Origin of the sequence: Proteus sp. FZP2095, from assembly GCF_023701425.1 — a bacterium.
Classification (GTDB): Bacteria; Pseudomonadota; Gammaproteobacteria; order Enterobacterales; family Enterobacteriaceae; genus Proteus; species Proteus cibarius.
Genome location: NZ_JAMQBJ010000002.1, coordinates 173014 through 403699, shown reverse-complemented (window position 1 = coordinate 403699; position 230686 = coordinate 173014). Strand labels below are relative to the sequence as shown.

The following is a 230686-nucleotide window of genomic DNA, read 5'->3' as shown; positions in this document are numbered from 1 at the left end:
AGATAACCAACGGCACTTTTGTAATGTAATACCAATCCGTTCTGCAGCACCTGATATTTCCATCATCTTACCAAGAATAGTGCCTAAACCGATAATTGCTGCTAAAAATCCTAACGTACCACCAATACCATTTTCAATCGCATTTACCATTTCTAAAGGATTCATCTTCATTGCAGTACCCACAAAGAAGCTTGCCAATAGTAAGGCTAAAAACGGATGAAACTTAAGTTTTATTATAGTAAAAACAATGAGCAAGATACTCATTATAAGAGTACCTAGCACCCATAACATTGAATCCATATATCCATCCCAAATATTTTATTTATTGTTAATCATATTGAATATTAATCATTCGGTACTTACAAATGATGAAAACTTACACTAAGATGAACTCAATTAACTCAAATAAGTGATCAAAAGCACAAATAATCACATTATGACGAGTGATGGCATGGTATTTCATCTTAACATTAGCTTGATTGTTAACTTACGTTACTATTAACGACGAAACGAGAATAAAAGAATGTTTGAATCTTCTAACGTGATTTTAAGAAATAAACGATTATCCAGTTATCAATTAGCAAGACTTCACACTTTTGAAGCAACAGGTCGTCATCTTTCATTCGCTTTAGCGGCAGAAGAGCTATCATTAACCCCCAGCGCCATTAGCCACCGTATTAATACATTGGAAGAAGAGCTAGGCATTAAGCTATTTAATCGCTTTCATCGCCGAATTGAGTTAACAGAAGAAGGAGAGCGTATTTATTGGGCACTTAAAAAAACACTAGAAGATATTAACCAAGAGATTTTGGATATTCATAATCAAGAAGTCTCTGGTGTTCTCACTGTTTATTCTCGCCCTTCTATTGCTCAATGTTGGTTAGTCCCTCGTATTTCAGATTTTACTGAACGGTATCCATCCATTGAATTAAATCTACTTACAGGAAATGATGATATTAACTTTCGAGGTTATGGTATTGATCTCGCAATCTATTTCGATGATAAGCAACTACAAAACCTTTATTGCGAAGATTTAATTTCAGAATCTATTATTCCTGTATGCAGTCCCGAATACGCAAAAAGGCATGAGCTTGTCGGCAATATTCATCATCTTTCTAATTGCACTTTGCTACATGATAGACAAGCGTGGAGTAATAACTCTGATTTTGACGAATGGCGAGCTTGGAGTGAATATATGGGGCTTTCACTTTTTCCTAATCGCAGCAATATCTGTTTTGACCGTTCTGATCTTGCTGTTATCGCTGCTGTTAACCATTCAGGAGTGGCAATGGGAAGAAAACGTCTAGTGCAAAAACAACTGGCTAATAAAGAATTAATTATTCCTTTTGATAATAGTGAACTTTTTTGTGCTCAGCGTTATTACCTTGTCACTCGAAATGAAAAAAATAATGCTAAAGTACAACTTTTCATTCAATGGCTGAAAAAACAAATCAAGGAAAGTATGTAATTTTTTAAGGAAAATCAGATGAAAGAGATGACTTTTTCAACACAACAAATTATTGCTATTGCAGAATATGCAGGGCTCGCGATCCCAAGTTGCAATTTCCGTATAAATCCACTCATTAGATTCAAGTGTTGAAAGCAATGCTAATAACTCACTAAGCGTTTCAAATTTTTGTATCATTCTATTTTTCACTAAGGATCTCGTTATTTTTACAATAAACCCGCCAATTAGGCGGGTCTATTATTTCTTGATTCTTAACGTCTATGATCTTATTTAGCTAAAAAGTGTTTATCTTCAACCACTATTAAAGGCTCAATATCACTCTCTTTTTTAATCACCAGAGTTGGGTCTGAACGTAAACAACAACCACCATAATGCCCTCCAACAGTAAAGGTGCAAACTTGGATATAACGATTTGCCACTTTTGGTAAGCACCATAGTTCTTGGTAAATATTTTCTTGGTGTTCAAATTGGCCTTGAGTTTCGTCCAACACATTCTCTTTATGATCAACCAAGCCAATGTTACTACCACAACGCCCAGCAATAGGTTTAATGGCATAACCACTTTTTGCAAGACGAGGCGTCACCGTAAAATCAGTATCTAATAAATAAGGGTTATCAGGGAACAATTGCCATAAAACCGGTAAAATGGCTTTATTACTAGGAATTAATGTCCAAAGAGGCTCAAAAACTGTAATTTCAGGACGTAAAAGTACATCAACTAAACGTACTTCATCTTCAGGATGCCCTGTACGAATAGGGATCAGTGCTTGTTGTTCACTCTCTTCTCTTAATTGGTCTAACGCCGTTTCCCAAGCCCATGTTTTCCAGACACATTCAACGACACGTTTGTCTGCATCAATTAATTGACCACGACTATTCCAATGAAGCTCATCTAATCCACGCAGAATTTTACTGTTATAACCCGCTTGAGTCAGCGATTGTTGCATAAACAGAGCATGATAATCTTCTTCACTATCATCATCTTGAAGAATATGTACAAAAGGTTTCGCATCACTGTGTTTCCACGCATCGGCTAATGCATCAAGCAAGCGTTCACCAGGGTTAAAACCCTCTTTAACTCCACCTTTCTGTGCCCATTTTTCGATAATTAAACCTGCTTCTGTATGGCAAGAGGCAGAGTCAGCATTATATTCATAAACTTTGACACCGCGCTCATCCATGCAAAAATCTAATCGTCCCGTGATCATTTGATGACGTCTGTTTTGCCATGATAAACGGATACGAGGCCACAACACTTCAGGGATATCGAATAAACGCAGTAATTTATCGTCTTTTAACACTTTTTCGGTTGCATGTAGATACATCAAATGCATTTCATTACTTGCGCGAATAAGCTCCTGCTCTGCACTTTCTGAGATGGTGAAATATTCATAGCTATCTTGATTAATAATATGGCCGTGTTGTGCAAGGACATAGGCTTTTTCTAGAGGCGAGCTTTCATCCAACCACTTGCCATCTAATTGACCTTTATTATCAAGCTGTTCGGCATGGATATTTAACAGTTCTGGCACAATTTTAGGTTGAGGAAGACTATAAACATTAGGCTCTGTTTGGATCATCCAACCTAATAGCGTTGTATTATCAAAAGTATCTTGAATAAAGTAGCCGTTATCCGTCACTTTAAGAGGCAATTCCCTTGTCCATTGTTGCCCTGCTGGCAATCGAGTGTGGATAACATTTTGTTCTGCAATACGGATCTTATCTTCAAGCACTTCAGTAATAACAGCGACATGCCCAGTTACTTTGAACTCACCACCTTCTTGCCAAATCAGTAAAGCACCCACAGCAGGGGGTTGTTTGCTACCATTTGCAAAGGCTTGTAATGGCAATATATCGTCATCTATGGTTTTACGTAAAAAACGCAGTGAAAAGATCTCATAAGCCATTCCCACATCAGTAAATACAGCCCCATAATGCAAATAGAGAAAACGGCGAGCGAACTCAACACACTGCCACTTGTGCCCCATATATTCATTACCAATATAACTGCGGAATGAATCATTAGCGGCATAGTCTTCTTTATCAATACTGCTGTAATCTGAAGAGTAAATTGCGACACCACCAGGCGCATAGCCTAACAATGTTCCAAATGGTTCATGACGAATGATATCTTTTACATTCATAATCTCGACCTTGACGATAAATAGATAATTACCCTGCAACACTTATAATCTTGCCTAAGTATTATAGTTAACAATCTTAACGCCGTAGCCTATTAGATGTGAATGTAATTTTATAAATTTCAATAAAGTGAGGATAGTTGTTTGAATTTAACACGGGTTTAAGAAAGGAAATCTCGACGATATAAAAAAAAACTCAAAAATAACCCATTATAAAAAGGCATAAAAGGTATTTTCGAGTATAAACACAGTCAAAGAGGGCTTTATCTTTCTTGTTATAGCCTCATTATTTACTCTTTATTAATCACAAATGCGAGCACAAATAGCAGATAAAATGGTGTTTAGGCAATATATAGCACTGCTTATCAAAAAATTCTCGACAATCCTGCTGGAAATAAGAAGGATATCAAAATAGTTTAATGAAAATTAATATCATCTTATAACATGATGGGTATAAATAATTCACCCAATTAACCGATAACACATTAGTATGGATTTTACTCATTCAAGCCGGAGTGCTTGTATATTTTGAAGATCCATCACGGAAACTTGATATTCAATTTATTGGATATTATTGGTGGTTGATAGGAAGAATGAGGTCACTAATGTCAAAGATTTATCCCATTTCTCAAATTATTGGGCATAAAATTCGTAAACAACGCCAGCAACTTCGCTTGTCAGCGAAGGTTGTCGCTGAACGAGTCGGTATTAGCCAGCAACAATTTTCACGTTATGAGAATGGGCTATGTAAGATTGATGTTGATATGCTCTTTCATATTGCACAAGAGCTAAAAGTCACCCCTGCATTTTTCCTACCGCCAAATGAAGAACAAGTTTCTGCTGTAGCATTGACACAATCCAAACAGTTTTGGAGTGCTCAAAGTCAAATTTAATATTCTTGGTATGGAAATCTTCTGTTTTATCTTCTCATTAAGATAAATAAGATTTCCATATATCACTCTTAATTATATGATTTTATTATATATTATTACCTAGAGTTATTAATTCTCTTCATATATTTCTTTTAGAACAACAAATTTTTTTCTTTTATAAAATAAAGTATTAGCACCATTTTCTCTGATTTCCCCACCAACTTAAGCGATATTTTTCGTACAGATTATCTCCTATTTCTAATACAAATTATGTTAATCTTATTAAGAATAATAACAATTATCATTCAATAATAAGAGTTAAACATGAAATATCGCTATACTCTCTCTCTCACTGCACTCTCATTTCTTTCTGCATCTGCATTAGCCGTTGAGTATCCAGTAGGTCACCCTATTCTTAAAAATGGTATGGAAATTCAAGGGGTTTATCTCCAACCTATTACCATGGATACTGAAGAAGGTCATCATGCGATGAATCACTTAGCTGCTGATAAAGCAGATATCCATTTAGAAGCAGATATTCATGCCACAGAAGATAATCCGAATGGATTTGCTGAAGGCGATTGGATCCCCTACCTCACCATTGAGTACACCGTAACAAAATCTGATGCACCTGCGAAAAAACAGCAAGGCACATTTATGGCAATGGTTGCCAATGATGGCCCTCACTATGGTGAAAACCTGAAGCTGGATGGAAATGGTCAATATAACGTGACCTATAAGATTTATCCGCCTTCATACAACAAAGATATCGCTTTTGGTCGCCATATCGATAAAGAAACTGGCGTTGCACCTTGGTTTGAACCCTTTGAAGTGTCGTGGGATTTCACCTATAGCGGTACAGGCCGTAAAGGTAGCTACTAATTAGCTTGATAACGGATAAATCCAATCATTTGGATTTATCCTTTTTCTCTTTTTAAGTGAAACGCTGATGATCAAAACTCTCTCTAAATACACATTATTACTACTGCTAATGGTGACATCCTCTGCTTTTGCAGCAGAGAAATACACTGTTGAGTTAGAAATGAAAGATGGCGAACTTATTCCACAAACACTTGAAGTTCCTGCAAAAACACCCATTAGAATAAAAATTCGTAATACAGGCACTAGCCCTGTTGAATTTGAAAGTACACAACTACGTAAAGAAAAGGTATTAGCACCGGGCGCAAATTCTGTCGTTGTAATCGCACCACTAAAACCGGGTCGTTACAGCTTCTTTGATGATTTCCACCTTTCTCACCCTCAAGGTGAAATTGTTGCAACTGAAAAGGCAGAGTAAATATGGGACAAGTTCTGTTTGTTGTTTGGCGAGAAAGTTTTGAAGCGCTATTAGTAGTAGGCATTATTTATGCGTGGATAAAACGTTCACCAACACCACAACAAGGTATGAAATACTTGTGGGGTGGCGTGATATTTGGGCTCTTTCTTGCCGTTATTCTAGCGCTAAGTATTTATGGTGTATTTAGCTCCCTAGAAGATATGTGGCAATCTCTATTTATGATCACAATGGAGATCCTCGCCTGTGTGCTTATTGTGCAGATGGTCTATTGGATGAATGGGCAAGGAAAATCATTAAAAGCAAATATAGAAAATGAACTCACTCAAAAAACACAGCAACAAAGTGCGTGGGGTATTTTATTGATTATAGCCATTGCGATTGCCAGAGAAGGCAGTGAAGTGGTGGTATTCCTTTCTAGCCATATAATGGCCCTCAATACACAAACAGCACTGCCTTTCTTTATTGAAGTCCTTATTGGCTTAGTTGTCGCAGCATTCACACTGTGGCTATTTCTGCTGACTTCGAAAGTGGTTTCATGGCGCTATTTCTTTACCGTAACCGGTTTTTTATTACTATTCCTGGCCGTTTCTCTGTTATTAAAAGCCGTAGAAGAAATTGCAAATCTACTGATTGAAATGGATTTTGAATTACCTGATTTCTTTATTTATCCACTTTGGGATATTAGCCATATTCTTGATGATTCGAGTGTTTTTGGTAATTTTTTAGTTTCGTTTTTTGCTTACCGCTCTCAACCTATTGGCTTAAGCGTGGTGACATTTATTCTCTATTGGGTGGTTGTCGCGCTATTATTTAAGCGAGGTTCTCGCCATGCTAAATAATGCAAAATCGAAAAGTAAAAAGCTCACCGCTTTTCTATTTATCTTGTTATTTTCTTTTCCTGTTTATGCCGAAAAAATTATTCAGGGCATTATTCAAGATAGTGAAAACATCGTTATTGCCAAAGGGGATATCCCGACCCCTAAAAAGTTCGAAACTGATATTTTAAGTTATCGAGAAAAAGCTGTTGAGCAATTAACGCTAGTTGAAAAATCGCTCGATAAATTAATCGAGAATAGTGAAAAAAATCAGCTTATTAATGCACAAAATGCTTATCAACAAGCGCATTATCATTATGAAGTTATTCGCCCTATTATCGCCCTTTTTGGATCGAGCGAACGTTTATTGAATAATCGGGCTGATTTCTTTCTTGAAAGAGAAAACTCACCTCGTTTTTCAGGATTTCATTTAGTTGAATATCAACTGTTTAAATTAAGAGATCCTCAAAACGCGACAGAATCGGCAAAAGCCCTTTTAAGAGGCATTAGTGACTTAAAAAAACGTGTCGCAATTGAAGATATTCCTATCCCTAAATTAGTTCAATCTGCGGGTGATAACCTAGAGTTTATTTTGACTGACAAACTCGCTGGTATTGAAAATCAATATTCAAACAGCGATCTGGGAGATAGCTATGCCAATTTATCGGGATCGCGCCTAATCGTGGAGATCTTATCGAATCACATTCCAACGGCTGAATATCAATCTCTTATCAAACAATATGACGATATTGGTGCTCTACTTTTAAAATATCAGCGTGATGAAGGTCTATTCCAGCCTTTAACGGCGCTTCCTGAAACAGAAAAAAGTTGGCTTTTTTCTCAAGTGACACAATTAGCAGAGCAAGTCGCGAACTTACGCAGCACGCTCAATATTGATGTTTACTATCACTATAAAGAAGCAAGTGATGAAAAATAAAACTCTCTTTAAATCGCTATCAAAAAATCCTGTTAACCTCAATAAACGTACAACGTTAAAGTGGCTAGGAGGAAGCTTATTACTCGCTAGTATGGGAGCTAAAGCAGTAGAAAGACAAGAAGCTTCATCAACTTCGCGTTATCAACGCGCTATTGCTTATTTAGGTCAACATCAAGCGGGCGTTATTACACCAGAACAAAAACATGCCTCATTTATTGCACTTAATCTGACAATAACAAGCGCCGATGAGGTGAAAAAAATATTCACAATACTGACACAACGAATTGCGTTTTTAACGCAAACTAGAGAACTACAACAAAGGGCTAATCCACACCTTCCTCCTGCTGAGTCTGGTATTTTAGGCACACAACTACACCCTGATGAATTAACCGTCACCGTCGCTTTAGGCGATAGTTTTTTTGATAGTCGTTTTGGTTTTCAAGCTAAAAAACCTAAACGCTTAGAGCCAATGAAACCCTTTCCTAATGACCGACTCGATCCTAAATGGTGCGGTGGCGATCTATTACTGCAATTGTGTGCAAATAGCCAAGAAAGCGTGATTTATGCGTTAAGAGATATTTTAAAACACCTGTCCGGGAAGGTTTATGCTGTATGGAAAATCGATGGTTTTCTTCCTGCTCGTGATATCGATAATCGACAAACGCCGATTAATCTTTTTGGCTTTAAAGATGGTTCTGGTAACGCGCCTTCTTCAGATAATAGTTTGATGGACTCTCTTGTATGGATCACTGAAAAGCAAAAAGAACCACAGTGGTGTTTAGGTGGAAGTTATCAAGCGGTTCGCCTTATTCGTTTTGCTTTGGAATTTTGGGATAGAACACCTCTTGAAGATCAAGAAAATAACTTTGGACGCCATCGCTCAACCGGAGCGCCAATAGGTATGAAGCAAGAGATGGACGATCCTCAATTTGAAAAAGATCCTCACGGTGACAGGGTGCTATTTGATTCTCATATGCGACGAGCTGAACCAAGAAATCCAGAACGTTATAGTGCCAAGTTACGCCGACGTAGTTATAGCTACTCATTAGGATTAACGCCTTCAGGTCAACTAGATATGGGGCTAATTTTTATCTCGTTCCAAAATAACCTTAAAAAAGGCTTTATTGATACACAAAAACGTTTAGACGGTGAACCCTTAGAGCGTTATATCAAACCTTTCGGTGGTGGATATTACTTCGTGTTACCCGGTATATCTCAAGAGGGTGATATTCTGGCAAAAGGACTATTTGATTAATCAACACAATTTAGGCACTTTGCTTTTTCTGCAAAAGTGCCTAAATAACGCCTCTAGCAAATTAACGAGAAAAATGCGCCATTTTTGCTTTTAATGCATTGCCCAGTTCCATTTGCCTTTCTGGTTCAATAAATCCCATCGTCAATACTGCAGCTACCATTTCCCCTTTTTTATTAAGTACAGGGCATGAAATAGATTGTGCACCTGGAATGCCTTCTGCCGGCTCATGACGAATTGCAAAACCTTGTTGACGAATAATATTTTGCTGCTTTGTTGATAAATCAGCTTCAATTTTTAAATCACTAAAAGTGGCAAAAACAGCACCTGCAGCACTAACTTTATGAGGAACAGGAGTATCAGGTAAAAAATCGATATCAACATGTTTAAAGCTACGATTATAACGGGTTAAAAACAGTTGATTACCTTGAGAAATTACCAGTCCGGTAGACATATTCTGTTCATCTCTAAATTCACATAATAACTGATTAATCTCATCCACGAAGGATTGTGGCTTTGGCGTCGCCTGTGCTAAAAAAAGAATTTTACTGCCCAAACAATACTGGCTTCCTTCACTCTCTTGATACAACATTTCAGAGCGACAAAGTGAAACTAAATATTTATGTAAGCGACTTTTTGAAAGCGAACAGGCTTTTGCAATATCTGACGATCGGGCAATACCTCCATTCGAAGCAATAAATTCAAGAATGGTAATAGCGATATCAACCGAGTTAACTCCTTGAGAATTCTGCATTTATTTTTCCCACACCTATTCGTTATTTACTTTGTTTTATGACGATATCCCATTATTCTTTTTTTGTCATTTTTACTAGTTTATTTCACTGAAACCTTATTTTAAATAGGGCTTTTTAATCATTTTCTGTCGATTATTTTCTTTGTCTATTTTTAGATGATCTAACTCAAGGTTAACTATATATGAATTGGGTTTATATATAGTTAACTTTTCTTGTGCGTGAGAATGTCTATGTCTAAAAATCAAAAATGGGAATTAAATAGAAGAACGTTGTTAAAAGGAATGGGCGCCATTGGCGTGGCTGCTCTTTCTCCTAACGCGTTCAGTCTAGTTAATGAAAATAAACCCATATTTAACCAGAAACCACGGATCAAATTATCCGAGTATAAAACCTTTCGTTCAACCTGTGCGATGGAATGTTTGCACTGTAACCTAACAGCTTTTACACATAAGGGGAAACTGATCAAAATTGAAGCCTCTGAAGGCTTTAATGTGAAATGCTGTTTGCGTGGAATGAGCCGAACTAAGTGGGTATACCATAAAGATCGTCTCACCACACCTTTATTGCGTGTTGGCGAAAAAGGAAAAGCAGAATTTAAGCCGATCAGTTGGGATGAAGCGCTAGATCTTATTGAAAAAAATATCAGAGAAACCATTGATAAGTTTGGCAATGAGGGACTATTTATCTCTACTCATGCGGGCAATATGGACTCGATTAAAAATGATATGGGTAAAGCATTTTTCGATTACTTGGGAGGCTCAACAAAACAAGCAGGCTCTTTATGCTGCTCTGCGGTAACCGCAGCAATGATCCCCATGGTAGGTCTACGCTATGCCGATACTCGTGATACTGTAAAAGATAGTCGTTATATTCTTTGCTGGGGCAATAACCCTGCTGTCACCATGCAAGCATATTTTAAAAACTACAATCAAGCTCGTCGAAACGGCGCCAGAATGGTAGTTATTGATCCTCGCTTTAATGAAACTGCAGCTAAAGCCGATGAATGGATCCCAATTGTACCGGGTACAGATACTGCTCTTGCATTAGGTATGATCAAAATTATCATTGAAGAAAATCTCACTGATAAACCTTTTTTACGTGCTCATACAGGGGCTGTTTATCTTGTTAACGCACAGCAAAAACTATTACGCCAATCTGATGATGACCAAGATAGCTATCTGGTTTTTGATACCCTGAGCCAGCAACTTGTTCACCATGAAACACCCAATATTGTTCCTGCGTTAACTCATGATGAACTACCAGCTAATGCTGATTACGTGACTGTCTTTGAGCAAATTTATCAACAAGCCCAGCCTTGGACTATCGAAAAAACGAGCCAAGAAACAGATATTCCAAAAGAAACGATTATTCGTTTAGCACGCGATTATGCCACCACCAAACCGGCAATGATTGTGCAAAATATGTCAGGTGCTCAACGAACAGAGTTCGGTGCTTATGTTGCTGCAAGCCAGTTTTATCTCGCTTTATTAACCGGCAATATCGGTAAAAAAGGTGCTGGAATTTGTGATGCGGGCGGTGCTCGTCAAATGGCGAAATTTAGCCCAATTATTCCACCAGCACCGAATGCAAAACCCATCAAACCTATCCCCGTTGCAAAAGTCGGTGATTGGATTGTCAATGAAAGACCACACCCAATTAACTTTTGGTGGATCATGACAATGGGTGTAATGACGCAACTTCCTAACACCAATATGGTACGTAATGCACTGAAAAAAGTTCCTTTTGTTGTTGTCGCTGATAACTTGATGTCATCCACGGCTCTTTATGCTGATCTCGTACTTCCTGTTACCACTATTTTTGAAGATACCAGCTTAATGGCAGGGGTTCGTAGCCAATATGTGCAATTAATGGAAAAAGCCGTTGAGCCACCGGGAGAAGCAAAACCTGATTACTGGATCTTTGCTCGTCTTGCTGAGCGCTTTGGTTTTGGTGAAGTCTTTAATCAACCTATTGAGCATTACATTGATGCTTGCCTTAAAGGTTCTGGCATTACTCGTGAAATGCTGGAAAAAGGTCCAGTGCGCCCAGTTGAGGGTGATTGGATCCCATTTAAAGATGGTGTTTTCCGTACCTCAACGAAAAAAGCACACTTCTTTATTGAAGAATGGCAGGGCAAGAACTTCTCCCCTATTGTCACCTACTACCCAGTAAAAGAATCAACAAAAGGTTCACCTGAACTTGCCAAAAAGTATCCTCTGATGGCGGTACAACGCAAACTCGCCCGTAGTGTTCACTCTAGTCATGGTATGAATGAGTGGATCTTAGAAGTACAGCGCAATCAGCCTAATATTCTTATCCATCCTAATGACGCCTTAGCTCGCGGTATTAAAGATGGTGAATGGGCTATCGCGTTTAATGATCGAGGTGAACACCGCGCTATTGCCGTTGTGACCACTCATATTAAGCAAGGTGTTATCTCATTGGATAATGGATGGTGGGAGCAACAAGGCGGAAGTAGTAGCCATGTCACCAATGATCACGTAGAGCCTTTGGGTAATGGTCATTGCTGTAATAGCACCTTAGTTAACGTAAGAAGGGAGGCATGATCATGGCGAAGAAACAGTATGGTTTTCTGATAAATACCAAAGATTGCTACGGTTGCCGTACCTGCTCTATGGCCTGTAAATCTGAAAACGTGACACCTCCCGGTGTGCTATGGCGTCGTGTTCGTGAATTCAACGAAGACCAACCTAATGCACAAGCCTTTATTACGATGTCTTGTAACCATTGTGATGATCCACAGTGCCTAAAAGTCTGCCCTGCTGATACTTATACCAAACGAGAGGATGGTATTGTCGTGCAAGATCATGACAAATGTATTGGTTGCCAGATGTGTATCATGGCCTGTCCTTACAATGCGCCTGTTTATGATCCAGTTGAAGGCAAAACCAGTAAATGCAATATGTGTGCAGATAGACTGGATGAAGGTTTGAAACCACGTTGCGTTGAATCTTGCCCTACGGGTGCCATTGAATTTGGCGAAATTGAAGATTTACGTAAAAAACATACGACAAATTGGGCTTTATTAGAAAAACGCTATGGCGTTCCTGATCACACCATCAGCAACCCTAATATTGTCATTATTGGTATGGAGGATTAATCATGCATGATTATCAACTGCCGTTAGTCCTGTTTACGGTAATGAGTCAATGGGGCATTGGTGCAGTATTAGCGCTTTCACTGTATCAATGGCAAAACCAATCTCAAAACGCTGCAATGCTAAGTACCAAAGCATTACGAACAACCATTGCACTGATTTGGCTAATTGAAGTTGTGGGCTCATCAATGTCAATGGGACACTTAGGTGATCCACTTGGTGCTTATCGTTCTGTTTTAGGTATTGCTCACTCTTGGTTAAGCCGTGAAGCAATTGCTTTCGTTATGCTTAATGGATTGATTTCATTATGGGCATTAGCAAGTTGGGTACAGCCTAATGCTATTCGTCGTAATAGTTTGATTGGATTGTTTTGTGGTGTGATTGGTTTACCTATTATCTTGGTTACAGCACAAATCTATTACCAAATGCAAGCACATCCGTTATGGCATACACCAGCAACACAAATTAGCTTTATTGGTACAGCGTTGCTACTTGGTTTTGGCTCAATGATCCCTTGGTTACGTTTACAAGGTAAAGCCATTAGCAATTCATTAAAAATAGGAACATTTATCGGCGCCTTATTAGTGTTTGTGGGATTAGTTATGCGAGCGCAAGTACCTGGTGCAGATGTGACAAGCCTATTATTGTGGTGGCAAGTCATTGCTAGTTTGATTGTGGGTATTTGTATTATTACGTTGTCTCACAGTGCTTCATTTAGCAAAGCATCGCTCTCTGTTATCACTATTTTGATGCTTTTTAGCGGTGAAATCACCGGAAGAATGCTGTTTTATGGCAATGTAATGTCTCAAGCGCCTTGGTTCTAAGTGTTTTATCTCTGAGTTAAATAGTCACTTAACACGCTTATTTAACTCAGAACCTTCCCCAATATTTCACTTGATATTTTTATTTACCTTAACATTACCTTTAATTTTTCCCCGAATTTATTCGGGGCTTTTTTATCTTATCTAATATTATTGATTTTGCTTTATCGGTACTCTTTTTATCTTTGATGAAATAATCATCTAGCTATCTTTATCAATAATAGGCAAAATTAACCTTAATGATGTAATACAATTACCTGTTTACTATTGGAAAAGAGAGCGCTTCGCATGACTGGATTAATTATTACCATCGCGTTATTGGGTCTTATTTTTTATTATTACAACCGTATTATCTCTATGCGTGAAGCGGTTATCTCAAGTGAAACTGAAATTTCAGTACAATTAGATCGTCGTGGCAAAGTCTTTGACAGCTTATTAGCTACCGTAAAAAAATACCTCAGCCATGAATCTGAAGTCTTTACTAAAATTACTGAATTAAGAACACAAACTCAAAGCGCAAATACCAAAGAAGCCAAAGCAGCTGAAGATGAATTATCAAAAATTGTCTCAAGTGGTGCCATTAATGTTGCGGTTGAAAATTACCCTGAATTAAAATCCGACACCATCATGGCAAATTTACAAGAAGAGATTGTTTCAACAGAAAATAAACTCTCTTTTGCAAAGCGCGGCTATAACCGCACTTTAGAACAATATCGCGCTTTCATCGCTTCTATCCCTGCAGTCTTTATCGTCAAGATTTTCCCAAGCCTTGTTATTGATAAAGAGTACTGGCGTCTTGATGAAGGAACCATTAAAACGGAAGAAGCGCGTCGCATTAATTTCGATTAATTTTATAGTAATAAGAGATAGTTATTACTTCTAGATTGATAAAAACAGCACTTAACGGTGCTGTTTGGAGTCACTAATGGATTTCAGAAATGTTCTACGAAAAAATGCTATTCGAACTCGTTTTGTTATAGCAACATATTTGCTCTTAATGCTTATGATCGGTTTGCTGGTGGATACGGCTATCGGCGCAAATCCCTATTTAGATCTGATCGATAATATGTGGGCATTTCTGACGTTTCAATCTCTTCCCATTGCCACATTAATTATTCTCGCTATTTCGATTTTATTGCTTATCTTTATTCATTTTAAAGGGCATAAAATCATGCTTACAGGGATGAACGCGCGATTAATTAGCCCTGATGACACCTTAAATGCACAAGAGCGCCAATTACTCAATATTGTTGAAGAGCTTAGTTTAAGTGCAACTCTGGGCTACATTCCTAAACTCTATCTTCTTGATACACCTGAAGCCAATGCTTTTGCAGCCGGTTGGTCTGAGAAAAATGCCTTTATTGGTGTAACAACGGGTTTATTAAGTCGTCTTAATCGCCAAGAAGTACAGGCTGTATTAGCTCATGAAACAGGACATATTATTCATGGTGATTCACGACTGACATTATATGTTGGCATATTAGCCAACGTTATTTTGACGGTAACAAATATCTTTGGCAGTCGTTTATATATTGCCTCAGGTAATCGAGGTGGTAAAAGTAATGACGCAGCAAGTAAAGCTCGACTGATTTTAATTATTCTAAACTTTATTTTGCCGATCATTACACAGGTACTCTATTTCTATTTATCCCGAACTCGCGAATATATGGCAGACGCTGCGGCGGTTGATTTAACCCAAGATAATCAAGCGATGATTAATGCACTAAAGAAAATTTCAGCACAGCATGACACTGAAAACTTTGAAGATGGTTCGACGGGACGAGCTTACCGTAAAGCTGCTTTTATTTTTAATAAAGGGGACTCATTTTTTTCAACACACCCTTCCATTGAAAATAGGATCGCAGTGCTAGAAGGTCGAAAGACGTTTTAATTCGTATCATACAAAGCAGTCAAAAGAAAAAAGCGTTTTCCCCTGTTTATCAATATGGTTCAAACGCTTTTTTAATTCTTATTTCTTAGCAACAATCCGATTAACGCTGTTTTTCACCGTGATGAAAAATAGCGGTACGTAAACGCTCTTGTTGCTCATAACGCAGTGGAAATTCAATCGTTTTATCTTTACCTAATTCCACTAAAAGTTCATTCATGGTTTGAATACTGGTTGTAGCAATAGCGTCATCAACCTGTTTCACCATTTCACTATAATGAGACATCGTGATCTCCTTTTTCTCATAAAAATCTTAACCGCTATCATATTACAAGAAAGAGAAATTCTATATTTTTAGTCGCACAAAGCAGGATTAAATTGAGTTAAGTGGCTTATTTTTTGTCTCTTGTCCCAATAACATCACCGCTAATATTCCAATCACTATTGAAAAACTGAAAATCAGAAATATTGAGCTTATTGCAAATTGATATTGAACCAAATATCCCACCATTAAAGGCCCTAATATTCCGCCAATACGTCCTATTGCTGTTGCAGTTCCGGCTCCTGTTGTCCGAATTCCATCGGGGTATTGTTCTGGCGTATAAGCGTATAAAGCCCCCCAAGCGCCCAAATTAAAGAACGATAACAACATACCGAAAATAAGTAATGTTGCCGTTGAATCAGCCACGCTGAAATAATAAGCACTGATGGCCGTTCCGGCTAAATAAGTCACTAAAACAAACTTTCGCCCATAGCGTTCAATTAACCACGCCGCCGTAAAATAACCAGGCAACTGCGCTAAAGTCATAATAAGCACATATTGAAAGCTCTTAATTAAGCTAAAGCCTTTTAACATGGCAACACTTGGTAACCACAAGAAAATACCGTAATAAGAGAAAACGACACAAAACCATAAGATCCATAACATTAGCGTTGAACGACGATATTGTGGTGACCAAATTAATGCCATTGATTGTCGAATCGATAGACGTGTTTTTTTCTGTGAAATATGTGATGAAGTAGGTTCAGGTAACTTTGAACGTAAATAGAGAGCATATACCGCAGGTAATGCGCTTAATAGCATCGCCATACGCCAGCCATAATCAGGAATAATAAAGTAAGCAATCAACGCTGCAATTAACCAACCGACAGCCCAAAAACTCTCTAATAAAACAACAACTCTGCCTCGCTCATGGGTTTCAACACTTTCACTAACAAGCGTTGAGGCAACGGGTAATTCGCCACCTAATCCCATTCCAATAAAGAAACGTAAAACAAGTACCACCATCAAAGAGCTTGCTAATGCCGTTAACCCACAACCTAAGCTAAACAGTAACAAAGTAAAGATAAATACGGGTTTGCGCCCTTTTCTATCAGCCATAATGCCAAACACAAAAGCACCAACAGCCATTCCGATTGAATTTACACTACCAATCCAACCCAATTGTGATGCCGTTAATCCCCAATCTTCTTTTAATGCCGTGAGTAAGAATGCGAGTAATCCGACATCCATAGCATCAAAAGTCCACCCCATACCTGCAATACATAAAAGCTTATTACGAGAGATTGCCTCAGGTGCTTTACCTGTTTGGCTTGCCGTTGTCATTACATTTCCTTTTTATCCCCTGCCAAAGTGTTTAGTATACTAAACAAGAAAAATCTCTTTGTTAATAGCAAAATCATAATTTAAATAAAAATTAACATTTATGCTGAAAAAATAGCTAAAAAAAATCGGTATCTCTAAATAAGATACCGATTTCAACTTTTATAACTTTCTATTTTGCTTTTTTGATTAGCTTCTTAAACCTCGGCCTTTTTCAATTAAATACCATGCAATAACGTAAAACACGGCAATGAAAAGACACAAAACACTAATCGTTACGGTTAAAGAGACATCTGTAATGCCCAGAAAACCGTAGCGGAAACCACTAATCATATAAACAATTGGGTTAAGCTTGGATACACCTTGCCAAAATTCAGGTAATAGTGAAAGTGAGTAGAATACGCCACCTAAATAGGTTAATGGTGTTAAAACAAAGGTTGGAATAATACTAATATCATCAAAGGTCTTCGCAAAAATCGCATTTAATAATCCAGCGAGAGAAAACACAATTGAGGTCATCAGTAATGTCACTACGACCATTGTCCAAGAATGTATTTCTAAAGGCACAAAAAATAGTGAAATTAAGGTCACTAATATACCAACACAAATACCACGAGCCACACCACCACCAACAAAACCGGCAATAACAACATGCGTTGGTACTGGTGAAACTAATAATTCTTCAATGCTACGTTGAAATTTCGCACCAAAGAAAGAAGAAGAAACGTTCGCATAAGAGTTTGTTATCACTGCCATCATAATCAGGCCAGGAACAATAAACTGCATATAATCGACACCGCCCATATCGCCAATTCGTTTACCAATCAGGTTGCCGAAAATAACGAAATAGAGAGACATAGTTATTACGGGTGGAATTAATGTCTGTACCCAAATACGACCGAAACGAGTAACTTCTTTAATCCAAATGGTTTTGAGGGCTACCCAATACAGCTGAATCATTCCCTCTCTCCTTCTACTGTATGCTCTTCATTAACTAAGTGAACAAATAATTCTTCAAGACGGTTGGCTTTATTTCTCATACTTAACACTTGAATACCTTGTGCATTAAGCTGAGCAAAAACACTATTTAGTCCTTGCTCTCTTTTAACATCAACTTCTAATGTTGATGTATCAACCAAGCGATATTGATAATTTTGTAATTCAGGTAATGGGCTTTTTGGCGCAAGATCTAAAATAAAGGTTTCAGACTCTAATTTACTTAATAGCCCTTTCATACTGGTATTCTCAACCAGCTCGCCCCGTTGAATAATACCAATATTCCGACACAGCATTTCAGCTTCTTCCAAGTAGTGTGTGGTTAGGATAATGGTAGTGCCTTCAGCATTTAATTGTTTTAAAAACGTCCACATTGAGCGACGCAATTCAATATCAACGCCAGCGGTAGGCTCATCAAGAATAAGTAATTTAGGTTGGTGCATTAATGCACGCGCAATCATTAAACGGCGCTTCATTCCCCCAGATAAAAAACGTGCTCTATCTTCACGCTTTTCCCATAAATCTAACTGGGTTAAATAAATTTCGGCACGTTCTAATGCCAATTTACGAGGTACCCCATAATAACCGGCTTGATTGAGTACAATTTGTAATACGGTTTCAAAAGGGTTGAAATTGAATTCTTGTGGCACTAATCCTAATTGACGTTTTGCATTGACCATATCGGTATCGGTGTCATAACCAAATACTTTGACTTTACCGCTACTCTTATTAACTAAAGAGCTAATAATACCAATCGTGGTCGATTTGCCTGCGCCATTAGGGCCCAATAAAGCATAAAAATCGCCAGCCTCAACGGTGAGATCAATTCCTTTTAGCGCTTTTACGCCATTGTGATAAGTTTTCGTTAACTCCGTTAACTCCAATGCATACGTCATATGTGGGAATTACCTTTTATCAACTGCATTATTCAGCATTAACTGAGCTGAAATCAGAAAATAAGCTTAGTTTAAAGAATAAAATGGAATAAGTTATTCTAGAGAATATTCGGTGCCAAATAAACCGTTTTAGAGCTTATGACACAAACGAATAAATAAATATTTTTTAACTATTACAATAATAAAGAATAAGAGATGGAGAGAAAGAAAATTAACTGTCAAGGCCCTGGTTCTTTTATTTCTTACGAATATTCTGATGTTTTAATAAATTTATCCCTCGGTGCAATCATTTAGCCTAATTGATACCAATAAAATAATTGCCTTTGTTTCTCAAGTTTACTGATGGATATTATCTCGTCATTTACTATATCAATCAATGATACTTATTCTTTTTTATCAAATTTATTTTCAGTGTAATAATAAAGTGAGTAACCATAAATATAAGATTTATTTATAAATTTTTTATGGGGTTCTATTTTTGAATAACACAATGGCTGGCTTAACAAACGGTTATCTTTTTACACATTTGATTTACATCAAAGAATGTATTGATAAATTAATTAAACAAATGCTATAAAAAGATCTATCTTATTTGAAAGCGAAAAATTACAAGCAATTATCTGTCACTTGGCTTTAAAAAAGCCCTCTGATTAATTCAAAAGTAATGGTATAAAAATACCCTTTCTTAATGGATCTATCGCATCCAACAATAACACAAGAGCTATTTCGTGTTGGCGTACTGTCAGCGCAAATGGTGGGAAACCGAATTTACAGGCAGTCACGTCATGATGAGAAAAATTGAAGAGCTGTTAGCCAATAACAAGCAATGGTCAGAATCTGTTACTGAAGAAAATCCTCAGTTTTTTAAAGATCTCTGTAAAGGCCAAAAACCTCACTTTTTATGGATTGGTTGCTCTGACAGCCGCGTTCCAGCAGAAAAATTAATCAACGCAGCACCGGGTGACTTATTTGTTCACCGTAATGTGGCAAACTTAGTCATTCACACTGACTTAAACTGCCTTTCTGTGATCCAGTATGCGGTTGATGTATTACAAGTTGAACATATTATTGTCTGTGGTCACTATGGTTGTGGTGGTATTGAAGCCGCTATTGAAGGCACTGAATTGGGACTTATCAATAACTGGTTACTGCATATCCGTGATATCTGGTACAAACACAGTTCTATGTTAGGTGAACTAGCTCCACAAGAACGATTAAACTTACTTTGTGAACTAAACGTTATTGAACAAGTGTATAACTTAGGCCATTCAACGATTATGCAAGCCGCATGGAAACGTGGGCAAAAAGTGATGATCCACGGTTGGGTTTACGGCTTAAATAACGGTGAACTACACGATCTTGATGTCACCTCTGATAGCCGTGAGAAACTTGAACTTTCTTATCGTCAAGCAATGGCAAAATTGAGTCATCCACGTTAATAAGATACGTTCGATTAAATAACAAAAAACCCGCCTAGAGCGGGTTTTTAACTGCTATTTTAAGTAAATAAATTACTCATCTAATAATGTTACATGCCCAATATAAGGTAGGTGACGATAACGCTGTGCGTAATCAATGCCGTAACCAATAACAAATTTATCTTCGATGGAATAACCAATCCACTCAACAGGAACATCCACTTCACGGCGAGAGGGTTTATCCAATAAAGTACAGATAGAAATAGAAGCGGGCTCACGTAAGCTTAGAATCTCTTTAACACGATTTAAGGTGTTACCTGAATCGATAATATCTTCAACAATCAGAACATCTTTACCACGAATATCTTCATCGAGATCTTTAATAATTTTAACGTCACGTGTTGACGTCATACCATTACCGTAACTTGATACAGTCATAAAATCGACTTCATGGTTCACGTCAATTTCACGGCATAAATCTGCCATAAAAATAAAAGAACCTTTTAACAAGCCGATTAAGACAAGATCATGTTGGCCTTGACGTGGGCGGTAATGTTCTGTGATTTCACGACCTAGCTCAGCAATACGCTGTTTGATCTCTTCTTCAGAGATCATGACATCAACAATATGTTTCATGATTAATTTCGATTGGGTTAACGGGGAAAGCAATCGATTGTACCAGAACTTCCTTCATCATGCGACGATCTGATTTAATGAAAATAAAGGCACAAAATATCAATTTCATGCCCTTTATTAATTTATCTTACTGATATTAATAATTTTTACAGTGATTGATTATTTGCTAACAGTAAAACCCGCCATCATTCCAGTATCTTCATGTTCTAATAAATGACAGTGCGCCATAAATGGATGTGCTTTTGTGGCCAAATGGTCGAACTTCACTAAAATTTCGCTAAATTGCCCTTCAACTTTTACGATATCTTTCCAACCTTGGCGATGCTTCTCTGGTGCTCTACCATTTTCAGATAAAATACGGAACTGTGTACCATGAACATGGAATGGATGTAACATCATGTCACCACGACCAGAAACAACCCAACGCTCATAAACGCCTTGTTTCACATCAAATGCAGGTTCAGTCATTGAGAATGGAATACCATTGATACTATTGGCATTATAGATATCTAAATCACCATTGCCATGACCGCAATTCATTCCACCGCCCATCATGCCACTACCGTTACCTTGACGCATATGACTCATTCCATGATGAATACCTGCTAGTGCTTTATCGCCGTAACGCTCTGTTAATAGCATCATACCTTGCATATCTAAACGCATATCCATACGCAGATGTAATGTACGCGTTGAAAGATTGCTTAATACGGGTAATGCAGGAATAAGCGCCAATTGCTCAGGTAACAAACCTTGCCCTTTTTCTGCAGAAGGTAATAAACGTAACACTGGTAATACATTATCAAATGGTGCTAAAACCATCCCCATTTGACGAACAGGTAAAGTGACAATATCAAAATCGCGTCCATCAGAGGTATCCACTAAAACTTCAAAGCGCTCTCCCATTAAGATCGGTAATTCAGTCACTTTTACAGGCTCTGCGAGTAATCCACCATCACTTGCAATCACATACATTGGTCTGCCATCACTTGTCGCAAGATTTAAACTGCGTGCATTACAGCCATTTAAGAAACGCAATCTAACCCAACCTTTTGGGACAATATGCAGTGGTTGAATAGCGCCATTGGTTAACATCATATCGCCAAACCAACCAATTGCAGCGCTCATTACGTCGAGTTGATAATCGATTTGCCCATCACTATCTAAACGCTTGTCTTGTAAAATAACGGGTAAATCATCAACCCCCCAACGATTAGGCAATTTCCGGTTTGCGGTTTCATCATCTTCTATAATCACTAATCCCCCTAACCCCATGGCAACTTGCTGTCCAGTAACACCATGAGTATGAGGATGGAACCAACATGTTGATTCAGCTTGATTGGGTGTGAAAGTGACCGTACGAGATTTTCCTGGCTCAATCATTGCTTGTGGGCCACCGTCTTCTTCACCACTGATTTCAAGTCCATGCCAGTGAACCGTTGTCGTTTCTGGTAATTGGTTATTGATATTAATTGTGACGGGTTGACCACGTTTAAGTTTCAATGCTGGGCCTAATAAACTACCGTTATAGCCCCATGTAGTGGTATTCGCGGTAGGTATAAATTTAGAAATACCTTGTTGAATATTCAGAACAATCTTTTGTTGGGCATCGGGGGTAATTTGAGGTGGAATAGCCAATGAAGGCGTGTTACTTTGGGCAAACGCAAAGCGACTCCAACTTGGTAATAATGTTACAGCACTTAATGTGGCGCCTAATTTTAAAAATTCGCGACGTTGCATAATATATTCCTTTGAATAAAAACAAATTATTTTGTATTTATCGAAATAAGATGAATCAAGAAGTTTTGTAAACTATTACCAATGCTAAAGTTTCCCCTTACTGGAAGGTCAATTTAAAACCCAACAAAACAGCGGGTCTTTGCAAAACTTTTAACTACATTAAGCCAAATAACAAAACTTGCTAAATCATCACACAAAGGAACAGCACACCTAATGAAAAAAATGTTCGCCTTGTTCTGCACACTAACGCTTTCTTTTACTCTGTTTTTTTCTTCGAGTGCAAAGGCGTTAACTTATACACAAGCAGAAGACTTGGCTGATTTAACCGCCATCTACCTTTTTTTAAATAAAGATTGTGGTTATGAGCAAATATCAAAATCTAAAATTGAAAGAGCCTTAATGGTCTTTTCTCGCTCACAACAATGGGATGTGAGTAATTACTCAACGTTACCGATGAGCAAATTAAATGAAGATAGCTACAATGATCTAAAAGGTATTGAAGTATCACACAATAAAAAATGCCAATTATTAGCTAATAAATCTCTCAGTTTATTAAACTATTAATGCCCCTATTAAGCCACAATTGGATTGATAGAATAAGATAACCTCTTGAAATAGCATGCTTGTTTTTCAATATCGGCAACTAAATAGAGGTTATCAAAAAAACAAAATTATCCCTTTTATATTTTATTCTTCTTTTTTGTTCTGATTATTTTTCTTCTGTTTATATTCATTCCAATACAGAGCCACTGATGGAATACTTTGAATAATCAGCATTCTAAAAATATGATTCGACATAACAAAAGCCGCATCTACGTTCATCGTTATCGCAGCAAATGTCATAGCTTCCATACTTCCTGGCGCCCAGGCCAATACTAAAGTCGCCCAAGGAACCCCTGTTAAATAAGCCGCCCCCCACGCAACAATCACCGTGAGGATCACATTAATAATAACCACTTGAACAGAAGAAAAGGCATTCTTAATTAATGATGAAAGTGGAAAAACAACAAAATGTGCCCCGATATTCATCCCAATTAAAACCATACTCAATTCATTAAGTAACATGGGAAAAGCAATGGATTCGCTAACAAACGATTGGATCAGTATCGCACTACCTAATGACGTTAACATAAAGGGTGCAGGGAATCGGATTTTCTGCAATAAAAGCCCTGAACCTAACCCTAAAGCCACAATCAATAATAACCACAATAATGAAACTAGCGTTATTTCAGGTATAGTGAACTCTGGCATATTGGCTTTATCTGATCCCACAATAAAACCCGCCATAATAATCAACACCATTAAACGAATAGTATGAGAAATAACTATTTTTTGAGGGGGCGTTTTTGTATGATCTGTTAATGCTAAAATAGCAGCCATCGCACCGGGCACTGCCCCAAGCATTGATTCTTCTTTCGTCCAACCAATATGACGGTGGAACCAAAAGTAGCTCACAAAAAACTGAATGGCTAAACAAACAACAAGAGTGAGTAATAGAATAATTAAATTATCAGCACTACCTAAATGAACTTGGTTAAACATTAAACCAACTGAAGTTCCTAACGTGAGTTGAATAAAGGTTAATGTATGTTTAGGAACCGCAAGCTCCCATTTAAAGCGATAAGCGATAATAACGACGAGAATAGGCCCAAACATCAGTGCCATGGGTAAGCCTGAAAGAGTAAGAACACCACCTATTAATGCACAAAACAAAATACCGGGTAGAGTTTTTAAAAACAACATGTTGTGTGATCCGTTTTTTTAATTATGGTTTTATCCTAGCATTTATATAAATATTTAATAAACAAATAGTGATAATGTTATTATTATTTTTCTTAATACTAAGAGCCGATTATGTCGTTAAAAATTACTACAAATCCAACACCAAATGAGATCAATGAAATTTATGAAGGATTGTTAACCCACAACCTTCGTTATATTCAGATGGAACAATACTCACCATTGGCTGTTTTTAAGGAAGATAACGGTAAAAAAATAGGCGGGATCACAGGAGATATTTTAGGAAATTGGTTACGTATTCGCTATTTATGGGTAGATAAAGCCTATCGTGGACAAAACATAGGTACAGAATTACTGCAAACAATGGAAAATACAGCAAAAGAAAAAGGAGCCAAATATGCTGAGGTCGATACCTTTAGCTTTCAAGCCCTGCCTTTTTACCAAAAGCAGGGATTTGAGATATTTGGCACCCTAGAAAACTATCCTGTGAGTGATAAAAAATATTATTTAAGGAAAGCACTATAGATTTTCATGTTCTAATTTCATGATACTTATTAACGAGAAATAGTTTACTCTATCTCTTACAGTTTATTAATTTCATTACTAAGATTTTCAATAAATCCATTAATTAAATTAGACACACTATCTAAAGATTCAACTTTTTTATCTAAATTAGAGATAGTTAGACTATTAATTGAATTGTGAATTACATTCATCATATTTATTTTTAACTGAGCCATAGCTCTTTCGTCAAAAATAGGTTTATCAATAAAATTAATTAAACCTTGAAGATTGCCAAGAACATTTTCAATAGCCACTTGAAATTTTTCATCACTCTCTGTCTTCTTAGGTTCTTCAGATGAAATTTGAGATTCGACACTGAATAATTGGCTACAAGCTGTATTTAATTTAATTCTTATATTCTCAATACTCTCTTTATAGATAAGATCATTACTATTGCTGGAAGCAGAAAAACCTATTTCAGCGAGTGTGTTTACTTCAAATAAACTAGTTATAATATTTTGTATTGCTTCATAGATAGGATTTTCTTTTATTGCCTGAGATCCTATATTAAGTGATTCTTCGAGCTCTTTGGTTAAATTACTTAAATTGCGTGAACTTTGCTCATCTAAAATATCTTTTTTAGTTACTTTATATTTATCTTGTAGTTCCTCTAAATATATTAAATCACTATTACTATGCTCAATTATATCCTTAACATTATCTTGTAGTTCATCTAAATATATTAAATCACTATTACTATGCTCAATTATACCTTTAAAATCACCTTCTAACACACCAAAACTAGATATCCGATCGCTCTGAAGCTTTTGTTCCAATTCAGTATTATCAAAATCAGTTTCTTCATCTGAATTAATTGAGGTATCAAAATCAGTTTCTTCATCTGAATTAATTGAGGTATCAAAATCACTTAAACTATCCAAATCCTCTAAATCTGTTGATGTTGATACATCTACTAATATTGGTGCCTCTGTTGATGTTGATGCCTCTGTTGATGTTGATGCCTCTGTTGATGTTGATGCCTCTGTTGATGTTGGTGCCTCTGTTCGTTTACTTTCATAAAACTCATTCATGTATTTAGGTATCCATGCATCTTTAATTTGATCGAAAAAACTATCGACTTTATTTCCTTTGTTACCTTCACCAAGAATAATGCTCATGATATTGAGTAGATTATTTAGCATTACCTTATTAAAACAAGCATTCATTATTTTAGGATCATTCACTAATAATAAAACTAAAAAGTTAATTTTAGAAAGAAACTTTTCTCTATTTTCACTTGTGGAAAATTTAGATAAAATATTTCCTTTTTCTCTTTCATCTAAAAAAGCTGATTCAAATTGATAGGTCGAAATAATTTCATTATATATTTTTTTAATATCACTTCCTTTTACTCGTCCGAGTCTTTCTTTTAAAATATTTTCAAATACGTCTGCAATTTTTTTTTCAGTTTCATCATTGGACTTTCGACAAAAATATTCTGCTCGTTGTAATTCATTTAAATAATTAAAAAAACTATATCTATCTTTAAACTTACTATTTTCATTTTTAATAAGAGTAATAAATAAATCTATTTTTTCCCTTTCTTTCAGTAAACTATCACTCAGCTTAGTCATATCGATTAATTTTTGATTTAATCCATTCTTTTCTTCTTTTAAATCAGAATCTTGCTCTACTTCCAAATCATTTTTCAAAGCTATATTATTATTTTCTTTTTCTAAATTTAGATTATTTAAATCAATATTATTTTTATTTAATTTCTCCTGTAATAAACTGATAGTTTCTTGGCATTTTTCAACATTTTCCTTTCTATTTGAAATACCTATCCTACCGGTTTGACTTACAAATAATAATGTTGACAATCTTTTTATTCCACTAAATATTTTTTTAACTAAATTAAACTCAATTTCTGTATTTGAAATTTTTTTTATATTTTTCGTAATAGTTAAATTGTCGTTATTGAAAAAATCACGCTTAGTTGAAAACGAAATTTTCCTCTCAAAATTACTTATATTATTTAAATCGATCATATCTTATCTCCCATCTATTAAAATCAGCTATAACATATTTTATTCCTTTTATTTTTTTCGATTTATAAAAATCACACAATAATAATCAGCAAACTACTTTCAATAAAAATACGACATATTATAAGACTCAAAAAATAGAAATAAAAAAAGATATCAAGAAGTGATATCTTTTTTTAAGTTTATTTATTTTTTAGCAATAGCTAATAATGAAAGATTACTACTCTTTTAAATCGTTATATACCGTCGCTCTTGAAACACCGAGGTATTGTGCGGTAATTTCCATTGCCTTACGCAGTGAAAGATAGCCTTCATCTTGTAAACAAAGCAACAATTCGCGTCGTTGATGCGGCTTTAATGCTCTTGGTGTCACTGAATAAGTCGCAGAAAACTCATCAATACGTTTTTTCAGCGAATCTTCAGTCACTGAACTAAAGGTTTCAATAATGTCATTACCTTCTTCAAGGGTTGCAAATTGGTTAAGTACCATTTGTAACCCTTTGATCATTGAAATATCAATATTTAAACATAATGCAGCAACGTAATTGCCTTGCTTATCTTTAATACCGATAGAGGTACTTTTTGCTGTTCGACCATCAGGGAACTGATTTGGGTAATTCGCCACTATTTGAGGGAAATTTGACGATTCAATACGCGCCATTCCCAACTCAGTTGCTCTGTCCCCAACTTTTCTACCTGATAGGTTATTTTCAATGACCATAATGGTATTCTCACTATCGGTTAGATCATGAAGTACAACTTCACAAAAAGGCGATAATGTTTTACCAATGCCTTGTGCAATAAATTGTAGTTGTTCTACCAGCCACTCTTGGTCTTCTGTTTTGTGTGACATAACGATCCCTGCAATAGCTAAAACGTAAATGATTTATACAATTTTAACTGATTTATTCAAATAATTAATCGTTATCTGCAGGATAATCAGACTTTGCCTGATTTAAGATAGCTTTTGCCATCCATTGGGTCATATCAATGACCTGTTGATCATCCATTTTCCAGATATCTTTCATTACTAAAAAGACTTCAGACCCGTAAATTAAAGAGAACGATTTAATCACCTTATCCCACATTTCTTCGGGGTAGCGTGATTTTAATGGCTCAATAACTTTGAGTAAAATATCTTTACGGTGACCACGAATAAATCGTTTTTCTGCATATTCACTTGATTGTCTCTCTTTTGCCCATTGCTGTAATGAAACTTGCAAAGCACCACGCAGTGCACCTTCATGTTTAAACATTTGTGGATAGGCAAGATTGAGCAACTCGGTAATGCGTTGTTGCGTATTATCTTCAGGAGTGGGCCGCCATGCAATGATTGGCGCTAAACTTGCATCAACTGTGGCACTAATTAAATCACTTTGTGTGGGAAAATAACGATATGCGGTTGCTCTCGAAACACCTGCATGTGCTGCTAATTCTGACACCGTCGGTAACATCCCTTGCTCAAAAAGCCCCAATGCTGTTGTCACTAATAATTGATGGGTTCTTTTTCGTGTACCGGACATTGCATCCGTTTCATCACTGTAACTCATAGAAGATCCTTCGTTATTTCTACACTTTTATGTGTCTGGCTTATCTTAAGCTAAATACTTACAACACTTAACGTTTACTTTAGGTGATTAATCACACCTTATCGACCTTTTATGTACAAAAAATAAAAATAATGAGACTCCAGTCTCAAAACAATGCTATGATAAATGAAACTCAAGTCTCATTATGATTATAATCTATTCGTCGATAATTATAAAAGGTATGGGAAGGCTTATGAAACAGTATGCTGGTTCTATTTATATTGCCACAACGCTTGATACTAAAAGTGCTGAGATTTTTTATGTCAGTGATTTAATTAAAAAAGCAGGCCTTCCTGTTAAAACCGTTGACTTGACAACCAAACCCACGGCATTGGCACGAGAAGCTGATGTCACCGCAACAGAAGTTGCACGCTTTCATCCAAATGGCTCAGAAGCTGTTTTTTGTGGCGACAGAGGGAAAGCAATAGAAGCGATGTCAATCGCATTTGAACGCTATTTAACTCACTGTGATGATGTCTTAGCCATTCTTGGACTAGGCGGTTCAGGGGGAACGGCATTGATTACACCAGCAATGCAATCTTTGCCAATTGGTGTACCTAAATTGATGGTATCTACGATGGCGTCTGGTGATATTTCAGGCTATATCGGTGCAAGTGATATCTCAATGATGTACTCCGTTACAGATGTATCCGGCTTAAATCGTATTTCTCGTAAAGTTTTAAGAAATGCGGCAAATCAAATAGCTGGCGCTGTTTATTTTTATGAAGAAGAACACGTTGTTGATAAACCGGCTGTCGCATTAACGATGTTTGGCGTGACTACGCCTTGTGTACAACAACTCACACAAAAACTTGAAAATAATTATGACTGCCTTGTTTTTCATGCCACAGGAAGTGGCGGTAAAGCTATGGAAAAACTGGCAGACAGTCACTTACTTCATAGTGTGCTCGATCTTACAACAACAGAAGTGTGTGATTACTTGTTTGACGGTGTGCTTGCTTGTGATGAAGACCGTTTTGGTGCAATCGCCCGTACCAAAACTCCTTATATAGGTTCTTGCGGTGCATTAGATATGGTGAACTTCGGTCGCCCATCAAGTGTTCCTGAGAAATATAAAGGACGTCAATTTTATCATCATAATTCACAAGTCACCTTGATGCGCACAACACCAGAGGAAAACCGTCAATTAGGTATCTGGATCGCTGAGAAACTCAATCAGTGTGAAGGTCCATTGCGGTTTGTATTACCACAGGGCGGTTTTTCAGCTCTAGACATAAAAGAAGGCCCTTTTTGGGACCCTCAAGCAAACCAAGCGTTTTTTGATGCATTTATAACAACATTTAAAGAGACAGAGACTCGTCAGTTAGTCATCAGTCCTTATCACATAAACTCCGCTGAGTTTACTCAGCAAATTTATAATTTACACCAGGAACTTATTTGTTAACCACGGAGAAAGAAGAATGACTCATTCACGTGAAACGTTACTAAAAAAATTCAATGAAATGATTGCACGCCATGAACCCATTATTGGTGGTGGCGCAGGTACAGGACTTTCAGCTAAGTGTGAAGAAGCCGGTGGTATTGACCTTATTGTTATTTATAACTCTGGTCGTTATCGTATGGCTGGCCGCGGCTCTTTAGCGGGTTTATTAGCTTATGGTAACGCTAATGAAATCGTTATGGATATGGCAAAAGAAGTATTACCCGTTGTTAAACATACACCCGTGCTTGCTGGTGTTAACGGTACAGACCCTTTCTGCAACTTTGATAAATTCTTAGATGAAGTGAAAGCAACAGGGTTTGCTGGCGTACAAAATTTCCCAACAGTAGGTCTAATTGATGGTAATTTCCGCGCTAATTTAGAAGAAACAGGTATGGGTTATGGACTTGAAGTGGATATGATCCGCAAAGCCCATGAGAAAGATTTATTAACCACACCTTATGTCTTTAGCCGTGAAGATGCGATTGCAATGACTGAGGCGGGCGCAGATATTATTGTGCCTCATATGGGATTAACAACTGGTGGTAATATTGGTGCTGAAACGGCATTAACATTAGCCGACTGTGTTCCTTTAATTAATGATTGGGCAAAAGCCGCTAAAGCTGTACGTTCTGATGTTATTGTACTGTGTCATGGTGGCCCAATTGCAACGCCAGAAGATGCACAATATATCTTAGATAATTGCCCTGATTGTCACGGTTTCTACGGCGCAAGCTCAATGGAACGCTTACCAACAGAAGTGGCATTAACCGCAACAACTAAAGAATTTAAAAGTATTAAACGCTAATTCAAAATCATCAAGTTTGCCTAAGCGTTAATTCATATTGCCCACTTTATGTGGGCAATATTTTATGCAGAGCGTCTTAATTAAAATTAAACCAATTTGGCAATTAATGTATTTAAATCGCCAGCTAAGAAATCAACGGGTGGAATTTCAATAACAGTATAAGCACCTGCACGTTGTTTCATGCTGGCTCTTGCAGCAGACACCATAAATTGAGAAGTCAATGCTGGGTTGTTAATACGCATTGAATATTCAAATAATTGATTATGTGTTTTACCTGATACCCCTTTATGAGTCATATGAACACCATGCCCCACATCTTTTAAGCTATCGACACTATCAACTTGCTTAACATGCGTTTCATCAGAAGAGAAATAGCTATCAGCTTTAATAGCTTGCTCTACTTGATTAAAATTCGCTCCTGCTTCCAATTCCACATAAACCATACGACGATGAACACCCGTCCCTAATGGGATAGTCATTGAAAGTGCATCTTTGACACCCTCAATCGCTTTAGCTGCAACACTATGCCCCATGCTCATGCCTGGCCCAAAGTTAGTATAAGTGATCCCTTTTGGCGCCATAGCTAACATTAAAGTACGAACTATAGAATCAGAGCCTGGATCCCAACCTGCTGAAATAACAGCAACACGGTCATGTTTTTTTGCGACGTCATCTAATTCTGTTTTTAATGACACAATTTCACTGTGAACATCAAAACTATCTACTGTATTAATGCCTAAGCTTAAAATAGATTTAGCTAACTCTTTAATTGCACGAGTTGGTGAGCATAAAAGAGCAACATCAACATCACCTAATGTTTTAATATCGTTAGTCACGGTAATATTTTGCAGTTCTTCTGGAACATTGTTGATATCACGACGAACAACACCCACTAATTCAAAATCTTGAGCCGCTTGAACAGCCTCTAATGCAAATCGACCAATATTGCCATAACCTACAATGGCCACTTTTATTTTAGTATTCATTAATTCCCCTGACTTTAACGTTAATCATCTCTTAATGATAATAGTGATTAGTTATCAATGAATAAACCATATAAATATCTTTTTTGCCAGATAAACATTATTTGTGCTATTCCCTTATAAATAAACCTTGTAGAATCCCCTATCTTCCTACACGTTATATTAATAAATCGATTTCACTCTGTTTTTAAGAAGGTTTTCAATGCATCAGTCTGATGTAGCGGATCGCTCGCTTTTTTCTCTTAGTTGGCCAATATTTATAGATATTTTCCTACATCTAGCCACACTATTAATTAATACTTACATGGTAAGCCACGTTTCGACCGCTTACTTAGCAGCAATGGGTGTCGGTAACCAAGTTTTTGATCTTTTTATCACTATTTTTAGCTTTATTAGTGTGGGGTGTAGCGTTGTTATTGCCCAATATTTAGGTGCGGGTAAAAAAGAAAAAGCCAGCCAAGCCATTCATATTTCTATCGCTTTTAACTCTTTGCTAGGTATTAGTAGCGCTTTGATCATTCTTTTCTTTGGCTACAATATTCTACATATCATGAATACGCCTGAGCATTTAGTGCAAGATGGCTATAACTATTTACATATTATAGGTATTTGCCTTATTCCTGAGGCAATTTCGATTATTCTTGCAGCTTGTCTGAGAGTTTATGGCAAATCAAAAGCCGCCATGTATGTCACATTAATCGCCAACATCGTTACCGTTATTGGTAATATGATTGTGCTTTACGGCTTCTTCGGTTTACCACAATACGGATTAGTCGGTGTTGCTTGGTCTACTGTTGTAGGCCGTATTATTGCGGTTATTTTATTGTGTGGATTATTGTTCTACGGTTTACGCATTAAGTTTCAAGCAAGGCAACTCTTTATCTGGTCCAAAAATATGCTTGGAAAAATTCTACACATTGGTTTACCAGCTGCTGGTGAAAATCTAGTTTGGATCTTACATTACATGACTGCATCTGCCTTTATTGGTTTAATGGGCGAAGTCCCTCTTGCAGCACAAACTCTCTATTTCCAATTGTCACTATTTTTAATGCTCTTTGGTATTGCAATTAGCATTGGTAATGAAATTCTTGTGGGACATTTGGTTGGCGCTAAACGCTTTGATGATGCCTTTAATCGTGGTTGGAAAAGTTTAAAAACAGGCGTGATATTTACGATTGGTGTTGTTATTGTTTATTGGTTTATGCGTGATCCTATTTTGTATTCCATTACAGAAGATCAACGCATCATTGACCAATTGATCCCGCTATTTATTTTATCGGTCTTTTTAGAACCGGGTCGTACTTTTAATATCGTAATGGTAAATGCCTTGCGTGCCGCTGGCGATGCTAAATTCCCTCTGATGACAGCAATTTGCTTTATGTGGGGTGTCGCAATTCCGGTGGGTTATTTCCTCGGTATTAAGATGGAAATGGGCTTAATTGGTATTTGGATCGGCTTCCTTTGTGATGAATGGCTACGAGGCTTAACTAACGCATGGCGTTGGCGTTCTCGAAAATGGCAAGCAAAGCGCTTAGATATATAACTATCAAATTCCCCCGATATTTTGATCGGGGGAAATTTGTTAAATAATATTATTGTCTTTTAATTTTAGGCTTTTTAAAAGAATAATAGAATTTAAGCCTCTTTTTAAATCTTCATTTAATTTTATTTTATTTTTATTTAATTTATTAAAATCATCTATAAGTTGAAAAATAAATTTACTAATTAAGAAAGATCCTTCTATTTCATATTGCTCTTCATACTTATCACATAAAGAAAATAACTCATTTAATGAGACATCACTTAATCTTCGGATTAAATTATCTTTAAAACTTCCTTTTATTTTTTTATTTTCAGAAACAATTTCAGATAAAGCATCAATTAAATCTAATTTTTCACTTAAAGAATAATCATTATTCATTGTTTCATAAATACTTTCTTCAACAACATCTTTCATTAAATCATCAATAGAATAAATCAATGAATTTATATTTTTCAATTTATTAACATCATAGTTTTTATTTTTTAAGTAACTAAATATTAGCTCTATTTCTCTCTTACTTAAATCAACAAAAAAGTTAAATTTTTTATTATTAATGGATAAACTTTTATCAAAAAGATAAGTATCGGAATTATTATCATAATTAACGTCATAAGAATTGGTAACATTATCTAAACTCTTACCCATTTCCATATAAATGGGTTCATCTTCCGTTAGATCGTTCTCATTTAAAGAGTTAACATCAAAAAATTCATTTACTGAGTTTTCTACTAATAATACTGAGTTAAGTTTAATGTTAAAATCAGCACTTGATGATTGATTTAATACATTTAATGAACTTTTTTGTTCTAGCCTACCTATACTTTCGATAATCATTATTATCATCCCATTAGTTTATTATAGACACTATTTTATATTTTGTTTTCTCTTCTTCTTTCATTTATCCACCATCTATATAATTGATTTTTATAATATATTAAATTAATTCTTATTAAGAATATTTTCCACAGTATTATCAATACTTTCTTTTAAAAAGAATTTATAGCTATCAATACTTCCAAAACTAGATTTTATTTTATCGTCTGAATTTAATAGGCTATCTGCTATTGATTCTAAAAAATTATTTTTAGAATTATCTAAAGATATTTTATTACCAGAAAATAAAATCCATTTAGAATGAAATTCTAATTCTTTCTTAAACTCTGTAATTTTTTCTTTCTCTAATTCAGGTATTTCCTTCAAGAAAGAGATAATATCATTAATAATGCTCGATTTTATTTCATCACTTTTTATTTTTCTTTGGGCTTCGGATAATGGTTTATCAAAAACTTCATCGTTTTCTTTTTTATCTATTTTTTCCTTGTTATCTAATTTTACAGGAGTGCTTTCACTCTGATTGTTCTTATTTTCAACATTAGAAATATTTTTTCTCAATCCTAAAAAATCATTTTTTATGTTAATGCTTGGTTTTATAAAACTGATAATTGTATTATAACAACTTAATATTATTCCATTTAAAATATTTTTAATTTCTCTGCTTTTATTTTCAACATTTTTTATTGCTGAAAATGTATTTCTAACAATATTATTTATATACATATATCCTCCTAATCGTTTTAGGAGAATTAAAACGTATATCATAATTAGCTTCTATCAATAAGTTATGTTTTTTTAATCATTATTTGCTAAAAGATTCATAAAAAAGTCAATAAAATATAATTATTTAATAAAATAAAACATTAAAATAAGTAATGATTATTTTTATATTTTTAAAACATTTAATGTTTACAGTGCTTTTTCCATGATTAAGATCACAGAAAAACGTTCCCATAAGTTAAATACAAGAACCTCACCTACAAAAAACACTATTTTTTCTAATAAAGAGAAAACCAAAAATTAAATAATAATTAACATTAAATTATTATTTTAAAAATAATAATTTTTCTATAATTCCCTATTGTTTTTTTTATGATACAAGTAAGTGTTAGTCTTTTCTAATAAATGAAATAAGTAAGTATTAATACAGAGAATACAATTAAAAACACAATGGAGTATTGTCATGAATCTCGTTGAACGGTTTATTTCTTATACAAAAGTTAACACCACCACAAATAGGGAAAATGGCGCAGCTGGTATTATGCCTTCTTCGGAAGGTCAGCGAGTCCTAGCTCTACAATTAGTCGAAGAGTTAAAAACTTTAGGTGTTGAAGATATCAAAATTCGTGATACTGCGATTGTTACCGCAACACTGCCTTCTAATCTTGACTATGAAGTTCCAACCGTTGCTTTTTTTGGCCATTTAGATACCAGTGCTGAACAAACTAATGATACCAAAGCGCAAATTCTACCTTATAAAGGTGGCGATCTTTGCTTAAATGAAGAACTTGAGATCTTTTTACGTCAAAGCGAGTTTCCTGAATTAGAAAACTATATTGGCGACGATATTATCGTAACCGATGGTACTAGCTTATTAGGCGCTGACGATAAAGCCGCTATCGCCTCAATTATGGATATGTTGCAGTACTTTAAACAGCATCCTGAAGTGAAACATGGTACGGTTAAAATTGGTTTTGTACCCGATGAAGAACAAGGTTTACGTGGTGCAAAAGTCTTTGATACTAAAGAATTCGGTGCTGATTTTGCCTATACCTTAGATTGCTGTGGTATTGGTGAGTTAGTGTATGAAAACTGGAATGCAGGAGATGTCGAAATTACCTTTACAGGTGCATCGGCTCACCCAATGTCAGCCAAAGGTAAATTAAAAAACTCATTGTTAATGGCACATAAATTTGTTGCCATGTTACCTGGCGGTGAAGCACCTGAATATACCGAAGGCCGTGAAGGTTATTATTGGGTCAAACAATTAGCAGGTAATAGTGCCCGTACTGTATTAAAAATGGATGTGCGTGATTTCACCGAAAAAGGTTATGCACAACGTATGGCATTTTTAAAGCAACTTTCTGATTATTGTGAAGGTTTATGGGGTGAAGGTTCTGTAGCTTGTAAACTTGCTGACCGTTATGCCAACGTATTTAATAGCCTACAAGGCGATAATCGCTATCCTATCGATATTGCTGTGGCTGCTTATGAAGCAAATGGTATTACCCCTCGCCCAATTCCAATGCGTGGTGGTTATGATGGCGCAGCACTCTCTCAAAATGGTCTGCCTTGTCCTAATATCTTTACTGGTGCTCATAACTTCCACTCTATTTATGAATATCTACCCGTTAAATCGCTTTACGCTGCCAGTGATGTCTTAAAATCTGTCGTTAAGATCACGGCTGAGCGCTTTGCACCTGGAGCTAAAGCATGATCCAAATTCTTGCGGTCTTAATTGTCGTTGTTATTGTCGCTAGAATGATCTTGAAAGGATATAAAGCAGAGCCTGTTTTGTTAGTTGCTGGTTTAGCCTTAATGGCGCTAACAATGATGTTTGGTTGGGGAGATATTCTTCCTAAAAATGTCAAAACAACAGGTATCGGTTGGTTAGATCCTTTTGAAGTAATGCGTGATCTCTTTAGTAGTCGTGCGGCTGATCTTGGTTTAATGATCATGGCACTGATGGGGTTTGCACATTATATGGATCATATTGGCGCCAATGAGGCCGTTGTTCGTGTTGCAACTCGCCCATTGAAAAATATGCGCTCACCTTATGTGCTGCTATTTTTCTCGTTTTTACTCGCTAGTATTTTGCAACTTGCTATTCCTTCAGCAACTGGATTGGCCGTTCTATTAATGGGTACGATGTTCCCGATTATGATAGGACTTGGCTTATCTCCAGCATCGGCTGCGGGTGTGATTGCAACTTCATTAGGTGTTGCTTACACCCCAACTGCCATTGATGCCATTCGTGGTGCAAAAGCCGTTGACTTAGGGGTTGTCGAATATGTGCTTTATTACCAAGGCCCTGCGGCGATTGCAACCGTATTCGCTGTTGGTATTACACATATCTTCTGGCAACGCCATTGTGACCGCAAAGCCGGATTTGTGCCTCAATTAGGCAAAATGTCTGAAGAAGCAAAGAGTGATAAAAATGTACCCGGCTTTTATGCCTTACTGCCAATGTTACCTATTATTATGGCAGTAAGTTCATCAAGCCTATTTGTTAAAGGCATTCACCTTGATGTAGTCACAATCGTATTGATTTCAATGGCAATTTGTATGCTAATTGAAACATTACGCTTACGTGATTTTAAATCAGTGTGTGCAGGTTTCCAGCATTTCTTAAAGGGTATGGGTTCTGCATTTAGTAACGTTGTGGGCTTATTAGTCGCAGCAGGTGTTTTTGCTCATGGTATTAAAGTCAGTGGTGCAATTGACAGCCTGATCGTGATGGCGGAATCTGTTGGCTTACCACCATTTGCAATGGCATTGGTCTTCGCTATCGTGACATTAGCTGCCGCGATTATTATGGGTTCAGGTAATGCGCCTTTCCTTGCATTCGTTGAACTTATTCCACAAATTGCCCATAGCATGGGTGTAAACCCAATTGCGATGATTTTACCAATGCAACAAGCATCACATATGGGACGAGGTATGTCTCCAGTGGCAGGGGTTATTATTGCAGTATCTAGTGGCGCGAAATTGCAACCATTTGATGTTGTAAAACGGACAGCAATACCGCTTATGGTTGGTTTTATATTCCACAGTACTATTATTGCTATCTTCTATTATTGATAAATATACCTGAAGCAATATTTGTTGCTTCAGGTTATTTTCAAATAATAAACATATTAAAAATAAATAAAGGTATTTTATTGTGATTTTTATAACTAAAAATCAATTATCTGTTTTTCTAAAAATATATTTAACTCTTCATTTTTAAATAAAACATTAAAAAATATCATTATGAAAATATTAACAAAAATATAAAGCATTATTCTTATACACTAAAAAACAATAAGCCTATTATTTGTTTTGTTAAAATAAAAATGCAATATTGAAAATACTCACTCATTATTTTTATTTTAACAATCCTGAGTTAGCCCACATTAAGTATGATCATTATACTAGCAATAGAATTGTGTATTCGTTCTATTGCCTTTTTATTTAATCTCACTGTTAATTTCTTAAATTATTTTATTTATCTTCATTTTTTATCTTCCTTAATTTATACATTAGATACAAAACCGCCCTTCTTTAGCACTCATAAATTACATTAAAGAGTCAAAACGTTTGTTTTTATTTTGTGTGGAAAAAATTACCAACATAGAAGCTACAAAGGGGAATATTTTCTCAAAATTTGTACAATGTTAGTAAATTCAGAAAAAACTTTCTCCAATAAATTAAGTATGATGGGGGTATTAAAAATAGAATAACCCTTTGAATTCTCATACTGTTTATTGGATGTATGCAATGAAAGAACAATTATCTTCTCGTTGGAAAATATTGATAGCGGCAGTTAAGCAACAAGTTAAACCCGCTTTAGGTTGTACAGAACCTATCTCGCTTGCATTGGCGGCTGCAACTGCAGCAAGTTACTTACAACACGCGATTACCCGCATTAGTGCTGAAGTCTCCCCTAATTTAATGAAAAACGGTATGGGTGTTACAGTGCCGGGTACAGGTATGGTGGGATTATCCATCGCCGCAAGCTTAGGTGCCGTTGGTGGCGATTGTAAAGCTGGCCTTGAAGTATTAAAGAATGCGACTCCTGATCATGTTGAGCAAAGTAAAGCGCTATTAGCTGCTGGCATTGTAAACGTTTCAATTAAAAAAGCATGCCAAGAAGTTCTTTATAGCGAAGTGACTGTGGAAGATGGTGAAAATAGCGCAACAGTAATTATTGCCGGTAATCATACTAATATCGTCAAAATTATTCATAACGGTCATGTTGTTCTTGATAACACTTGCAATGGTACAGAACAGTCTGCATCACCTTGTGAAATAAAAGAAACGTTAACCCAAACTAATACCCAAGAAATTTACCAGTTTGTGACTCAAACTCCAGTAGAAGAAATTTCTTTTATCCTTGAGTCAGCACACTTAAATGATGCGTTATCAAAAGAAGGTTTGAACAATACTTATGGTTTACATATTGGACAAACGTTACAACGCCAACAACAGCGTGGCTTATTAGCAAAAGATTTATTATCAGAAATCATGATCCGTACTTCTGCAGCCTCTGATGCACGTATGGGTGGTGCCGTTTTACCCGCAATGAGTAACTCCGGCTCAGGCAACCAAGGTATTGCCGCAACGATGCCTGTTGTGGTCGTTGCTGAATATTTACAAGTTGGCGAAGAAAAAATGGCAAGAGCATTAATGCTTTCCCATTTACTGGCAATATATATTCACCATAAGTTTCCGGCACTATCTGCGTTATGCGCAGCAACAACAGCATCAATGGGCGCTGCTGGCGCAATTGCATGGCTAATGGATGAACGTTACGAATCTATGGCGATGGCAATTAGTAGCATGATTGGTGATATCAGCGGTGTGATTTGTGATGGTGCATCTAATAGCTGTGCGATGAAAGTCTCAACAGGAGCAAGTGCGGCTTATAAAGCTGTATTAATGGCTCTAGATAACACTTATGTGACAGGTAATGACGGTATTGTCGCTCATGACGTTGATTCTACTATTGAAAATTTGTGTGCATTAGCAAGCCGTGCAATGCAACATACCGATGTTCAAATTATTGAGATCATGGAATATAAAGCTGTTGCCAATGGCTAATTTGAGCGTTTAAAAAAAGCACCCCATAATTTTGGTTATTATGGGGTGAAACATAAGATCCTAGGAACAGGATCCTCCTCAAGTCAGGAGCTTATCAATATTCGTTACTGCTATTTACGGCAACTACGGTTCAATTACTACGGTTACTGCTCTACTTCTTACTACTTTCTAACACTCACTACAGGGTATTCTGTTAATAAGCCTTTTCTTCTGTGCTAGGCATCAAAGCATCAAAACTGGCTCTTATCTCTTGTTCTGGTAATTGAATACCAATAAAAACCAATGTACTTTGACGAGTTTCATCTTCATGCCACGGCCTATCCCAATCAGCACTATAAAGACGTTGTACACCTTGGAATAACAAACGATTAGGCTGGTCTTTAATATTTAATATCCCTTTATAACGCAAAAGATTATCAGCGAAGCTTAATAGTAATTTTTCCATTACGTCTGAAACTTCTTGCAACTCAACGGGATAATCAAATTTTAGTACAATCGAATTGATATCATCTTGCTTATCAGCCTGATAACGGAATAGAGGCTGTTTTACATCGAGATTATCGTTCAACATAAAACCTTTTACGTTAAACAATAATCCTAAATCAATTTGTCCATGAATAACGGTATGCACTGGTGCTCTGGCATTAATACGTCTTAGTCTTGCCATTAGTTCAGGAGAGGCTGGCGCAACATCTGTTTTCGTTAATAAGATGCGATCTGCATAACCAATTTGTGATTGTGCAATCGTAAATTGATCCAGTTGTTGCTGAGCATGAACATTATCAACAAGCGTGATGATGCCATCTAATAAATAACGCTGGCAGATAATTTCATGAGAAAAGAACGTTTGACTAATAGGACCAGGATCAGCCATACCTGTACATTCAATCACTAATCTATCAAACTCAATTTCACCACGATCTAAGCTATCACATAAGTCTAATAACGTATCTTCTAATTCATTAGAACGACTACAGCAGATACAACCATTGGTTAATGTTTTAATTTGAGTTGCTCTATCGCCAATGATTTCATCATCAATCGGTACTTCCCCAAATTCATTTTCAATAACAGCAATTTTATAGCCATGCTCTTCATTAAGCATATGACGTAAAAGTGTTGTTTTTCCCGATCCTAAAAAACCGGTTAATATTGTTACTGCAATAGGTTCCATCATCTATCTCCTTTACGGATCATTAGCAACAGCGAAAACCGCCTTTACCATCACCACCGCCATAACGGGCTTCCTGACGCTCACGGAAAAACTCGTTATAGGTCATAACAGGCTTATCTGGATGGTTATCTTTCATGTGTTGCACATAATTATCGTAATCAGGAATACCTATTAGCATACGTGCTGCTTGTCCTAGATATTTTCCAGCTTGCCCTAAATTACCAAACATTAGTTTCTCCTAAGCCCCGTACTGGCAAGCCAGCACGGGGATTTAACCTATCAACCTGAAGTTAGTGACCTGAGGACACTTTTACATCTTTTGGCATAGGCACATAAGGTGTTTCTTGTGCCGTTGCTTCTGGGTTTTTACGTGCTTTCATTGCGGTACGGAAACCGTAGAAAATGATGCTGTAAACAACCACTAAGAATAGAATACTTAAGCCTGCATTAGTGTAGTTATTAATTACAATATGATTCATATTGGTAATTTCCGCTGCTGTTAAGTCAGCACCACCCGCTAAAATCTTCGCTTTGTATTCATTTGCTAGATAGAAGAAGCCTTCCATTTGTGGGTCATCACTCAGTAATTTCAGACCTAATGCCCATGTTGTACAAATTAATAACCATACTGCTGGAATAACCGTTACCCAGATATATTTAGTACGTTTCATCTTAATTAAGATAACAGTACCTAATACCAGAGCAACCGCCGCTAACATTTGGTTCGAGATCCCAAACAGTGGCCATAAGCTCTTAACACCGCCTAATGGGTCAACAACACCTTGATATAACAGATATCCCCATAAACCAACGCAACCCGCTGTACCAATAACACCTGGAATGAACGAGTCTGTTTTCTTCAAATAAGGGATAAAGTTACCTAACAAGTCTTGGAACATAAAACGACCAGAACGTGTACCCGCATCTAACGCTGTTAAAATAAAGAGCGCTTCGAACAAGATACCAAAGTGGTACCAGAAGCCCATATCCGCAGCAGGAATGATTTTATGGAATACCATCGCAATACCAACTGCTAAGGTAGGCGCACCACCAGCACGGTTTAATACTGAAGGCTCACCAATATCTTTTGCTGTTTGTAAGATTTCATCAGGCGAAATAACAAAGCCCCATGAACTAACCGTTGCAGCAGCATGTACGGTAACATCTTTTAGCTGTTCCATTATAACTGCTGTATTTTCACCACCTAACTCATGAAGGTTTGGCATAGTAATACCTAAACCTGCAGGTGGAGTATTCATTGCAAAATAGAGGCCAGGTTCAATAATAGAAGCCGCAACTAACGCCATGATTGCAACGAATGATTCCATTAACATTGCACCATAACCGATGAAACGTGCGTCCATCTCATTGGCGATAAGTTTAGGTGTTGTACCCGATGCTATCAGCGCGTGGAAACCAGATACAGCACCACAAGCAATAGTAATAAATAAGAATGGGAATAAAGCCCCTTTCCATAATGGACCTGTACCATCGATATATTGAGTCATCGCTGGCATTTTTAGTTCAGGGTTCAGAATAACAATACCAACCGCTAAACCGACAATAACCCCAATTTTTAAGAAAGTGGCTAAATAGTCACGAGGTGCAAGGATCAACCAAACAGGCAGTAATGCGGAAATGAAAGCATAACCAATAAGACCAAATGTAATTGTTGTATCTTTAAAGGTTAACGCAGGTCCCCAGTACGGATCGCTAGCAATAACACCACCAAACCAAATCGCGGCAATCAGTAATACAATACCGATAACAGACACTTCGCCAACACGGCCTGGACGAATATAACGCATGTAAATACCCATAAACAGGGCAATAGGTACTGTTGAACAAACAGTGAACACACCCCATGGGCTTTCTGCTAATGCTTTAACAACGATAAGTGCAAGCACTGCAAGAATGATGATCATGATAAGGAAACAGCCGAATAAAGCGATAGTACCAGGTACAGGCCCCATCTCTTTCTTTATCATCTCACCAAGTGAATTACCGTTACGGCGTGTAGAAATAAACAGCACCATAAAGTCTTGTACAGCCCCCGCAAGCACAACCCCAGCTAATAGCCAAAGTGTACCTGGCAAGTACCCCATTTGTGCAGCAAGAACGGGGCCAACTAAAGGACCTGCACCTGCAATCGCAGCAAAGTGGTGACCAAATAGAACATAACGGTTAGTAGGAACATAATTCAAACCGTCATTGTTAACAACAGAAGGTGTTGCTCTAGTTGGATCAAGTTTCATCACTTTTTGAGCGATGTAAAGACTGTAATAACGATAAGCAACTAAATAAACGGCAACAGAAGCAACAACTATCCATAATGCACTGACGTGTTCACCACGGCGAAGTGCAACCACTGAAAGACAAAAAGCACCGATAATCCCGAGAATAACCCAAGGTATGTGCTTTAAAAATGCATTTTTGTTCATGAGACACCTTTTTTTCAGGCAAGACCGAACAGCTAAAGAGTAATGCGGGACAGCAGAGAATGATTTGAACGAATCTGAGAAATAACTGCCCGCAGCTACATAATAAGAATTCTTACACGGGAATGGTGGGACTAAATCTCTTAGCGGTTGTATAACGAATTAAGCGGTCTGTTTTCTCAGTTAAGTGGTTCTGTTATTTTTAAATGGTGGTTTTTTTGTGATCTAGATAACAATTTTATGACTTTCAATAAGTTAGAAAATTTCCAAATATAAAAAAACCTCCTTTTCTCTAACAAAAAAAGAGGTTTTTTATAACATTATTTAATTGAATGGTAATTATTGGCTAAATTGAACTGATATCAAAAGTACATTACCTTTTCGAGTAGGTGAACCATTAAAACGCCATTGATATGCAGCATCAATAACAGCATCGTCTATGCTCATATCTCCACTACTAGATTTCAATAACACCACAGTAGGAACACCTTGAGGATCAACATCAAGTTGTAAGATCATATCTCCTGTTTTAGGTGCGGAGTCAGGCGCATTCACTTTTGGTAGTGGCTGATTACTGCCTTTGATATTCGCTGATGAGAAATCAACACTAAATGTCCGATTTGATTGCTCAATTTTATCGGTATTCAAAGATGAACGAATAACTTTACTATTCGGATCTGATGCTGGTATTGCACGCTGAGCTAACTGAATTTGTGTTAAGTCATCACTGAGATAATCATCAGAAGGCTTAACTTCAATGCCTTCAGGTAAATAACGCATATCCATTCTTGCTCGTAAGGTTTGATAGCGCTCTAAACGAGCACCTTCAAGTGTATTTATCACCATTCTCATTTCTAGCATTTGCATTAAAGAACTAATACTCTCTTTCGATTTTTGCTGTGCAGCTTTCGCGAATGCACCCGCGGCAATTTCTGGATCTTCATCGAGCCATGTTATTCCCCAGCCTAACCAGACATCTTCACGCTCAGGATCTAATGCAATAGCTTGTTCAAAATGAGTACGTGCTTTCAATAATAAAGTTTGCCAATATTCTTTATCTTGTGGATAAATATTAGGTGATCTCGCTAAGTTATTAGTTCCCACGTTGTAATACTGCAACTCAAAACGCGCAACCATTCTAACAACATCATCATTATCTTGATTCATAACGAGTTTTTCATTTAAAAAGCGAATACTGTTATCCCAATTTTCATGATTATTCTCGCCATTAGGCAATGTCTGCAACTCTTTTAAGATTGCTTGTAACGTTGCACGCTTTTCTTGCTGTTTTTGCGATAGTCTAGGGTAATAAGAAGCATAAGGATCATAGCTAGAGCGAGTTACTTCTCTTTCATCGTTTAATTCTGGCGCTTGTTTTTTCAATTCTGAATAAACATTTTCGGTAAGTGTTATCCCTTTAGCTTCTTGTCTTGCGTAAGCTTTAACCAGTTTTATCAATGTTGATTGCAGCTTAACAGCATACTCTTTCCAACCAAGGCGAGTGCTTTCAAAATGCACTGTTACACGTTGGCGATATCCGTCTTTATTTGGCATAAAACGCCAATGACGAGCAGCACTCACAGCTTGATCATCAAAAGTATCAACACCACTACTGTTTTGTACCCAAAGCCCTGAAATACGCCCTTGAGGATCAACATCAACGGATAAAATAACCTCTGCACGAGGGATATATTTTCTGATTGTTGGGTAACGGATCTCAGTTAAATTTTTCACTTCATTTGGTGATTCAACAATCACTTCTCCGGGATACTCTTTTCCCATCATTGATTGCATTTCAAGATAAGTGGTTAAATCATTATTAATTGCATTACTCACTGGTAATCGCTGATTAGCAAGCTTAGTGACTTCATCTGGTGGTGTACTGTTTTGTCGATAAAAACGATCTTCAATAACACGCGCCTGTAATATCTGATAAATCTGGCGCTGATTTTCAGTAAGCTCTGAAATTGCTTTTTTCAATAATGGTTGTGCTGAACTATCACTATGACCTTGCTTAGTCTGTTTCAACGTATCAGACACCATTAAAGCTAACATCGCTTTTTCAACTTGAGCATCGGGAGAACGATGAGCAATATAAGTCAATGCTAAAACTTGCCATGCCTCGGGTGATAAGGGGGCAACAGCAATGACATTAATACCGGATTGCGTTAATTGAGCATCATGACTATTTGAAAGGGAAGCTAATGCCTGAGCGACCATAATCTCAGGTTGATTTAATAGCCAGTCGCCATAAAAATTGAGTGTTTTTAAAGCGTCCGCACGTTCTGGTGTTCCTTTTGTATGAATTAAATAAGCTTCTTTCGCTTTTGTCGCAGTAGCCACATCATCACTAAAATAATCTAATCCCGGTAAAGCTATTCGTGCTTTTTCAATAGCGTTAATAGATGCCAATGCTTTAGCTTGATTAGACCGAATAACTTTACGAATATCATCTTCACTATTAACAACAAAATAATGATAATTTTGCCATTCAGATTGTTCGATATTTTGTAAAACAAAACGACGACGATCTTCTAATTCATTCTTTGGGATCACCGAAAATGACACACCCAGCGCCATTAAAAGCACTAGCCCCCCGCCAAATAAATAATAAATATTTTTAGCTCTCCACGATTGCAATAACATTACAATCGTCATAATGAGAGAGCCTAGCCATAATCCCAGTAAGAAATTACGCTCATCAAAGCGAACAGATGCGGGGAGAATTCTACTATTAAAACCATCAATCAAGCTAAAGGTTGAAACCAAGAAGGCTGGCAACCAAAAAGGGAACAATAACGTTATAACGCCAATAATAATGAGGATCAGCTTTGTTCTTTTTTTCATGTTATTTTCCCTAAACTATGGCTTTCTTTTCAAAATATGCATTGAAGGGAAAACAAAAATAACTAACAAGATAATGACTGAAACCATTAAAAACATCACACTCAACATCGTTATTAGTATTTGTTCAATATAATCCGCTTTGATTAAATCCGAGACCCAATTGGAACCTAACCCACTACTTATACCCTGCGGAATAAAATTCATCAGCAATAATCCAAATATCACAGGAACCAACATGGCAATTGCGGTATGTAAAAGAACCTTAGGAACTTTGCTTATTGCTTGTTTTATAGCAATAAAAATTGCAGGAGGCTGCCGCGGTTTAGGCGGAGCTGTGCGTCTTGTCGCTTGTCTAACAGTAGCATTTTGTGCTCTGGTTTGACCTTCCTGCTCTCGTTGCGTTTCATTTTGTTTTTGAGTCGTTGCAACTTGTTGTAATTGAGCTTGCCTTGCACATGTAGCACAGGCTTTACCCGAAAAATACTGGTGGTTTTTATCTTTCTGACAAACCAGCATTTGCTGTTTTTCAGGTTGTGCATATTCATAAAGCGCCGTAGCCCATGTTTTGGCACTTGGTCTTAATGAAGGTGCTCCTGAAAATGCTTTATCAAAGAGTGCTCTTAATGTATCGGGTAATTGTTTATGTCCACTTGCCACACTAGGTGTAATTAAATTATGTGCTTTTACACCATAACCGTAAAAACGCCCAGCAATACGCCTTGGAATATCCGTAGGTACAGTGTCGTTTTTAGGGCGACCACTAAAAGGATGAATACCAAAATTAAGCAACTGGAAAATAATTACCGCTAAGGCAAATCGGTCTTGCCACTCTTCCTGTGCTTCAGGAATAGTTTGCTTAGCTTGAAATTCTGGCGCTAAATATTCGACGGTAAATTGCCCTGCGGGATAGCGTGTATTCTCACCTTGAATACTAAATCCATCACAATCGAGAAGAGACATATACAAACTTGATTTATAAAACCGCAAATTCAGCGGTTTCATATCAATAATGCGATGCCCTTGTTGGTGTAAAGCATCAATCAATGAGCAAAGGTTATATGCGAGACTAACCTTCGCCCCCATTCCCGTAGGTAAGCCATGAGCCTTGGCTTGGCGTTCTTGAAGAACGTATTCCAACTCAATAGTATTTTTGACATCAAGTTCGGGCATTACAAAGCCAACAAATTGCTTTTGGCTATTATATAAACGCGCTTGGGGCCATGCGAGTTGGATAATGGGAGTATCGTTAACAGAGACAGGCTTTAATGCAGGTTCTAATTTCTGCATCGCCGAGATCTTTTTCAGATAATAGGCTTTATCAATTTTATCATGATAAACTTTTGAAACTTGGAAAGGTGCGTTTTTAATATGGCTAACGCTACCTGCACCACCGCTTTTTATCAAATCACCTATTTGATAAATCTTGCCGTTTTCATCTTGTAGTTGCGTAGATACTGGCTGAGCTATCCCTTTCTTTCTCGCTTTTACCACAACTCTTCATCCCTGATGCAAATAACTAAGGTTTTATCATCACCTGTGATTGAGTGTGTTCGAGGATCAGCTAAAGTCCCCGCTAATGCCTCACTTCCGCTATCTTCTGAAACCGTTTTTAAATAACTGATCACCGGGGTAATAAACGGTTCATAAAGGGCATCACACGCTTTATTCATAGCAAATGGCTGTACACCATCAGACATCAGAATAACTTGTTTTACTGGTTTATTTAGGGGAATAACGCGCAAATGCTCTTCCCAATTTTCTGATGTCACAAACCAAGTTTGGTTCGCATATTCTCCGTTTTCTGGCTGTGATACATAACTTGTACCATCGCAGTATTCCACCACTGCAATACCATCACCCAAATGGAACAAATAACCACTATCATCGCCAACCCAGCATGCAACCAGTGTTGATGCATATTCATTAAGCGTACACTGTTTTATTTCTGCATATTCGGCGAGCTGGAGGCGAATATCTTCAATAAGTTGCTTAGCCCCTTGTGTTATCTGTTTTTCGGTTAACAGATCAATATTTGGCCACTCTGTAATTCGTAGCGTAAATAACCGAGCAACAAGCTGAGCACCTTGTTCACTATAACGAGAAGAGCCCGCGCCATCACAAACTGCAGCAATAAGATATTCACCTTTGCGACGAATAAAATAAGCATCCTGACAGGGAATTTGACGTTCTTGATGGGCTATGCCTGTCGCAGATGCCCCATAAGCTAACCAATCATTCATCAAACAGGTACACTCGCCCAAGAATCAGTTGAAGGTAATTGTGCTGTGCCACCCGGTGTAGATTGAGAGACCACCTGCATACTGGCACTTAGCCATAAGAACAATTCTTTAAATTGCAGTCCTTTAAGCATTTTCACACCATTAACACCATTACGGCTAAAACATCCCATTACTTCTGCGGATGCACCATCAACCATAATAGGAAATACCGCTGTTTTTTGACTTTCTTCGGCTTGGCGACAAAGTTGTGCAGCCTGTTCCCATTGATCTGTCGGAACGCCATCAGACATTAAAAACAGCCAAGGACGAGTATAAGCAACACCCGCTTGTTTAAAGCGCTGTTTTTCAGCTTCAATCTCTTCAAGCGCTAGCGTAATGGCTTGCCCCATAGGCGTTGTACCATTAGCTTCTAAAACAGGTGCCGTAAAGTCCATTGCATCTTTCCAATCACCATGAACTGTACATTGGTCATATCCACCATATTCAATTACTAAAATACGCACACGTTTTGCTGCAATAACGTCATTTTTTAGTTCTTGTTCTAGTAGCTTAAGGCCTTCATTTAGTTGTTGAATAGGCTGCCCATACATACTACCAGAGCTATCTAATACTAAGATCAGTGGGGTTCTTTGTTCACTATTATCAACCAAGGCTACGTCAGGGATCATAAGATGCTCCATCATTCAGTTATTATTTTTCATGATAATGATTAATGTAACATAAAGATGAGAAATTCATCAGAAAGAAAAAAGCGATAAATTGAATATAAGGATTGGGAAAGCTCGTATTAATATCAAAAATCTAATCAATAGCTAATACTGTGAAGTTTTTCATAACGTCATATAAAAAAACACCTCATTACATTAAGTAAAAAGGTGTTTTTTAATAAACAATTTATGATGTTAATAGTGGATTTTTTGGCGTCCAGCGATAGAGTGCGAAAGCGTAGTACCATCGACCATTTCAAGCTCACCACCCACTGGAACTCCATGGGCAATTCGGCTAGCCGCAATATCATACTGAGCGCAAATTTCAGCAATGTAATTAGCGGTTGCTTCACCTTCAACAGTCGGGTTTGTAGCCAAGATCACTTCTGAAATAGCTTCTTGACTTAAGCGTTCTTCAAGTCTATCTAAACCAATATCCATAGGCCCAATACCATCTAAAGGGGATAAATGCCCCATTAAAACAAAGTATCGACCCGCAAACTGCCCTGTCTGCTCGATAGCATGAATATCCGCAGGACTTTCGACAACACAAATTTGCCCATTTTGCTGACGGCGAACATTGGCACAAATGGTGCAACGCTCTTCTTCAGTAAAGGTTCGGCAATCACAACAATGACCAATTTCAGACATTGCACGCGTGAGTGCTTGTGCAAGTCGCATACCACCGCTTCTATCACGCTGAAGCAGTTGGAAAGCCATTCGTTGCGCTGATTTAGGCCCGACTCCGGGTAAACAACGCAACGCTTCCATTAATGATTCAAGAAGTGGGCTAGTTTGCATTAGAATGGCATCTTAAAGCCTGGTGGTAATTGCATACCGTTAGAAACAGAGGCCATTCTCTCTTTTTGCGTTTCATCAATACGACGCGCAGCATCATTAAAGGCAGCAGCAATCAGATCTTCCAGCATCTCTTTGTCATCTTCTAGCAGGCTAGGATCGATTTCAACACGACGGCAATTATGAGCACCATTGATAGTGATCTTAACTAAGCCAGCGCCAGATTCACCGGTCACTTCTAAGTTTGCGATCTCTTCTTGCATTTGTTGCATTTTTTCTTGCATTTGTTGGGCTTGCTTCATCAGATTACCCAAACCACCTTTTCCGAACATAATTGTCTCTCTTTGTAAAAGCCACACAGTATGAAGTCATACAACATGTTGCGATTAAACAGGTCGGATACTCTCTTCATCCAGTTCAGCATCAAAATATTGCTGTAATGTTTGAATCGTTTTATCCGTAATAATCGATTGACGCGATAACGCCAATTTTTCATCATAAATGGCTTGTCGCCACTCCAACGGAGTTTTTACCGCTGGATCATCATCTTCTATAATTGTGAGTGAAATTGCTTTTCCATGCAATTCACTTAACGCATTAGTGAGCGTGCGTAATGCATTTGCTGAATTTAAATGTTTCTGTTTAGTTCGTAAATGCAAAATAACGTTTTCTTCACTTACTGTCTCTTTATACGCATTTAATGCCAGTTGTTGTACTAATTTAGGTAGTGGCATTTTGTCAATTTCAGCGGCCCAAGCATCTCTTTCTTGTGATTCTTTAGCAATTTTTGCTGCTAACTCAGGTGTTTTTTCATATTCGAGAACTTCTTTGATCTCTTTTGGTGAAGAAACAACCTCTTGAGTTGACATTAATTCAGGGTTTTGTGGACGCCACTGGTACTCTTCTTTTTTCTTCTTTTCAGGCGCATTAGTCTGACGCTTAGCAACTTGCTGGCGTTTTTCACTCACGGCTGCTAGCCGCTCTAATGCACTAGCAGCCGGCTTAGCCCGATTAGGCGTCGCCGGTTCAGACTTTTTTGGCGGGGTTTGTTGTTCCGTCCCCTTTATTGCCTGCCTTGCTCTTAAAAGTTGTGCTGCAGGACTATTGCCTAATGAAGCACTATTTTCTGTTGGTGAAGAAGGTTGGTGGGCCATTTGAGACGAATGCGTTTGCGCCACTTGCGGAGCATAATGTTCAGATATTCTATTCGCTGGCAATGATGCTGACGGTAAAGTTTGTGCTAATGGCGCAGAAGGTATTTCGTCAATCACTGTTTTAGGATGAAAAGCAAGCGCACGTAGCAGTGTCATTTCAACGCCCATGCGTCTATCTGGTGCATAAGCCAGCTCTTTTCGCCCTACTAATAAGGTTTGATAATAGAGTTGTAAATCTTGTGGAGAAACAGATTTAGCCAATAAACGTAAGCGTTCTTGAGTAAATTGCTCTTGAGGATTTTCTTCACTAGGCAATAATTGCAACATTGCAATTTGATGCAGTAATGAGAGTGTTTCAACCAAGAAATTTTCCCAGTCAGTACCTCTTGAAGCAACTTCATTAACCAGCGACATAACCTGTTGGCCATCAGCTTTTACCAGCGCTTCAATCAATGCTAAAGGCTGAGCATCATCAATAGTGCCAAGCATTTGGCTAACCACTTCCGCACTGACAACACCTTCACCACTTGCAATAGCTTGGTCTGTTAAGCTTAATGCATCTCGCATACTGCCATCAGCGGCACGTGCAATAAGTTGACGTGCTCTTACATCATTTTCAATATGTTCGGCTGCAAGCACTTTTTCGAGTTGTGTCGCAATCTGGTCAATATCTAATGCACGCAGATGAAATTGCAAGCAACGCGATAAAATCGTGACAGGTAATTTTTGTGGATCGGTCGTCGCTAATAAGAATTTAACGTGCTCTGGCGGTTCTTCTAATGTTTTTAATAGCGCATTAAAACTGTGACGAGAAAGCATATGAACTTCGTCGATTAGATAGACCTTAAAACGTCCACGAGCTGGCGCATATTGCACATTGTCAAGCAATTCACGGGTATCTTCTACCTTAGTACGAGATGCGGCATCGATTTCAATTAAATCGACAAAACGCCCTTGTTCTATTTCGAGGCAATTTGCACATTGACCACAAGGTTTACTCGTAATACCTGTTTCACAATTGAGCCCTTTGGCAAACAGTCGGGCAATAGTGGTTTTTCCGACACCTCTTGTACCAGAAAAAAGATAGGCGTGATGAAGTCGCTGATGATCAAGACCATTAGCTAAAGCGGTCAACACATGACGTTGACCAACAACATCGTTAAAAGTTTGTGGGCGCCACTTACGGGCAAGTACCTGATAGCTCATTGATTCCGCTAAATTTGAACAAGATTTATCTCTATGCTAACACAGGGACGACCTATTGAGCGAGATTTGTAAGAAACAAATGAGATATTGATGAAAGAACCAGCAGAAATTGAAGATAAAGTAAAAAGTAACAATTGTGCGGGCAATATACATTTATAAAAATAGAAAAACTTATAAACGATATATAAACACCCGCACTTTTACTTGTGTTTACGATAAGAGCTCATTAACCCTTCTCTAAACAGTGAAGATATTAATGTCCAGGAAAATCAACCAGTGTAAAGCTGTGAACACCTTGTTTTTCTAAGCGTTCGATACCGCCTAAATCAGGTAAGCAAATAATGAAAGCGGCTTCTGTCACAGTACCACCTAAACGGCGGATAAGACGAGCTGTCGCTTCAATAGTGCCACCCGTTGCCAGTAAATCATCAACCATTAATACTTTGTCTTGATCCGTAATACTATCTTTGTGGATCTCTAAAGTATCTGTGCCGTATTCCAGATCATAAGTTTCACTGAGCGTTTCGCGAGGCAATTTACCTTTTTTACGAACAGGAACAAAACCAACACCTAGGCGTAATGCAACAGGAGCACCAAATAAGAAGCCACGCGCTTCGGTACCCACAACTTTAGTGATACCCTGACCTTGATAGTGTTCTACCAATAAATCAATGGTTGCCTGATATGCAGCAGGATTATCCAATAACGTAGTGATATCACGGAATAATATCCCTTCTTTTGGATAATCAGGAATGGTTTCAATACTGTCTTTAATAAATTGCAGTTGTTGCGCGTTAGCAGTCATAATCAGTGCCATAATAAAAAACGAAACGATAGAATCTATGCAATATGCCGTTAAAATGCAACAGAAAGCCAATTAACAACTCTTTTTTGTTGCTTTAAGTCAATTCATGTTTTTATCAAAACAGGGACAAGAACCAGATGAATAAACCCGATCCTTTAAGCTTGTTTAAAAAACAGATAGACAATCTTGCCGAAACAGTGGCGCCTATTGCAAACAAAAAAATTGCAGCACCTTGCTTCGACACAGCACTGTTCCACCGCCGAAGTGATTCCCTTGGTGGCTATATGCAACAGATCCGCGATAATTTTACCCAGTTAATCGCTTGTGTTGAGGCACAACGAAGCCAGCAGGTTAAATTTCTGGCCACACAAATCCTACAACAAATTGAAGCATTAACTCGTGAATTATCGACACAAACACTAAGAAAGCAAGAGAACCAGCTTACTCAACGAAAAAAAAGTGTCGATTTATACCAAAAGCTTGCCCAACATCAGGATTATGAACGTCGATTACAAGCCATGATCCAAGATAGAGAGCTTTCATTAACGCAAGCACAAAGCTTTATAAAGCAACAAGAGTTACAAAAAGAGATTGCTGCGCTTGAAAATCGCCTTGCGCGCTGCAAAAACGCCCTGTTTTCTATCGAAAAGGGCATTGAGAAACAAGAAAATAAATTTTAAAAGGAGTGACAATGAGTTTAAAAGAAGCACCTGAGTCTGTTCAATTGGCAGTCGATCTTATCTATTTACTTGAAAGCCACCATATTGATCCTAAAACAGCCCTCGAAGCGCTTGAGATTGTGCGCCAAGATTATGAAAAAAAATTGGCGACACAATCTACCCATTTATCTATTTAATTAAGCGAAAGGCGTATTTGCTTCAGGTGTTGAGCCATCCAGAGGACGTTTTATCTCTTGTACTTCATCACCTTGTTTATTATGCAAATAGACATCAAGTTGGTTAAACGCAATATTGATATTATTTTCATTACATAGCTTATCAATAGCACGGTTAACCTCATCTATTGCAATATTTCTATCACCCAATGTTCTGACATAAAAACGCAAATCATGATTTAGGGTACTTGCCCCAAATTCAGTAAATAGCACCACAGGTTCTGGTTCAGTCATTACTCTGACATTATCTTTAGCGGCTTTCATTAAGATCTCTTTGACCTTATCAAGATCAGAACCATAAGCAACACCCACTTGAATAATAATACGTGTCACCGTATCAGATAATGTCCAGTTAATAAGCCGTTCGGTTACAAACGCTTTATTTGGAATAATCACTTCTTTGCGATCAAAGTCAGTCACTGTCGTTGCCCTAATACGAATTCGGCTAACTGTACCGGAATAAGTACCAATAGTAACGGTATCACCAATTCTGACAGGTCTTTCGAACAAGATAATTAAGCCAGACACAAAGTTTGCAAATATCTCTTGTAAACCGAACCCCAAACCAACCGTTAAAGCCGCTGCTAACCATTGCAATTTTTCCCATGCTACACCTAATATTCCCAGTGATACGATGGTTCCGATAGCAATAATAATGTAGGTCAAAATAGTTGTGATTGCGTAAGAAGCACCTTGTTGCAGTTTTATACGAGATAAAATTAATACTTCTAATAACCCCGGTAAGTTTCTCGTCATAAACCAAGAAATTGCCATAATAGAAACAGACAATAATAGATCAGCAACAGTGACAGCTTTAATAACGTTACCCAGTTCTGTTGGTAAATTGTAACTCCAGAGCGTTATTCCATCTAAATAGGTAAAGACCGTAATAAAATCAGACCAAATACCATAGAAACTAGAAGCAAAGATGATAAATAAGATCATCGTTGTTAGTCTTAATGATTGCTGATTAATTTGGTCCATATCCATAGGGGGTTCTTGAATAGGTTCAAGGCTATTATCTTCACCTTCTTTCTTCTCTTTTAACATCGCTTGTCTGCGTTCAAGCGCTCGGCGATAAGCAAGCCTTCTAGCGGCAACAGTTAATCCACGTAAACTGGCGTGGTAAGCAATAAACCACAACATAAGTAGATATAGACTATCAATCCAACGATTTGCCAAACGTAATGCCGTATAGTAATAACCAAAAATAACCAGACCCATTAGAATTAAAGGTGAAAATGTTAATAAGGTAATTACTACGGTTCTAACAACATGATTACCTTTTTCCTGCCACATTTCACGGCAAAATGGCAGTGCGCATAAGCTAATACCAAATAGTGAAATAATTGCAATCAACTGCCCAATAACATCGCCTACCAGCAATAATGGATTATTAATCCCATAAGCAGAAAGCAAAATAATAGGCAACATAGGAAGAGAGAGTCGCAATAAACGCTTACGGTTTTGTTGGACTCGTTCCATAGGAATTTTGAAATGTTTTACAGCAACACCATCGTCAGACATTAAGCGATAAGACCATTCAAACATCAGCCAAAATACCGCAAATTGCCAAGCGAAAGACCAGATAAATTCTTGTTGCACATTAAAGCTATTGATTAGCCAATATCCTATTGCTAAAACGAAACAAGATAACGGTAATGTTTTTAGAAAGACAATTCCCAGCGCAAGTGGGGTATGTAACTGGGAATCTTTATTGAGTTTATTAATATCCCCATTGAGTTTTTCAAACTGGATATCGAGTTTCTTACGTTGCCAAATCAGTATTGAACCGAACAAAATTAGTGCGATAAGAACAGGAAGTGATTTCTTAGCCCCGATCAGCAGATTTTCATTTGACCAATTAAGTTTAAAACCTTGAAACTCAGCAACCGCCTGAGCAGGAAATGTTGAGAACCAATTGAGATTAATTGGCTTATTACTGCTTACCCAGAAAATTTGCTGGGCCAATGTATTTTCAAGAGAACTCACCACACTGCGTAATTGCTGTTGATCCATTTGTAGGTTAATCGAACCCGAGATTTGATTACCCAATTGATTATTGAGCTTATCAAGCAATTCACGTCGAGCATCAACAAGTAATTCTAATGCACTACGCAGCTCTTTTTGTGCATTGGGATCTGTTACTTCAGGATAAGCAGCTTGGTATTCATGCATCAACTGATCAATATAAATACTTGGCTGTATTATCTGATCGCGTTGTTTGTTTATTTCAAACTGCTCTAAACGTAAGTCTGCAATTTTATCCGGCAGATTATTAATGAAAATACCATCAGGTAAATCGACCTGCTCTTCAAATAAAATACGAGAAAGCAATAAGCTTCCTTTAAGCACATCAATTTGTTCTTTTAAATTTCGTTCAGATTGAATAGCTCTATCTAAACGATTTTTGACCATAAGGCTATGGCGGTTTAACTCATTATTATTTTGAGTTGTAACAATCAACTTATCACTAAGATGTTTATTGATTTCTGTTTGCGCCAAATAGAAAGGATTATCATTAATGACCTGATTTTCAAGCCCTGCACTTTGCGCTTCTTTCGCTGTTTCTTCTGAACTATCTAAACGTTTATCACTAATCTCTTCTTGAATGAGTTGAGCATGTTCTTGGGAAAGATCGATGTAAGCCGAGCTATAATCACGCTGAAGTTGTAATAAGCTTTGCAACTGCACATTAGATTGTAAGGTACGTTTTTGATAATTATTCTGTTGTTGAAGGTAATATTGCTCTAATTGTAATAATTGTACTGCTGAAGGTCGCATTTGCGCTTTATCTGCACTGCTTTTATTCAATAATGTTCTTATTTGTTGCAGTCTTTCTGAGTTATTAAATAAAACAGATTGCGCCCTTTCTGGTTGTGTTTGTAACACAATAAGTTCATTACTGTAATTTGCTAAATCGTCTTGCGCTTTTTGTAATGATTGTAAGACAGTCTCTAATTGTGACTCTAACGTTGCTAACGGTAATGCTTCTAGTGATTTTTGATAGTCTTCCGCCTCTTTATTAGCGACTTTCTGTTTTAACTGATTAAGTTGATATTGTGCATTACGCAGTTTTTCAGGTAATTGCTCTACTGTTTTATCATAATTTACTAATTTTTTTTCTAACTGTTGAATGTTATCAAGTAATAAGAGCGATTGTTCAAAGTCAGCAATCGTTAATTTATCTTCTGCACTTAACTCACTACGTTTATTTAATAAATTAAGCTGGTTTTGAATACTTTCTTGGGTAGGTAAATTACTAGGTACTGCGGCTAAAGCAGAGGTGATGGAGAAACTCAAAAAAATAAACATAATAATCGTGGCGAAGATAGTCGTCATTATTCGATTATTGAACTGAGAAAAAAAAGTTTGAGTACACATGGTTAAGCAACTTGTTCAATTAATATTGAAAAACTGTTTATTATTATAATCCAATTGCTTCAAATTGGCAGTGTAAACAGCACAAGTTGCTTGATTTGTTTCTCGCCTGAGAAAACGAAATGGTGATCAGAAAGTCAGTATTTTATCAGCGTCTAATGTCCACTGAGCTAAATCTACTAATGTGCCTAGTTCTGCACCATCAACAAGTGGTAAATCACTGATACCACGAGTATCTGTACATGTTTTACAGAGTTTAACAGGAACGTTCTGTGCAGTTAGAATTTCCAACATTTGCTGTAAGTTATAACCTTCTTTAGGTTGTTGACGAGCTAAAGCCCCGGTCACAGCGTCTGACATTAAAAAAATATTTAATTCAGTTTCAGGATGCTGTTCTTTTAATGTTATTGATAAACGCAGTGCATTAAATAATGATTCATTACCATAAGCTGCACCGTTAGCAATAACTAATACTTTACTCATAAACATCTTCCTCAAATTTAATAATAAATTAAGATGGCGCTGATATTCTCATATTTGCGCTGTGCTTTATCATATCAATAAAGCTATCAACCAAATATTGACATTCATCTTTGATAGAAAAACTTTCTGGTGAAAATAACCAGTTTTCGGCAAGGCCAGTCATCATAGCTCTTAACATGATGGCCGACCTTCTTAAATTAAGGTCGGCAGGAAGTTGTTTTTTTTCAATACAACGAGATAAAGACTGTTCTATTCTGGAGTGATCGGCTGCACACAATTCTCTGCGAATTTCAACAATTGGTGTCATTTCACCGACAAATTCGCATTTATGGAAATATATTTCTAAAAGTGCATTATGTTTGGGATCTTCGACAATTGATGTCAATATGTAAATAAGCAATTCTCTTAATACAAATAGTGGATCATCTGGGTATTTTGTTTGATACTCTATTTCTAAAGATTCTATTTTTAAGTCGGTGAGTTCGCACGCTTCAGTAAATAAATCCACTTTATTTTTAAAGTGCCAATATATTGCGCCACGGGTAACACCTGCCGCGGATGCAATATCTGAAAGTGATGTGGCAGAAACGCCTTGCACAGTAAACAACCTAAGTGCAGCATCAATAATCTGCTGTTTTGTTTCTTGTGCCTGCCGTTTAGTTTTTCGTGCCATTAATCCTCGATTTTGACTGAAGTTAATTTACATACATTCATGTATGTTTGTACTATACATCGCAACCAATCATCAACTTAATTATTTTTATCCCGGGAAACAACGTTTGAATAGAGGTTTTCTTATGCGAAAAAACAGAGGGGTTTTGCCTCTGGCTCTGTTAGTGCTATCAGGCAGCTTGGTTCTTGCTGGATGTGACGACAAAGCTAAACAGTCTGCTGGGGGTCCACCTCCTGCACCGGCTGTCGGTGTTGTGACTTTAGGGGCGCAAGCTCTGACAATCACAACTGATTTACCAGGTCGTACATCAGCCTTCCGTATTGCTGAAGTTCGTCCTCAAGTTGGCGGCATTATTTTAAAACGCAATTACACCGAAGGTAGCTATGTAGAAGCAGGTACATCTTTGTACCAAATCGACCCAGCTATGTTTGAAGCAACTTTAAATAGTGCGCAAGCTGAACTAGCGAAAGCTAAAGCTAATGCTGAAATAGCTCGTCTCACTGTGGAGCGTTATAAGCCTCTGCTGGGTACAAACTATGTCAGTAAACAAGATTTTGATACTACAACGTCTCAGTATGCACAAGCTGTCGCTGCTGTTAGAGCGGGCGAAGCCGCTGTCACAACGGCAAAGATTAATCTTGAATATACGAAAGTAACGGCTCCAATTTCAGGTCGTTCGGGTAAATCAACAGTAACTGAAGGCGCCCTTGTCGCTCCAGGTCAACAAGTCGCACTGACAACTGTTCAGCAAATCGATCCGATTTACGTCAATGTGACGCAGTCGAGTGAAGATTACCTGAAACTCAAAAATGAAATTGAAAGTGGCATTATTCGTCAAGAGCAAGGCAAACCTGTTGTTCATTTAACACTGACTAATGGGCAAGCTTACGCACAGAAAGGCCATTTAGAATTTTCTGATGTGACTGTTGATGAGACAACAGGCTCAATTACTATGCGTGCTATCGTACCTAACCCTAATGGGGAATTATTACCAGGTATGTTTGTTCGCACTAAGTTAGAAAATGGTATTCGCCAAAATGCAGTTTTGATCCCACAACAAGCTGTGATTCGTACAGCGCGTGGTGATGCAACAGCAATGGTTGTTAATAAAGACAACGTTGTTGAAGTTCGTACCATCGAAGTGTCACAAGCTGTTGGTAATAAATGGCTCGTTAATAGTGGTGTTCAGGCTGGTGATCGCGTTATCGTTTCTGGATTGCAAAAAGCAAAACCAAAAATGACAGTAACGCCTCAAGAAGAGAATTTAGATGCGAAGCCATCACCTGAACAAACTGAGCCAGCTAAGAATCCTCAATAAGGAGTCGGTGATCCATGCCTAAGTTTTTTATAGATAGACCGATATTTGCGTGGGTAATTGCGATAATTACCATGCTCGCAGGTCTTCTGGCACTCATCAAACTGCCTGTTGCCCAGTATCCAACGATTGCGCCGCCAGCGATTTCTATCTCTGCGGTTTATCCTGGTGCTGACGCCACCACTGTGCAGAACACCGTTACCCAAGTTATCGAACAGAATATGAATGGTATCGATAACATGGTGTATATGTCTGCGACCAGTGACTCGGCTGGTATGATGAATATCACTCTGACCTTTGAAGCAGGTACTGACCCTGATATCGCGCAAGTACAGGTGCAGAATAAACTGCAACTTGCCATGCCGTTATTACCTCAGGAAGTGCAACAACAAGGGATTAGTGTTGATAAATCCTCAAGTTCATTCTTGATGGTTGCAGGGTTCATCTCAAGTGACGGTTCAATGTCACAAGATGATATTGCAGACTATGTGGGTGCAACGATTAAAGACCCGTTAAGCCGTGTAACCGGTGTGGGTGAAACCCAGTTATTTGGTACCCAATACGCAATGCGTATTTGGTTAGATCCAGATAAATTGGTGAAATATAACATGACAACACTTGACGTTATTGGTGCAATTAGAGCGCAAAATAACCAAGTGGCAGCAGGTCAATTAGGAGGCACACCTCCTGTTCCTGGTCAGCGTTTAAACGTATCTATTATTGCCCAAACTCGACTTAATACCGCAGAGCAATTTGGCGACATCCTGATGAAAGTCAATACTGACGGTTCGCAGGTTAAGCTAAAAGATCTGGGTATTGTTGAAATGGGGGCGGAAAACTATAGCACTATTGCTCGCTTTAATGGCCTACCTGCTTCTGGTATTGGTATTAAGTTAGCAACAGGAGCTAACGCATTAGATACCGCAACAGCTGTACGTGCTGCATTAGCTGAAATGGAACCGTTCTTCCCTGCGGGATTAGAGGTCGTTTATCCATATGATACAACGCCATTCGTTAAGATCTCTATTTTCGAAGTGGTAAAAACGCTTATTGAAGCCATCATGCTGGTATTCGTAGTTATGTATCTGTTCTTACAGAACTTCCGAGCTACGTTAATCCCAACAATTGCAGTACCTGTTGTATTGTTAGGTACCTTCGCCATACTCTCGGCGTTTGGTTATTCGATAAATACTTTGACGATGTTTGCGATGGTACTTGCCATCGGGCTTCTGGTGGATGACGCCATCGTTGTAGTAGAAAACGTCGAACGTGTTATGCAAGAAGAAGGTTTATCACCTAAAGAAGCAACACGTAAATCTATGGGACAAATCCAAAGTGCTCTGGTCGGTATCGCCCTAGTGCTTTCAGCGGTATTTATTCCAATGGCATTCTTTGGTGGTTCAACTGGTGCGATTTATCGCCAGTTCTCTATCACCATCGTATCAGCAATGGTGCTGTCTGTTTTCGTCGCCTTGATTTTAACACCTGCACTTTGTGCAACGATGTTAAAACCTGTACCGAAAGGTAGTCATGGTGTGCAAACTGGTTTCTTTGGTTGGTTTAACCGTACCTTTGAAAAGAGTAGTCATCACTATACTGACAGTGTATCCCGTACACTTCGTGGTACTGGTCGTTACTTATTAATTTACGTTTTATTAGTTGCTGGTATGGCGTTAATGTTTATTCGCTTACCTGCATCGTTCTTACCTGAAGAAGACCAAGGGGTATTACTGACAATGGTTCAGTTACCTGCGGGTTCAACGCAAGAACAAACACAAGACGTACTGGAAAGAGTAAACGACTACTTCAATACCGATGAAAAAGAGCTCGTTAAATCTGTCTTTACCGTAAGTGGCTTCGGCTTCGGTGGTCAAGGGCAAAATATGGGCCTAGTCTTCGTTGTATTGAATGATTGGAGTGAGCGTAAAGCAGATGAAGACAAAGTTCCGGCAATTGTAGGGCGTGCCAATATGGCATTATCCCAAATTAAGGAAGCCTTTGTTTACTCATTTAATATTCCAGCAATTGTTGAGTTAGGTTCTGCGGGTGGTTTCGAATTCGAGTTAGTGGATAAAGCCAACCTTGGTCACGATAAACTCATGGAAGCTCGAAATCAATTACTTGGAATGGCAGCGCAACAGCCTGAAATGTTAATGGGTGTACGTCCTAATGGTCAGGAAGATACATCACAATATCGTCTATATATTGACCTAGAGAAAGCACAAGCTCAAGGTGTTGCAATTAGCGATATTTATTCAACATTAGGTACCATGTTTGGTGGTAGTTACGTTAACGACTTTATCGACCGTGGTCGTGTTAAGAAAGTTTACGTTCAAGCTGAATCACAATTCCGCATGCTGCCACAAGATATTGGTAATCTTTATGTTCGTAACAATGTCGGTCAGATGGTTCCATTCTCATCATTCATTGATACAAGTAAAGATCCTTGGTTATACGGCTCTCCTCGTTTAGAGCGTTATAACGGTTTACCAGCAGTTCAAATTCAAGGTAGTGCAACACCAGGTCAAAGTAGTGGTGACGCAATGCTGATGATGGAAGATCTCGCCAGTAAATTACCAAGCGGTATCGGTTATGAATGGACAGGAATGTCATATCAAGAACGTTTATCGGGTAACCAGGCGCCTGCTCTGTATACCATTTCCTTGATAGTCGTATTCCTCTGTCTTGCTGCTCTTTATGAAAGCTGGTCAGTACCATTCTCCGTTATGTTAGTCGTTCCACTGGGTGTTATCGGTGCGCTTGCATTAACATCACTGAGAGGTCTTGAAAATGACGTTTACTTTAAGGTTGGGCTCTTAACAACCATTGGGTTATCGGCGAAAAACGCAATATTAATTGTTGAATTCGCCAAAGATCTGATGGAAAAAGAAGGCAAAGGGCTCATAGAAGCAACCTTAGACTCAGTCAGAATGCGTCTACGTCCAATTCTAATGACTTCACTGGCCTTTATGTTAGGGGTTATTCCTCTGGTATTAAGTAACGGCGCAGGTTCTGGTGCTCAGAACTCAGTAGGTACAGGTGTATTTGGTGGTATGATTGCCGCAACCTCCCTTGCTATTTACTTTGTTCCTATTTTCTTCGTTGTGATCCGTAGACGATTCGCGAAGAAAAATGAAGATTTAGAGCATCCAAATCATTCACACTAATTTGAATGGATTTGAGTGAGAATGCCAAAAAGGTCGCGAAAGCGACCTTTTTCTTTATCTATTGATGTATTGTTTTAAATGAAAACTTATCTCATTATATTATTTTTAGGAAATATCTCTTTAATCAATAAACTCATTTTATTTTTTTTCTTATATATGACTTTTTGTCAAAATTAAACAGCTCTGTTATTTATAAATAACAGCGATAATTATGCCTCAATTGCACGCTTAAACATTCAAATTACAATAAAAACAAAGATAATCATTATGTTAAGAAAAATACTCTTTAATTGAGATTTGTTGATTTTTACGAAAATAGACAAAATTCTGTTGTTCAGATAGTGACTTATGCAATAATAGTGCTATATTAAGCAAAGAAATACTTATTGTATAAATTTTAAACTCATTCGAGTGCAATTGAGTGCTCAGTATTATCTTTTGATATGCTATTACTTTGTTAGAAATAATAAATATAATTATTAAACTCTTTTAGCATACGAGTAAATATAAACACCCATTTTCAAGTTTATATTTTTTATTAATCCATTAATGAATTATGTGATGTTTCTCGTTAATAAGTTCAATTTTAAGCATTTATCATTATTAATGAATATTTTCTATTAATTCAATTACGATATGTTATGGACGAATATTCACCAGAAAAAGTAGATTTAGCTGAATTGTCATTTTTATGTGAAGAGCTATTGCAGCAAGCTTTAGGCTCATTAGATAAAGGTAGTACAGTTTGGCACAACGATCTGAGTAGCACAAAAAGCGTTGACCTTAATGTCCTAATTGAACACATTATGGACTTTAGTTGGAAATTTAAGATTAAATACCCAGATAAACATGTCATTAATACTCTTATAGAAGAGTACCTTGAAGAGACTTATCGTTTATTTGGTAATACATCAATTTCTTACTCAGATATCAATAATTGGAAAGAGTTAAACTTGTCACTTTTAACTCTCATTGCCAAAAACCCAAAAAGTTATATTAAGTAAATTTAATTATCTTTAGTTTTATTTTAATAATAGAGAAAAGACAACATGACTAAGACAGACTATCTAATGCGTTTAAGAAAATGTACTTCAATCGAAACATTAGAACGTGTGATTGAAAAAAACAAATATGAACTCTCTGATGATGAACTGGAGCTGTTTTATTCAGCCGCAGACCACCGTTTAGCAGAACTCACAATGAATAAGCTATATGATAAAATTCCAGCGTCTGTTTGGAAATTTGTTAGATAATCTAGTTCTATTTAATTGCCTTAGTTTTATTTTTGCTATTTTTATTTTTTATAGTAGTAGGGTTATTATTTCTTAATTTAGATATCGTTTTATTCACGTTTGCTTGTCAGTAGAATGATTACACACCATCATGCCGTTGCCTTATTACGGCATGACCGCACTGCTTTACCCAAATATTCCTTCCATTTATAAACACTACCGTAAATCTTCCAATAATAAATTGATACATTAAGCATACTATTTTCCATTCAATAATATTGACTCTCAAACCGAAAGAAAACAGCGTTCAAAAACACGTATAGAGAGTTAAAATATAAAGAGAAACGAATAATCTTAGGAAATAGTAATTATGAGGGATTAGAAATTATGAAGGACTAGAAATTGGGTGGGGCCTTGCCAGCGACATCCCGGCACACGCGACACCTGCCATGGCTGCTTCCTTCCGGACCTGACCGAGTTAACAAGTTAGCGTTGCGGGAGAACCAACAAGACCCCATAGATTGTCTTATTGCTAAGACGATACGCATTATGTTTTAAACTGACTTAAATAGCAAGGAAAGCAAACCTAAGTGATGATTAATTACCCAAATATGCACTCACTGATTATTCAATTGCCTTTAACGCTCTTTTTGCCTCTCATAAACTCATCAGAGAGTATTCAATAAGCTGATAAATAATAATCTCCATCAACTCTGTGCATTTATCATTAGGTTGCGATCTAAGAGAAAAAAGGGAGATTATTTTTTTATCTTCTTAGGATTGTATATAATCAACTTTATAAAAAATAACCAGATCTAATGATACAGGTACACTATGAGTCAAGCATTGAAAGATCTCATCAATTTGATGGCACTTGAAAAAATAGAAGAAGGTCTATTTAGAGGTCAAAGCGAAGATTTAGGATTACCTCAAGTTTTTGGTGGGCAAGTAGTAGGACAAGCACTATACGCTGCAAAACAGACAATTGCTGATAACCGTTATATCAACTCATTTCATAGCTACTTTTTACGTCCTGGTGATAGCCATAAGCCTATCGTTTATGATGTGGAGTTTATCCGTGATGGTGGTTCATTTAGCACTCGTAGAGTCAGTGCGATCCAGCATGGTAAGCCTATTTTCTATATGACGGTTTCTTTTCAAGAATTTGAAGAAGGTTTTGAACATCAAGATGCAATGCCTAATGTTCCTTTTCCAAATGAACTTATTTCACAACATGAGATTTTAAAGAAATTAGCACCTAAATTACCTGAGCCGATTAAATCTTTAGCACTACGAGAAACACCTTTTGAGGCGCGTCCAGTGCAATATTTTAGCCCTTTTGGCTACTCTAAAGCGCCTGCTGAACGTTATGTTTGGTATCGTAGTCGTGGTGAAATGCCATCTGATCCTTTCTTGCATCAATACTTACTTGGCTATGTCTCTGATTTTGACTTTTTACCAACCGCTCTCCAACCTTATGGTTTAGGCTTTATGGATACAAACCTGCAAGTTGCTACCATTGACCATTCGATGTGGTTTCATCGTCCATTCCGTGTAGATGATTGGTTGCTTTATGTGATTGAAAGCCCTTCAGCATCAGGCGGTAGAGGATTTGTGAGAGGTAAATTCTTTAATACAAACGGTCAGCTAGTGGCGTCTTCTGTTCAAGAAGGGGTGATTCGCCAAAAACGTACTAAACATTCAAAATAATATCTTGGCATATTCCCCCCTCAAAAGAGGGGGAATAGACAATTACTGCTGATAAGCTCTTTCACCATGAGTTGTTAAATCTAATCCATCATGCTCTTCCTCTTCAGAAACGCGTAACCCCACCAGCTTATCTGCGATTTTAAAACTAATATAAGCAACAGCACCAGACCAAATTACCGTGATCACAACACTGATTAATTGAATTAAAACCTGTTTATTCAGTGTCATACCATCGCTATACCCTACACCACCTAAAAATGAAGCTGTAAATATCCCAGTTAATAGGCAACCTGCAATACCGCAAGTACCATGAATACCAAAAACATCACAAACATCATCGGCTTTTAACCAGCGTTTTAAAACAACAACCCCCCAAAGCCCAATAATTCCTCCCATTACACCAATAAATAAAGCGCCCATCACGCCAACAGTGCCAGCAGCTGGCGTAATCGCCACTAACCCTGCAATACAACCTGAACAACCACCTAACATAGAGGGCTTACCTCTGGTTATCCATTCTGATGCAGTCCAAGAAAGTACGGCTCCCGCAGTTGCAACTATCGTATTTAAAAACGCTAAAGCCGCAATCGCATTTGCACTGCCAGCAGAGCCTGCATTAAAACCGAACCAACCGATATAAAGTACAGCCGTACCTGTAAAAACCATGGGTAAATTATGAGGTTTAAGCGCTATATGCTGACTATCACGTCGTTTACCAAGTAAGTAAGCACCAACAAGAGCTGCAATAGCAGCATTAATATGTACGACGGTTCCCCCAGCAAAATCTAATGCACCATCATCGATTAACCAACCACCTTCTCCCCATACCATATGAGCAATAGGGATATAAGAAAAAGAGAACCAAATAATCGTAAAAATAAGCAATGCAGAAAAACGAATGCGCTCTCCTAATGCTCCAACAATTAATGCAACAGTGATAACCGCAAACGATCCTTGAAAAGCAACATGCACGTACTGATTAATTGAACCAGAGAGTGAATCCAGTGATACGTTATTCAAAAAAGTAAGTGACCACCCACCCCAGACTTTATTGCCCACAGTAAAAGCCAAACTGTAGCCAAAAGTTATCCAAAGAATGACCACAACACTAAAGATCATCATCACTTGTGTGATCAAAGAAAGTACGTTTTTACTTCTTAGTAATCCTCCATAAAATAAGGCGATACCAGGTATAGTCATAAAGAAAACCAAAACAGTACATATCAACATAAAACCATTATCGGCTTTATCAACAGTCACTGTTTCAGTTGCAAATACAGATGAAGAAAAGTGTGTAAGCACTAACATTAATAGCAAAGAAAGTAAGCGTTTCATCGAATATCTCCTTTAAAGAGCTTCATCACCAGATTCACCGGTACGAATACGGATTGCCTGCAATAATTCCAAAACAAAAATTTTTCCATCTCCTACTTTTCCTGTATCCGTCGCTTGCATAATCACTTGCATAACAGGCTCAAGTTGTTCATCACAAATAGCGAGTTCTATTTTTACTTTGGGAAGAAAATTAATTTCGTATTCTGCTCCTCTATATAACTCTGCATGTCCTTTCTGTCGCCCATATCCCTTTACTTCGCTAATTGTCATTCCCTTTATGCCTAACTCAGAGAGTGACTCTCGTACTTCTTCTAATTTAAATGGCTTAATAATGGCGATGATATATTTCATATAAACCTCGTCGATATTTGAAAGAGCAAAGCCTATATAGCAAAGCAAAAGATATGCCACTATTTAATTGATTGATATTTATGAGAAAATAAACATTTAAAACTATTAAAGTGAAAAGGTTCACCGAATTGGTGCAAAAATATGACGGCTATTTTGCTCAAAGCAAGATAATCGGGAAATAAAAAAGGGCACATACATAAAAATGATGTGCCCTTTAAAATTATATTTTTTATTTAAGGTTATTATTCTACTTCAATAGGATCTTGTTCTTGTAAAGACTCTCTGACTTGCTGTAATTGATACATATTATAGTATCGGCCTTTTTGTGAGAGTAACTTAGTATGACCGCCCTGCTCGACAATTGCACCACGATGAAGCACCACAATTTCATTGGCTTCAATAATAGTGGAAAGTCGGTGAGCAATAACAATCAGTGTCGTTTTTTCTCTAACCACTTTTAACGCTTTTTGTATGGCTTGTTCTGTTCCTGAGTCAATATTTGCTGTTGCCTCATCCAGAATAAGAATACGAGGAGGTATTAATAGTACACGAGCCAATGCAAGTAACTGCTTTTGTCCAGCAGATAAGCGACTACCTTGCTCACCAAGTTCTGTTTGTAGCCCTTCAGGTAAGGCTTTAGCCCACTGATCAAGTTGTACTGTCTCTAGTACCTGCCATAAATGTAACTCATCACATTCACGCCCTAATGTAATATTGTCATGCAGTGAGCCAGATAATAAAACAGGATCTTGCTGCACCATCGCAATACCACTGCGTAATGCGGCGTGAGAGTACGCTTCTAACGGTTGATTATCTAAAAAGATACTCCCTTTTTGCCAAGGGTAATTTCCCATTAATAAACTAGCTAAAGTACTCTTGCCACTTCCTGTGTGCCCAACGAATGCGACAAAATGACGAGCAGGAATAGTTAAATTGATATCTTTTAATACCCATTGCTCATCACGATACGCAAACCAAAGAGAGTTAACGTCAATATTACCTTGGGTGATGGTGTGTGATGATGAACCGTAGCGCTGCAAAGGAGCATCCATTAGTTCAAAAACACGCTCACCAGAGACAACCGCCTGTTGTAAAATCGACTGCTGAGATGTCAGGGTGATCAAAGGTTCATTTAATCGACCTAAATAACTAATAAATGCATAAATAACCCCAACACCAATAACAGCACTGCCTTGATACCCAAACAGCATTAATAAACCACACAGAACCAACGCAGAGAGCATACTTAGTAAAGGACGTAATAACAGGCCATCAAGTTTTAACGCTTTCATACGTGCTTGGTAATGTTGCCAGCTGTCATCTGACATTCTTTCACCAAATCGAGCTTGTTGCCTAAATTGCTGAATAACTGACATGCCATTGATGACTTCATGGAAACCATCATTTATATTGGCAAGAAAATGACGTACATTGCGAACTATCGGCGTACTCAGTCGCTGATAAAGCATCATTACACCAATAACTGCTGGGAAGATTGTCATCGCGATTAATGCCATTTGCCATTCTAATAAGAACATGGCGATCAGCATTACAACCACTAAAGCAATTGCTCGGAATAATGTTGGTAACACGTTCACAAACAAATCTTTAATCGTCTCAGTGTCATTTGTTACACGAGAAATTAATTGCCCTACAGGCTGATTATCAAAAGCACTTAATGGCTGTTTTAGTGCCGCACTCATTACATCAGTGCGTAATTGTTGTACAACCCCAACTGCCGCATGATTAAACACAATAGCTTGATAATAGTGAAGTGTGGCAGCGATCACCTGTAAAAGGATGAAAGCTAACGCCAGGCCTAATGATGACATTAACTCCACATTATTTGTGGCAACTTTTGCATCAATAAAATAACCAACAATTAATGGGCCCCCCACTTCTGCAATGGCAGCTACCCACAACATAATGACACCCCATGCCATAGGCTTGCGATAGTTTTTACCATAAGTCAAAAGACGCTTTAATGCAGGTAATAGCGCTTTAACGGATTTATTTTTATTCATCGTCATCCAGCGCGGCCTCTAATTGCTGATAATGGTACATATCTTGATACCAACCCGGTATTGAAATTAATTGCTGATGTGTACCTTGCTCTATAATCTCACCCTGTTTTAGAACTAAAATATTAGTAGCACCAACTAATGCAGATAAGCGATGAGCGCTAATAATTAACGTTCTGTCTTTTCGCCATTGCGACAAGTTTTGCAAAATTTGATATTCAGTCTGTCCATCAACAGCGGATAGAGCGTCATCTAATAATAAAATTTCAGCATCCAATAATAGTGCTCGAGCAATAGAAATACGCTGTTTTTGTCCACCAGATAACATCACGCCCTTTTCACCGACTTGTGTTTGATATCCTTCCGGTAAGCGTAAAATATCCTCATGAATATTTGCCAGTTTCGCAACAGACTCTATTTCTTCTTTTGTCGCATCAGGATGCCCTAAGGCAATATTTCCCGCGATGGTATCTGAAAATAGGAAAGGTGTTTGATTAACAACGGCCAATCGTGCTCGCCATTCATCAAGTTTCAATTGATAAATAGGTATAGATTGAAAACAAATCTCACCTTCAGTCACATCATAAAGTCGTTGAATAACAGCAAGTAATGTACTTTTTCCACTTCCAGTCATTCCACAAACACCCAACATTTCACCGGGTGATAATGTGAAATGAACATTTTTCAGTGTTTCTGTTGTTTGTTCGGGATATTGGAAACGTTTGATATCAACAGATAACACACCTCGACCTTGCTTTGGTGATAATTCACCATCAACCATATCGAGTTTTTCATCCAATAAACTATTAATCCGGCTATAAGCAGCACTACCACGCTCAACAATATTGAACATCCATGCTAATGCCAGCATTGGCCAGATCATTTGACCTAAATACATTACAAAGCTGGTTAGTTCACCCAATGTCATTTTGCCATTAATAACAAAATAGCTACCTCCGGCCACAGCGAGTAAATTAGCAAAACCAATAGCCATGAAAATAGTAGGATCAAATAGCGCATCAATTCGTGCAACACGCATATTTTGACGTCCAGTTTCTTTTGCAACATCATCAAAACGAGAGGCATGCTGTTGCTCTAGCCCGAATGATTTGATCATGCGAATACTACTCAGGCTTTCTTGTGCTTGATTATTGAGTGAAGAGAAAAATGCCTGTGCGGTTTTAAAGCGGCTGTGTAGTTTATCGCCATATCGCTTAATTAAAATTGCCATGATTGGCATAGGTAATAATGAAATTAGTGTTAGTTCCCAACTTAACTGAATACTCATCATGACAAGCACAGCAAGCCCCATAACCATAGAATCCACTAAGGTCAATACACCTTCGCCCGCTGCAAAAACGACTTTATCAACATCATTGGTGGTACGTGCGATTAAATCACCTGTACGATAGCGGTGATAAAATGAAGAGGATTGCTGGTTAAGTTGTTGGTAAATTTGCATCCGCAGTTTCACTGCGAGTTGATAAGATGCACCAAATAACCAAAGACGCCAAAAATAACGTAAAAGGTAAACTGCGAGGGCAATTAATACCATCACACCAATCCAATTCATCACTTGGCTAAATGTCAGACTATGGTTATCGACACCATCCACAATGATCCCAACAATCTTCGGGGGGATCACCTGTAATACTGCGATAACCATCAATAAGAAAATGGCACCTACATAACGACGCCATTCACTGAGGAAATACCAACTGAGCTGTGAAAATAGAGCCACGCCTTAAATCCTAAGGTTATACAAAAAAATAAAAGTGCCAGTTGGTAAAGATGAATCTTATTCAGGTATCGGCATTGCCGTTGTGTATTTAATTTTTTCCATTGCGAAGTTAGAAGTCACATCAATAAGACCCGGTACGCCATTAACCATACGCTTATAAAATAGGTCGTAACTTTTCATGTCTACTACTTCAACATGCATTAGATAATCACACTCACCCGCCATTCGATAGAATGTCAGTACTTCTGGCATTTGCTTAACAAATGAAACAAACTGTTCGTACCATTCGCTATTATGTTGCTGTGTTCTAATCATAACAATAACTGTTAAACCTAGCCCGATTTTTTCACTATCAAGCAGGGCAACACGCTTACGAATATACCCTTCATCCTCTAGTCTTTTCAATCGTTTCCAGCAAGGTGTTGAGGTTAGGTTAACAGCCTCAGCCAAAGTATTCAGTGAGAGGCTTGAATCTTCCTGTAACAGCGCTAATAGTTTACGGTCAATCTTATCTAACATAGATACTCCTTCAAAATATGCCCCTACAAAAAATAATGATAACCTGCCCCTTACTATAAGAGTAATCATCTAATGATAAATCGGTAATAAATTGCCATAATATATGTACTTTTATGCGTACTAATCCTTATAGAAATTCAATATTCAGGAGTATTCTGATGAAAAAAACGGTCGTTGTCTTTAGTGGTGGACAAGATTCGACAACCTGCCTTATTCAAGCATTAGAAAAGTACGATGAAGTACATTGCATTACGTTTAATTATGGTCAACGCCATAAAGAAGAAATTGAGGTAGCACAAAAAGTTAGTCAATTACTGGGAGCAACTGCGCATAAAGTTTTAGATGTAAGTTTACTCAATGAACTCGCTATCAGTAGCCTAACTCGCGACAATATTCCTGTTCCTGATTTCAAAGAAAGTGAAGAAAGTGATATTCCAAGTACCTTCGTACCGGGTAGAAATATCCTTTTCCTTACTTTAGCGGCAATTTACGCTTATCAAATTGGTGCAGAGAGTGTCATCACCGGTGTTTGTGAGACTGATTTCTCTGGTTACCCTGATTGTCGTGATGAATTTGTAAAAGCACTGAATCATGCTGTCAGCTTAGGTATTGCACGTGATATTAAATTTATCACACCATTAATGTGGTTAGATAAAGCTGAAACTTGGGCCCTTGCTGATTACTATAAGAAGTTAGATTTCGTTCGTCATGAAACTTTAACTTGCTATAACGGTATTCAAGGTGATGGCTGTGGTGAATGTGCAGCCTGCCATTTAAGACAACGCGGATTAAGCACTTACTTAGCCGATAAAACATCAATTATGCAGGCAATGAAACAGAAAGTGGGCCTTAAATAATCATCATAATTACTTTGCTTATTATCATGACTCCCCGCCGTTCTATTTGCTTATGCAGTGATAATTCATCAAACATTATCACTGCATTAAATCATATTTGATTAGGCTAATAACATTGACTGAGAGATCTCTAATACTCTCTTTGTGTATTAGGATGATTGACGTACATACTCAAGCTTCTCTCTTAACTGATCTGTTAATGTCAGGGCTTTTTTAGTGTTAATATCTACAAGAACAAATGTGATTAATGCATCAGAGATAAGTGCGCCGTCTTTTTTTCTCACGATCTTCTGAGAAAGTACGCCACTTTTAATCCCCACTTCAGCAACATCACAATCAATCAGTAACTCATCACCTAAACTTGCAGGTAAGCGATAATTAATATTGATATTAGCAACCACTAACGCCAAGCCATTGCGCTTAAACCAATCAAAATCTAAATGTTGCTCAATCCAATCCCACCGGGCTTGCTCTAAAAACTCAAGATAACGTGCATTATTCACATGTTCAAAAACATCTAAATGGAAGCCATAAACTTTAATTAATGTACTCATATCAATTTATTACCTCTTGATTATTCTAATAAACTTTTTATAAAGTTTTTTTGCGATACCATAAATATAGCCAAGAAAATAAGTTTAGTAATTTCTGATATAGATTTATTTCGTTCTCTTTCAGAACAAAAAAACGCTAAGAAAATGTGTTTCTCTTATCAAAAAAATCAAAGAGAAACACGGGGATTTTCAATTAATATTCACGTTTCTGTTGTCACTTATACTCAACATCGTATAAGAATGAACACCTTAATTAATAACGATAAAATCACGATTTTGATCAACCAACTTCATACCAATTCCAAAAACTTTTTCAAGTTCATCAACAGTGGTAAAACGCCCTAGCTGCTCGCGATAATCAATAATGGCTTGCGCTTTCGCTTTTCCTATTCCTTTTAATCCCATTAGCTCATCTACTGTTGCCGTATTTAAATTAACTTTACCTTCTGTGTTGGCTTTATTTTCTTTAGCATCACGATCAACTGAGGTGTGAGTTTCGATTGAAACCGTTGGTGTTGAAGCCGGGGCTTCCTCTGCATAAGAGAGAGGAGAAAGACCTAATCCCAAAGCAAGGCAAATAGAGGCCATAAAACCTGACAACATTTTTTTATCCATCTTCATAATCATAATTTCCTTTTACTCAATAATTTCAAATTCGATGACATACAGAGATTTCTGAATGCAGAAGAAGAATGCCAATATATTGATCAATCAGCAATTACATAAAAATAAAACCACGAGAAATCACGAAAAATAAAAATGAACAAAAAAAGTATTACAAAAAATTATCGGGCTTGCTCTCAAACATGAGTTTTTTGAGAGGCGGAGTTATTATTTAAATTCTCAAGGATAGCTACCATAAAAAAACCCAGCTTTATGCTGGGTTTTCAATGTAATAATTCAAAATTGATTATTGATAATCTTTATCAAAAATTTCAATTTTAGCGTTATCTTTTAGATCACGTAACATGAGTTGTAACGCTTCTTCGCCCATCTGAGCACGATAGAGATTAGTCATAAACTCTAGTTGTTCAGATGTTGGTTTGCCATCTGTTACGCTGTCTAATTGAATGAGGACGACTTTGGTACCAGGCACATTAGTCATACCATACTCTTTTTTACCTTCAGCAGGTTTTGGCATAGAGAAAATAGCAGTTTGTACTACATCTGTTGCAGATGAGTGAACAATGCTTTCTTCACTACCAAACGAAATATTAGCAGCTTTCAGTGCTTCTTCGCCTTTGCCTTCTTTCAATGCAGCTAAAAGTTTTTGAGCCTGTGCATTCATTGCTTGTGATGCTTTTTGCTGTTTAACCAGCATAACAACTTGATCACGTACTTTATCTAATGGTTGGCTTGCTGAAGGCTTATAACCTTCTACACGCACGATAAATGCGCTGTCATTACCTAACGTCACCATATCTGAATTCATGCCTGTTGGGCCATTTTCATCCACTAATGAACCACCAAAAATTAACTGGGTGAGTTTTTCATTATTTAATGGTGCAGGAACTGTGTTTTCATCAAACCAATCAGTATTAACAACAGTTACATTGCCCGCTTTAGCGGCAGGCGCTAATGTGTCGTTATCGTTAGACGCAGCTTGGCTCACTTTTTGTTGTAATGCGAAGAAATCATCAATTGCTTTATTTTCACGCATTTTTGCCAGTAAATCTGTTTTCACTTCATCAAATGGTTTTACAACAGATTGTTTAACATCATCAAGGCGGAAAATTGCGTAACCATTGCTGATTTTAACAGGCTCAGAAATTTGGCCCTTTTCTGTCAAACTTGCATTAGCCAGCTCGGGTAATTCTTGTCCGATAGTTATCCAACCTAAAGAACCATTTTGTTTTTTAGAGAAACTATCAATAGATTTTTCTTTCACTAACGAAACAAAATCAGCGCCTTTTTTCAGCTCTTCTTCTGCCGCTTTAGCTGCCGCTTCGTCTGCTAATACTAAGATGCTGTATTGTTTTTGTCCTGCGGCTGTGAATTCATCAATATTACTATCATAGTAAGCCTTCGCTTCTTCATCAGTAATGTTGATGTTATTAAAATCTTTTTGAGCATTTAATTGGATATAACTAATTTTAAATTGCTCTGGCGCGATGAACATTTGGTTATTTTGCTCATAGAACGCTTTCACTTCTTCATCAGATGCCGTTTCTTTTTCAAGGAATGGCTGAATATCTAATGATGCTAAACGTACATTACGGCTTTGTAGCATTAAGCCTGCAAATTCTTTAACTTCGCTATCTAAGGCAAAATCTGTACCTTGAATAGAAAATTTTAATTGCTGATTGATAAGGTTTTGACGAATACCTTCTGCAAAGGCGTCAGCATCAATATTATTGCCTCTCAATAAATCGACATATTTTTTATTGTCAAATTTGCCGTCAGTTTGAAAGTAAGGAAGTGCAAAAATAGCATCTCTAATTTGCTGATCACCGGCTGAAATACCCAGATTTTGTGCAAATTGATCAAGTAATGCTTGGTTGATCAGCATATCAAGCGCTTGTTGGCGAATAAGTTTCTGACCGTCTTCCGATGAAGCAAGAGCAGCAAAATTTTCACCCATATCTTGTTGTAATTGAGCACGACGTTGCTGATAAGTTTGCTCTAATTGAGAACGGCTAATTTTATATCCGTTAACTTCAGCAGCATCATTAACGCCTGAACTAAAGAGATATCCGCCCACACCAGTTAGGACGAAGGAAAGGATGATCACAGCTAATAATATCTTTATAAATGGATTATTAGCAGTGGAACGAATGTTGTCCATCATAACGAGACGAGGCTCCGTTTGGTGAAATAAAAATTATTTTTATGGGTGTTACACGACTATTTTGAGCACAGCGAAAAGATAATATGCCCATGCTGGCTTAATATCAAAATGTCGCGACACGCGACAATCATTAAAAACAGCCATTCCCGTATTAATGCGCAGTCTTAACACGCACTTTCTATAACTAAGAAAAAACTAAACAGCATTATTTGATTCATTGATTACGATAACCATTTAACTCATCACTGAATCATTCATTGTTGTCTATTTCAGTTATAGAACAACGCGTCATTCTATCAAATGACTACTTCAGTTTCACGTCTTATCGCCAGAGAATACAAGGTTTAATCGTGATTTATAACCTAAAAAAAGAAAAGCGCATCTCAAAAAGATGCGCTTCATTTTTTAATTGAGTCGTTTTCTGTTTATCCATAACGTTAAACTAATAACAAATTGGCAGAAAATAAGTTCAACTATTATTGATTAACTGCGTCTTTTAAGCCTTTACCTGCACGGAATGCAGGAACTTTTGCAGCTTCAATTTGGATTTCTTTACCTGTTTGTGGGTTACGGCCTGTACGAGCTGCACGATCACGTACAGTGAAAGTACCGAAACCTACTAATGCTACATCATCACCTTTTTGTAAAGATTCAGTGATAGAAGCAACCAGAGCATCTACAACACGACCTGCTGCCGCTTTTGAGATATCTGCATTTGCAGCAATTTTGTCGATCAGTTGAGTTTTATTCACGCTTTCATCCCCATAATTTTATGCGTTATTCTTCACCATTAATGGCAAATTTTGCAAACGTCGTTATATCAAGCCTTTTTAGATATAGCAAGACCGATAAAACAGCATTTTTAATTAAAATCCCAATTAAATTAGCGACACAAAAAAAGGCTGGCAAGCTTTTATTACTTATCCAGCCTTTTTTTTAGCTATAATTTATGACTAACATCACTCTTTAGTGTGATTTATCAGTCACAACTTCCATGCCAAACGGTGAGTTTTGCAGGGCTAGCGATAAAACTTCCTCAATTGTTTTCACCGGGTGAATATCCAGATCAGCAACAATATTTTCAGGAATTTCTTCTAAATCACGTTTATTTTCATCTGGGATAAGAACTGTCTTAATTCCACCACGATGTGCGGCAAGTAACTTTTCTTTCAGTCCGCCAATTGGCAGTACTTGCCCACGTAACGTAATTTCACCCGTCATTGCAACATCCGAACGTACAGGGTTACCTGTTAGGCTTGATACCAGCGCAGTACACATTGCGATACCTGCACTTGGACCATCTTTTGGTGTTGCACCTTCAGGAACGTGTACGTGCATATCACGTTTTTCATAGAAATCGCCATTAATACCAAGTTTATCAGCACGAGCGCGAACCACTGTCATTGCCGCTTGAATAGACTCTTGCATCACTTCACCTAAAGAGCCAGTGAATGTTAGCTTGCCTTTACCCGGTACACTTGCTGTTTCAATGGTCAGTAGATCACCACCAACTTCTGTCCATGCAAGTCCTGTTACCATACCCACTCGGTTTTCAGTATCAGCACGACCATAGTCAACTTTACGAACACCTAAGTAGTCTTTGAGATTATCTTCGTTAATCTCAATATGTTTGATTGTGCTATCCATTAACAGTTGTTTTACTGCTTTACGGCATAATTTAGAAATTTCACGTTCTAAACTACGTACACCAGCTTCACGTGTGTAATAACGAATAATGCCCATAATTGCGCTGTCATGGATTGTCAGCTCACTTGGTTTTAACGCATTACGTTCAATCTGTTTTGGTAACAAATGTTGCTTAGCAATATTCAGTTTTTCATCTTCGGTATAACCAGATAAACGAATAACTTCCATACGATCTAACAACGGTGCGGGTATATTCATGGAGTTAGATGTTGCCACGAACATAACATCGGACAGATCGTAATCAACTTCCAGATAGTGGTCGTTAAATGCGATATTTTGTTCTGGATCTAACACCTCTAACAGTGCAGAAGCCGGATCACCTCGCATATCTGATGACATCTTATCAATTTCATCTAACAGGAAAAGTGGGTTTTTGACGCCAACTTTCGCCATTTTCTGAATTAATTTGCCCGGCATAGAACCGATATAAGTACGACGGTGACCGCGGATTTCAGCTTCATCACGTACACCACCTAACGCCATACGAACATATTTACGTCCTGTTGCTTTAGCAATAGATTGCCCCAGTGAGGTTTTACCTACACCTGGAGGTCCTACCAAGCACAGGATTGGCCCTTTAATTTTGCTAACACGAGATTGTACCGCGAGATATTCAAGGATACGCTCTTTAACGCGCTCTAAGCCATAATGGTCAGTATCAAGAACTTCTTGTGCTTTCACTAAGTCTTTTTTAACTTTGCTACGGCTATTCCAAGGAACTTGAACCATCCAATCAATATAACTACGTACAACCGTGGCTTCTGCTGACATTGGCGACATCATTTTTAATTTCTGAAGTTCCGCTTCTGTCTTCTCTTTTGCCTCTTTTGGCATTTTTGCAGCGTCGATTTTACGTTTCAGCGATTCCATTTCATCAGGTGCATCATCCATCTCACCTAATTCTTTTTGAATCGCTTTCATTTGTTCGTTGAGATAATACTCACGCTGACTCTTTTCCATCTGCTTTTTAACGCGGTTACGAATGCGTTTTTCAACTTGTAGCAGATCGATTTCTGATTCCATCATCGCCATTAAATACTCAAGGCGTTCTGTAACGTCAGACATTTCAAGTACAGCTTGCTTATCTTTTAATTTCAGCGGCATATGAGAAGCAATGGTGTCTGCTAATTTCGCTGATTCTTCGATAGCATGTAATGAGGTTAATACCTCTGGCGGAATTTTTTTATTCAGTTTGATATAACCTTCAAACTGATTAATCGTTGTACGATTTAAGACTTCCTGTTCGCGCTCATCAACTGCTGGCGTTTCAAGGTATTCTGCTTTCGCCTGAAAGTATTCACCATTATCAGATAACGTCGTAATTTTGGCACGACGAATACCTTCAACAAGTACTTTCACTGTTCCATCAGGCAGTTTTAGCATCTGTAAAACAGAAGCAACTGTACCAACAGAAAAAAGATCATTAACACCTGGTTCGTCAGTAGATGCATCTTTCTGCGCAACCAGCATAATTTGTTTGTTGTCGTTCATCGCAGCTTCTAAGCAATGAATGGATTTTTCACGACCAACGAACAACGGGATCACCATATGCGGATATACAACGACATCACGTAATGGCAATACAGGTATTTCAATACGTTCTGGACGCTCAGGATTCATAGAGCTCTCTCTTCGTTTTTAGCTTAACGCTTTTACAGGTAATTTTATTCGCATGTTACCAAATAAAATTAATTCCACGGATTGTCAAAATATATAAGGGCACTTTTCTGACATTCAATAGCATTACCCATTAAAAAAACAAAATGAGGGAAAATTCCCTCATTTTTATTGCGTTGGCGCGCTTTATCTTAAATTTCTCTCTTATTTTGAGAGAAAACTAGATAATGTCAGACAAGAGACATTGCCAAATTACGATGCATTATTCACCTGAGGCCTGATTTTCTGGCTGGCTATAAATAACCAGTGGCTCAGATTTTCCATTAATAACGCCTTCATCAATGACCACTTTTTCTGCATTTTCAAATGAAGGAAGGTCATACATCGTATCAAGTAATGCTGCTTCAACAATTGAACGTAAACCACGAGCACCTGTTTTACGTACCATAGCTTTTTTCGCAATTGCAGTCAGCGCTTCCTTACGGAATTCTAAATCCACACCTTCTAATTTAAATAATGCCTGATATTGCTTAGTCAGTGCATTTTTAGGTTCTTGTAAGATTTGGATTAATGCTTCTTCGTTTAACTCGCCTAGCGTTGCAACAACAGGTAAACGACCAATAAATTCAGGGATAAGACCAAATTTAATCAGATCTTCTGGCTCAACTTGGGCTAATAATTCACCTTCGCTAGCTTTCTCATTTTGGCTTTTAACTTCTGCGCCAAAACCAATACCTGAATGTGTATTTAAACGCTGTGCAACAACTTTATCGAGCCCTGCAAATGCACCACCACAGATAAAGAGGATCTTAGAAGTATCTACTTGTAAAAACTCTTGTTGTGGGTGCTTACGTCCACCTTGAGGAGGAACAGAAGCCACTGTGCCTTCAACTAATTTCAATAATGCTTGCTGTACACCTTCACCAGACACATCACGAGTGATTGATGGGTTTTCAGATTTACGAGTGATCTTGTCAATTTCATCAATATAAACAATACCACGTTGTGCTTTTTGCACATCGTAATCGCATTTTTGTAGCAGTTTTTGAATGATGTTTTCAACATCTTCACCCACATAACCCGCTTCTGTCAGCGTTGTGGCATCTGCCATAGTAAAAGGAACATCAAGGTAGCGTGCTAATGTCTCTGCTAATAACGTTTTACCGCTACCAGTAGGGCCAATCAGCAAAATATTACTTTTCCCTAGCTCAACACCATTGGCCTTATCGCCATTACGCAGACGCTTATAGTGGTTATAAACGGCAACAGCCAAAACTTTTTTAGCCAATTCCTGACCGATAACATAGTCATCAAGGTGCTTACGGATTTCATGTGGCGTTGGCAATTCACTGCGTTCATGATGAGGTGCCAGTTCTTTTATTTCCTCACGAATGATATCAACACAAAGATCAACACATTCATCACAGATATAAACCGACGGACCAGCGATCAATTTTTTTACTTCATGCTGGCTTTTACCGCAGAAAGAGCAATACAGAAGCTTCCCGGAGCTATCTTTGCGCTTATCTGTCATCAGTCAACCTCACTTAGTTATTCCTCTTATCGTTTATAAGAAGAAGAAAGTCTTTTTACATAAATATTGATGGCCACTTCCTTTGCATTATTGATCAACAAAGGAAACGTATTAATTCAGTTGCTATTACAACGTGTAATGATTAGCTACGTTGAGTATAGACTTTATCCACTAATCCGTATTCTAACGCTTCGTTAGCGGATAAGAAACGATCACGCTCAGTGTCTCTTTCTATTTCTTCAATAGATTTACCTGTATGTTGAGCCATTAGCTCATTCATACGGGATTTTACTTTCAAAATTTCTTGAGCATGAATTTGAATATCTGTTGCTTGACCTTGGTAACCACCTAACGGTTGGTGGATCATCACACGAGAGTTAGGTAAGCAAATACGTTTACCTTTCGCACCAGCAGATAGTAAGAAAGCGCCCATTGAACACGCTTGACCCATACAAATTGTACTAACATCTGCTTTGATATACTGCATGGTGTCATAGATAGACATACCCGCAGTAATTACACCACCTGGTGAGTTGATATACAGGTTGATGTCTTTCTCTGGGTTTTCTGCTTCTAAAAATAGCATTTGAGCAACGATAAGATTAGCCATGTGATCTTCAACTTGGCCAGTCAGGAAAATAATACGTTCTTTTAATAAACGTGAGTAAATGTCGTAAGAACGCTCTCCTCGCGAAGTTTGCTCTATAACCATCGGCACCAGAGCCATATTAGGTGCGAATTGTTCCTGTGTGTCGTTAAATGACATGTCTGTCTCCTATTGCATTCTTATTGGTGCCAATGACAACAATTTTACTTGAGATAATTGATCATGACCATTTCTAATGATCTAATCTCTCACAAGACATTCAAGGCGCCTCGCGAGGAGTGATAAAGAGAATATAGAATTATCTGGAGATAATCGCTCAAATTTCAAGGCAAAATTTGATAAATATATACAAACTGAAAAAAACCCGTGGTAAAAACCACGGGTTTTTGCTTAAAACCGATATTCGCGGTTAAGAATTAACCCATTTGAACTTCGTTCATCAGTTCAGTGAAGTTAGTTTCTTTTTCAGTTACTTTAGCATTTGCTAAGATTTTTTCTACCGCTTGCTCTTCTAACGCAAGATTACGGATGTTGTTCATCAGTTGTTCATTCTTGTTGTAGAACTCAACAACTTCTGATGGATCTTCGTAAGCTGAAGCCATTTCGTCGATCAGTGCATTAACACGATCGTCTTCTGCTTTCAGTTCATTACTATTGATCACTTCACCTAACAGTAATCCAACGATTACACGACGTTTAGCTTGTTCTTCGAACAATTCACGTGGTAATTGCAGAGCTTGTTTCTCGTCGCCACCAAAACGTTGAGCAGCTTGACGTTGCAGAACTTCGATTTCGCTGTCAACAGCGGCTGCTGGTACGTCAACTTCGTTTGCTTTAACTAAGCCATCAATAACTTGTGATTTAACACGAGTACGGATTGCATTTTTCAGTTCACGCTCCATGTTTTTACGTACTTCAGCACGTAAACCATCAACAGAACCATCAGCAATACCAAAACGCTTGATGAACTCTTCAGTTAATTCTGGCAGTTCACGCTCTTCAACTTTTTTCAGGTTGATAGCGAATTGTGCTTTTTTACCTTTCAGGTTCTCAGCGTGGTAATCTTCTGGGAAAGTCACATCAATTGTGAATTCTTCTCCAGCTTTATGACCAATAACGCCTTCTTCGAAACCTGGGATCATACGACCTTGACCCATTGCCAGTACGAAATCTTCAGCTTTTCCGCCTTCAAATTCTTCACCGTCAATAGAACCGTTGAAATCAACAGTTACGCGATCTTCTGCTGCAACTTCGCCGTCTTTGTCTTTCCACTCTGCTTGTTGCTTACGCAGTGTTTCTAACATGTTATCAACGTCTTCGTCTTTAACAGTAACAACAGGTTTTACAACTTCAATGCTTTCCAGATCTTTCAGTTCGATTTCTGGGAAAACTTCGAATTCTACAGAGTAAACAAAGTCTTCACCTTCTTTGTATTGCTCTGGTTTGTAGTCAGGTGCGCCAACTGGGTTTACTTTGTTTTCGATAATAGCGTTAATGAAATTACGCTGCATCAGGTCACCCAGAACATCATTCAGTACTGACATACCATAACGCTGTTTAACCATTGACATTGGAACGTGACCTTTACGGAAACCATCAATGCGAACAGTTTTAGCAGCTTTTTTCAGTTCACTGTCTACAGCAGTTTGGATATCAGCGGCTGGTACGGTGATTGTGACACGACGCCCTAGGCCTTGAGTCGTTTCAACAGAAACTTGCATCTTGTTACCTCAAAATAAGTTTTAGTGCTCGGTCTACTTTAAAGGAAACTAACATGATATTGACATGTTTAGGTTTATTTTCCTTTCAGAACCGGGGCCGCCACATTTAAAAAAACGAGGATCCCTGATATCAGAAGCATCCCGAAACCTTACTGAAAATTAGACGCGACATTATAACGATCTAGAGGGGTTGAGTCGAGAAAGAGCCGTTTTATTCCTCAATTTTTTCATAAAATCGAGCAACTCGCCCCTTTTTTCCTCTATAAAGAACAAAAAATACGCATCTTAGGATCTATTTACTCACGATTAACGATAAGGTTGTTAATCTTCTTGGCTTCCGCCACGACACCCAGGAGAGCGTAATGCTTTATCCTGTTGTTCATTCCATTCGCTCAAAGTAAATGTGTGTAATGCTAATGCATGAACACCATTTTCCATTTCATGAGCTAATGTTTGGTACACATCACGATGGCGCGAAACACTACGTTTTTCATTAAAATCATCACTAACGATAATGACTTTAAAGTGGCTTTCAGAGCCTTCGGGCACATTATGGCGATGGCTTTCGTTTATTACTTGTAAAAAATGCGGTGAAAAGCGTGAAATCAGCTTATTCTCAATATCATCACGGATCATCTCTGCCCCTAATACTCTAGCCTTTATACCATGGCGAATAAAAAATAAGTCAACCAGACTATATTGATTTAGTCTTTATCAATACGAAATGATGAGCTTATTCTTTTTAATTTTGCTGATGATAATCGCTTATTTTTCATCTTGAGTAAAACTATTGACCGAATATTGTCAAATACATGAGTAAAAACGAGAGTAATTTGAAATAAAATCAATTGATAAAATCAGATAATTTCGTTCGCTAAGGGGATATTAGCAACCTATCAGCAGTGGTATGATAGGCTAAAGTTTGAAGCCTATTCTACTTGTTAACACAACAGACATATTTAACCGAGATTACCTCATGATTAAAAATTTACTCTGTGCTGTTTTTGCATTAACTCTGCTTTCAGGTTGTGCAACTCCTAGTAACAAATTATCTATTGAGCCTGTGATGTCAGTTCCTGCCGCGGATCCAACAATGCGCCCTATTTCACTGAACATTTCAAGCCAAGACAAACGTGCATCAAAAAACTTAGCGGAAATCAACCGTAACGGTAAATTAGAAGCCCTTGTTCCAACTCGTGATATTGCATTTTTAATGCAAGAAGTTTTACAAAAACAAATGACAGCCCGTGGTTTTATGATAGGTTCCCCGGCTTCTGCTGATGTGATTATTGTTATCAATAAACTCAATGCAGATGTAGGTGAAGGAAGTGTTCGTCATAATATCAGTGCAAAAGCGGATATTTCAATTATCGTCACCTTACCGAATGGCAGTTCTAATACCAAAACATTCCGTACTAGCTACAATGTTCAAGGTCCATTTGGTGCAACTAATGAGAAAATTGCCGCTGCGATTAACAATGTCTTAAGTGAACTCGTTAACGATATGGCAAAAGACGCTTCAGTCAGTCAATTTATCAAATCTAACGCCCGTTAATTTTATTAGAATAAACGACCTGTTGTTTCAAACAGGTCGTTGAAAGGAATTTTTGCATGGTTCAGCCCGCCTTCAAACAAACCACTTGGTATAAATCATTTATTCTTCTATTACTTGGCTTTACTTCTGGATTACCTCTGGCGTTAACCGCGGGTACATTACAAGCATGGATGACAGTAGAAGATATCGATTTAAAAACCATTGGTTTTTTCTCATTGGTGGGACAAGCCTATGTTTTTAAATTCCTTTGGTCACCTTTTATGGATCGCTATACCCCTTCTTTTCTTGGCCGTCGCCGAGGATGGATGTTGCTCACTCAAATAGGGTTAGTGATTGGTATTGCAGGGATGGGATTTCTAAATCCTAATGAGCATTTATGGTGGCTTGCTTCTCTAGCAGTCATCGTTGCCTTTTGTTCTGCTTCACAAGACATTGTTTTTGATGCCTATAAAACAGATATATTAAAAGCAGATGAGCGTGGTACTGGTGCTGCCGTTTCTGTATTAGGCTATCGCATAGCAATGCTTGTTTCAGGAGGAATGGCGCTTTGGTTAGCTGATAAATATATTGGCTGGCAAAACATGTACTGGTTAATGGCTGCCTTAATGGGGATTGGTATTATCGCCACATTACTTGCTCAAGAGCCAGAAACCGCCGTAAAGCCACCACGTACACTCTATGAAGCTGTTATTGAGCCTTTATATGAATTCTTCTCTCGCAATAATGCTTGGCTAATTTTACTGCTTATTGTGCTGTATAAAATGGGTGATGCCTTTGCCCTAAGTTTAAGTACCACCTTTCTTATTCGCGGTGCTGGATTTGATGCCGGTGAAGTAGGATTAGTGAATAAAACACTTGGACTTGCAGCCACTATTGTTGGGGCATTACTAGGTGGCTTATTAATGCGCCGTTGGAGTTTATTTAAAGCGCTGATGATTTTTGGTATTTTGCAAGGTGGTTCAAATATTGGTTATTGGTATTTAGCTGTTTCTGAGCAAAGTATTTATAGCATGGGTGCGGTAGTTGCATTTGAAAATATTTGTGGGGGAATGGGAACAGCTGCGTTTGTTGCCCTCTTAATGACTCTTTGTCATCTTTCCTTTTCAGCAACACAATTTGCGTTACTCTCAGCTCTCTCTGCCATTGGTCGTGTTTATGTAGGCCCCGTTGCAGGCTGGTATGTTGAAAGCCACGGTTGGGAAGCATTTTATCTTTTTTCTATTATTGCTGCTGTACCTGGTCTTATCTTGTTGTTAATTTCGAAAAATACACTTATTTATACACAAAAAACAGGTGAATTCCTTAGAAGAACTTTATTTATTAAACAGTACCGTTTTGCTATTTATGGTTTGATGCTGACTGTTTTCTTCTTTATTTGTAGTTTAATTCTTGTTATTACAAATTCACTACCGACTTTAGAAATATTCCAATCTGTTGATTTTATTCAGTCAATAGATACTAATAGATTAAGTTCTTGGGCTTCAACACTCTTTTTATACGGTGTTATTATTGGTGCGATAAGCCTTGTCTTTGGCACAATCTTAGATTATTTAGCCCTTAAGAAAACAACATATTAATTTTATTACCCTCTTAAAATATGCGCCATAAAAAAGGACAGCTTAAGCTGTCCTTTTGCATTCTTGTAAAGAGAATTTATCTAAACAATCTTACTTTTACCGCTTTACCTTTGATTTTACCTTGTTGTAGCTGTTTCCAAACTTGTTTGGCGATAGATTGTTTTACGGCAACGTAAGCATGTGTTGGGTTAATCATAATTTTACCAATGTCGGCACCATTGAAACCCATATCGCCCGTTAATGCGCCTAAAATATCACCCGGACGCATTTTGGCTTTTTTACCACCATCAATACATAATGTTGCCATTGTTGCTTCAAGAGGCGTAATTTGTAGCCCAGTTGGTACTGGTAACCAATTTATCTTCATATGAAGCATCTCTTCTAGCGCATTAGCTCGCTGAATTTCTTCTGGTGCGCAAAAGCTAATAGCCAATCCACTTTCGCCCGCTCTAGCTGTACGACCGATCCGGTGAACATGCACTTCAGGATCCCACGATAATTCGTAGTTAATCACCATTTCTAACGCTTTAATATCTAGTCCTCGAGCCGCAACATCTGTTGCTACTAATACACGACAACTCCCATTAGCAAAGCGAATAAGCGTTTGGTCACGCTCTCTTTGTTCCATATCGCCGTGTAAAGCAAGTACACTTTGGTTGCTTTCTGTCAGTGTTTCATACACATCTTGGCAATCTCGTTTCGTGTTACAAAACACCACACAAGAAGCTGGTTGCTCACGACTTAAAAGTTTTTGCAGTAATCCTATTTTTCCATGACGAGATATTTCATAAAACTGCTGTTCAACCGCCGGAAGTTCATCAACAGAGTTTATCTCAATAGTGACTGGATCTTTCTGGATTTTACGGCTAATTGCTGCGATCTCATTTGGCCAAGTTGCAGAAAAGAGCAATGTTTGACGTGCAGTTGGTATACGAGAAATAATGTCGTTGATATCATCAAAAAATCCCATATCCAACATTCTGTCTGCTTCATCCAATACCAATGTTTTCACATCATCTAAAGTAACAGTCTCTTTTCTTATGTGATCAAGTAATCTACCCGGCGTTGCAACAATAATATGTGCAGCATGAATTAATGAATCACGCTGGATGCTAAATGGAACACCACCACACAGTGTCAGTACTTTGATATTGGGAAGATAACGAGCAAGGCGACGTAATTCATTTGCAACTTGATCAGCAAGTTCTCGCGTTGGGCATAAAATAAGTGATTGGGTATTAAATTGTTTTGCATCAATATGTTGCAAAACACCCAAACCAAAAGCAGCTGTTTTACCACTACCTGTTTTTGCTTGAGCTCGAACGTCTTTTCCTTCAAGAATGGCGGGCAAAGCAGCTTCTTGAACTGGAGTCATAGTGAGATAACCCAATTCATTAAGGTTAGCGAGTTGTTCTGTAGGAAGTGCGTTAAGTTCAGCAAATGAGGTCACAATGAAAATTCCAAGTAAGATAAAAACGAATATGGGTTAATGATACTATCCCTTTATTCCCGTGTCGTGAGGTATTTTTACGCTGTTCATATTACTTTTTCATCTAAGAGCCATTTTCTATCATTATCTCCTTAAATTTCCTCTTCTTATCAAAAACTCCTTTTTTATTTTTGCTATTAATTCAAAAAATAAAATAAAAAAATACAAAATTTCTCATTTTTTAAACTAATATCAAAATTCTAGAAATAGATCTCATTTTAAATTCAAATTTCTATAAAAAGGATTTTTATAGTTTATTATTCTAATAAAAAAGAAAAACTGAACATTCACCGCAACCATAATTGGCCATAAGCCATCGGGATAATTTATGATCAAAAAATCATTTTTATTTGTCATCGCAACAACATTCTCTTTACCTTCTCAGGCAAGCTATTTAGGAGGATTTGCAAGCGCTAGTATTAACTACTTGGATTGGACAACACATACAACACACAAAACAGGGCAATCTTCTCATAAAGATGATTTTGCCTATTTAGAACTTGAAGGTGGCGCTAACTTTTCATGGGGTGAGTTTTACGGCTTTTTTGATCTTGAAAATCCATTTAATCCTCGAAAAGCGCAACCGGGTGATAATCAACGTTATACCGTTAAAGCAACAAGCCGCATTTATTTAGGTGAAAGTCATTTCAATCTATACGGACATGTTTACGGTACATGGTCACTCCCTGGTAAAAAATATGGTGGTAACTTCCATGAAGTAAATACACTTTACGGCTTTGGCTATAACACACAAATTGCTAATTTATGGTTTAAACCTTTTATTGCCCTTCATTATGTCGATCAATCTAAATATTCAGGTAACAACGGTTATGTGGCTGGTTGGGTTGCTGGATATGATTTTAATATAAAAAATCAAAAATTTAGCCTAACAAACTGGCATGAAATGGAATTCCAACGACACAAACGTTATGGCAATGGAGGTAAAAATGGCATTAATGGCGCTTTAGCCATTTGGTGGCATCCGACAACATCTATCACTACTGGAATTCAGTATCGTTATGCTTATAAAAAGTTAGGAGAGAGTTTTCTGCAAGATGGCATTGTATATAGCTTGAAATATAACTTCTGATAGGAAATTGTTAATTTTTATTACAGCGGATCGATTTTTATCCGCTGTAACCTCTTTTTATCACTTAATGAAAATATTTCTCATTGGATATAAACATTCATCAAATCACTAATTATCCATATTAAAAATCATACAAGCATCAAATATGGATATTAAACATCAATATAAAAAGGATTTTCCCCATCAACTCTCCTCCGACCTCTAATTTGTTACTTTTTTAATCAGAATACGTTTTCTTACACTTTTTATTGCATTTTTATTTGTAAAAATATGTATTTATTTTAAAAACATGATACTTTATGAAATTATAGTTAATACGCAATAATTAAATTAACATTTATTTAATATTTTAATTACTTGTGATCACATTAACACAAAAGACTAACCAACCACTTACTTACCATTACAATTGTTTACACTGTCGCAACCTTACCGTAAAATGTCCTTACTGATACTGATGAAACAACAATAGAACCTTTGTCATTTGGGTCGTTGGATGAGACTTATGAAATACATAAAAAGTATTGGGACACTCTCGCTATTAGCAGCAGCTCTTCTATTGAGTGGCTGTGATATGGCGTTAATGAATCCCAAAGGCGCTATCGGCGCTGAGCAAAAAACATTAATCCTCATTGCGCTTGGTTTAATGTTAATTGTTGTGATACCGGTAATACTGATGGTGATTGTTTTCGCTTTTCGCTACCGTGAATCCAATACTAAAGCCACCTATCGCCCAAACTGGGCTCACTCAAATAAAATTGAACTCGTCGTTTGGACTGTGCCAATTATCATTATTGTGATTTTGGCAAGCATCACATGGAAAACAACCCATGAACTTGATCCTTACAAACCATTAGAGTCCACAGAAAAACCTGTCACCATTGAAGTTGTTTCAATGGATTGGAAATGGTTATTTATCTATCCTGAACAAGGTATTGCAACAGTAAATGAACTGGCTTTCCCTACTAATGTTCCTGTTAATTTCAAAATCACTTCTGACTCAGTCATGAACTCATTCTTTATCCCTCGCTTAGGTGGACAAATCTATGCGATGGCAGGAATGCAAACTAAACTGCACTTAATTGCTAATGAGCCTGGTGAATATCCAGGAATGTCAGCAAGTTATAGTGGACACGGTTTCTCTGATATGAAATTTACAGCGATTGCGACACCTGATCGTGCCGGTTTCGATGCGTGGGTTGAAAAAGTCAAACAATCGTCAGATACGTTAAATACGACCGCTGCATTTAATGAACTTGCTAAACCAAGCCAGAAAAATCCAGTGACCTACTATTCAAGCGTGAAGCCAATGTTATTCCAAGAGACCATTTCTAAATTTGGTCACACAGGTCATGGCGCTCACACCAGTGGCAATCAGACAGCACATGCTGATGCAACAATGAATATGAACATGAGCCATGTGGCGCATGCAGGAGCAGAGGAATAAAGGCATGTTCGGAAAATTAACTCTTGATGCAATCCCGCTACATGAACCAATTATCGTAGTCACTTTACTCGGTATTGTTCTTGGTGGGCTTGCTGTTGTTGGTGCACTAACTTATTTTCGTAAATGGAAATGGTTATGGAGTGAATGGTTAACCAGCGTTGACCATAAAAAAATTGGTATTATGTATATCATCGTTGCAATGGTCATGATGTTCCGTGGCTTTGCCGATGCGATTATGATGAGAAGCCAACAAGCGCTCGCCTCTGCTGGTGAAGCCGGTTTCTTACCACCTCATCACTATGATCAGATTTTTACCGCACACGGCGTTATCATGATTTTCTTCATGGCAACCCCTTTTGTTGTGGGTTTGATGAACCTCGTTGTACCTTTACAAATTGGTGCTCGTGATGTTGCCTTTCCTTTCCTTAACTCACTGAGCTTCTGGTTCTTTGTTGTTGGTGTGTTATTAATCAACATCTCTTTGGGTATCGGTGAATTTGCTCAAACAGGTTGGTTAGCTTATCCACCACTTTCTGGTCTGGAATATAACCCAGGAGTCGGGGTCGATTATTGGATATGGAGTTTACAGATATCTGGTATTGGTACGCTTCTAACTGGGGTTAACTTCTTCGCCACTATCCTGCGTATGCGTGCGCCGGGTATGAGCATGATGAAAATGCCAGTATTCTCTTGGGCTGCTTTATGTACTAACGTCCTGATTATCGCTGCATTCCCAATTTTAACAGTCACTATTACGTTACTAACTTTAGACCGCTATCTTGGTACGCACTTCTTTACCAATGATATGGGCGGTAACATGATGATGTACATCAACCTTGTATGGGCTTGGGGTCATCCAGAAGTTTATATCCTTGTTCTGCCTGTATTTGGTGTGTTCTCTGAAGTTACAGCAACATTCTCTAAAAAACGGTTATTCGGTTATACCTCATTAGTTGGTGCAACTGTCGTTATTACCGTGTTGTCATTTATCGTTTGGTTACACCACTTCTTTACTATGGGCTCTGGCGCCAATGTCAATGCCTTCTTCGGTATCGCCACGATGATCATCGCTATACCAACAGGGGTTAAAATCTTTAACTGGCTGTTTACGATGTATCAAGGCCGTATCGAATATAAAAGCCCAATGTTGTGGACTATCGGTTTCCTTATCACCTTCTCTGTTGGGGGGATGACTGGGGTTCTGTTAGCCGTTCCGGGTGCAAACTTCGTTCTACATAACAGCTTATTCTTAATTGCTCACTTCCATAACGTTATTATCGGTGGTGTGGTATTCGGCTGTTTCGCTGGTATGACTTACTGGTTCCCTAAAGCATTTGGTTTCACACTGAATGAAAAATGGGGTATCCGTGCATTCTGGTTCTGGTTTATCGGCTTCTTTATGGCCTTTATGCCACTGTACATTCTTGGCTTTATGGGTATGACTCGTCGTATCAGCCAAAACATCAACCCAGAGTTCCATCCAATGCTGATGGTTGCTGCGGGTGGTGCTGCACTAATTGCTATCGGTATCGCTTGCCAAGTTGTCCAGATTTACGTCAGTATCCGTGACCGTGATCAAAACCGTGATTTAACGGGAGATCCGTGGGGAGGACGTACTCTGGAATGGTCAATTTCTTCACCTGCTCCTTTCTATAACTTTGCCGTTGAACCTAATGTTCAAACGCGTGATGAATGGTGGGATCAAAAAGAAAAAGGCACCGCTTATCAGCGTCCAACTAAATACGAACCAATCCATATGCCTAAAAATACAGGCGCTGGTGTGATTATTTCAGCATTCAGCTTAGTACTTGGTTTTGCCATGATCTGGCATATCTGGTGGTTAGCTATCGTTGGTTTCGCTGGCATGATTGTCACTTGGATCGTGAAAAGCTTTGATACAGATGTGGATTACTATGTCCAAGTACCTGAAATTGAAGCTCTCGAGAATAAGCATTATGAAGAACTGAAAAAAGCAGGTGTGAAATAATGTCTACTCAAACTGTAAATAACACAAACGCCCATGAGCATCATGGGCACCACGATGCAGGAGCGACGAAAGTTTTCGGCTTCTGGATCTACCTAATGAGCGACCTTATCCTGTTTGCCAGCTTATTCGCCACTTATGCGGTGCTTGTTAACGGGATTGCGGATGGCCCTTCAGGTAAAGAAATTTTTAGCTTACCGTTTGTTTTAGTTGAAACCTTCTTACTGCTATTTAGTAGTATCACTTTTGGTTTCGCTATGCTGAGCATGAACAAAGGTAGCGTTAGCCAAGTTAATCTGTGGTTATTTGTTACTTTCTTATTCGGCCTAGGCTTCGTCATCATGGAAGTTTACGAATTCCATGAGCTAATCGCAGAGGGTTATGGCCCAGATCGCAGTGCATTCTTATCTGCATTCTTTGCATTAGTTTCAACACACGGTCTTCACGTAACGGCTGGCTTAATTTGGATTGTGATTATGATGATCCAAGTATCTCGCCGTGGTTTAACTGAAGTTAACCGTACTCGTTTAAGCTGTTTAAGTCTGTTCTGGCACTTCCTTGACGTTGTCTGGATCTGTGTGTTCACCGTAGTTTATCTGATGGGAGCGATGTAATGAGTCATCCAAATACTTCTCCTTCAGGCGCAAGCCACGGCAGCATGAAGTCTTATCTGATTGGCTTTATTCTGTCTGTTATCCTCACCGTTATTCCATTTTGGATGGTGATGGAAGGAACAGCGACACCAGCAACAATTCTATGGACTGTTGTCGGTATGGCAGTTGTGCAAATTGTGGTTCACTTAGTCTGCTTCTTGCATATGAACACGTCATCAGAAGAGCGCTGGAACGTCGTCGCATTCCTGTTCACACTGCTTATTATCGGCATTGTTGTCGTAGGCTCGTTGTGGATTATGTACAACCTGAACATCAATATGATGATGGATTAAGAGTTGTCGCTATGATTAAGCAATACCTACAAGTCACCAAACCAGGAATTATTTTCGGAAATTTAATTTCTGTAATAGGTGGTTTTCTGCTCGCTTCTAAAGGTGAGATTGATTACTCCCTATTTTTCGCGACTCTACTTGGGGTGTCTCTGGTCGTTGCTTCTGGTTGTGTTTTTAACAACTATATTGACCGTGATATTGACCGTATCATGGAAAGAACGAAGAATCGTCCATTAGTTAAAGGATTAATTGACCCTCGAATTAGCCTGATTTATGCCTCAGTATTAGGTATTGCAGGTGTTGTGCTGCTCTATGTAGCAGCCAACCCACTTGCAATGTTTATCGCTGTATTCGGTTTTATTATTTATGTTGGGGTTTATAGCCTCTACATGAAGCGTAAATCTGTTTATGGCACACTGATTGGAAGTTTATCTGGCTCTGCACCTCCTGTTATCGGTTATTGTGCCGTTAGCGGTGAATTTGATGCAGGCGCGGCAATCCTATTACTTATCTTTAGTTTGTGGCAAATGCCTCACTCTTATGCCATTGCTATTTTCCGTTTTAAAGACTACCAAGCTGCAAATATCCCTGTATTACCTGTAATTAAAGGGATCTCAGTCGCTAAACGTCATATCATTCTCTATATTCTGGCGTTTATGATCGCAACCTTAATGCTGACATTAGTCGGTTATGCAGGCTATAAATACCTGATTGTGGCTTCAGCTGTCAGTATTTGGTGGTTAGGCATGGCATTATCTGGTTACAAAGCAACCAATGATATTGTGTGGGCAAGAAAATTATTTATTTTCTCAATTGTCGCAATCACGTCGTTAAGCGTAATGATGTCTGTTGATCCAACAAGCTCAACAGAAGCGGTTCTTGCGTATCTAAGATAATGTATTTATTAAAATAACCTAAATACCAGTCAGTCTTCTGACTGGTATTTTTTTATCTCTTTTACGACTTCGCATGATATCAGTACAGTTTTGTCTTTTTTGTATCCCATTTATTGATTAACCTCACTAGAAAATGTCATTACAATGAGGGGATCAGTAATACGAGGTAATCCATGAATGATAATAAAATGACCCCATTAGAGCGCAAAGCAACATGGGGACTAGGTACTGTTTTTTCTCTTCGCATGCTTGGCATGTTTATGGTACTCCCAGTTTTAACCACCTACGGGCTTCAACTACAACACGCAACAGAATCTCTGATTGGATTAGCCATCGGTATTTATGGATTAACACAAGCTATATTCCAAATTCCTTTTGGTATTTTCTCTGATAAATTTGGTCGAAAACCTATGATTGTTTTTGGCTTAATTATTTTTATTATTGGTAGTCTGATTGCGGCTCTCAGTGACAATATCTACGGCATTATTATTGGTCGAGCATTACAAGGTGCTGGCGCTATCTCAGCTGCAGTAATGGCTTTATTATCAGATTTAACACGAGAACAAAATAGAACAAAAGCAATGGCTTTTATTGGGATTAGCTTCGGGATAACGTTCGCTTTAGCCTTAGTTTTAGGGCCGATTTTAACGCATATTTTTGGTTTACATGGCCTATTTTGGGGAATAGCCCTACTCGCCTTTGGTGGCATTATTATTACGCTTTTTACTGTGCCGAATAGCGAACACCATATACTTAATCGAGAGTCAGGCTTTGTTCGTGGTAGCGTAAAAAAGGTTTTATTTGATGCACAACTTCTTAAATTGAATACAGGTATTTTTTCACTACATACTTTATTAATGGCCGCATTTGTTGCACTTCCTCTGGTTATGAGTAGCGCAGGTTTAGCGAAAGAGAAACATTGGATTGTTTATCTAGTTACCATGCTTATCGCCTTTATTACTGTACTTCCTTTTATTATCTATGCAGAAAAGAAACGAAAAATGAAACAAGTTTTCTTATTCTGCATTTTCTTACTTATTCTTGCTCAAGTTATTTTGATTATTTCAGGCTCTAGCTTGTGGTTAATTATTGCAGGTATTCAAGTTTTCTTTATTGGATTTAATATTATGGAAGCACTTCTTCCTTCATTAATCAGTAAAGAAGCACCAGCAGGTTATAAAGGCACAGCAATGGGAATTTATTCCACTAGCCAATTTTTAGGTGTGGCATTAGGTGGAATTTTAGGAGGATGGCTTTACCAGCATTATAGTGCGCAGACTGTATTTTTAGGCTGTTTAGTAATTGGTCTTATTTGGTTTTTTATTAGCCTAACATTACGCCAACCTTCTTATGTCAGTAGCTTACGTGTTGAATTACCTGAAAGTTTATCTTCAAGCCAACAACAGCAACTACAACAATTATTTAAGCAACAACCCGGTGTTAATGAAGTTGTGATTATGGCGGATGAACAAAGTGCCTATATCAAGGTTGATACTAAAAAGACGCCAAGAGCAACATTAGAGGCTCTGATCCCTTTAGTTTGAAGAGCAGTAAGCTTATTAGATGAAATAAAAATGCGCTGATTCAACAGCGCATTTTTGTATGACTAAATAGATGAACAATTAGTCACGGAAATTGTTAAATTGGAAGGGCTGCCCTAACTCGCCTTCTCTTACTAATTTCATCACGGCTTGTAAGTCATCGCGCGATTTACCTGTAACACGCACTTGTTCACCTTGAATTTGGGCCTGAACTTTCAACTTACTGTCTTTGATCAGCTTAACAATTTTTTTCGCTAAAGCTGTATCAATACCTTGTTTTAAAGTGGCTTCTACGCTGTACATTTTTCCGCTGTGAGTCATCTCTTCAGGGATATTTAATACTGCACCATCAATCCCTCTTTTTGCCATTTTCTCACGCAGAATATCTAGTAATTGTTGAACCTGAAATTCAGATACACTGGTCGTTTTCACTGACTCTGCTTTTTCGTTTAATTCAAAACTTGCTTCAACGTTACGAAAATCCCAGCGAGTAGTCAGTTCACGTTGTGCGTTTTCTACAGCATTACGCACTTCATGTAAGTCAACTTCAGATACGATATCAAAAGATGGCATTCTTTCTTCCTCAATAAATAAATACAACCCGAATAATAGCTTCTTTTAGGGTTGCAAAAAAGCATTGCACATTCAATAACAAATTTATGGAGTCACTTCACATTGGGCGAGAATTTACGGAGAAACTGTTAATTTCCTCTTACAGTAAAGCGCAAACATACTTTAAACAGAGGAGTACAATCAATGTTATAATTTCAGAAAGTTAGTCTAGTGATAGAAAATCACCGCCTTACTCTATTATGATTTTCGAAAGAAGAGGCACAATGAAAATTACCGTTTTAGGATGCGGTTCAATAGGTAAACTTTGGATCGCCGCATTAACACTTCAATCTCATGAAGTACAAGGCTGGCTAAGAGTGCCTCAACCTTTTTTGGATGTGTGTGTCGATAATATTAATGGTAACCCCTTTTATCAGCGTATTACTGCCAATCAACTTGACTGGTTAAAACAAAGCGAATTATTAATTGTTTGCTTAAAATCTTGGCAAGTGTCAGATGCTGTTAATGCACTATTACCTTATCTTTCTGCACAGTGTCCTATTTTACTAATTCATAATGGTATGGGTACTGCTGATGAATTAACCGCAACAAAAAACTCCGTTATTAGGCCTATTTTACAAGGCATTATTACTCATGGTGCTTACCAACAAGGCCAAGATGTTATTCATACAGCAACTGGAATAACACATATCGGTCCATTAAATCATGCAGCTCAACAATACAGTTATTTAGCAGAAATCTTGCATCATGCTTTGCCTGATGTCGCTTGGCATAATGATATCCATACGATTAGTTGGCTAAAACTTGCAGTTAATTGTGTTATCAACCCTCTTACCGTTTATTATCAATGTCGTAATGGAGATTTATTGCGTTATCCTGAACATATTCAAAAGATATGCGATGAAGTTTATTTAGTAATGGAGCGCGAAGGTGTTGTACCAACGTCTCAAGCCCATCTTCATGGTTATATTATTGATACGATAGAACAAACAGCAAATAATTATTCGTCTATGTATCAAGATGTGAAATATCAACGCCATACAGAGATTGACTATATTACTGGTTATTTATTACGTCGAGCTTCAGAACAAGGGCTTGTATTACCCGAAAATAACCGCCTTTTTCAATTTATTAAACAACAGGAAGGCAATTATGACCATATCAGCGCTCATCTGCCTAGCTAATGGAAGTGAAGAAACCGAAGTCGTTACTACCGCAGATTTACTGGTAAGAGCGGGTATTAATGTTGTACTTGCAAGTGCAGAAGATGATGTTGATGATCTTGTTATCACTTGTTCTCGTGGTATTAAAATTATAGCTGATGCACCTTTAGTTCGTGTCGTTGATCATCACTACGATGTTATTATTCTACCTGGTGGGTTACAAGGTACTGAAACCATGAGAGATAGTCCTTTAGTGGTTGAGAAAGTGCGCCGTATGCACAGTGAGAATAAACTTGTCGCAGCTATCTGTGCAGCACCGGCAATTATTCTTGAGTCTCACAATATTTTCCCCATTGGCAACATGACGGGTTTTCCTACATTAAAAGATAAAATATCACAAAAAAAATGGGTAGATTATCGAGTCTATTTTGATGAAAGAGTAAACTTAATTACTAGCCAAGCACCTGCAACATCTATTGATTTTGCGCTAAAAATTATCGAACGCTTAAAAGGCAAAGAAGTCGCTGCTGATGTTGCCAAACAACTTGTATTACCACCTGGTATTTATAATTACCAAGATGAATTTACAGGTTTTGGGGATAGGTAAGTAGATAGTTAGAACCGCAAATATATAATATTATTAAAGCGGTTCTATTTTTATTTCAGATATTCTTTATATTTAAGCTATTTTCAACATGTTAGTATTGTGAGAAATGAATTTAGTTACTCGACTAATACATAAGGATACAATCTTCTGGGTATAGATATTTCTGAAAATAAAATAATTACTTTAAATACTCAGCATGAGCGTCGAGTAATAACAAGCACTAATAAAAACCCTAAAATTAGCATAATAGGTAAGAAAAACAAGTTAACTATATTCAGTATTTATCAACGAACTAAATTTGGTGATAGTGATAGAGATGGTAACCCTTTAATATATTCCTTAAAAGGTATCTATAACTATAAAATAACAAAAGATGAGCTATATAAATTCAAACCTTCCTTCTTAGCTATTTTGAATAAAATAAGATCTAAAATAATAGATCAAAATATTATATTTATCGTCATGCCGTCATCTACAGCAGTACCATACTTCTTAGCAAGAAGGATCTCTCGCCATTTCAGATCGACTTTTTACAATGATGTATTTATTAAATGTACTGTGGAAGAAGTAATTAATAATTATTTTAATGAAGAAGTAAATAAAAAAGAACTTCATATAAAACCAATAAAAAGAACATTATCTGAATTACAAAAATTACCACCTAATACTATTTTTACAATGAAGAAAATTCCCAATAAAATTAGACACTACTTTTCCCCTTGGAAAATAAACCCAAATTTCGATATTAATAGATTAAATCATTATAATATTATTTTAATTGATGACTTACTCTCAACAGGAACAACATTAAATACAGCAACTATAGAATTAAATAGATCAGGATTAACATGTTCTACTGCAATCTGCCTTTTAAGTAATCTTTGAATTTGATCTCTTCTTAAGATTAATATATATTTCTTAGTTCTAGATAATATTTCTAGCTTAAGAGCCAACATACGCCCTTGGCTCTATAAATATGAAGCATTTTGTAAAAAATGTGGGCTCGCGCAAGCACCATGATGATGGTCAAGCAATAAGAGCAAAGTAATCATCTGGAGAATGGCAGCGACATTCCCCAACATAAAAGTTGTATAATTAAAAAAAGCCACTTTATAGTGGCTTTTTTATCAACAAAATAAACGTTATATATTATTTTTTACGATAGACTTTAACGTTCTCAAAACCTTGCTCACGTAAATAAAGCGCCTGTAAACGGCTCATCATTCCACGATCACAATAGAGTAAATAGGTTTTTGCTTTATCTAAATCACCAAACTGAGTACTTAGTTTATAGAAAGGTAGCTCTTTAACATCTACACCTTCTACCTTTAATGGTGAAGTCTCTTGCTCTTCTGGTGAGCGAATATCCAGAATAACGTCGTTAGCACCAAATTCAGAGACCATTTCAACCTCAGTAACTTGCTGTACGGTTTCTTCTGCAATACGACGAATATCCATATTCTTAGCATTTTCAACAACGCTATCAAGAATAGAAAAATCAAACTTCTCTTCTTCCGCTTCGATCTTCGCTTTGACTGCTTTCACTGTTGGGCTTTTTGAAATGACGCCACAGAATTCAGGCATTGTACGAGCAAAATCTTCTGTGCCAATTTGACGTGCAATATTGATAATGTTCTCTTTATCATGAGTGATAAGAGGACGTAAAATTAACGTATCTGTCGCATTATCAATTAAACGCAAGTTAGTTAATGTTTGGCTAGAAACCTGACCTAATGCTTCGCCTGTAACAATAGCTTGAACGCCATAACGCTCCGCTACTTTTGATGCTGCACGTACCATCATACGTTTTAATACAACACCCATTTGACCATCATCGACTTTTTCTAAGATTTCTGCGACAACAGGCTCAAAATCAACAGCAACGAAATGCACTTTATGTGAACGACCAAAACGGTTCCATAAATAATGCGCAACTTGTTTAACGCCAATTTCGTGAGCAGAACCACCTAAATTAAAGAAACAATAGTGAACTCGGCTACCACGACGCATTAACATATAGCTCGATACACCTGAGTCATAACCACCAGAGATCAGTGATAAAACATCTTCTTGTGTACCAATTGGGAAACCACCAATGCCTTCATAACGCGCATTCACCAGAATAAGTTTGTCATCTTCAATTTCCAAATTAATGGTGACATCTGGACGTGTTAATTTTACTTTAGCGCTTTCAACGTGTTGGTTAAAACCACCACCAACATAGCGCTCAACTTCATTTGAAGTAAAACTGTGTTTACCGCGACGTTTGGCACGAACACAAAATGTTTTGTTTTCAACTAAATGCTTAAATGCTGCAAAAGTTTGCTCAAAGATATTATGTAAATCGGTATAAGGATGTTCTTCTACTTGTAGAAAGTGATGAATACCAGGAATGCGCGTTAATGCATCACATACCGCTTCACTTTTGCTTTCATCCTTGCTGACAACAACAATGTTATCCCAATTGCGGACAACCGTGATTTCATCACCTAATGTATTAAGTACATTACGAATATTGCTAGTGAGGATCTTGATAAAACGTATACGAACTGATTGGCTTTTGATCGTAATTTCAGGGAATAATTTAATAATAAACTTCATAGTCAATGGTCATAGGTTATTAAGTAGAAACATAAACTACAGTGATGTAAATTGACTGGAGTTTATAAAAGTCACAAAGTATATCACCAATATTTAGGGCTCACCCGCAAAAATCATCGACTGAATAAGAAATTTTCTTCTTAATTGTAGTAAGATGATCGCTATTATTCAGCGCTAACATGCTTTATTATCAAAAATATTATGGCTAAGAAAACGACACCAATTAACGAAGACATCGCACAAGCACCAAGTTTCGAAGCATCTATGCAAGAACTTGAGCAAATCGTAAACCGTTTAGAATCCGGTGAACTCCCTTTAGAAGAAGCGCTTAATGAGTTTGAACATGGCGTTCGTCTAGCCCGTGTTGGACAAAAAACATTACAAGACGCTGAACAGCGTGTTCGTATTCTTCTTAAAGAGGATGATAACGCAACTCCTGATGATTTTATCCAAGAGGCAGAATAATTGAGTAACGCAACTTCAAGTACGGATGCGTTCCGTCATAAATTAGATTCCGCCCACCAGCGTGTTGACGATGCATTAAACCAAGCGCTATCCGCTTTACCATTCACTGACATGCCTCTAGGTAAAGCCATGCATTATGGTGCTCTTTTAGGTGGAAAGCGTTTACGTCCTTTCCTTGTTTATGCAGTGGGTGAAATGTTTAAAATCCCTGCTCTTAACCTTGATGCACCCGCCGCCGCAATAGAATGTATCCACGCCTATTCTCTTATTCATGATGATCTGCCTGCGATGGATGATGATGATTTACGTCGTGGTAAACCTACATGTCATATTGAGTTTGGTGAAGCCAACGCAATTTTAGCAGGCGATGCATTACAAACACTTGCCTTTGAGATCTTAGCGAAAAATCCAATGCCTGATGTTGCAATGAGTGATCGTGTTGCAATGATTGCTGAATTAGCAACGGCCAGCGGACTTGCCGGTATGTGTGGCGGTCAAGCTCTTGATCTTGAAGCCGAAGATAAATCAATTGATCTCGCATCTCTTGAAAAAATCCATTTACACAAGACAGGTGCATTAATTCGTGCAGCTGTTCGCTTAGGCGCATTTAGTGCTGGCTCAAAAGGCCATGATGTATTACCCGCACTAGATAAATATGCCCACTCTATTGGCCTTGCATTTCAGGTACAAGATGACATTTTAGATGTTATTGGCAGCACTGAAGAAACAGGAAAACGCCAAGGTAGTGACCAAGAATCAGGAAAAAGCACATATCCTGCACTTCTTGGGTTAGAGCAAGCTCAAAAGAAAGCACAGGAACTGTATAACGAAGCACTGGATGCCTTAGCGTTTCTTGAGCAATACGAGTACGATACGATCACGCTTAAACAATTAGCGAGTTTTATCGTCGAACGGAAAAACTAATAAAAAATAAAGAGAGCAGCTTACCTGTTCTTTCCCTATTACAAGTGATTAATTAATAGGCATCACATGAGCATTGATATCGAAAAATATCCCACATTGGCGTTGGTTGAAACACCAGAAGATTTGCGCCTGTTACCAAAAGAGAGTTTACCTAAACTCTGTGATGAGCTAAGGCTATTTCTTCTTAACAGTGTCAGCCGCTCAAGTGGTCACTTCGCCTCAGGTTTAGGTGCTATTGAGTTAACGGTTGCTCTTCATTACGTCTATAAAACCCCTTTTGATAATCTTATTTGGGATGTTGGTCATCAAGCCTATCCCCATAAGATCTTAACAGGTCGCCGTGACCGCATTGATACTATCCGTCAAAAAAATGGGTTACATCCCTTCCCTTGGCGAGAAGAGAGTGAATACGACAAACTTTGTGTCGGTCACTCTTCAACCTCTATCAGTGCAGGTTTAGGTATGGCTGTTGCAGCTGAACAAGAAAAGCTGAACAGAAAAACAGTTTGTGTAATTGGTGATGGTGCAATTACTGCGGGTATGGCTTTTGAAGCAATGAACCACGCAGGTGACATTGAGCCAGATATGCTCGTTGTACTTAATGACAACGAGATGTCAATCTCCGAAAACGTTGGTGCATTGAATAATCATCTTGCTCAATTGCTATCAGGCAAACTGTATACCACCTTACGTGAAGGTGGAAAAAAGGTCTTTTCTGGTATTCCACCAATTAAAGAATTACTGAAAAAGACAGAAGAACATATCAAAGGCATGGTTGTTCCCGGCACCATGTTTGAAGAGTTAGGCTTTAATTATATCGGTCCAGTTGATGGTCATGATGTTATTGCGTTAGTGCAAACTCTCGCCAATATGCGTGATCTAAAAGGCCCTCAACTTCTGCATATTATGACTAAGAAAGGTCGTGGATATGCACCTGCTGAACGTGACCCTATTAGCTGGCACGCTGTACCTAAGTTTGATCCACAAGCAGGTACATTACCTAAAAGCCCTAATGCACGACCTACATTTTCTAAAATTTTTGGTGACTGGTTATGTGAAGAAGCCTCAACCGATCCAAAACTCATGGCAATTACCCCTGCTATGCGTGAAGGCTCTGGTATGGTACGTTTCTCAAAAGAATACCCATCACAATACTTTGATGTTGCGATCGCAGAACAACACGCTGTTACCTTTGCTGCGGGTTTAGCAATTGGTGGTTATAAGCCTATCGTTGCTATCTACTCAACATTCTTACAACGTGCTTATGACCAAGTGATCCACGATATTGCCATTCAAAAATTGCCTGTTTTATTTGCTATTGATCGTGGTGGTATTGTGGGAGCAGATGGTCAAACTCACCAAGGTGCTTTTGATCTCTCATTCTTACGCTGTATTCCTAATATGGTCATTATGGCACCAAGTGATGAAAATGAGTGTCGCCAAATGCTTCACACCGGTTATCACTATCAAGATGGCCCTGTTGCAGTACGTTACCCAAGGGGCTCGAGTATTGGTGCGCAATTACAGCCACTCAGCCCACTGCCTATAGGTAAAGGTATTATTCGTCGCCAAGGTAAAGGCATTGCTATTCTAAACTTTGGTACATTACTACCTGAAGCGTTAGAAGTAGCTGAAAAACTTGATGCAACTGTGGCTGATATGCGTTTTATCAAACCTCTTGATAAATCCCTTATCCTTTCTCTGGCAGAACAGCATAATATGTTGGTAACACTAGAAGAGAATGCCATTATGGGTGGCGCAGGCAGCGGTGTTAATGAGTTATTGATGCAAGAGCGTTGCTTAGTACCTGTCTTAAACTTAGGTATACCTGATCTATTTGTACCACAAGGTGGACAAGAAGAAATCAGAACTGACTTAGGATTAGATGCTGAAGGTATTGAAAAATCAATTAAAGCCTATCAAGCTAACTGATTGAATTTAAATAATTAAAAAACCTCTCCTAATTAACTATAGGAGAGGTTAATGTATTTTTCAGACCGAAGTTTACCTACTTTTATATACTGGTTTACACTTTCACACCTCATATTTTCCCATCCATTATAATCTTGTCTGTTATCACATTTTTATGAAACTCATTGAAAACAACCACTTTCCTCATTGAATCCATTCAGCGTTAATTTATTCAATCAGTTAGATTTTTCTTTCTTTTTGTTTGCCAACGAAACGTTTCGATCATGCTCACAATATGAATAAATCAAACTTGTTTTCCCGCCTTTCTTTTCTACTATGTAGACAGCGAAACGTTTCGCTGAGGAGGAAACATGAAAAAAGGTGTATTACTTAATAGTCCTATTTCGAGTGTAATTTCACGTTTAGGACACACTGACAAAATCACTATTGCAGATGCCGGATTACCTATTCCCTCCTCTGTTGAACGTATTGATCTTGCGCTCACTCAGGGGATTCCGGACTTTATGTCCGTGTTGCAAACAATCACTCATGAGATGCAAGTTGAAGCCGTGATGCTGGCGGAAGAAATTAAAACCATCAATCCCTCTCTTTTTAATGAAATCCTTTCTTATCTTTATTTATTAGAGCAAGAGCAGAAGAAGTCTATTCAAATAATGTATGTTTCACATGAAGGATTAAAAAAGCAACTTACTGAAAATAAAGCTGTTATTAGAACCGGTGAATGTACGCCTTATGCCAATATTGTGTTGTTTTCTGGCGTGACTTTTTGAGGACAATATGGAACCTTTACTTGAACTTAAAGATATTGATAAGTCATTCCCCGGAGTAAAAGCACTATCAGGCGCGACGTTACGAATTTATCCAGGTCGAGTGATGGCTTTAGTCGGTGAAAATGGTGCAGGAAAATCAACACTGATGAAAGTACTCACAGGGATCTATAAAAAAGATGCCGGCGAAGTGATTTATCAAGGTGAAAGTTATACTTTTAATGGCCCTAAATCTTCTCAAGAAGCAGGGATAGGTATTATTCACCAAGAGCTTAACCTTATTCCTGAATTAACCATCGCAGAGAATATTTTCTTAGGTCGTGAGTTTACCCGTGCTTTTGGCGCTATCGACTGGAAGAAAATGTATGCAGAGGCTGATAAGTTATTAGCTCGATTAAATCTCGCTTACAGCAGTCACCGTTTAGTGTCTGAATTATCGATTGGTGATCAGCAAATGGTAGAAATTGCCAAGGTGCTTAGTTTTGGTTCCAAAGTCATTATTATGGATGAACCAACAGACGCATTAACTGACACTGAAACTGAATCGCTATTTAGTGTTATTCGTGAACTAAGAGATCAAGGTTGCGGTATTGTTTATATCTCACATCGTTTAAAAGAGATCTTTGAAATTTGCGATGACGTGACTGTACTGCGAGACGGACAGTTTATTGGTGAAAAAACTGTCGCCTCATTAAAAGAAGACACTCTGATTGAAATGATGGTTGGTCGTAAGTTAGAAGACCAATACCCTCGTATTAATATCCCTCAAGGTAAAACCAAACTCAACGTCATAAACCTCAGTGGCGAAGATGTTCATGATGTCAGTTTCTCATTACATGAAAGCGAAATTCTTGGTATTTCAGGCTTAATGGGTGCTGGTCGTACTGAATTAATGAAAATTATCTACGGCGCATTACCCAAGACCAATGGTACCGTTGAGTTAGATGGTAAACCCTGCCAAATCAAAAAACCTGCTGAAGGTTTAGAACAAGGCATTGTTTACATCTCTGAAGATAGAAAGCGTGATGGTTTAGTGCTCGGTATGTCAGTGAAAGAAAATATGTCGCTAACTGCGCTACGCTATTTTAGCCGCGGTATGGGTGTGCTTAATCATAAAGAAGAACAACTCACTGTTGGCGATTTTATTAAATTATTCAATATAAAAACCCCTTCAATGGATCAAACCATTGGTTTCTTATCAGGGGGAAATCAACAAAAAGTGGCTATCGCAAGAGGCCTAATGACTCGCCCTAAAGTACTTATTCTTGATGAACCCACTCGAGGCGTTGATGTGGGCGCTAAAAAAGAAATTTATCAGCTAATTAATAAATTTAAACAAGAAGGATTAAGCATCATCTTAATTTCTTCTGAAATGCCTGAGGTAATGGGAATGAGTGACCGTATTTTGGTTATGCATGAAGGTCGTATTAGTGGTGAGTTCTCCGCTCACAATGTCACACAAGAAATGCTAATGGCGGCGGCTGTTGGTAAACAATATGACGCTAAAGTAGGAGTTTGATATGAGCACGAATTCAATTCCAGCGTCAAAACGTTGGTTCTCAAAAGCATGGCTATTAGAGCAAAAATCACTGATTGCTCTGCTTATCCTGATTGTCGTCGTTTCCACACTCAGTCCTAATTTTTTTACCTTAAATAATATTTTCAACATTCTCCAACAAACATCGGTTAACGCCATTATGGCAGTTGGGATGACTCTAGTTATTTTGACATCCGGCATCGACCTCTCTGTAGGTTCATTGCTTGCATTAACCGGTGCTGTTGCTGCTTCTATGGTAGGTGCTGATGTTAATGCACTTGTTGCTGTTGTTGGAGCATTGGCCTTAGGTGCAGCTATTGGTGGTGTAACAGGAATTATCGTTGCTAAAGGTAAAGTTCAAGCCTTTATTGCTACGCTAGTCATGATGTTATTACTGCGTGGCGTTACCCGCGTCTATACCGACGGTAGCCCAATTAATACAGGCTTTAGCGATAATGCCGATCTGTTTAGCTGGTTTGGTATTGGTCGCCCATTTGGTATTCCAACCCCAATCTGGCTCATGATGATCGTCTTTTTGAGCGCATGGTATTTATTACATCATACCCGTTTAGGCCGTTATATTTATGCGCTTGGGGGTAATGAATCAGCAACACGTTTATCGGGTATTAGTGTCGATAAAATCAAAATCATTGTTTATGCACTGTGCGGTTTATTAGCAGCACTTGCCAGTATCATTGAAGTTGCTCGTCTTTCATCAGCACAACCCATGGCAGGTAATGGTTATGAGCTAGATGCTATTGCCGCAGTTGTTTTGGGTGGGACCAGTCTTGCTGGTGGTAAAGGTCGTATTATCGGTACATTAATTGGTGCGCTTATTCTAGGTTTCTTAAATAATGCACTGAATTTATTAGGAATATCATCAAACTATCAAATGATAGTAAAAGCGGTGGTCATCTTACTTGCTGTTTTGGTAGATAACAAAAAATAACTCTCTATTCTCTTAATCCGAATCCCGACAGGAACTTATATTATGAAACTCAAAAAAATGGCGACACTTCTTTCTGTTGTTGCATTAAGCGCCACAATCAGCGCCAACGCATTTGCAAAAGAGTCGATAGCACTAGTTATCTCAACACTTAACAACCCTTTCTTTGTCACCATGAAAGACAGTGCGCAGAAAGAAGCTAATCGATTAGGTTACGATTTAGTTGTGCTTGACTCGATGGACAATCCAGCTAAAGAGCTTGCTAACGTGCAAGATCTGACAGTAAAAGGCACACGCTTAATGCTCATTAACCCGACAGATTCTGATGCAGTAGGTAACGCTGTTATTTTAGCCAATAAAGCCAAAATCCCCGTTATCACTTTAGACCGCGTTGCAAACAAAGGTGAAGTCGTCAGTCACGTCGCTTCAGATAACCGTCTTGGCGGTAAAATGGCGGGTGATTATATTGCAGATAAAGTGGCTAGTGATGCCAAAGTTATCCAACTAGAAGGGATCACAGGAACTTCTGCATCTCGTGAACGTGGAGAAGGCTTTAAACAAGCGGTTGATGCTCATAAACTAAATGTACTTGCCAGCCAACCTGCTGATTTTGACCGTACAAAAGGCCTTAACGTGATGCAAAATCTATTAACTGCTTATCCTGCGGTTCAAGCTGTTTTTGCACAGAATGATGAAATGGCACTAGGTGCATTACGTGCATTACAAACTGCCGGTCGTACCGATGTATTAGTGATTGGTTTCGATGGTACAGATGATGGGATCAAAGCGGTAAACCGTGGCATGTTAGGTGCAACCATTGCTCAACGCCCAGACCAAATTGGTATTATCGGCATTCAAACCGCAGATAAAATTCTCAAAGGCGAAAAAGTGGATGCAACAATCCCTGTCGAACTTGAGTTAGTTATTAAAAAATAACAACAATAAATACCACGGGGTAATATTGCTCCGTGGTAGCTTTAATCATTAAAACACGTTTTCACAAGGATAAAGGCTATGACAACACCTCGCCTTGCTGTTCTAGGTAGCATTAACGTTGACCACATCATGAATATTTCACAATTTCCAAAGCCGGGTGAAACCATTATTGGTCATCAATACAAAATAGCCTTTGGTGGTAAAGGTGCAAATCAGGCTGTTGCTTGTGGTCGCAGTGGCGCCGATATTACCTTTATTGCTTGTGTCGGGGATGATGCGATTGGTAGTGAGATAATTTCACAGCTTAAAACAGATAATATTCATATCGATGCAATTAGTATTATTCCGCAAACACCAACAGGTGTTGCGATGATCCTTGTTAATGAACAAGGTGAAAACGTAATTAGTATTGTTGCAGGTGCTAATGGCGCACTAAAACCTACACATTTTCAGCAATATCATCATGTTGTTGAGCATGCTGATGCCTTGCTGATGCAATTAGAATCACCGTTAGAGACTGTTTTTGAAGCTGCAAAACTGGCAAAATCACACCAAACTAAAGTCATTTTAAACCCAGCACCAGCACAACCTTTATCTGATGAATTTCTGAGTTTTATTGATGTTATTACTCCAAATGAGACGGAAGCCGAAATATTAACAGGCGTTTCTGTGCATGATGAAGCGGGTGCGGCAAAAGCTGCCGAAATTTTACATCAAAAAGGTATCAAACAAGTGCTTATCACTTTGGGTAGCCGTGGTGTATGGTTTAGTGAACAAGGGAAAGGCATGATAATTCCTGGATTTCGCGTCGATGCTGTTGATACCATTGCCGCAGGTGATACATTTAACGGTGCATTTGTCACTGCAATATTAGAAGGGAAACCTTCCGTTGAGGCTATCCGTTTTGCTCACGCAGCAGCTGCCATTGCAGTTACACGTCATGGTGCACAATCATCTGTTCCTTGGCGTCATGAAATCGAATCATTTTTAGCAGAGCGAGCATAGTACTTTGGCAACAATGAAAGATGTCGCCCGTTTGGCGGGCGTTTCGACATCAACAGTTTCTCACGTTATCAATAACAATCGTTATGTGAGCGAAGGTATTCGTAAAAAGGTTAACGATGCTATCGAAACCTTAAATTACGCGCCTTCAGCTTTAGCACGCAGTTTAAAAATGAACTGTACTCACACTATTGGTATGTTAGTGACAGCTAGTAGCAACCCTTTCTATGCAGAAGTTGTACGTGGTGTTGAACGCAGTTGCTACGAAAAAGGCTATAGCCTAATTTTATGTAATACCGAAGGGGATTACGAGCGTATGGATAGTAGCCTTGAAACGCTGCTACAAAAACGTGTCGATGGCTTATTATTGATGTCAACAGAAGCCCGAGCGCCCTCTCATGAAGTGCTAAATCGTTATCCTCGTTTACCTATGGTCATGATGGATTGGTCTCCGTTTGAATACGGCGGAGATATTATTCAAGATAACTCCCTGTTGGGGGGAGAAATCGCCACCAATTATCTGATTGAAAAAGGCTTTACTGAAATTGCCTGTATTGCCGGTCCACAAGATAAACTCCCAGCAAAACATCGTTTGCAAGGCTATTACAATGCGATGCAAAAAGCAGGGCTCACTATTCGAGAAGAGTTTGTGTTAACCAGTGATTTTGAATTTGCAGGCGGGTTTAGCGCAATGCAAAAGTTACTCTCACATTCTGTCTTACCACAAGCAGTTTTCACCTGTAATGACGCAATGGCTGTTGGTGCTTATCAAGCTATTTATCAAAAAGGTTTGCGTGTACCTGATGATATTTCAGTCATGGGTTATGACGATATCGACCTAGCTTCTTATATGATCCCTCCTCTTTCTACCATTCACCAACCCAAAGATGAATTGGGTAAACTTGCTGTCAGCCAATTATTACATCGTATGGAAAATATCGATGCTGATGACAATGTTTTGGTGCTTACACCCAAACTTATAGAGCGTGGTTCGGTGAGTCATTTTATAAAACCATAATAAGAAGATTAACACTATTATTGATGATGCTCTCTTTTAAGATGAGGGCATTTATTTTTAGTTATATTTATAAAATTATCACTTTAATATCATTGAGTTATTAAATATTTAAAACTACTTTTATATATCTTTATTTTCTATTTAATACCCTATATTTAGCCTACTTTTCCTCAACCTTCACATCATAACCTGTGAAAGATGCAAATTTACATCAAATCCATTATACTATTGCCCTTTCGCATTATCAGAGGCAGGACCATTTAGGGGATTGCTTAGAACTTTCACTCTTAAATGATAATGTGTCCTTTAATTTATGGGGCAAGTGTTATCCTCATTGTGACGATTAATCACTTCCCATTTTGATAAAATTTGAGAGTATTATTATGTCATTACCTTCTTGTCCTAAGTGCAATTCTGAATACACCTATGAAGATGGTGCAATGTATGTTTGCCCTGAATGCGCACACGAGTGGAACGATACAGAACCAACTGTTGATAACGATGAGTTAGTGGTTAAAGATGCTAACGGCAATTTATTAGCTGATGGTGACTCCGTCACCGTAATTAAAGATCTCAAAGTTAAAGGTAGCTCAACTCCACTAAAAATCGGTACAAAAGTTAAAGGGATCCGTTTAGTCGAAGGTGACCATAACATTGATTGTAAAATTGATGGCTTTGGACAAATGAAGTTGAAATCTGAATTTGTAAAAAAGAACTAAGATAAGAGATTATTGATAATCTCTTTAAATATAAATTTAGATATTATCAATATCATTAAAGGCGCTAATAAAGCGCCTTTAAAATTAAAGCAAGGTTACTCGTTAGACTCACTAAAATGATCAAACCCCTTGAGATTAGGGTAAACGTCTTTGCCATCACGTAAATAACGAATGCCTTCAGCAATCGGCATAATTTGTCCTATACAATGAAAATCTGCCCCAGTATGCGCTAATGCAATCTCTAAAGCGCCACGATTGATTTCAGGCACCGTAAAGCATAACTCATAATCTTCACCACCACTTAATGCCCAAATCTCCGCTTGTTCTTCACTCACTTCCGCTTTCATCGCTGGCGAGTAAGGCAATGCATCTAAATTTAAGCGAGCCCCACAACCACTTGCTGTAAGAATATGGTTCAAGTCTGAAATAAGTCCATCAGAAATATCAATCGCAGAGGTCGCTAAATGGCGTAATGCTTGACCTTGTAGTAAACGAGGCTGAGGGCGCAAATGTCTTGCGATAAAATAATCACTATGTTCTTTTTCTGTCGGCTGTAATCTATTTTGTAATACAGCAAGTCCCGCTGCGCTATCGCCTAAAAACCCCGTAACATAGATCCAATCACCAATTTTAGCGCCAGAACGAAGTAATGCGGTTCCTTGTGGAACAAGCCCTTGTATTGTGATTGTTAAACTTAAAGGGCCGCGAGTAGTATCACCACCGATTAACTGGATTGCATAATAATCAGCTAACGCAAAGAAAGAACGGCTAAATGCCTCAAGCCATTCACTGTTTGTATCCGGTAGCGTTAAAGCTAATGAAGCCCAAGAAGGATCTGCACCAACGGCAGCTAAGTCGCTAATATTTACAGCAAGTGCTTTATAGGCTAAATCTTCAGGTGAGATAGAAGGAAGGAAGTGAATACCACTCACTAAAGTGTCGGTACTAATCGCCACTTGTTGCTTTTCAGGTACCGTCAATATTGCGCAGTCATCCCCAATTCCTGTACTCACATCTTTTCGTTTTACAGGTTGTGAAGTGAAATATTGCTTAATAAGGGAAAATTCACCACAAGGCATTATCTATTTCCTATTGAGCTATGCATACTAGCTTTATTAAACAAAAGGCCGGAAAATACCGGCCTTGAATTATTTACCATAGAGGAAACGTGAAAAACGTTATTTTTTACGTACAGTTGGTGCAGCTTTATCAAGCACGCCATTAACAAATTTATGGCTATCGTCAGCACCAAATACCTTAGCCAGTTCAATCGCTTCGTTAATCGCAACTTTGTAAGGAACATCTTCACGGAAGCTAAGTTCAAACATTGCTAAACGTAAAATTGCTTTTTCAACTTGACCTAATTCTTCAAGCTGGCGGGATAAATAAGGTTCCATTGCCTTATCTAAACGTGTTGCATTAATGGCAACACCCACTAAAAGCTCACGAAAATAAGCAATATCTACACCTTGGGTATCCTGCTCGGATAAAAACTCCAATTCCACATCCGCGATGTCATTTCCGGATAATTGCCATGAGTAGATAGCTTGAACAGCACACTCACGAGCACGACGACGAGCAGCAGGTTTCACAAAATTCCCCTTAAGTTAAAACAGATGATTAGCCTTTTATGGCTTTAAGTACATTGATCATTTCAAGTGCTGTCATTGCCGCTTCAGCACCTTTGTTGCCCGCTTTAGTTCCAGCTCGTTCAATGGCCTGTTCAATGCTTTCAGTTGTTAATACACCAAAAGTCACAGGGATCTCGCTTTGCATTGCAACTTGAGATAGGCCAGAACTACATTCGCCAGCAACGTATTCAAAATGTGCGGTTCCACCACGGATAACAGTACCTAATGCGATAACTGCATCGTATTTGTCGCTTTCAGCTAAAGCTTTAACTGTTAACGGTAGCTCGTAAGCACCTGGAACCCAAACGACGGTAATATTTTCAGAGGAAACTTGTCCAATACGTTCTAATGCATCAACCGCACCTTCTAATAAGCTGTCGTTGATGAAATTATTAAAACGGGCAATTGCAATTGCTACGCGTGCGTTTGGCGCCGCGACAACACCTTTGATTACGTTCATAGGTTACCTTTTTCTCCTATCCGCGGGGCGCGGATTTTATCATATTCTTTCCTTTACTGCGCTCTGTTTTATTATTACACAGCAAAGGAGCCAAAAACCCTTGATAAATCAAGGCATTTAGTTGGCTGATAACGATGTCGTAACGACAGGAAATAACACACACGGTGCTATTTTACTACAAATAGCGCCGTAGACACACTTATTTGCGTCTATTAATAACGAGGTTTTAAACAAACTCTGATATCAGAGCCAATTTGTTGGAGAGAATCTACTGTAAATTCAGGTGCTTCGGATAATGATGAAAGTGGAGAAAGTGCAAATAATCCTCGAGCATCATTCCCTAAAACTTTAGGCGCTATATAAATAATAAGTTCATCAACAAGCCCTGCCTCTAATAATGCGCCAGCAAAATGAGCGCCACTCTCAACCCATACGGTATTGATATTGCGTTTACCCAATTGCATCATTAATAAAACTAAATCCACACCACTGCTTTTGCCATTTGTTGGTAATAGGATTTCTGATACATTGCCTTGCCAGCTACTTGGCTGTGATTTTGTACGCGCCAACCAGCATTCGCCTTCAATTTGAGTGATTTTATGATTTTCACTCACTCTATTTTGGCTATCAGTAACAATACGAATAGGTTGACGTAGCGTTTCTTCAGGATAGATAGCTTTGATTTCATCTGAAAGCTCATTCCAACGAACATTCATAGAAGGGTTGTCAGCAATTACTGTTGCACTGGTCGTTAAAATAGCACTAGCTTGAGCCCGGAAATTTTGCACATCTCGACGAGATGCTTTAGAGGTTATCCATTGGCTTTCACCTGATGCTAATGCCGTTTTACCATCTAAAGATGCACCTAATTTTAGCTGGATATAAGGGAAGCCTGTTCTCATTCGTTTAAAAAAACCAACGTTAAGTTTTTCAGCTTCTTGCATTAAAACGCCATGTGAAACATCAATCCCCGCTGATAATAATTTGTGCAAACCACGGCCTGCAACTTGAGGATTAGGATCTTGCATCGCAGCAACAACTCGTTTTATCCCTGCATTAATCAAGGCATCCGCACAAGGTGGTGTTTTACCAAAATGACTACAAGGTTCAAGTGTGACATAAGCTGTCGCCCCTTTTGCTCTATCCCCTGCCATTTTTAATGCATTAACTTCAGCATGAGGGCCACCTGCGTGATGATGATAACCTTCACCGATAATCTCACCCTCTTTTACGATCACACACCCCACATTAGGGTTAGGTGATGTTGTAAAGCGGCCTAATGCTGCAAGCTCAATAGCTCGACGCATATAGTGTTCATCATGCAGGCTTTCATTTTTACTTGGATTGTTGCTGTTGTTATTTGTCATAATAATTACATATAATTTTATTATTTATCGTTATTTATCAAATCATTAAATAAATTACAGTATTAGCATATTAATCCTGTAATTTTGCGATTTCTTCACCAAAATCACGGATATCTTCAAAACTACGATAAACCGAAGCAAAGCGAATATAAGCCACTTTATCGAGTTTCTTTAGTTGTTCCATAACAAAATTGCCAATTTCTTTTGAAGGTATTTCTCTTTCACCCGTCGCTCTTAGTTGTGACTTGATATGGCTTATCGCAGCTTCAACATCATCTGAACTCACTGGACGTTTTTCTAATGCTTTAAGCATACCTCGACGAAGTTTCTCTTCATCAAAAGGCTCACGTATTTCATCACTTTTCACAACACGAGGCATCACTAGTTCTGCTACTTCAAAGGTAGTAAAACGTTCATGACAAACAAGACATTGGCGACGACGGCGCACTTGTGAACCATCACCAACAAGTCTGGAATCAATTACCTTGGTATCTACGGCTCCACAAAATGGGCAATGCATAGTTATTCCTACTTTTGACAATACTCATAAACAGTGTACCTGTTCAGTGAACAAAAAACACCCTGTCAGTATACACTGGCAGGGTGTTTGCAATGTTTTATCAGAAAAACGCTCTATTATGGTAAGAGTGTTGTCTGATCTGCACCCTCTTTTTCCACTTTTTGTACAATCAAGTGTTCACGTTTCATTCCCATTTTCAGTGCTAATGCAGAAGCCACATAAATAGAAGAAATAGTACCAATTGAAACACCGATTAACATAACTAAAGAGAAGCCTTGAAGCATTGAACCACCAAAGATATATAGCATTAATACAACCAATAATGTTGTTGCTGATGTCATGATGGTACGGCTTAATGTCTGTGTCAGAGAAACGTTCATAATTTCATATGAAGTACCTCGACGAATTTTACGGAAATTCTCACGAATACGGTCTGATACGACAATACTATCGTTTAGTGAGTAACCGATAACAGACATCAATGATGCCACAATGGTTAAGTCAACCTCTATGTGGAATAGTGAAAGCACACCCAGCGTAATAATCACGTCATGCGCAAGTGCGATAACAGCACCTAACGCCAAACGCCATTCAAAACGGAATCCAACATAGATAAGAATACAGATAAGTGCAGATAATAACGCCATTGCACCTGTTTGAGCCAATTCACTACCCACACTTGGCCCAACAAATTCAATACGTTTTACCACAGCATCGTTATCAACTTCAGCATTAATAACATCGATAACTTTCTTACCTAATTCTTGACCTGCCTGCCCTTCAACAGGAGGCATACGCACCATAATATCGCGGCTGCTACCAAAGTTTTGTAACAGAGGATCTTTAAAGCCCGCTGCATCTAGGCTATCACGCATTTTATCAAGGTCGGCTGGTTGACTGAGATTGATCTCAATTACTGTACCACCTGTAAAATCCAGTCCCCAGTTAAATCCTTTCACGGAAATGATAGCAATTGACGCTATCAAAAGCAGAAACGAAATACTAAAGGCGACGTTGTCCCAACGCATAAAGTCAATGACTCTACGACCATGGTTTAATTGTTCAACAGTATAATCCTGTGCCACAACGTGCTCCTTAAATAGACAGTTTCTTAACGCGTTTACCACCATACAACAGGTTTACAATCGCACGAGTACCGACGATAGCGGTAAACATGGATGTTGCAACCCCGATTGCAGTTGTGATAGCAAAGCCTTTGATTGAGCCGGTACCGACAGCATAAAGGATCACAGCTGTAATTAATGTGGTTAAGTTCGCATCAATAATACTGGAGAAGGCACCTTTATAACCTTCATGGATTGCTTGTTGTACTGATCGACCATTACGTAACTCTTCTTTGATACGTTCGTTTATCAGTACGTTGGCATCGACGGCGACGGCAAGTGTTAATACGATACCCGCAATACCCGGCATGGTTAGTGTTGCGCCCGGTAATAGTGACATTACCCCAACGATTAACACTAAGTTTGCCATTAATGCAGTACTCGCAATCACACCAAATTTACGATAATAAATTATCATAAAGGCAACTGACGCAATCAGACCCCATAAACACGCTTCTAAACCTTGGGTAATATTTTGCAGACCCAAAGTTGGACCAATCGTTCTTTCTTCAACGATTTGAATAGGTGCAATCAACGCACCAGCACGTAATAATAGAGATAATTGACGTGCTTCATTCGCATTTGAAATACCCGTAATACGGAAACTATTTCCTAAACGACTCTGAATATTCGCAACGTTGATGACTTCTTCGCTTTTAACCAATACAGCTCGGTCATTCTCATCGCGTTTACCGCTGTCTTTATACTCTACGAACAGTGTTGCCATCGGTTTACCGACGTTGTCTTTCGTAAAGTTAGACATGATAGAACCACCAGCGCTATCAAGTGAAATATTCACTTGTGGTTGACCATATTCATCAGCCTGAGAGGTTGAGTCAGTAATGTGGTCACCCGTTAAAATAACGCGTTTATAAAGAATAGTTGGTCTACCTTCACGGGTATATTTCACTTCTGAGTCGCCCGGAATACGACCTGTTTCTAAAGCAGAAGGATCAACGGTAGTATTGACTAAACGAAATTCTAATGTTGCTGTCGCACCTAAGATTTCTTTAGCACGAGCGGTATCTTGGATACCTGGTAATTCAACAACAATTCGGTCAGCACCTTGGCGTTGTACTAATGGCTCTGCAACACCTAACTGGTTAACACGATTACGTAAGATAGTGATATTTTGCTGTACCGCATAAGTACGTGCATCACGTAAACGTTCGTCAGTAAAAATAGCTCTTAATGAGTTATTTGCGCCATCTCTAAAAATAAGATCTTGATTACGACGAGTTAGGTAATCTGAAGCTTTAGAGCGATCATCCGAATTACGGAAACGGATTTCAACACCATAGTTATCCGTTTTACGGATAGAGGAATACGGAATGCCTTCGTCACGTAATAATGTACGCAGACTTTCAACATTTTGTTCCTGAAGTTTACCTAACGCAGTTTCCATATCAACTTCCATCAGGAAGTGAACACCACCACGTAAGTCTAACCCCAGTTTCATCGGCTCACCACCAATGGCTTCTAACCATTTTGGTGTTGCTGGTGCAAGGTTAAGTGCAACAATGAACTGGTCGCCTAATGCAGGCAACAACACTTCACGGGCACGTAACTGAATATCAGGGTTACCGAAACGAGCCAAAATCGCACCATTTTCAAGTGCAATAGATTTCGCTTCAATTTTTTCTTTATCTAATAAAGATCGAACTTGATCCAGTGTTTGCTCATTGGCGGCGGTTCCCCGCGCGCCAGTGATTTGAACAGCCGGATCCTCACCATATAGGTTAGGAAGTGCGTAAAGCAGACCGATGAGGATAGCGGCTATCAACATCAGGTACTTCCACAAAGGATAACGGTTTAGCACGGCAGTTCCCTTTTCCCTTTGGGGAAATGTTATTAAATAGCTTTCATTGTGCCTTTAGGTAATACAGCGGCAACAAAGTCACGTTTGATAGTTACTTCAGTTGTTTCATTCAGAGCAACAACGATATAGCCGTTATCTGAAACCTTAACAACACGACCAATTAAACCACCAGTCGTTAAAACTTCATCACCTTTACCGATAGAATCCATCAGTTTACGATGTTCTTTAGTACGTTTTTGCTGTGGACGTAGGATCATGAAATAGAAAATCAGAATAAAGATCACTAACATCGGTAAAATAGACATAAAGCTAGCTTCAGGTGCTGCTTGTCCAGCAGAAGCTACAGCATCAGAAATGAAAAAACTCATTCACTTTTCCTCATTGTTGTCGATATCGACGATATTCAAGTTATAAGCCCAATATCATACACAGAATTGGGCTTTCTCGTATACATTATTCACACTTAGTCGCACTGCCATTTAGCGGTGGAACAGGTTTTCCGATACGTTCGTAGAATTCGTGTACAAATTCTTCAAAGCGTGAATCTTCAATAGACTGACGAATCTCAGCCATCAAACGTTGATAATAACGTAAGTTGTGAATAGTGTTCAGCCTTGCACCTAAAATTTCGTTACAACGATCAAGATGATGTAAATAAGCACGGCTATAATTTTTACAGGTATAGCAGTCACAATGTTCATCAAGTGTTGATGTATCAGAGCGATGTTTCGCATTACGAATTTTAATGACACCATCGGTTACAAACAGATGGCCATTTCGTGCATTTCGTGTTGGCATGACACAGTCAAACATATCAATACCACGACGAACACCTTCAACTAAATCTTCTGGTTTACCGACCCCCATTAAATAACGCGGTTTATTCGCAGGAATTTGAGGGCAGACATGCTCTAAAATACGGTGCATATCTTCTTTAGGCTCACCGACCGCAAGGCCGCCGACAGCGTAACCGTCAAAACCAATTTCGACTAGCCCTTTTACAGAGATATCACGTAAATCTTCGTAAACACCGCCTTGAATAATACCGAATAATGAATTTTTGTTATTAAGTTCATCGAAGCGCGCACGACTACGTTTAGCCCAACGTAATGACATCTCCATTGAGTTTTTCGCATAATCCCAATCTGAAGGATATGGCGTACACTCATCAAAAATCATCACAATGTCAGAACCCAAATCGTATTGGATTTCCATTGATTTTTCTGGGCTTAAGAAAATCTTTTCGCCATTAATAGGGTTACGGAAGTGAACACCCTCTTCTTTAATTTTACGCATTGCGCCTAAACTAAAGACTTGGAAACCACCTGAATCCGTTAAAATAGGACCTTGCCATTGCATAAAATCATGTAAATCACCATGTAATTTCATGATTTCTTGACCAGGACGTAACCATAAGTGGAAGGTGTTGCCTAAAAGAATTTGTGCACCTGTTGCTTTTACTTCTTCAGGTGTCATTCCTTTTACTGTGCCGTAAGTACCCACTGGCATAAATGCAGGTGTTTCAACAACACCACGTTCAAAAATAAGGCGACCGCGACGAGCATTACCGTCGGTTTTGTCTAATTCGTATTTCACTCATCCTCCAAGCATCAGAAAAACAGTCCAATGCGCAATAAAAAACAGCACATTCTAATCATTTGTTAGACAGCTGTATATGTTACTTCAACAAAAATCCGTGCTTAGTCAAAGGGATTAAGCAATAAAGTTGAAATAACAATTCATAAAACGAAGAAAAACGTTAAAAAGAATAATAAATCTTTATTCTTGTCCTACTTTTTCATTAATAGCTAAAGGATTACGAGTAATAAACATCGCATCACCATAACTGAAAAAACGATACTCTTGCTCAACAGCTTCTTTATATGCATTCATGGTATTTTTATACCCTGCAAAAGCAGAAACCAGCATGATTAAAGTTGATTCAGGCAAATGGAAATTCGTAATCAATGCATCAATAATTTGATATTGGTAACCCGGATAAATAAAGATTTGGGTATCATCGAAGAAAGGCGCGATTAACGCATCTTTTGTTGCTTTCGCAGCACTTTCTAAAGAACGAACAGAAGTTGTACCCACTGCAATCACTCGATTACCACGCGCTTTACATGCTAATACAGCATCAACCACATCTTGTGGTACTTCTGCATATTCAGAATGCATTGTGTGTTCTTCGATGTTATCAACACGCACTGGTTGGAAAGTCCCCGCACCAACATGCAGTGTGACAAATGCCATCTCCACACCTTTTTCTTTTAAGGCTTGAAGTAATGGTTCATCAAAGTGTAATCCCGCAGTCGGTGCAGCGACAGCACCTGGACGTTCATTATAGACCGTTTGATAAAGCTCTTTATCAGATTCTTCATCTGGGCGATCAATATAAGGGGGTAAAGGCATATGCCCAATGCTATTTAGGATGGTGAGAACATCTCTTTCATCATCAAAACGAATTTCAAAAAGTGTATCATGACGCGCAACCATAGTTGCTTGTACACTTTCATCTTCACCTAGCACAAGCGCCGCGCCTTCTTTGGGTGATTTAGAGGCTCTAACATGGGCAAGCACACGATGTTCATCAAGCATACGCTCAACTAACACTTCGATTTTACCGCCTGACGCTTTACGGCCATAAATACGCGCAGGGATCACGCGAGTATTATTAAAAACCAGTAGATCACCAGCATTTATTTTATCTAACACATCGGTAAAAATACCGTGTGATAAAGCACCAGTCTCACCTTCTAAAGAGAGCAAACGACAACCACTGCGTTGAGTTTGAGGATAGTGAGCAATCAAGGCTTCTGGCAATTCAAATGTAAAGTCTGATACACGCATAATTAAACGACTACTTTCATAAAAAACAGGCGGACTAGTCTAGTGCTGCCAGCTTATCAGTGCAACAAAGAAGCCCTTTTTTATTCAAAAAGCGCTATGATGATGAGATGAATTATCTTGCTCACTTACATCTGGCCTTTAGGGCAAAAAGCTCTCTATTAGGCAATATGATGGCAGATTACGTCAAAGGCGCGCCTAGCTCTGATTACAGCCAAACTGTTATTGAGGGTATTCGTATGCATAGACGTATTGATGTACTCACTGATACTCACCCATTAGTCAAACAAGCTCGCCTTTTATTTCCTGATGAATATCGCCGAGTTTCACCGATTACCTTAGATGTTTTTTGGGATCATTTTCTTTCTTTAAATTGGTCAAAATTTGAACCGAATATACCATTGACTGAATTTGTCACCAAGACTCGAAATATTATTGAACCAGATTTATGGCAAACACCTGAAAAATTCCAAGAGCTCAACGAATATTTATGGTCACAATCTTGGTTAATTCGTTATGCGGACAAGGCCTATATTGCTCAAACATTAAAAGGAATGGCGAGAAGAAGACCGCGATTAAGCGCACTTGCGGGCTCTTATATCGTACTAGAAACACATTACGATGAATTAAGTGAGATTTTTTGGCAGTTTTATCCACAATTGCTAGAAAGAGCACAGCAACACCAACTTGATGACTGATACATTTAACTACCATTTTGAGTTTCATCTTTTTGTCATATTGTCGAATTACATTTGATATATCAAAGAGATGCTGAGTCAATTTATCATATTATTCGTAACGAATTGTTAACAAGCATAGTATTCATTTCCAAAGTTGATTAGAATGAATCGTTATACAAGGAGTCATAAATAATCCTACTTTATTGTATTAAACTAATAGTTATAATCTATCAAATAGATTGTTCTGTTTAACTTTATCAATAGCGATTGATTATTTATGCTGTATGCATCATTTAAAACAGGGTATGCACCCTGAATTTACTGAGGTGTAGCTAGGCGACAAGTGAATGAGCTACTAGGAGCATACAAAAGTATGTGACTAGTGCGAATGAACGCAGTCAACAACGCTACAACTTGAAATATGACGAGTATAAACTCTTTCAATTTACAGGAGTACATTATGGTTCTGGTTACTCGCAAAGCCCCTGATTTCACAGCTGCTGCCGTTTTAGGTAATGGTGAGATTGTTAATGATTTCAACTTGCATTCATTTATCAAAGGCAAACCTGCCGTTATTTTCTTCTGGCCAATGGATTTCACTTTCGTTTGCCCTTCAGAGCTGATTGCATTTGATCACCGTTTCGAAGAGTTCCAAAAACGTGGTGTTGAAATCATCGGCGTTTCTATGGACTCAGAATTCGTTCATAACGCATGGCGTAAAACTCCTATTGATGACGGTGGTATTGGTGAAGTTAAATACCCAATGGTTGCTGATATCAAACACGACATCATCAAAGCTTACGGTATCGAACATCCAGAAGCAGGCGTTGCACTGCGTGGTTCATTCCTGATCGACAAAGAAGGTGTTGTTCGTCATCAGGTCGTTAACGATCTGCCATTAGGCCGTAATATCGACGAAATGATCCGTATGGTCGATGCACTGCAATTCCACGAAGAGCACGGTGATGTTTGCCCTGCACAGTGGGAAAAAGGTCAAGAAGGTATGGGCGCATCTCCAGACGGCGTTGCTAAATACCTGAAAGCGAACTCTGGCAAACTGTAATAGTTCAGTAAGCTAACGTATTTTTAAAGCCTGTAAAAACAGGCTTTTTTTATTTATTCCGTACTTATCTTTTTATTTCTTATCAACTCTATTTATTACTGTTATTAGTTATAAATAAGCTTATTGTTTATCTGCTTAAAGATAATTTTGTGATCATCACATCAAAAAAAATTCTCATCACCAATAACCTCTCTCTATACTTATTGTTACGCAATTGTTAATTCATATTAATAACAGCGTAAAACTCTATATTTGTATCTATTCAAAATAACTCCCTGTTATTAATGGAGATAATAATGATTACTATAAAAAAAACGCACCTGCTATTACTTACTACCCTTTTTTCACATTCACTTTATGCAGCCTATGAACCCGCTGTTGAAGCACAACATGGCATGGTTGTCTCCTCTCAACACCTCGCATCACAAGTCGGGAATGATATTTTACAAAAAGGGGGTAACGCGATTGATGCTGCCGTTGCCGTCGGTTATGCACAAGCTGTCGTAAATGCTTGCTGTGGTAATATTGGTGGCGGTGGTTTTATGACAATACACCTTGCTGATGGTACAAATACTTTTATCAATTTTAGGGAAACAGCACCCTCTTCTGCTTCTAAAAATATGTATTTAGATAAAGATGGAAATTTGATTAAAGATGCCAGCCTATATGGTTATCTCGCTTCAGGAGTACCCGGCACAGTAAAAGGATTGAATTCAGCATTAGAGAAATATGGTACGCTTTCACGTCAAGAGGTTATGGCGCCTGCCATTAAGCTTGCAAGAGAAGGATATATTTTAACCCGCGCAGATACTGATGTGTTAGAAACAACAACAGAACGTTTTAAACAAGATCCTGAGTCTGCAAAAATTTTCTTAAAACCAGATGGAACACCGTGGCAACCCGGTGATCGCCTAATTCAAACTGATTTAGCTAATACATTAGAACTCATCGCAAACCAAGGTTCTGATGCATTTTACCAAGGAGAGATCCCTAAAAAAGTTGAAGAAGCGTCGAAACAACATAATGGCCTGTTAACTCAAGAAGATTTTGCTAATTTTACTATCACAGAAACCAAACCTATCACCTGTACTTACCGAGGCTATGAATTTATTTCTGCACCGCCACCAAGTTCAGGCGGAGTTACTATCTGCCAAACGCTAAATATTTTGGAAGGTTATGATCTCAAATCGATGGGCTTTAATTCAGCTGAATATGTTCATACTTTAACAGAAGCAATGCGTCATGCTTATATGGACAGAAATACTTTTCTTGGTGACCCTCAATTTATTAAAAACCCTACAGAAAAGTTATTAAATAAAGCTTATGCCACAGAAATACGCCAACAAATCAAACCGAATAAAGCCACGCCATCAGAAAATGTACAACCCGGTATCGCTCCTCATGAAAGCCCTGAAACAACACACTACTCAGTTATAGATAAAAATGGTAACGCTGTTTCAACCACTTATACTATAAATGGTCGTTTCGGTGCCGTAGTCATCGCACCGGGAACTGGATTTTTCCTCAACAACGAGATGGATGATTTTACAACCAAAGTCGGCGAAAAAAATCTCTATGGTTTAGTACAAGGTGAGCGTAATAGCATTGCACCATTAAAACGCCCATTATCATCAATGAGCCCAACGATTGTGACTAAGGAAGGTAAACCTTTCCTTATTTTAGGATCACCGGGAGGTTCTCGCATTATCTCGATTACCTTACAAACGGCACTGAATATCATTGAATTTGGTATGCCGCCACAAGAAGCCGTTAATAGCCCTCGTATTCACCATCAATGGTTGCCGGATGAAGTTTATTATGAGCAACGAGGATTATCAAAAGACACTTTAGAAAAACTCTCTGCCATGGGATATAAAATGGTAGAACAGACGCCATGGGGAGCGGCTGAACTTATTATGGTCGGACTCCCAGGAGAAGAAGGAGTGATCCCAGCATCATCAGGTAATGATTCCGCTGTTTCTGGTGCAGTACGTGAAGGTTATCTTTATGGATCAAATGATGTTCGTCGCCCAGCAGGTAAAGCAGTCGGTTACTAGCAATAAAGTCATCGAATAAAACAAACAAAAGAAACCTTCTCTTGATTAGATAAGGTTTCTTTTTTTATAAAAATGATCTAGTCATGGTTTTACAATTTATTCATATATTATTCTATTAATAATAATCAATATCTATTTTTGATTAGATATATATTTAATATTGAATATCAAATTATTATTAAAACAATAATATTAGATAGAATATAAGAGCAAATCACTTTTAATTTAATTTCGACAATAGAATATATATAAATAGTAGTTATTCTCTTTCGTAATTACAGATAAAAACAATAATCATTTAATTAAATTAAATTTATAACACTCCATTTTTTTATTTCTATGATAACAATCACAGTATTAATTTTTTAATAACCACACTATCAAAGAGGATAATAAAAATACGCAAAAAGTGGAGATAACACATTGTAAATACAAATATTTAACATTTCATCACAATGTATTTTTATCATAAAAAAGAGTTGAATTTTATAATATATCCCTTAAAGATATCGTTATTATATTTTTTATATAACGGTAAAGCAAGCGGATAAATAAATAATTTATCATCACAACTTATTTCTTATTAAATTAGTTAAGCGGAGATAAATATTAATGTCTGATACACATCATCGTCCAATATTAGATATTGGACTATCAAGACTAGAGTTTCTGCGAATATCCGGTAAAGGGCTTGCAGGGATCACTATAGCACCCGCATTGCTTTCTCTTTTAGGTTGTAAGCAAGAAGAAATAGATAGCGGAATAATTCAATTAACTACAACGCCTAAAGGTGTTTTAGTCACAAATAGAGCGCGTTGCACTGGATGCCATCGTTGCGAAACGGCATGTACAACATGGAATGATGGAAGCGTAGGTTCATTCTTCTCACGCACAAAAATCCATCGTCATTTTTATTTTGGTGATAAAGGTATTGGTTCCGGTGGTGGACTTTATGGTGATTTAAACTTTACAACAGATACATGTCGCCAATGTAAAGATCCTGAATGTATGAAGGTTTGCCCAGTAAAAGCAATCCGTTACCAAGAAGAGTTCGGCTGTATTGTCGTTGATACACGTCGTTGTATTGGTTGTGCCGCCTGTACAACAGCCTGTCCGTGGATGATGGCAACCGTCAACCCACAAACTAAAAAATCCGGCAAATGTAATTTATGTGGTGAGTGTGCATCAGCGTGCCCAACAGGCGCTCTGCAAATCATTGAATGGAAAGAAATTACTGTTTAATAATCCAGACAATCACATCACTGAACCACATTTAGATTAGGAAGCAATATTATGATTAACGGCTGGACTGGAAACATTCTAAGAATCAATTTAACTACCGGTGCCATCACTCGTGAAAGCTCAAGCAAATATAAATCCTTAATTGGAGGCATGGGCTTTGGTTACAAGATTATGTACGAAGAGGTTGCTCCCGGCGTTAAACCTTTTGATGAAGAAAATAAAGTTGTTTTCGCTGTAGGACCTCTAACTGGATCTGGTGCGCCTTGTAGCTCCCGCGTCAATATCACCTCTCTTTCCACTTTTACTCGTGGCAATCTTGTCGTTGATGCTCATATGGGGGGATTTTTTGCCGCATGGATGAAATTTGCAGGATATGACTCTCTGATTATTGAAGGTAAATCAGATAAACCTGTTTGGATCCATATTGATGATGACCAAGTTTCTATTGAAGATGCCTCTTTCTTATGGGGTAAAGGTGTTCGTCAAACCACAGAAGAACTATGCGCCCAAACAAGCCCAGAAGCTTGTGTCGCGACCATTGGTCCTGCGGGTGAAAACCTTGTACCTTTATCTGGCATTATTAATAGCCGTAACCACAGTGGTGGTGCTGGTGTTGGTGCAGTCTTAGGTTCTAAAAAATTAAAAGCTATTGTCGTCGAAGGTAGCCGTGGAGTTAACGTTGCTGACCGTAAAGCGTTAAAAGAACTTAACGACTATATGATGACACAACTGATTGGCTCTAATAACAACCACGTTGTACCAAGTACGCCACAATCATGGGCTGAATATTCACACCCAGGTTCTCGTTGGACTGCACGTAAAGGTCTGTATTGGGGAGCAGCAGAAGGCGGCCCAATTGAAACAGGCGAAATTCCTCCTGGCGATATCAATACTGTTGGTTTCAGAACCATGAAATCAACCTTTGACTTAGGTCCAGAAGCTGAAGAATACACAGTGAAAATGGGGGGTTGTCACTCCTGCCCTATCCGTTGTATGGCCCAACTCAATGTTCCACAAGCGAAAAAATTTGGAGTACCACAAACAGGTGGTAACACTTGCGTCGCTAACTTCGTTCACACAACCATTTTCCCTAATGGCCCTAAAGATGTTGAGAAAAAAGGGGATGGCAACGTTGTAGGTAACTTAGTCGGTCTTAATATTTTTGATGATATGGGACTTTGGTGTAACTACGGTCAGCTTCATCGTGACTTCACTTATTGTTATACCCACGGTGTATTTAAGCGTGTACTTTCTGAAGAAGAATATAACGATATTCCTTGGGATAAACTGGAAGAAGGCAATCCTGAATTTATTAAAGATTTTTACTACCGTTTAGCGCATCGTAAAGGTGAATTTAGCCACCTTGCTGATGGCTCTTATCTCATTGCACAACGTTGGAATTTAGGTGAAGAGTATTGGGCTGATAAGAAAAATAAACTCTGGTCACCAATGGGCTTCCCAATTCACCACGCAAATGAAGCATCAGCTCAAGTGGGTTCTATCGTTAACTGTATGTTTAACCGCGATGCGATGACACATACACATATCAACTATATCGGTAGTGGTTTACCTCTAAAACTACAAAAAGAGATTGCAGGTGAGCTATTTGGCTCTGGTGATGCGTTTGATGAAACCAAAAACTATACACCAATCAATAAAGCCAAAATTGCTTATACCAAGTGGACAATTTTACGTAGTTGCTTACACGATGCGGTCACTTTATGTAACTGGGTATGGCCGATGACGGTTTCTCCTCATAAGAGCCGTAATTATCGTGGTGACTTAGAAATGGAAGCCAAGTTCTTTACCGCTATCACCGGTGAACCAACCACGTCTAAAGATCTGGATTTAGCCTCAGAGCGTATCTTCACTTTACACCGCGCTTATACCGTTAAATTAATGAACACCATGGATATGCGTAATGAGCATGACCAAATCTGTTCATGGGTATTCGATAAAGATCCTGATATTCCAGTCTTTACTGAAGGTACAGACAAAATGGACAGAGTCGATATGCAGCTTTCTCTCACCATGTTCTATCAAGAGATGGGCTGGGATCCGCAGTTAGGTTGCCCAACAAAAGAAACTTTAGTTCGCCTTGGATTACAAGATGTTGCAGACGATTTAGCGTCTCGTGGTTTATTGCCAAGTTAATAGGTAAAAGAAGGAGATCATGATGATAGAACAAAATGCATCGGCTTCTATACCACAAGATATCGCTGATGATGCAGATATTGCTTTAGAGCAACCAGATATCTCTCGTCGCCGTTGGTTACTGCCATTATCAGAAACAGGTGTTGGACGTAGTGCTAACGCCTCAACAGATATCGCAGAAGAACCCGTTGCGGAAGTAGCAGAATTATCTGCCGAACAACATCTAGCGAATGCGATACGTCAATGTTCAAAAGAAGGTGAACTATTAGCAATTTCAACGCTGTATGATGCGCCCTATTCTCTGACTGAAGAGGACATTGCGCAGTTAGAAACCGCGTTAAAGAGCGACGAGTTTATTGATATCGCCCATTTAAGTCTCAATGGCGAGGATTATTATTACTCTGATGAATTTATGTCAGATAACTTCGCACAACTGCAATTATTAAACCGCCATGCGGATATTTGTACAGCAATTGCAGGTGTAGTTCGTTTTGAATGCGAAACCTATCCTCGACCATTGAAACAAAGCATGTTGATGTCTGAACCCTTTAAATACACGGCTTCAGAGATTGAAGATGCACTGACACTGATGAAAACTCACCCTGATTTTCAGGATATTCAGCAAGTTTTAGCATCCAACGATGCCCCTTATCTCTTTAGCAATACGTTAATGAGTTATGGCAAAGCACGAGGCTTAACTGAATGGATCGAGGTAGAACAACATGAAAATCCGTAATGTTCTGCCTTATCAACGAAATTCGATGTGGGTATTACAACATCATCAGACTGAGGAGCAAAAATAATGCGTGTTTCTCGCCGTAAATTTGTAGCAGGTATGGGATCGGTCATTTTTTTCAGTGCGCCACTAGGAAGTGCGCTTGCGTCAACTGCAGAAAAAAAACCTATCCGCTATGCCATGATCCACGATGAGACGCTCTGTAATGGCTGTAATATCTGCACCACTGCATGTCGTCGATTAAATAAAGTACCTAATGGTATGGCACGAATGGATATTGCCCATATTCCATTAAGTCTCAAAGAAGACAACGATAAATATCATTTCTTTAGACACTCTTGCCAACAATGTGAAGATGCCCCTTGTATTCCGGTTTGCCCTACAGGTGCTTCTTGGCGTGATGAAACCAATGGCATCGTTCGTGTTAATAAAGAGAAATGTATTGGTTGTAGCTATTGTATATCGGCATGTCCATACCAAGTCCGTTATCTTAACCCTGTGACACATGTTGCTGATAAATGTGACTTTTGTCTTGAATCTCGATTACAAAAAGGTTTCCCACCGATTTGTGTGAGTGCTTGTCCACAAAGTGCCTTGTTATTTGGTAGAGAAGACAGCCCTCAAATTCAAGAATGGCTCAAAACACACGATTACTATATTTATCAACTTGATGGTGTAGGAAAACCGCATCTCTACCGTCGTGTAGGGCCTCATGTTCAAGAGGAGGGTAAAGTATGAGTATCGTCAATACAATGCCAGACAGTGCTCAGTTCCAAGCCGCACTAAAAGAGTATGTTTTAATCTATACTCCCGACTATTTACCTCTTTGGCTAATTGTTGCAGGCGTATTATTTATTGGCATGCTACTTGTGCTCGCACTACATGGCTTTTTACGTTATCGCTTTGCCACACCACATGATGAATCGCATAAAGAAGAAAAACTCTATCTTTACTCTAAAGCTGTTCGTTTGTGGCACTGGAGTAATGCCTCTTTATTTATTCTGTTACTTCTAAGTGGTGGCATCAACCATTTCGCCCTACTTTCAGCCCACGATACCGCGTTATTAGTTAGTGTGCATGAAATCTGTGGTTATCTGCTCTTGGTTTGCTGGTTGTCCTTTGTTCTTATTAATCTTGTTGGTGGTAATGGCAAGTTTTACCGCATTGATGGCAAAAACTGGTTTCAACGCGCCTTTATGCAAACTCGTTTTTATCTCTACGGTATTATCAAAGGAGAAGGTCATCCATTCCCAGCAACACCCAATGTTAAGTTTAATCCACTACAACAAATGGCTTATTTAGGTGTGATGTATGCGTTAGTCCCACTGCTTTTGATAACTGGTGTTTTACTTCAAAATCCAGCATTCATTCCTGCTGATGCCGTAATATTTAAAGCTTGGTTATTAATCGCACACCAAATATTAGCTGTATGTAGTGTCTTTTTTATCATTGGTCACCTTTATCTGTGTACAACAGGAAAAACGCCATTCCAAACATTTCGCAGTATGGTTGACGGTTACCATAGACACTAATTAATACATGGATTAAGGAGCTTATATGTCAGTCCCTTCAAAGGAAAATATTAGATTAACAAAAGAAGACTTACGACAACTGCATGTTTCAACTTCGCTTTATCGTTGGTTTTTACGTTATTTTCCTGATGGAGGCACTTACAGTGCTATTCATAGTGAGTTAATAAAACAGCGCCGTACACAGTGGATAGAAAGCTTTATTCAATATATTTATTTACGTCATTTTAGTGAAGCATCCTTTGCCAAACAGGAACAAGAAGTCATGGAAAACATCTTGTTCCTGCTCGGCAATGAACAACAAGGCGTGACATTACAACGTCTGCCCTATCACAACACTTTGCCAACCTCTGAAAATATTCAATTTTCTACTGAATGGCATCAATTGATCTTAAAAAGTCAGCAATTAAGCACTGACCTCGCTTTATGTGGCAGTAATAACATCGTGGCTTTTTCTGGTGATGAAAATAGTATTTCCAACACTGGTTATAGCAACCAATTAATGAATACTGGTTTCGCAGGAAAAGTGTGTAATACGGGTAATCAGTGTCGTATTGGTAGCTTAGGTGGACGCTCTCGCATTTGTAATAGTGGCAATGATGTTAAAATTTATGCGTCAGGTAATGGTGTTCATATCGCAAACAGTGGTATGCGTAATTTCATTACAGCTTCTCAAGATCGCGCAAAAGTCACCAACACAGGTGATTTAGCACAAATCAATGTTACTGGAAATAATTCTGTGGCAATTAATACAGGTGATAACTGTAAAGTCACGGTATCTGGCAACGACAGCATTTGTATCTCAACAGGTGATCTCCATCAGTTCTGCTTAGGAAAAGGCGGTAGTGCAGTTATTGCTTACCATGACGGCAATCGTACCCGCTTTAAAATTTTCTATGAAGGTGAGGATGGTATCGTCGCCGGAGTTCATTATTATTTAGATGAAAATCAGCATCCTGTTGCACATATAAAACAGAACTCGACTTCTGTTAATTAATACCTCAAATATATATTATTAAAAAAGGGAAACTTTCGTTTCCCTTTTTACTTTTACAATCAATGTATTTTATGGCTTATTGATGGCTTCAGTATGGATCACTTTTTTACTCGTTGAGCCTGCGACTCTATCGTAAATACCACACACAACAATAGTCACTAATACTGGGATCAACCACGCTAAACCTTGCTCACTTAGCGGCAGTTTTGTTGCCCATTCTGGTAATAAATGTTTTAGATAATCAGATGCTTTTATTGCATCAAAAATACCGAAAAATAAGCTAACAGCCATTGCTGGCGCGATAATACGGCTTGGGTTATTCCACAGACGTAATGTGAAACTCATTAAAATAATCACAATACAAGGTGGATAAATCATTATCAGTACAGGAATAGAAAACTCGATCAGTTTGCTCAAACCTAAGTTTGAAACAACGGCTGAAAATATCGCTAAAATCAACACTAATACACGATAAGAGATAGGCAGATAACGGCTAAAAAACTCTGCACAGGCACAGGTTAAACCAACAGCAGTCACCATACAGGCTAAGAAAATCAGTACAGCTAAGAAGAAGCTACCAAAATTACCAAAAGTGTACTGAACATAGGCATGTAAAATATCAGCACCGTCTTGAGCACCCGGAATGATACTGCCACTGCTAGAGCCTAATTTAAATAAACTCAAATAAATCGCAGTTAATAATACACCCGCAATAATTCCTGCCCACATGGTATAACGTGTTAACAGTGATGAATTATCAATCCCTCGAGAGCGGGCTGCATTAACAATAACAATACCAAAAACCATAGCGCCCAATGTATCCATGGTGAGGTAACCGTTAATAAACCCCTGAGTCAACGCCATATCACGATAGGCTTCAGTTGCAGGAATAGCGCCACCAGCAGGCCAAAATACCGCAGCTACTCCTAATATCGCTAATGCCAGAATTTTAATCGGTGCAAGAATATGACCAACACTGTCTAGCAATTTCCCCGGATAAAGCGAAATACCAATAACAATTAAGAAATAGACAATGCTGTAAATCAGCAATGACATTTCTGTATCACCCACTAAAGGAGCAATACCCACTTTAAAAGAAACTGTTGCAGTACGAGGGGTTGCAAAAAGTGGTCCCACAGCAAGATAAGCAACAATGGCTAATAGCAATCCCATTGATTTACCAATAGGCGTGCTTAATGCCTCAATACCACCACCGACCTTTGCCAGTGCAACAACCGTTAAAACAGGTAAACCCACACCAGTGATCAAAAAGCCAATCGCAGCAGTCCAAACAAATTCGCCTGATTGTAACCCCACCATTGGAGGAAAAATAATGTTGCCAGCGCCAACAAATAGGGCGAATGTCATAAACCCTAATGCCAGAACATCTCTGGAAGTTAATCTATGTGCCATAAGTTTTGTTAATATGTAGTTACAATAATGGTTAAATTACGCCAAGGTAGCGCAACATAAAATCAACAATATCTATTTAAGCTCAGACCGTCATTATTCAGGATAATATCCAAATATAATCATTTCATGCAGAGCAATTAGGTACTAAATAGAAAAAATTGCCGATAACTGCTCACAAGTAAAACTTTTATAATGAAAAAAGGCAATAGCCAATCCTAAAACCAGAATAATCATCTAAACTATTTTTCGGCACTAGTTATAACTGTCATATATCATCGAATATACATGATATGATTTGTGCATTTTATCACCAATAATATTGAGTGTTGGCATCATTTAAAGTTAGCATTAATTAATAATATTAAAATTTAACGCTACGATATTAGTTTTTATTGATATTAAAAAGTTCAAGAAAGGAACAAAAAAGCCTTTATCACAGATTAAAGACAAGTGATAAAGGCTTTAAAAAAAGACAGACTACTCGTGTGTTTTTTTAGCGGTAAGTAATGTTTGAGGAAGGATAAAAGAGAACGTACTCCCGACACCTACTTTACTTTCAATATTTAATTGAGAGTGATGATGAAGCAGTGATTTTTTTACAATAGCCAAACCTAACCCAGTACCGCCAGAATGACGAGAGCGAGCTTTATCAACACGATAAAAGCGCTCTGTTAAACGAGTTAAGTGTTCTGCACTAATCCCCGATCCATTATCTGAAACACTAAATAACATACCTTGGGGAACTTTCTTCCAACTGACTTTGATTGTTGTACCTTCTTCAGTGTGATTAATAGCGTTATACACTAAGTTAGAAACCGCACTACGTAATTGCTCTTCATTACCTCGAACAGCCCACTGCTCATCAACATCAAAAATAATATGGCGTTGACCTTGACTCAATGATTCTGCTTCTTGTTGTAATAAAGCCAAAACAGCAGGAATATCAACAATTTTATTTAAATCAATATGAGGAGCAGATTCGATACGAGAAAGTTGTAAGAGTTGTTGAACAAGCGTATCCATGCGCTTAGCTTGCTCTTGCATCGTCACTATCGCCTTATGCTCTGCGGGTTTCGTGACACTATTTTCTTCCATCATTTCAAGATAGCCTTGAATAACGGTGAGTGGTGTTCTTAATTCATGGCTAACGTTAGCAAAAAAGTCACGTCGTGCATTTTCTAGTTTATTTTTTTCTGTCACATCTCGCGCCACCATTAGGCGCTGATCTTCGCTGTATGGCATCACTCGAAACTCAACAATAGAACCATTATTAAGTGAAATAATTAAAGAGCGACTAAAATCGCCTGCAGTAAAATAGTGTAAGAAATCAGGATAACGTAATAAGTTAAAAATATTTTGTCCGTTATCTTCCGGCCAGCGAAAGCCGAGTAAGTGTTGAGCTAGGCTATTACACCAAAAAATATTCCCTTCATTTGTCATCATCACAACGGCATCGGGCAAACTTTCAGCGCCACTTCTAAAACGTTTAATTAAGTCGCCTAATTCTCTGCGTCGTTTACGATTACGCTGTTGGGTTTGTCGAATACCATAAAAAATAGGCTCCCATCCCCCTCTTCCTTCCGGAGGCAGTACTGAGCGATCTAACCATAACCATTTAGATAATTTCAGCAAGTTATAGGCATGCCACACAAGTGCACTGAGTAGCGATGCCACCAGCAACCAAGGAAGATGCCCGATAAAAAGCGATAATATAAAAGCAGGTAAGCAAAATAGACATAGCCCCCAAACGAGGGCTTTCCACGATAGTCGTTCTAACACCTGACGATTACTCCCATATTGACTTAGAAACGGGCAGAGAAACGATATCCCGTTCCACGTACTGTCTGTATCATTCTGTCATGACCATCTTCTTCGATGGCTTTACGTAAACGACGAATATGCACATCAACAGTACGGTCTTCGACATAAACATTTGTTCCCCAAACATAGTTTAGCAGTTGTTCTCTGCTATACACGCGTTCAGGATGTGTCATAAAAAAGTGCAGGAGTTTAAATTCGGTAGGTCCCATATCAATCGGTTTATCTTGACTCGTTACTCGATGAGAAACGGGATCAAGCCCTAAGCCATTGAATTCAATAACATCTTCCGCAGACATTGGTGATAATCGTCGTAAAATTGCTTTCACTCGAGCCACAAGCTCTTTAGGTGAGAAAGGCTTAATAACGTAATCATCAGCCCCCGTTTCTAGCCCTTGAACTTTATCTTCTTCTTCCCCTTTTGCCGTTAGCATAATAATTGGAATATCACGGGTGTTACTTTCCCGCTTCATCTGTTTTATTACCTGCAAGCCTGATCCACCGGGGATCATCCAATCTAATAAAACCAGATCAGGGTAAGGATCAATAAGAAAGCTCAATGCAGAATCATAATCTTCTGCTTCAATAGGTTGAAAATCATTTTGTTCCAAAACAAAACAGATCATCTCTCGAATTGCGGTTTCATCTTCAACAACAAGAATACGCCTTGCCATACTCTATCCTGTGTAATGTATATAGAGGGTCAAAATGATTATGATGCAGTTTTATGACAGATTTATGACTAACCTTAACATTACTGAAATAGATCCCTGTTGTTAAGGTAAATAAATCATTTTTTGGTGAAATATCACTCAAAAGAAGGCTTGTTGTTGAGTTTTCACTAAAAAAGTAAGGTGCGCTATACTCTTCATCAGATAAAAAAGAGGAATAGCAATGCGGATTATTCACACATCAGACTGGCATTTAGGGCAATATTTTTTTACAAAAACTCGAGCACAAGAGCATCAACAGTTTCTTGATTGGTTGTTAGCTCAAATTAAGCATTATCAAGTTGATGCATTGATTGTTGCAGGAGATATTTTTGATACAGGCTCTCCTCCAAGTTATGCCCGAGAGCTTTATAACCGCTTTGTTGTTGCTATCCGAGATACACAATGCCAGCTTGTTATTCTTGGTGGTAATCACGATTCTGTAGCGACACTAAATGAATCTAAATCATTATTAGCATGTTTAAATACAACGGTTATTGCCAATGTTCATACTGAAACACCGCAAGCCCCGCTTATTCTTCCTCAAAAAGATAATACTCCGGGAGCATTACTTTGTGCGATCCCTTATCTACGTCCTAGAGATATGGTAAGTAGTAAAAGTGGGCAATCAGGTGCTGAAAAACAAAATGCCCTAAAAGAAGCGATTGCTGATTATTACCAAGCTCAATATCAAGAGGCTCTTGATTTACGTAAGCAACTGAACGTCAATATTCCTATTATTGCAACAGGTCACCTTACAACCATTGGGGCAAGTGTAACCGACTCTGTACGTGAAATTTATATCGGTACTTTAGAGGCTTTTTCTGCAACACTATTTCCTGAATTTGACTATATTGCTCTTGGTCATATTCATCGCCCTCAAGTAGTGAATAAATCAGGCCATATTCGTTATAGTGGCTCCCCTATTCCTTTAAGTTTTGATGAAAGCGGACAACAAAAAAGCGTCTGCCTTATCGATTTTGAGCAAGACAAATTAACTCACCTCACACTATTACCTATTCCTGAATTTCAGTTGCTACGCACTATCAGTGGCTCATTAAAAGAGATAGCCATACAACTTGACGATTTAAAAAAACAATACAGTGAAACAGATACCACTATTTGGTTGGATATCGAAGTTTCAACACAAGATTATCTCAGTGATATACAAACTCGTGTTCAAGAGCTAACTAACGATCCACTTTTTGATGTGATCTTATTAAGAAGAGCCAGAAAACAGCGCCAAGTATTCACGCAAAATGAGAACGAAACACTGACCGAATTAACGGTTTATGATGTTTTTGAAAGGCGCTTAGAACAGCATGAATTTGATTCAAAAGAAACTAAAACACGGTTAACAACATTGTTTAAACAAGCTGTTGAAATGGCAGAACAAGAGGATAACGAAGCATAATGAAAATCTTAAGTCTGCGATTTAAAAATATTAACTCTTTAAAAGGTGAGTGGAAAATCAACTTTGATCAAGAGCCTTTTGTTAGCAACGGATTATTTGCGATTACGGGTCCTACCGGGGCAGGAAAAACCACACTATTAGATGCGATTAGCTTAGCGCTTTATCATCGAACTCCACGATTAGACAAAGTCACACAATCACAAAATGAATTAATGACACGTCATACCGCAGAGTGCTTAACCGAAGTTGAATTTGAAGTCAAAGGTGTGGCTTATCGTGCATTTTGGGAACAACGCCGTGCCAATTATAAAGAAGATGGCAATCTTCAAGCACCACAGGCTGAACTCGTTAAAATAAATACAACGGGCGGTGAAGATAAAATCTTAGCCAGCAAAATAAGCCAAGTAAAAGAGATGATCATTAATATTACAGGGCTCGATTTTGATCGTTTCACTAAGTCTATGTTGCTTTCTCAGGGACAATTTGCGGCCTTTTTAAATGCAGATGATAAATCTCGCGCTGAATTACTCGAAGAACTGACTGGCACAGATATTTATCGCCATATTTCCCAATCGATCTTTAAACATTGGCGTGAAGAAGAACAAGCCTTAAAAGCACTAAAACAACAAGCCGAAATGATGGCGTTATTAGATGAAAATGCTCGCCAAGCTTTATTAACTGAGCAAACTGATCTTTTTGCCAAAGAGAGATTATTACAAAAAGAACAACAGGAATATCAAGCAGCAAAGCAGTGGCAAGAACAAGACATTGAAATCAATAAAAACAAGCTATTAGCACAAAAAGAAGTTAACTTAGCGCAAGAAGCATTAGTTGCTGCCAAGCCCGATATTCAACGTCTTGAAAATAGCGAACCCGCGGAAAAGATCCGCCCGATTTATGATGAAAAAAATCGTCTATTAAAAGAACAAATCTATATTGAGTCACAACTCTCAACCTTGAAAGCAGAAAAACAGCTTATTGAACAACAAAGCCAACCTATTAACCAGCACCTAGTGGAGGCTCGTGACACATTTAAACGACACGATGAGAAAAAACAGCAAATATTACAGCTTATTCGTGAAGAAGTGACGCCATTAGATAACCAGTTAGTCTTGCTACAACAAGATATTTCAGCAAAAAAACAGCAAAAAAACACACTGGAAAAAACACAGTCGGAATATCTGGAAAAAATACAATTAACAGAAATCCAATTAGCTGGATCGCAAAAACAATTCAATGAACTAAGTGAATATTTAAATCAGCATACAGCTTATGCTCAACTTGCTGAGAATTTACCTTTGTGGCAACGCTATTTTGAACAATATGATGAAATTGCAGAGAAATATCTAATTAGTCAGAAAAGTGAAAAAGCAGAACAAGAAAAAGAGCAGTTACTAAAACTTGCTCTCGAAAAAACAACACGCACACTAGAAGCACAACAACACGCTCTTAATTTACAGCAACAACAATTAAGTGAATTACAAACGCAACTTGAGCAACAAAAAAAAGTAGATGCAATTGCAGATATTCCTCATCGTTTGCAACAAATTTCTCAGCAAAGAAATGCGCTTGCAAAAATAATGGGATTACAAGTTCAATTACAGCGCACTCTAAAAACTGAACATCTGTACCAAAAAAGCCATTCAGAAAACCAGCAAAAAATAGCTGTACTGACTGAAAATATCAGCAAAAATAGCATTGTTTTAAAAGAGAAAGAGCAACACCTTAAAGATTTAAATGACAATTATCTTTTGATTCGGAAATTAGCGGAATACGAAGAAGAGAGACAACGTTTAGTTAAAGACAACCCATGTCCTGTTTGCGGTTCAACTGAACATCCTTATGTTGAAAAATATAAAGAAATAAAACCAGACGAAACAAAAACACGATTAGATATTTTAACGCAACAAGTTCATACATTAACCATAGAGTTAGTAGAACAAAAAACACAGTGTGCTAACTATCAAACTCAAAACAAAAAATTAAGTAGCGACCTTGAGCAACTAACACAAGATATTGCGTCATTAAAACAGCAATGGCGAGTCTTAGCTCAAGCTCACGCATTACCAGATGTTGACTGCGAAGAAACTGCTTTAACTCAATTAGATACAGCACTTGAAAAAGAAGATAATTTACTGACGCAAAAACGAGTAAATTACCAAGCATTAGAAGCCAAAATTCAGCAAGAATACAAGCTGTTATCTGATAACAAAGAACAATTTCATCAACAACAGCAAGCTATTCTTCATCAACAAAATCAATTAGCTCAGCAACAAAAAGAAGCTTCTAATAAACAACAACAAACAGCGCAATATCTTCAACAACAAACCCAATTAGCGCAAGATATTCAATCTCTTGTCAAACAACAAGGTTATGATTTGCAGGCATCTGAAGATAAAATTCAATGGCTTATTGCGCGTAAAAAAGAAAGCCAACAATATCAATCGATATTAAAAACACATCACGAATTACAGCAAACAATCCGCGAATTGTTATTAACGCAGGAAGAAAGAAAACGTTATTTATCTGCAAATAAAAAAGAACTTGATGCAGTTTTAGTTCATTTACAACAACTACATCAACAACAAGAACAACTAAAAACACAACGCCAAGCTTTATTCGGCACACAAACCACCGAAGATGCTCGCAATGAGTTGGATAAACAAAGTCAGTTGTTACAAAAACAAATTGAGCAATATAGCGAAGAAAAAAACCGACTCGAAATCCGTTTAAATCAGCTTATTGGCCAATATCAGGAAAACGAAAAATCACTACAACGGCTTTATGTTCACTCACAAGCCACCCTTGAACAGTATCAAGATAGGCTAAAAAACAGTCCATTTGATGATGAAAACGCGTTTTTAGCCTCATTACTATCAGTTGAAGAAAGAAATCGTTTACAAGAACAACAAAAACAACGACTTGATAAACTTCTGCAAGAAAAAACGCGTTTGGATACACAAGAAAATGTATATCAACAGCACTTATCACAACAGCCAATATTGGCAACACAACAGGGTCTCGAACAAATTACCGCTCAATTATTGGTGTTAGAAACACAGTTTACTCAATTACAAGAAACGAAATTTCGCATTCAAGAACAACTGCGTACTGACGAAGAAAAGCGTAAAGAGCAACAGGATCTACTGACTCATATTGCCAAACAACAATCTCAGTTTGATGATTGGAGTTATTTAAATGAATTAGTGGGCTCTGCATCAGGAGATAAATTCAGCCGTTTCGCCCAAGGATTAACGCTTGATCATCTGATTTATTTAGCTAACCGTCGTTTAGAAAAACTTCATGGGCGTTATTTCTTACAGCGTAAAACACCAGCAAGCCTTGAACTACAGATTGCAGATACATGGCAAGCAGATGCACTGCGAGATACTCGTACGCTTTCTGGTGGCGAAAGTTTCTTAGTCAGTTTATCACTCGCTTTAGCGCTTTCTGATTTGGTCAGTAATAAGACTCAAATCGAATCACTATTTTTAGATGAAGGCTTTGGCACATTAGATCCTGATACCTTAGATATTGCATTAGATGCACTCGACAGCCTTAATGCATCCGGCAAAATTATTGGCGTAATTAGTCACGTAGAAGCCATGAAAGAGCGTATTCCTGTACAAATTAAAGTGAAGAAAGCTGGGGGCTTAGGTATTAGCCAACTCGCGCCCGAGTTTAGATATGTAGATAAACAGATTCTAAATCAATCAGTTAAAAACTAGGTCGAATATTTTGACGTAACTGATTAAATTTTTTATATATCAATAAATCACATCTAAGCCCTATAGTATGTCCATAGATTAGCTCAAGCTAAGACACGCTTTAAGCGCTTAAATTTATCAAGGAGACAATCATGTCTAACGCATTTACTGATTTAATGAAAAAACGTAGAACAATTTATCATTTAGGTAATCAACTTCCAATTAGCGAAGACAGAGTCACTGCGATTATCAAAGAAGCGGTTAAAGAGAGCCCAACAGCATTTAACTCACAGACATCTCGTGTTGTTATTCTGTTTGGTGAACAACATCAAAAACTGTGGGATATCGTTAAAAATACCTTGAAAAAATTAGTACCCGCAGAAGCATTTAGTGCAACTGAAGCAAAAATTAATAGCTTCGCCGCAGGCGCTGGTTCAATTCTGTATTTTGAAGATACTGACATCGTAAAAGGTCTACAAGAGCAGTTCCCACTGTACGCTGAGAACTTCCCTGTATGGTCAGAGCAAGCAAGTGGTATGGCACAACTTTCTGTTTGGACTGCATTAGCAGCAGAGAATGTAGGTGCTTCATTACAACACTACAACCCAATTATTGATGATGAAGTTCATGCAACTTGGGATCTGCCAAAAACATGGAAATTAAGAGCTCAAATGGTCTTTGGTTCTATCGAACAAGAGGCTGGCGAGAAGAATTATATGGAAGATGATTCACGCTTTAAAATCTTCAAATAAGTGTTAGAACAGACATCTGACAAAAGACCCTAAATAATACCCTCTTTTTTACTTTCATTCCTTGCCCACAGCCACTGTGGGCTTTTTTTTATCTCTCATTTAAGTCATTCACAGTTATTTTTAATAAAAAAAGAGCAAAGTGCGCAATGAATACAAAGGTAGGGATGGACCCTTTGTGTTCAACACTTTGCTCTCTTTATTTATTTACGCACCTCTTACAAAGTAAAAGGTGCGATTTTCACAAGGCGTATGAAAATACGTTATTTACGTGTGATGTTATTCGCTTTTGGTTGAGCAATTGGAGACTGCTCAGCAAAATATTTCACCACGGCATCAACATCTGGCACGCTGTAAACTGGATCTTTACCTTCTTTCAGTACAGAGAAGTTACTACCACCTGTTGCTAAGTATTCGTTAGCAACAACACGGTAAGATGCTTTCATATCCACTGGTTTGCCATCAATTTTCATTGATTCAACGATAACACGGTTACCATTAGAGGCTTTGCTATCCCATGTGTACTGGAAGTTACCTGAAACCGCTAACACTTGTGGACGTGAACGATCCCATTGTTGTTCTAACAGGCGTTTGATTTGTTCACCAGTTAACGTTTGAGTTAACAGTACGTTAGAGAATGGCTGTACAGTGTAGATTGCGTTATAAGAAACGTCACCACCAGTCATATCAGCACGAATACCACCGCTGTTCATAAATGCGATTTGTGCGCCACCCATATCTTTTGGTTTTGCAGTATATAAATGCGCATCAGCAATCACTTGGCCTAGTGCAGATTCACCCGCGTCATTCGTTTGCTTATTCAGGTTGCCTTCTAACTTACCGATAATACGGTTAGCTAATGGGGTAGCAATTTTTTCGTAAGCTTCTAACAGTTTAGTCACTGCAGGATCTTTTTCATATTTACGGTTATCAACCCAAATATTACGAGCTTCGATATCAACAACATCTTTCGTTGTTTTATCTAATTTCAGGTCGATACGCGTTAACATTGCACCATTAGACTGTGCCGATGTCACTGATTTACCGTTGATAGTACAGTTGTAAGCTTGGTGAGTATGACCAGTCACAACGAAGTCGATAGCTGGATCTAATTGTTCAACAACACCCAGTACTTTACCTGTAATACCATTACATGCGTTGATATTAACTGGACCACCATCACGACGCTGTGCAGCACCTTCGTGGATCAGAACACCAATTGCTTGAACGCCTTTTGCTTTTAACTGAGGCACTAATGCGTTAATTGTTTTTGCTTCATTGTGGAAGCTTAAGCCTTCGGTTCCTTTAGGAGTTACGATAGCCGCAGTACCTTCTAAAGTTAAACCGATGAATGCAACAGGAATACCGTTGAATTCTTTAATAACGTATTCTGGGAATAATGTTTTGCCAGTTTCGTTAACAATAACGTTAGCCGCTAAGTATTGGAAATCTGCGCCTTTAAACTCAGTTGGGCCTTGGCAACCCGTTACTGGGTGGCAACCACCGTTTTGTTTACGCAGTAACTCGCCCATGCCTTTATCAAATTCGTGGTTACCCACTGAAGTTGCTTCTAAGCCTGCTAATGATAATGCTTCGATTGAAGGCTCATCATGGAACATTGAAGATAACAGTGGGCTTGCACCAACCATATCACCCGCAGCAACAACGATGTTGTTTGGGTTATCTTTCTTCATTTCTTTAATTAACGTAGCCATATGCTCAATACCACCAGGTTTGTTTGGACCTGGCGCTTTTAGCGCACCATGGAAGTCGTTCATTGCGATAACACGCACATCAACAACATTAGCTTCGTCGTAGTTCTTTGCACAACCTGCTAATAAGACTGAGCTTACAGCAAGTGCAACGAGTTTATATTTATGGTTCATTTAAAATTTATCCCTAAGATCAAAATTCACGTTTCGGACAATCAATTACTTCGAAATCTTTGCTATAACAGATATAGAATTCATCTCGATTAATTTGAATTTCTTTGTCCTTCAGTGATGGATTGTGTTCTTTTAAGAACTTAATCAATGCACTGTTTGAAGGACGGCCTTCTGGTAATACTAACGCTTCATACAACTCTTTTTGTTTACCAAAGAATGCCTCTGGTGTATCAAACGCACACACACCGTGTTTTTCCCATTCACCTTGTAACAGATCGATACCTGGAGAATCACACAGATAAGGTTTAATAGCAGAGTATTCTAAAGGTGGTAAATCGCCTTTACATAAACGAGGATGCTTGCGTATGTCTTTCCAATCGCGGCACTCTTCCCATGATTTACCATCACAGGTTTCAGCCCACAGCCCATGAACAATCCAACCAAATTTATTATCTGAGAAACATTGGATTTCAAATTTATCGTATTCACGTTTTGCACGATCTTTTTCATTATCGTTATTTAAACGTTTAATATTATTACTTTTATAATCACAAAAAGCCGGTGAATAGTTAATCGCTAACTTAAAGTAATCTGTTGATGCAGTGCTGTTTTGACCATAGCGATCATTAGAAGCAATGTAGTCGTAAGGTGCCGTTGGAGCATCAGGTAAAATACAAGATACGCCTTCAACTAATTTAGCTTGAGGTTTTAATGGTTCTGTAATTTCAGGTGCTTGCGTTGCACATCCCGCTAGCACTAAAGCAAAAGCAGCAGGTAATAGCTTCATAAAGCGCATAAAATCCCCTTAAAGAGCAATAAAAATCTACTCTCTTGGTTCAAAAAAGGTAAGAAAAACCTGCCCTGAACGGACAGGTTTAATTGCTTATTTCTTCTCAGTTAAATCGATTTTGTAAATTGCAAAACCGATTTCGTCATTTTCCACGAAGGTCATTGGATACTGAGCAAAATCTTTAATAAATGCAGCCGCTTTTTCACTTGGAGAAGTTTCAAAACGCACATCTAACACTTTATCAGTCTTAATAGGTAAGAATGACCAGTTGTTAGCAGCTTTTGTTACTACTTCACCTTTTTCTTTAGTTTGTTTAGCAATGTAAGAAGCTAAAATTGCACGGTTTTCATCTGGAGATGCAAACGCAATATTCGCTTCACCAGTACCCGCAAATTTACCGCCGTATCCACGGTAGTTATTTGTTGCGATCAGGAATGTTGCTTTAGGATCGATTGGTTTGCCTTCGTAAGTCACTTCTTTGATACGATTCGCATCTTTGTTAACTACTTGGCAATCAACGTCATATTTAGCTGGTTGAGTTAAGTCAACTTTATAGTTCACACCACTAATGGTGTCGAAGTTATAAGTACGGAAACCATCCCAGTTGATCAGTTCTTGTGGTTTAGTTGAATTAGGATCAACTTGGTTCCACATACCTGCTGAACATTCTAACCACTCAACAACATCAGCACCGGTCGCTTTAACAACTACTAATGTGTTTGGATACAGATATAAGTCTGCTGCATTACGGAATGTTAGGTCACCTTTTTCAACTTCTACGAAGTCTGCTGGTGCGTTTTTACGACCGCCCGCTTTAAATGGCGCAGCTGCACCTAATACTGGTAAACCGTCTAAGTTCGGATCACCTTGAATAAAGTGTTTGGTGTAATCAACTTGTGCATCATTAACGATTTGTACAGTTGGATCACTTTGTACTAAAGCTAAGAAGCTGTACATGTTGGCAGAAGCTTTACCAATGTGTTTACCCACGAAATCACGGGTACCTTGGTGTGCTTTTTCGATGATTTGAGCTAATTCAGCATCACGTTCAACTAATGCTTTTTTGTTTGCTTTATCAAAGATAGGACGCGCTTCACCTGTTGCTTCGGTCATCACCCATTTACCGCTGTCGTTATTGATAACCATATCAACGACACCTAAGTGATCACCCCATTGGCCTGGCATAACAGCAGGAACACCATTTACGGTACCTTTCGCTGTATCTACGCCTTTAATGCCTTCAAATTCTTTGCTTGGGAATACGCCATGAGCGTGACCAAACATGATTGCATTGATACCTTCAACTTCGCTTAAATAATAAACAGAGTTTTCCGCCATTGCCTTGTACGGCTCTGACGCGAAACCAGAGTGAGGAATGGCCACAATCAGGTCAGCACCCTCTTTTTTCATTTGAGGGACGAATTTTTTCGCTGTTTCTGTAATATCGTTTACAACGACCTTACCATCCAGATTGGCTTTATCCCAGATTAAGATCTGTGGTGGTACGAAGCCGATATAACCAATCTTGATAGTGTGTTCTTTACCATCACGATCTTTTACTGGTGTATCAACAATGATATAAGGTGTGAAATAGTTTTTGCCTGTTTTCGCATCCATCACGTTGGCGTTGATGTAAGGGAATTTAGCACCGGCGATGGCTTTTTTCAGGTAATCTAAACCATAGTTAAATTCATGGTTACCAAAGTTACCTACTGTGTAGCCCATGGTGTTCATCAGCTGGTGAGCTGGATGAGATTCGCCTTTTTCTAAGCCTTTAGCTGCTTGATAGTCAGCCAGTGGGCTACCTTGGATCAAGTCGCCGTTATCAACTAAAATCGCATTGGTTGCTTCAGCTTTTGCTGCTTTAATTAAATTAGCAGTACGGACATAACCAAACTGTTCTGTTGGTTTGTCTTTGAAGTAGTCAAAGTCGATTAAGTTACTGTGAACATCAGACGTCTCCATAATACGAAGATCGACTGTCGCAGCATTTACGTTGAATGCGACAAACATTGCTAATGTTGAAATTTTCAACACATTCTTAACCATTACACCCCCCTTATATATTGGTTAACAGGAGAGCAAAATGGCTCTCCTTTCGTTACTTCTGTCAAACAGTCACTTTGAAAGGACTAGAAGTACAGACGCATACCTGTTTCGAAGATATATTGTTTTTTATCTTCATACTTCACGTTATCACTGCGAGCATCATCGTATGCCATTTCAGCGAATAAACGTAAGTTGTTATATTTAGATACTGCAAAACGTTTATCTACACCCACAGTATAGGTTTCTTTTTTGTAGTTGAACGTGTTTGCATCACCATCACGCAGGTAGTAACCCGCATACATACCACTTTCGATACGATCCCAGTGCCATTTCACACCAACACCATATAAATCTGCTTTCCAATCGCCTTTAACTGAGTTCCAACCACGTGGGTTTTTAAATTGATTTTCATAGAGGGCTAAACCTGGGTTTTTACCACGAGATTGACCATAGTCTAAACCAATAGAAAATTCACGGCCTGGGAAGAAGTATTCTGCACCAAAAGCTAAAATACTGTTTTCAGGTGTTTTATCTTTATTTGGACCTGAATTGTTTGCTTCACCTTTAGCAGCAGAATAACCTGCATCAAATTCTAAGCCGAATGTTGATTTATAGAAACCAACTAATGAATAAGCTCGTGTAATATCACCTGCAACACGACGACCATCATCACCTGTTTTACCCGTCACTGTACCCGCTAATTTGAAACCTTCGTAACGATTAGTTTCAATAAAGATAGTTTGTGGTAAACGGGTCATAAAGTTGTTTTTACCAACACCGTTAGTATTTACATATTTACCATTAACGCTCGTTTCACCACCGGAATAACCGACTGAACGACCCAATACATCGCTAAAGTAGAATACACCAGTGTTACCGTAGCCATAGCTTGATTTTTTAACCCAGTCGATCGGAATATAGGTACGACCAAATTGGATTTGACCATAATCACGGTGAGAGAAACCCACATAACCCACACGGTTGTACATTTCAAAGTTTGATTTAGGGTTGTCACTGTTAGTTTTTTGAGTGTCTGAACCCCACTCTAATTTACCAAATACTTTGATATCGTTAGTCAGTTCGTGTGAACCGAAGAAACCGATACGGCTACCGTCATCCGTCATTTTCATTTCATGATTTTGGCTAGTCACTTGTGTTTTTAAACGGAACTGACCGTTTACATCAAAACGTGTACCTTTATCGTTATACACGTTTACTGCGTTTGCAGATCCAGAAAGAACCAACAAACCAACCAGTGCTGCTAGAGGCTTCAAGCTTTTCATGATTAAAATACCCATCTATTTTCTATAGTTTTATGATTTTCTTTAAGGTCAAAAATAATACCGCCGTATATAGTTGACCTGAGATTCAGGCAAAAGATCTCTGCCACGAATTTCGAAAAAGAAAATCGCTCTCACAATTGATAATTTTTATAGCTACTAATTATGACTCTACAAAATCTTCTTAAAGGTTTTAATTTCCTTGACACAGACGTAATCACCAATAAGACACAAAAATAATATCCTCATTATATTTAAATAAGGGCATTGCTTTTATTTCTGTTAGGAAAAGAAATAGGTTGTTGAGTTTTCGATGGCATGTTACTCAAAAAAAAGCCCTACTTTCGTGATGTAGCCCACAATTACACCAATGTGCATTTTCATGGTTACATACCCAAGTGATAGGCATCACAATTAAAGGTAAAGATACGTGTTTTTTGAACTTAATCAACTTTTTAAAAATAGCGCTTTTGGATTTTTCTTTTATATTTCATTTCTTTATAAGACTCTTTTTTTTGCTAATAAAAAATTTATCCCCCTATTTAATATATTTAAAAGGAAGTATTAATTTTAACCACTAAATAAATAACACTAAAGATTTGAATATTGTTATTCCTAATTAATAATTTTTATTCTTTATATTTATTTCTTATTTAAATAAAGGCAAAGTCGAATTTAAATACAATTTAACTGGTGATAACGAGTAGCACACTATCATAAAAAGAATAATTATCTGCAAATATCAAAAAGAGGAGCATAAGAATACCATTCAATCACAATATCTAATCAATACGTACAAGTAACAACAAAACCTAATGAAACATTACGAAATCTAAATTATTACCATGGTTAATATAAAAAGCCCAATAGTGCTATTTTATCGATATTTGAAAAAGAAATATCAAAATTTGTGATCGAAATCACTTTGTTAATTATGAAAAGCACCCTTCTATATTTTCCTGATTTTGTGATAATTATCACATGATAGTGTCAGGAATATTTTTGTTTTGTAAATTAATGCAGGGATAAATCTGAAAGTGATTTCAGTTTGTAAGCGAAAAGAGTCTAAAAATAAAATTATGTGATTATTATCACATAATGATTTATGCTGAAAATCATGTTATTTCATTATCAAAATTCTTAATTAATTCGACCCAAATAAGAATAAAACTCATTATCATAGAGTAGAGTTACTAATTATTCGTTTCAGCTTTTTTATCTTTTTATTAAATAACACTGTATAGATTTTCTTTTAAGGGATATTACCTTTTAGATACCTTAAACATTCAGTATCATATTGCGGTAAATAATGATTAAGGGGAATGTCAGATGCTGTGGTTTAAAAATATTTTGGTCTATCGCTTAAATAAAGAGATAGCACTGTCGATGGATGAGTTAGAACAACAGCTTGCTTCATTGGCATTCACACCTTGTAGTAGCCAAGATATGACTCGAACAGGTTGGGTTTCTCCAATGGGCGATCGAGGTGAAGCGCTTATCCATGTAGCCGGTAAACAAGTCATGATGTGCGCACGAAAAGAAGACAAAATCTTACCTGCAACTGTCATTAAGCAAGCACTACAAGACAAAGTTGAAAAACTTGAAGGTGAACAAGGCCGTAAACTGAAAAAAACAGAGAAAGCCACCTTAAAAGATGAAGTAGTTCACACCTTACTTCCTCGCGCATTTAGTAAATTCTCACAAACTTTTATTTGGCTAGATTTAGAAAAACAGCTAGTCATTGTTGATTCAGGCAGTGCAAAACGCGCCGAAGATAACTTAGCCTTGTTACGCAAAACCTTAGGTTCACTACCAGTTGTTCCTCTGAACTTTAATGAGTCTGTTGAATTAAAAATGACAGAGTGGGTACGCTCTGGAGAACTCCCTGCTGGCTTTACCTTAATGGATGAAGCAGAGTTAAAAGCTGTACTAGATGAAGGCGGTGTTATTCGTTGTAAAAAACAAGAATTAGTTTCTGACGAAATTGCGACACATATTGAAGCGGGTAAATTTGTCACCAAACTTTCTGTAGATTGGGAAGATCGTCTGCAATTTATGCTTTGCGATGATGGTTCTATCAAACGGATCAAATTCAGTGAAACTTTACGTGAACAAAATGACGATATTGATAAAGCCGATTTTGCCCAACGTTTTGATGCCGATTTTGTTTTAATGACCGGTGAATTAAGCGCCTTGATTGAACGCGTCACCGAAGTCCTCGGCGGCGAAGCAGAATAACGCCATCTTACTAACGAAAACAGCCTATCATTTCATCTGAATAGGCTGTTTTTTTATCTAATAAAAATTTATTTTTGAATTAAATAACGGATAGTCGGGCCATCTTGTTGAATATCTAATACAGTATAACCGTAATTTTTCGCATCAAGTGGAATATTGTTGATTGATTGAGGACAATCACTCACCACTTCTAATATTTCACCTTTTTTCAGTGATGGCATAGCTTCAAGCGTTGCCACCGCAGGATAAGGACAAGGTTCACCGACCATATCTAAACGATAATCAGGAATAATGGTGTCTTTCTGACTCATGCGATTTCCTTATTAATCTGCGTTGAAATAGATTGTGCTTGTTGGGCTTTTTTACGGAAAAAGTGTTTTTCCCACCAAAGTAATAATACAAATGACACACCAAGCATCAGATACGTCACACCTAATCCCCCCACAGGGCCAAAGGTATCAAGTAAATTAATCTTGTCATAATCCATTGCGATCACTGAGGCAAAATCATCCCAATAATAAGCCAGTAATGTTGAACCGATTACGTTACCAAGCCCAACCCACCAAAAGTGGATTTGACCTTCAACGGCACGATACATCCACCCCGTTTCACACCCACCAGCCAGAACAATACCGAAACCAAAAAGCAAACCACCAATGACGGCATTCGGGCCTGCCCACATAATTTTAGGTGCAGCACCTAGCTGAACATAACTGAAGATCCCAATCGCACTCACCGCCATACCGATGATAATCGCTTTTGCCATATGGGTTCTGCCTGTTATCCATAAGTCACGGAAAGCAGAAGTAAAACAGATTTGCGCACGTTCAATTAAAATACCAAAACCAATACCGCCTAACATAGCGAAACCCAGTTTTGGTGAATCAAAGAGAATAATTAAAGACCACGCAATCATGGCAAAAAAGATCACCATTCCCAATCTAAAGCGGCGCTTCGCTCGTTGTTTATCTTGAGTGATAGGTGAAGCTTGACTGACTTTTTGCAGTTTTACCGGAATACGAAACAGAGGCATCAATGATAATTTGGCGCCAAAGTAAGAGCCGATTGCCGTTGCAACAGCAAAAAACCAAGCATGTAAAGAGAACTGAGGAATGCCAGTAAAGAAAGCGGCAAGGTTACACCCCATTGCTAAACGAGCACCAAAACCAGCGATGATCCCACCTAGAACAGCTTGAAGAATACGAATTTTATGCTGAGGATGACGAAGTTTGACGTTGTTAGCCCAAAGAGCGGCCATAATACAACCTCCAAACATCCCGATAATCATAACGCCATCAATACGCGTTAATGGCGTACCTTCAAGACCAATGATTTTAAAATAACCCCATTCTTCAGGGTGAGCACCAAACCATTGCATAACGTGACCGCCCCAACGAGTAAATTCACCCGTGACAGCCCAGAATGTACCGGTTAAACCAAAGTAGTAAGTTGATAAGATACCTGCCGCAATAACAGCTGGAAGAGGCTTCCAAAAACGGATCAGGTATTGAGATTTAAATTCTGACCAAGACATGTTTTTTCCTAGAGCTTACCTCTACGAGAGACCCTCTCCACGCAGTAGGATTGGCCGAACATGTTACTCCGATAATTTTTTTATCAAAGAGTCAGTATTCAGATAAATGAGATAAATTTGCGTTATAACAAACTTTTTGTAACAGATAGGTAACTTATCCCACTTATAAACCTTGTGAACATTCAATCTATAAGTGGGTAATAAGCTATTAGCAAATACGGGGTAATGGTTCGTTATAAGGTAAGTCAAGAATACGGCTAGTCCCGAAAATTCCTGTTAACCGAATATAATTATCCTCAGTAACTTCACCAATAGTACAAGCGTCTTTACCTAAAGTATGTTGATGTAACGCTTCAAGTACTTCAGCTTCAGCTTCTGGTGATACCACTAAAACAATTTTTCCTTCGTTAGCAAAATTTAGCGCTTCAAGCCCTAATAATTCACAAACGCCACGAACAGATTGTTTCATCGGTAATTTGCTTTCATGCACATTCATTCCACAACCACTGGCTTGAGCAAATTCATGTAAAATTGCGGTCACACCACCTCGTGTGGCATCACGTAATGCACGAATACCTTCGATTTGACGTAAAGGTGCGATCATTGGCTCAAGAACAGCGCAGTCACTTTGTAGATCCGCTTCTAATCCTAAATTTTCACGTAGATTAAGGATTGTTGCGCCGTGATCGCCAATAGTACCACTCACTAAGATCTTATCGCCCGCTTTGATATTGTTTGCAGCCCAATGAATTTTGGTTGGGATAACGCCAATACCTGCTGTATTAATAAAGATCTTATCCGCAGCACCACGAGGAACCACTTTCGTATCCCCTGTGACAATCTGTATTCCTGCTTGTGCAGCCGCTTTCGCCATCGCCATAACAAGGATTTCTAGGGTTTCAAATGGAAGCCCTTCTTCAAGAATAAAACCACAGGAAAGGTAACGAGGAACCGCACCACCAACAGAAAGATCGTTAGCCGTACCGCAAACAGATAATTTACCAATATTTCCACCGGGAAAAATAATCGGATCGATGACATAGCTGTCGGTACTAAATGCAAGACGATCGCCAAGAGTGGTTAACTCATTTAATGCGATCCGCGCTTGGTCTTCTTTTTCATTTAATAATGGATTATCGAACGCTTTTAAAAACAGTCCTTCGATAAGTTGTTGCATACCTTGCCCACCATTTCCTTGAGCTAAGGTGATTTCATCAGGTTGTTTCATATATTACCTTCACGGCGATACTGATAATAAGCCGCACATGCACCTTCGGATGATACCATTAAAGCACCCAATGCCGTTTCTGGTGTACAACTTTTACCAAAGAGTGGGCAATCGGAAGGTTTGCATCGTCCTGTTAATACATCGCCACAGCGAGATTGTGGGTTATCTGCCACTTTCTGCGGTGCAGGTGTAAAACGTAACTCAGCATCAAACTCAGAATAAGCTGGTGTTAATTGAATACCTGACATTGGGATCTCACCCAATCCACGCCATTCACTGGTTTCTTTTAACATAAACACTTCGCTAAGTGCTTTTTGAGCCAACTTATTACCTTCATTCGGTACAATGCGACTATATTGGTTTTCAATACTTAAAACATAATCTGTATTTTCTGCTTTTGCTTTAAGTTGTTTAATGACCATCAGTATAGCTTGTAATAAGTCTAATGGTTCAAATCCTGTCACTACAAAAGGCTTTTCAAATTCGTCACATAGCGGTTGATATGGCGTACAACCAATCACCATGCTGACGTGCCCCGGTGCAATAAAACCGTCAATGCGAACATCATCTTGCTCTAGTAGGCAACGTAAAGTAGGCACGATAGTTATATGCTGACAAAACAGAGAAAAGTTTTTAAGCCCGCGCAATTTCGCTTGTTGTAGCGTCATTGCTGTGCTTGGCATCGTCGTTTCAAAACCTAAACCAAAGAAGACAACTTGTTTGTCTGGATTATCTTGTGCAATTTTGAGTGAATCGAGTGGTGAATAGACAATACGAATATCACTACCACGACGACGTGCATCAAGCATTGAGCCATTACGACCAGGTACTCGCATTGCATCACCAAAAGTACAGAAAATGACGTCAGGACGGGCTGCGATTTCTAAACATGCATCAATTCGTCCCATCGGTAATACACAAACAGGACAACCCGGCCCGTGAACAAATTCAATTTCTTCTGGTAATAAGCGGTCTAAACCAAATTTAAAAATGGCATGTGTATGCCCACCGCACACTTCCATGATTTGTAATGGACGTTTAATAGGGTGAGGCCATTGTGAAATAGTTTCACGAATTTGGGCTAGTAAGGCTTTCGCAAGTTCGGGATCACGAAATTCATCAACGTACTGCATCATCAGCCTCTTCGAGGGTTACACCATAAACATGCTGTAATGCATCAAGAGTATCTTGCGCTTCTTGCTCATCAAGAATACTCATGGCAAATCCCACATGAATAAGTACCCATTTGCCTAATAATTCACTAGGTTCGCCTTCACATACCATTGAAATATTAACAGCACGTTTGACACCACTGACCTCGGCATAAGCGAGTTGGTGGACGTCTTCACCCACCTCAACAATCTTAGCTGGAACACCTAAGCACATAAACGACTCTCCAACCAAGCTAACCACTCTTCCATGCCTTCACCCGTTGTTGCTGATAACGCAATGATTTCGATATTTGGATTAACACGACGAGCTGATTCAATGCAGGCTTGAACGTCAATATTCAGATGTGGCACTAAATCAATTTTGTTGATAATCATTAAATCAGCCGCAGCGAACATATGCGGGTATTTCAGAGGCTTATCTTCACCTTCAGTGACAGAAAGAATAGCGACTTTATGCTTTTCACCCAGATCAAAACTGGCAGGACAAACTAAGTTACCCACGTTTTCAATAAAGAGAACGCTGTTATCCTGTAAGCCTAATTGGTGTGTCGCATCATGCACCATTTGTGCATCAAGATGACAACCTTTGCCTGTATTTACTTGGATCGCTGGCACACCTGTTTCACGGATACGATCCGCATCATTAGTAGTTTGTTGATCGCCTTCGATCACAGCACAAGACACTCGTTGCGCTAACTGTTTTAATGTTTGTGTTAATAGTGTCGTTTTACCAGAGCCTGGACTTGAAACTAAATTCAATGCCAACACATTTTGTTGTTCAAAATGTTCACGGTTATGAACGGCAATACGGTTATTTTTATCCAGCACATCCATTTCAATTTTCAGCATACGCTTTTGGCTAATACCGGGAGCATGTGTTCCTGCTTCACCTTGGCCATAATGCATATTCTGATTTTCAATCACTGGGCTAAATTGCTCTTCGTGTTCGTGATCGTGGCTGTGAGAATGATGATGAGAGTGCTCATGGCTATGATCATGAGCATGGTCGTGATCGTGACTGTGAGAATGGTCATGACTGTGTGAATGATCGTGTTCATGATGATCGTCATGTCCATGATGATGTTCATGGAAAACAGGAGTTTCGTTTAGCTGTGCATCGTTATGAAAATGGAGGTGAACATCACCGCTGTTATGGTAATAGTGGTGATGAACGATGATAGGCTGACCATGAGTTTCGTAGTTATGCTTATGCTTTTGTTCAGACTTATCAATATATTTATGAACAGTATTCGCTGGAGTAGCATTGTGTTCATGATGATGATCATGCCCATGATGGCTGTGATCATGATGATGACCGTGGTCGTGATGATCATGGTCATGAGAGTGATGATGGTGGTGCTCATGTGAATGAGGCTCTACGCCTTCAATTCTGACATTGCCTTCGCCACAACCGCAAGTGCTACACATATTCTGACTCCTGTACTATTCAATAAGAAGAATGTGACTCAGTGTCGCGTAAAATTTCTACACTATGATCTTAACTGACCACGGAAGAGAGAACGACGACTTAAATCAACTTCTGCTACGGATTGTGTCTGAACAGGAAGAGAAAGAGCCATTTTTACACTATTTTCAACCAACTCAACAGCATGTTCCGCTACTAAATGTCTATCAAGTGGCGACATTAATGAACAAGCAAGATACTGCATACCACCCGCAAGCTCACCCACAACGAATTTAATCTGACCACAAGGTAATTCTAACCCTATGCGATCACCGACTTTTCGATGTGGCCATTCTTGTGAAGGCCCAGGGAAGACAACCAGTTCTAGCATCCAAGGTGTAAGAACAGCACCAATCCACTGATTTTCAAATAAGGTAAATCCACCTGCTTTTACAGGAATACCTTCGCGATAAAAAGGAAGCCCTTTCATCTCTTTTTCAGCGATTTCACTAAAACGTGTTTCAAGTTGCTCAACAGGCGGTTCATCATATCCTATGATATCCCAGCTTAATTCACTCATGCTGTTACCTCTTTAGGTGTGACAGAAATGCCATATTCACGCAAAATATTCACCACATGTTCTAGTGCAATTTCCATTGATTTCTCACCAATGTCAGACAGCGACATGCTTGGCTCTAACGATGCAGGTTCAATTCCCACTAAAATTAGTTTACGTGGAAATTCATCTGTCATACGCAGTGCCATTAATACATCAGATAAACCTAGCTGATGAGGAGAAATTTTCTGTGTAAAAAGTGCCGGAACATCATCATCATGTAACACAAAAATACTGCCCGGTTCATGATTACTTCTTACCGCATCGGCAACAATCAGGAGGTCTCTTGCAGCGATATCTTGCAAAATTTCCATACCTGATGTGCCACCATCAATAACATCGACGTTCTCTGGTAAAGAGAAGCGCTCTTCGAGCGCTTCTACTATACGAACACCAATGCCTTCATCGCTTAGTAATAAATTACCAATACCTAAGACGAGAGTTCGCATTATAATACCTTCACCTTACTTAATTCTTTACCTGTTAAATCAACCATATGCACAGCACATGCCATACATGGGTCAAAGGAGTGGATTGTTCTTACCACTTCTAATGGTTTTTTCGGATCAGCAACAGGTGTACCAACAAGTGATAACTCATAAGGACCCGGTTCATCATTAAAGTTACGAGGACCCGCATTCCATGTTGATGGAACAACTGCCTGATAGTTAGTGATTTTACCGTCTTTAAACACGATCCAGTGAGATAACATACCGCGAGAGGCTTCTTCAAAACCGACACCACGATACTCTTTACCTGGTTCAAACTCTGGTTTAATAAAGGCAGCTGTATCGCCACGACCAATATTATCAACCAGTGATTGCCACAAGAAGTTTAGAGAATCTTGTAATACACACGCATGAACAGTACGTCCAATTATGCGTCCCCAAGTTGACTCTAACTGCTCATTAACCAGCGTTTCACCCGTTAATTTAGTGTATATCCCATTGATTTCGTTATAGTGTTTAACAGTCCCTTCATGCTTACCTGCTAAACCACATACTAACCATGCTAACGTACCCACTTCGACAGGTTTGCCATAGAATGTAGGTGATTTAACCCATGAGTATTTTTCGTTCTCATCCCAACCTGTATATTTAGGACGAGTCAAACCTTCCCACGGTTTTAATGGTTCATCATCTTCATACCATGCGTGTTTACCACTTTCTTCGATACCGTCTTTCAGGTTTTCATCTTTCCAGTCTTTAATTGGACGATACGTTGAGAAATCAACGCCTTCCATATAACCACCAGACAATAAAAACTCAGTGTTATTACCGTTAATAGGTAATTCAGGTACAGATAAATAGTAGTTCGCACCTTTACCAATTTTTAGCCATTCAGGGTAATAAGCAGCAAAAATAGCAGTATCGACTTTATAAACTTGTTCAATAAAATCGCCAAGATTATCGATAAAGTGCTTCACATACATTAGACGTTCTAAGTTAAGAACACTTGGTGCATCAAGGTTAATTGGGTTAGCCACACCACCTACTGCCAAGTTTTGAATATGTGGTGTTTTACCACCAAGAACCGCAACGATACGGTTGGCATCACGCTGACATTCAAGTGCTTGCAGATAGTGAGCAACAGCAATCAAGTTAACTTCTGGTGGTAATTTCATGGCTGAATGACCCCAGTAGCCATTAGCGAAAATACCTAACTGACCGCTGTCAACCAGACCTTGAATTTTTTTCTGAACCTTTCTGAACTCTTCAGCAGAGTTTAATTGCCACTGAGAAACGCCTTTTAGCATCGCTGACGCTTTTTCAGGATCGGCTTGTAACGCTGAAGTAATATCAACCCAGTCCATCGCAGAAAGCTGATAGAAGTGGACGATATGGTCATGAAGAATATGCGAAGCCAAAATAATGTTACGGATATACTGCGCATTGACAGGAATATCCATGCCTAAGGCATCTTCAACAGCACGTACTGAGGCAATTGCGTGAACTGTCGTACAAACACCACAGATACGTTGCACGATAATCCATGCATCACGAGGATCGCTTCCTTTTAGGATCTCCTCCATTCCGCGCCACATGGTACCGGAAGACCAAGCCTTAACAACTTTTCCGTTATCAATTTCACAATCGACGCGTAAATGCCCTTCAATACGGGTAATAGGATCAATAGTAATGCGTTGGCTCATGATTTAACCTCAGCCTTTTTTAATTGTATATTTGAATCTGTTTGTGCAGGTAAAACCGGCAATAAACGGATAATAAGAATGTAAGCAGTTACTTCAAATGCAACGAAACCAATAGAAATCAGCAATTCGCTTGCTGTTGGGAAATAGTGGTAACCATTGCCAGGATTGTAAGCAACTAAAGAGTAGTTCATACGCCACATTGCTGCGCCAATTAAGATAAATACAGCACAAACAAACAGCATTTTTGGACTACGGCGGTTATTATTTAAATGCATCAAAATAAGAGGAAGCAATAACAATGCAGTTTCAGCAATGAATAACCACGAGAACATATCTCCATTTCCGATATAACTCAGTTTACCGTTCCAAATAACCTCGCCCCAACGGCATACCAAGAACGCAATCAATAACACTTCAATCACGCGTGTTAACTTGGTAAACAGTGGTGTTTCATCATCATTCATGGTGCGACTTGCTTTTAGCAAAGAGCCTTCAAAAATAACGATAGTAAAACCGAGGAGGAAAGCAGTTAACAGAGAAAACAGCGGTAACATCTCATAAGATTGCCACAGTGGATGTACTTTCCAACCCGCTGAAATCATTAATGATCCCATTGAGGATTGGTGCATGGTTGGCAGTAAAGCACCAAGACCAATAATAAAGAACATCGCTTTATTAAGACGTTTCAACGACACTTTCCAACCTAAACGTTCTAATAACGCAGGTAAGAATTCTAATGCCATCACCATAATATAGATGGTCATACAGGTCGCTGTTTCAAACAACACTGAGTTAACGTTAAAGTATTGCGGCATAAAGAAGTGAGGCATGTTCCAATAACGACCAATATCAATAGCGATGGATAAACCACCTAATGAATAGCCGAACAAGCTCGCTAACAATGCAGGACGCACTAATGGGTGAAATTCCCCTTTATTAAAGACATAAACAGCCCATGCAAGTGCCCAACCACCACATGCAAAGCCTGTCCCTATCAATAAGTCAAAGGCAATCCAAATACCCCAAGGATATCCCCCATTCAGGTCAGAGACATCGCCCAGACCTAATACCAAACGCTTACCAATAAGAATAAAACCGAGCACAGCAAGCGGTAAAAATACTCTTACTGCTAGAGTAAATAACTTACCGCCAAGTGGACGAGGATCATGACTCGACATCGTTATCCTCCTTGTGGTGTTCCTGCTCTTGTTTTTTACTATTACGGTTAACCAAATAGGTGATCCCTGCAAGGGCTGCTATTGGTAATACCATGCCTTTATAAAGCGTATGTTGAATATGTTCAGAACGCGCACCCGTTGATAATGGTGCCACTTCTGGCATTCCTAAATTGTCGAAAGGAACCGCAGAAAGTACCATGACTTGCGTACCGCCACCTTCAAACTCACCATAGATATGATCTTGATATTCAGGAATTTTATGTAGATAAGTATCGCCACCACTAATGGTTTGTCGTGGGTAATGATATTCTTCACCCGCTTTTTTCGCTAAACGACGTTTTGCTTCTTCCAGCAACTCTTCGCGTGTACCGAAAATAACTGCACCAGTAGGACAAACTTCAACACAGCCTGGTAATAAGCCTTTATCTAAACGCTCAACACCTTTTTGGTTACAAAGCTCACATTTATAGAGCTTACCAAATGGATCATCATAATCGTATTTTGGAATGTTATAAGGGCATCCCACCATACAGTAACGACAACCTGTACAGATATCCGCGTGATAATGAACAATACCGGTTTTTGGATCTTTGGTTAACGCAGAAACAGGACAAACAGAAACGCAGTTTGCATCAACACAATGCATACATTGTTTCTTAATAAAGGCATAACCGTTTTCCAGTTGGTCTTTATTTTCACCAGTACCATCACGCCAAATTTGAATAATGTTATTTGTGTAAGGACTTAATTTGTCATTGTTTGACCAAATCGGATCACCATTAGCGTAAGTATCACCACGCTCCATTGGCTCCGGGTGATTAATTTCCTGACATTTTGTGACACATGCTTGACAGCCTACACACAGTGTAGAGTCGTAGAGCATACCGAGAGACCCAGGAATTGGGGGACGGTTCTGCGCCGCAGCATGACTCGCAGTGGGTGCCATTCCCGCAAGGAGAACCCCACCTGATGCCAGCTTAAAGAAATGACGCCTATTCACCGTTTATCCTCCTGTGAGGCTCCTGTGGCATTCTTGTCACGGCCTAATTGACGCACAGCCATCACACTGACACCCGCAACTGCACCCACGACAGCACCCAGTAAGCCAGCAGCACCATAAGAAACACCACCACCTTCTTTTGCATTAACATCAGGTACTTGTGCTTTTGGTGTTGGCTGGTAAACGTTCGCTAATTGGAAAATACCTTTAGTAAAGCCGATACCTTCTTCGTTACAACCATAGCAAGGGTGACCGATACCGACAGGCCAGATCCCACCACCGACATCGCAGAATTCTAATGTTGGGCAGTTACCATAAGTTTCAGGGCCTTTACAGCCTAAATGGTATAAACACCAGCCTTGACGATGACCTTCATCACCAAATTCTTTAGCAAAACGACCCGCATCGAAATGAGGACGACGTTCACAGTTTTCGTGAATTAAACGCTCATAAGCAAAAAGCGGTCTGTTTTTGCTATCTAACTTAGGCAATTTGTTGAAAGTAATAATATGTGCAACAGTTGCTAAGAAGTTATGTGGGTTTGGTGGACATCCTGGAATATTGATAACGGTTTTACCCGGTAAAATAGCTTCCAGTGATTTAGCGCCAGTTGGGTTACCCCCAGTAGCAGGTACACCGCCCCATGCAGAACATGAACCAATCGCAATAATCGCAGCAGCCCCTTCAGCGGCTTCTTTGATATGCTCAAGAATTGGTTTACCTGCAACCATACAGTAAACACCGCCATCTTTGTCTGGGATTGAACCGTCAACAACGAGGACGTACTTACCTTTATATTTCTCCATCGCATTGTGTTTATTTTCTTCAGCTTGATCACCAAAAGCTGCAGAAAGCACTTCGTGATATTCGAGTGCGATAACATCAAGAACGAGGTTTTCCAGAGTCGGGTGAGTTGCTCGTAATAAAGACTCCGTACACCCTGTACACTCCTGAGCACCAATCCAGATAACGGGTGGACGTTCAGGTGATGCCATTGCTTCTGACATTTCTGCGGCAGCTTTGCCGCTTAATCCCATGGTAGCTGACAGCGCAGCACACAATTTCATAAAATCGCGTCGGTTAATACCATGATGGGAAAAAACATTATTCCCCAAGGCCATATATCTCTCCTGATATGATGATTTTTAATTGGAATAATTTTAAAACACCGCCTTTTTAACACTCCGACACAATAATGACTTGATCATTATCAAGCGATAATTCATTAAAAAATAAATTATTCTTTTATGTGAGTAAAAACGTTTCAGCAATATAAGGTTTAATGCCTATTTTTTATATATTTCGTCATTTTAAATTTATTAAAACCCTATTTAACAATGATAAGGCAAATAGAAATAATTATCATTATCCTGATGGTGTGACAAAAGATATATTTTAAACTAATATAAATCAATACCTTACAAAAGGAATAAAAAACAAACAAATTATAAGACAATATATTTAAAATAATACAAAATTAATAATTCATTATTTCTAATTTCTAATTAAAATTATTAAAAATAAGTTCTAATATATTTTTTAATTATAATGATGACTCTTTTTTTCATATTATCAACCTTTATATTACATCACAAATAATGTTAAAAATTGCATTTCATAAACAAGAAATGATTACATTAATATATTTAATTTCAGCTTATTTTCATTACTCATTTAGCAACTCTTCTTTTGTTATTAATTTTTAATCGTCATGATAGTGTTTATTTTATAACCAAAAAACAACCTATTTTTCTTATCATTTTTCATATAGTTATAAGTATATTCGTTTTTGGAATAAGAAGTTCCCTTAGTATAAAACCGCTATAAAATTAAATACATATTGATATGTGACAACAATCAAAAACTAAGATCATTAATAATTACTAATCAGTACATAATGGCAATAATTTCATTAGGTTATTTTATAACATATCGAATTTATAACGAAATTAACGTAAATAAAATTTAATGTTAAATCCCTGTTGTTTTTGTGGATAAAAAAAATACAATTTATCGATAAATAGTCCCCAAATAGAGCCTATTTCTTTTTTTTTGTGAGAATAGATAAAAGAAGTGGTCAGAAATCTAAAAATTTGAAAAATGCTTTGTTAACTATTTGTGTTTTTTAATCAGACAAAGCCCCCACTGATAGTAAGCAATAAAGTGGGAGTAAGCACAAAAATGGTACACAACAAAGCACAGACTCTGAAGATCTTGATTTAGGAACGATAGGAACGATAGGAACGATAGGAACGATAGGAACGATAGGAACGATAGGAACGATAGGAACGATAAAATAATAAGAATACCGGATATAACAATCAAAATAAAAAAGCCATAACACCGAAATGTTATGGCTTCTAAATTTATTAAAATAATAAAATGCTATGTGTAGTTCTCTGCCTTTCACGCTTTATTTTACTCACTGCTTATCAAGGATAAGAAGTGATTTGAATAAGTAAATAAAATCTACTTACCTGAAATTGGAATGACTGAAAACAACGGTCTACCTGGTGCAATAAAAAAATAAGTACCCAAATACGGATAACTTAGATAATAAATAAATTAGGCGTTTTAACACGTTACAGAATATTTCAATTTGTAACGTGAATGCATTATATCCAATAAGATTTTTTGCGCAAGTTTTTTTACACTTAAATGAAATTTACATAAAGACATTATAAATCACAAGGTTATAGAAAAACTTAACTTTAAAAAGTTGATTTCAACAAATCTAAAAATGAAAAAAAATGGAGAGTTAATGAATATTAATGTTAAGAGAGTTCAAATAATAGTATCTACTTAGCATTAATTGATTCAGCCAACTATTACTCAATAAACTTAGTTAATTATTTATTCCGTAACTTAATCTATCTATAATTAATATTATTTAATACTAAAGTTAAATTTTATTCTAACTCAATTTTATTAATAATATTGATAACCACTAAAAATGGTAAAAATATAAACTCTGTTTCTTCCATACAATAAAAAAGCACTTTATTCATCATTTTACAACGACAAATAAAGTGCTTTTAAAATAGCGTAATAATACTTAGATAAATAGCTTATTTGCTAAATTTTAACCGCCTGTAGAGACCGTTTCCATTCCCACGAGTCCAACTTTGAGATAACCCGCTTTTCTTAGCGAATCCATGGCCGACATTAATGTTTCGTAATCAACCGTTTTATCCGCTTGGAAAAAGATTGTTGTCTCTTTGTTTGCTTGTGTCATGGTATCTAACACATTCGCCATCGTTTCATGAGTGACCATCTCTTCACCAATGAAAATTTGTTTATCTGACTTAATTGTTAAATAAACAGGCTTTTCAGGGCGAGGTTGTGGTTTTGCACTTGAAGCGGGTAAATTTACTTTTATATCAACAGTAGCTAAAGGTGCCGCCACCATAAAGATAATGAGCAGAACCAACATGACATCAATAAAAGGCGTCACATTGATATCATGCAATTCATTATCATCACCTGAATCATCACCAAGACGCATTGCCATAATTCATTACCTTGCTTTGCTGTTTTCGATATCTAAATCACGGCTGACTAATGTCACCACACCTGTTGCGATATCACCAATTTCACCACGATAACCCGCTATCATACGAGCAAAAATGTTATAGATAATAACCGCTGGAATTGCCGCAATCAGACCAATTGCAGTTGCTAATAGCGCTTCGGCAATACCTGGAGCAACAACGGCAAGGTTTGTCGTTTGAGAATGAGCAATACCGATAAAGCTATTCATGATCCCCCAAACTGTACCGAAAAGACCGATAAAAGGAGAAATTGCACCAATTGTGGCTAAGTAACCATTACCGCGACCTAATTCACGGATAATGGCTGCAACGCGACGTTCCATCCGCATTTCAACACGCTCTTTAATACCTGAAGCCACTTTACTTTCTTGAGAGTAAGTACGCTCTAATTCTGCATCATTAAAAAAATCAGCGGTTGCACTTTTATGACCAAATTTCTTGCTAATCGCTAACGCATCATTAAGTGATTTAGCTTCAACTAACTGAGCAGTCTCATTTCTTAAGCGACGACGCAGTGAAATCAAGTAGCTTCCTTTCGCGAAAAATAGTGCCCAAGTGACAATAGAGGCTAACAGTAAGCCAATCATGACACTCTTAACGACTAAGTCTGCATTACGGTACATACCCATTACAGATAAATCTTCAGCAAATCCACCACCAGCAACCATTTCAGGTTGTACCTCTGATGATGCATTTTCTGTCGCTAAAGGGACATTTTCTGAATTATCAGCCGTTGTTACAGGTGTATTTTCACCTTCTGGCTTAGCAGTTTCAGTGCCTACAGCTTTCACTTCATTACCCGCTGTTGAGACTGTAGTAGAAGTAGCAGTTGCTGGTGTGGCTGTTCCCTGTGTAGAAGCTGTTGAAGAAACGGCAGCAGTAGTTGGCTGTTCAGTTGGTGTGGCAGGAGTCGTATCCGCAAAAGCAGAGCCTGTCAGACCGATTGCCAATAGAATAGAAGCTGTCAAATTACGCATCAGTTGGCCTTTTACTCTCTTTTTTATCTATTTATTTATTCAGTAATGGCATCGTTGCGCCACTACTTACCCAAAATCGTTCGCTTACAATCATCCTGTTTGCCATCAGGAAAGAGAAAACGCTCAAATGATATCAAACATGAAGCATTTTGATAGTAATTATCATTACTATTTGGCTATTTTTTTTTCATTTGTCGATTTTTAAGACAAATTATCGTTATTTCACGTAACGTGAAATTTTATCAACTACCCTGTAAGCCTTTTGTACTTATCCAAAAAATGAATTAACTTGGGGGTAAACACACCATCAATTAAAAGAAGGTATTAAGGATGACGCTAAAAAAACAAGAAACCTCACTCCTCCTTTCTGGTCGAGCTAAAAAATATTCTCAAGGCGCAGTAAACCCAATTATACAACGAACATCATCTGTTATTTTTGATTCCGTTGCACAAAAACGTGAAGCAACAAAAAAACGGGCTAAAGGTACGCTTTTTTATGGTCGCCGAGGCACAACTACCCATTTTGCCTTACAAGAAGCATTAACTGAATTAGAGCAAGGTGCTGGCTGCGCACTATTTCCTTCAGGTGCAGCGGCGATTACGCAATCTATACTCGCATTTGTTGAGCAAGGCTCTCATATTCTTGTTACAGGTTCTGCCTACGATCCAACACAAAATTTTTGTGATCAGATCTTACGTAAATTCTCAGTCACAACGACCTACTTTGATCCTTTAATCGGCAAAGAGATCAGCCAATTGCTACGTCCTGAAACAAAAATTGTTTTTCTTGAATCTCCAGGATCAATCACGATGGAAATTCACGACCTACAAGGAATAGTCAATTCAGTTCGCCAATATAACCCTGAAATCATTATTATGATTGATAACACTTGGGCGGCAGGACTACTGCTTAAACCACTGACATTAGGTGTCGACATTTCAATTCAATCTGCCACAAAATATATTAATGGTCACTCTGATGGCATGCTGGGTTTTGCTGTGGCTAATGAACGCTGTTGGGAGCAGTTACGAGAGAATACCTATTTATTAGGTCAATGTGTTGATCCTGATACGGCTTATATGACAGCAAGAGGATTAAGAACACTGCCTGTAAGAATGAAGCAACACGAACAAAGTGCATTAGAAGTCGCTCGCTGGTTAAAACAACATCCTTTAGTTGATAATGTTTATCACCCTGCATTAGCTTCTTGTCTAGGACATGAATATTTTCAACGTGATTTCTCAGGTAGTAACGGCTTATTTTCTTTTAGTTTAAAGAAAATCTTAACACCTGAAGAATTTGCGCATTTCTTAGATAACTTTTCATTATTTAAGATGGCATTTTCATGGGGAGGATTTGAATCTTTAATTTTAGGTTATCAACCTAATGATATTAAAGCGATGCGCCAATATGAAACTCAGCCAACATTTACCGGAACACTATTTCGCATTCATATTGGATTAGAAAATGTAGATGACCTTATTGAAGATCTAGAGCAGGCGTTTTTACGTATTTCTTAATAAAGAATGAATTTTTTATTAAAAAAAATCTATCCCTGTGGCTCCACAGGGATTAAATCAAACTGTTCTCTTTATTTTGCGTTAGAATAGCGAACATAAAGTCCTTTTTTAATGCGAGTTCGCTGATGGGTACATTAAAAGAGATAATTCACGCACTCATGCAACACGATTATATGGTGTTGGCTAATCCTAATGTGCTGTGGGTTATCTATATTGTTCTTTTTGTTATTATTATGCTGGAAAACGGGGTATTACCCGCCGCATTTTTACCAGGAGATACACTGCTTATTCTTTGCGGTGCCTTAATTGCAAAAGGTGTTTTACACTTTTTCCCGACTATCATTATATTAGGCACTGCCGCTAGTATTGGGAGTTGGCTCGGCTTTTTACAAGGTCGCTGGCTAAGTGATACGAAGGTAGTTAAACGTTGGATGGCTCAATTACCAGAGCAATATCACCATAAGGCAAATGATCTCTTCCATCGCCAAGGTTTATATGCGCTATTATTGGGTCGTTTTATTGGATTCGTACGTACATTATTACCTACCTTGGCAGGTTTATCTGAATTAAAGCAACGTCGCTTTCAACTATTTAACTGGTTAAGTGGCTTCTTATGGGTAGGGATTATTGTTTCTTTAGGTTATGTGCTAAACCTTATTCCATTTGTACAAAAGCATGAAACACTTGTCATGAATATCTTGATGACATTACCGGTATTGCTTTTAAGTGCAGGTTTAATTGGCTCGATTGTGATGTATATTCGCCATCGTAAAAATAGCACCAGCAGTAAGTAATTAAAAAAACACGCCATTATTTAGATCAAAAAATAATGGCGTGTTTTATGTATTATCTGATACTGCAATAAAAGTTCAGTTGTTCATTGTCTTATCTCCACATCAATTAATATCTGACTAAAATCCCATTTATATTAATCACAATCATATTCTTCCTAGCTCTAGCTTTTAAAGCTTAATGGCTTTTGACGCAAGAAACGTTGGGATATAACTATCAACTAAGAAACGAGCATGGGGAGCAAAATCTTCTACAAAATCCTGCAATAAAAAACCCGCTTTTAATTGCCCGCCAATAAGATCAGTCAAAGAGTGTCCAAAGACCAGTCCATCACCTCTTGCGACTTTTTCTTGCAGAATATCCGAAGGTAATGAGCCTTGATCGCTATAAGGTAAGCGGTAAATTGGCCTCATTAATCCCTGTGAACGTAATTGCGGATCTCTATCATCAACAAATACAACAGGATTATAAAAGCTCGCCATTAGCACACCGCCTTTTTTCAAAACACGGTAACACTCTTGCCAAACAGGATTTACATCCGGTACATATAGATTTGAAATAGGGTGAAAAATAATATCAAAACTTTCATCAACAAATGCGGTTAAATCAGCCATATCACCCTGTGCTGTTACCAAATCTAGCTGATGCTTTTGTGCCAATTGGCAATCTTTGTCTAATTGACCTTCTGATAAATCAAACACGGTCACAATGCCACCCGCAGCCGCCAAGATAGGCGCTTGTTGCCCACCAGCAGAAGCTAAACAGAGTATTTTTTTACCTTTAATATCCGCTAACCATTCGTTCTTTACAGGACTTGGTGTTAAATGTACTTTCCAGTCACCTTGCTTTGCAGCGATAATTTCTTCATCACTCACAGGCTTAGACCACTGATTTTCCATTGCGGCTTGTTTATCCCAATGCTCTTGGTTTAATGTTAAATAATGACTTTCCATATTACTCCTTATAAATTAACTACAATTTGAATTGCTGTAGTCACTAAGAGAAATAATTCATCTCTTATTTCTACAACCTTGTAGTTATAGGTATGTCAGACTATCTAGTCTAGGCACAATGGAAAACTTTCTCCTGATTAATTGTCAGACTTCAGAACATCGAATTAAGGTGGAAACAAAATGCAAAACTTTACTTATTACTCGCCCACTCGCCTTCATTTTGGTCAAGGACAAATAGATAAACTTCGTTCTGAAATTGGAAAAAATGAAAGAATTCTACTGACTTATGGCGGTGGCAGCATTAAGCGCAATGGCGTATTAGACCAGATTTATACGGCACTTCCAGGCTATCAAATTCATGAGTTTAGTGGCATTGAACCAAACCCATCTTATGAAACACTTATGAAAGCGGTTTCTTATGCCAGATATCACGGTATCACGCATTTATTAGCTGTGGGTGGCGGTTCCGTTATTGATGGCACAAAATTTATTGCAGCTGCGATACCTTATCATGGTGAACCTTGGGAAATCGTAACCAGTCGCGGTAAAGTGGTCGAAAAAGCAATACCGTTAAGCTGTGTATTAACACTTCCAGCAACAGGAACAGAAACCAACAGCTTCTCTGTTATCAGCAAAAAACAGACAATGGATAAACAAAGCTTTGCCAGCCCTCATGTTTACCCTCACTGCGCTATTTTAGATCCAACAACTACTTATTCTTTACCACCAAGACAAACTGCCAACGGTGTTGTTGATGCTTTTATTCATATATTAGAGCAATATCTCACTTATCCTGTGAATGCTCGTGTACAAGATGAATATGCAGAAGGCCTTTTACGTATTTTGATTGATCAAGGGCCAAAAGCGCTGACGTCACCTACAGACTATGATATCCGTGCTAATATAATGTGGACAGCATCACAAGCGCTAAATGGTATCCTTGGTGTTGGTGTTCCTCAAGATTGGGCTACGCATGCATTAGGTCACGAACTCACTGCTTTACACGGACTTGATCATGCACAAACTCTCGCCATCGTTTTACCTGCATTATTAAATGAAAAACGTCAGGCTAAATATGGCAAGTTAATCCAATATGCACAAAAAGTTTGGGGTATAAACCAAGGTTCAGATGCTTTTAAAATTGAAACTGCGATTAATGAAACTCGAAAATTCTTTGAATTAATGGGACTTAGAACTCGACTGGCTGATTTCAAAATTGGTGAAGAAGATATTCCTGCATTAGTGCGAAAGTTGGAAGAGCATGGACAAATTGCACTGGGTGAGCATCAAGATATCACCTTAGAAGTCAGTCAACGTATTTATACAGCGGCACTCTAAGTACTTTTTGCGACTCTGGAGATAGAAATGGATAAACCTAAACTGATCAAATTATCTGATGGAAATACCATACCACAACTTGGTCTTGGTGTTTGGAAAGCAGATAATCATCAAGTTGTTAAAGCTATTCATCACGCACTTGATACAGGCTATCGCCTTTTTGATACCGCTGCGATTTATCATAATGAAGAAGGTGTGGGTAAAGCCTTAAAACAGATCACAGTTCCTCGTGATGAACTTTTTATCACAACAAAATTATGGAATAACGATCAGACTCATGCCCGTGGTGCCGTATTAGAAAGCCTCCAGCGTTTGCAACTTGATTATATTGATCTTTATTTAATGCATTGGCCAGTACCTTCACGAGAACTTTATGTTGAAGCTTGGAAGCAAATGATTATTTTGCAAAAAGAAGGATTAGTAAAAAGCATAGGTGTCTGTAATTTTAAAGAAGAGCATCTGGAACGGATCATTACTGAAACGGGTGTAACACCTGTTATTAATCAGATTGAAATTCATCCTTTGATGCAACAAGCTCCATTAAGAGCATGGAACACAACACATAATATTGTCACTGAATCCTGGAGCCCACTAGCACAAGGTGGCGAAGGTGTCTTTGATCAACCTATTATTCAAAAATTGGCTGAAAAATATCATAAAACTCCAGCACAAATTGTTTTACGCTGGCATTTAGATAGTGGACTTGTGGTTATTCCGAAATCAGTTACCCCTTCTCGTATTGAAGAAAACTTCCATATTTTTGATTTTAAATTAGAAAAAGAAGAAGTAGCTGAAATTACCGTTCTTGAGCAGAAAAAACGTTTAGGCCCTGATCCTGACATTTTTGTTGATATCTAATTTTTACGTTTCAATAAAATGGCCAATAGAATTTATTTTCTATTGGCCATTCTGTAACAAAATATCCCCCCCTCGTTTTACTCTCAATTTTATTTTTTTGATCTTAATTTTTTATATGTCTATAAATTAATTAATTCACGTTCACTTTCTGATATCTAATACATCTATAAATACGAGAATCTCACCATTATTTGTTACGGTGAGTTTAAAAATGACAAAATTTAAAAGTGGACTAACGCCACAACTTTCTTCTATTACAAAGAAAGTTGCTTGGTTTAATATCTTTATTCAATTAGCATTTCCTATCTCGGCAACACTCCCTGCCAACGTTTTCGCAAAAGAGAATAGCCAAGAAAAACAAACTATTAATTTGGTACAAAAAAGAAATACTTATCAGGTTAAAAAAGATGACACGCCTGAATCAATTGCGAAAAAATTTAATATAAAATTATTTAGGCTTATTGAGGCTAATCCTGATTATGTTTCTTTAGTCGGTAAATTAAAAATAAAAGAAGGTATTACTCTTAATATACCTAATGAGCCTTTGCCAACAAAAAAATGGCTAAATAGCCATCAAGACAGCTCTATTCCAACCACAAACGAGCAAGAGCTTGCACAAATTATTGTTACTAACTCATCTTTGTTAAATAAAGATACTGATGCAACACAATATGCAATAAGCCAAATATCAAGCAAAGCCAATCAACAAATAGAACAATGGTTAAAACAATTTGGTCATGCTCAAGTTTCACTTTCAACAGATAAAAAATTCACCTTAGAAGGAAGCTCTGCTGATCTTCTTATCCCACTCTATGATAGTGAAAAGAATTTAGTTTTTTCTCAAACCAGCTATCACCGTAAAGATTCTCGTAGCCAATTAAACCAAGGTATTGGTTACCGACATTTTACTGATAAGTTTATGGTGGGTCTTAATGCTTTTTATGATTACGATTTAAGTCGATATCATAGTCGCTTTGGGGTTGGTGCTGAAATATGGAGAGACTATTTTAAATTCAGTGTAAACCACTATCACCGTCTATCTAACTGGCGTACTTCTGACGATGTCATGGATTATAATGCGCGTCCAGCTAATGGTTGGGATATCAGAACAGAAGGCTACCTGCCCGCTTATCCACAATTAGGCGCAAAGCTTATTTTTGAACAATATTACGGAAAAGAAGTCGGTTTATTTGGCAAAGATAATCGCCAAGAAAATCCTCACGCTTATACCGCAGGACTCACTTATACGCCAGTGCCTTTAATTACCTTCGGTGCTGAACGTCGTTTTAGTTTAAATGATAATAGTGATAATAAGTTTGATGTAAATATCCAATATCGCCTTGGAGAGTCCCTCTCTTCACAACTTAATCCAGATAATGTCCGTGCAACGCGTTTAATGTCAGGAAATCGCTATGATTTCGTAAATAGGAACAACGATATTGTTCTTGAATATCAGAAGAAAACCTTAGTATTCCTGTCTATCACACCGACAATTAATGGCTACGCAAAAGAAGAAAAAGATTTAGGTGTGCAAATTCGCTCTAAATATCCCGTTAAGCAAATTGAATGGTCTGCGAGTCGCTTAATCGCTAATGGCGGTAAGATCCAACATAATAATAATCTTAGCTACTCAATCATTCTTCCTCGCCATATTGTGGGTTCATCTGAAAAAAACAGCTACACAGTAAGCGCCGTTGCGATTGATGAACAAGGTAATCGTTCTGATCCAGTACAGAGTAAAATCACCGTCGATCAGTCTGCAATTAATACACAAAATAGCCAATTTACGCCAAAAACAACAAAACTACCTGCCGATAATCATTCTGCACAAAATTTGACTTTATCAATTCTTGATAATGATAAGCTTCCAGTTGATATCGATGTAAAAGAACTTTCATTAGATGTTCAATCTGATGCTTCTGCTGGTAATAGTTGGGTTTCAAGTTTTAGTCGAATTGATACAGGAAAATATCAAGTCACCATCACGGCTGGAAGTACACCTGAAATTGTGACATTAACGCCAAAATTCAGAGATAACACCTTTAATCAGGCAAAAATCACTTTTGTGGCTGATACGCATTCCGCCATTATTGCTAAAGGTGGATTAACCGTAATTAAAAATCACGCACCAGCCGATGGTAAAAGCCAAAATAAAATTCAAGTTATCGTAACAGACATTAATGCTAATAGAATTCCTAACTATCCCGTTTCTTTTACTGCTGATAACGGTGCAACGATTATTGCGCAAGCGAACACAGACGCTGAAGGTAAAATTATTGTTCCAATTACCAATATGCATATTGGTAAAAGCATCATAAATGTCAGTGTTAAAGATATTACCTATTCAACTAATGTTGATTTTATTGCCGATATTAACTCAGCAAGAATAAATACTTTCACCATTAATCCCAATAGTTCATTTGCTAATGGAATAGATGAAAAAACAATTGCTTTCAATATCATTGATAAAAATAATAATCCTGTTCCCAATGCTAAAATTCAATTATCCGCAGATAATCAATCTCAACTTAAAGAAACAGAATTATTAACGGATAATCAAGGTAATGCATCAACCACCATGACCAGCAAAATGGCAGGCACCGTCACTGTGATCGCGCAGGTCAATAATATTTCGACACAAAAGACCACGCATTTTACGGCCGACCTATCCAACGGTAAAATTATTTCCGTAACACCATCCACACCACCTTATATTGCTGATGGTAAAACAGCCGTAACATTTACCGCCGTCGTTGAAGATAAAAATCACAATATATTACCGAATGCAAAAGTGATTTGGTCTACTAATCGTGATCCACACATTGTTTCTATTAATGAAATTTCAACAACAGATAAGCAAGGTGTTGCACAAACAACCGTGACTAGCACTCAAGCCTTAGAGGTTATTGTTACTGCAAGTATCAGTAATGGATCATTCGACGCATTACCCATTACTTTTATTGCCAATAATCAACAGGGCTTAATTACCTTAACGTCCAATAAAACCCAATTGATTGCAAATGATAAAGAGCAAGCAATAATAACCGCGATAGTAAAAGATAAATTTGGTAATAAATTACCTAACGTCACCGTTGAATGGCAATCTAATGCCTCAACCACACTCGATAAACAAAAGAGTGTGACCGATAATCAAGGGCAGACAACCAATCAGATTCGAACCACAAAAGCGGGTCCAACAGAAATTATTGCCACGCTTTCAAATAAAGAGAAAGCGCAAGTTACACTCACCGCTATTGCCGATCCGAATAGTGCCAATATTGCCTTAACGACCGTCAATAACAAAACAGAAGCCATTGCAGATAATAATGATACGATTACCTTAATGGCACATGTCACAGATGCTAAAAATAATCCGTTAATAAAACAATCTGTATTCTGGCATTCAACTCATAATGTATTGAGTGAGAATATAGCAAAAACCGATAATAATGGTAATGTACAAGTTGTAATCAAAGGGATTGAAGCACAACCTACAACGGTCACAGCTACACTGGAAAATAGCCAAAGTGCCACACAAAACCTTCGTTTTCTTGCGGGTAAAGTGAATACTCCACAAAGTACATTTTTGATTGAACCTCAATCTATCGTGGCAAATGGCACTTCCTTCGCAACAGGGACAATTACTCTAAAAGATAAATTTGGTAATCCTGTTCCAAGACAAGATAAATTTATTGCACTTTCTGGTGATAACAACACCATTAAATTTAGCGTACTCAAAGAAATCGATACTGGCGTTTATCAAACAACCATCAATGGTAAACAGGAAGGTATTAGTCTTATTCATGTTCAATATGTGAATAATGGTAACAACGTTAAGCTAACTCAGCCCCTTGGTTTTATTGCTGACAAGCAAAATGCCATGATCAATGCGGTTAATGTTATCGCCCCTTTTGATGTCACCGCCAATGGTACTGATAAAGTCATTATTCGCGCAAAAGTTGTTGATAAACAAGGCAATCCAAGCATGGAAGGCATTGCTGTGGGTTGGTTAACCTCATTAGGCAAACTTTCGTTACCTATCAGCAAAACAGATAAAAATGGGATTGCAGAAATTACCTTAAGTAGTACACAAGCGGGCGTAGCACAAGTTACAGCGATGCTAGATAGTCAACAATCCCTTGATGCTGACCATCTGATAAACTTTAACACTGATGTAATTTCTGCCGATAAGTCTCAGCTATCACTTATCCCTAACACCATTATTTCTGAAACGGACCGTTCTCAAATTACTTTAACGCTAAAAGATAAATACGATAATTTATTAACAGGGTTAAAGGACAAAATCAGCGTTAACTACAGTACTGATTTAACCGCAACTACAACGGCATTTAATGAAATTTCAACGGGGGTTTATCAAGCTCAAGTTAGTGCGTTGAAAGCAGGTCAAACAACAATCAGTACCAAAATAAATTCAGTGACACTTAAACAAACTGCACTATTGACGGTTCTACCTAATAACCAGACAGCCAAAGTCGATAAGTTTGTGATAAGTAACACACAACCTCATGCAGGTGACACCATTACTTATCATGCTTATCTTAGCGATAAAAATGACAATCCGCTTAATAGTGGTGTTAGCGTGACATGGACAACCGATAAAGATAGCTTACTTGCTAAACCACTGACATTTACAGACAGTAAAGGTATTGCTGAAGTTGAATTAACACGTAATCCTGCAGGTATTGCTAAAGTTAATGCCGTATTAATTTCAGGTCGTTATCCTGCTCCTGACATCAATTTTGTGGCTGATGATGTTGATGAGAACAGTTCAGAAATCAATTTAGTACCTGCAACAATCATTGCTAATGGCACAGATAAAACATTACTCACTTTAACGATTAAAGATAAAGGCGGTAATATTTTACCAGATCAGCAAGTTGAAGGGATCGCTAATAACTCAACTATTCAGTTTAGTCCTGCTAAACAAACTTCTCCGGGCCATTATGAAATTGAAGCAACAGGTACAAAATCAGGTACGGCACAATTAAGTGTTAAAGTTAATGGTGTTGATTTCAAAAAACAAAAAACCTTACAACTGCGTGCTGATGCAACAACCTGGCAAGTAAAATCTGTCAATGTCGATAGAGCAAGCATGATTGCTGGTGATAAAGGCGTTAATTATCAAGCAACTATTGTTGATGCCAATGACAATATACTGCCTAACGTTATTGTGTCATGGAAGTTGCAAGGCTTAGCTGATGACTATGACTTTAGTACCTATACAGATACTCACGGTATCGCAAGAACCAAAGTCACCAGCTCTGTTGCGGGTATATTAAAAATGAGTGCGTATCTTGATTTAAATAATCATAAGCCAATTCAAGATGTCACCGTAAAACCAGCAGATATTGATGCCAATAAATCAACCTTTAGTAGTAGCCGTCAATCAATCGGTGGTGATAATAAAGATAGTGCCCTACTCACTGTGCATTTAATGGATAAATACAGTAATACTATTGATGGTAAAACTGTTTCGATAAAAACAACCCGTGGTAAGCCTAATTTTAGTGATAATCCGCTAACTTCATTAGGCAAAGGTAAATATCAAACCAATCTTACTTCTAATGTTAAAACAGATATTATTTTAACGGCTGAAGCAGAAGGATTAACCATTGCAAAACCACTGACTATTAAAGTAACCATCCCTAAACCAGATATTATTTTTGATAAACAAATCCAGCAAGAGACCTACGCTTCAGCACCTATCAACGCACTAGGTTATACGGGATTACCAAAGAACATTAATCTGATGTGGTCTAGTTCCGATCCCGCTATTGCCTCTATTGATACAACTAGTGGTAATATTTCGATGAAAAAAGCAGGTACGGTCATTATTACACTACAAACAGCAGGTAATGCTCAATATCAGCCGGCTCAAAGTAGTTATCCTTTGGTGATTGAGAAAGCGGATGTCGGACTAGTCGCCAAAGAATCTCATTTAAGCTCAATTTGGAATGATAATATTACACAACAAGTGATGCTTTTATATACCAATAAAGACGCTACAAACAACCCACCACCTAAACAATTTGTCAATTATAAACAAGCTATAATAACAGTCGATGAACAAGGAAAAATTACACCAATAAAACCAGGTGATACAAACATTACCGTATTATCTCAAGCAACAGAACAATTTAAATCATCAAGTACAGTCATTAATTACACACAAGATAAAGGTACAATAAATTATCATTTTAAAAATTCAGATGAAACATTAATTGTTGATGCATTGTCAAGTGGCGTATTGACTGCTCAGGCACCTATTCCTCCACTGCCTACTGGTATTAATGCTATTTGGAGTAGTAGTAATCCAAGTGCTGTAGAAGTGACTTCGAAAGGTGCGATCACCCACTTAGGTATCGGAAAAGCCACACTCACATTATCAATTAAAGATGATGTTTATTATCATGATAACCATAATAGTTATAATATTACGGTAAAACCTGCACCTTATATTACGATTGATTCACTAAAATTTAAGTCTGCCGGTAGAGAGATGATTGCTTCAAATACTAACTATTTATCTTGGCAACCTGTTTACATCTCAGATAATAAAATTACTGTTAATTGGAGTTCATCAGAAACACCTCACGCTATTAACTTTGAGCTGTATGATGAAAAAAATAATTTGATTCAATTAGAGGAAAGACAAAATTATAGCCCTAAAAACAATATATCTACTCCTGTTATTTTCTCTCCAGGTGAATCTTATATTAATAAGCCACAAAATTTGAAATTAAAAGTGATCACATTTGATTTAAATAATAAATCTTATCCTAAAGAATATAACATTGCGGTTAAATCTATTTCTGCACAAACGGCTGCAAATTTATTTTTAATTCATCTTAATTCTCAATTTTTATATACAGATAGTGGTAGTTCAGCATCATCTTGCCAAGATGCGATGGGAACAAGCGCGATACACTTTACAGTAATACCTAGAGTTGAATTTAAAGGTGATACTAAAAATTTACTTTATCCAATCAGGTTAACTGCGAAAATAGATAGTATAACGTTAAATTCATCGAATCTATCACAAGGAATAATTAATCAAAACGTAGTTTATCCAGATGATTTTACCTTGAATAAAACATCGTTGAATAATTATGAATTTAAGGCAACATCATCACAATATGCTATTGATAAAGAATGTAAGATTACAGACTCAGGTGATGGTGTATTTAAACTGACTATAGATGTATATGGAAACAAACAAGAAATAACTAATAAATTTAACTGGAATGGCTTTAACGGCGCCCATTAATAAACAAATAAATTAGATTCAAGCCACATTATTTTTAATAATAATGTGGCTTTTTTTTCATGGAATTTTCTTTTTTTTAATAGTGATAGAAAAACAAAAAAATCCCGAATACAAGTTTCCTCTTATTCGGGATCATTATTACGACAACAAATAAACTTAAGCCTTTCTTATCTTTTCGTGCATTTCTTGAACTGAAATAACACTCGCCGTCGGATCGGCTGTTAAGGACAGTGTTGTTGCAAATCCACCATTTAACGTCGTGTCATAATGGACTTTATATCTTAATGCACTGCGACGAATAATTTTAGAATCTTCAATGGCTTGACGACCAGATGTGGTATTAACAATATAGTCGTATTCACCATTTTTAATTCTATCTTCAATATGTGGTCGGCCTTCATGCACTTTATTGACTAAGCGAGGATTTATTCCCGCTTCGCCTAATACAATGGCTGTACCATGTGTAGCATCTAATTCAAATCCACTTTTTAGCAATTTCGTCGCCAAATCAACAACTCGCTTTTTATCACCTTCACGTACAGAAAGAAGTGCTCTCCCTTTTTTCTTCATGGTAGAACTGCTGCCTAACATCGCTTTAGCAAAGGCTTGAGCAAAGGTTGTTCCAACGCCCATAACTTCGCCTGTTGAACGCATTTCAGGCCCTAAAATCGGATCAACACCCGCAAACTTATTGAAAGGCAAAACGACTTCTTTTACAGAGTAATAAGGCGGAATAACTTCTTTTGTTACACCTTGTTCTTCAAGACTTTGACCAATCATGACGCGTGCAGCGACTTTTGCTAATGGTACGCCAGTGGCTTTTGACACAAAAGGTACGGTACGAGCTGCACGAGGATTAACTTCAATAAGATAAACATCATCACCTTTCACCGCGAATTGTGCATTCATTAACCCTTTTACACCTAATTCAAAAGCAAGTTCACGAACTTGTTTACGCATCACATCTTGAATTTCTTTGCTTAGGGTATAAGCAGGCAAGGAGCAAGCCGAGTCACCAGAGTGAACACCTGCTTGTTCGATATGCTCCATAATGCCACCAATCACGACTTGTTTACCGTCACAAATCGCATCAATATCAACTTCAATCGCATCATCAAGAAAACGGTCTAATAAGACAGGTGCGTCATTTGACACACTGACTGCAGTTTGGAAATAACGACGTAAATCAACTTCGTCATAAACAATTTCCATTGCACGTCCACCAAGTACATAAGAAGGACGAACCACCAGTGGATACCCAATCAGTTGTGCTTTCTCTACAGCTTCTTCTAACGCGGTTACAGTGGCATTTTCAGGCTGTTTAAGCCCTAATTTATCAACTGCTTTTTGGAAACGTTCACGATCTTCTGCTTTATCAATAGCATCTGGTGTTGTCCCAATCACTGGTACACCTTCTGTTTCTAACGCTCGGGCTAATTTTAATGGTGTCTGTCCACCATATTGCACGATCACCCCTTTCGGTCTTTCGATACGTACAATTTCAAGCACATCTTCTAACGTAACAGGTTCAAAATAGAGTCTGTCAGAGGTGTCATAATCCGTTGAAACCGTTTCAGGGTTACAGTTCACCATGATGGTTTCGTAACCGTCTTCACGCAACGCAAGAGCCGCATGAACACAGCAATAATCAAATTCAATCCCTTGTCCTATACGATTTGGTCCACCACCTAAAATCATCACTTTAGGTTTATCTTGATGTGGATTTGCCTCGCACTCTTCTTCATAAGTTGAGTACATATAAGCCGTATCAGTAGCAAATTCTGCCGCACAAGTATCAACACGTTTATAAACAGGATGTAGCTGATATTGCTCACGTAATTGGCGAATGGCATGCTCTTTTACGTTAAGTATTTTAGCTAGGCGTGCATCAGCAAAGCCTTTACGTTTTAACTGACGCAAGAAATCAGCGCTTAATCCTTTGATACCGACTTCACTCACTTTTTCTTCAAGACGAACGATTTCTTCAATTTGAACTAAGAACCAGCGGTCAATATTGGTGAGATTAAATACACCATCAACAGATAATCCTGCGCGGAAAGCATCTGCGATATACCAAATTCTGTCTGAGCCAGCTTCTTTCAGCTCACGGCGAATTTTCGTTAATGCTTCAGGGTCGTCTAAATCGACTTTAGGATCAAAACCTGTTGCCCCCACTTCAAGACCGCGTAATGCTTTTTGTAAGGACTCTTGTTGTGTTCTACCAATCGCCATCACTTCGCCAACAGATTTCATTTGTGTTGTTAATCTGTCATTTGTTCCTGCAAATTTTTCAAAGTTAAAGCGAGGGATTTTTGTCACAACATAATCAATGGATGGTTCGAAAGAGGCTGGTGTTCTCCCGCCAGTGATATCATTCATCAGCTCATCAAGGGTATAACCTACCGCTAATTTTGCAGCAACTTTCGCAATTGGGAAACCTGTTGCTTTAGAGGCAAGCGCGGATGAACGCGAAACACGAGGATTCATTTCGATAACAATCAAGCGCCCTGTTTTTGGATCAACGGCAAACTGAACGTTAGAACCGCCAGTTTCAACACCGATTTCACGTAATACCGCCATCGAGGCATTACGCATAATTTGATACTCTTTGTCGGTAAGGGTTTGTGCTGGCGCAACGGTAATGGAATCCCCCGTATGAATTCCCATTGCATCGAAGTTTTCGATAGAACAGACGATAATGCAGTTGTCGTTTTTATCGCGCACAACTTCCATTTCGTACTCTTTCCAACCAATCAACGATTCATCAATTAATAATTCATTGGTTGGTGATAAATCTAAACCGCGAATACAGATTTCTTCGAATTCTTCGCGATTATAGGCGATCCCACCACCTGTTCCGCCCATTGTGAATGAAGGGCGAATAATACATGGAAAACCAACTTGTTCAGCAACAGCAAAAGCTTCATCGAGGCTATGTGCAATACCTGAACGCGCAGTATCTAAACCGATTTTTTTCATCGCTTTATCAAAGCGTTGTCTATCTTCTGCTTTATCAATTGCATCAGCTGTTGCACCAATCATGGTGACACCAAACTCAGCTAAAACACCTTGGCGCTCTAACTCTAGCGCGCAGTTCAGTGCAGTTTGCCCCCCCATTGTCGGTAATACCGCATCAGGGCGCTCTTTTTCAATAATTTTTCTCACAACTTGCCAGTGAATAGGCTCGATGTACGTTGCATCGGCCATTTCAGGATCGGTCATAATGGTTGCAGGATTTGAATTTACCAAAACAACTCGATATCCCTCTTCACGTAGAGCTTTACATGCTTGAGCGCCTGAATAATCAAATTCACACGCTTGCCCAATAACAATCGGCCCAGCACCTAAAATCAGGATTGTTTTGATATCTGTTCTTTTAGCCATTTTCTTTCGCTCCTGATTTATTTTGTTGTCACTGATTGCAGGTTTTGACGATATTGCGCGATAAGCTCGATAAAGTGATCAAAAAGAGGTGCGGCATCATGTGGTCCTGGGCTAGCTTCTGGGTGGCCTTGGAAACTGAACGCTGGTTTATCTGTACGATGAATACCTTGTAAAGAACCATCAAACAGAGATTTATGTGTCACACGTAAATTGGCTGGAAGTGATGTTTCATCAACAGCAAATCCATGATTTTGCGCTGTGATCATCACAGTATTTTTATCTAGATCTTTAACAGGATGATTACCACCGTGGTGACCAAATTTCATTTTGATGGTTTTAGCACCGCTAGCTAATGCAAGTAATTGATGCCCTAAGCAAATACCAAATACTGGAATATCGGTAGTTAAAAAAGTTTGAATGGCGTTAATGGCATAATCGCAGGGCTCTGGATCCCCGGGGCCATTGGAAAGAAAAATACCATCAGGAGAAAGAGCTAAAACATCTTGAGCTGACGTTTGTGCTGGTACAACAGTGACTCGACACCCTCTATCCACCAACATACGTAAAATATTACGTTTCACACCAAAATCATACGCCACAATATGCAGTGGCAATTCAGTCGCTAATTTAGCTTTAGGTAATTCACTCTCTAGTGTCCAACTTCCTTGAGTCCATTGGTAAGGCTGTTTGACAGTTACTGTTTTGGCTAAATCCATCCCCTTTAAGCCAGGAAAGGCTTTGGCTTGTTCAAGAGCAAGTTTGGTATCAAGATGTTCACCGGCGATAATACAACCGTTTTGCGCGCCTTTTTCTCTCAACAAACGAGTTAACTTACGTGTATCAATGTCCGCAATAGCAACAATATTTTGGCGTTTAAGATAATCAGATAACGTTTCTTGCGCACGATAGTTGCTCATCACTAATGGCAAGTCGCGAATAATTAAGCCTTGAGCATGAATGGTTTCTGATTCTTCGTCTGAACGATTAACGCCGGTATTGCCAATGTGGGGATAAGTGAGAGTAACAATTTGTTGGGAGTAAGAAGGGTCGGTTAGTATTTCTTGATAACCGGTCATTGAAGTATTAAAAACGACTTCACCGATGGCGGCGCCTTCTGCGCCAATCGACTTGCCGTGGAATTCGGTCCCATCTTCTAGAACCAGTATAGCTTTTCTAATCAAAACGCCCTCCAGAGAATAATAAATCACATTTCATGCATATTAATTCAGATTTAAGACTCTAAATCAATGCCAAAAACATAAAATTGGGCAAATTTTTGGCAAATTGGGCGCATTCTAAAGATCGAATAGGCAGATGTCTAGAAAAAACACCTTTTTAATTTAAAAAATATCACTCATTAGCATTTTAGCTAACCAAGTGACAATTTATATAATCAATCTTACAAATTTAACCGTTTGCTTACCAAGATAATTAAAAAAAAAGAAAAAAGGCTGAAAATAAGGATTTGGTGTATTTTGGTAGGTAAAAAAGAAGAAAAAATAGAGATAATAAATAAAAATAAGATAAATAGTTAAAAAAACATTACAAACAAAACAAAAACTCATAAATATAAAAATAATTATGAGTTTTCAATAAGTTATATTTTTTTAAAAATTACAAATCTTCCAATAAAAGCACATCCTTCATATTATAAAGACCATGTTTTTTACCACTCAACCAAACAGATGCCTTAACAGCGCCATTTGCAAATGTCATTCGACTAGAAGCCTTATGGCTTATCTCTACTCGCTCACCAATATCAGCAAAAATGGCAGTGTGCTCTCCCACAATATCGCCTGCTCGAATAGTAGCGAATCCGATACTTTGAGGATCACGCTCTCCCGTGTGCCCTACTCGCTCATAAACTGCGCACTGTTTAAGATCACGACCTAACGCATCTGCAATAGACTCTCCCATTGCTAATGCAGTACCTGATGGCGCATCAACTTTATGACGATGGTGAGCTTCTACGATTTCAATATCAGAGTAAGATCCCATCACTTTAGCTGCTTTTTCAAGTAATTTAAGTACTAAGTTAACGCCAACACTAAAGTTAGCGGCAAACACGATCGGGATGATTTTCGCTGCATCATCTATGGCTTTTTTGCCTTCATCATCAAAGCCCGTTGTACCAATGATCATGCCTTTTTTCTGCTCTACACAAAATGCGATATGAGAAAGTGTTCCTTCAGGACGCGTAAAATCAATTAATACATCAAATTCATTCGCTTGAGCCAACAAGTTATCAGTGATTGTGATACCGATATGCCCGATACCCGCTAATTCTCCGGCATCAGCGCCAATCAATGAAGAATTAGTACGCTCAAAAGCAGCACCTAAAATGGTTCCTTCTTGTTGAGAAATTGCCTGAATTAATTGGCGCCCCATTCGACCACCAGCACCAACGACAGCAAGACGAAGTTCTTTTGCAGACATAACTAAATTTCTCCTTAACGATACTTATTATCTCTATTTATTGTTTACAGATTAGCGATGTCATCCGCTTGATGCCAGCATTTAACGTTCGAGATAAGAAAAACACACAAAACCGTAGTCATTATCAGTAAAAGAGATGAACAGCATGATTATTCATTTAATTTTACTCAACACATAAAAAAAGCAGAGTTATTCGCTCTGCTTTTTTGTGTTGAGTAAAGTCACTATCATCTTTAAGTAAGATTATTCGATAACTTTATAATCTAAACGAAGCTCTTTCGGGACTTCAAAAACAATATTTTCTTCACGCCCCGATAATTCAATCACTTCATCAGCACCAAAGGTTTTTAAACGTTCTAAGACTTGTTGAACTAAAATATCTGGCGCTGAAGCTCCTGCGGTAACGCCAACAATATTTGCATTAGCAACCCATGACTCATCAATATCTTCAAAACTATCGATAAGATAAGAAGGCTTACCTGCTCGCTGTGCAAGCTCTGCTAAACGATTAGAGTTCGATGAGTTTTTAGAGCCAACTACGAATACAACATCTGCTTTTTCTGCAAGTTCTCTTGCAGCTTCTTGGCGATTGGTTGTTGCATAGCAGATATCATCTTTACGAGGCCCAATAATTTTTGGGAAGCGTGTATTTAAAGCATCAATCACTTCAGATGTATCATCAACAGAAAGCGTTGTTTGAGTCATAAAGCAAAGATTATCTTCATCTTTTACTTCTAATTTCCAAACATCAGCAGGTGACTCAACTAAATACATTCCCCCTTCAGGGTTATTGTATTGCCCCATTGTGCCTTCAACTTCAGGATGTCCCGCATGGCCTATTAAAATCGCTTCTTTGCCTTTACGACTTGCTCTTGCCACTTCCATATGAACTTTAGTGACTAATGGGCACGTTGCATCATAAAGCATGGTTAAATTACGTGAACGAGCTTCTTGGCGAATAGCTTGAGAAACACCATGAGCAGAAAAAATTAAAATCGCGTTATCAGGAACTTCTGAAATTTCTTCAATAAAGATAGCGCCACGTTCACGTAAGTCGTTAACGACATAGCGGTTATGAACGACTTCGTGACGAACATAAATAGGTGCGCCATAGATTTCCAGAGCGCGGTCAACAATGCTGATAGCTCGGTCAACACCCGCACAAAAGCCTCGTGGGTTAGCCAGCAGTATTTGCATGCGTTGTTTCCTCCTCTGGATTGATGCTGACAACTTCAATATCAAATGTCACTTCTTCTGACGCTAACGGATGATTAAAATCAACCGTCACAGAATCTTCAGTGACATCTCTTACAATGCCCGGCATTTCACTGCCATTCATTGCTGTAAATAGCATGATAGTGCCTGCTTCTGGCACACCAGACTCTGCAAAGTCAGAAGGCATAAAGTATTGGATCAAGTCAGGATTGTATTTACCAAAAAGATGTTCACCCGCAAGCGTAAAGGTTTTTTTATCTCCCGTTGATAATCCCAATAATTCAGCTTCTAAGGCTGGCGATAAACTTTCATCACCTAAACGAAAAAGAGCGGGTTTACCATGCGCTTGTGTAGATTCAGCAACAGAGCCATCTGCTAACTTTAAAGTGAAATTCAGCAACACTGCGCTGTCGTTGAGTACCTGCATAACCATACTAATACCTTCTATTAAGCGTAACCCCCGCCATAAGGCAGGGGTTATTTTAGTTAACTTCTTGTCTGATTATTTTTGCTTTTTTGCATCTTGAGGGCTGACGTTTTTATCAGGAAAAAAGCTCTCAATAATGATAAGCCCTGCACCGATACAAATCCCCATATCAGCAATATTAAAGGTAGGCCAGTGCCAATCTCCGACATAAACATCAAGGAAATCGATTACAAACCCATGGATCAGACGATCAGAGAGATTACCCAATGCTCCGCCAATAATTAGCGCATAAGCAACGTTACTTAGTTTGGCACTCGCCTTGTTTTTATACATCATTACCAATAACGTAATGCAGATCGCCAATGCAATCAGTGCAAAAAACCAACGTTGCCATCCCCCTTTATCTGCTAAAAAGCTAAAGGCAGCACCATAGTTATGGGCGTAAGTGAAATTGAAAAAAGGCATCACTGCAACAGATTCATACAGACGAAATGTCTGCATGAAATACTGTTTCGTTCCTAAATCCAACACCACTACGGCGACAGCTAGCCATAGCCAGCGTAAACCTGTAGAGCAAAGTGTTTTCTTCATTAATTAAGCAAACTTACGTTCTTCACCGTTACCGGCTACGTTAGTAACACAGCGTCCGCACAATTCAGCGTGTTCCGCTACTTGACCGATATCTGTCGCATAATGCCAGCAACGAGGACATTTTTCGCCATCTGCTTTGTTAAAGGCGATTTTTAAACCCGCCATATCAGAAGCTAATGCTGTTTCTGGTGCTTCATTAATATCTGCCACTTTCGCTTGAGAAGTTAATAAAACAAAACGCAGTTCATTACCTAACGCATTTAACTTATCTGCTAAAGCTTTATCTGCATACAGAGTTACTGATGCTTCTAAAGAGCCACGCAGTAGTTTATCTGTACGAGCTTGCTCTAATACTTTATTGACTTCACCACGAACAGCAAGTAATTCAGCCCAGTAGTCATCATTTAAAGTTTCTGATGAATCTAAGCCAAATAAATCGGTATACCATTCTTCAGTTAAAACATATTTTGCGCGTTCACCCGGTAACTCATTCCAAATCTCATCTGCTGTGAATGACATAACTGGTGCCATCCAACGAACTAATGCTTCACTGATATGGAATAACGCAGTTTGGCAACTACGGCGAGCAACGCTATCGCTTTTCGCAGTGTACTGTCTGTCTTTGATGATATCTAAGTAGAAAGAACCCATTTCCACTGAACAGAACTGCATTAAGCGCTGAATAACATTATGGAAATCGTAATTTTCATAGTGTTTTAGAATATCCGCTTGCGCTGCTTTAGCACGGCCTACTGCCCAGCGATCAAGAGTCACCATCTCTTCTGGCTTAACTTGATGTTTTGCAGGATCAAAGCCATTTAAGTTCGCTAAGAAGAAACGAGCGGTATTACGAATACGACGATAAGTATCAGCCGCACGTTTTAAGATCTCATCAGATACAGCAATTTCACCGGTGTAGTCTGTTGATGCAACCCATAAACGTAAGATATCAGCACCCAGTTTATCCATTACATCTTGAGGACTGACTGTGTTACCGATAGATTTAGACATTTTACGGCCTTGTCCATCTACGGTAAAACCGTGTGTTAAAACTTCACGGTAAGGCGCTTTGCCTTTGATCGCAGTCGAAATCATCAGTGAAGACATAAACCAACCACGGTGTTGGTCAGAGCCTTCTAAGTACATATCTGCTGAATTGCCGTGGAATTCTGGGCGATCATCAACAACCGTTGAGTGGGTTGATCCTGAATCGAACCAAACATCCAATGTATCTGGTGTTTTCATGTAATCGTCAGCTTCATCACCCAGCACTTCACGGATATCTAAATCCCACCATGCTTGAATGCCGCTCACTTCAACACGTTTGGCGACTTCTTCCATTAACTCTAAAGTACGAGGATGTGGCTCTTGAGTCTCTTTATGAACAAACAGAGACATTGGCGTACCCCAAGTACGTTGACGAGAAATACACCAATCAGGACGGTTTTCAACCATTGATTCAATACGTGCTTGACCCCAATCAGGGATCCATTTAACACCTTTGATCTCTTTTAATGATTGTTGACGTAACCCGTTTTTATCCATGCCAATAAACCATTGTGGTGTTGCACGGAAAATAACCGGAGTTTTATGTCTCCAACAGCAAGGATAGCTATGTTGTAAGGCTTCATGATGCAATAGAGCGCCTTTCTCTTTTAGCAGTTCAACAATGACATCATTCGCTTTAAAAACAAAAACGCCATCTAATGTTGGATAAGTACCTGTTAAGTAGCAACCATTTGGTCCAACTGGGTTTGCAACTTCTAAGCCATATTTTTGACCAACAACAAAGTCATCAGGGCCGTGGCCTGGTGCAGTATGAACAGCACCTGTACCCGCTTCTAACGTAACGTGATCACCTAAAATTGCAGGAACATCAAAGCCCATAAATGGATGATTAAAGCGCAGTAGCTCTAAATCAACACCTTTACATTCTCCTAAAACAGCCCAGCTCTCTACACCGATACGCTTCATTACGCCTTCAACAAGATCAGCGGCTAAAATCACGCATTCATCGTTAAAAGAGACTAAGGCATAATTAAATTCTGCATTTAATGCGATAGCGCGGTTAGCAGGTAATGTCCAAGGCGTTGTTGTCCAGATAACCAAAGAAACTGGCTTATCCGTTGTTGCATGGAATTTTGCGGCAACTGCACTTGGATTAACGGCAGTGAAACGCACATCAATGGAAGGTGAGGTTTTGTCGTAATATTCAACTTCAGCTTCTGCCAGTGATGAGCCACATGCAGTACACCAGTGAACAGGTTTAGCCCCTTTTAACAAGTGACCATTTGCAATAATACGCGCTAATGCACGGATAGTATTCGCTTCAGTTTTATAGTCCATTGTAAGATAAGGTTTTTCCCAATCCCCTAGAACACCTAAACGAATAAAATCTTTTTTCTGTGCTTCGATTTGCTCGTAAGCGTATTTACGACATTCCTCGCGGAATTGCGCTGCCGATATTTTCTCTCCTGGTTTACCTACGATTTGCTCAACTTTTAGTTCGATAGGTAATCCGTGACAATCCCATCCTGGAATATACGGAGAATCAAAGCCTGACAGCCCTTTGGATTTAATAATAATATCTTTGAGAATTTTGTTTACTGAGTGACCAATATGAATATTGCCGTTGGCGTATGGAGGGCCATCGTGCAAAATAAATGTTTTCTTACCACTTTTAGCCTGACGAATTGCTTGATACAAACCTTCTTTGTACCAACGTGATAACATCTCTGGCTCGCGCTTTGCTAAATCCCCGCGCATAGGGAACCCTGTTTCTGGTAAGTTCAGGGTATTTTTATAGTCACTCATTCGATTCTCAGTTCCAATTTTCCGCTAGTTTATGACTCCGACCGCTGCGATAAAAAATCCCTAGCAGTAGCCACATCATCTGCGATTTGCTGCTTTAATGCATCCAATGATGCAAATCGCTGTTCATTACGTAATTTCTTTCGTAACACAACATCAATACGACGTCCATATAAATCCATATTAACGTCGATTAAATGAACTTCTAATTGTACGCCCTTCCCTTGTACAGTAGGACGACTTCCGATATTTGCCACACCAGGTAAAGGTGATTGATTATCTGATAAATAGACATCAACGGCATAAACACCTTTAACGGGTGCAACTAAGCGTTTCATAGGAATATTGGCTGTCGGAAAACCAATAGTTCTACCTAATTCATTACCATGAACAACACGCCCACAAACACTGTAAGGATGACCCAGTAGTGATTCAGCAAGGGCTAAATCATCATTGAGTAACGCTTCTCGTACCGCAGTGCTACTGATACGCAATCCTTTATCGCAATAACTTTCAGTATTAGCGACTTCAAATCCATATCTTGCACCGGCTTGTTGCAAAAAGTGAAAATCACCTTCACGGTTTTTGCCAAAGCGAAAATCATCGCCAATAGCAAGAAACTTCACCCCTAATTTATTCACCAATAGTGATGAAACAAACTCTTCTGGGGTTTGCGCTGCAAATTGTTTATCAAACTTGACACACAAAAGATAATCAATACCACATTCAGCTAAATACTTTATCTTATCTCGTAAGCGAGTCAGACGTGCTGGTGCCTTTTCTGGTAAAAAGAACTCAAGTGGTTGAGGCTCAAATGTCATCACAACAGTAGGTAATCCTCGCTGTGACGCTTCTTGCTTCAAATGTTTTAATAATGCCTGATGGCCTCTATGGACACCATCAAAATTCCCAATTGTCAGAACGCAACCGTGGTGTAGCGCTCTAATATTTTGTATACCGCGAATTAGCTCCATAACTGGCTCAATACCGTGGAAATTATTGGATTATACCTTGTCAAAGGCTTGAGAGTAACCCAATATATCAATGTTTATTGATGAGTAATATCTCGACAAGTCGATTCACTGTTATTCTTAAATTTGATTGCTCACATCAAACAAAAATGGACTATCACTCACTTCTTGGTTATAAAACCGCATAAAATCCAGCATAGATCCTATTAGAATCTATTATTTATTACTCATATACACGATTTTGATGATTTTTTCACTCAAAAGACTGTATTCTACCCGTCTTAACTGATAAAATCTTGCGCCATCACAACGAAACAAGTGTCGCGTACAACGACGCTAATTTTGTATAAATCCATTGACAAACTTAGGTTGAAAAGGCATATTCCTTCACCTTTGTATTTGTCCTCGCTAGAATATATTTGGGAGTTGGAACTTGGCTAATATCAAATCAGCTAAGAAACGTGCGGTTCAGTCTGAAAAGCGTCGTCAGCACAACGCAAGCCGTCGTTCTATGATGCGTACTTACATCAAAAAAGTATACGCAGCAATTGCTTCAGGTGATAAAGAAGCAGCACAAAAAGCATTTAATGACATGCAACCACTTGTTGACCGCCAGGCAACTAAAGGCTTAATTCACAAGAATAAAGCTGCACGTCATAAAGCTAATCTGCAAGCACAAATCAAAGCAATGTAATATTGCTTTCTTGTGTTATAAAAAACCGGCTTATGCCGGTTTTTTGTTTTCTGCTTTTTAATCACAACCCACTTATGGGTTTGCAACACTCATCTTGTCTCCATTAAAGAGTTCTGAAAAGTCGGTATTACAAACACGTTGAACGGCTGGATGTTGGATCATTCGCTCTGCAAAAATCGCGTAGTACTCTTCTTTTACCGTATCAAGCATTCCAATCTCTTCGATATTACTATGAGCAAAAGTTTCATCGGTATACAGTGATGGTGCTACAAAGATAGCATTATAATTTAAGCCAAATGCTTTCATTAATGCCGCATCATCAAACTCACCCAGTATTTCCACTTGAAGGTTTTTGTTACGTATCCATGTTAATAAATGGCGACCTAACATATATCGACGGCCCGGAATGAGGAGCTTTCGCTCTTCTAAACATTCAGGAAACGGTTTTTCAGGAAGAGGATGACTGCAAAAAAAGCTCATATTACATTCGCCAAGCTTTACAGAGAACAGACCTTCTTGTTGTGACGAATCCACAGGGCAATCGGATAGGATCATATCCAACTTATGCTGACTTAATTGTTCGAGTAATAGTTCATGAGTCGATTCAAAACAGCGCAAGTGGATTTGCTCATTATCAATAACAGCCGTTTCTAATACACGACTGACTAATTGTTTAGATAATGCATCCGCAACACCAACATCAAACAATAAGTTCGATTCACGACTGTAGTTGACGATATCCAGCATTTCTTGGCTGAGCATAAACATTTTATCAGCATAACGAAAAATGAGCTGACCCAATTCTGACGGAACTAATCCTCTTCCTTGGCGTTTAAATAGTTTGCCACCTAATCTTTCTTCTAATGCTTTAATTTGCCCTGTAATTGTCTGAGGTGTCAGATACAGCGCTTGCGCTGCACCCACAACAGAGCCTTCTTTACACACATGCCAAAAATAATAAAGATGATTAAAGTTGAGATGTGACACCCGCATAGTTATCTTCCTTTCAACTTCTGTGCTTCAAACACAGACTATGTAATAACGCATTAGTTTGCGATTGGCTTTCCTTGCATCCAATCCTCATAAAAACACCTACGGCACAATACATCGTATTGCACCGTAGGTTTAAATATATAGCTCGGTATTTATTGTGTTGAGAAACTCAAATCCGTAATAAATTTCCCTATATTGACTTCGTTTTTAACTTCGGTAAAACAGAGCGAAGCAACAAATATCCCACAACAGCGGCTACCGTTGAGCCTACTAAAATACCAAGCTTAGCGTAGGTATTATAAGCTTCATCTGCACCATCGAATGCTAATCCCGCGATAAAGATAGACATAGTAAAACCGATACCACATAGCACAGACACTGCAAATATTTGTTTAAGGTTAATCGCATCTGGTAATTTTGCAATGCCTAGTTTTACCGAAACCCAACTAAAGAGGAAAATTCCAATCGGCTTACCCAAAAATAGACCTAACGCGATACCTAACGGTAAGGCAGACAACATACCATCAAGCGTTACGCCATTTAAAGAAACCCCTGCATTACTAAATGCGAACAGCGGTAAAATAAAATAGGCAACCCAAGGGTGCAACACATGCTCTAATTCTTCAGAAGGAGAATCCCCCTCTTTATTTCTTAATGGGATAAGGAATCCAACAATCACACCCGCAATCGTTGCATGAATTCCTGATTTTAAAACACACACCCATAAGATGAATCCAAGAATTAAATAAGCCGCAGTATTGCCGACTTTACGCCAGTTCATTATGCCCAGAGCAATCACTATCAACCCCGCCAAAGCAAGAGGCATTAATGCAATACTCTTTGAATAAAAGAGCGCAATAATAACGATGACACCTAAGTCATCAATAATAGCTAATGCTAATAAGAAGACCTTTAGTTCAACAGGAACTCGCTTGCCAAGTAACGCCATAACACCCAGGGCAAAAGCAATGTCTGTTGCCGCAGGAATTGCCCACCCTTGCTGCCCAATAGCATCAGTACTATTGAACATCAAATAAACCAATGCCGGAGCTAACATGCCCCCCACAGCGGCTATCGCTGGGAAAATAGCTCTATCACGCTGAGCCAAAGAGCCTTCTTTTAATTCACGTTTAACTTCCAATCCTACCACTAAGAAAAAGATCGCCATTAAGGCATCGTTTACCCAAAGTAATAATGGCTTATCAAGTTCGAATGCTCCGAATTTGATCATGATAGGAATAGATAAAAACTCATTATACAAAGCACTTAGAGGTGTATTCGCCATAATCAATGCGATAATAGCAGCAATAATCAGAAGAATACCGCCTGATGCCTCTAATCTCAAAAATTGTCTAATAATTGCCGTCATAATATTAACCTCAGAATCACTAATCTTGTTAATAATATGCTAATCATGGATTCGTAAAAATCAGATTATTTATGGATAATCACTCGAATTATTCGATTAGTTAAAGAAATATCAAGAAAAACAAGATGAATAATATCAATTTATCGACATGATCCTTCAATGAGATAAAAAGAAGGATAATTTAAACAATAGAAATCAACACACTGAATAAAAAGGACTTTTATTACAAATCAGTAAAAACAAGCCTCTTTTTTGATAATTACTCACAATCGATAAAATAGGTCAAACATATCAATTTTCATTACTGAAAATAATCTAGCTCTGTTTCCTCACGCTTTAAATAAGCTCAGATGATAAAAAATAGTAACGTATTCACTCTTTAACCATTGTGTTATTGTTTTATAAAAAATTACCCTTTCCATATTAAGGTTTCTATCAATATGTCGATTACTGTTTTTATTGCCGTTTTATTTGCAGCTATCTTTCATGCATGTTGGAATGCATTGGTTAAAGTAGGCAATGATCGATTTTTAGGGATCTCGTTACTAACTTTCTTTTCTGGTGTTGTAACAATCCCCACCCTGTTTTGGGTTGGGCTACCTGATGTTGGTGCATGGAAATGGCTTGCTCTTTCTGTTTTATTTCATATTGGTTATACACTCTCTTTAAGTCGTTGTTATACCTTAGCTGATTTTAATCAGGTTTATCCTATCTCTCGCGGTAGTGCGCCATTAATGACCGCTTTTCTTGGCTTCTTTCTCTTCCATGAAACACTACCAATAGCTGGCTTGTTAGGTATTTTATTTATCATTTTAGGTATTATCCTTATCTCACGCAGTAGGAAAATAGCAGAGTTTAATTTACGTAAAGATGCACTCTTTTTTGCGCTGCTTACCGCATTATTTACCGCAAGCTATACCCTATCTGATGGTAATGGCTCTCGTGTAGGTGAAACACCTTTTGCTTATATTTTATGGCTCTTCTTTTTAAATGGTGTTGCAATGTATTTACTTGCTTGGCTTCGTTATCGCCAACATTTAAAAACCAAAATAAAAGATTATTGGAAACCCGCATTTTGGGGCGGGATCATGCAATTGGTAAGCTATGGCATAGTGATATGGGCGATGAGTCATGCTTCAATCGTACTTGTGGCGGCTTTAAGAGAAACCAGCGTGTTATTTGCCATGATCTTATCTGTCTATCTGTTAAAAGAGCAATTTAACCGTAAACAGCTATTGGCGTGTTTAGTGATTTTAGCGGGTATTGTTGCTATCAAGATAGGATAAATATGAATTACCCTTCAAATAAAAAAGCCTGATGACAGTCTTTATCATCAGGCTTTTTTGAAGGTGATAAGAAAAATTATTTGGTTAAATCATCAAAGAATTTTTTCACACCATCTAAGAAACTTTTAGAGCGAGGGGTATTTTTCTCTCCACTCTTGCCACCGAATGATTCACCCAGTTGTTGCATTAACTCTTTTTGTTTCTCATTGAGTTTAACAGGTGTTTCAACTACAACGCGACACATTAAGTCACCAATACTGCTACTGCGTACTGATTTAACACCTTTGCCTTTCATGCGGAACATTTTCCCAGTTTGTGTTTCTGCTGGAATTTTAAGTTTCACACGGCCATCAAGTGTTGGGACTTCAATTTCACCGCCCAAAGCAGCAATAGCGAAGTTAATAGGAACTTCACAGTAAAGGTTGTTGCCATCACGTTCAAAAATATGATGCTGGCGAACATGAACCTGTACGTATAAATCGCCTGCTGGTGCACCGTTTTCACCGGCTTCACCTTCGCCGCTTAAGCGAATACGGTCGCCTGTATCAACACCAGCTGGAATTTTGACAGATAGCGTTTTAGAGCGTTCAACACGACCATCACCATGACATTTAGAGCAAGGCTCTTTAATCACTTTACCGCGACCATGACAAGTTGGACATGCCTGCTGTACAGTGAAGAAACCTTGACGTAAATGAACCTGACCAGCACCATGACAAGTAGAACATGTTTCTGCTGATGTACCTTCTTTAGCACCGCTACCATGACATTTGTCGCATGTTTCTAGTGTAGGTATACGAATTTCTTTAGCAACACCACGAACCGCTTCTTCAAGCGTTAGATCCATGTTGTATTGTAAGTCAGAACCACGCGCTGCGCGTTGTTGACGGCGACCACCACCAAAAATATCGCCAAATACATCACCAAAGATATCACCAAAGTCAGCGCCACCACCAAAGCCGCCGCCACCTTGACCACCAAATCCACCTTGTTCAAATGCCGCATGACCATATTGATCATAAGCAGCACGCTTTTGAGCATCACTTAAGATCTCATAAGCTTCTTTGATTTCTTTGAATTTTGCTTCTGAGTCTTTATCACCTTGATTTCGGTCTGGGTGATATTTCATTGCTAAACGCTTATATGCACGCTTAATTTCTTTTTCGTCGGCAGTTTTACTTAAACCGAGTACTTCGTAAAAATCTCTTTTCGCCATTCTAGATTACCCTTGACATAAGCACACGGGCGTTGAGTTTCCTCGACGCCCGTGTTCGGTATCAGTAACTATTCACAGGTGAGTTACCGCGGCCCGTTAAGGGCATTATTTCTTGTCTTTGCCGTCAACTTCTTCAAATTCTGCATCGACAACATCATCATCTTTCTTTGCACTCGCATCCGCGCCTGCAGCATTACCTGCTGCACCAGCTTGAGCTTGTTGTTGTGCGATTTCTAGCAGTTTTTCAGAAGCTTCAACTAATGTTTTAATTTTTGCTTCAATAGCGTCTTTATCTTCGCCTTTAGAAGCAATTTCTAACTCGCTTACCGCTTTTTCGATAGCTTCTTTATCGTTCGCTGGTAATTTATCGCCCGCTTCTTCAATTTGTTTACGAGTGCCGTGAACTAATTGGTCAGCTTGGTTACGAGTTTGTACTAACTCTTCAAACTTACGGTCAGCTTCTGCGTTTGCTTCTGCATCACGAACCATTTTTTGGATTTCATCTTCATTTAAACCAGAAGAAGCTTTGATTGTGATGTTTTGCTCACGACCACTGTTTTTATCTTTAGCTGATACATGCAAAATACCATCAGCATCGATATCAAAAGTCACTTCGATTTGTGGCATACCGCGTGGTGCCGCTTGAATACCATCTAAGTTAAACTGACCTAGTGATTTGTTATCACTTGCACGTTTACGTTCACCCTGTAATACGTGAATAGTTACAGCAGATTGGTTATCTTCTGCGGTAGAGAACACTTGGCTATGTTTAGTTGGGATTGTGGTATTTTTTCCGATCAGGGAAGTCATTACACCACCCATTGTTTCGATACCTAAAGACAGTGGTGTTACGTCAAGTAACAGAACGTCTTTAACATCACCTGCTAATACACCACCTTGAACAGCCGCACCCATTGCAACAGCTTCATCTGGGTTAACGTCTTTACGTGGCTCTTTACCAAAGAAATCAGCAACGGTTTTTTGAACCATTGGCATACGAGTTTGACCACCAACCAGAATGACGTCGTTAATTTCGCTAACTTTCAGGCCAGCATCTTCTAATGCAACACGTACTGGTTCCATTGAACGTTTAACTAAATCTTCAACTAAAGATTCCAGTTTTGCACGAGTAACTTTGATATTTAAGTGTTTAGGGCCTGTCGCATCTGCAGTGACATATGGCAAGTTAACATCTGTTTGTTGTGCAGAAGATAATTCGATTTTCGCTTTTTCTGCAGCTTCTTTCAGACGTTGCATTGCTAATGGATCGTTACGCAGATCAATGCCTTGCTCTTTCTTAAATTCATCAACTAAGTAGTTAATTAAACGGCTATCGAAGTCTTCACCACCTAAGTGAGTATCACCATTGGTTGACAGAACTTCATAAGTTTTTTCGCCATCAACTTCATCAATTTCGATGATAGAGATATCGAATGTACCACCACCTAAGTCGTAAACTGCGATAGTACGGTTGCCCACTTCACGATCTAAGCCGTAAGCCAGAGCAGCCGCAGTTGGTTCGTTAATAATACGTTTAACTTCAAGACCTGCGATACGACCCGCATCTTTAGTTGCTTGACGTTGAGCATCGTTAAAGTAAGCAGGAACAGTAATAACTGCTTCAGTAACTGCTTCACCTAAATAGTCTTCTGCTGTTTTCTTCATTTTTTTCAGGACTTCAGCAGATACTTGTGGTGGAGCCATTTTGTCGTTACGCACTTCAATCCAAGCATCACCGTTATCAGCATTTACAATTTTGTAAGGCATGATAGCTACGTCACGCTGAACTTCATCATCTTCAAAGCGACGACCAATTAAACGTTTGATGGCAAATAAAGTATTTTGTGGGTTAGTCACAGCCTGACGTTTTGCAGGTTGACCAACTAAGATTTCACCATCTTGTGCATAAGCAACGATTGAAGGTGTTGTGCGATCACCTTCTGCGTTTTCAATAACCCGGGCATTTTTGCCATCCATTACAGCAACACAAGAGTTAGTTGTACCCAGGTCAATACCAATAATTTTACCCATTTAAACGCCTCCAAAGAGAATTCTTTATCAATTTGACTACCAATCTATATGAGGATGAATATTCATTTTTCAAGTCACAAATTAATAGACTTAACAACATCATCTCAAAGCGGATATAAAATCAACGCAACTCAATAGTGGTAATTGCAGTTGCAAAAGTAGATGGGGTCATAAATACATTCATCAAGGGGAATAATGAAAAAAAATGCAAAAAATGCAAAAAACTTGTGTCTGAGAATAAAGAGAGGATTAAAAATTGTTATTTTTCATGGCGTTAAGCCATCTCCAAATAGCATTATGATTTATCTGAAATACTTTTTTAAGAGCAGGCTTAAAATAAGTTCATAATCAATTGAAAAATAACATTTTTTAATTTTTATAATAAAAATATCAAATAAATATAAGGTTACCTTTGCGTTATCCAAACAAAGTCAGAACATTTCCTAGCCAGAAGTTTGATGACAAAAATAACCTTTTACATTATTTATTCTGAAGTAGAACGGCGAGCTGATTTAGGTCTAAAAGCAGCAACAATAGCTTCATTTGTTTCAACATAAGGGCCATCAAGCAGTTGAATACAGTACGGCACACTGGCAAAAATACCGCTAACAATTACATTACCGTCATTATCTTTTAATCCTTCCAGTGTTTCTGCGATGGCTTTAGGTTGCCCCGGCAGATTTAGAATTAACGCTTGGTTACGGATAACACCAACTTGGCGAGATAAAATAGCCGTAGGCACAAATTTCAGACTAATTTGGCGCATTTGTTCGCCAAAACCAGGCATTTCTCTGTCTGCAATAGCCAATGTAGCATCAGGAGTGACATCACGGCGAGCAGGCCCGGTTCCCCCAGTTGTTAACACTAAATGACAACCAACTTCATCAACAAGCTCACAAAGTGTTTGTTCAATCATGAGTTGTTCGTCAGGAATTAAACGTGATTCGATATGAAAAGGCGTTGTTAATGCAGCTTTTAGCCAAGCTTCTAAAGCGGGTAAGCCTTTATCTTCATAAACCCCACTTGATGCGCGATCAGAAACAGAAACTAACCCTATGCGTAATTCGTTCATATCAAACCTCAATTAATCAATAACCATCTAACTTGCGCGCAGATATTACCATGAGAACACAAGAGAATTAAAAGGAATCTCAATATATTACTGATATTTAATATTTGATTATTGAGAATAGATAATAAAGAAATGATAACAATCTATTTTTATTTAGCTTTAACTAAAAATAAGAAAAGGAGCATAAGCTCCCTTTTTTTAATCTTGAATAATATTAATTAATATTACTCATCAATATATTTAGTAATATAAGAAGCTGCCAATTTTTTTGCTTCGGCTAATTGTGCTGCATTTAATGCACGAGCAGTGCGTTTTAACATAGCTTCATCACCATCGCCATTTTCAACAGCAACAGAGAACCATGCATAAGCTTCTTTCAGATCGCGTTTAACGCCTTTACCATAGTAATAGTTTAAAGCTAAGTTATTTTGTGCCAGACCATTACCTTGTACAGCTGATTTTCTATACCATTCAACCGCTTTACGCGCGTCTTTAGCAACGCCATCGCCTTCATCGTACATTACGCCTAAGTTATTTTGCGCATCACGATTACCTTGGTTTGCTGCTTTGGTATACCAGAAAACTGCTTTAGTACCATTACGTTCTACACCTTCACCGTCATCATAAGAAACAGCAAGGTTATATTGTGCGTCAGCATGACCTTGTTCTGCCGCTTTGGTATACCAAACTACTGCTTTTTCATGATCTTGTGCTACACCGATACCTTCATCATAAGAGATACCAAGGTTGTATTGTGCGTCACTATCACCTTGATCACCGGCTTTAGTATACCAATACACTGCTTTCTCATGATCTTGCTCTACGCCATCACCATCATCGTAAGAAACAGCAAGATTGTATTGGGCTAAAGAGACACCTTGAACAGCTGCTTTGTTATACCAATAAACTGCTTTTTCTGCATCACGGTCGATATCATCACTCATGTCATACATAAGTGCTAAATTTAACTGTGCTTCAGCGTGACCTTGCTCTGCCGCTTTGGTATACCACTCCAGTGCTTTTTGTGCATCCTGTTCAACACCTTCGCCGTTCTCATATTTTACGCCCAATTGATACTGAGATGCTGAATTTCCACTTTCAGCGCTTTTTTCAATTGCAGGTAAAGAGAATGCGGTTTTGCTTTCTGCCATTGCAGCGCCACTAAAAAATAACGATGCAAGTACCGTTGCCAAGACAATCTTTTTCATAATTCACCAATAATAAATAGAGTATTTTAATAATATATTTTTATAATTATTACCGGATAAATAATATATTCCAATCAATTTAATCTTAAAATTTACTTAAATGTTATTTTGAGAGAAAAAAAATGAAAATACCCACCTGTATAAGATGGGTATTTAAGATTTTTATAAGAATTTAACGACGAATTATAATAAATCCGCAATCATTTTCTCTAATTTTTCCTGATCGACAGCAAATTTACGAATACCATCAGATAATTTATCTACTGCCATTGGGTCAGCGTTGTGCCCCCAATAGAATTGAGCTTCAGTGATAGCTTCTGGACGCGCTTTCACTTCGCCTTTGTAAGATAATTTATGTTCAACTTCACCTTCAGCTTCTGATAATTCTTTTAACAGTGCTGGAGCAATAGTCAGACGATCACAACCTGCTAATTCTAAAATCTCACCTATATTACGGAAGCTTGCTCCCATAACAACAGTGTTATAACCGTGTTGTTTGTAATAGTTATAGATTTCAGTAACAGAAATCACACCTGGATCTTCAGCAGGAGCAAATTCTTTTTTATCTGTATTGGCTTTATACCAATCCATGATACGACCAACAAATGGAGAAATCAGGTAAACACCTGCTTCAGCACATGCACGTGCTTGAGCGAAAGAGAACAGTAAAGTCAGGTTACAGTTGATACCTTCTTTTTCTAATTGCTCTGCGGCACGGATACCCTGCCAAGTAGATGCTAATTTGATAAGAATACGGTCGTTACTGATACCGGCATCATTATAAAGTTTCATTAGATGACGAGCTTTTTCGATACACGCTTGTGTGTCGTAAGAAAGACGTGCATCAACTTCTGTTGAAATACGACCAGGGATCAGTTTTAAAATTTCTAAACCGATATTTACTGCCAGTTTGTCGCAAGCATCAACGATTTGTTGTTCGCGAGAATCACTTTGTGAACGAGCCCATTCAATCGCTTCATCAATTAATTTACGATATTCAGGAATTTGAGCTGCATTTAAAATTAAAGATGGGTTGGTAGTTGCGTCTTGTGGCTGATACAGTTTCATTGCTGCGATGTCACCAGTGTCAGCAACAACAGTTGTCAGCTTACGCAAAGAAGTCAATTTGTTGGTCATTTTGTTTATCTCATCTACTAGGTAAATCTGTTTGCAGTCACCTGCGGATATCTATTGATAATAACATGGACTGCTCACACTACAAGACGCTTAAATTCATACAAAGCAATTATTTGAATGCCAAACGTTTTCGCAAAACAAAAGCGGAAAAAAACAGAAGATAATCACAGGCTGAATCGTTTAAATTGTCGAATTTTACGACAAATAAGAGAAACCATTGTTTTTTCCTATTACTATAATTTAGTCTTTAATCGAAATAATTTGCTATATTTGGTCAACATTAAAATAACGTATCGAGGGAATTATGCTAATCACCATTTCACCAGCTAAAACACTGGATTTCGAATCGCCTTTAGCAACAACGCACTTCACCCAACCTGAATTGCTAAAATATTCCCAACAACTTATTGAAGAATGTCGAAAATTGTCATCTAGCGACATCGCTAGCTTAATGAAAATAAGCGATAAGCTCGCAGGATTAAATGCAGCTCGTTTTGGTGAATGGCAACCTAATTTCACACCAGAAAATGCACGCCAAGCTATTTTGGCATTTAAAGGTGATGTTTATACCGGAATGCAAGCTGAGCTTTTTTCTGAAGATGATTTTCAATTTGCACAACAGCATTTACGTATGCTTTCTGGCTTATATGGTGTACTTCGCCCTCTTGATTTAATGCAACCTTATCGCCTTGAAATGGGAATAAAGCTAAAAAATAGCAAAGGAAGTGATTTATACCAATTTTGGGGAAATACCATTACAGAAACGTTAAACAAAGCACTTGAAGAACAAGGTGATAATATTCTTATTAATTTAGCATCTGATGAGTATTTTAAATCAGTTAACCCAAAGAAACTCAATGCTGAAATTGTTAAGCCTGTTTTCCTTGATGAAAAAAATGGCAAATATAAAGTTATCAGTTTCTACGCAAAAAAAGCCCGTGGATTAATGAGTCGTTTTATTATCCAAGAAAAGCTAACCAATAAAGTACAACTAAAAGAATTTGATCTTGAAGGTTATCAATTTAATTCAGCAGAATCAGAGGGCAATACCCTAGTATTTAAACGAGCTGAATCTATGGCTAAATAAATATCGTTTAATTAAACAATCAATAATGAAATAGCCCTTAGTCAAGGGCTATTTTTTTAATTGTTAATATTCCCAATACTTTACTACCACGGGTAATGGCGACCATACTGATGGTGAAGTAAATTCACTACCTTGCATTATCGTTAATTGTTGCTCATTAAACTGTGCCATTTCTTGAATAATTGCAGCAAGAGATTGCGCTGAAAGTTCACTTTGTTTCTCAATAATAGAAACCGATTTACCTGTTTCATCTTGTGGTTTCTTTACAGTTAAAACAAACTGATTATCCTGCGTTTTATACTGCATATCATCATCAACTTGAGAAGCAATAAGCTTATCGTGTTCTGATAATCCTGAAATAAAAAGGTGGCTACTGCTCCCTTCATCATAAACAGTTACTTCACCATGACGCTTGTTCACAACATAAACATTATGGCCCACACCACCACTTAAATAGTCATCACCAAATTCTGAAATTAATAAGTCATTTCCGCTTCCTGCATTGAGGTTATCATTTCCCTCCCCTGCAATTAAAATATGGTGCCCGTGGTTAACGACAATATGATCATCCCCCTTTCCACCATTAATCACCGAACTATTTTTATTGCGATTAACAACAATATCATTCCCCTCCATTGGCTCAATTATGGATAATAAATCAACCGCCTGATTTGATTGTTTTTGAGAGACTAGCGAATAAAACGGCGGGTGAGAAAGAGAATATGCAGATAATGTCTCTCTATTTAAGGTGAGTGATTCAGGGATCATAAGCACATCATCTTCTGCTGTTATCGCTAAATTCAGATCTGTAATAGGAACAAGTAAACGTTGCTGACTCTCTTTTGTAGGAAGAGTGAAAACCGTATTATCTTTATCAATAAAGCGAATCTGCATTCCAGATCCCCAAATAGCATTAATATGAGAGGGTTCAAAAACAAGCTTTAAGTGAATATCTGGATGATAACGATGTGATAGAACATTATTATAAAACACTAAATCAAAACCGCTCACGTCAGATAAAAAGAAATGGCTGATATCATGATGAGATAGTTTTTCACTATTATCGGGGAGTAAAATATTAATTTTGTCACTTTTGTCGGAAGCTAAAAATGTTTCAATTTGATAACTGTCATTCCCGGAACTAAGTGTAACAAACGAATTTTTTGTAATACCAAAATAATAATTATCTTGAAAATTACCCTGAAGACCAAACCGTAAATTTTCTCCCGAAGAAAACCCACTATATTTTAGTTGTGGTAACAAACTAATTTTTTTATTTTTATTCGAGTATGAAAGCGATAAAAAGCTATTATTGTCATTAAGGTATAATGATTGAAGATTTTCTTCAGTATTATTATATTTATCTAAATAACTAAAATCATATAACACATCATTTTTAATCGTTTTATTTTCGTTTAGCGTTAATATAAAGCCATCAATTGTTGTCAAAGTATAACGATGAGCTAATAAATTATTTTCTTTGTTAGTATACACATTTCTCAGCGTCATTAAATGATAAATCGATTCATTATATTTATTACCATCATTCACTTTAATGTAAAAAATAATATCTTTTCCTTGACGATAAATAGAAGATATTTCATCAAAATGATAATTTAGCCTTACAATACTAGACTGTTCATCATTTTTTTCACTAATAATCGTTTCAAATTGAATATTATAATTATTTTCTAAAGAAGCTCTTAATATATGATAGTTATCATTTCCATCACCACCTTCTGCATATCCCTCTTGTAAAACCAAAGTATCATTTCCGCCTAATCCATATAATAAATCAGCACCACCAACACCATCTAAGTAATTATCCTCTTGATTTCCATAAATAACATCATTACCCACTTCACTTCCTATAACATTTTCAACACTATCTAAATAAGCAATAACGTGCTGATCTTGTAATATAATATTAGGCATAGAATCAGTTAGTTGCTTTGAATAAAGATAATTATTTTCTTGATACAGAAAAAGCTTTGAATGGAAATTTTGACTGTTTGTTTGTTCTTCTGAATGCTTAAATTTGATGTAGTTATCTAATAAATTAACCTCATATCCTTGATATTTATTTGTCGTTTTTATAATACGAAGAGTATCGTTTCCTTCTCTGCCATAAAAACGACTTGCATAAAGTGGAGATTCTGAGGTAAATAAATTAAATACATCATCTTTATTTCCTCCACTTAGCCTCTTAGTTCCATTATAGATATCAAAATTATTTTTAACGTTCGAAGGAGCAACAATAATATCATCACCATTATGAGTATTAAAATAAAAATTTTCATTCTCTTCCCAACCCGATACATAATATTTTCTATCCTGATTGGATTTAGTTAAATTTTCTGTTACTTTATTTTCACCAAATAAAAGGATACTGTTTTCTCTTGTTGATTTCATTTTTCGAATGAAATCACCATCAACAATACTATCAAAAACAGGAGAGTCATTGTCAGAAATAATATCTAGATTATAACGCTTTAATTCATCGACATAAAAATCAATATCAAAAATAAGAACTTCATTTGTTGCAATTGCTTCTTTTGGAAGATAATACTTATATTCAGTTTTTTCTGCTCGTAGATGATAAGAGAGTGTTGCTATTTTTTCTGCTTCTTCTTGGCTTATATTGATTGATATGCGTTGGGTAATATATTCACTTATAGGATTTAAAATTGAATCTAATGTTTTCCCCATTAGATTGGGTACAACTTTATAATAAAAATATTCTTGATAAATTTGTTTTTCATTAGTGTAAAAATAGCGACTAAGGTAAGATTGTTTTTTTATTTCCTCAAGATAACTAATCGCCTTTTTATCAATCATTGCTTCTAATTGTGTTTCTGTTTCTAAATAAATAATTTCATTTTTTTTATCAGGAATAAGATCACCCATTAAAAAGGCATAAAATCCATTATTAAGCTCTTCTAGAGGTGTAAAATGAACTTTTGTTTTTGCTTCTTCGATAAGCCTTGCCGCATTATAAATTGAGGTTGCTAAAGCTATAACCGCGCCAGCTACAATACCTACGGGGCCAGCAACAGTAGAGCCTGCAAGCATCGCAATAGAAACACCTAATGTAACCAATCCCGAAACAACCGCTAAAGAGCCATTAACAATATAATCGATGCGTTGCTTTTCATTTGTGCCAACTGAAATTCGGCTAAAGTTGTCGTAAGCATTATAAATATCGAATCCAATAGAAAGCACATTAAGCCCAATGCTAATTCTTGTGCTTATTTTATTGACGTATTCCAATGGGTTATGTCTATATTTTAGTAACCCTTTAGCTAAAGTAATTTCAATCATTTCAGAAAGGCCATTGTAAGCCATTTCAGACCACATAATGGCTAGATTATTAATGATCTCTTTACGTTCTTTTACGGTTAATAATGGGTCATTAAGCTGTTCGGCAAGCATAAATGTAGCATTGATTGATTGCCACATACCAAACGTAATATTAGCGTAGCCAATTTTGCTAATTATTTGCATATGCCGAGGAATATTTAACGAGTTTTTCCTCAATGTATTCCAATCATTAATATCATAGTTTTTATCACCTAGTTTAATTATTTCAGAGAGTCTTTCAGATGCCATTAAATAGTCAATCCTACTTGTATCATTAGAAAGTAGATACTTAATTTTGTTTTTTTTATTATTTAATAAGTTTCTAAAAATTGAAATAATTTTCTTATCTTCTTCACTACCAGAGAGTGAAAAAAAATAATCATTGAGATAATGAGGATCAAATGTTAATTTTTCTTTCCATTTAGTCAACGTATTTAATGAAATTGAATCTATATTTTCATTATTTATTTTTGCACCGAGACTAATTAATAAACTCTTATCAAAAGGAATGTCATTTATTTTTACTATTTCTTTATTCTTATTAGTGGTAATATTCCCAACATCGAAGAAATCCAAAGTATTTAAATTACTAATTTTACTAAGTGCTTCAGCTGGTGAAGATACTTTTAGTCCCTTTTTATTAGTCTCTATATAGATAATACGTTGAAGTTTATCAATTAAATTTTTATAGTTTTTAAATGTAGAAATATTATCGAGTAACACTCGATATACAATTCCTTTTTTACTCCTATCGAAAAATGAATTAAGTAAATTCCTTGAAAATAGACTTAGTTTTCTTATCAAGTTTGGGTTATCATAAATTGCATGAACCACTTCAATTGTTTTATTTGCTTTTTCAGCTAATGTCAGTGTTCCTTCTGATAATGAATCCAATGATTGCCATTGCTGATATGTTATTTCTCCCATTAAATATTGATTAAATTTTTTATTAATCAATGGATCATGTATCATTTGTGTTAACTTATTCTCTATTTTTGTTTTATCTGAAACGTTAAAAAAAGCAGATAACTCATATTGATATTTTTTGTATGCAGTATTTATTGAAATATCATTATTGATAAGTTTATCACTAAGTTCCTTTAGTTTTTTTTATGTTGTTTGACATTCATATTATCAACTTTATTAATAATAGAACCGAGTTGAAAAATATTAATATCATAATGATTAGATTTAATATAATCAAAAATGTCTGATATTGTTATTTTATCTGAATAGTCATAAATAACAGTTCTAATATCTTTTTTATAGCCTAGCTTAAATTCTTTATTATTACGATAACTAGGATATTTTTTAGAAACAAATTGATATAGCTCCTTAGCTAATTTTTTATTTTCTTCTTTTATTTTTTCATTAAATGAAATAGGTTTTATATTACTATATTCCATATCAGGAATAATTACATCTGATAACGCTATATTTGCAAGTAAAGGTTTATCTATATGTTTTCGTTCGATGAAAGGTTTAACAATCACGCTATCCTTTGATAGAGATAATCTATTATCAATTACTTGATAAATAGGCATATTGAGTCGTTGAGCAATACCCTCAATAAAAAAATCACCATATTGGTAACTTAATAACTTCTCTTTTTTAGCAAAAATAATTGTTTTTTCATTAAAAAATTGATTTTCTAAAATAATATTATATAATTTTTCCACTTCATTTTTTTGTCTAATAAAATCTTGATTAAAAAAACATTTATCACTATTTCCCACTACTGTAATTCGTATTTTATTTTTCATACAATAATCTATAAAACTATTTATTTCTGGTTTATCCTTTAAATAAAATTCTAATTTTTCACTTTTAACACCATTATAAAAATAATTTACAATATCATCCTGATAAAATGAATCTATATTATCAACAATAATATTATCTATCATATTATCAGTAAGTATTTTATTTTCATAAAATAGAAATTTAAAATTCGCCTTTCTATCGTCAAATAACAAATAGCTACAATCTATTTCATTCTTATTTTTATTTAATGATTTATCTAAAAGAACACTAGGATCATCTTCATTAAAATAGAAATTATTTGGATGATAATCATAATTTCTCTCACGATAGTTACTAAGAAAATAATCCTCTAATTGGGTTATTTCGTGGGTAATCATTTTATTTGTAAATTGCTGATTTATAAAAAAGTCAAAATATAAATCATGATAAGAACTTAAATGCTCTTTTCTTTTCAAGTCTATTTGATTTTCAATAAAAACGAGCAATTTATTTACATTTTCATGATCTTTATATTCTGATAATTTTTTATAGTTCTCTTTTAAATGTAACTTATTTTTATCTTCAATTAGTAATGTATTTTTTAATTCCAGAATATCAATCCCTTTAATTACCTCATTTAAGTATTTATAATCCCCTTTAAATTCAATAGTATAGTCATACCCATCTATACCCACATTTCTATTTTTATCTAATAATAAGTAAGGGCTTTCAATAATATTATTGTAAATAAAATTACTGATACCTTTTTTTCCTTCATTGATTTCATTAAGAATTAATTGATAGAATTTTGCAGCAACTGAACTATTTTTTTCAGATAATGCGATTAACTTATCTTTCCCATAGATTAATTCATCATAAAACAGTTTATTCTCTAGTTTTTCTTTTACTTTATTTAATACATTAACAATTGATATATTTTTATTCTCTTGATTAAAATTATTTATTTTATTAATAAGAGAAAAACTTGCTACTAATTTGTCAAAGTATATATTTCCTTTTAATACATCAATTAAAGAAGTTATTTCATTTAATAACGTTGTTTTATTTCCTTTTAATAAATAACTATTAATCTTAATCAACTCACTGTAATATATATCATTAAATTCAATATAACCCTTATCTTTCCTTATTTCTTGAAAAGAATCAAATGTAGCTTCTTGAATACTAATATCACCATTATCGCTTTTATTTAAGATAATTTTACTGGCTTTATCGTTTTTTATTATCTGAGAAAGGTAATTTTTTATTAAATAAATCCCTTCATCGACATTTGAATCTTTTACAATAACTTCTATAATTTTGTTATCTCTGTTAAGCTCAACAATAAGATCTCGCTGCTCATTATAATGAATAATGCGTCCTGTAATGTTGTCATTGAAAGGCAATGAAAAACCTATTTTCTTTATATTTTCAGCAATACCTTTATTTATCTCTGTATTATTATAATCCCAAACACTTTGGTAATTTGAAATTTCACTTTTTTTATATTCATCGAAAATAATATATTTTTCATTATTAACTTCATGTGGACCATAAAAATCCATTTTATTCTCTAATACTTCATTTATAGATTTAATACTAGAATATTCTAACAATTCACTATTAGAATCAAACAAAGAAAATTTATAATTATTTTCAGAGTATTTTTTATATGAAATAGCAATGGCATGATCTTTAAACCCAATAATAGCGTAATAGTCATCATTATTTTTCATAATATATTCTAAATATTCATTAATTTTATTTTTATCAAATACTATTTTTTCTACATGTGATCCTTTTAATCCTCGATTCTCTAATATTTTGCTATATTCAATTGATTTTATTGAATCAAATATAAAATATTGTGCTTTTTTATTTAATCTTTCCATTTGAAAATGTTGAGAAAATATAATATTTTTTATTTCTTTTATTAGATTTAATACTTCATATTCTTGTATATTACTAAATAAAATAGAATCAAGTTTATCAACTATAATTTCTTTTTCGCTTTGATAAGAGCGTATATTTTCTTTTAACCAGAATAAGTATTTATTACCTCCTTCTAAACCGCCATTTCTAACTTCAACTAAATAATTTAAACTCAATCCATAACATAAACCAGCTAAATTATGTATATGGCTAAAATCATAATTAGTTTCTGTTGAAGTAATTAAATTAATTCGACTCATTACTCTTTCGAAAGGTTTTAATAAATCAATATATTGAGAAAACTTTTTTATAATATTATTTTTTATTTTAGTAATAAACCAACCTGTACCAACTTTATAAAGTAGATGTTCTCCACTTTCTGTTATCTGATTATATTTAGATTTTGCAATTGTAAATGCTTCTTCTATATCATCAACGTAAATATGTAATACCTTTTCTGTGTTTTCTAATTTATCTCTGACAATAAAAATATTTTTGTATGAATAACCTTCATTTAATTCAATAGAAATGTATTCATTAACACTTATTTGTTTCTTTTTCTTAATATCATTAATTATCTCCCTAATAATATCTTTATTATTTACCTTCCAATTTCCCGTATTATTAAAGTAGCTAACATATTCTTTCCTGTGATAAAAACGATAATATAAAAAATCACTATTACTATTATCACTTATAAGGTTATAAATTTTATTTATTAATTCATTTTTATTATAAAAAAAATCAGCATATCCATCAAAGTTAATAATTTTAAAATTATTATTTTCACTATCTATTTGTATAAATACCTTATTATTTTCAAACTGCAAATAGTAATCACCAGATAAATTATTCTGAATTAATAGTTTCAATCGTTCTTTTTGAATTTTACTGGGCTCTCTACTTGCTAATTTAGCACTATTAAAAAACAAATTTTCTATACTTGAATTGATTTCCTTCCTAATAAAATCAATATTTTTCGTAAAGTCATTTTTATAGTACAGCAAAAAATTATTATCTATTTTTTTTAAGAATTCATCTGCAGCATATTCATTTTTAGAAATAAAAATAGAAATATAATTCTCAGTTAATATTCTTTTTATAGAATCTATCTTGAAAAATAATTCAGATCTATTTTCTTTTATATGATTTTCTATTTTCAATACAATACTATTAATATTATCTTTAAACGTTACTTCTTTGAATCCATTCATATTTAATTTCCTTGTTTCTAGTTCATTTACTTACTGGAAATAAAATATATAAATTTATTTTTATCTTTTTTAAATACTGATTTTCCTATTTTAGATAAAAAAATAGCCCAACATTCTGTTGAGCTATTTAATTAAATATATATCAAATTATTTAGGTGCTCGTTCAAGCAAAAATGCACGTAATTGAGCAAAATCAGCAGGTAAGAAATGTGAAAGTAACTCTTTATCTGCACGCTCTGCAAGCTCTTTAGGTAATGGTAATTCACCACCCAAAATACGTTCAACGCTTTCTTTAAACTTCGCTGGATGAGCCGTTCCTAAAAATAAACCATATTCACCATCTTGAAGTTCATCGCGCAGTAAACGATATGCAATCGCAGCGTGCGGTTCTGAAATATAGCCTTTCTTCGCAAGTTCACGCACTGTTTCTTCTGTTGTTTCATCACTCACTGAACCATGAGCAAGATCAGAAAGATCCCAACCTTTACGGCGATACAATTCTTCAATACGTGGCCAGTTATTTGGTTGGCTAACGTCCATTGCATTAGAAAGTGTTGCAACAGTACGATGAGGCTCCCATTTACCATTATCTAAATAGCGAGGAACAGTATCGTTCTCGTTTGTTGCAGCAATAAAACGCTTAACAGGTAATCCCATTGATTTTGCCAATAAACCAGCCGTTAAATCACCAAAGTTACCACTTGGCACTGAAATCACTAGATGTTCATGTTTTTCTGCTGGAATTTGGGCAACCGCTTCAAAGTAATAACAAATTTGAGCAAGTAATCGGCTGATATTAATGGAGTTTGCTGAGTTCAAATACATTGTTTTCTTTAAGAACTCATCATCAAAAGCTTGTTTTACTAATGATTGGCAAGCATCAAAGTCATCTTTAATTGCAACAGTGTGAATATTTTCACCTAATGTACAGAACAGTTTTTCCTGTAACGGACTGATTTTTCCTTCAGGATAAAGAATAACGACTTGTACATTTTCTAATTTGTAGAAAGCATGAGCAACAGCTGCCCCCGTGTCGCCTGATGTTGCCGTTAAAATAGTCACTGGTTGGTTGCCAGCAACTTCTGACAACATTTGCGCCATAAAGCGACCACCAAAGTCTTTAAATGCCAGTGTTGGGCCATGGAAAAGCTCTAAACAACTCACATCATCTTCAACTTGGGTTACTGGTGCTGGGAATGCAAATGCTGTGCTAATACGTTTTGCTAATACATCAGCAGGAATTTCATCACCAATAAAGGCCGTTAAAATACGGCTACTACGTGTTGCAAAATCAAGTGCTAATAATTCATTAATTTCAGCTTTAGAAAACGAAGGTAAGTCTTGTGGAAAAAAGAGCCCTTGCTGTTTACCCAAACCTTGTTTTACTGCTTGAGCAAAACTGACTTGCTCTTGATTATCTTTCAAATTATATAATTTCATGACTTACCCTATCTGTCTTGCGCCACGCGTATCTATACGGCAGATATGTACAAAGCCTTCACTGTTTTGTACATAGTTTTGTTTCAGCCATTCGGCCATCTCTTGTGCGATTTCTAATGAATCACTAATCGTAAAAATGGTAGGCCCTGAGCCTGAAATGCCACAAGCTAATGCGCCTTTCTTCTGCGAAGCCTCTCTGGCTTTTTCAAACCCAGGAAGAAGTTGAGTGCGATAAGGCTCAGCAATCACATCTTGCATCAAATTAGCGGCTAATCCTGATTGCTGAGTATGGCAAGCATGAATAAAGCCAGATAAATAACGACCGTGGTTAATAATGTCAGCTTTAGAGTATTGTTTTGGTAAAATCGCTCTAGCTTCTGCCGTAGAAACTTTAATCCCCGGATATGCCATAACCCAATACCAATCATCAAAAGTTGGTACAGACTGACAAATAGTGCCATTTTGTTCCAAAATAAGTTGTAGCCCACCTAAATAACAAGGCGCAACATTATCATAGTGAACACTACCTGAAATACGTCCTTCAAGCTCGCCCATCATCAGCAGCAATTGCCTTTCACCAAAAGGCTTTTGAGCAAATTCATTAAGCGCAACCAATGCCGCAACAACAGAACAAGCACTTGATCCTAAGCCAGAACCAATTGGCATATTTTTCTCAAGTGTCATTGCAACAGGAAGTACTTTGCCTAACTTCTCACAAAACAACTGCCAACATTGGTACACAATATTTTGCTTAGGATCTGAAGGTAGTTTGCCAACAAAGTGCCCTTTACTTTCAAGTGTAAATGCCGAAGCCGCTTCAACAGTGACACAGTCACCCAGTAATTGCCCATCAATAGGTGAAACTGCCGCGCCAAGGACATCGAATCCAACACTCACGTTGCCTATTGATGCTGGTGCATAAACTTTAACCACGCTTAAACTCCCAATTTCCATGATAAGGTACGTAATACATCTGCAAACACCCCAGCAGCAGTAACATCATTACCAGCACCATATCCACGTAATACCAATGGAATAGGTTGATAGTAGCGAGTGTAAAAGGCTAAAGCATTTTCACCATTTTTCACTTTAAACAGAGGATCATTTGCATCAACTGCCATTATCTTAACTTGGCATTTACCTTCATTGATAATGCCAACATAACGTAATACCTTACCTGCTTTTTGTGCTTCTTCGACTTTAGCATCAAATTCAACATCAACTTGAGGTAAACGATTTAAGAAGCTTGCTACATCACCAGAGCTATCAAATGAAGCAGGCAGTACAGGCTCTACATCGATATCACTTAATTCTAATTTATAACCCGCTTCACGCGCTAAAATAAGCAGTTTACGCGCAACATCCATACCTGAAAGGTCATCACGAGGATCTGGCTCAGTAAAACCTTTATCTTTTGCTGAAAAAGTCGCTTCAGATAAGCTTTTACCTTCATCTAATTGACCAAAAATGTAAGATAATGATCCTGAAAGAATACCATTAAATTGAACTAACTCATCGCCTGCGTTTAGCAAGTTTTGCAAGTTCTCAATAACAGGCAAACCTGCACCTACGTTAGTGTCATATAAGAATTTACGGCGTGAAGCTTCCGCTGCTTGTCTAATTTGATAGTAATAATCCATCGACAGCGTATTCGCTTTTTTGTTTGGTGTAACCACGTTAAAGCCATTTTGTAAGAAATTTGCGTATTGTTGCGCAATTTCTTCGTTTGATGTGCAATCAACGATCACTGGATTTAAGAAGTGGTACTCTTTTTCTAAACGAATAAGTTGGCTAAAGCTAAATGGCTCTTTGGCTTCTTTTAAAGCCTGTTGCCAATTATCTAAATCAATACCTTGCATATCTGTCAGCATGGCTCTTGAGTTAGCAATGCCACATACAGGAAGATCGATATGCTTATTTTTCAACCATGCTTGTTGGCGATGGATCTGTTCAATTAACGCGCTACCGACACCACCAACACCAACAATAAAGACTTCAACAATTTGATTGGTGTTGAAAAGCATTTGATGGCACAAGCGCACAGCATTGGTTGCTGAATCATTAGCGATAACGGCTGAAATTGAACGTTCGGAAGAACCTTGTGCAATAGCTACAATATTAATATTGCCACGAGTTAATGCAGAGAAGAAACGCGCTGAAATCCCTTTTAAAGTACGCATACCATCACCGACAACAGAGATGATAGCGACGTTTTCCATGATATCTAATGGATCTAGTACACCATCTTTTAATTCTAAATAAAATTCATCTGATAATGCTTTTTGCGCTCTAATAAGTTCTTTTTGTGGCACACAAAAGCTGATGCTGTATTCAGAAGAAGATTGCGTAATCAGGACAACAGAAATACCCGCTCTCGACATAACAGAGAATACACGAGCAGCCATCCCCACCATACCTTTCATTCCGGGGCCAGATACGTTGATCATCGCCATATTATTAAGGTTAGTGATCCCTTTAACGGGGGTACTATCGTCTTTTTGACCATCACCAATTAATGTACCCGGAGCATCTGGATTGCCTGTGTTTTTTATTAAACAAGGAATTTGGAATTGGGCAATAGGTGCAATTGTACGAGGGTGAAGTACTTTAGCACCAAAGTAAGAGAGTTCCATCGCTTCTTGATATGACATGCCTTTTAACAGGCGTGCATCAGGAACTAAACGAGGATCGCAAGTATAAACACCGTCAACATCCGTCCAAATTTCACAACACTCTGCACGTAAGCAAGCAGCTAATACAGCAGCGGAGTAGTCTGAACCATTACGGCCTAATACCACGAGTTCATTTTTCTCATTACCCGCAGTAAAACCTGCCATTAAAATCATATCGTCTTTTGCGATATTGAGTTCTAAGATGCGACGAGTAGATTCAGGAATATCAACAGTAGATTCTAAATAATGACCTTGTGCGAGCAAATTTTTGACTGGATCGATTACAGTGACATTGTAGCCTCGAGCCTGTAAAACAGATTCCATAATGGCGATAGACAGCTTTTCACCACGACAAATCATCGCTGCATTGATGCTATCAGGGCATTGGCCTAATAAAGAGATCCCATGAAGAATATGTTTGATCTCTGCAAATTCACGCTCAACCTTATCTTTTAAGCGTTCATAATCGAAACCTGGCTGTTTTTCTCTTAGACCTTGTAATAAGTTGGCAAAAATTTGCTCGGCTTCTCGTACTTGAGTGAGAGGATCTTCGCCTTCTGCCGTTTTTTCAATCATTGCAACCAAGTAGTTAGTTATCTTGGCTGGTGCTGATAATACGAGAGCGACTTGTCCCTGCTCTCTTTTTTTCTCAGCGATATCAGCAACATTCAGCACACGCTCGGCGTTGGCAACTGAAGTTCCTCCAAATTTTAACACTCGCATACAGCTCTCCTGATTTTTCACCCAAAAAAAAACCCGCATTTCTCAATGCGGGCTTTTTCGATTTTCGTTTTTTATATGCGACAGCCCGCCCCGCAATATAAGATTCCGGTGGTGGTGGTAATAATTGTCATTTTAGCTGGGCTGTAAATACGCATAACTATCCTGTCTGTCTCAAAATTAGTTTGACTATATACTGGTTAAAGCAAAGCGAGAGAGATGTCAAACTTTTTCTCTTTTTTCATCAAAAAATAAATTCAACTTAAATAAAATATATTCGATCCTTACCCCTATTGTAGTATAGATATTGCTATCACAAAGGGATAAACAAAGAAAATAAAGCTACCATTTTAGGGGTATTTGGGGATTTGTACTTTTACATGGAATAATGTATTTTATGCTACTTTAATTTGTGTAACAAAACTGGAAAAAAAAATAAACCCCACTATATTTAACATATATTTTTCTTTTACATTACATAAATCAAATTATATAGTTAACTATTGAAATCAAGGTTAAGCTGTTATCTTGATTTTGATATGTGTCAACAAAAGTTAGCTTTTTAGATGGTATTTAATACAACTGGTGTTATATTGCTGTTAATAGACTATGGGCGTTTTGCATTCTGATTTTAGCGTTCATTGTCGATTAAAATTGCAAGTTTTGTAATAACGTGATGGTTATTTATCGAATTTCAATCTGGGTCTAGTTTTTACGTGCTAATAACAAAAATGAATAACCACACAAACGCACACAGAAGTTAAACACAGATTTCCTTTTTCTATTTTTGGTAATTTTAGGTAGCAAATATGCAAACCCCGCACATTCTGATTGTTGAAGACGAAGTTGTTACTCGTAATACCCTGAAAAGCATATTCGAAGCTGAAGGGTATATCGTACACGAAGCCACTGATGGCAACGAAATGCACAATGTTCTATCTGATCATGATATTAATCTGGTCATTATGGACATTAATCTTCCTGGTAAAAATGGGCTATTACTTGCTCGTGAGTTACGTGAACAGGCAAGTGTTGCATTAATGTTCCTAACAGGTCGTGATAATGAAGTGGATAAAATCTTAGGCCTAGAAATTGGTGCCGATGATTACATTACTAAACCATTTAACCCTCGTGAATTAACGATTCGTGCACGTAACTTACTGTCACGTACCATGAATTTAGTTAATGGCACGGAAGAACGTCGTTTAGTTGAAAGCTATAAATTCAATGGTTGGGAGCTTGATATTAACAGTCGCTCACTAATCAGCCCTGCTGGTGAACAATATAAATTACCACGCAGTGAATTTCGTGCGATGCTACATTTCTGCGAGAACCCAGGAAAAATCCAAACTCGTGCAGAATTACTGAAGAAAATGACAGGCCGTGAACTGAAACCTCATGATCGTACTGTTGACGTAACCATCCGTCGTATTCGTAAGCATTTTGAATCAACACCAGATACACCAGAAATCATTGCAACAATTCATGGTGAAGGTTATCGCTTCTGTGGTGATTTAGACGAGTGATTTGATCCAACCTCAAGCACTTAACTAAATAAAAAAACCCCTGAATGATATTCGGGGGTTTTCTTTTATCTAAAGAAGAGTTAATAAAATAACAAAAGGTGAAAATTGATCTCAGCAACTGTTTTGAAAAAAAATATAACTTCTTTTTAAAAAATATTTTAAACCTTATTCGTATTAATTTTATTAACCATTAATTTCTTTAGCAAATAAAAATCACTCTTTCCACGGCATAATAGGTACTGCACTAATCGCATTTTTTGGCGAGCCATCAATGACTTTATCTGAGTAAGTCAGATAAACCAGAGCGTGGCGCTGTTTATCGTAAAAACGCACAACTTGAAGCTTTTTAAATACAAGTGATGTTCTTTTCTGGAAAACAACATCGCCATTATTTTTCCCTTTAATAACCTTTTCACTGAGTTCGATAGGTCCTACTTGCTGGCAAGAGATAGCCGCATCAGCAGTATCTTCAGCAAGACCTAAACTTCCTGAAATACCCCCAGTTTTTGCTCGGCTTAAATAACATGTGACATTTTTAACTTCAGGATCATCAAATGCTTCAATCACAATTTTATGGTTAGCGCCAAAAAACTTAAATACAGTATCCACGTAGCCAATTTCTTCTGCTTTTGCCATCAAAGAAAAAGGGAGTAAGATAGATACTGCTAGCATCTTTTTGAAATTTAACATATTTACCTTGTTCCATTGAAAAGATGAGAAAATAATTCCGTCTAGAATAAAACAATCCATGACTAACTGATAGAAGAATTTGTGTACATTAGTCGATGAAAAAGACTATATTTTACGATTGTCTAACAATATAACTTGTTATAGATGTTCAGGCTATTTACCATCTACAGCAATAAATAAACGAATATGACTAAGGGAGATGTATGGATCAAACCAACATCATACGTGATTTGCTCGCTTGGCTTGATAGTAACCTAGATAAGCCATTATCCCTCGATAATGTCGCAACTAAAGCGGGTTACTCCAAGTGGCATCTACAACGCATGTTTAAAGAAGTTACAGGACAAGCGATTGGTTCTTATATTCGTTCAAGGCGTCTATCTCGTGCAGCCGTTGCATTACGTTTAACGAGCCGCCCTATTTTAGACATTGCTTTGCAATATCGTTTTGATTCTCAACAGACTTTTACCCGTGCTTTTAAAAAGCAATTTGATAGAACACCCGCTCTTTATCGCCGTTCTGATGAATGGTGTGCGGTAGGAATCTGTCCACCAATTACCTTAGATCCTCAAAATTTACCTAAATGGGAATTTGTAACGCTATCTGAGAAGAAATTAATTGGTATTGAGCAAACTTGCAGCCATACCCTTGAGCAATGGGCTGAAGCCTGCTCTAACATGCGTCAAACCTTCTGGCGCTACTATATGAGTAAGATAAGCGCCGTTCCTCATCAAGTGTATGGGCTTCATCACGCCCAACATAGCGATGAGCATGAAGACGAACAACGCGTACTTTATACAACTGCCGTTGAGCCAGATTACGCAACGTTTATTGATGATGATGCAGCAAATGAAGTCTCTCTCGCTGGCGGTGATTATATTCGCTTTGATTTTGAAGGTGAGGCGAAACGAGGCGCAATGCAGGAGTTTTTATTCCTAATTTATGGTGTCTGTTTACCCAATATGGGATTAACACGCCGTAAAGGCTATGACGTTGAAAAATACTATCTTAAAAATGTGCGTTACAGCAATGAGATGGTGACTGAGCCACAAGATCATATCGAACGTTTTGAATATTACATTCCCATTAAACGCGAAGATGTAAACGCATAATAAAAAGCTCTCTTTGTGATATAAAAAAGAGAGCTTTTATTTTTTAGCGCTGAACTTCATCTAGTGCAGTATCAGTAAGATGACTTACATCACCTGCCGTTTCAATCACCCAACCATTGGCAAGCCAAGGGCTATTTTGATAGTCAACACGTGAAATCGAGCAATTACGCAATCTTAAACGGCGTTCTGCATATGCAGGTAATCCCAACACTGTGCTCAGTAAGCACCCTAAAGCAATACCATGACTGACTAAGAGAGGACGGCTATTTTCGGGTAAATCAAGACATTGATTTAGCGCAGCCTGCATACGACTTGCTAATTCTACCATTGATTCTCCTTGGGGAATTCGTCCATCAGGTGTACCATCAATCAAACTCTTGCGCCAAGCCTCTTCTTGTGTCTTTAATGTTGCGATCTCTCGCTGTTCAAGAACGCCCATATTTAGTTCACGTAAACGTGGGTCAGTTATCACTTCACAGCCACAGGCTTGTGCAATGATTTCTGCCGTTTGACGAGTGCGGCCAAGATCGCTTGAGATAATGTGGGTAATGCCTGCTGATTTTACTTTTTCAGCAACTTGCTGTGCTTGACGCACACCATTTGCAGTTAGTGGGCTATCAGATTGCCCTTGAATACGTCTCGCCACGTTCCATTCAGTTTCACCGTGGCGAACAAGATAGACCTGTAACATACATTTTTTCCGTTATACTGCTCTAATTTTTCAAAGGATGATTAATTCATTATGTATCATGTCATTGCAGCCACTACGAATCCAGCAAAAATCAACGCGATAAAACTCGCCTTTGAGCAAGTATTCGGTAAAGATACCTTTGATATTGAAGATATTAATGTCGATAGTCGTGTTCCACAGCAACCTATCGGAAATACAGAAACGAGAACTGGCGCACGTCAACGTGTGATGGCGGCTCGTCAAGTTCGCCCTGAAGCTGATTTTTGGGTTGGCGTCGAAGCCGGTATTGAAGATGATATGACCTTTGCTTGGATTGTTGTCGAACATGGTCAAATTCGTGGAGAATCACGCTCTGCAAGCCTTATGCTACCAGAACAGATCTTAAAAGGGATCCGTGAAGGTCGCGAGCTTGGCGATGAAATGGCTTTCTTAACAAAGATTGACAATATTAAACAGCGCGGTGGTGCGATTGGTTATTTTACTGATGGCCTACTCAGTCGTACTTCTGTGTATCAACAAGCATTAGTGCTAGCATTAGTGCCCGTCACTCATGATATCTATAAAGAACTCAATCAAAAAGAAGATTAATAATTAATCTGATACGTTTTTTTAGATAAATCAGCTTTTAGATAAATAAGAAACAAAAAAAGCCATTTAATCAAATAATTAAATGGCTTTTTTATCACTCTAGTTCATATCATAACAACGCGACTATTTTTTTGTCATTAGCTCTTTTTCAAGCCATAATTTCACGTCATGTGGCGCTGTTTTTAAACTATTAGAGCCTCTAGTGATGGTGGCAATACCAACGCCTAACTCTTCTTTTAACTCACGTTGACTTAAATCGCCTCGCATTAGCTCTTGCACAATGCGAACTCGCGTTGCCAAAGCACTACGTTCATCGGGTGTCATTAAAAGTTGTAAAATAGGAAATTGCACATCTTGCTCAAAAGCATGTTGTAATAACGCAACAAATCTTAGCCAGTGCTCATTCTCTTCAGGTGATAATGCAGGATCTTGCATCGTGGGAACCTCTTTTTGCCACACTCATTAACTAGTACACAATATAACATACTTTGCTAATGTACAAAGAGGCTCCGACGATAAATCCGCGTTATTATCTTTTAATAACGACTATTCCACTCATTTTCAGTCAGCACAGGCTGCTGTTCACCCGCAAAATAACTATAGAAAACAGCAAAAGAGAGTACATTTTTGACATAACCTCGCGTTTCAGCAAAAGGAATACTTTCAACAAACGCTATCGCATCTAATTGACCATTTGCATCAGATAACCAACGATCAACGCGCGCAGGCCCTGCATTATATGCGGCACTTGCTAAAATACGATTTTGATTAAAACGTTGATAGACAGAATCAAGATAAGCCGTACCAATCTCAATATTCTTCACAGGATTTGTTAACTGAGCACTACTGACATAACCCGTAATACCCGCTTGTTTTACCGTAAATTCGGCCGTTTTTGGCATTACCTGCATTAAACCTGTTGCACCCGCTGAAGAGCGTGCTTGTGGGTTCCACGCACTTTCTTGACGAGCAATTGCCATCGCATAATTACGGTCTATCGATTTATCTTTCGTGTATTGCTCAAACTCATTTTTCCAAGCAAGAGGGAAACGTTCTTCTAGATGATCCCACATTTTCCCTGTGATCGTGGCCTGTACTGCTAAATCAGCCCATTTTTGCTCATACGCATAACGCGCTAATTCAGCCTGTATTTGCGCTGGTTGTGAAGCAACATAGTTTGCCCACTCTGATCGCGCTAAGTTGTCCATTTGCCAATACATTAGCTCACGAACGCGCTGTACTTCTAGCTGATTCGGAATACTTGGTGAAACACTTGGCGCCTTATCTATCACCATCACATAAGGCTTACCTAATTTGGTCGCTGCAACCATAGGGTAAAAACCACGATTTTGTGTCAGCGCTTCTAGAATAGCTTGTGCTTCACTGTTTTTACCTTGTGATTGCAACACCATTGCACGCCAATAACGCCACTCTTCCTTATTTTTACTTTCAGGTGAGAGTCTTTCTAACCACAATGCCAATTCAGTTGGTTGGTTTTGGCTTAATGCTAGTCGTACTCGACGCTCACGCAATGTATCAGATGCAGTGTCTTGAATAACGCTATCACGCCATTTTACCTGCTCTGGTGTTGCGTAAGGCATATATTGCCATGCTACGGTATCACGCATTAATTGGCGTTCACTTGCCGTCATTTTTTGGGCATGTGCGATATTATCAATTTGTGCTCGAGCTGCATCTGCGTCTTTTCTTGCCCAACGAGAAAATGCAGATTGTATGATTGAGCGAGAAAAATCTGTCGGTGAAAGAGCGGTTGCATAGCGCCCCACTAAGTTTGGATAGTCTTGTAATTCAACCAAGGCATCGCTAATGGTTTGATAATTCTGAGGAAGACGCCGTGCCAAGTAAGCAGCAAGTCCCGTATTACCATTTTTAATCGCTAAGTTAATTCGCTCTAACACTAATTCTGGCGTTAATTGATTCGCCTTTTGCCATTCATCAAAAAGAGGATCGCAACTTGATGGCATTGAGGTGCCATTTAGCCATGCTTCTTTAGCACCTACCCACGCGGTTTGAATATCGCCTGTTGCCCATTTTGCATAATAATAATTACATCTTGCAGCCTTAGGGTTAGGTGGATTTGGGCTAAAAGTCAGTAAGTTTTGCCACTCTTGGCGTTTTGCTAATTCATTTACAAATAGAGAGGGAAGTGCTTTTGCTGGTGGTAATGTAGGATATTTAGCTACAAATTCAGTGACTACAGCTGGTGCAATCACATCAAGATTGTCCGTAATTTGACGGTATTCCAAATAGGGATAAAGTGGGTAGCTTTGCAATGTTGGGAGTAATTTTTCTACTTCATCTGTTTTTTTAAGATCCCATGCAGCTTTAATTTCTTGATAACGAACACGTTGTTCACTTAATGAATCTGCTTGTGTCCATGTAGAAAAACACAATGCGCCTATTGCTACTGCTAATGACCATGTTTGCTTCACCACGTAATTTCTCCCACTTCAAATAGAACCACCAAAGACTGAATACATTAGCTAATATGATAATCATTAACAATGTAAGTTCCCTTATTTAAGAGAAATTTTCATTACTTTCAGAGGAAGTAGGAAAGGTAGATAAAAACCTCTCTTTTGACTAAGGTTTTCTTTTATAAATCGGGTATACTGGCGACTTTCATCATTTTCGGGTCTTTGGCAAATACTGACATTGACTTTGCTATTGTTCATTTTGGTGCCATAAACACGTAGCTTAATCACAAAAAATTTGTTTTTAGCGCGAAAAGTGACACCTCAGATAAAACCTCTTTTATAATCAAAGGGTAATTATAGTGGCTCAATACGTTTATAGTATGTTGCGTGTCGGGAAAATTGTCCCACCTAAGCGACATATCCTTAAAAACATTTCACTCAGCTTCTTCCCGGGCGCGAAAATTGGTGTGCTTGGTCTTAATGGTGCCGGTAAATCAACATTACTACGCATCATGGCAGGTATTGATACTGATATCGAAGGTGAAGCACGTCCACAACCAGGGATTAAAATTGGTTACTTACCACAAGAACCAAAATTAAATCCTGAACATACCGTACGTGAAGCCGTTGAAGAAGCCGTCAGCGAACTGAAAAACGCATTAAACCGCCTTGATGAAGTTTATGCGGCTTATGCCGATCCTGATGCTGATTTCGATAAATTAGCAAAAGAACAAGGTCAGCTAGAAGCGATTATTCAATCTCATGATGGTCATAACCTTGAAAACCAATTAGAGCGTGCAGCAGAAGCACTGCGTTTACCTGAATGGGACGCTAAAATTGAGAAACTTTCAGGGGGTGAACGTCGACGTGTCGCTATCTGTCGTCTTCTGTTAGAAAAACCAGATATGCTGTTATTAGATGAACCCACTAACCACTTAGACGCAGAATCTGTGGCTTGGTTAGAACGTTTCTTACACGATTATGAAGGAACTGTTGTTGCAATCACGCACGACCGTTACTTCCTTGATAACGTAGCGGGTTGGATCTTAGAACTTGACCGTGGTGAAGGTATTCCATGGGAAGGTAACTACTCTTCATGGTTAGAGCAAAAAGACGCACGCCTTGAGCAAGAAGCAGCAACCGAAGCAGCTCGCCATAAATCTATTCAGAAAGAACTTGAGTGGATCCGCCAAAACCCTAAAGGTCGTCAAGCAAAAGGTAAGGCTCGTCTGGCTCGCTTTGAAGAACTGAATAGCGTTGATTATCAAAAACGTAATGAAACCAGCGAACTCTTTATTCCACCTGGACCACGTTTAGGGGATAAAGTGTTAGAAATTAATAATCTAACAAAATCCTATGGTGATCGCGTTCTGATTGATGATTTAAGCTTCTCTATTCCTAAAGGAGCTATTGTCGGTATTATCGGCCCTAACGGTGCGGGTAAATCAACGCTATTTAGAATGATCTCAGGTCAAGAACAACCAGACTCAGGTACTTTAGTGTTAGGTGATACTGTTAAGTTAGCATCTGTTGATCAGTTCCGCGACAGCATGGATGACAGTAAAACGGTTTGGGAAGAAGTCTCTGGTGGCCAAGACATTATGCGTATTGGTAACTTTGAAATTCCAAGTCGTGCTTATGTTGGCCGCTTTAACTTTAAAGGCGTTGACCAAGGTAAACGTGTTGGCGAACTTTCTGGTGGTGAGCGTGGTCGTTTACACCTTGCTAAACTACTACAAGTTGGCGGTAATATGTTACTGCTCGATGAACCAACCAACGACCTCGACGTTGAAACTTTACGTGCATTAGAAAATGCCCTGTTAGAGTTCCCTGGTTGTGCGATGGTTATTTCCCATGACCGTTGGTTCCTTGACCGTATTGCCACACATATCATCGATTACCAAGATGAAGGTAAAGTAGAATTCTTTGAAGGTAACTTTACTGAATATGAAGAATACAAAAAACGTACATTAGGTAACGATGCTATTCAGCCTCGTCGCATGAAGTACAAGCGTATGAGCAAATAATCGAATTTATTTACGGTATTCGATAATAAAAAAGCAGAGATTATTCTCTGCTTTTTTATATTTTCAGATCTAGCACATAACGTTTTGGTTAACTGTTCTGTTTATAATCAAAACTTAAAGGCGCAGTAAACGAAACATTACCATTTTCTAAACGATAGCTTTCAGGTGCGGGAAATGGCGAAGCGCGTTTAATTGTATTTAAAGCCTCTTTATCAAGAATGCGATTTCCTGATGATGTTTCCACTTTCACATCTAATAACTCACCTTTTGCATTTAACACAATAGAAACTTGTGTCACGCCCGTTGCTTTAAAGCGCAGTGCTGTTCGAGGATAGCGTTTATAAGCATTAATATGGCTATGGATCAAGCTTTCCCATCCTATCTGTCCACTTACAGAAGAGGAAGATAAACTATTAAACTGAGCACTACTGCTTGTATTAGAGCCTGAAACTGGTGCGCTTGTTACATCTGATGGCGCTTCTGAGACAGGAAGATCATCAGGGACTTTTACTGCAACCGGTTTAGGTTTAACCACTGGCTTTACTTTCGGTTTTTCTGGAATGCGCTCATAAGTGCCTTGCGCTACAACTGGCATTTTAGGTAAATCCAATACTTCTTTGATAGGTTCAGGCTCTGTCTCTGCAGGCTCAGGAACAGACATCACTTTCTCAGGCCCAACAGGAACATCTTTTGTTTCTGCCTGAGCTAATTGATAGATACCTAAATCCATTGTCATTGCGGGTGGTAAAACGCCATGGCGTTCATCTTTAGATGTTATCCAGCCAATAGCGACAACAACTAACGTTGCATGAAATAAAATACTGGCAGTGAACCCACCAATAGAAAATGATCCACGGCGTGAAAAAGTCGCCGACATACTACTCATAATTCTTGCCTCTGATTTTCTTTCTGATGAATTATAGGCATAATACAAACACAAATGATATTGCTTATTATTAATAATACAATAAAAAATTAGCTTGATAATTATCATAACTTGTTCTCATGAGAAGCAGTAAGAGCTTATTATTTCACTCTTTTTTAGACACCAGAGATTATGGCTAGCGATAAATCATTGGCACAAAAAATTAGTTGTGCCTATCAATCAACCTATGGACAACTTGTGCGTTTTTTCCACAAACGTACGGGTAATTACCATGATGCAGATGATTTGTCTCAAGATGTGTTTACACTATGGCTAAACAGAAAAGAACAAACACCAGTGCAAGAACAGCGTGCTTTTTTGTTCAAAATAGCGAACCACGTTTTGATTGACCATTGGAGAAAAAATCAAAAGCAAAAAGATATCTATCAGGATGATTATGAACTAGATGACGCAGCTCAAAGTTATGCCACGGAGCTTGATCCGGGATATGTCCTTGAGCATCAACAGCGTTTAGATCTACTTAGTGAAGCAATTGAAACATTGCCTCCACGCCGTCGAGAAGCATTTGTTCTTTATCGTTTTGATGGACTATCACAAAGCGAAATTGCAGAGCAAATGGAAATCTCAATCAGTATGGTGGAAAAACATATTGCGGCTGCCCTATTACATTGCAAAAGATATGTCGATGCAGGACAGGAGAAATGCACGAATGATGAGTAAGCCGGAAAAAAATATACCGGAAACTAAACCTCACACAGATGAGGGAGCAGATCATCTTTTTTTAGAAAATGATGATAAATTACTCAACGACTCTATTGATGAGCAAGCGGCCCTTTGGTTCACCCGACAACACAGCCAAAGGATGACTCCTAAACAACGCCAAGCATTTAAAATATGGATAGAAAATGATGTAAACCGACAAGCATATCAAGATATTGCGGGGCTCTGGCGTCAATGCGATGCATTACCACGACCAACAATAGCCACAGTCGAAAAGAAAAAACGCTCTCTTTGGCGTCCAATGATCCACACCACTGCTACTCTTTGTTTACTCACTGTTTTATATCTTCCTTATAGTCATTTACCTGCATTACTGATGGATAATATGACGCTTGCAACCAGCGACTTACCGAAAGAAATGACCTTAGCTGATGGCTCTAAAGTCTATTTAGACAGAAATACACAGGTAAGAGTGGCTTATGTGCAAGAAGAAAGAAGGCTATGGCTAGATAAAGGACAAGCCTATTTCAAAGTAAAATCAAATTCTTATCGTCCTTTTTATGTTCATGCGGATACTCGATTAATTAAAGTTGTCGGCACTGAATTTGAAGTTAGTCGCTATGATAACCACCAAATTAACGTAGCTGTCCATGAAGGGATTGTTGAAGTAAAAGCAACACCAAAATCGTCCCCAGCCTATTTGTATGCTGGCTCTCAAGCCACCAGCACATTAGCAAATGACAGTTTTGTTATCTCTTCGGTCAACATTGATTCCGTGGGAAGTTGGCGCTTTGGCCAACTGCATTTCTTTGAGCGCCCATTGAATGAAGTGATAGCCAAACTCAAACCTTATCTTGATATCAATATTCAAATTTCCTCACCCGAAATTGCCGAAATGAAAGTCTCAGGAATAGCAAACATAAATGATGCCAAAGACTTTATTACCGCAATTCCACTTATATTGCCGGTTAATGTCGTTTTTACTGATAAAAATAATGCCTTAATTATCAATAAGTAAAAAGAAAAATGAAAAATATTCTTTTTTACAGGTGAGGATAATTCTCATTTCACCCTCTTCCTTAGTAACAACAATTATTAAGTTAGTAAATGGGATTGGTGAAATGAAAATGAATAACAAAAAAGGGACCCTTAAGAGGTCTCTACTAGCGTTGCTAATAAGTACCACTATTGCTGCACCTTGCGCTTATGCATCTACCGTTTCAGTGGCTTTACCAGAACAGTCTTTGGCTGATTCATTAAGTGCCATTGCAAAACAAGGGCAAGTCCAAATTTTATTTGATGCAAATTCGGTTAAAAACCTGCGTGCTCCAGCACTTTCAGGTCAATTTGAAACCCAAACTGCATTACAAAAAGTCTTAATTGGTAGTGGGTTAGAAATTATTCCACAAGGAAGTGGATTTGTTATTCGTCCTCTCGCCACAACTAACGCGATTGTTATTCCTGAAGTTAAAGTCACCGGTGTTGGTAGCAGTTATCACCCAGCTACCGATGTCGTTTCCGCTCCGCAATACATCACCGCTGAAGAGATAAAACAGCGTAATACCGGTGATGGAAACGTAACTGACTTACTGAAAAGTAACCCTGCTGTTCAGTTTTCCAATAATGACAGCACATCAATGAATCAGGGTGAAATTAAACCTTCACGTATTTCTATTCATGGCTCTAGTAGTTATCAAAACTCCTATAAGCTTGATGGTGTCAGCTTTAATAATGACTTTGACCCAGCAAACTCAGGTAATGGAGAAACCAACACTCGAATTAGTAGTGATGAGCAAGGTATGTATCTTGATAGTCGCTTAATTGATAGCGTCGCGGTTTACGATAACAACATTCCTGTTGAGTTTGGTGGTTTTACTGGCGGGACTGTCGAAGTACAAAGCCGTCGCTGGTCAGGCGAAACTCATGCCAATGCCTATTACCGCACAACGCGCTCAAGCTGGAACAATATTTTTACTGATCCAAAACTGAATTTTGATACAGCCAATAATGATTTTAGTAATCCTGCTCGCTTCCAGAAAAAATACGATAAACAAAACTTTGGTGGTTGGTTTGAAACAGGGTTAACTGAGCATACAGGTTTAATATTCTCTGCTTCTCGCCGTGAATCAACTATTCCGATGATGATGAGTAGTGCGGGTGGTTTTATTCACACACCTGACTATCAATTAGAACAAGTTGAACAAAACGCAGGTTATCGCGACCAAACTCGTACCTCAGATAACTATTTTATTAAATATTCTTGGGATATTTCAGAGACCCAATCTCTTGATTTATCAAGTAATATCGCGCGTTATAAAAGCTATTTATTCTCAGGTTCAGTCTATAACTCAGGCTATGATAATGAGCATAATGGTTTAAGTTTCACTGCGCTTTATAAACATAAATTAGATCTCGGAATATTAGAATTAACAACGGGTTATCAAAAACTAGAAGATAAACGAACGAATGATCAAAATTACTTTATTCGTTTAGATGATGCAATTACTGGTTGGTCAACACCAACAAGTTATAACAGTGGGGGTCAGGGTGATCTAAAGAGTAATCAAGAAACCGTAAGCACTAAAGCGATAATGCGCTTTAACGCGTTCGACTTAGGCTCAACCATACACCAGCCCACAACAGGCTTTGAAGTTGCTCGAACTAAAGGCTCTTATATCAGAGATAAAGATTTTTATAGTTATTTCTATACAGGAATAACTAATCCCGATACAAACGAGTGGAGTGGCGGACGTTCAAATACAACACGCTTCCGATCAGGAAGCCATAGTGCAACCTATACAAACTATGCAATCTATCTTGATGATAATATTCAATATAAACGCTTAACACTGCGTCCTGGTATTCGTTTAGATAGAGATGATTTTGTTCAAAGAAACAATATTTCACCTCGTTTAAGTGGTACTTATGATATTTGGGGTACAGGCAATACGCTCTTAATCGGTGGTGTAAACCGTTACTACGGCCGCTCCATGTTAACTTATGCATTGTATGGGGCACAAAATGCAGGCTTGCAACACTGTTACTTCGATTGCGAATCACCTAATGCCAATTGGAATAACCGTACAGACTTTGACGGTCTAGATTCTTTAAAAACGCCTTACAACGATGAGCTGACACTCGGCTTGCAACAAGAAATCGCCTCAACCACTTGGCGTTTACAATACGTTCATCGTAATGGTCGTGATGAAGTGCGTAGTGATACAAAATATCCAGGTAGCACTGATTACGAAAAAATGAATATTCGTGCATTCAATAACAAGGGTCGTAGTTCACACGATACTGTGACTTTATCGGTGAAAAATAGCCAGCCTTGGGAATTAGCACAAGCTGACCATATTTTTAATGCTTCAATAAGTTGGCAACAAAGCAAAACCAATACCCCTAAAGATTCAGGTTATGCCGACTTTAGTCCAAATACTCAAAACGTTAACCGAAACAAAGTGCTATATGACGGAAAAATCATTGATGCCAAAGAATTACCCTCTGGTAACTTCAATTCTCCATTAAAAGTCACAGCAGATCTTACAAGTGTTTGGGATGAATGGAATGTGACTTGGTTTAACCAATTACAATGGAATAGCTGGCGCTCTCAAGCAGAAAAAACCAATAACGGCAACCCAATTAAAACACCTGAAGCGGGTTATATTTATGCCTATAAAAAACAGAACTACAGTAGCCGCTTTACTTGGGATACCAAACTAAGCTGGCAACCTGAGTTTGCTCATGGTGTTGGTGTGTCAATTGAAGTTAACAACGTATTAAATACTCGAAACGTTGCTGATCACTTTACTTACAAAGATAAAGAATACAAGTCGTATGAACCAGGCCGTCAGTTCTGGTTACAAATCAGCTACGACTATTAATAAATTGACGAAGTTAATGTGAGCAACCAAGTCGATACACAATAAAAATATGACCAATAAGCAATGAAAACAATAAAACAATTTTTCTATTTAGTTTCACCTTTTTGGGGGCGGCGTGCCGCCCTTTACTGCTGGTTTCTATTGATAGTTTCTTTGACCTTAACCCTGTCATCTGTCTGGTTTAACGTCAAAATGAATGAATGGAATGGTAGTTTCTATAACGCATTACAACAACTTGATGGACAAGCTCTCTACAAGCTTCTTCAACAATTTGTCATTATTATTGCAGGATTAATTACTGTCGTAGTAATGGGCGATTTCTTACGCCAAAAAATGGTTATTCGCTGGCGCGAAGGCATGACTGAACAAGTGCTTGATCGCTGGTTATCAAAAAACAGTAAACACTACATGTTAAGGCTGACATCACAAGAGCCTGATAACCCCGATCAGCGTATTGCAGAAGATATTCGTTTACTGATCGAATCAACAATGCGTTTAACTGTCACATTTTTGCACTCATTACTAACGCTTATCTCTTTTGCCACTATTCTTTGGTCACTGTCTGGCGCTATATCCTTCACATTAGGAGGAAGTGAGTGGACAATTCCAGGGTATATGTTCTGGGCTTGTATTATCTATACCATTATCGGGATAACCATTACGCAGTTTATTGGCTCACCCTTGCGTAAGATTAATATGGATAAACAGCGCAAAGAGGCTGATTACCGTACTGCCCTCATCACCCGTAAACAACATGGCGATGCAATTGCCGGTCAGCGTGGTGAAATCAGTGATCGCAACGAATTAATGAGCCGCTTTTTAGGGGTTATTCGTAACTGGAATAACCTTATCCGCTACGAGAGAAATCTTGCATTCTTCACTGTCGGCTATCAACAAGCCACTGCAATGGCACCGATTATTTTTGCCTTACCTAAATTCCTTGCTGGCGAATTAATGCTAGGGGGATTAATGCAATTAAGACAAGCATTCTCTAGTGTTGCAGGTGCATTAAGCTGGTTTATTTTCTCGTATAAAGAGATTGCTGCATGGCAAGCAACAGTGACACGTCTTTATAATTTTGTGGTGCTTTTAGAGCACGATCATGAGCCAGAAGTCGCTGATTTAAACGATAAACAGACTAAATTAAAAGCTAATCTTTCTCTGTTTATGCAAGATGACAGCCTGTTAATCCAAGATATTAACTTCTCTGTAAAAGCGGGTGAGTTAACCGTTATTGAAGGTTGCTCTGGTTTAGGTAAATCAACACTGCTTAGAGCATTAAGTGGGCATTGGCCTTATTTCAAAGGGGAAATTCAACGTTCACCCAATGTGTGTTGGATCCCACAACGTATGTATCTGCCTTTTGCACGTTTAGACAGTTTGCTCGCTTATCCTTGTCAGCCTAATCAATTCTCCGCTAAAGAGTATGAAGATGCACTTCATTTGGTGGGCTTAGACAAAATAAAAAATCAACTTTCACTTGAAACGGATTGGACAACACGTCTATCAGGCGGTGAGCAACAACGTCTTATTTTTGCCCGCTTATTACTCAATAAACCTGAACTTATTTTATTAGATGAAACCACTTCTGCACTTGATGAACAAAATGCATTAAACATGTTGCAGCTACTAAAACAACATCTGCCAACCGCAGGCATTGCGTTAGTCAGCCACCAGCGCTTTACACATGTGATTGCAGATAATGTGATTTCACTCAAAGCCCCTACCGTGTCCTCCTCTCAACCTGCTGGAGTTACCGAATATGTATCGTAAATTACTGATTGTTTCAGTCAGTCTTTCACTTTTAGGGTGTGCGACAAGCACTCCTAATCAAAATGACAAAAGTACACTATTACTACGGCCTGATGTTCGTCATTTTACCCTAGATAATGGTTTAGACGTCTACTTACTGCAACGCCCACAAACCGGTGTTGAAATGCGTCTTTTGGTAAAAAGTGGTTCTGTTCAAGAAGATGAAAAACAGCTTGGTTTTTCACACTTTACTGAACATATGGCATTTAAAGGTACCACTCAT

General features: G+C 37.9%; 185 protein-coding genes, 1 other RNA gene and 1 other annotated feature (2 of these 187 running past the window's edge). Of the genes, 81 read left to right on the top strand and 105 right to left on the bottom strand.

Features of this window, described 5'->3' with window-relative positions; translation table 11 throughout:
* Positions 1-300, bottom strand: partial view of a D-serine transporter DsdX gene (gene dsdX, locus NBG71_RS12025; protein ID WP_196563579.1) — the 5' end (the start) only. Its footprint begins 1038 nt before the window's first position; 300 of the gene's 1338 nt are visible here — the first part of the coding sequence; the start codon lies at positions 298-300; its stop codon lies beyond the left edge, outside the window.
* 223 nt (positions 301-523) lie between these two features.
* On the opposite strand from dsdX, the gene dsdC reads away from it, so the two are divergent.
* Complete coding sequence (dsdC, locus tag NBG71_RS12020) at positions 524-1468, top strand: DNA-binding transcriptional regulator DsdC (RefSeq protein ID WP_075673475.1); 945 nt, start codon at positions 524-526, stop codon at positions 1466-1468.
* A 266-nt stretch (positions 1469-1734) separates the two neighbouring features.
* Here the strand turns inward: dsdC and gss are convergent, their stop codons facing one another.
* Positions 1735-3612: a bifunctional glutathionylspermidine amidase/synthase gene (gss, locus tag NBG71_RS12015; RefSeq protein ID WP_159241701.1), complete on the bottom strand. Its 1878-nt coding sequence runs from the start codon at positions 3610-3612 to the stop codon at positions 1735-1737.
* 602 nt (positions 3613-4214) lie between these two features.
* Here gss and NBG71_RS12010 point away from each other — a divergent pair.
* The 6 genes from NBG71_RS12010 (at position 4215) to efeB (ending at position 8785) form a co-directional block, all read left to right on the top strand.
* On the top strand, positions 4215-4502 hold the full coding sequence (locus NBG71_RS12010) for a helix-turn-helix domain-containing protein (RefSeq protein WP_072063612.1): 288 nt from the start codon (positions 4215-4217) through the stop codon (positions 4500-4502).
* Positions 4503-4805: 303 nt separating this feature from the next.
* A complete protein-coding gene (locus NBG71_RS12005; protein ID WP_075673477.1) occupies positions 4806-5363 on the top strand; it encodes an iron transporter in 558 nt (185 codons plus the stop codon).
* A gap of 67 nt (positions 5364-5430) precedes the next feature.
* Entirely contained in the window at positions 5431-5778 is a 348-nt protein-coding gene (locus NBG71_RS12000) for a cupredoxin domain-containing protein (protein ID WP_075673478.1), read from the top strand.
* 2 nt (positions 5779-5780) lie between these two features.
* On the top strand, positions 5781-6617 hold the full coding sequence (locus NBG71_RS11995; RefSeq protein WP_075673479.1) for an FTR1 family iron permease: 837 nt from the start codon (positions 5781-5783) through the stop codon (positions 6615-6617).
* Positions 6607-7530 (top strand): EfeM/EfeO family lipoprotein, encoded by a 924-nt coding sequence (locus NBG71_RS11990; RefSeq protein ID WP_099659943.1) that lies wholly within the window; start codon positions 6607-6609, stop codon positions 7528-7530. The genes NBG71_RS11995 and NBG71_RS11990 overlap by 11 nt, the downstream gene beginning before the upstream one ends.
* Positions 7520-8785, top strand: coding sequence for an iron uptake transporter deferrochelatase/peroxidase subunit (gene efeB / locus NBG71_RS11985; RefSeq protein WP_250916879.1), 1266 nt, complete (start codon positions 7520-7522; stop codon positions 8783-8785). Before NBG71_RS11990 ends, efeB begins: the two co-directional genes overlap by 11 nt.
* Before the next feature lie 61 nt (positions 8786-8846).
* Here efeB and NBG71_RS11980 read toward each other — a convergent pair whose 3' ends face one another.
* Positions 8847-9536, bottom strand: coding sequence for a helix-turn-helix domain-containing protein (locus tag NBG71_RS11980; RefSeq protein ID WP_075674131.1), 690 nt, complete (start codon positions 9534-9536; stop codon positions 8847-8849).
* A 231-nt stretch (positions 9537-9767) separates the two neighbouring features.
* Between NBG71_RS11980 and NBG71_RS11975 the strand changes: the two genes are divergently transcribed.
* From NBG71_RS11975 to htpX, 5 genes are all read left to right on the top strand, one after another.
* Complete coding sequence (locus NBG71_RS11975; protein ID WP_250916878.1) at positions 9768-12104, top strand: molybdopterin-containing oxidoreductase family protein; 2337 nt, start codon at positions 9768-9770, stop codon at positions 12102-12104.
* Between the two features lie 2 nt (positions 12105-12106).
* Positions 12107-12658 carry a 4Fe-4S dicluster domain-containing protein gene (locus tag NBG71_RS11970; RefSeq protein ID WP_072070981.1) on the top strand — a complete coding sequence of 184 codons (552 nt, stop codon included), beginning with the start codon at positions 12107-12109 and terminating at the stop codon, positions 12656-12658.
* Between the two features lie 2 nt (positions 12659-12660).
* Positions 12661-13479, top strand: coding sequence for a dimethyl sulfoxide reductase anchor subunit family protein (locus NBG71_RS11965; protein WP_250916877.1), 819 nt, complete (start codon positions 12661-12663; stop codon positions 13477-13479).
* 285 nt (positions 13480-13764) lie between these two features.
* The gene (locus tag NBG71_RS11960; protein ID WP_075674128.1) at positions 13765-14325 is read left to right on the top strand and encodes a LemA family protein; all 561 of its coding nucleotides are present in this window, start codon (positions 13765-13767) and stop codon (positions 14323-14325) included.
* 76 nt (positions 14326-14401) lie between these two features.
* Positions 14402-15367, top strand: coding sequence for a zinc metalloprotease HtpX (gene htpX, locus NBG71_RS11955; RefSeq protein WP_075674127.1), 966 nt, complete (start codon positions 14402-14404; stop codon positions 15365-15367).
* Between the two features lie 100 nt (positions 15368-15467).
* Here htpX and NBG71_RS11950 read toward each other — a convergent pair whose 3' ends face one another.
* The 4 genes from NBG71_RS11950 to NBG71_RS11935 form a co-directional block, all read right to left on the bottom strand.
* On the bottom strand, positions 15468-15650 hold the full coding sequence (locus NBG71_RS11950) for a DUF2526 family protein (protein WP_075674126.1): 183 nt from the start codon (positions 15648-15650) through the stop codon (positions 15468-15470).
* A gap of 87 nt (positions 15651-15737) precedes the next feature.
* A complete protein-coding gene (locus tag NBG71_RS11945) occupies positions 15738-16970 on the bottom strand; it encodes an MFS transporter (RefSeq protein ID WP_075674125.1) in 1233 nt (410 codons plus the stop codon).
* A 186-nt stretch (positions 16971-17156) separates the two neighbouring features.
* Complete coding sequence (locus NBG71_RS11940; protein WP_075674124.1) at positions 17157-17927, bottom strand: ABC transporter permease; 771 nt, start codon at positions 17925-17927, stop codon at positions 17157-17159.
* Entirely contained in the window at positions 17924-18859 is a 936-nt protein-coding gene (locus tag NBG71_RS11935) for an ABC transporter ATP-binding protein (protein ID WP_075674123.1), read from the bottom strand. The genes NBG71_RS11940 and NBG71_RS11935 overlap by 4 nt, the downstream gene beginning before the upstream one ends.
* Positions 18860-19644: 785 nt before the next feature.
* Between NBG71_RS11935 and can the strand changes: the two genes are divergently transcribed.
* Entirely contained in the window at positions 19645-20298 is a 654-nt protein-coding gene (gene can / locus NBG71_RS11930; RefSeq protein ID WP_075674122.1) for a carbonate dehydratase, read from the top strand.
* A gap of 72 nt (positions 20299-20370) precedes the next feature.
* Here the strand turns inward: can and hpt are convergent, their stop codons facing one another.
* Positions 20371-20913, bottom strand: coding sequence for a hypoxanthine phosphoribosyltransferase (gene hpt, locus NBG71_RS11925; protein ID WP_036932823.1), 543 nt, complete (start codon positions 20911-20913; stop codon positions 20371-20373).
* A 159-nt stretch (positions 20914-21072) separates the two neighbouring features.
* The gene (gene cueO, locus NBG71_RS11920; RefSeq protein WP_250916876.1) at positions 21073-22653 is read right to left on the bottom strand and encodes a multicopper oxidase CueO; all 1581 of its coding nucleotides are present in this window, start codon (positions 22651-22653) and stop codon (positions 21073-21075) included.
* A 213-nt stretch (positions 22654-22866) separates the two neighbouring features.
* On the opposite strand from cueO, the gene NBG71_RS11915 reads away from it, so the two are divergent.
* Positions 22867-23217 carry a YacC family pilotin-like protein gene (locus tag NBG71_RS11915; RefSeq protein WP_075674120.1) on the top strand — a complete coding sequence of 117 codons (351 nt, stop codon included), beginning with the start codon at positions 22867-22869 and terminating at the stop codon, positions 23215-23217.
* Positions 23218-23340: 123 nt separating this feature from the next.
* On the opposite strand, the gene NBG71_RS11910 is transcribed toward NBG71_RS11915, so the two are convergent.
* Positions 23341-24396: an AbrB family transcriptional regulator gene (locus NBG71_RS11910; protein WP_075674119.1), complete on the bottom strand. Its 1056-nt coding sequence runs from the start codon at positions 24394-24396 to the stop codon at positions 23341-23343.
* 111 nt (positions 24397-24507) lie between these two features.
* Here NBG71_RS11910 and NBG71_RS11905 point away from each other — a divergent pair, with 111 nt between their 5' ends.
* Positions 24508-24918: a GNAT family N-acetyltransferase gene (locus tag NBG71_RS11905; RefSeq protein WP_250916875.1), complete on the top strand. Its 411-nt coding sequence runs from the start codon at positions 24508-24510 to the stop codon at positions 24916-24918.
* A gap of 56 nt (positions 24919-24974) precedes the next feature.
* Here NBG71_RS11905 and NBG71_RS11900 read toward each other — a convergent pair whose 3' ends face one another.
* The 3 genes from NBG71_RS11900 to NBG71_RS11890 all read right to left on the bottom strand — a co-directional run bounded on the left by NBG71_RS11900 (position 24975) and on the right by NBG71_RS11890 (position 28492).
* Positions 24975-26945: a hypothetical protein gene (locus NBG71_RS11900; RefSeq protein WP_250916874.1), complete on the bottom strand. Its 1971-nt coding sequence runs from the start codon at positions 26943-26945 to the stop codon at positions 24975-24977.
* 217 nt (positions 26946-27162) lie between these two features.
* Positions 27163-27795 carry a helix-turn-helix transcriptional regulator gene (locus NBG71_RS11895; protein WP_075674283.1) on the bottom strand — a complete coding sequence of 211 codons (633 nt, stop codon included), beginning with the start codon at positions 27793-27795 and terminating at the stop codon, positions 27163-27165.
* A gap of 64 nt (positions 27796-27859) precedes the next feature.
* Entirely contained in the window at positions 27860-28492 is a 633-nt protein-coding gene (locus NBG71_RS11890; RefSeq protein ID WP_099659952.1) for a TetR/AcrR family transcriptional regulator, read from the bottom strand.
* A 232-nt stretch (positions 28493-28724) separates the two neighbouring features.
* Between NBG71_RS11890 and NBG71_RS11885 the strand changes: the two genes are divergently transcribed.
* Both NBG71_RS11885 and NBG71_RS11880 read left to right on the top strand, forming a co-directional pair.
* The gene (locus NBG71_RS11885; protein WP_075674285.1) at positions 28725-29936 is read left to right on the top strand and encodes a Tm-1-like ATP-binding domain-containing protein; all 1212 of its coding nucleotides are present in this window, start codon (positions 28725-28727) and stop codon (positions 29934-29936) included.
* Positions 29937-29952: 16 nt separating this feature from the next.
* Complete coding sequence (locus NBG71_RS11880; RefSeq protein WP_099659953.1) at positions 29953-30780, top strand: phosphoenolpyruvate hydrolase family protein; 828 nt, start codon at positions 29953-29955, stop codon at positions 30778-30780.
* Between the two features lie 86 nt (positions 30781-30866).
* Here the strand turns inward: NBG71_RS11880 and NBG71_RS11875 are convergent, their stop codons facing one another.
* Complete coding sequence (locus tag NBG71_RS11875) at positions 30867-31766, bottom strand: diaminopimelate dehydrogenase (protein ID WP_075674287.1); 900 nt, start codon at positions 31764-31766, stop codon at positions 30867-30869.
* Positions 31767-31965: 199 nt separating this feature from the next.
* On the opposite strand from NBG71_RS11875, the gene NBG71_RS11870 reads away from it, so the two are divergent.
* Positions 31966-33306: an MATE family efflux transporter gene (locus NBG71_RS11870; protein WP_099659954.1), complete on the top strand. Its 1341-nt coding sequence runs from the start codon at positions 31966-31968 to the stop codon at positions 33304-33306.
* Between the two features lie 39 nt (positions 33307-33345).
* On the opposite strand, the gene NBG71_RS11865 is transcribed toward NBG71_RS11870, so the two are convergent.
* Both NBG71_RS11865 and NBG71_RS11860 read right to left on the bottom strand, forming a co-directional pair.
* The gene (locus tag NBG71_RS11865) at positions 33346-34140 is read right to left on the bottom strand and encodes a hypothetical protein (protein ID WP_250916873.1); all 795 of its coding nucleotides are present in this window, start codon (positions 34138-34140) and stop codon (positions 33346-33348) included.
* A 105-nt stretch (positions 34141-34245) separates the two neighbouring features.
* Positions 34246-34863, bottom strand: coding sequence for a hypothetical protein (locus tag NBG71_RS11860; protein WP_159241707.1), 618 nt, complete (start codon positions 34861-34863; stop codon positions 34246-34248).
* Between the two features lie 460 nt (positions 34864-35323).
* Between NBG71_RS11860 and pepT the strand changes: the two genes are divergently transcribed.
* The 3 genes from pepT to NBG71_RS11845 all read left to right on the top strand — a co-directional run bounded on the left by pepT (position 35324) and on the right by NBG71_RS11845 (position 39942).
* Entirely contained in the window at positions 35324-36577 is a 1254-nt protein-coding gene (pepT, locus tag NBG71_RS11855; protein ID WP_075671933.1) for a peptidase T, read from the top strand.
* Entirely contained in the window at positions 36574-37941 is a 1368-nt protein-coding gene (gene dcuC, locus NBG71_RS11850; protein WP_109419507.1) for a C4-dicarboxylate transporter DcuC, read from the top strand. Before pepT ends, dcuC begins: the two co-directional genes overlap by 4 nt.
* A 678-nt stretch (positions 37942-38619) precedes the next feature.
* A complete protein-coding gene (locus NBG71_RS11845; protein ID WP_075671937.1) occupies positions 38620-39942 on the top strand; it encodes an L-cysteine desulfidase family protein in 1323 nt (440 codons plus the stop codon).
* A 193-nt stretch (positions 39943-40135) separates the two neighbouring features.
* Here NBG71_RS11845 and yjiA read toward each other — a convergent pair whose 3' ends face one another.
* From yjiA to apt, 11 genes are all read right to left on the bottom strand, one after another.
* Positions 40136-41116 carry a GTPase gene (gene yjiA, locus NBG71_RS11840; RefSeq protein WP_075671939.1) on the bottom strand — a complete coding sequence of 327 codons (981 nt, stop codon included), beginning with the start codon at positions 41114-41116 and terminating at the stop codon, positions 40136-40138.
* Between the two features lie 22 nt (positions 41117-41138).
* Complete coding sequence (locus NBG71_RS11835) at positions 41139-41345, bottom strand: YbdD/YjiX family protein (protein WP_004245057.1); 207 nt, start codon at positions 41343-41345, stop codon at positions 41139-41141.
* A 61-nt stretch (positions 41346-41406) separates the two neighbouring features.
* Positions 41407-43557: a carbon starvation CstA family protein gene (locus tag NBG71_RS11830; protein WP_075671941.1), complete on the bottom strand. Its 2151-nt coding sequence runs from the start codon at positions 43555-43557 to the stop codon at positions 41407-41409.
* 336 nt (positions 43558-43893) lie between these two features.
* Complete coding sequence (locus NBG71_RS11825; RefSeq protein WP_099659960.1) at positions 43894-46401, bottom strand: TonB family protein; 2508 nt, start codon at positions 46399-46401, stop codon at positions 43894-43896.
* A 15-nt stretch (positions 46402-46416) separates the two neighbouring features.
* Positions 46417-47892, bottom strand: coding sequence for a hypothetical protein (locus NBG71_RS11820; protein WP_075671945.1), 1476 nt, complete (start codon positions 47890-47892; stop codon positions 46417-46419).
* On the bottom strand, positions 47886-48641 hold the full coding sequence (locus NBG71_RS11815; protein WP_075671947.1) for a PP2C family serine/threonine-protein phosphatase: 756 nt from the start codon (positions 48639-48641) through the stop codon (positions 47886-47888). Before NBG71_RS11815 ends, NBG71_RS11820 begins: the two co-directional genes overlap by 7 nt.
* Positions 48641-49309: a vWA domain-containing protein gene (locus NBG71_RS11810; protein ID WP_223672521.1), complete on the bottom strand. Its 669-nt coding sequence runs from the start codon at positions 49307-49309 to the stop codon at positions 48641-48643. The genes NBG71_RS11815 and NBG71_RS11810 overlap by 1 nt, the downstream gene beginning before the upstream one ends.
* A 234-nt stretch (positions 49310-49543) precedes the next feature.
* Entirely contained in the window at positions 49544-50149 is a 606-nt protein-coding gene (gene recR / locus NBG71_RS11805; RefSeq protein WP_075671949.1) for a recombination mediator RecR, read from the bottom strand.
* Positions 50149-50478 (bottom strand): YbaB/EbfC family nucleoid-associated protein, encoded by a 330-nt coding sequence (locus NBG71_RS11800; RefSeq protein ID WP_023580840.1) that lies wholly within the window; start codon positions 50476-50478, stop codon positions 50149-50151. The genes recR and NBG71_RS11800 overlap by 1 nt, the downstream gene beginning before the upstream one ends.
* 54 nt (positions 50479-50532) lie before the next feature.
* Positions 50533-52506: a DNA polymerase III subunit gamma/tau gene (dnaX, locus tag NBG71_RS11795; RefSeq protein WP_099659962.1), complete on the bottom strand. Its 1974-nt coding sequence runs from the start codon at positions 52504-52506 to the stop codon at positions 50533-50535.
* Between the two features lie 253 nt (positions 52507-52759).
* Positions 52760-53311 carry an adenine phosphoribosyltransferase gene (apt, locus tag NBG71_RS11790; protein WP_036911661.1) on the bottom strand — a complete coding sequence of 184 codons (552 nt, stop codon included), beginning with the start codon at positions 53309-53311 and terminating at the stop codon, positions 52760-52762.
* A gap of 137 nt (positions 53312-53448) precedes the next feature.
* Between apt and priC the strand changes: the two genes are divergently transcribed.
* Together priC and rsmS are read left to right on the top strand one after the other, a co-directional pair.
* A complete protein-coding gene (gene priC, locus NBG71_RS11785) occupies positions 53449-53991 on the top strand; it encodes a primosomal replication protein PriC (RefSeq protein ID WP_075671953.1) in 543 nt (180 codons plus the stop codon).
* Between the two features lie 11 nt (positions 53992-54002).
* Entirely contained in the window at positions 54003-54167 is a 165-nt protein-coding gene (gene rsmS, locus NBG71_RS11780; RefSeq protein WP_075671955.1) for a pleiotropic regulatory protein RsmS, read from the top strand.
* On the opposite strand, the gene mscK is transcribed toward rsmS, so the two are convergent.
* The 3 genes from mscK to acrR all read right to left on the bottom strand — a co-directional run bounded on the left by mscK (position 54168) and on the right by acrR (position 58743).
* Positions 54168-57548, bottom strand: a complete 3381-nt coding sequence (mscK, locus tag NBG71_RS11775; protein ID WP_226891863.1) for a mechanosensitive channel MscK — start codon at positions 57546-57548, stop codon at positions 54168-54170.
* A 168-nt stretch (positions 57549-57716) separates the two neighbouring features.
* Positions 57717-58070, bottom strand: coding sequence for a DsrE/DsrF/TusD sulfur relay family protein (locus NBG71_RS11770; RefSeq protein WP_023580846.1), 354 nt, complete (start codon positions 58068-58070; stop codon positions 57717-57719).
* Positions 58071-58098: 28 nt separating this feature from the next.
* Positions 58099-58743 (bottom strand): multidrug efflux transporter transcriptional repressor AcrR, encoded by a 645-nt coding sequence (acrR, locus tag NBG71_RS11765; protein ID WP_075671959.1) that lies wholly within the window; start codon positions 58741-58743, stop codon positions 58099-58101.
* A 124-nt stretch (positions 58744-58867) separates the two neighbouring features.
* On the opposite strand from acrR, the gene NBG71_RS11760 reads away from it, so the two are divergent.
* From NBG71_RS11760 to hha, 4 genes are all read left to right on the top strand, one after another.
* Positions 58868-60061 carry an efflux RND transporter periplasmic adaptor subunit gene (locus tag NBG71_RS11760; protein WP_250916872.1) on the top strand — a complete coding sequence of 398 codons (1194 nt, stop codon included), beginning with the start codon at positions 58868-58870 and terminating at the stop codon, positions 60059-60061.
* Positions 60062-60075: 14 nt separating this feature from the next.
* Positions 60076-63225, top strand: coding sequence for an efflux RND transporter permease subunit (locus NBG71_RS11755; protein ID WP_075671963.1), 3150 nt, complete (start codon positions 60076-60078; stop codon positions 63223-63225).
* A gap of 641 nt (positions 63226-63866) precedes the next feature.
* The gene (gene tomB, locus NBG71_RS11750; RefSeq protein ID WP_075671965.1) at positions 63867-64229 is read left to right on the top strand and encodes an Hha toxicity modulator TomB; all 363 of its coding nucleotides are present in this window, start codon (positions 63867-63869) and stop codon (positions 64227-64229) included.
* Positions 64230-64274: 45 nt separating this feature from the next.
* Positions 64275-64478, top strand: a complete 204-nt coding sequence (hha, locus tag NBG71_RS11745) for a hemolysin expression-modulating protein Hha (RefSeq protein ID WP_006535062.1) — start codon at positions 64275-64277, stop codon at positions 64476-64478.
* Positions 64479-64869: 391 nt separating this feature from the next.
* On the opposite strand, the gene ffs is transcribed toward hha, so the two are convergent.
* Positions 64870-64966, bottom strand: an RNA gene (ffs, locus tag NBG71_RS11740) — signal recognition particle sRNA small type.
* 325 nt (positions 64967-65291) lie between these two features.
* Between ffs and tesB the strand changes: the two genes are divergently transcribed.
* Positions 65292-66167 (top strand): acyl-CoA thioesterase II, encoded by an 876-nt coding sequence (gene tesB, locus NBG71_RS11735; protein WP_075671967.1) that lies wholly within the window; start codon positions 65292-65294, stop codon positions 66165-66167.
* A 42-nt stretch (positions 66168-66209) separates the two neighbouring features.
* Here tesB and amtB read toward each other — a convergent pair whose 3' ends face one another.
* The 5 genes from amtB to NBG71_RS11710 form a co-directional block, all read right to left on the bottom strand.
* Positions 66210-67502 (bottom strand): ammonium transporter AmtB, encoded by a 1293-nt coding sequence (amtB, locus tag NBG71_RS11730; protein ID WP_075671969.1) that lies wholly within the window; start codon positions 67500-67502, stop codon positions 66210-66212.
* A gap of 12 nt (positions 67503-67514) precedes the next feature.
* Positions 67515-67853 carry a P-II family nitrogen regulator gene (glnK, locus tag NBG71_RS11725; RefSeq protein WP_075671971.1) on the bottom strand — a complete coding sequence of 113 codons (339 nt, stop codon included), beginning with the start codon at positions 67851-67853 and terminating at the stop codon, positions 67515-67517.
* Between the two features lie 242 nt (positions 67854-68095).
* Entirely contained in the window at positions 68096-69883 is a 1788-nt protein-coding gene (locus tag NBG71_RS11720) for a SmdB family multidrug efflux ABC transporter permease/ATP-binding protein (RefSeq protein WP_075671973.1), read from the bottom strand.
* Positions 69870-71615, bottom strand: a complete 1746-nt coding sequence (locus NBG71_RS11715; protein WP_164530327.1) for a SmdA family multidrug ABC transporter permease/ATP-binding protein — start codon at positions 71613-71615, stop codon at positions 69870-69872. Before NBG71_RS11715 ends, NBG71_RS11720 begins: the two co-directional genes overlap by 14 nt.
* Positions 71616-71672: 57 nt before the next feature.
* Positions 71673-72134 (bottom strand): Lrp/AsnC family transcriptional regulator, encoded by a 462-nt coding sequence (locus NBG71_RS11710; protein WP_036911686.1) that lies wholly within the window; start codon positions 72132-72134, stop codon positions 71673-71675.
* 158 nt (positions 72135-72292) lie between these two features.
* Between NBG71_RS11710 and queC the strand changes: the two genes are divergently transcribed.
* Positions 72293-72991 (top strand): 7-cyano-7-deazaguanine synthase QueC, encoded by a 699-nt coding sequence (queC, locus tag NBG71_RS11705; protein WP_075671977.1) that lies wholly within the window; start codon positions 72293-72295, stop codon positions 72989-72991.
* A 149-nt stretch (positions 72992-73140) separates the two neighbouring features.
* Here the strand turns inward: queC and NBG71_RS11700 are convergent, their stop codons facing one another.
* The 9 genes from NBG71_RS11700 to bolA form a co-directional block, all read right to left on the bottom strand.
* On the bottom strand, positions 73141-73545 hold the full coding sequence (locus NBG71_RS11700; protein WP_023580858.1) for an acyl-CoA thioesterase: 405 nt from the start codon (positions 73543-73545) through the stop codon (positions 73141-73143).
* Between the two features lie 249 nt (positions 73546-73794).
* A complete protein-coding gene (locus tag NBG71_RS11695; RefSeq protein ID WP_223672525.1) occupies positions 73795-74166 on the bottom strand; it encodes a ComEA family DNA-binding protein in 372 nt (123 codons plus the stop codon).
* A 289-nt stretch (positions 74167-74455) separates the two neighbouring features.
* Positions 74456-76333 (bottom strand): peptidylprolyl isomerase, encoded by a 1878-nt coding sequence (gene ppiD / locus NBG71_RS11690; protein WP_250916871.1) that lies wholly within the window; start codon positions 76331-76333, stop codon positions 74456-74458.
* Positions 76334-76809: 476 nt separating this feature from the next.
* Positions 76810-77085 carry a nucleoid-associated protein HU-beta gene (hupB, locus tag NBG71_RS11685; protein ID WP_036911695.1) on the bottom strand — a complete coding sequence of 92 codons (276 nt, stop codon included), beginning with the start codon at positions 77083-77085 and terminating at the stop codon, positions 76810-76812.
* A 214-nt stretch (positions 77086-77299) separates the two neighbouring features.
* Positions 77300-79660 (bottom strand): endopeptidase La, encoded by a 2361-nt coding sequence (gene lon, locus NBG71_RS11680; RefSeq protein ID WP_075671981.1) that lies wholly within the window; start codon positions 79658-79660, stop codon positions 77300-77302.
* A gap of 259 nt (positions 79661-79919) precedes the next feature.
* On the bottom strand, positions 79920-81191 hold the full coding sequence (gene clpX / locus NBG71_RS11675) for an ATP-dependent protease ATP-binding subunit ClpX (RefSeq protein ID WP_075671983.1): 1272 nt from the start codon (positions 81189-81191) through the stop codon (positions 79920-79922).
* A gap of 142 nt (positions 81192-81333) precedes the next feature.
* Positions 81334-81957, bottom strand: a complete 624-nt coding sequence (clpP, locus tag NBG71_RS11670; RefSeq protein ID WP_004245088.1) for an ATP-dependent Clp endopeptidase proteolytic subunit ClpP — start codon at positions 81955-81957, stop codon at positions 81334-81336.
* Between the two features lie 257 nt (positions 81958-82214).
* Positions 82215-83519 carry a trigger factor gene (gene tig, locus NBG71_RS11665; RefSeq protein WP_023580863.1) on the bottom strand — a complete coding sequence of 435 codons (1305 nt, stop codon included), beginning with the start codon at positions 83517-83519 and terminating at the stop codon, positions 82215-82217.
* Between the two features lie 321 nt (positions 83520-83840).
* On the bottom strand, positions 83841-84155 hold the full coding sequence (bolA, locus tag NBG71_RS11660) for a transcriptional regulator BolA (protein ID WP_075671985.1): 315 nt from the start codon (positions 84153-84155) through the stop codon (positions 83841-83843).
* Positions 84156-84495: 340 nt separating this feature from the next.
* Between bolA and NBG71_RS11655 the strand changes: the two genes are divergently transcribed.
* Both NBG71_RS11655 and ampG read left to right on the top strand, forming a co-directional pair.
* Entirely contained in the window at positions 84496-85074 is a 579-nt protein-coding gene (locus NBG71_RS11655; RefSeq protein ID WP_156733047.1) for a YajG family lipoprotein, read from the top strand.
* Between the two features lie 56 nt (positions 85075-85130).
* Positions 85131-86651 (top strand): muropeptide MFS transporter AmpG, encoded by a 1521-nt coding sequence (gene ampG / locus NBG71_RS11650; RefSeq protein ID WP_075671989.1) that lies wholly within the window; start codon positions 85131-85133, stop codon positions 86649-86651.
* Between the two features lie 76 nt (positions 86652-86727).
* On the opposite strand, the gene dbpA is transcribed toward ampG, so the two are convergent.
* Complete coding sequence (gene dbpA / locus NBG71_RS11645; RefSeq protein ID WP_250916870.1) at positions 86728-88101, bottom strand: ATP-dependent RNA helicase DbpA; 1374 nt, start codon at positions 88099-88101, stop codon at positions 86728-86730.
* A 367-nt stretch (positions 88102-88468) separates the two neighbouring features.
* On the opposite strand from dbpA, the gene NBG71_RS11640 reads away from it, so the two are divergent.
* From NBG71_RS11640 to NBG71_RS11610, 7 genes are all read left to right on the top strand, one after another.
* Positions 88469-89230: a nucleoside-specific channel-forming Tsx family protein gene (locus tag NBG71_RS11640; protein ID WP_075671993.1), complete on the top strand. Its 762-nt coding sequence runs from the start codon at positions 88469-88471 to the stop codon at positions 89228-89230.
* A gap of 496 nt (positions 89231-89726) precedes the next feature.
* Positions 89727-90677 carry a cytochrome o ubiquinol oxidase subunit II gene (cyoA, locus tag NBG71_RS11635; protein WP_075671995.1) on the top strand — a complete coding sequence of 317 codons (951 nt, stop codon included), beginning with the start codon at positions 89727-89729 and terminating at the stop codon, positions 90675-90677.
* Positions 90678-90681: 4 nt separating this feature from the next.
* Positions 90682-92664 carry a cytochrome o ubiquinol oxidase subunit I gene (cyoB, locus tag NBG71_RS11630; RefSeq protein ID WP_075671997.1) on the top strand — a complete coding sequence of 661 codons (1983 nt, stop codon included), beginning with the start codon at positions 90682-90684 and terminating at the stop codon, positions 92662-92664.
* Positions 92664-93275 carry a cytochrome o ubiquinol oxidase subunit III gene (locus NBG71_RS11625; protein WP_036932890.1) on the top strand — a complete coding sequence of 204 codons (612 nt, stop codon included), beginning with the start codon at positions 92664-92666 and terminating at the stop codon, positions 93273-93275. The genes cyoB and NBG71_RS11625 overlap by 1 nt, the downstream gene beginning before the upstream one ends.
* Positions 93275-93607, top strand: coding sequence for a cytochrome o ubiquinol oxidase subunit IV (locus tag NBG71_RS11620; protein WP_006535101.1), 333 nt, complete (start codon positions 93275-93277; stop codon positions 93605-93607). The genes NBG71_RS11625 and NBG71_RS11620 overlap by 1 nt, the downstream gene beginning before the upstream one ends.
* Positions 93608-93618: 11 nt before the next feature.
* Entirely contained in the window at positions 93619-94503 is an 885-nt protein-coding gene (gene cyoE / locus NBG71_RS11615) for a heme o synthase (RefSeq protein WP_069368580.1), read from the top strand.
* Between the two features lie 173 nt (positions 94504-94676).
* A complete protein-coding gene (locus tag NBG71_RS11610) occupies positions 94677-96047 on the top strand; it encodes an MFS transporter (RefSeq protein WP_075671999.1) in 1371 nt (456 codons plus the stop codon).
* Between the two features lie 78 nt (positions 96048-96125).
* Here the strand turns inward: NBG71_RS11610 and NBG71_RS11605 are convergent, their stop codons facing one another.
* Positions 96126-96617: a YajQ family cyclic di-GMP-binding protein gene (locus tag NBG71_RS11605; RefSeq protein WP_072063676.1), complete on the bottom strand. Its 492-nt coding sequence runs from the start codon at positions 96615-96617 to the stop codon at positions 96126-96128.
* 263 nt (positions 96618-96880) lie between these two features.
* Here NBG71_RS11605 and panE point away from each other — a divergent pair, with 263 nt between their 5' ends.
* The 3 genes from panE to NBG71_RS11590 all read left to right on the top strand — a co-directional run bounded on the left by panE (position 96881) and on the right by NBG71_RS11590 (position 99272).
* Complete coding sequence (gene panE, locus NBG71_RS11600; protein ID WP_075672001.1) at positions 96881-97801, top strand: 2-dehydropantoate 2-reductase; 921 nt, start codon at positions 96881-96883, stop codon at positions 97799-97801.
* Positions 97770-98387, top strand: a complete 618-nt coding sequence (yajL, locus tag NBG71_RS11595) for a protein deglycase YajL (protein ID WP_075672003.1) — start codon at positions 97770-97772, stop codon at positions 98385-98387. Before panE ends, yajL begins: the two co-directional genes overlap by 32 nt.
* Before the next feature lie 558 nt (positions 98388-98945).
* Positions 98946-99272, top strand: a complete 327-nt coding sequence (locus NBG71_RS11590) for a phosphoribosyltransferase (protein WP_075672005.1) — start codon at positions 98946-98948, stop codon at positions 99270-99272.
* Positions 99273-99536: 264 nt separating this feature from the next.
* On the opposite strand, the gene thiI is transcribed toward NBG71_RS11590, so the two are convergent.
* Positions 99537-100988 carry a tRNA uracil 4-sulfurtransferase ThiI gene (gene thiI / locus NBG71_RS11585; RefSeq protein WP_075672007.1) on the bottom strand — a complete coding sequence of 484 codons (1452 nt, stop codon included), beginning with the start codon at positions 100986-100988 and terminating at the stop codon, positions 99537-99539.
* Positions 100989-101189: 201 nt separating this feature from the next.
* Between thiI and xseB the strand changes: the two genes are divergently transcribed.
* The 10 genes from xseB (at position 101190) to NBG71_RS11535 (ending at position 111234) form a co-directional block, all read left to right on the top strand.
* Positions 101190-101453 (top strand): exodeoxyribonuclease VII small subunit, encoded by a 264-nt coding sequence (xseB, locus tag NBG71_RS11580; protein ID WP_023580876.1) that lies wholly within the window; start codon positions 101190-101192, stop codon positions 101451-101453.
* On the top strand, positions 101454-102377 hold the full coding sequence (gene ispA / locus NBG71_RS11575; RefSeq protein ID WP_250916869.1) for a (2E,6E)-farnesyl diphosphate synthase: 924 nt from the start codon (positions 101454-101456) through the stop codon (positions 102375-102377). It begins immediately after the preceding gene.
* 66 nt (positions 102378-102443) lie between these two features.
* Positions 102444-104309 (top strand): 1-deoxy-D-xylulose-5-phosphate synthase, encoded by a 1866-nt coding sequence (dxs, locus tag NBG71_RS11570; protein ID WP_075672011.1) that lies wholly within the window; start codon positions 102444-102446, stop codon positions 104307-104309.
* A 350-nt stretch (positions 104310-104659) separates the two neighbouring features.
* Positions 104660-105079 (top strand): D-ribose pyranase, encoded by a 420-nt coding sequence (gene rbsD / locus NBG71_RS11565; RefSeq protein WP_156733043.1) that lies wholly within the window; start codon positions 104660-104662, stop codon positions 105077-105079.
* 7 nt (positions 105080-105086) lie between these two features.
* On the top strand, positions 105087-106595 hold the full coding sequence (gene rbsA, locus NBG71_RS11560; RefSeq protein ID WP_099659974.1) for a ribose ABC transporter ATP-binding protein RbsA: 1509 nt from the start codon (positions 105087-105089) through the stop codon (positions 106593-106595).
* A 1-nt stretch (position 106596) separates the two neighbouring features.
* Positions 106597-107562 (top strand): ribose ABC transporter permease, encoded by a 966-nt coding sequence (gene rbsC, locus NBG71_RS11555; protein ID WP_075672017.1) that lies wholly within the window; start codon positions 106597-106599, stop codon positions 107560-107562.
* 42 nt (positions 107563-107604) lie between these two features.
* Positions 107605-108495 carry a ribose ABC transporter substrate-binding protein RbsB gene (gene rbsB / locus NBG71_RS11550; RefSeq protein ID WP_075672019.1) on the top strand — a complete coding sequence of 297 codons (891 nt, stop codon included), beginning with the start codon at positions 107605-107607 and terminating at the stop codon, positions 108493-108495.
* A gap of 78 nt (positions 108496-108573) precedes the next feature.
* Positions 108574-109500, top strand: coding sequence for a ribokinase (gene rbsK, locus NBG71_RS11545; RefSeq protein WP_075672021.1), 927 nt, complete (start codon positions 108574-108576; stop codon positions 109498-109500).
* A gap of 4 nt (positions 109501-109504) precedes the next feature.
* On the top strand, positions 109505-110515 hold the full coding sequence (gene rbsR, locus NBG71_RS11540; RefSeq protein WP_171455263.1) for a ribose operon transcriptional repressor RbsR: 1011 nt from the start codon (positions 109505-109507) through the stop codon (positions 110513-110515).
* Positions 110516-110898: 383 nt separating this feature from the next.
* On the top strand, positions 110899-111234 hold the full coding sequence (locus NBG71_RS11535; protein ID WP_075672025.1) for a zinc ribbon domain-containing protein YjdM: 336 nt from the start codon (positions 110899-110901) through the stop codon (positions 111232-111234).
* Between the two features lie 95 nt (positions 111235-111329).
* Here the strand turns inward: NBG71_RS11535 and thiL are convergent, their stop codons facing one another.
* The 10 genes from thiL to queA all read right to left on the bottom strand — a co-directional run bounded on the left by thiL (position 111330) and on the right by queA (position 121008).
* Positions 111330-112313: a thiamine-phosphate kinase gene (thiL, locus tag NBG71_RS11530; RefSeq protein ID WP_099659975.1), complete on the bottom strand. Its 984-nt coding sequence runs from the start codon at positions 112311-112313 to the stop codon at positions 111330-111332.
* Between the two features lie 99 nt (positions 112314-112412).
* Entirely contained in the window at positions 112413-112826 is a 414-nt protein-coding gene (gene nusB, locus NBG71_RS11525; RefSeq protein ID WP_006535124.1) for a transcription antitermination factor NusB, read from the bottom strand.
* Positions 112827-112854: 28 nt separating this feature from the next.
* Positions 112855-113325: a 6,7-dimethyl-8-ribityllumazine synthase gene (gene ribH / locus NBG71_RS11520; RefSeq protein ID WP_023580887.1), complete on the bottom strand. Its 471-nt coding sequence runs from the start codon at positions 113323-113325 to the stop codon at positions 112855-112857.
* 212 nt (positions 113326-113537) lie between these two features.
* A complete protein-coding gene (gene ribD, locus NBG71_RS11515; protein ID WP_075672029.1) occupies positions 113538-114692 on the bottom strand; it encodes a bifunctional diaminohydroxyphosphoribosylaminopyrimidine deaminase/5-amino-6-(5-phosphoribosylamino)uracil reductase RibD in 1155 nt (384 codons plus the stop codon).
* Between the two features lie 70 nt (positions 114693-114762).
* A complete protein-coding gene (gene nrdR / locus NBG71_RS11510) occupies positions 114763-115212 on the bottom strand; it encodes a transcriptional regulator NrdR (RefSeq protein ID WP_006535128.1) in 450 nt (149 codons plus the stop codon).
* Positions 115213-115328: 116 nt separating this feature from the next.
* Positions 115329-116297 carry a protein translocase subunit SecF gene (gene secF / locus NBG71_RS11505; RefSeq protein ID WP_075672031.1) on the bottom strand — a complete coding sequence of 323 codons (969 nt, stop codon included), beginning with the start codon at positions 116295-116297 and terminating at the stop codon, positions 115329-115331.
* A 10-nt stretch (positions 116298-116307) separates the two neighbouring features.
* Positions 116308-118155, bottom strand: coding sequence for a protein translocase subunit SecD (gene secD / locus NBG71_RS11500; RefSeq protein WP_075672033.1), 1848 nt, complete (start codon positions 118153-118155; stop codon positions 116308-116310).
* 32 nt (positions 118156-118187) lie between these two features.
* Complete coding sequence (yajC, locus tag NBG71_RS11495; RefSeq protein WP_006535133.1) at positions 118188-118523, bottom strand: preprotein translocase subunit YajC; 336 nt, start codon at positions 118521-118523, stop codon at positions 118188-118190.
* An 85-nt stretch (positions 118524-118608) separates the two neighbouring features.
* A complete protein-coding gene (gene tgt / locus NBG71_RS11490; RefSeq protein WP_036911729.1) occupies positions 118609-119751 on the bottom strand; it encodes a tRNA guanosine(34) transglycosylase Tgt in 1143 nt (380 codons plus the stop codon).
* A gap of 183 nt (positions 119752-119934) precedes the next feature.
* Positions 119935-121008, bottom strand: coding sequence for a tRNA preQ1(34) S-adenosylmethionine ribosyltransferase-isomerase QueA (queA, locus tag NBG71_RS11485; protein WP_250916868.1), 1074 nt, complete (start codon positions 121006-121008; stop codon positions 119935-119937).
* A 107-nt stretch (positions 121009-121115) separates the two neighbouring features.
* Between queA and NBG71_RS11480 the strand changes: the two genes are divergently transcribed.
* The 9 genes from NBG71_RS11480 to ydhT all read left to right on the top strand — a co-directional run bounded on the left by NBG71_RS11480 (position 121116) and on the right by ydhT (position 131463).
* Complete coding sequence (locus NBG71_RS11480; protein WP_075672041.1) at positions 121116-121703, top strand: acyl carrier protein phosphodiesterase; 588 nt, start codon at positions 121116-121118, stop codon at positions 121701-121703.
* 442 nt (positions 121704-122145) lie between these two features.
* The gene (locus NBG71_RS11475) at positions 122146-122748 is read left to right on the top strand and encodes a peroxiredoxin C (RefSeq protein ID WP_075674385.1); all 603 of its coding nucleotides are present in this window, start codon (positions 122146-122148) and stop codon (positions 122746-122748) included.
* Positions 122749-123044: 296 nt separating this feature from the next.
* The gene (ggt, locus tag NBG71_RS11470; protein ID WP_075674384.1) at positions 123045-124805 is read left to right on the top strand and encodes a gamma-glutamyltransferase; all 1761 of its coding nucleotides are present in this window, start codon (positions 123045-123047) and stop codon (positions 124803-124805) included.
* Positions 124806-125417: 612 nt separating this feature from the next.
* Entirely contained in the window at positions 125418-126047 is a 630-nt protein-coding gene (locus NBG71_RS11465) for a ferredoxin-like protein (protein WP_006535141.1), read from the top strand.
* A 51-nt stretch (positions 126048-126098) separates the two neighbouring features.
* Entirely contained in the window at positions 126099-128201 is a 2103-nt protein-coding gene (locus NBG71_RS11460; protein WP_075673977.1) for an aldehyde ferredoxin oxidoreductase, read from the top strand.
* Positions 128202-128223: 22 nt separating this feature from the next.
* Positions 128224-128937, top strand: coding sequence for a YdhW family putative oxidoreductase system protein (locus NBG71_RS11455; RefSeq protein ID WP_223672535.1), 714 nt, complete (start codon positions 128224-128226; stop codon positions 128935-128937).
* Between the two features lie 66 nt (positions 128938-129003).
* Positions 129004-129675: a 4Fe-4S dicluster domain-containing protein gene (locus NBG71_RS11450; protein WP_211838845.1), complete on the top strand. Its 672-nt coding sequence runs from the start codon at positions 129004-129006 to the stop codon at positions 129673-129675.
* Positions 129672-130469, top strand: coding sequence for a thiosulfate reductase cytochrome B subunit (gene phsC, locus NBG71_RS11445; protein WP_075673980.1), 798 nt, complete (start codon positions 129672-129674; stop codon positions 130467-130469). Before NBG71_RS11450 ends, phsC begins: the two co-directional genes overlap by 4 nt.
* A 25-nt stretch (positions 130470-130494) precedes the next feature.
* Positions 130495-131463 (top strand): protein YdhT, encoded by a 969-nt coding sequence (gene ydhT / locus NBG71_RS11440; protein WP_075673981.1) that lies wholly within the window; start codon positions 130495-130497, stop codon positions 131461-131463.
* Between the two features lie 69 nt (positions 131464-131532).
* Here the strand turns inward: ydhT and brnQ are convergent, their stop codons facing one another.
* From brnQ to phoB, 3 genes are all read right to left on the bottom strand, one after another.
* Positions 131533-132876, bottom strand: coding sequence for a branched-chain amino acid transport system II carrier protein (brnQ, locus tag NBG71_RS11435; protein WP_075673982.1), 1344 nt, complete (start codon positions 132874-132876; stop codon positions 131533-131535).
* A 477-nt stretch (positions 132877-133353) separates the two neighbouring features.
* Entirely contained in the window at positions 133354-134655 is a 1302-nt protein-coding gene (gene phoR, locus NBG71_RS11430) for a phosphate regulon sensor histidine kinase PhoR (protein WP_075673983.1), read from the bottom strand.
* A 23-nt stretch (positions 134656-134678) separates the two neighbouring features.
* Positions 134679-135368: a phosphate regulon transcriptional regulator PhoB gene (gene phoB, locus NBG71_RS11425; RefSeq protein WP_250916867.1), complete on the bottom strand. Its 690-nt coding sequence runs from the start codon at positions 135366-135368 to the stop codon at positions 134679-134681.
* 220 nt (positions 135369-135588) lie between these two features.
* Between phoB and sbcD the strand changes: the two genes are divergently transcribed.
* The 3 genes from sbcD (at position 135589) to NBG71_RS11410 (ending at position 141277) form a co-directional block, all read left to right on the top strand.
* A complete protein-coding gene (gene sbcD / locus NBG71_RS11420) occupies positions 135589-136818 on the top strand; it encodes an exonuclease subunit SbcD (RefSeq protein WP_075673985.1) in 1230 nt (409 codons plus the stop codon).
* Positions 136818-140546: an SbcC/MukB-like Walker B domain-containing protein gene (locus NBG71_RS11415; RefSeq protein WP_250916866.1), complete on the top strand. Its 3729-nt coding sequence runs from the start codon at positions 136818-136820 to the stop codon at positions 140544-140546. The genes sbcD and NBG71_RS11415 overlap by 1 nt, the downstream gene beginning before the upstream one ends.
* A gap of 131 nt (positions 140547-140677) precedes the next feature.
* Positions 140678-141277, top strand: a complete 600-nt coding sequence (locus tag NBG71_RS11410; RefSeq protein WP_075673987.1) for a nitroreductase family protein — start codon at positions 140678-140680, stop codon at positions 141275-141277.
* Positions 141278-141537: 260 nt separating this feature from the next.
* Here the strand turns inward: NBG71_RS11410 and NBG71_RS11405 are convergent, their stop codons facing one another.
* The 4 genes from NBG71_RS11405 to NBG71_RS11390 form a co-directional block, all read right to left on the bottom strand.
* The gene (locus NBG71_RS11405) at positions 141538-143160 is read right to left on the bottom strand and encodes a bifunctional metallophosphatase/5'-nucleotidase (RefSeq protein WP_075673988.1); all 1623 of its coding nucleotides are present in this window, start codon (positions 143158-143160) and stop codon (positions 141538-141540) included.
* A 19-nt stretch (positions 143161-143179) separates the two neighbouring features.
* Positions 143180-143956: a ribonuclease T2 family protein gene (locus NBG71_RS11400; RefSeq protein WP_075673989.1), complete on the bottom strand. Its 777-nt coding sequence runs from the start codon at positions 143954-143956 to the stop codon at positions 143180-143182.
* Between the two features lie 87 nt (positions 143957-144043).
* On the bottom strand, positions 144044-145999 hold the full coding sequence (locus tag NBG71_RS11395; protein ID WP_075673990.1) for a bifunctional 2',3'-cyclic-nucleotide 2'-phosphodiesterase/3'-nucleotidase: 1956 nt from the start codon (positions 145997-145999) through the stop codon (positions 144044-144046).
* A gap of 83 nt (positions 146000-146082) precedes the next feature.
* Positions 146083-147282 (bottom strand): porin, encoded by a 1200-nt coding sequence (locus NBG71_RS11390; protein ID WP_223672539.1) that lies wholly within the window; start codon positions 147280-147282, stop codon positions 146083-146085.
* A gap of 1326 nt (positions 147283-148608) precedes the next feature.
* Here NBG71_RS11390 and rdgC point away from each other — a divergent pair.
* Positions 148609-149517: a recombination-associated protein RdgC gene (gene rdgC / locus NBG71_RS11385; protein ID WP_099659982.1), complete on the top strand. Its 909-nt coding sequence runs from the start codon at positions 148609-148611 to the stop codon at positions 149515-149517.
* A 68-nt stretch (positions 149518-149585) separates the two neighbouring features.
* Here rdgC and yedF read toward each other — a convergent pair whose 3' ends face one another.
* The 14 genes from yedF to exbB all read right to left on the bottom strand — a co-directional run bounded on the left by yedF (position 149586) and on the right by exbB (position 164330).
* On the bottom strand, positions 149586-149828 hold the full coding sequence (gene yedF / locus NBG71_RS11380) for a sulfurtransferase-like selenium metabolism protein YedF (RefSeq protein ID WP_006535172.1): 243 nt from the start codon (positions 149826-149828) through the stop codon (positions 149586-149588).
* On the bottom strand, positions 149825-151051 hold the full coding sequence (gene yedE, locus NBG71_RS11375) for a selenium metabolism membrane protein YedE/FdhT (protein WP_191901785.1): 1227 nt from the start codon (positions 151049-151051) through the stop codon (positions 149825-149827). Before yedE ends, yedF begins: the two co-directional genes overlap by 4 nt.
* A gap of 208 nt (positions 151052-151259) precedes the next feature.
* The gene (gene hypE, locus NBG71_RS11370) at positions 151260-152279 is read right to left on the bottom strand and encodes a hydrogenase expression/formation protein HypE (RefSeq protein WP_099659983.1); all 1020 of its coding nucleotides are present in this window, start codon (positions 152277-152279) and stop codon (positions 151260-151262) included.
* Positions 152276-153412, bottom strand: a complete 1137-nt coding sequence (gene hypD / locus NBG71_RS11365; protein WP_075674243.1) for a hydrogenase formation protein HypD — start codon at positions 153410-153412, stop codon at positions 152276-152278. Before hypD ends, hypE begins: the two co-directional genes overlap by 4 nt.
* Entirely contained in the window at positions 153399-153665 is a 267-nt protein-coding gene (gene hybG, locus NBG71_RS11360; protein WP_006535180.1) for a hydrogenase maturation factor HybG, read from the bottom strand. The genes hypD and hybG overlap by 14 nt, the downstream gene beginning before the upstream one ends.
* The gene (hypB, locus tag NBG71_RS11355; protein ID WP_075674244.1) at positions 153656-154879 is read right to left on the bottom strand and encodes a hydrogenase nickel incorporation protein HypB; all 1224 of its coding nucleotides are present in this window, start codon (positions 154877-154879) and stop codon (positions 153656-153658) included. The genes hybG and hypB overlap by 10 nt, the downstream gene beginning before the upstream one ends.
* A gap of 62 nt (positions 154880-154941) precedes the next feature.
* Positions 154942-155436, bottom strand: coding sequence for a hydrogenase-2 assembly chaperone (gene hybE, locus NBG71_RS11350; protein ID WP_156733035.1), 495 nt, complete (start codon positions 155434-155436; stop codon positions 154942-154944).
* Positions 155433-155921, bottom strand: a complete 489-nt coding sequence (locus tag NBG71_RS11345; RefSeq protein WP_006535184.1) for a HyaD/HybD family hydrogenase maturation endopeptidase — start codon at positions 155919-155921, stop codon at positions 155433-155435. The genes hybE and NBG71_RS11345 overlap by 4 nt, the downstream gene beginning before the upstream one ends.
* A complete protein-coding gene (hybC, locus tag NBG71_RS11340; protein WP_064718974.1) occupies positions 155921-157624 on the bottom strand; it encodes a hydrogenase 2 large subunit in 1704 nt (567 codons plus the stop codon). Before hybC ends, NBG71_RS11345 begins: the two co-directional genes overlap by 1 nt.
* Positions 157621-158802: a Ni/Fe-hydrogenase cytochrome b subunit gene (gene hybB, locus NBG71_RS11335; protein ID WP_075674247.1), complete on the bottom strand. Its 1182-nt coding sequence runs from the start codon at positions 158800-158802 to the stop codon at positions 157621-157623. Before hybB ends, hybC begins: the two co-directional genes overlap by 4 nt.
* Complete coding sequence (gene hybA, locus NBG71_RS11330) at positions 158789-159802, bottom strand: hydrogenase 2 operon protein HybA (protein ID WP_036911746.1); 1014 nt, start codon at positions 159800-159802, stop codon at positions 158789-158791. The genes hybB and hybA overlap by 14 nt, the downstream gene beginning before the upstream one ends.
* A complete protein-coding gene (gene hybO / locus NBG71_RS11325; protein ID WP_075674248.1) occupies positions 159799-160923 on the bottom strand; it encodes a hydrogenase 2 small subunit in 1125 nt (374 codons plus the stop codon). The genes hybA and hybO overlap by 4 nt, the downstream gene beginning before the upstream one ends.
* Before the next feature lie 1961 nt (positions 160924-162884).
* Positions 162885-163313, bottom strand: a complete 429-nt coding sequence (exbD, locus tag NBG71_RS11320; RefSeq protein WP_075674386.1) for a TonB system transport protein ExbD — start codon at positions 163311-163313, stop codon at positions 162885-162887.
* A 6-nt stretch (positions 163314-163319) separates the two neighbouring features.
* Entirely contained in the window at positions 163320-164330 is a 1011-nt protein-coding gene (gene exbB, locus NBG71_RS11315; RefSeq protein WP_156733034.1) for a tonB-system energizer ExbB, read from the bottom strand.
* A gap of 330 nt (positions 164331-164660) precedes the next feature.
* On the opposite strand from exbB, the gene metC reads away from it, so the two are divergent.
* A complete protein-coding gene (gene metC, locus NBG71_RS11310; RefSeq protein ID WP_099659986.1) occupies positions 164661-165851 on the top strand; it encodes a cystathionine beta-lyase in 1191 nt (396 codons plus the stop codon).
* Positions 165852-165976: 125 nt separating this feature from the next.
* A complete protein-coding gene (locus NBG71_RS11305; protein WP_075673720.1) occupies positions 165977-166645 on the top strand; it encodes a DedA family protein in 669 nt (222 codons plus the stop codon).
* 168 nt (positions 166646-166813) lie between these two features.
* On the opposite strand, the gene NBG71_RS11300 is transcribed toward NBG71_RS11305, so the two are convergent.
* Positions 166814-167596, bottom strand: a complete 783-nt coding sequence (locus NBG71_RS11300) for a class I SAM-dependent methyltransferase (protein WP_075673719.1) — start codon at positions 167594-167596, stop codon at positions 166814-166816.
* Between the two features lie 180 nt (positions 167597-167776).
* On the opposite strand from NBG71_RS11300, the gene NBG71_RS11295 reads away from it, so the two are divergent.
* The 3 genes from NBG71_RS11295 (at position 167777) to NBG71_RS11285 (ending at position 177080) form a co-directional block, all read left to right on the top strand.
* Positions 167777-168934 (top strand): iron-containing alcohol dehydrogenase, encoded by a 1158-nt coding sequence (locus tag NBG71_RS11295; RefSeq protein ID WP_075673718.1) that lies wholly within the window; start codon positions 167777-167779, stop codon positions 168932-168934.
* Between the two features lie 27 nt (positions 168935-168961).
* On the top strand, positions 168962-169792 hold the full coding sequence (gene dkgA, locus NBG71_RS11290) for a 2,5-didehydrogluconate reductase DkgA (protein WP_075673717.1): 831 nt from the start codon (positions 168962-168964) through the stop codon (positions 169790-169792).
* A 211-nt stretch (positions 169793-170003) separates the two neighbouring features.
* Positions 170004-177080: an Ig-like domain-containing protein gene (locus NBG71_RS11285; RefSeq protein ID WP_250916865.1), complete on the top strand. Its 7077-nt coding sequence runs from the start codon at positions 170004-170006 to the stop codon at positions 177078-177080.
* A gap of 156 nt (positions 177081-177236) precedes the next feature.
* On the opposite strand, the gene carB is transcribed toward NBG71_RS11285, so the two are convergent.
* The 8 genes from carB to ribF all read right to left on the bottom strand — a co-directional run bounded on the left by carB (position 177237) and on the right by ribF (position 188918).
* On the bottom strand, positions 177237-180464 hold the full coding sequence (gene carB / locus NBG71_RS11280; protein ID WP_075673715.1) for a carbamoyl-phosphate synthase large subunit: 3228 nt from the start codon (positions 180462-180464) through the stop codon (positions 177237-177239).
* Between the two features lie 17 nt (positions 180465-180481).
* Entirely contained in the window at positions 180482-181645 is a 1164-nt protein-coding gene (gene carA / locus NBG71_RS11275; RefSeq protein ID WP_075673714.1) for a glutamine-hydrolyzing carbamoyl-phosphate synthase small subunit, read from the bottom strand.
* A 433-nt stretch (positions 181646-182078) separates the two neighbouring features.
* Positions 182079-182900, bottom strand: a complete 822-nt coding sequence (gene dapB / locus NBG71_RS11270) for a 4-hydroxy-tetrahydrodipicolinate reductase (protein ID WP_250916864.1) — start codon at positions 182898-182900, stop codon at positions 182079-182081.
* Positions 182901-183143: 243 nt separating this feature from the next.
* Positions 183144-184097, bottom strand: coding sequence for a 4-hydroxy-3-methylbut-2-enyl diphosphate reductase (ispH, locus tag NBG71_RS11265; RefSeq protein ID WP_075673712.1), 954 nt, complete (start codon positions 184095-184097; stop codon positions 183144-183146).
* Positions 184078-184548 carry an FKBP-type peptidyl-prolyl cis-trans isomerase gene (fkpB, locus tag NBG71_RS11260; protein ID WP_075673711.1) on the bottom strand — a complete coding sequence of 157 codons (471 nt, stop codon included), beginning with the start codon at positions 184546-184548 and terminating at the stop codon, positions 184078-184080. Before fkpB ends, ispH begins: the two co-directional genes overlap by 20 nt.
* 69 nt (positions 184549-184617) lie before the next feature.
* Complete coding sequence (gene lspA / locus NBG71_RS11255) at positions 184618-185133, bottom strand: signal peptidase II (protein ID WP_075673710.1); 516 nt, start codon at positions 185131-185133, stop codon at positions 184618-184620.
* Between the two features lie 3 nt (positions 185134-185136).
* Entirely contained in the window at positions 185137-187947 is a 2811-nt protein-coding gene (ileS, locus tag NBG71_RS11250) for an isoleucine--tRNA ligase (protein ID WP_099659989.1), read from the bottom strand.
* Between the two features lie 29 nt (positions 187948-187976).
* Positions 187977-188918, bottom strand: coding sequence for a bifunctional riboflavin kinase/FAD synthetase (ribF, locus tag NBG71_RS11245; protein ID WP_075673708.1), 942 nt, complete (start codon positions 188916-188918; stop codon positions 187977-187979).
* A gap of 430 nt (positions 188919-189348) precedes the next feature.
* Here ribF and rpsT point away from each other — a divergent pair, with 430 nt between their 5' ends.
* Positions 189349-189609, top strand: a complete 261-nt coding sequence (gene rpsT, locus NBG71_RS11240) for a 30S ribosomal protein S20 (protein WP_069368645.1) — start codon at positions 189349-189351, stop codon at positions 189607-189609.
* Between the two features lie 72 nt (positions 189610-189681).
* Here rpsT and nhaR read toward each other — a convergent pair whose 3' ends face one another.
* Together nhaR and nhaA are read right to left on the bottom strand one after the other, a co-directional pair.
* Positions 189682-190602 (bottom strand): transcriptional activator NhaR, encoded by a 921-nt coding sequence (gene nhaR / locus NBG71_RS11235; RefSeq protein ID WP_075673707.1) that lies wholly within the window; start codon positions 190600-190602, stop codon positions 189682-189684.
* A gap of 190 nt (positions 190603-190792) precedes the next feature.
* On the bottom strand, positions 190793-191971 hold the full coding sequence (gene nhaA / locus NBG71_RS11230) for a Na+/H+ antiporter NhaA (protein ID WP_099659990.1): 1179 nt from the start codon (positions 191969-191971) through the stop codon (positions 190793-190795).
* A 440-nt stretch (positions 191972-192411) separates the two neighbouring features.
* Between nhaA and NBG71_RS11225 the strand changes: the two genes are divergently transcribed.
* Positions 192412-193257, top strand: a complete 846-nt coding sequence (locus NBG71_RS11225; protein WP_075673705.1) for an EamA family transporter — start codon at positions 192412-192414, stop codon at positions 193255-193257.
* A 76-nt stretch (positions 193258-193333) separates the two neighbouring features.
* Here NBG71_RS11225 and dnaJ read toward each other — a convergent pair whose 3' ends face one another.
* The 5 genes from dnaJ to tal all read right to left on the bottom strand — a co-directional run bounded on the left by dnaJ (position 193334) and on the right by tal (position 199921).
* Positions 193334-194473, bottom strand: a complete 1140-nt coding sequence (gene dnaJ / locus NBG71_RS11220) for a molecular chaperone DnaJ (protein WP_075673704.1) — start codon at positions 194471-194473, stop codon at positions 193334-193336.
* A gap of 105 nt (positions 194474-194578) precedes the next feature.
* Positions 194579-196504 (bottom strand): molecular chaperone DnaK, encoded by a 1926-nt coding sequence (gene dnaK / locus NBG71_RS11215; RefSeq protein WP_164530318.1) that lies wholly within the window; start codon positions 196502-196504, stop codon positions 194579-194581.
* Positions 196505-196988: 484 nt separating this feature from the next.
* Entirely contained in the window at positions 196989-197576 is a 588-nt protein-coding gene (gene mog, locus NBG71_RS11210) for a molybdopterin adenylyltransferase (protein ID WP_191901780.1), read from the bottom strand.
* A 224-nt stretch (positions 197577-197800) separates the two neighbouring features.
* Positions 197801-198784, bottom strand: coding sequence for a tetratricopeptide repeat protein (locus tag NBG71_RS11205; protein ID WP_099659994.1), 984 nt, complete (start codon positions 198782-198784; stop codon positions 197801-197803).
* Between the two features lie 183 nt (positions 198785-198967).
* On the bottom strand, positions 198968-199921 hold the full coding sequence (gene tal / locus NBG71_RS11200; RefSeq protein ID WP_250916863.1) for a transaldolase: 954 nt from the start codon (positions 199919-199921) through the stop codon (positions 198968-198970).
* Between the two features lie 304 nt (positions 199922-200225).
* Here tal and yaaA point away from each other — a divergent pair, with 304 nt between their 5' ends.
* On the top strand, positions 200226-201008 hold the full coding sequence (gene yaaA / locus NBG71_RS11195; RefSeq protein WP_075674223.1) for a peroxide stress protein YaaA: 783 nt from the start codon (positions 200226-200228) through the stop codon (positions 201006-201008).
* Between the two features lie 63 nt (positions 201009-201071).
* Here the strand turns inward: yaaA and NBG71_RS11190 are convergent, their stop codons facing one another.
* The 5 genes from NBG71_RS11190 to thrA form a co-directional block, all read right to left on the bottom strand.
* Positions 201072-205340 (bottom strand): calcium-binding protein, encoded by a 4269-nt coding sequence (locus tag NBG71_RS11190; protein ID WP_250916862.1) that lies wholly within the window; start codon positions 205338-205340, stop codon positions 201072-201074.
* A 128-nt stretch (positions 205341-205468) separates the two neighbouring features.
* The gene (locus tag NBG71_RS11185) at positions 205469-209257 is read right to left on the bottom strand and encodes a hypothetical protein (RefSeq protein WP_250916861.1); all 3789 of its coding nucleotides are present in this window, start codon (positions 209255-209257) and stop codon (positions 205469-205471) included.
* 147 nt (positions 209258-209404) lie between these two features.
* A complete protein-coding gene (gene thrC, locus NBG71_RS11180; RefSeq protein WP_250916860.1) occupies positions 209405-210697 on the bottom strand; it encodes a threonine synthase in 1293 nt (430 codons plus the stop codon).
* A gap of 3 nt (positions 210698-210700) precedes the next feature.
* Positions 210701-211651, bottom strand: a complete 951-nt coding sequence (gene thrB, locus NBG71_RS11175; RefSeq protein WP_075671351.1) for a homoserine kinase — start codon at positions 211649-211651, stop codon at positions 210701-210703.
* Positions 211633-214092, bottom strand: coding sequence for a bifunctional aspartate kinase/homoserine dehydrogenase I (gene thrA / locus NBG71_RS11170; protein WP_250916859.1), 2460 nt, complete (start codon positions 214090-214092; stop codon positions 211633-211635). The genes thrB and thrA overlap by 19 nt, the downstream gene beginning before the upstream one ends.
* Positions 214093-214114: 22 nt before the next feature.
* Positions 214115-214235: a sequence feature (Thr leader region), on the bottom strand.
* Positions 214236-214898: 663 nt separating this feature from the next.
* On the opposite strand from thrA, the gene arcA reads away from it, so the two are divergent.
* Positions 214899-215615, top strand: coding sequence for a two-component system response regulator ArcA (arcA, locus tag NBG71_RS11165; protein WP_006535263.1), 717 nt, complete (start codon positions 214899-214901; stop codon positions 215613-215615).
* 213 nt (positions 215616-215828) lie between these two features.
* Here arcA and creA read toward each other — a convergent pair whose 3' ends face one another.
* Positions 215829-216287, bottom strand: a complete 459-nt coding sequence (gene creA, locus NBG71_RS11160; RefSeq protein WP_171455359.1) for a protein CreA — start codon at positions 216285-216287, stop codon at positions 215829-215831.
* Positions 216288-216508: 221 nt separating this feature from the next.
* On the opposite strand from creA, the gene robA reads away from it, so the two are divergent.
* Positions 216509-217417, top strand: a complete 909-nt coding sequence (gene robA / locus NBG71_RS11155; protein ID WP_075671355.1) for an MDR efflux pump AcrAB transcriptional activator RobA — start codon at positions 216509-216511, stop codon at positions 217415-217417.
* A 43-nt stretch (positions 217418-217460) separates the two neighbouring features.
* Here robA and gpmB read toward each other — a convergent pair whose 3' ends face one another.
* Positions 217461-218108, bottom strand: coding sequence for a 2,3-diphosphoglycerate-dependent phosphoglycerate mutase GpmB (gene gpmB, locus NBG71_RS11150; RefSeq protein ID WP_109419250.1), 648 nt, complete (start codon positions 218106-218108; stop codon positions 217461-217463).
* A 51-nt stretch (positions 218109-218159) separates the two neighbouring features.
* Between gpmB and yjjX the strand changes: the two genes are divergently transcribed.
* Positions 218160-218696 (top strand): inosine/xanthosine triphosphatase, encoded by a 537-nt coding sequence (gene yjjX, locus NBG71_RS11145; protein WP_023580954.1) that lies wholly within the window; start codon positions 218160-218162, stop codon positions 218694-218696.
* Between the two features lie 123 nt (positions 218697-218819).
* On the opposite strand, the gene trpR is transcribed toward yjjX, so the two are convergent.
* On the bottom strand, positions 218820-219131 hold the full coding sequence (gene trpR / locus NBG71_RS11140; protein ID WP_075671359.1) for a trp operon repressor: 312 nt from the start codon (positions 219129-219131) through the stop codon (positions 218820-218822).
* 101 nt (positions 219132-219232) lie between these two features.
* A complete protein-coding gene (gene sltY / locus NBG71_RS11135; RefSeq protein ID WP_075671361.1) occupies positions 219233-221152 on the bottom strand; it encodes a murein transglycosylase in 1920 nt (639 codons plus the stop codon).
* 341 nt (positions 221153-221493) lie between these two features.
* On the opposite strand from sltY, the gene ettA reads away from it, so the two are divergent.
* Positions 221494-223161, top strand: coding sequence for an energy-dependent translational throttle protein EttA (gene ettA, locus NBG71_RS11130; protein ID WP_036932999.1), 1668 nt, complete (start codon positions 221494-221496; stop codon positions 223159-223161).
* An 88-nt stretch (positions 223162-223249) separates the two neighbouring features.
* Here ettA and NBG71_RS11125 read toward each other — a convergent pair whose 3' ends face one another.
* On the bottom strand, positions 223250-224047 hold the full coding sequence (locus NBG71_RS11125; RefSeq protein WP_075671363.1) for an energy transducer TonB: 798 nt from the start codon (positions 224045-224047) through the stop codon (positions 223250-223252).
* A gap of 171 nt (positions 224048-224218) precedes the next feature.
* On the opposite strand from NBG71_RS11125, the gene NBG71_RS11120 reads away from it, so the two are divergent.
* The 5 genes from NBG71_RS11120 to NBG71_RS11100 form a co-directional block, all read left to right on the top strand.
* Positions 224219-224767, top strand: a complete 549-nt coding sequence (locus NBG71_RS11120; RefSeq protein ID WP_075671365.1) for an RNA polymerase sigma factor — start codon at positions 224219-224221, stop codon at positions 224765-224767.
* Positions 224757-225785 (top strand): FecR family protein, encoded by a 1029-nt coding sequence (locus NBG71_RS11115; RefSeq protein WP_250916858.1) that lies wholly within the window; start codon positions 224757-224759, stop codon positions 225783-225785. Before NBG71_RS11120 ends, NBG71_RS11115 begins: the two co-directional genes overlap by 11 nt.
* A gap of 103 nt (positions 225786-225888) precedes the next feature.
* Positions 225889-228651: a TonB-dependent receptor gene (locus NBG71_RS11110; RefSeq protein WP_211838834.1), complete on the top strand. Its 2763-nt coding sequence runs from the start codon at positions 225889-225891 to the stop codon at positions 228649-228651.
* Positions 228652-228714: 63 nt separating this feature from the next.
* Positions 228715-230424: an ABC transporter ATP-binding protein/permease gene (locus tag NBG71_RS11105; RefSeq protein ID WP_075671369.1), complete on the top strand. Its 1710-nt coding sequence runs from the start codon at positions 228715-228717 to the stop codon at positions 230422-230424.
* Positions 230414-230686, top strand: partial view of a M16 family metallopeptidase gene (locus NBG71_RS11100; protein WP_099659997.1) — the start only. 2526 nt of this gene lie beyond the right edge of the window; 273 of the gene's 2799 nt are visible here — the first part of the coding sequence; its start codon is at positions 230414-230416; its stop codon lies beyond the right edge, outside the window. Before NBG71_RS11105 ends, NBG71_RS11100 begins: the two co-directional genes overlap by 11 nt.

Coding starts and splice junctions, on each gene's coding strand:
- ydhT (WP_075673981.1), top strand. CDS start 130,495: ATGTCAGTCCCTTCAAAGGAAAATATTAGATTAACAAAAGAAGACTTA.
- htpX (WP_075674127.1), top strand. CDS start 14,402: ATGGATTTCAGAAATGTTCTACGAAAAAATGCTATTCGAACTCGTTTT.
- robA (WP_075671355.1), top strand. CDS start 216,509: ATGGATCAAACCAACATCATACGTGATTTGCTCGCTTGGCTTGATAGT.
- cyoB (WP_075671997.1), top strand. CDS start 90,682: ATGTTCGGAAAATTAACTCTTGATGCAATCCCGCTACATGAACCAATT.
- NBG71_RS11710 (WP_036911686.1), bottom strand. CDS start 72,134: ATGTTAGATAAGATTGACCGTAAACTATTAGCGCTGTTACAGGAAGAT.
- NBG71_RS11940 (WP_075674124.1), bottom strand. CDS start 17,927: ATGATTCAGCTGTATTGGGTAGCCCTCAAAACCATTTGGATTAAAGAA.
- ppiD (WP_250916871.1), bottom strand. CDS start 76,333: ATGATGGACAACATTCGTTCCACTGCTAATAATCCATTTATAAAGATA.
- priC (WP_075671953.1), top strand. CDS start 53,449: ATGAATAAACCCGATCCTTTAAGCTTGTTTAAAAAACAGATAGACAAT.
- NBG71_RS11980 (WP_075674131.1), bottom strand. CDS start 9,536: ATGCAGAATTCTCAAGGAGTTAACTCGGTTGATATCGCTATTACCATT.
- lspA (WP_075673710.1), bottom strand. CDS start 185,133: ATGAAGAAAACACTTTGCTCTACAGGTTTACGCTGGCTATGGCTAGCT.
- dcuC (WP_109419507.1), top strand. CDS start 36,574: ATGATCCAAATTCTTGCGGTCTTAATTGTCGTTGTTATTGTCGCTAGA.
- NBG71_RS11185 (WP_250916861.1), bottom strand. CDS start 209,257: ATGAATGGATTCAAAGAAGTAACGTTTAAAGATAATATTAATAGTATT.
- tesB (WP_075671967.1), top strand. CDS start 65,292: ATGAGTCAAGCATTGAAAGATCTCATCAATTTGATGGCACTTGAAAAA.
- NBG71_RS11760 (WP_250916872.1), top strand. CDS start 58,868: ATGCGAAAAAACAGAGGGGTTTTGCCTCTGGCTCTGTTAGTGCTATCA.
- ribH (WP_023580887.1), bottom strand. CDS start 113,325: ATGAACGTAATCAAAGGTGTTGTCGCGGCGCCAAACGCACGCGTAGCA.
- NBG71_RS11285 (WP_250916865.1), top strand. CDS start 170,004: ATGACAAAATTTAAAAGTGGACTAACGCCACAACTTTCTTCTATTACA.
- cyoE (WP_069368580.1), top strand. CDS start 93,619: ATGATTAAGCAATACCTACAAGTCACCAAACCAGGAATTATTTTCGGA.
- NBG71_RS11995 (WP_075673479.1), top strand. CDS start 5,781: ATGGGACAAGTTCTGTTTGTTGTTTGGCGAGAAAGTTTTGAAGCGCTA.
- NBG71_RS11300 (WP_075673719.1), bottom strand. CDS start 167,596: ATGGAAAGTCATTATTTAACATTAAACCAAGAGCATTGGGATAAACAA.
- NBG71_RS11640 (WP_075671993.1), top strand. CDS start 88,469: ATGATCAAAAAATCATTTTTATTTGTCATCGCAACAACATTCTCTTTA.
- yajC (WP_006535133.1), bottom strand. CDS start 118,523: ATGAGTTTTTTCATTTCTGATGCTGTAGCTTCTGCTGGACAAGCAGCA.
- NBG71_RS11720 (WP_075671973.1), bottom strand. CDS start 69,883: ATGACGATGAATAAAAATAAATCCGTTAAAGCGCTATTACCTGCATTA.
- NBG71_RS11835 (WP_004245057.1), bottom strand. CDS start 41,345: ATGTTTGGTAATTTAGGGCAAGCTGGAAAATATCTAGGACAAGCAGCA.
- phsC (WP_075673980.1), top strand. CDS start 129,672: ATGAGTATCGTCAATACAATGCCAGACAGTGCTCAGTTCCAAGCCGCA.
- NBG71_RS11965 (WP_250916877.1), top strand. CDS start 12,661: ATGCATGATTATCAACTGCCGTTAGTCCTGTTTACGGTAATGAGTCAA.
- rbsA (WP_099659974.1), top strand. CDS start 105,087: ATGGAACCTTTACTTGAACTTAAAGATATTGATAAGTCATTCCCCGGA.
- xseB (WP_023580876.1), top strand. CDS start 101,190: ATGGCTAAGAAAACGACACCAATTAACGAAGACATCGCACAAGCACCA.
- yajL (WP_075672003.1), top strand. CDS start 97,770: ATGACCATATCAGCGCTCATCTGCCTAGCTAATGGAAGTGAAGAAACC.
- NBG71_RS11975 (WP_250916878.1), top strand. CDS start 9,768: ATGTCTAAAAATCAAAAATGGGAATTAAATAGAAGAACGTTGTTAAAA.
- rdgC (WP_099659982.1), top strand. CDS start 148,609: ATGCTGTGGTTTAAAAATATTTTGGTCTATCGCTTAAATAAAGAGATA.
- nrdR (WP_006535128.1), bottom strand. CDS start 115,212: ATGCATTGCCCATTTTGTGGAGCCGTAGATACCAAGGTAATTGATTCC.
- queA (WP_250916868.1), bottom strand. CDS start 121,008: ATGCGTGTATCAGACTTTACATTTGAATTGCCAGAAGCCTTGATTGCT.
- NBG71_RS11915 (WP_075674120.1), top strand. CDS start 22,867: ATGAAAAAAATGTTCGCCTTGTTCTGCACACTAACGCTTTCTTTTACT.
- NBG71_RS11960 (WP_075674128.1), top strand. CDS start 13,765: ATGACTGGATTAATTATTACCATCGCGTTATTGGGTCTTATTTTTTAT.
- NBG71_RS11810 (WP_223672521.1), bottom strand. CDS start 49,309: ATGATCCCTGACGTAGCCTTGGTTGATAATAGTGAACAAAGAACCCCA.
- nhaA (WP_099659990.1), bottom strand. CDS start 191,971: ATGACGGCAATTATTAGACAATTTTTGAGATTAGAGGCATCAGGCGGT.
- NBG71_RS11950 (WP_075674126.1), bottom strand. CDS start 15,650: ATGTCTCATTATAGTGAAATGGTGAAACAGGTTGATGACGCTATTGCT.
- nhaR (WP_075673707.1), bottom strand. CDS start 190,602: ATGCGGGTGTCACATCTCAACTTTAATCATCTTTATTATTTTTGGCAT.
- acrR (WP_075671959.1), bottom strand. CDS start 58,743: ATGGCACGAAAAACTAAACGGCAGGCACAAGAAACAAAACAGCAGATT.
- rsmS (WP_075671955.1), top strand. CDS start 54,003: ATGAGTTTAAAAGAAGCACCTGAGTCTGTTCAATTGGCAGTCGATCTT.
- bolA (WP_075671985.1), bottom strand. CDS start 84,155: ATGATCCGTGATGATATTGAGAATAAGCTGATTTCACGCTTTTCACCG.
- arcA (WP_006535263.1), top strand. CDS start 214,899: ATGCAAACCCCGCACATTCTGATTGTTGAAGACGAAGTTGTTACTCGT.
- yjiA (WP_075671939.1), bottom strand. CDS start 41,116: ATGGAACCTATTGCAGTAACAATATTAACCGGTTTTTTAGGATCGGGA.
- dnaJ (WP_075673704.1), bottom strand. CDS start 194,473: ATGGCGAAAAGAGATTTTTACGAAGTACTCGGTTTAAGTAAAACTGCC.
- NBG71_RS11695 (WP_223672525.1), bottom strand. CDS start 74,166: ATGAAGATGGATAAAAAAATGTTGTCAGGTTTTATGGCCTCTATTTGC.
- NBG71_RS11825 (WP_099659960.1), bottom strand. CDS start 46,401: ATGAAAAAAAGAACAAAGCTGATCCTCATTATTATTGGCGTTATAACG.
- NBG71_RS11700 (WP_023580858.1), bottom strand. CDS start 73,545: ATGAGTACATTAATTAAAGTTTATGGCTTCCATTTAGATGTTTTTGAA.
- NBG71_RS11455 (WP_223672535.1), top strand. CDS start 128,224: ATGATAGAACAAAATGCATCGGCTTCTATACCACAAGATATCGCTGAT.
- lon (WP_075671981.1), bottom strand. CDS start 79,660: ATGAATCCTGAGCGTCCAGAACGTATTGAAATACCTGTATTGCCATTA.
- NBG71_RS11935 (WP_075674123.1), bottom strand. CDS start 18,859: ATGACGTATGCATTGGAGTTAACGGAGTTAACGAAAACTTATCACAAT.
- apt (WP_036911661.1), bottom strand. CDS start 53,311: ATGACTGCTAACGCGCAACAACTGCAATTTATTAAAGACAGTATTGAA.
- hypD (WP_075674243.1), bottom strand. CDS start 153,412: ATGCAGTACGTTGATGAATTTCGTGATCCCGAACTTGCGAAAGCCTTA.
- metC (WP_099659986.1), top strand. CDS start 164,661: ATGACGCTAAAAAAACAAGAAACCTCACTCCTCCTTTCTGGTCGAGCT.
- ispH (WP_075673712.1), bottom strand. CDS start 184,097: ATGCAAATACTGCTGGCTAACCCACGAGGCTTTTGTGCGGGTGTTGAC.
- tig (WP_023580863.1), bottom strand. CDS start 83,519: ATGCAAGTTTCTGTTGAAACGACTCAAGGCCTAGGGCGTCGTGTCACA.
- NBG71_RS11450 (WP_211838845.1), top strand. CDS start 129,004: ATGCGTGTTTCTCGCCGTAAATTTGTAGCAGGTATGGGATCGGTCATT.
- NBG71_RS11945 (WP_075674125.1), bottom strand. CDS start 16,970: ATGACAACGGCAAGCCAAACAGGTAAAGCACCTGAGGCAATCTCTCGT.
- exbD (WP_075674386.1), bottom strand. CDS start 163,313: ATGGCAATGCGTCTTGGTGATGATTCAGGTGATGATAATGAATTGCAT.
- thiI (WP_075672007.1), bottom strand. CDS start 100,988: ATGAAGTTTATTATTAAATTATTCCCTGAAATTACGATCAAAAGCCAA.
- carB (WP_075673715.1), bottom strand. CDS start 180,464: ATGGCTAAAAGAACAGATATCAAAACAATCCTGATTTTAGGTGCTGGG.
- thrC (WP_250916860.1), bottom strand. CDS start 210,697: ATGAAATTATATAATTTGAAAGATAATCAAGAGCAAGTCAGTTTTGCT.
- NBG71_RS11880 (WP_099659953.1), top strand. CDS start 29,953: ATGACTCATTCACGTGAAACGTTACTAAAAAAATTCAATGAAATGATT.
- ggt (WP_075674384.1), top strand. CDS start 123,045: ATGATTACTATAAAAAAAACGCACCTGCTATTACTTACTACCCTTTTT.
- NBG71_RS11860 (WP_159241707.1), bottom strand. CDS start 34,863: ATGTATATAAATAATATTGTTAGAAATACATTTTCAGCAATAAAAAAT.
- glnK (WP_075671971.1), bottom strand. CDS start 67,853: ATGAAATATATCATCGCCATTATTAAGCCATTTAAATTAGAAGAAGTA.
- hybE (WP_156733035.1), bottom strand. CDS start 155,436: ATGAGTGAATTAAGCTGGGATATCATAGGATATGATGAACCGCCTGTT.
- hypB (WP_075674244.1), bottom strand. CDS start 154,879: ATGTGTAGCACTTGCGGTTGTGGCGAAGGCAATGTCAGAATTGAAGGC.
- thrB (WP_075671351.1), bottom strand. CDS start 211,651: ATGGAAATTGGGAGTTTAAGCGTGGTTAAAGTTTATGCACCAGCATCA.
- NBG71_RS11125 (WP_075671363.1), bottom strand. CDS start 224,047: ATGAGTAGTATGTCGGCGACTTTTTCACGCCGTGGATCATTTTCTATT.
- can (WP_075674122.1), top strand. CDS start 19,645: ATGATGAGAAAAATTGAAGAGCTGTTAGCCAATAACAAGCAATGGTCA.
- dsdC (WP_075673475.1), top strand. CDS start 524: ATGTTTGAATCTTCTAACGTGATTTTAAGAAATAAACGATTATCCAGT.
- NBG71_RS11970 (WP_072070981.1), top strand. CDS start 12,107: ATGGCGAAGAAACAGTATGGTTTTCTGATAAATACCAAAGATTGCTAC.
- NBG71_RS11395 (WP_075673990.1), bottom strand. CDS start 145,999: ATGGTTAAGAATGTGTTGAAAATTTCAACATTAGCAATGTTTGTCGCA.
- NBG71_RS11535 (WP_075672025.1), top strand. CDS start 110,899: ATGTCATTACCTTCTTGTCCTAAGTGCAATTCTGAATACACCTATGAA.
- ileS (WP_099659989.1), bottom strand. CDS start 187,947: ATGAGTGACTATAAAAATACCCTGAACTTACCAGAAACAGGGTTCCCT.
- yaaA (WP_075674223.1), top strand. CDS start 200,226: ATGCTAATCACCATTTCACCAGCTAAAACACTGGATTTCGAATCGCCT.
- dapB (WP_250916864.1), bottom strand. CDS start 182,900: ATGTCTGCAAAAGAACTTCGTCTTGCTGTCGTTGGTGCTGGTGGTCGA.
- NBG71_RS11885 (WP_075674285.1), top strand. CDS start 28,725: ATGAAACAGTATGCTGGTTCTATTTATATTGCCACAACGCTTGATACT.
- NBG71_RS11390 (WP_223672539.1), bottom strand. CDS start 147,282: ATGAAAAGCTTGAAGCCTCTAGCAGCACTGGTTGGTTTGTTGGTTCTT.
- NBG71_RS11105 (WP_075671369.1), top strand. CDS start 228,715: ATGAAAACAATAAAACAATTTTTCTATTTAGTTTCACCTTTTTGGGGG.
- NBG71_RS11400 (WP_075673989.1), bottom strand. CDS start 143,956: ATGCGCTTTATGAAGCTATTACCTGCTGCTTTTGCTTTAGTGCTAGCG.
- NBG71_RS11115 (WP_250916858.1), top strand. CDS start 224,757: ATGATGAGTAAGCCGGAAAAAAATATACCGGAAACTAAACCTCACACA.
- hybO (WP_075674248.1), bottom strand. CDS start 160,923: ATGGCCTTGGGGAATAATGTTTTTTCCCATCATGGTATTAACCGACGC.
- NBG71_RS12000 (WP_075673478.1), top strand. CDS start 5,431: ATGATCAAAACTCTCTCTAAATACACATTATTACTACTGCTAATGGTG.
- clpP (WP_004245088.1), bottom strand. CDS start 81,957: ATGTCATTTAACGACACACAGGAACAATTCGCACCTAATATGGCTCTG.
- ribF (WP_075673708.1), bottom strand. CDS start 188,918: ATGGAGCTAATTCGCGGTATACAAAATATTAGAGCGCTACACCACGGT.
- thrA (WP_250916859.1), bottom strand. CDS start 214,092: ATGCGAGTGTTAAAATTTGGAGGAACTTCAGTTGCCAACGCCGAGCGT.
- NBG71_RS11405 (WP_075673988.1), bottom strand. CDS start 143,160: ATGAACCATAAATATAAACTCGTTGCACTTGCTGTAAGCTCAGTCTTA.
- NBG71_RS11205 (WP_099659994.1), bottom strand. CDS start 198,784: ATGAAAAAGATTGTCTTGGCAACGGTACTTGCATCGTTATTTTTTAGT.
- NBG71_RS11605 (WP_072063676.1), bottom strand. CDS start 96,617: ATGCCATCTTTTGATATCGTATCTGAAGTTGACTTACATGAAGTGCGT.
- rbsB (WP_075672019.1), top strand. CDS start 107,605: ATGAAACTCAAAAAAATGGCGACACTTCTTTCTGTTGTTGCATTAAGC.
- NBG71_RS11110 (WP_211838834.1), top strand. CDS start 225,889: ATGAAAATGAATAACAAAAAAGGGACCCTTAAGAGGTCTCTACTAGCG.
- hypE (WP_099659983.1), bottom strand. CDS start 152,279: ATGAAACAACCTGATGAAATCACCTTAGCTCAAGGAAATGGTGGGCAA.
- pepT (WP_075671933.1), top strand. CDS start 35,324: ATGAATCTCGTTGAACGGTTTATTTCTTATACAAAAGTTAACACCACC.
- NBG71_RS11620 (WP_006535101.1), top strand. CDS start 93,275: ATGAGTCATCCAAATACTTCTCCTTCAGGCGCAAGCCACGGCAGCATG.
- gss (WP_159241701.1), bottom strand. CDS start 3,612: ATGAATGTAAAAGATATCATTCGTCATGAACCATTTGGAACATTGTTA.
- hpt (WP_036932823.1), bottom strand. CDS start 20,913: ATGAAACATATTGTTGATGTCATGATCTCTGAAGAAGAGATCAAACAG.
- NBG71_RS11815 (WP_075671947.1), bottom strand. CDS start 48,641: ATGAATGATTGGTTAGCTTATGGGGCATCTGCGACAGGCATAGCCCAT.
- rbsC (WP_075672017.1), top strand. CDS start 106,597: ATGAGCACGAATTCAATTCCAGCGTCAAAACGTTGGTTCTCAAAAGCA.
- cueO (WP_250916876.1), bottom strand. CDS start 22,653: ATGCAACGTCGCGAATTTTTAAAATTAGGCGCCACATTAAGTGCTGTA.
- NBG71_RS11845 (WP_075671937.1), top strand. CDS start 38,620: ATGAAAGAACAATTATCTTCTCGTTGGAAAATATTGATAGCGGCAGTT.
- NBG71_RS11225 (WP_075673705.1), top strand. CDS start 192,412: ATGTCGATTACTGTTTTTATTGCCGTTTTATTTGCAGCTATCTTTCAT.
- NBG71_RS11460 (WP_075673977.1), top strand. CDS start 126,099: ATGATTAACGGCTGGACTGGAAACATTCTAAGAATCAATTTAACTACC.
- NBG71_RS11410 (WP_075673987.1), top strand. CDS start 140,678: ATGTCTAACGCATTTACTGATTTAATGAAAAAACGTAGAACAATTTAT.
- NBG71_RS12010 (WP_072063612.1), top strand. CDS start 4,215: ATGTCAAAGATTTATCCCATTTCTCAAATTATTGGGCATAAAATTCGT.
- tal (WP_250916863.1), bottom strand. CDS start 199,921: ATGACCAACAAATTGACTTCTTTGCGTAAGCTGACAACTGTTGTTGCT.
- NBG71_RS11865 (WP_250916873.1), bottom strand. CDS start 34,140: ATGATTATCGAAAGTATAGGTAGGCTAGAACAAAAAAGTTCATTAAAT.
- gpmB (WP_109419250.1), bottom strand. CDS start 218,108: ATGTTACAGGTCTATCTTGTTCGCCACGGTGAAACTGAATGGAACGTG.
- dxs (WP_075672011.1), top strand. CDS start 102,444: ATGAGCATTGATATCGAAAAATATCCCACATTGGCGTTGGTTGAAACA.
- ribD (WP_075672029.1), bottom strand. CDS start 114,692: ATGACAAATAACAACAGCAACAATCCAAGTAAAAATGAAAGCCTGCAT.
- cyoA (WP_075671995.1), top strand. CDS start 89,727: ATGAGACTTATGAAATACATAAAAAGTATTGGGACACTCTCGCTATTA.
- amtB (WP_075671969.1), bottom strand. CDS start 67,502: ATGAAACGCTTACTTTCTTTGCTATTAATGTTAGTGCTTACACACTTT.
- hybB (WP_075674247.1), bottom strand. CDS start 158,802: ATGTCGAGTCATGATCCTCGTCCACTTGGCGGTAAGTTATTTACTCTA.
- NBG71_RS11990 (WP_099659943.1), top strand. CDS start 6,607: ATGCTAAATAATGCAAAATCGAAAAGTAAAAAGCTCACCGCTTTTCTA.
- recR (WP_075671949.1), bottom strand. CDS start 50,149: ATGCAAACTAGCCCACTTCTTGAATCATTAATGGAAGCGTTGCGTTGT.
- NBG71_RS11900 (WP_250916874.1), bottom strand. CDS start 26,945: ATGATCGATTTAAATAATATAAGTAATTTTGAGAGGAAAATTTCGTTT.
- yjjX (WP_023580954.1), top strand. CDS start 218,160: ATGTATCATGTCATTGCAGCCACTACGAATCCAGCAAAAATCAACGCG.
- trpR (WP_075671359.1), bottom strand. CDS start 219,131: ATGCAAGATCCTGCATTATCACCTGAAGAGAATGAGCACTGGCTAAGA.
- rbsD (WP_156733043.1), top strand. CDS start 104,660: ATGAAAAAAGGTGTATTACTTAATAGTCCTATTTCGAGTGTAATTTCA.
- hybG (WP_006535180.1), bottom strand. CDS start 153,665: ATGTGCTTAGGTGTTCCAGCTAAGATTGTTGAGGTGGGTGAAGACGTC.
- NBG71_RS11610 (WP_075671999.1), top strand. CDS start 94,677: ATGAATGATAATAAAATGACCCCATTAGAGCGCAAAGCAACATGGGGA.
- clpX (WP_075671983.1), bottom strand. CDS start 81,191: ATGACAGATAAGCGCAAAGATAGCTCCGGGAAGCTTCTGTATTGCTCT.
- NBG71_RS11465 (WP_006535141.1), top strand. CDS start 125,418: ATGTCTGATACACATCATCGTCCAATATTAGATATTGGACTATCAAGA.
- NBG71_RS11770 (WP_023580846.1), bottom strand. CDS start 58,070: ATGAGTAAAGTATTAGTTATTGCTAACGGTGCAGCTTATGGTAATGAA.
- yedF (WP_006535172.1), bottom strand. CDS start 149,828: ATGAGTCAGAAAGACACCATTATTCCTGATTATCGTTTAGATATGGTC.
- dkgA (WP_075673717.1), top strand. CDS start 168,962: ATGGATAAACCTAAACTGATCAAATTATCTGATGGAAATACCATACCA.
- NBG71_RS12005 (WP_075673477.1), top strand. CDS start 4,806: ATGAAATATCGCTATACTCTCTCTCTCACTGCACTCTCATTTCTTTCT.
- NBG71_RS11830 (WP_075671941.1), bottom strand. CDS start 43,557: ATGAACAAAAATGCATTTTTAAAGCACATACCTTGGGTTATTCTCGGG.
- NBG71_RS11415 (WP_250916866.1), top strand. CDS start 136,818: ATGAAAATCTTAAGTCTGCGATTTAAAAATATTAACTCTTTAAAAGGT.
- sbcD (WP_075673985.1), top strand. CDS start 135,589: ATGCGGATTATTCACACATCAGACTGGCATTTAGGGCAATATTTTTTT.
- NBG71_RS11305 (WP_075673720.1), top strand. CDS start 165,977: ATGGGTACATTAAAAGAGATAATTCACGCACTCATGCAACACGATTAT.
- NBG71_RS11625 (WP_036932890.1), top strand. CDS start 92,664: ATGTCTACTCAAACTGTAAATAACACAAACGCCCATGAGCATCATGGG.
- dnaX (WP_099659962.1), bottom strand. CDS start 52,506: ATGAGCTATCAGGTACTTGCCCGTAAGTGGCGCCCACAAACTTTTAAC.
- hybC (WP_064718974.1), bottom strand. CDS start 157,624: ATGAGCCAACGCATTACTATTGATCCTATTACCCGTATTGAAGGGCAT.
- NBG71_RS11480 (WP_075672041.1), top strand. CDS start 121,116: ATGAATTATCTTGCTCACTTACATCTGGCCTTTAGGGCAAAAAGCTCT.
- ampG (WP_075671989.1), top strand. CDS start 85,131: ATGGTTCAGCCCGCCTTCAAACAAACCACTTGGTATAAATCATTTATT.
- NBG71_RS11190 (WP_250916862.1), bottom strand. CDS start 205,340: ATGATACATGATCCATTGATTAATAAAAAATTTAATCAATATTTAATG.
- queC (WP_075671977.1), top strand. CDS start 72,293: ATGAAAAAAACGGTCGTTGTCTTTAGTGGTGGACAAGATTCGACAACC.
- NBG71_RS11475 (WP_075674385.1), top strand. CDS start 122,146: ATGGTTCTGGTTACTCGCAAAGCCCCTGATTTCACAGCTGCTGCCGTT.
- yedE (WP_191901785.1), bottom strand. CDS start 151,051: ATGTCTTGGTCAGAATTTAAATCTCAATACCTGATCCGTTTTTGGAAG.
- rbsK (WP_075672021.1), top strand. CDS start 108,574: ATGACAACACCTCGCCTTGCTGTTCTAGGTAGCATTAACGTTGACCAC.
- NBG71_RS11295 (WP_075673718.1), top strand. CDS start 167,777: ATGCAAAACTTTACTTATTACTCGCCCACTCGCCTTCATTTTGGTCAA.
- fkpB (WP_075673711.1), bottom strand. CDS start 184,548: ATGGTTATGCAGGTACTCAACGACAGCGCAGTGTTGCTGAATTTCACT.
- NBG71_RS11120 (WP_075671365.1), top strand. CDS start 224,219: ATGGCTAGCGATAAATCATTGGCACAAAAAATTAGTTGTGCCTATCAA.
- NBG71_RS11910 (WP_075674119.1), bottom strand. CDS start 24,396: ATGTTGTTTTTAAAAACTCTACCCGGTATTTTGTTTTGTGCATTAATA.
- efeB (WP_250916879.1), top strand. CDS start 7,520: ATGAAAAATAAAACTCTCTTTAAATCGCTATCAAAAAATCCTGTTAAC.
- brnQ (WP_075673982.1), bottom strand. CDS start 132,876: ATGGCACATAGATTAACTTCCAGAGATGTTCTGGCATTAGGGTTTATG.
- NBG71_RS11800 (WP_023580840.1), bottom strand. CDS start 50,478: ATGTTCGGAAAAGGTGGTTTGGGTAATCTGATGAAGCAAGCCCAACAA.
- NBG71_RS11875 (WP_075674287.1), bottom strand. CDS start 31,766: ATGAATACTAAAATAAAAGTGGCCATTGTAGGTTATGGCAATATTGGT.
- NBG71_RS11895 (WP_075674283.1), bottom strand. CDS start 27,795: ATGTCACACAAAACAGAAGACCAAGAGTGGCTGGTAGAACAACTACAA.
- exbB (WP_156733034.1), bottom strand. CDS start 164,330: ATGCGTAATTTGACAGCTTCTATTCTATTGGCAATCGGTCTGACAGGC.
- phoB (WP_250916867.1), bottom strand. CDS start 135,368: ATGGCAAGGCGTATTCTTGTTGTTGAAGATGAAACCGCAATTCGAGAG.
- tomB (WP_075671965.1), top strand. CDS start 63,867: ATGGACGAATATTCACCAGAAAAAGTAGATTTAGCTGAATTGTCATTT.
- mog (WP_191901780.1), bottom strand. CDS start 197,576: ATGAACGAATTACGCATAGGGTTAGTTTCTGTTTCTGATCGCGCATCA.
- mscK (WP_226891863.1), bottom strand. CDS start 57,548: ATGACGACTATCTTCGCCACGATTATTATGTTTATTTTTTTGAGTTTC.
- hha (WP_006535062.1), top strand. CDS start 64,275: ATGACTAAGACAGACTATCTAATGCGTTTAAGAAAATGTACTTCAATC.
- NBG71_RS11755 (WP_075671963.1), top strand. CDS start 60,076: ATGCCTAAGTTTTTTATAGATAGACCGATATTTGCGTGGGTAATTGCG.
- thiL (WP_099659975.1), bottom strand. CDS start 112,313: ATGCCTTGTGGTGAATTTTCCCTTATTAAGCAATATTTCACTTCACAA.
- NBG71_RS11345 (WP_006535184.1), bottom strand. CDS start 155,921: ATGCGAACTCTCGTCTTAGGTATTGGTAATTTATTACTAAGCGATGAA.
- panE (WP_075672001.1), top strand. CDS start 96,881: ATGAAAATTACCGTTTTAGGATGCGGTTCAATAGGTAAACTTTGGATC.
- dnaK (WP_164530318.1), bottom strand. CDS start 196,504: ATGGGTAAAATTATTGGTATTGACCTGGGTACAACTAACTCTTGTGTT.
- NBG71_RS11890 (WP_099659952.1), bottom strand. CDS start 28,492: ATGAGTTACAGTGATGAAACGGATGCAATGTCCGGTACACGAAAAAGA.
- creA (WP_171455359.1), bottom strand. CDS start 216,287: ATGCTAGCAGTATCTATCTTACTCCCTTTTTCTTTGATGGCAAAAGCA.
- NBG71_RS11905 (WP_250916875.1), top strand. CDS start 24,508: ATGTCGTTAAAAATTACTACAAATCCAACACCAAATGAGATCAATGAA.
- NBG71_RS11655 (WP_156733047.1), top strand. CDS start 84,496: ATGATTAAAAATTTACTCTGTGCTGTTTTTGCATTAACTCTGCTTTCA.
- NBG71_RS11870 (WP_099659954.1), top strand. CDS start 31,966: ATGCATCAGTCTGATGTAGCGGATCGCTCGCTTTTTTCTCTTAGTTGG.